Source organism: Natrinema gelatinilyticum, from assembly GCF_024266705.1.
Taxonomy (GTDB): domain Archaea; phylum Halobacteriota; class Halobacteria; order Halobacteriales; family Natrialbaceae; genus Natrinema; species Natrinema gelatinilyticum.
Window position 1 is genome coordinate 3173560 of the sequence record NZ_CP100756.1, and the last position, 227338, is coordinate 3400897.

222 protein-coding genes, 4 tRNA genes, 3 rRNA genes and 3 pseudogenes (2 of these 232 running past the window's edge) are annotated in these 227338 nt (G+C 61.0%); 123 read left to right on the forward strand and 109 right to left on the reverse strand.

Annotated elements, in window-relative coordinates:
• From NJU76_RS15550 to NJU76_RS15575, 6 genes are all read right to left on the reverse strand, one after another.
• Window positions 1-1295, reverse strand: the 5' portion of a protein-coding gene (locus tag NJU76_RS15550) for a class I adenylate-forming enzyme family protein (RefSeq protein ID WP_254530266.1). The gene continues 292 nt to the left of window position 1, outside the view; the window shows 1295 of its 1587 coding nt (coding positions 1-1295); its start codon is at window positions 1293-1295; its stop codon lies beyond the left edge, outside the window.
• Window positions 1292-2383, reverse strand: coding sequence for a mandelate racemase/muconate lactonizing enzyme family protein (locus NJU76_RS15555; RefSeq protein ID WP_254530268.1), 1092 nt, complete (start codon window positions 2381-2383; stop codon window positions 1292-1294). Before NJU76_RS15555 ends, NJU76_RS15550 begins: the two co-directional genes overlap by 4 nt.
• Complete coding sequence (locus NJU76_RS15560) at window positions 2380-3324, reverse strand: 1,4-dihydroxy-2-naphthoate polyprenyltransferase (RefSeq protein WP_254530270.1); 945 nt, start codon at window positions 3322-3324, stop codon at window positions 2380-2382. Before NJU76_RS15560 ends, NJU76_RS15555 begins: the two co-directional genes overlap by 4 nt.
• A 76-nt stretch (window positions 3325-3400) precedes the next feature.
• Window positions 3401-4639: a DUF7350 domain-containing protein gene (locus NJU76_RS15565; protein WP_254530272.1), complete on the reverse strand. Its 1239-nt coding sequence runs from the start codon at window positions 4637-4639 to the stop codon at window positions 3401-3403.
• A gap of 91 nt (window positions 4640-4730) precedes the next feature.
• Complete coding sequence (locus NJU76_RS15570) at window positions 4731-5675, reverse strand: 1,4-dihydroxy-2-naphthoyl-CoA synthase (protein ID WP_254530274.1); 945 nt, start codon at window positions 5673-5675, stop codon at window positions 4731-4733.
• Between the two features lie 54 nt (window positions 5676-5729).
• Window positions 5730-8309 carry an efflux RND transporter permease subunit gene (locus tag NJU76_RS15575; RefSeq protein ID WP_254530276.1) on the reverse strand — a complete coding sequence of 860 codons (2580 nt, stop codon included), beginning with the start codon at window positions 8307-8309 and terminating at the stop codon, window positions 5730-5732.
• A gap of 143 nt (window positions 8310-8452) precedes the next feature.
• On the opposite strand from NJU76_RS15575, the gene NJU76_RS15580 reads away from it, so the two are divergent.
• A complete protein-coding gene (locus tag NJU76_RS15580) occupies window positions 8453-9214 on the forward strand; it encodes a TrmB family transcriptional regulator (RefSeq protein WP_254530278.1) in 762 nt (253 codons plus the stop codon).
• Window positions 9215-9488: 274 nt separating this feature from the next.
• Here the strand turns inward: NJU76_RS15580 and NJU76_RS15585 are convergent, their stop codons facing one another.
• Window positions 9489-9971 carry a Tfx family DNA-binding protein gene (locus NJU76_RS15585; protein ID WP_254530280.1) on the reverse strand — a complete coding sequence of 161 codons (483 nt, stop codon included), beginning with the start codon at window positions 9969-9971 and terminating at the stop codon, window positions 9489-9491.
• Between the two features lie 59 nt (window positions 9972-10030).
• Here NJU76_RS15585 and NJU76_RS15590 point away from each other — a divergent pair, with 59 nt between their 5' ends.
• Genes NJU76_RS15590 through NJU76_RS15600 form a run of 3 tightly spaced genes read left to right on the forward strand, consistent with a single transcriptional unit; the run spans window position 10031 to window position 12782 of the window.
• Entirely contained in the window at window positions 10031-10951 is a 921-nt protein-coding gene (locus NJU76_RS15590) for an extracellular solute-binding protein (protein ID WP_254530282.1), read from the forward strand.
• On the forward strand, window positions 10926-11735 hold the full coding sequence (locus tag NJU76_RS15595; protein WP_425604282.1) for a molybdate ABC transporter permease subunit: 810 nt from the start codon (window positions 10926-10928) through the stop codon (window positions 11733-11735). Before NJU76_RS15590 ends, NJU76_RS15595 begins: the two co-directional genes overlap by 26 nt.
• A 3-nt stretch (window positions 11736-11738) precedes the next feature.
• Window positions 11739-12782: an ABC transporter ATP-binding protein gene (locus tag NJU76_RS15600; protein WP_254530286.1), complete on the forward strand. Its 1044-nt coding sequence runs from the start codon at window positions 11739-11741 to the stop codon at window positions 12780-12782.
• Between the two features lie 403 nt (window positions 12783-13185).
• On the opposite strand, the gene menD is transcribed toward NJU76_RS15600, so the two are convergent.
• The 3 genes from menD to NJU76_RS15615 all read right to left on the reverse strand — a co-directional run bounded on the left by menD (window position 13186) and on the right by NJU76_RS15615 (window position 17059).
• Window positions 13186-15045: a 2-succinyl-5-enolpyruvyl-6-hydroxy-3-cyclohexene-1-carboxylic-acid synthase gene (gene menD, locus NJU76_RS15605; RefSeq protein ID WP_254530288.1), complete on the reverse strand. Its 1860-nt coding sequence runs from the start codon at window positions 15043-15045 to the stop codon at window positions 13186-13188.
• A complete protein-coding gene (locus tag NJU76_RS15610) occupies window positions 15042-16397 on the reverse strand; it encodes an isochorismate synthase (RefSeq protein ID WP_254530289.1) in 1356 nt (451 codons plus the stop codon). Before NJU76_RS15610 ends, menD begins: the two co-directional genes overlap by 4 nt.
• A 65-nt stretch (window positions 16398-16462) precedes the next feature.
• Entirely contained in the window at window positions 16463-17059 is a 597-nt protein-coding gene (locus NJU76_RS15615) for a sulfite oxidase-like oxidoreductase (RefSeq protein WP_254530290.1), read from the reverse strand.
• A 372-nt stretch (window positions 17060-17431) separates the two neighbouring features.
• Here NJU76_RS15615 and NJU76_RS15620 point away from each other — a divergent pair, with 372 nt between their 5' ends.
• The 3 genes from NJU76_RS15620 (at window position 17432) to NJU76_RS15630 (ending at window position 19673) form a co-directional block, all read left to right on the forward strand.
• Window positions 17432-17731, forward strand: a complete 300-nt coding sequence (locus NJU76_RS15620; RefSeq protein ID WP_254530291.1) for a hypothetical protein — start codon at window positions 17432-17434, stop codon at window positions 17729-17731.
• 308 nt (window positions 17732-18039) lie between these two features.
• Window positions 18040-19263: an MFS transporter gene (locus NJU76_RS15625; protein ID WP_256566661.1), complete on the forward strand. Its 1224-nt coding sequence runs from the start codon at window positions 18040-18042 to the stop codon at window positions 19261-19263.
• Between the two features lie 182 nt (window positions 19264-19445).
• Complete coding sequence (locus NJU76_RS15630) at window positions 19446-19673, forward strand: ribbon-helix-helix domain-containing protein (protein WP_254530293.1); 228 nt, start codon at window positions 19446-19448, stop codon at window positions 19671-19673.
• Between the two features lies 1 nt (window position 19674).
• On the opposite strand, the gene NJU76_RS15635 is transcribed toward NJU76_RS15630, so the two are convergent.
• Window positions 19675-19863 carry a DUF7550 family protein gene (locus NJU76_RS15635; protein ID WP_254530294.1) on the reverse strand — a complete coding sequence of 63 codons (189 nt, stop codon included), beginning with the start codon at window positions 19861-19863 and terminating at the stop codon, window positions 19675-19677.
• Window positions 19864-20022: 159 nt separating this feature from the next.
• On the opposite strand from NJU76_RS15635, the gene hisF reads away from it, so the two are divergent.
• Window positions 20023-20838: an imidazole glycerol phosphate synthase subunit HisF gene (hisF, locus tag NJU76_RS15640; RefSeq protein ID WP_254530295.1), complete on the forward strand. Its 816-nt coding sequence runs from the start codon at window positions 20023-20025 to the stop codon at window positions 20836-20838.
• A 128-nt stretch (window positions 20839-20966) separates the two neighbouring features.
• Window positions 20967-21827: a zinc-ribbon domain-containing protein gene (locus tag NJU76_RS15645; RefSeq protein WP_254530296.1), complete on the forward strand. Its 861-nt coding sequence runs from the start codon at window positions 20967-20969 to the stop codon at window positions 21825-21827.
• Between the two features lie 128 nt (window positions 21828-21955).
• Here the strand turns inward: NJU76_RS15645 and NJU76_RS15650 are convergent, their stop codons facing one another.
• Window positions 21956-22240, reverse strand: coding sequence for a DNA-directed RNA polymerase subunit L (locus NJU76_RS15650; RefSeq protein WP_254530297.1), 285 nt, complete (start codon window positions 22238-22240; stop codon window positions 21956-21958).
• Between the two features lie 223 nt (window positions 22241-22463).
• Between NJU76_RS15650 and NJU76_RS15655 the strand changes: the two genes are divergently transcribed.
• On the forward strand, window positions 22464-24302 hold the full coding sequence (locus NJU76_RS15655) for a rhomboid family intramembrane serine protease (protein ID WP_254530298.1): 1839 nt from the start codon (window positions 22464-22466) through the stop codon (window positions 24300-24302).
• 268 nt (window positions 24303-24570) lie between these two features.
• On the opposite strand, the gene NJU76_RS15660 is transcribed toward NJU76_RS15655, so the two are convergent.
• Window positions 24571-25215, reverse strand: coding sequence for an METTL5 family protein (locus NJU76_RS15660; RefSeq protein ID WP_254530299.1), 645 nt, complete (start codon window positions 25213-25215; stop codon window positions 24571-24573).
• 115 nt (window positions 25216-25330) lie between these two features.
• On the opposite strand from NJU76_RS15660, the gene NJU76_RS15665 reads away from it, so the two are divergent.
• Window positions 25331-25501, forward strand: a complete 171-nt coding sequence (locus NJU76_RS15665) for a zf-TFIIB domain-containing protein (RefSeq protein ID WP_254530300.1) — start codon at window positions 25331-25333, stop codon at window positions 25499-25501.
• Between the two features lie 120 nt (window positions 25502-25621).
• On the opposite strand, the gene NJU76_RS15670 is transcribed toward NJU76_RS15665, so the two are convergent.
• Both NJU76_RS15670 and NJU76_RS15675 read right to left on the reverse strand, forming a co-directional pair.
• On the reverse strand, window positions 25622-26653 hold the full coding sequence (locus tag NJU76_RS15670) for a disk-shape morphogenesis protein volactin (protein ID WP_254530301.1): 1032 nt from the start codon (window positions 26651-26653) through the stop codon (window positions 25622-25624).
• A 95-nt stretch (window positions 26654-26748) separates the two neighbouring features.
• Window positions 26749-27675: an alkaline shock response membrane anchor protein AmaP gene (locus NJU76_RS15675; protein WP_254530302.1), complete on the reverse strand. Its 927-nt coding sequence runs from the start codon at window positions 27673-27675 to the stop codon at window positions 26749-26751.
• Window positions 27676-28432: 757 nt separating this feature from the next.
• On the opposite strand from NJU76_RS15675, the gene NJU76_RS15680 reads away from it, so the two are divergent.
• The 6 genes from NJU76_RS15680 to NJU76_RS15705 all read left to right on the forward strand — a co-directional run bounded on the left by NJU76_RS15680 (window position 28433) and on the right by NJU76_RS15705 (window position 34895).
• Window positions 28433-28984, forward strand: a complete 552-nt coding sequence (locus NJU76_RS15680; RefSeq protein ID WP_254530303.1) for a HalX domain-containing protein — start codon at window positions 28433-28435, stop codon at window positions 28982-28984.
• Between the two features lie 73 nt (window positions 28985-29057).
• Complete coding sequence (gene dph2 / locus NJU76_RS15685) at window positions 29058-30107, forward strand: diphthamide biosynthesis enzyme Dph2 (RefSeq protein ID WP_254530304.1); 1050 nt, start codon at window positions 29058-29060, stop codon at window positions 30105-30107.
• 313 nt (window positions 30108-30420) lie between these two features.
• A complete protein-coding gene (locus tag NJU76_RS15690; RefSeq protein WP_254530305.1) occupies window positions 30421-31074 on the forward strand; it encodes a DUF7344 domain-containing protein in 654 nt (217 codons plus the stop codon).
• Between the two features lie 135 nt (window positions 31075-31209).
• The gene (locus NJU76_RS15695) at window positions 31210-32043 is read left to right on the forward strand and encodes an MBL fold metallo-hydrolase (RefSeq protein WP_254530306.1); all 834 of its coding nucleotides are present in this window, start codon (window positions 31210-31212) and stop codon (window positions 32041-32043) included.
• 69 nt (window positions 32044-32112) lie between these two features.
• Entirely contained in the window at window positions 32113-33861 is a 1749-nt protein-coding gene (locus NJU76_RS15700; protein ID WP_254530307.1) for an AAA family ATPase, read from the forward strand.
• 107 nt (window positions 33862-33968) lie between these two features.
• Window positions 33969-34895, forward strand: coding sequence for a phosphoribosyltransferase HisG-related protein (locus NJU76_RS15705; RefSeq protein ID WP_254532481.1), 927 nt, complete (start codon window positions 33969-33971; stop codon window positions 34893-34895).
• Window positions 34896-35163: 268 nt separating this feature from the next.
• On the opposite strand, the gene NJU76_RS15710 is transcribed toward NJU76_RS15705, so the two are convergent.
• The 5 genes from NJU76_RS15710 to NJU76_RS15730 form a co-directional block, all read right to left on the reverse strand.
• Complete coding sequence (locus tag NJU76_RS15710; protein WP_254530308.1) at window positions 35164-36210, reverse strand: tyrosine-type recombinase/integrase; 1047 nt, start codon at window positions 36208-36210, stop codon at window positions 35164-35166.
• On the reverse strand, window positions 36200-36595 hold the full coding sequence (locus NJU76_RS15715; RefSeq protein ID WP_254530309.1) for a DUF5805 domain-containing protein: 396 nt from the start codon (window positions 36593-36595) through the stop codon (window positions 36200-36202). Before NJU76_RS15715 ends, NJU76_RS15710 begins: the two co-directional genes overlap by 11 nt.
• Before the next feature lie 922 nt (window positions 36596-37517).
• Window positions 37518-39098: a PH domain-containing protein gene (locus NJU76_RS15720; protein ID WP_254532483.1), complete on the reverse strand. Its 1581-nt coding sequence runs from the start codon at window positions 39096-39098 to the stop codon at window positions 37518-37520.
• A gap of 8 nt (window positions 39099-39106) precedes the next feature.
• Window positions 39107-39595, reverse strand: a complete 489-nt coding sequence (locus NJU76_RS15725; RefSeq protein ID WP_254530310.1) for a PH domain-containing protein — start codon at window positions 39593-39595, stop codon at window positions 39107-39109.
• A 232-nt stretch (window positions 39596-39827) separates the two neighbouring features.
• A complete protein-coding gene (locus NJU76_RS15730) occupies window positions 39828-40061 on the reverse strand; it encodes a transcriptional regulator (protein WP_254530311.1) in 234 nt (77 codons plus the stop codon).
• A gap of 303 nt (window positions 40062-40364) precedes the next feature.
• Between NJU76_RS15730 and NJU76_RS15735 the strand changes: the two genes are divergently transcribed.
• Both NJU76_RS15735 and NJU76_RS15740 read left to right on the forward strand, forming a co-directional pair.
• Window positions 40365-41441 (forward strand): hemolysin family protein, encoded by a 1077-nt coding sequence (locus tag NJU76_RS15735; protein ID WP_254530312.1) that lies wholly within the window; start codon window positions 40365-40367, stop codon window positions 41439-41441.
• Window positions 41442-41559: 118 nt separating this feature from the next.
• The gene (locus NJU76_RS15740; protein ID WP_254530313.1) at window positions 41560-41991 is read left to right on the forward strand and encodes a universal stress protein; all 432 of its coding nucleotides are present in this window, start codon (window positions 41560-41562) and stop codon (window positions 41989-41991) included.
• Window positions 41992-42037: 46 nt separating this feature from the next.
• On the opposite strand, the gene NJU76_RS15745 is transcribed toward NJU76_RS15740, so the two are convergent.
• From NJU76_RS15745 to NJU76_RS15755, 3 genes are read right to left on the reverse strand one after another with little or no spacing between them, the layout of a single operon-like run.
• Window positions 42038-43453, reverse strand: coding sequence for a class II fumarate hydratase (locus NJU76_RS15745; RefSeq protein ID WP_254530314.1), 1416 nt, complete (start codon window positions 43451-43453; stop codon window positions 42038-42040).
• A 19-nt stretch (window positions 43454-43472) separates the two neighbouring features.
• Window positions 43473-45077: a PH domain-containing protein gene (locus tag NJU76_RS15750; RefSeq protein ID WP_254530315.1), complete on the reverse strand. Its 1605-nt coding sequence runs from the start codon at window positions 45075-45077 to the stop codon at window positions 43473-43475.
• 1 nt (window position 45078) lies between these two features.
• A complete protein-coding gene (locus NJU76_RS15755; RefSeq protein ID WP_254530316.1) occupies window positions 45079-45540 on the reverse strand; it encodes a PH domain-containing protein in 462 nt (153 codons plus the stop codon).
• Window positions 45541-45787: 247 nt separating this feature from the next.
• Between NJU76_RS15755 and NJU76_RS15760 the strand changes: the two genes are divergently transcribed.
• Complete coding sequence (locus tag NJU76_RS15760) at window positions 45788-46600, forward strand: enoyl-CoA hydratase/isomerase family protein (protein WP_254530317.1); 813 nt, start codon at window positions 45788-45790, stop codon at window positions 46598-46600.
• 45 nt (window positions 46601-46645) lie between these two features.
• Here NJU76_RS15760 and NJU76_RS15765 read toward each other — a convergent pair whose 3' ends face one another.
• Both NJU76_RS15765 and NJU76_RS15770 read right to left on the reverse strand, forming a co-directional pair.
• Window positions 46646-46906, reverse strand: a complete 261-nt coding sequence (locus tag NJU76_RS15765; protein WP_254530318.1) for a BolA family protein — start codon at window positions 46904-46906, stop codon at window positions 46646-46648.
• Window positions 46907-46991: 85 nt separating this feature from the next.
• Window positions 46992-47318, reverse strand: coding sequence for a NifU family protein (locus tag NJU76_RS15770; protein WP_254530319.1), 327 nt, complete (start codon window positions 47316-47318; stop codon window positions 46992-46994).
• A gap of 260 nt (window positions 47319-47578) precedes the next feature.
• On the opposite strand from NJU76_RS15770, the gene NJU76_RS15775 reads away from it, so the two are divergent.
• The 4 genes from NJU76_RS15775 to NJU76_RS15790 all read left to right on the forward strand — a co-directional run bounded on the left by NJU76_RS15775 (window position 47579) and on the right by NJU76_RS15790 (window position 50874).
• Window positions 47579-48103, forward strand: a complete 525-nt coding sequence (locus NJU76_RS15775; protein ID WP_254530320.1) for a DUF7523 family protein — start codon at window positions 47579-47581, stop codon at window positions 48101-48103.
• Window positions 48104-48229: 126 nt separating this feature from the next.
• A complete protein-coding gene (gene cysS / locus NJU76_RS15780; RefSeq protein ID WP_254530321.1) occupies window positions 48230-49744 on the forward strand; it encodes a cysteine--tRNA ligase in 1515 nt (504 codons plus the stop codon).
• Window positions 49745-49909: 165 nt separating this feature from the next.
• Entirely contained in the window at window positions 49910-50122 is a 213-nt protein-coding gene (locus tag NJU76_RS15785; RefSeq protein WP_254530322.1) for a hypothetical protein, read from the forward strand.
• 47 nt (window positions 50123-50169) lie between these two features.
• Window positions 50170-50874 carry a DUF6517 family protein gene (locus NJU76_RS15790; protein WP_254530323.1) on the forward strand — a complete coding sequence of 235 codons (705 nt, stop codon included), beginning with the start codon at window positions 50170-50172 and terminating at the stop codon, window positions 50872-50874.
• An 85-nt stretch (window positions 50875-50959) separates the two neighbouring features.
• Here the strand turns inward: NJU76_RS15790 and NJU76_RS15795 are convergent, their stop codons facing one another.
• From NJU76_RS15795 to NJU76_RS15810, 4 genes are all read right to left on the reverse strand, one after another.
• Window positions 50960-52060, reverse strand: a complete 1101-nt coding sequence (locus NJU76_RS15795) for a presenilin family intramembrane aspartyl protease PSH (protein ID WP_254530324.1) — start codon at window positions 52058-52060, stop codon at window positions 50960-50962.
• A gap of 109 nt (window positions 52061-52169) precedes the next feature.
• Entirely contained in the window at window positions 52170-52430 is a 261-nt protein-coding gene (locus tag NJU76_RS15800; RefSeq protein WP_254530325.1) for an H/ACA ribonucleoprotein complex subunit GAR1, read from the reverse strand.
• 1 nt (window position 52431) lies between these two features.
• Window positions 52432-52713 carry a signal recognition particle subunit SRP19 gene (srp19, locus tag NJU76_RS15805; protein ID WP_254530326.1) on the reverse strand — a complete coding sequence of 94 codons (282 nt, stop codon included), beginning with the start codon at window positions 52711-52713 and terminating at the stop codon, window positions 52432-52434.
• Window positions 52714-52807: 94 nt separating this feature from the next.
• Window positions 52808-53968: a PGF-CTERM-anchored ABC transporter substrate-binding protein gene (locus NJU76_RS15810; RefSeq protein ID WP_254530327.1), complete on the reverse strand. Its 1161-nt coding sequence runs from the start codon at window positions 53966-53968 to the stop codon at window positions 52808-52810.
• A gap of 60 nt (window positions 53969-54028) precedes the next feature.
• Here NJU76_RS15810 and btuC point away from each other — a divergent pair, with 60 nt between their 5' ends.
• The 5 genes from btuC (at window position 54029) to NJU76_RS15835 (ending at window position 60461) form a co-directional block, all read left to right on the forward strand.
• On the forward strand, window positions 54029-55132 hold the full coding sequence (gene btuC / locus NJU76_RS15815; RefSeq protein ID WP_254530328.1) for a vitamin B12 ABC transporter permease BtuC: 1104 nt from the start codon (window positions 54029-54031) through the stop codon (window positions 55130-55132).
• Window positions 55129-56466: an ATP-binding cassette domain-containing protein gene (locus NJU76_RS15820; protein ID WP_254530329.1), complete on the forward strand. Its 1338-nt coding sequence runs from the start codon at window positions 55129-55131 to the stop codon at window positions 56464-56466. The genes btuC and NJU76_RS15820 overlap by 4 nt, the downstream gene beginning before the upstream one ends.
• Window positions 56467-56777: 311 nt before the next feature.
• The gene (gatE, locus tag NJU76_RS15825) at window positions 56778-58646 is read left to right on the forward strand and encodes a Glu-tRNA(Gln) amidotransferase subunit GatE (RefSeq protein WP_254530330.1); all 1869 of its coding nucleotides are present in this window, start codon (window positions 56778-56780) and stop codon (window positions 58644-58646) included.
• Between the two features lie 159 nt (window positions 58647-58805).
• On the forward strand, window positions 58806-59468 hold the full coding sequence (locus NJU76_RS15830; protein ID WP_254530331.1) for an HTH domain-containing protein: 663 nt from the start codon (window positions 58806-58808) through the stop codon (window positions 59466-59468).
• A 171-nt stretch (window positions 59469-59639) separates the two neighbouring features.
• Window positions 59640-60461, forward strand: a complete 822-nt coding sequence (locus NJU76_RS15835; RefSeq protein ID WP_254528552.1) for an IS5 family transposase — start codon at window positions 59640-59642, stop codon at window positions 60459-60461.
• 185 nt (window positions 60462-60646) lie between these two features.
• On the opposite strand, the gene NJU76_RS15840 is transcribed toward NJU76_RS15835, so the two are convergent.
• A complete protein-coding gene (locus NJU76_RS15840; protein WP_254530332.1) occupies window positions 60647-61411 on the reverse strand; it encodes an RNA methyltransferase in 765 nt (254 codons plus the stop codon).
• A 1156-nt stretch (window positions 61412-62567) separates the two neighbouring features.
• Here NJU76_RS15840 and NJU76_RS15845 point away from each other — a divergent pair.
• The 3 genes from NJU76_RS15845 (at window position 62568) to NJU76_RS15855 (ending at window position 66138) form a co-directional block, all read left to right on the forward strand.
• The gene (locus NJU76_RS15845) at window positions 62568-63794 is read left to right on the forward strand and encodes a Cdc6/Cdc18 family protein (protein WP_254530333.1); all 1227 of its coding nucleotides are present in this window, start codon (window positions 62568-62570) and stop codon (window positions 63792-63794) included.
• Between the two features lie 53 nt (window positions 63795-63847).
• Entirely contained in the window at window positions 63848-65041 is a 1194-nt protein-coding gene (folP, locus tag NJU76_RS15850) for a dihydropteroate synthase (protein ID WP_254530334.1), read from the forward strand.
• A 380-nt stretch (window positions 65042-65421) separates the two neighbouring features.
• The gene (locus NJU76_RS15855) at window positions 65422-66138 is read left to right on the forward strand and encodes a 6-hydroxymethylpterin diphosphokinase MptE-like protein (protein WP_254530335.1); all 717 of its coding nucleotides are present in this window, start codon (window positions 65422-65424) and stop codon (window positions 66136-66138) included.
• Window positions 66139-66193: 55 nt separating this feature from the next.
• On the opposite strand, the gene NJU76_RS15860 is transcribed toward NJU76_RS15855, so the two are convergent.
• A complete protein-coding gene (locus NJU76_RS15860) occupies window positions 66194-66352 on the reverse strand; it encodes a hypothetical protein (protein WP_254530336.1) in 159 nt (52 codons plus the stop codon).
• A 65-nt stretch (window positions 66353-66417) separates the two neighbouring features.
• Between NJU76_RS15860 and NJU76_RS15865 the strand changes: the two genes are divergently transcribed.
• Both NJU76_RS15865 and NJU76_RS15870 read left to right on the forward strand, forming a co-directional pair.
• Window positions 66418-67827: a cryptochrome/photolyase family protein gene (locus NJU76_RS15865; RefSeq protein ID WP_254530337.1), complete on the forward strand. Its 1410-nt coding sequence runs from the start codon at window positions 66418-66420 to the stop codon at window positions 67825-67827.
• Between the two features lie 183 nt (window positions 67828-68010).
• On the forward strand, window positions 68011-68319 hold the full coding sequence (locus tag NJU76_RS15870; protein ID WP_254530338.1) for a HalOD1 output domain-containing protein: 309 nt from the start codon (window positions 68011-68013) through the stop codon (window positions 68317-68319).
• Between the two features lie 38 nt (window positions 68320-68357).
• On the opposite strand, the gene NJU76_RS15875 is transcribed toward NJU76_RS15870, so the two are convergent.
• From NJU76_RS15875 to trmB, 8 genes are all read right to left on the reverse strand, one after another.
• Window positions 68358-69326: a sugar phosphate isomerase/epimerase family protein gene (locus NJU76_RS15875; protein WP_254530339.1), complete on the reverse strand. Its 969-nt coding sequence runs from the start codon at window positions 69324-69326 to the stop codon at window positions 68358-68360.
• Window positions 69327-69377: 51 nt separating this feature from the next.
• The gene (locus tag NJU76_RS15880; protein WP_254530340.1) at window positions 69378-69623 is read right to left on the reverse strand and encodes a DUF7127 family protein; all 246 of its coding nucleotides are present in this window, start codon (window positions 69621-69623) and stop codon (window positions 69378-69380) included.
• Window positions 69624-69922: 299 nt separating this feature from the next.
• Entirely contained in the window at window positions 69923-71005 is a 1083-nt protein-coding gene (locus tag NJU76_RS15885; RefSeq protein ID WP_254530341.1) for a Gfo/Idh/MocA family protein, read from the reverse strand.
• A gap of 211 nt (window positions 71006-71216) precedes the next feature.
• Entirely contained in the window at window positions 71217-72404 is a 1188-nt protein-coding gene (locus NJU76_RS15890; RefSeq protein WP_254530342.1) for an ABC transporter ATP-binding protein, read from the reverse strand.
• Window positions 72405-72408: 4 nt separating this feature from the next.
• Entirely contained in the window at window positions 72409-73452 is a 1044-nt protein-coding gene (locus NJU76_RS15895; RefSeq protein ID WP_254530343.1) for a carbohydrate ABC transporter permease, read from the reverse strand.
• A complete protein-coding gene (locus NJU76_RS15900; RefSeq protein ID WP_254530344.1) occupies window positions 73449-74510 on the reverse strand; it encodes a carbohydrate ABC transporter permease in 1062 nt (353 codons plus the stop codon). Before NJU76_RS15900 ends, NJU76_RS15895 begins: the two co-directional genes overlap by 4 nt.
• The gene (locus tag NJU76_RS15905; protein ID WP_254530345.1) at window positions 74500-75969 is read right to left on the reverse strand and encodes an extracellular solute-binding protein; all 1470 of its coding nucleotides are present in this window, start codon (window positions 75967-75969) and stop codon (window positions 74500-74502) included. Before NJU76_RS15905 ends, NJU76_RS15900 begins: the two co-directional genes overlap by 11 nt.
• A 294-nt stretch (window positions 75970-76263) precedes the next feature.
• Complete coding sequence (gene trmB / locus NJU76_RS15910; RefSeq protein ID WP_254530346.1) at window positions 76264-77331, reverse strand: HTH-type sugar sensing transcriptional regulator TrmB; 1068 nt, start codon at window positions 77329-77331, stop codon at window positions 76264-76266.
• A gap of 140 nt (window positions 77332-77471) precedes the next feature.
• Between trmB and NJU76_RS15915 the strand changes: the two genes are divergently transcribed.
• On the forward strand, window positions 77472-78473 hold the full coding sequence (locus tag NJU76_RS15915) for a mechanosensitive ion channel family protein (protein WP_254530347.1): 1002 nt from the start codon (window positions 77472-77474) through the stop codon (window positions 78471-78473).
• A 120-nt stretch (window positions 78474-78593) separates the two neighbouring features.
• Window positions 78594-79037, forward strand: a complete 444-nt coding sequence (locus NJU76_RS15920) for a universal stress protein (RefSeq protein WP_254530348.1) — start codon at window positions 78594-78596, stop codon at window positions 79035-79037.
• Window positions 79038-79431: 394 nt separating this feature from the next.
• Here the strand turns inward: NJU76_RS15920 and NJU76_RS15925 are convergent, their stop codons facing one another.
• A complete protein-coding gene (locus NJU76_RS15925; protein WP_254530349.1) occupies window positions 79432-79842 on the reverse strand; it encodes a universal stress protein in 411 nt (136 codons plus the stop codon).
• 188 nt (window positions 79843-80030) lie between these two features.
• Here NJU76_RS15925 and NJU76_RS15930 point away from each other — a divergent pair, with 188 nt between their 5' ends.
• Together NJU76_RS15930 and NJU76_RS15935 are read left to right on the forward strand one after the other, a co-directional pair.
• Window positions 80031-80270 (forward strand): DUF5816 domain-containing protein, encoded by a 240-nt coding sequence (locus NJU76_RS15930; protein WP_254530350.1) that lies wholly within the window; start codon window positions 80031-80033, stop codon window positions 80268-80270.
• Between the two features lie 214 nt (window positions 80271-80484).
• Complete coding sequence (locus NJU76_RS15935) at window positions 80485-80793, forward strand: DUF7116 family protein (protein WP_254532484.1); 309 nt, start codon at window positions 80485-80487, stop codon at window positions 80791-80793.
• Between the two features lie 37 nt (window positions 80794-80830).
• Here NJU76_RS15935 and NJU76_RS15940 read toward each other — a convergent pair whose 3' ends face one another.
• Window positions 80831-82042 carry a pyridoxal-phosphate-dependent aminotransferase family protein gene (locus NJU76_RS15940; RefSeq protein ID WP_254530351.1) on the reverse strand — a complete coding sequence of 404 codons (1212 nt, stop codon included), beginning with the start codon at window positions 82040-82042 and terminating at the stop codon, window positions 80831-80833.
• Between the two features lie 197 nt (window positions 82043-82239).
• On the opposite strand from NJU76_RS15940, the gene NJU76_RS15945 reads away from it, so the two are divergent.
• The 3 genes from NJU76_RS15945 to NJU76_RS15955 all read left to right on the forward strand — a co-directional run bounded on the left by NJU76_RS15945 (window position 82240) and on the right by NJU76_RS15955 (window position 84584).
• Window positions 82240-83229: a metal-dependent hydrolase gene (locus NJU76_RS15945; protein WP_254530352.1), complete on the forward strand. Its 990-nt coding sequence runs from the start codon at window positions 82240-82242 to the stop codon at window positions 83227-83229.
• Between the two features lie 85 nt (window positions 83230-83314).
• Window positions 83315-83932, forward strand: coding sequence for a hypothetical protein (locus tag NJU76_RS15950; protein ID WP_254530353.1), 618 nt, complete (start codon window positions 83315-83317; stop codon window positions 83930-83932).
• On the forward strand, window positions 83925-84584 hold the full coding sequence (locus NJU76_RS15955; protein ID WP_254530354.1) for a DUF2238 domain-containing protein: 660 nt from the start codon (window positions 83925-83927) through the stop codon (window positions 84582-84584). Before NJU76_RS15950 ends, NJU76_RS15955 begins: the two co-directional genes overlap by 8 nt.
• 79 nt (window positions 84585-84663) lie before the next feature.
• Here the strand turns inward: NJU76_RS15955 and NJU76_RS15960 are convergent, their stop codons facing one another.
• A complete protein-coding gene (locus NJU76_RS15960; RefSeq protein WP_254530355.1) occupies window positions 84664-84825 on the reverse strand; it encodes a hypothetical protein in 162 nt (53 codons plus the stop codon).
• Window positions 84826-85121: 296 nt separating this feature from the next.
• Here NJU76_RS15960 and NJU76_RS15965 point away from each other — a divergent pair, with 296 nt between their 5' ends.
• Window positions 85122-85322, forward strand: a complete 201-nt coding sequence (locus NJU76_RS15965) for a dodecin (protein ID WP_254530356.1) — start codon at window positions 85122-85124, stop codon at window positions 85320-85322.
• A gap of 188 nt (window positions 85323-85510) precedes the next feature.
• On the opposite strand, the gene NJU76_RS15970 is transcribed toward NJU76_RS15965, so the two are convergent.
• The 8 genes from NJU76_RS15970 to NJU76_RS16005 all read right to left on the reverse strand — a co-directional run bounded on the left by NJU76_RS15970 (window position 85511) and on the right by NJU76_RS16005 (window position 91462).
• Complete coding sequence (locus NJU76_RS15970) at window positions 85511-85885, reverse strand: HesB/IscA family protein (protein ID WP_254530357.1); 375 nt, start codon at window positions 85883-85885, stop codon at window positions 85511-85513.
• A gap of 118 nt (window positions 85886-86003) precedes the next feature.
• Window positions 86004-86216: a hypothetical protein gene (locus tag NJU76_RS15975; RefSeq protein WP_254530358.1), complete on the reverse strand. Its 213-nt coding sequence runs from the start codon at window positions 86214-86216 to the stop codon at window positions 86004-86006.
• A 185-nt stretch (window positions 86217-86401) separates the two neighbouring features.
• Window positions 86402-87223, reverse strand: coding sequence for an IS5 family transposase (locus NJU76_RS15980; RefSeq protein ID WP_254528552.1), 822 nt, complete (start codon window positions 87221-87223; stop codon window positions 86402-86404).
• Between the two features lie 82 nt (window positions 87224-87305).
• Entirely contained in the window at window positions 87306-88607 is a 1302-nt protein-coding gene (gene hisD, locus NJU76_RS15985) for a histidinol dehydrogenase (RefSeq protein ID WP_254530359.1), read from the reverse strand.
• Between the two features lie 43 nt (window positions 88608-88650).
• The gene (locus NJU76_RS15990) at window positions 88651-88872 is read right to left on the reverse strand and encodes a hypothetical protein (protein ID WP_254530360.1); all 222 of its coding nucleotides are present in this window, start codon (window positions 88870-88872) and stop codon (window positions 88651-88653) included.
• Between the two features lie 87 nt (window positions 88873-88959).
• On the reverse strand, window positions 88960-89802 hold the full coding sequence (locus NJU76_RS15995; RefSeq protein ID WP_254530361.1) for an ABC transporter permease: 843 nt from the start codon (window positions 89800-89802) through the stop codon (window positions 88960-88962).
• Window positions 89799-90899 carry an ABC transporter ATP-binding protein gene (locus NJU76_RS16000; RefSeq protein ID WP_254530362.1) on the reverse strand — a complete coding sequence of 367 codons (1101 nt, stop codon included), beginning with the start codon at window positions 90897-90899 and terminating at the stop codon, window positions 89799-89801. The genes NJU76_RS15995 and NJU76_RS16000 overlap by 4 nt, the downstream gene beginning before the upstream one ends.
• A gap of 83 nt (window positions 90900-90982) precedes the next feature.
• Complete coding sequence (locus tag NJU76_RS16005) at window positions 90983-91462, reverse strand: winged helix-turn-helix transcriptional regulator (RefSeq protein ID WP_254530363.1); 480 nt, start codon at window positions 91460-91462, stop codon at window positions 90983-90985.
• A 127-nt stretch (window positions 91463-91589) separates the two neighbouring features.
• Here NJU76_RS16005 and NJU76_RS16010 point away from each other — a divergent pair, with 127 nt between their 5' ends.
• The 10 genes from NJU76_RS16010 to NJU76_RS16055 all read left to right on the forward strand — a co-directional run bounded on the left by NJU76_RS16010 (window position 91590) and on the right by NJU76_RS16055 (window position 101249).
• Window positions 91590-91730: a hypothetical protein gene (locus NJU76_RS16010; protein WP_254530364.1), complete on the forward strand. Its 141-nt coding sequence runs from the start codon at window positions 91590-91592 to the stop codon at window positions 91728-91730.
• On the forward strand, window positions 91691-92227 hold the full coding sequence (locus tag NJU76_RS16015) for an NAD(P)-dependent oxidoreductase (protein ID WP_254530365.1): 537 nt from the start codon (window positions 91691-91693) through the stop codon (window positions 92225-92227). Before NJU76_RS16010 ends, NJU76_RS16015 begins: the two co-directional genes overlap by 40 nt.
• The gene (locus NJU76_RS16020; RefSeq protein WP_254530366.1) at window positions 92224-92628 is read left to right on the forward strand and encodes a hypothetical protein; all 405 of its coding nucleotides are present in this window, start codon (window positions 92224-92226) and stop codon (window positions 92626-92628) included. The genes NJU76_RS16015 and NJU76_RS16020 overlap by 4 nt, the downstream gene beginning before the upstream one ends.
• Before the next feature lie 175 nt (window positions 92629-92803).
• Complete coding sequence (locus NJU76_RS16025) at window positions 92804-93406, forward strand: metal-dependent hydrolase (protein ID WP_254530367.1); 603 nt, start codon at window positions 92804-92806, stop codon at window positions 93404-93406.
• 828 nt (window positions 93407-94234) lie between these two features.
• Window positions 94235-95709: ribosomal RNA gene (locus NJU76_RS16030) — 16S ribosomal RNA — on the forward strand.
• Between the two features lie 158 nt (window positions 95710-95867).
• Window positions 95868-95939 (forward strand) — tRNA-Ala (locus tag NJU76_RS16035).
• Window positions 95940-96167: 228 nt separating this feature from the next.
• Window positions 96168-99086, forward strand: a 23S ribosomal RNA gene (locus NJU76_RS16040).
• 151 nt (window positions 99087-99237) lie between these two features.
• A 5S ribosomal RNA gene (gene rrf / locus NJU76_RS16045) occupies window positions 99238-99359 on the forward strand.
• Together the 16S, 23S and 5S rRNA genes with 1 tRNA gene alongside form the textbook arrangement of a ribosomal RNA operon.
• Before the next feature lie 220 nt (window positions 99360-99579).
• On the forward strand, window positions 99580-99996 hold the full coding sequence (locus NJU76_RS16050) for a DUF7344 domain-containing protein (protein ID WP_254530368.1): 417 nt from the start codon (window positions 99580-99582) through the stop codon (window positions 99994-99996).
• A gap of 83 nt (window positions 99997-100079) precedes the next feature.
• A complete protein-coding gene (locus tag NJU76_RS16055; RefSeq protein ID WP_254530369.1) occupies window positions 100080-101249 on the forward strand; it encodes an ISH3 family transposase in 1170 nt (389 codons plus the stop codon).
• A 260-nt stretch (window positions 101250-101509) separates the two neighbouring features.
• Here NJU76_RS16055 and NJU76_RS16060 read toward each other — a convergent pair whose 3' ends face one another.
• The 3 genes from NJU76_RS16060 to coxB form a co-directional block, all read right to left on the reverse strand.
• Window positions 101510-103282, reverse strand: coding sequence for an asparagine synthase-related protein (locus NJU76_RS16060; protein ID WP_254530370.1), 1773 nt, complete (start codon window positions 103280-103282; stop codon window positions 101510-101512).
• Between the two features lie 1563 nt (window positions 103283-104845).
• The gene (locus NJU76_RS16065) at window positions 104846-105235 is read right to left on the reverse strand and encodes a PIN domain-containing protein (protein WP_254530371.1); all 390 of its coding nucleotides are present in this window, start codon (window positions 105233-105235) and stop codon (window positions 104846-104848) included.
• Between the two features lie 462 nt (window positions 105236-105697).
• On the reverse strand, window positions 105698-106471 hold the full coding sequence (coxB, locus tag NJU76_RS16070; RefSeq protein ID WP_254530372.1) for a cytochrome c oxidase subunit II: 774 nt from the start codon (window positions 106469-106471) through the stop codon (window positions 105698-105700).
• Window positions 106472-106691: 220 nt separating this feature from the next.
• On the opposite strand from coxB, the gene NJU76_RS16075 reads away from it, so the two are divergent.
• Together NJU76_RS16075 and NJU76_RS16080 are read left to right on the forward strand one after the other, a co-directional pair.
• Window positions 106692-108980, forward strand: coding sequence for a DUF6789 family protein (locus NJU76_RS16075; RefSeq protein WP_254530373.1), 2289 nt, complete (start codon window positions 106692-106694; stop codon window positions 108978-108980).
• The gene (locus tag NJU76_RS16080) at window positions 108977-109561 is read left to right on the forward strand and encodes a DUF7979 domain-containing protein (RefSeq protein ID WP_254532487.1); all 585 of its coding nucleotides are present in this window, start codon (window positions 108977-108979) and stop codon (window positions 109559-109561) included. The genes NJU76_RS16075 and NJU76_RS16080 overlap by 4 nt, the downstream gene beginning before the upstream one ends.
• On the opposite strand, the pseudogene NJU76_RS16085 reads toward NJU76_RS16080, so the two are convergent.
• A pseudogene (locus NJU76_RS16085) lies at window positions 109535-110322 on the reverse strand (manganese catalase family protein); the annotation flags it as partial. The gene NJU76_RS16080 and the pseudogene NJU76_RS16085 overlap by 27 nt on opposite strands.
• A 159-nt stretch (window positions 110323-110481) precedes the next feature.
• Between NJU76_RS16085 and NJU76_RS16090 the strand changes: the two are divergent.
• Window positions 110482-110664: a hypothetical protein gene (locus NJU76_RS16090; protein WP_254530374.1), complete on the forward strand. Its 183-nt coding sequence runs from the start codon at window positions 110482-110484 to the stop codon at window positions 110662-110664.
• A gap of 30 nt (window positions 110665-110694) precedes the next feature.
• Here NJU76_RS16090 and NJU76_RS16095 read toward each other — a convergent pair whose 3' ends face one another.
• Window positions 110695-111612: a cytochrome c oxidase subunit 3 gene (locus tag NJU76_RS16095; RefSeq protein ID WP_254530375.1), complete on the reverse strand. Its 918-nt coding sequence runs from the start codon at window positions 111610-111612 to the stop codon at window positions 110695-110697.
• 70 nt (window positions 111613-111682) lie between these two features.
• Complete coding sequence (locus NJU76_RS16100; RefSeq protein ID WP_254530376.1) at window positions 111683-113068, reverse strand: NAD(P)/FAD-dependent oxidoreductase; 1386 nt, start codon at window positions 113066-113068, stop codon at window positions 111683-111685.
• Window positions 113069-113438: 370 nt separating this feature from the next.
• On the opposite strand from NJU76_RS16100, the gene NJU76_RS16105 reads away from it, so the two are divergent.
• The 3 genes from NJU76_RS16105 to NJU76_RS16115 all read left to right on the forward strand — a co-directional run bounded on the left by NJU76_RS16105 (window position 113439) and on the right by NJU76_RS16115 (window position 115473).
• Window positions 113439-114410, forward strand: a complete 972-nt coding sequence (locus NJU76_RS16105) for a D-2-hydroxyacid dehydrogenase (protein ID WP_254530377.1) — start codon at window positions 113439-113441, stop codon at window positions 114408-114410.
• A 147-nt stretch (window positions 114411-114557) separates the two neighbouring features.
• Window positions 114558-114986 (forward strand): universal stress protein, encoded by a 429-nt coding sequence (locus NJU76_RS16110; protein WP_254530378.1) that lies wholly within the window; start codon window positions 114558-114560, stop codon window positions 114984-114986.
• A 139-nt stretch (window positions 114987-115125) separates the two neighbouring features.
• A complete protein-coding gene (locus NJU76_RS16115) occupies window positions 115126-115473 on the forward strand; it encodes a hypothetical protein (RefSeq protein WP_254530379.1) in 348 nt (115 codons plus the stop codon).
• 19 nt (window positions 115474-115492) lie between these two features.
• Here NJU76_RS16115 and asd read toward each other — a convergent pair whose 3' ends face one another.
• Window positions 115493-116527: an aspartate-semialdehyde dehydrogenase gene (gene asd, locus NJU76_RS16120; protein ID WP_254530380.1), complete on the reverse strand. Its 1035-nt coding sequence runs from the start codon at window positions 116525-116527 to the stop codon at window positions 115493-115495.
• Between the two features lie 364 nt (window positions 116528-116891).
• On the opposite strand from asd, the gene NJU76_RS16125 reads away from it, so the two are divergent.
• The gene (locus NJU76_RS16125; RefSeq protein WP_254532489.1) at window positions 116892-117158 is read left to right on the forward strand and encodes a hypothetical protein; all 267 of its coding nucleotides are present in this window, start codon (window positions 116892-116894) and stop codon (window positions 117156-117158) included.
• A 174-nt stretch (window positions 117159-117332) separates the two neighbouring features.
• Here NJU76_RS16125 and NJU76_RS16130 read toward each other — a convergent pair whose 3' ends face one another.
• The 4 genes from NJU76_RS16130 to NJU76_RS16145 all read right to left on the reverse strand — a co-directional run bounded on the left by NJU76_RS16130 (window position 117333) and on the right by NJU76_RS16145 (window position 120766).
• Entirely contained in the window at window positions 117333-117524 is a 192-nt protein-coding gene (locus NJU76_RS16130; RefSeq protein ID WP_254530381.1) for a 30S ribosomal protein S17e, read from the reverse strand.
• Window positions 117525-117676: 152 nt separating this feature from the next.
• On the reverse strand, window positions 117677-118906 hold the full coding sequence (locus NJU76_RS16135) for a cation:proton antiporter (protein WP_345781935.1): 1230 nt from the start codon (window positions 118904-118906) through the stop codon (window positions 117677-117679).
• A 352-nt stretch (window positions 118907-119258) separates the two neighbouring features.
• Window positions 119259-119918, reverse strand: coding sequence for a DUF447 domain-containing protein (locus tag NJU76_RS16140; RefSeq protein ID WP_425604283.1), 660 nt, complete (start codon window positions 119916-119918; stop codon window positions 119259-119261).
• Window positions 119915-120766 carry a triphosphoribosyl-dephospho-CoA synthase gene (locus NJU76_RS16145; protein WP_254530382.1) on the reverse strand — a complete coding sequence of 284 codons (852 nt, stop codon included), beginning with the start codon at window positions 120764-120766 and terminating at the stop codon, window positions 119915-119917. Before NJU76_RS16145 ends, NJU76_RS16140 begins: the two co-directional genes overlap by 4 nt.
• 213 nt (window positions 120767-120979) lie before the next feature.
• On the opposite strand from NJU76_RS16145, the gene NJU76_RS16150 reads away from it, so the two are divergent.
• Entirely contained in the window at window positions 120980-121324 is a 345-nt protein-coding gene (locus NJU76_RS16150) for a cupin domain-containing protein (protein WP_254530383.1), read from the forward strand.
• Window positions 121325-121432: 108 nt separating this feature from the next.
• On the opposite strand, the gene NJU76_RS16155 is transcribed toward NJU76_RS16150, so the two are convergent.
• From NJU76_RS16155 to NJU76_RS16175, 5 genes are all read right to left on the reverse strand, one after another.
• Window positions 121433-121870, reverse strand: coding sequence for a response regulator (locus tag NJU76_RS16155; protein WP_254530384.1), 438 nt, complete (start codon window positions 121868-121870; stop codon window positions 121433-121435).
• 100 nt (window positions 121871-121970) lie between these two features.
• Window positions 121971-122762, reverse strand: a complete 792-nt coding sequence (locus tag NJU76_RS16160) for a tRNA-dihydrouridine synthase (RefSeq protein WP_254530385.1) — start codon at window positions 122760-122762, stop codon at window positions 121971-121973.
• 3 nt (window positions 122763-122765) lie between these two features.
• Complete coding sequence (gene cofD / locus NJU76_RS16165; protein ID WP_254530386.1) at window positions 122766-123758, reverse strand: 2-phospho-L-lactate transferase; 993 nt, start codon at window positions 123756-123758, stop codon at window positions 122766-122768.
• A 56-nt stretch (window positions 123759-123814) separates the two neighbouring features.
• Window positions 123815-124309: an ester cyclase gene (locus NJU76_RS16170; RefSeq protein ID WP_254530387.1), complete on the reverse strand. Its 495-nt coding sequence runs from the start codon at window positions 124307-124309 to the stop codon at window positions 123815-123817.
• Complete coding sequence (locus tag NJU76_RS16175; protein WP_254530388.1) at window positions 124309-125742, reverse strand: FAD-binding oxidoreductase; 1434 nt, start codon at window positions 125740-125742, stop codon at window positions 124309-124311. The genes NJU76_RS16170 and NJU76_RS16175 overlap by 1 nt, the downstream gene beginning before the upstream one ends.
• A 256-nt stretch (window positions 125743-125998) precedes the next feature.
• Here NJU76_RS16175 and NJU76_RS16180 point away from each other — a divergent pair, with 256 nt between their 5' ends.
• Complete coding sequence (locus NJU76_RS16180; RefSeq protein WP_254530389.1) at window positions 125999-127396, forward strand: FAD-binding oxidoreductase; 1398 nt, start codon at window positions 125999-126001, stop codon at window positions 127394-127396.
• A gap of 37 nt (window positions 127397-127433) precedes the next feature.
• Here the strand turns inward: NJU76_RS16180 and NJU76_RS16185 are convergent, their stop codons facing one another.
• Window positions 127434-128987 (reverse strand): glutamate-cysteine ligase family protein, encoded by a 1554-nt coding sequence (locus tag NJU76_RS16185; protein ID WP_254530390.1) that lies wholly within the window; start codon window positions 128985-128987, stop codon window positions 127434-127436.
• A gap of 147 nt (window positions 128988-129134) precedes the next feature.
• Between NJU76_RS16185 and ligA the strand changes: the two genes are divergently transcribed.
• The 10 genes and pseudogenes from ligA (at window position 129135) to NJU76_RS16235 (ending at window position 137168) form a co-directional block, all read left to right on the forward strand.
• On the forward strand, window positions 129135-130868 hold the full coding sequence (gene ligA, locus NJU76_RS16190; protein WP_254530391.1) for an ATP-dependent DNA ligase LigA: 1734 nt from the start codon (window positions 129135-129137) through the stop codon (window positions 130866-130868).
• A 156-nt stretch (window positions 130869-131024) separates the two neighbouring features.
• Window positions 131025-132176: a histidinol-phosphate transaminase gene (gene hisC / locus NJU76_RS16195; RefSeq protein ID WP_254530392.1), complete on the forward strand. Its 1152-nt coding sequence runs from the start codon at window positions 131025-131027 to the stop codon at window positions 132174-132176.
• Window positions 132173-132718 (forward strand): adenylate kinase family protein, encoded by a 546-nt coding sequence (locus NJU76_RS16200; protein WP_254530393.1) that lies wholly within the window; start codon window positions 132173-132175, stop codon window positions 132716-132718. The genes hisC and NJU76_RS16200 overlap by 4 nt, the downstream gene beginning before the upstream one ends.
• Window positions 132715-133329, forward strand: coding sequence for a CDP-alcohol phosphatidyltransferase family protein (locus NJU76_RS16205; protein WP_254530394.1), 615 nt, complete (start codon window positions 132715-132717; stop codon window positions 133327-133329). The genes NJU76_RS16200 and NJU76_RS16205 overlap by 4 nt, the downstream gene beginning before the upstream one ends.
• An 87-nt stretch (window positions 133330-133416) precedes the next feature.
• On the forward strand, window positions 133417-133965 hold the full coding sequence (locus NJU76_RS16210) for a multiprotein bridging factor aMBF1 (RefSeq protein WP_345781936.1): 549 nt from the start codon (window positions 133417-133419) through the stop codon (window positions 133963-133965).
• 74 nt (window positions 133966-134039) lie between these two features.
• On the forward strand, window positions 134040-134684 hold the full coding sequence (gene tpiA, locus NJU76_RS16215; RefSeq protein ID WP_254530395.1) for a triose-phosphate isomerase: 645 nt from the start codon (window positions 134040-134042) through the stop codon (window positions 134682-134684).
• A 97-nt stretch (window positions 134685-134781) separates the two neighbouring features.
• A complete protein-coding gene (locus NJU76_RS16220) occupies window positions 134782-135231 on the forward strand; it encodes a DUF8159 domain-containing protein (RefSeq protein WP_425604284.1) in 450 nt (149 codons plus the stop codon).
• 89 nt (window positions 135232-135320) lie between these two features.
• Window positions 135321-135543: pseudogene (locus tag NJU76_RS16225) on the forward strand (toll/interleukin-1 receptor domain-containing protein); the annotation flags it as partial.
• 701 nt (window positions 135544-136244) lie between these two features.
• Complete coding sequence (locus NJU76_RS16230) at window positions 136245-136670, forward strand: DUF3054 domain-containing protein (protein WP_254530396.1); 426 nt, start codon at window positions 136245-136247, stop codon at window positions 136668-136670.
• 282 nt (window positions 136671-136952) lie between these two features.
• On the forward strand, window positions 136953-137168 hold the full coding sequence (locus NJU76_RS16235; protein WP_254530397.1) for a DUF8015 family protein: 216 nt from the start codon (window positions 136953-136955) through the stop codon (window positions 137166-137168).
• 372 nt (window positions 137169-137540) lie between these two features.
• On the opposite strand, the gene NJU76_RS16240 is transcribed toward NJU76_RS16235, so the two are convergent.
• Together NJU76_RS16240 and NJU76_RS16245 are read right to left on the reverse strand one after the other, a co-directional pair.
• Window positions 137541-138968, reverse strand: a complete 1428-nt coding sequence (locus tag NJU76_RS16240; protein WP_254530398.1) for a zinc ribbon domain-containing protein — start codon at window positions 138966-138968, stop codon at window positions 137541-137543.
• Window positions 138965-140143, reverse strand: coding sequence for a thiolase domain-containing protein (locus NJU76_RS16245; RefSeq protein WP_254530399.1), 1179 nt, complete (start codon window positions 140141-140143; stop codon window positions 138965-138967). The genes NJU76_RS16240 and NJU76_RS16245 overlap by 4 nt, the downstream gene beginning before the upstream one ends.
• A gap of 222 nt (window positions 140144-140365) precedes the next feature.
• On the opposite strand from NJU76_RS16245, the gene NJU76_RS16250 reads away from it, so the two are divergent.
• On the forward strand, window positions 140366-141364 hold the full coding sequence (locus tag NJU76_RS16250) for a DHH family phosphoesterase (RefSeq protein ID WP_254530400.1): 999 nt from the start codon (window positions 140366-140368) through the stop codon (window positions 141362-141364).
• Window positions 141365-141495: 131 nt separating this feature from the next.
• Here the strand turns inward: NJU76_RS16250 and NJU76_RS16255 are convergent, their stop codons facing one another.
• Entirely contained in the window at window positions 141496-141960 is a 465-nt protein-coding gene (locus tag NJU76_RS16255) for an Hsp20/alpha crystallin family protein (RefSeq protein WP_254530401.1), read from the reverse strand.
• Between the two features lie 146 nt (window positions 141961-142106).
• On the opposite strand from NJU76_RS16255, the gene NJU76_RS16260 reads away from it, so the two are divergent.
• The 7 genes from NJU76_RS16260 (at window position 142107) to NJU76_RS16290 (ending at window position 149404) form a co-directional block, all read left to right on the forward strand.
• The gene (locus NJU76_RS16260; RefSeq protein WP_254530402.1) at window positions 142107-142796 is read left to right on the forward strand and encodes a type 1 glutamine amidotransferase domain-containing protein; all 690 of its coding nucleotides are present in this window, start codon (window positions 142107-142109) and stop codon (window positions 142794-142796) included.
• A 163-nt stretch (window positions 142797-142959) separates the two neighbouring features.
• The gene (locus NJU76_RS16265) at window positions 142960-143166 is read left to right on the forward strand and encodes a DUF1918 domain-containing protein (RefSeq protein ID WP_254530403.1); all 207 of its coding nucleotides are present in this window, start codon (window positions 142960-142962) and stop codon (window positions 143164-143166) included.
• A 223-nt stretch (window positions 143167-143389) separates the two neighbouring features.
• Entirely contained in the window at window positions 143390-143827 is a 438-nt protein-coding gene (locus tag NJU76_RS16270; RefSeq protein WP_254530404.1) for an RNA-binding protein, read from the forward strand.
• Window positions 143828-143996: 169 nt separating this feature from the next.
• Complete coding sequence (locus tag NJU76_RS16275; protein ID WP_254530405.1) at window positions 143997-144644, forward strand: TetR/AcrR family transcriptional regulator; 648 nt, start codon at window positions 143997-143999, stop codon at window positions 144642-144644.
• Entirely contained in the window at window positions 144641-146116 is a 1476-nt protein-coding gene (locus NJU76_RS16280; RefSeq protein WP_254530406.1) for an MATE family efflux transporter, read from the forward strand. The genes NJU76_RS16275 and NJU76_RS16280 overlap by 4 nt, the downstream gene beginning before the upstream one ends.
• A gap of 170 nt (window positions 146117-146286) precedes the next feature.
• Complete coding sequence (locus NJU76_RS16285) at window positions 146287-147525, forward strand: cation:proton antiporter (protein WP_254530407.1); 1239 nt, start codon at window positions 146287-146289, stop codon at window positions 147523-147525.
• Between the two features lie 109 nt (window positions 147526-147634).
• Window positions 147635-149404, forward strand: a complete 1770-nt coding sequence (locus NJU76_RS16290; protein WP_254530408.1) for a YcaO-like family protein — start codon at window positions 147635-147637, stop codon at window positions 149402-149404.
• A gap of 347 nt (window positions 149405-149751) precedes the next feature.
• On the opposite strand, the gene NJU76_RS16300 is transcribed toward NJU76_RS16290, so the two are convergent.
• Window positions 149752-150195, reverse strand: coding sequence for a hypothetical protein (locus tag NJU76_RS16300; RefSeq protein WP_254530409.1), 444 nt, complete (start codon window positions 150193-150195; stop codon window positions 149752-149754).
• Window positions 150196-150417: 222 nt separating this feature from the next.
• On the opposite strand from NJU76_RS16300, the gene NJU76_RS16305 reads away from it, so the two are divergent.
• Complete coding sequence (locus NJU76_RS16305; RefSeq protein ID WP_254530410.1) at window positions 150418-150894, forward strand: cupin domain-containing protein; 477 nt, start codon at window positions 150418-150420, stop codon at window positions 150892-150894.
• A 135-nt stretch (window positions 150895-151029) separates the two neighbouring features.
• Window positions 151030-151641 (forward strand): (d)CMP kinase, encoded by a 612-nt coding sequence (cmk, locus tag NJU76_RS16310; protein ID WP_254530411.1) that lies wholly within the window; start codon window positions 151030-151032, stop codon window positions 151639-151641.
• Window positions 151642-151773: 132 nt separating this feature from the next.
• Here cmk and guaB read toward each other — a convergent pair whose 3' ends face one another.
• Window positions 151774-153276, reverse strand: coding sequence for an IMP dehydrogenase (gene guaB, locus NJU76_RS16315; protein WP_254530412.1), 1503 nt, complete (start codon window positions 153274-153276; stop codon window positions 151774-151776).
• 602 nt (window positions 153277-153878) lie between these two features.
• Between guaB and NJU76_RS16320 the strand changes: the two genes are divergently transcribed.
• Window positions 153879-154799 (forward strand): DUF5794 domain-containing protein, encoded by a 921-nt coding sequence (locus tag NJU76_RS16320; protein ID WP_254530413.1) that lies wholly within the window; start codon window positions 153879-153881, stop codon window positions 154797-154799.
• 57 nt (window positions 154800-154856) lie between these two features.
• Window positions 154857-155031, forward strand: a tRNA-Trp gene (locus tag NJU76_RS16325).
• 514 nt (window positions 155032-155545) lie between these two features.
• Here the strand turns inward: NJU76_RS16325 and NJU76_RS16330 are convergent.
• Window positions 155546-155830, reverse strand: a complete 285-nt coding sequence (locus tag NJU76_RS16330) for a GYD domain-containing protein (protein ID WP_254530414.1) — start codon at window positions 155828-155830, stop codon at window positions 155546-155548.
• A 925-nt stretch (window positions 155831-156755) separates the two neighbouring features.
• Window positions 156756-157142 carry a hypothetical protein gene (locus NJU76_RS27075; RefSeq protein ID WP_425604285.1) on the reverse strand — a complete coding sequence of 129 codons (387 nt, stop codon included), beginning with the start codon at window positions 157140-157142 and terminating at the stop codon, window positions 156756-156758.
• A gap of 120 nt (window positions 157143-157262) precedes the next feature.
• Between NJU76_RS27075 and NJU76_RS16340 the strand changes: the two are divergent.
• The 3 genes and pseudogenes from NJU76_RS16340 (at window position 157263) to NJU76_RS16350 (ending at window position 159525) form a co-directional block, all read left to right on the forward strand.
• Window positions 157263-158213 (forward strand): annotated as a pseudogene (locus NJU76_RS16340) (IS630 family transposase).
• A 293-nt stretch (window positions 158214-158506) separates the two neighbouring features.
• Window positions 158507-159025, forward strand: a complete 519-nt coding sequence (locus NJU76_RS16345) for an IS630 family transposase (protein ID WP_254530415.1) — start codon at window positions 158507-158509, stop codon at window positions 159023-159025.
• Window positions 159022-159525, forward strand: coding sequence for an IS630 family transposase (locus tag NJU76_RS16350; RefSeq protein WP_256566664.1), 504 nt, complete (start codon window positions 159022-159024; stop codon window positions 159523-159525). Before NJU76_RS16345 ends, NJU76_RS16350 begins: the two co-directional genes overlap by 4 nt.
• 1246 nt (window positions 159526-160771) lie before the next feature.
• Here NJU76_RS16350 and NJU76_RS16355 read toward each other — a convergent pair.
• Window positions 160772-160981 (reverse strand): hypothetical protein, encoded by a 210-nt coding sequence (locus NJU76_RS16355; RefSeq protein WP_254530416.1) that lies wholly within the window; start codon window positions 160979-160981, stop codon window positions 160772-160774.
• Between the two features lie 300 nt (window positions 160982-161281).
• Here NJU76_RS16355 and NJU76_RS16360 point away from each other — a divergent pair, with 300 nt between their 5' ends.
• Window positions 161282-161677: an SPW repeat domain-containing protein gene (locus tag NJU76_RS16360; protein ID WP_254530417.1), complete on the forward strand. Its 396-nt coding sequence runs from the start codon at window positions 161282-161284 to the stop codon at window positions 161675-161677.
• 287 nt (window positions 161678-161964) lie between these two features.
• On the opposite strand, the gene NJU76_RS16365 is transcribed toward NJU76_RS16360, so the two are convergent.
• Window positions 161965-162114 (reverse strand): hypothetical protein, encoded by a 150-nt coding sequence (locus NJU76_RS16365; RefSeq protein ID WP_254530418.1) that lies wholly within the window; start codon window positions 162112-162114, stop codon window positions 161965-161967.
• 134 nt (window positions 162115-162248) lie between these two features.
• On the opposite strand from NJU76_RS16365, the gene NJU76_RS16370 reads away from it, so the two are divergent.
• Window positions 162249-162842 (forward strand): NADPH-dependent FMN reductase, encoded by a 594-nt coding sequence (locus tag NJU76_RS16370; protein ID WP_254530419.1) that lies wholly within the window; start codon window positions 162249-162251, stop codon window positions 162840-162842.
• Between the two features lie 27 nt (window positions 162843-162869).
• Here NJU76_RS16370 and NJU76_RS16375 read toward each other — a convergent pair whose 3' ends face one another.
• Window positions 162870-163514 carry a hypothetical protein gene (locus NJU76_RS16375; protein ID WP_254530420.1) on the reverse strand — a complete coding sequence of 215 codons (645 nt, stop codon included), beginning with the start codon at window positions 163512-163514 and terminating at the stop codon, window positions 162870-162872.
• Window positions 163515-164018: 504 nt separating this feature from the next.
• On the opposite strand from NJU76_RS16375, the gene NJU76_RS16380 reads away from it, so the two are divergent.
• The 6 genes from NJU76_RS16380 to NJU76_RS16405 all read left to right on the forward strand — a co-directional run bounded on the left by NJU76_RS16380 (window position 164019) and on the right by NJU76_RS16405 (window position 172255).
• Window positions 164019-164570, forward strand: a complete 552-nt coding sequence (locus tag NJU76_RS16380; protein WP_254530421.1) for a hypothetical protein — start codon at window positions 164019-164021, stop codon at window positions 164568-164570.
• Window positions 164571-164798: 228 nt separating this feature from the next.
• The gene (locus tag NJU76_RS16385) at window positions 164799-165851 is read left to right on the forward strand and encodes a DNA-methyltransferase (RefSeq protein ID WP_254530422.1); all 1053 of its coding nucleotides are present in this window, start codon (window positions 164799-164801) and stop codon (window positions 165849-165851) included.
• 203 nt (window positions 165852-166054) lie between these two features.
• On the forward strand, window positions 166055-169213 hold the full coding sequence (locus tag NJU76_RS16390; protein WP_254530423.1) for a PAS domain S-box protein: 3159 nt from the start codon (window positions 166055-166057) through the stop codon (window positions 169211-169213).
• A gap of 109 nt (window positions 169214-169322) precedes the next feature.
• Window positions 169323-169622 carry a HalOD1 output domain-containing protein gene (locus NJU76_RS16395; protein ID WP_254530424.1) on the forward strand — a complete coding sequence of 100 codons (300 nt, stop codon included), beginning with the start codon at window positions 169323-169325 and terminating at the stop codon, window positions 169620-169622.
• Window positions 169623-169830: 208 nt separating this feature from the next.
• Window positions 169831-170706: a universal stress protein gene (locus NJU76_RS16400; protein WP_254530425.1), complete on the forward strand. Its 876-nt coding sequence runs from the start codon at window positions 169831-169833 to the stop codon at window positions 170704-170706.
• Between the two features lie 127 nt (window positions 170707-170833).
• Window positions 170834-172255, forward strand: a complete 1422-nt coding sequence (locus NJU76_RS16405) for an arylsulfotransferase family protein (RefSeq protein WP_254530426.1) — start codon at window positions 170834-170836, stop codon at window positions 172253-172255.
• 57 nt (window positions 172256-172312) lie between these two features.
• On the opposite strand, the gene NJU76_RS16410 is transcribed toward NJU76_RS16405, so the two are convergent.
• Window positions 172313-172834 carry a DedA family protein gene (locus tag NJU76_RS16410; protein WP_254530427.1) on the reverse strand — a complete coding sequence of 174 codons (522 nt, stop codon included), beginning with the start codon at window positions 172832-172834 and terminating at the stop codon, window positions 172313-172315.
• 129 nt (window positions 172835-172963) lie between these two features.
• On the opposite strand from NJU76_RS16410, the gene NJU76_RS16415 reads away from it, so the two are divergent.
• A complete protein-coding gene (locus tag NJU76_RS16415; RefSeq protein ID WP_254530428.1) occupies window positions 172964-173416 on the forward strand; it encodes a metal-dependent hydrolase in 453 nt (150 codons plus the stop codon).
• A 66-nt stretch (window positions 173417-173482) separates the two neighbouring features.
• Here the strand turns inward: NJU76_RS16415 and NJU76_RS16420 are convergent, their stop codons facing one another.
• Window positions 173483-173980 (reverse strand): metal-dependent hydrolase, encoded by a 498-nt coding sequence (locus NJU76_RS16420; RefSeq protein ID WP_254530429.1) that lies wholly within the window; start codon window positions 173978-173980, stop codon window positions 173483-173485.
• Window positions 173981-174057: 77 nt separating this feature from the next.
• The gene (locus NJU76_RS16425; protein ID WP_254530430.1) at window positions 174058-175071 is read right to left on the reverse strand and encodes a lysylphosphatidylglycerol synthase transmembrane domain-containing protein; all 1014 of its coding nucleotides are present in this window, start codon (window positions 175069-175071) and stop codon (window positions 174058-174060) included.
• Window positions 175072-175195: 124 nt separating this feature from the next.
• On the opposite strand from NJU76_RS16425, the gene NJU76_RS16430 reads away from it, so the two are divergent.
• From NJU76_RS16430 to NJU76_RS16445, 4 genes are all read left to right on the forward strand, one after another.
• Complete coding sequence (locus NJU76_RS16430; RefSeq protein ID WP_254530431.1) at window positions 175196-176773, forward strand: sulfatase; 1578 nt, start codon at window positions 175196-175198, stop codon at window positions 176771-176773.
• 158 nt (window positions 176774-176931) lie between these two features.
• The gene (locus tag NJU76_RS16435; RefSeq protein WP_254530432.1) at window positions 176932-177792 is read left to right on the forward strand and encodes a hypothetical protein; all 861 of its coding nucleotides are present in this window, start codon (window positions 176932-176934) and stop codon (window positions 177790-177792) included.
• 84 nt (window positions 177793-177876) lie between these two features.
• A complete protein-coding gene (locus NJU76_RS16440) occupies window positions 177877-178860 on the forward strand; it encodes a glycosyltransferase family 4 protein (RefSeq protein ID WP_254530433.1) in 984 nt (327 codons plus the stop codon).
• The gene (locus tag NJU76_RS16445) at window positions 178861-179958 is read left to right on the forward strand and encodes a glycosyltransferase (RefSeq protein ID WP_254530434.1); all 1098 of its coding nucleotides are present in this window, start codon (window positions 178861-178863) and stop codon (window positions 179956-179958) included. It begins immediately after the preceding gene.
• A 957-nt stretch (window positions 179959-180915) separates the two neighbouring features.
• On the opposite strand, the gene NJU76_RS16455 is transcribed toward NJU76_RS16445, so the two are convergent.
• Window positions 180916-181260 (reverse strand): helix-turn-helix domain-containing protein, encoded by a 345-nt coding sequence (locus NJU76_RS16455; RefSeq protein ID WP_254530436.1) that lies wholly within the window; start codon window positions 181258-181260, stop codon window positions 180916-180918.
• 492 nt (window positions 181261-181752) lie between these two features.
• On the opposite strand from NJU76_RS16455, the gene NJU76_RS16460 reads away from it, so the two are divergent.
• From NJU76_RS16460 to NJU76_RS16500, 9 genes are all read left to right on the forward strand, one after another.
• Entirely contained in the window at window positions 181753-181992 is a 240-nt protein-coding gene (locus NJU76_RS16460) for a M48 metallopeptidase family protein (RefSeq protein ID WP_254530437.1), read from the forward strand.
• A gap of 142 nt (window positions 181993-182134) precedes the next feature.
• Window positions 182135-183388 (forward strand): tyrosine-type recombinase/integrase, encoded by a 1254-nt coding sequence (locus tag NJU76_RS16465; protein WP_254530438.1) that lies wholly within the window; start codon window positions 182135-182137, stop codon window positions 183386-183388.
• A gap of 550 nt (window positions 183389-183938) precedes the next feature.
• The gene (locus NJU76_RS16470; RefSeq protein ID WP_254530439.1) at window positions 183939-184568 is read left to right on the forward strand and encodes a DUF8102 family protein; all 630 of its coding nucleotides are present in this window, start codon (window positions 183939-183941) and stop codon (window positions 184566-184568) included.
• 168 nt (window positions 184569-184736) lie between these two features.
• Entirely contained in the window at window positions 184737-185147 is a 411-nt protein-coding gene (locus NJU76_RS16475; protein WP_254530440.1) for a hypothetical protein, read from the forward strand.
• A gap of 78 nt (window positions 185148-185225) precedes the next feature.
• On the forward strand, window positions 185226-185921 hold the full coding sequence (locus NJU76_RS16480; protein WP_254530441.1) for a hypothetical protein: 696 nt from the start codon (window positions 185226-185228) through the stop codon (window positions 185919-185921).
• A gap of 197 nt (window positions 185922-186118) precedes the next feature.
• Entirely contained in the window at window positions 186119-186598 is a 480-nt protein-coding gene (locus NJU76_RS16485; protein ID WP_254530442.1) for a hypothetical protein, read from the forward strand.
• A gap of 208 nt (window positions 186599-186806) precedes the next feature.
• On the forward strand, window positions 186807-187532 hold the full coding sequence (locus tag NJU76_RS16490; protein ID WP_254530443.1) for a hypothetical protein: 726 nt from the start codon (window positions 186807-186809) through the stop codon (window positions 187530-187532).
• 65 nt (window positions 187533-187597) lie between these two features.
• Window positions 187598-188299: a hypothetical protein gene (locus NJU76_RS16495; RefSeq protein ID WP_254530444.1), complete on the forward strand. Its 702-nt coding sequence runs from the start codon at window positions 187598-187600 to the stop codon at window positions 188297-188299.
• Between the two features lie 188 nt (window positions 188300-188487).
• Window positions 188488-191421, forward strand: coding sequence for a type I restriction-modification system subunit M (locus NJU76_RS16500; RefSeq protein ID WP_254530445.1), 2934 nt, complete (start codon window positions 188488-188490; stop codon window positions 191419-191421).
• A 301-nt stretch (window positions 191422-191722) separates the two neighbouring features.
• Here the strand turns inward: NJU76_RS16500 and NJU76_RS16505 are convergent, their stop codons facing one another.
• Window positions 191723-191917, reverse strand: a complete 195-nt coding sequence (locus NJU76_RS16505) for a hypothetical protein (RefSeq protein ID WP_254530446.1) — start codon at window positions 191915-191917, stop codon at window positions 191723-191725.
• A gap of 131 nt (window positions 191918-192048) precedes the next feature.
• Between NJU76_RS16505 and NJU76_RS16510 the strand changes: the two genes are divergently transcribed.
• Both NJU76_RS16510 and NJU76_RS16515 read left to right on the forward strand, forming a co-directional pair.
• A complete protein-coding gene (locus tag NJU76_RS16510; protein ID WP_254530447.1) occupies window positions 192049-192528 on the forward strand; it encodes a DUF8112 family protein in 480 nt (159 codons plus the stop codon).
• Between the two features lie 196 nt (window positions 192529-192724).
• The gene (locus tag NJU76_RS16515) at window positions 192725-192931 is read left to right on the forward strand and encodes a hypothetical protein (RefSeq protein ID WP_254530448.1); all 207 of its coding nucleotides are present in this window, start codon (window positions 192725-192727) and stop codon (window positions 192929-192931) included.
• 92 nt (window positions 192932-193023) lie between these two features.
• On the opposite strand, the gene NJU76_RS16520 is transcribed toward NJU76_RS16515, so the two are convergent.
• From NJU76_RS16520 to NJU76_RS16570, 11 genes are all read right to left on the reverse strand, one after another.
• Window positions 193024-193530, reverse strand: coding sequence for a hypothetical protein (locus NJU76_RS16520; protein ID WP_254530449.1), 507 nt, complete (start codon window positions 193528-193530; stop codon window positions 193024-193026).
• A 201-nt stretch (window positions 193531-193731) separates the two neighbouring features.
• Window positions 193732-193869, reverse strand: a complete 138-nt coding sequence (locus NJU76_RS16525) for a hypothetical protein (RefSeq protein WP_254530450.1) — start codon at window positions 193867-193869, stop codon at window positions 193732-193734.
• Window positions 193870-194117: 248 nt separating this feature from the next.
• Window positions 194118-194360: a HalOD1 output domain-containing protein gene (locus tag NJU76_RS16530; RefSeq protein WP_254530451.1), complete on the reverse strand. Its 243-nt coding sequence runs from the start codon at window positions 194358-194360 to the stop codon at window positions 194118-194120.
• Window positions 194361-194425: 65 nt separating this feature from the next.
• Entirely contained in the window at window positions 194426-194767 is a 342-nt protein-coding gene (locus tag NJU76_RS16535; protein WP_254530452.1) for a DUF7344 domain-containing protein, read from the reverse strand.
• A 124-nt stretch (window positions 194768-194891) separates the two neighbouring features.
• Window positions 194892-195416, reverse strand: coding sequence for an Lrp/AsnC family transcriptional regulator (locus tag NJU76_RS16540; protein WP_254530453.1), 525 nt, complete (start codon window positions 195414-195416; stop codon window positions 194892-194894).
• Window positions 195417-195747: 331 nt separating this feature from the next.
• A complete protein-coding gene (locus NJU76_RS26600; protein WP_256566098.1) occupies window positions 195748-195870 on the reverse strand; it encodes a hypothetical protein in 123 nt (40 codons plus the stop codon).
• Window positions 195871-196906: 1036 nt separating this feature from the next.
• A complete protein-coding gene (locus tag NJU76_RS16550; protein WP_254530455.1) occupies window positions 196907-197158 on the reverse strand; it encodes a hypothetical protein in 252 nt (83 codons plus the stop codon).
• Between the two features lie 464 nt (window positions 197159-197622).
• Window positions 197623-198219, reverse strand: coding sequence for a hypothetical protein (locus tag NJU76_RS16555; RefSeq protein WP_254530456.1), 597 nt, complete (start codon window positions 198217-198219; stop codon window positions 197623-197625).
• Between the two features lie 195 nt (window positions 198220-198414).
• Window positions 198415-198657, reverse strand: a complete 243-nt coding sequence (locus tag NJU76_RS16560; RefSeq protein ID WP_254530457.1) for a hypothetical protein — start codon at window positions 198655-198657, stop codon at window positions 198415-198417.
• Window positions 198654-201197 (reverse strand): helix-turn-helix domain-containing protein, encoded by a 2544-nt coding sequence (locus tag NJU76_RS16565; protein ID WP_254530458.1) that lies wholly within the window; start codon window positions 201195-201197, stop codon window positions 198654-198656. Before NJU76_RS16565 ends, NJU76_RS16560 begins: the two co-directional genes overlap by 4 nt.
• A gap of 79 nt (window positions 201198-201276) precedes the next feature.
• A tRNA-Met gene (locus NJU76_RS16570) sits at window positions 201277-201427 on the reverse strand.
• A gap of 102 nt (window positions 201428-201529) precedes the next feature.
• On the opposite strand from NJU76_RS16570, the gene NJU76_RS16575 reads away from it, so the two are divergent.
• Window positions 201530-202591, forward strand: coding sequence for a DUF7115 domain-containing protein (locus NJU76_RS16575; RefSeq protein ID WP_254530459.1), 1062 nt, complete (start codon window positions 201530-201532; stop codon window positions 202589-202591).
• On the opposite strand, the gene NJU76_RS16580 is transcribed toward NJU76_RS16575, so the two are convergent.
• The gene (locus tag NJU76_RS16580) at window positions 202588-203052 is read right to left on the reverse strand and encodes a DUF5830 family protein (RefSeq protein ID WP_254530460.1); all 465 of its coding nucleotides are present in this window, start codon (window positions 203050-203052) and stop codon (window positions 202588-202590) included. The genes NJU76_RS16575 and NJU76_RS16580 overlap by 4 nt on opposite strands.
• 194 nt (window positions 203053-203246) lie before the next feature.
• Between NJU76_RS16580 and NJU76_RS16585 the strand changes: the two genes are divergently transcribed.
• Both NJU76_RS16585 and NJU76_RS16590 read left to right on the forward strand, forming a co-directional pair.
• Window positions 203247-204227, forward strand: a complete 981-nt coding sequence (locus NJU76_RS16585; RefSeq protein WP_254530461.1) for a transcription initiation factor IIB — start codon at window positions 203247-203249, stop codon at window positions 204225-204227.
• Window positions 204228-204491 (forward strand): MarR family transcriptional regulator, encoded by a 264-nt coding sequence (locus tag NJU76_RS16590; RefSeq protein WP_254530462.1) that lies wholly within the window; start codon window positions 204228-204230, stop codon window positions 204489-204491.
• A 75-nt stretch (window positions 204492-204566) separates the two neighbouring features.
• Here the strand turns inward: NJU76_RS16590 and NJU76_RS16595 are convergent, their stop codons facing one another.
• Window positions 204567-205718, reverse strand: coding sequence for a multicopper oxidase domain-containing protein (locus tag NJU76_RS16595; protein WP_254530463.1), 1152 nt, complete (start codon window positions 205716-205718; stop codon window positions 204567-204569).
• A 235-nt stretch (window positions 205719-205953) separates the two neighbouring features.
• Window positions 205954-207315: an NAD-dependent succinate-semialdehyde dehydrogenase gene (locus tag NJU76_RS16600; protein ID WP_254530464.1), complete on the reverse strand. Its 1362-nt coding sequence runs from the start codon at window positions 207313-207315 to the stop codon at window positions 205954-205956.
• Window positions 207316-207569: 254 nt separating this feature from the next.
• Here NJU76_RS16600 and NJU76_RS16605 point away from each other — a divergent pair, with 254 nt between their 5' ends.
• Window positions 207570-207875 (forward strand): cupin domain-containing protein, encoded by a 306-nt coding sequence (locus tag NJU76_RS16605; protein WP_254530465.1) that lies wholly within the window; start codon window positions 207570-207572, stop codon window positions 207873-207875.
• Between the two features lie 13 nt (window positions 207876-207888).
• Here NJU76_RS16605 and NJU76_RS16610 read toward each other — a convergent pair whose 3' ends face one another.
• Window positions 207889-208521 (reverse strand): uracil-DNA glycosylase family protein, encoded by a 633-nt coding sequence (locus NJU76_RS16610; protein WP_254530466.1) that lies wholly within the window; start codon window positions 208519-208521, stop codon window positions 207889-207891.
• Between the two features lie 199 nt (window positions 208522-208720).
• Between NJU76_RS16610 and NJU76_RS16615 the strand changes: the two genes are divergently transcribed.
• Window positions 208721-209212 (forward strand): metal-dependent hydrolase, encoded by a 492-nt coding sequence (locus NJU76_RS16615; protein ID WP_254530467.1) that lies wholly within the window; start codon window positions 208721-208723, stop codon window positions 209210-209212.
• Between the two features lie 87 nt (window positions 209213-209299).
• Here NJU76_RS16615 and NJU76_RS16620 read toward each other — a convergent pair whose 3' ends face one another.
• Window positions 209300-210178, reverse strand: coding sequence for a COX15/CtaA family protein (locus tag NJU76_RS16620; RefSeq protein ID WP_254530468.1), 879 nt, complete (start codon window positions 210176-210178; stop codon window positions 209300-209302).
• 248 nt (window positions 210179-210426) lie between these two features.
• Between NJU76_RS16620 and NJU76_RS16625 the strand changes: the two genes are divergently transcribed.
• Entirely contained in the window at window positions 210427-211536 is a 1110-nt protein-coding gene (locus tag NJU76_RS16625; protein ID WP_254530469.1) for a M24 family metallopeptidase, read from the forward strand.
• Window positions 211537-211621: 85 nt separating this feature from the next.
• Here the strand turns inward: NJU76_RS16625 and NJU76_RS16630 are convergent, their stop codons facing one another.
• From NJU76_RS16630 to NJU76_RS16670, 9 genes are all read right to left on the reverse strand, one after another.
• Entirely contained in the window at window positions 211622-212281 is a 660-nt protein-coding gene (locus tag NJU76_RS16630; RefSeq protein ID WP_254530470.1) for a helix-turn-helix domain-containing protein, read from the reverse strand.
• Between the two features lie 55 nt (window positions 212282-212336).
• Complete coding sequence (locus NJU76_RS16635) at window positions 212337-213419, reverse strand: glutamate--cysteine ligase (protein WP_254530471.1); 1083 nt, start codon at window positions 213417-213419, stop codon at window positions 212337-212339.
• Between the two features lie 99 nt (window positions 213420-213518).
• The gene (locus NJU76_RS16640; RefSeq protein WP_254530472.1) at window positions 213519-215114 is read right to left on the reverse strand and encodes a fatty acid--CoA ligase; all 1596 of its coding nucleotides are present in this window, start codon (window positions 215112-215114) and stop codon (window positions 213519-213521) included.
• A gap of 517 nt (window positions 215115-215631) precedes the next feature.
• The gene (locus NJU76_RS16645) at window positions 215632-216282 is read right to left on the reverse strand and encodes a fibrillarin-like rRNA/tRNA 2'-O-methyltransferase (RefSeq protein ID WP_254530473.1); all 651 of its coding nucleotides are present in this window, start codon (window positions 216280-216282) and stop codon (window positions 215632-215634) included.
• Complete coding sequence (locus tag NJU76_RS16650) at window positions 216275-217162, reverse strand: NOP5/NOP56 family protein (RefSeq protein WP_254530474.1); 888 nt, start codon at window positions 217160-217162, stop codon at window positions 216275-216277. The genes NJU76_RS16645 and NJU76_RS16650 overlap by 8 nt, the downstream gene beginning before the upstream one ends.
• 128 nt (window positions 217163-217290) lie before the next feature.
• Window positions 217291-218418 (reverse strand): DUF63 family protein, encoded by a 1128-nt coding sequence (locus tag NJU76_RS16655; RefSeq protein ID WP_254530475.1) that lies wholly within the window; start codon window positions 218416-218418, stop codon window positions 217291-217293.
• Between the two features lie 97 nt (window positions 218419-218515).
• Complete coding sequence (locus tag NJU76_RS16660) at window positions 218516-219319, reverse strand: inositol monophosphatase family protein (protein WP_254530476.1); 804 nt, start codon at window positions 219317-219319, stop codon at window positions 218516-218518.
• 177 nt (window positions 219320-219496) lie between these two features.
• A complete protein-coding gene (locus NJU76_RS16665; protein ID WP_254530477.1) occupies window positions 219497-219667 on the reverse strand; it encodes a globin family protein in 171 nt (56 codons plus the stop codon).
• Between the two features lie 214 nt (window positions 219668-219881).
• Window positions 219882-219964: transfer RNA gene (locus tag NJU76_RS16670), tRNA-Leu, on the reverse strand.
• Window positions 219965-220589: 625 nt separating this feature from the next.
• On the opposite strand from NJU76_RS16670, the gene NJU76_RS16675 reads away from it, so the two are divergent.
• Both NJU76_RS16675 and NJU76_RS16680 read left to right on the forward strand, forming a co-directional pair.
• Window positions 220590-221087: a DUF309 domain-containing protein gene (locus NJU76_RS16675; protein WP_254530478.1), complete on the forward strand. Its 498-nt coding sequence runs from the start codon at window positions 220590-220592 to the stop codon at window positions 221085-221087.
• A gap of 140 nt (window positions 221088-221227) precedes the next feature.
• Window positions 221228-222025, forward strand: a complete 798-nt coding sequence (locus NJU76_RS16680; protein WP_254530479.1) for a M14 family metallopeptidase — start codon at window positions 221228-221230, stop codon at window positions 222023-222025.
• A gap of 42 nt (window positions 222026-222067) precedes the next feature.
• On the opposite strand, the gene NJU76_RS16685 is transcribed toward NJU76_RS16680, so the two are convergent.
• Window positions 222068-222208 (reverse strand): hypothetical protein, encoded by a 141-nt coding sequence (locus NJU76_RS16685; protein WP_254530480.1) that lies wholly within the window; start codon window positions 222206-222208, stop codon window positions 222068-222070.
• Between the two features lie 27 nt (window positions 222209-222235).
• Here NJU76_RS16685 and NJU76_RS16690 point away from each other — a divergent pair, with 27 nt between their 5' ends.
• The 5 genes from NJU76_RS16690 to NJU76_RS16710 all read left to right on the forward strand — a co-directional run bounded on the left by NJU76_RS16690 (window position 222236) and on the right by NJU76_RS16710 (window position 226687).
• Window positions 222236-222589: a glutaredoxin family protein gene (locus NJU76_RS16690; RefSeq protein WP_254530481.1), complete on the forward strand. Its 354-nt coding sequence runs from the start codon at window positions 222236-222238 to the stop codon at window positions 222587-222589.
• Between the two features lie 111 nt (window positions 222590-222700).
• The gene (locus tag NJU76_RS16695; RefSeq protein ID WP_254530482.1) at window positions 222701-223282 is read left to right on the forward strand and encodes a DUF7110 family protein; all 582 of its coding nucleotides are present in this window, start codon (window positions 222701-222703) and stop codon (window positions 223280-223282) included.
• A 149-nt stretch (window positions 223283-223431) separates the two neighbouring features.
• Window positions 223432-224421, forward strand: a complete 990-nt coding sequence (locus NJU76_RS16700; RefSeq protein ID WP_254530483.1) for a patatin-like phospholipase family protein — start codon at window positions 223432-223434, stop codon at window positions 224419-224421.
• A 414-nt stretch (window positions 224422-224835) separates the two neighbouring features.
• Entirely contained in the window at window positions 224836-226116 is a 1281-nt protein-coding gene (locus NJU76_RS16705; RefSeq protein ID WP_254530484.1) for a PQQ-dependent sugar dehydrogenase, read from the forward strand.
• A 250-nt stretch (window positions 226117-226366) separates the two neighbouring features.
• A complete protein-coding gene (locus NJU76_RS16710; RefSeq protein ID WP_254530485.1) occupies window positions 226367-226687 on the forward strand; it encodes a zinc ribbon domain-containing protein in 321 nt (106 codons plus the stop codon).
• Window positions 226688-226784: 97 nt separating this feature from the next.
• On the opposite strand, the gene NJU76_RS16715 is transcribed toward NJU76_RS16710, so the two are convergent.
• Window positions 226785-227338: the 3' portion of an SDR family NAD(P)-dependent oxidoreductase gene (locus NJU76_RS16715; protein WP_254530486.1), read on the reverse strand. The gene runs 187 nt beyond the window's last position; only the last 554 of its 741 coding nucleotides appear in the window; the start codon falls outside the window, past its right edge; it ends in the stop codon at window positions 226785-226787.

The window sequence follows — 227338 nt, forward strand, 5'->3', positions numbered from 1 at the left end:
AGAGCCGCGAGCACCTCGCCGGGATCGACGTTCTCGCCGCCGGTAACGATTCGATCGCTGTGGCGGTTGAGGATCCACAGGCGACCGTCTTCGTCACGGTAGCCGACGTCGCCCGTGTGGAGACCGCGATCGCTGAACGCCGCCGCGGTCGCCGCGTCGTCTAGATAGCCTGGCGTAACCGTCGGCCCGGAAACGACCAGTTCTCCCGGTTCACTGGCGCCGACCGGTTCGCCGTCCTCGACGACAGACACGTCGGTACAGACCAGCGGCTGTCCCACGGTCCCCCGATGGGTATCGATCTCTGCTGGCGTGGCGGTCGCGATCTGGGATGCCGTTTCCGTCATGCCGTAGGTCGGATGGATCGGTACGTCTCGCTCCAGGCAGCGCTCGAGCAACTCGTCGGACGCGGGAGCGCCGCCGAGGAGGACGAACCGCAACGCGTCGGCCGGTCGCCAGCCGGCATCGAGCAGGCGCTTGCACATCGTCGGAACCAGGGAGACGCCCGTGACGTCGTAGTCGGCGAGTACACGCGCTGTCGATTCCGGGTCGAACGCACGCTGAATCACGGCAGTGGTGCCGTACAGTACCGACCGGAAGATGGGCGCTAGTCCGCCCATGTGGTACATCGGGAGACAGCACAGCCACCGATCCGCCGGATCGAGGCCGAGACGGAACGCCGATGCGGTCGCGCTCGCGACGAGGTTGCCGACCGTCAGTCGAACCCCTTTCGGCCGGCCGCTAGTGCCCGAGGTGAACATTATCAGTTGCGTCTCGTCGCGCTCGAGCGCGACCGGTTCGACCGTTCGGGGGTCAGAATCGACCGTATCCGGCTGGTTCACGGCGGTCGAAACTAGTTTGCCGACCCGATCGTAGACCGGCTCGTCAACAGAGCGGACGTCGATCGAGCCGGTATCGGCTGCGATCTCGAGCGCCGCGTCTTCGGTCGCCCGTTCGCAGACGATCACGGCGGGATCGGATCGTTCGACCTTCGCCGCGAGTTCGTCCGTCGTCTCGCGGACGTTCAACGGGACGACGGTCGTTCCGGTCCGCATCGCGGCGAAAAAGAGGATCGCGAACGCCGGTCTGGTATCCATGAGAAGAGCGATACGCGTCCGATCGGTTCCGGCAGGCACCACGGATTCGAGGTTCGATGCCGCGCTATCGACACGACGATCGAGTTCGCGGACCGTCCACTCCGTTCCCGTCGCGACATCGATCACGGCCGTCCGCTGGGGCGTTGCCGACACACGGTGAGCGACCAGATCGCGTGTTGGCCACTCGAGGGAGTCGTTCATCGCACTCCCCATACGTCCGAGACGCCGAGTCCCTTCGTCTGTGGAACGACCGCCGATCCCTTTTCGAGCAGGACCGGGTCTCGCCCCAGATCAGTCGCGAGCAGATCGGCGGTCGCCAGCCCGCATGCTGGGACGTTCGGTATCGCGGCGGCGAGGTGAACCGCGCCCGTCCGCGCGACGACACCGTCGATGGTGGTCGTCACCAGCGGCGTGACGTCGAGTTCGGCCAGCCAGGCCGCGACCTTCCGTGCGATGTCGATCCCGCCAAGCGCCATCGGTTTCAGGACGACGACGTCTGCCGCACCGGCATCGCAAATCGCGTCGACGCCGTGTTCGAGCAGTCCCTCGTCGAGGGCGATCGAGACGCCACTACTGTGGGTTCGGAGATCGGCGTGCCCCTCGAGTGCTCCCCCGGGCAGCGGTTGCTCGAGCATCGACACGCCGAGATCGGCGAACTCATCGAGCGCCGATGTGGCCTCCTCGTAGGTCCACGCCTCGTTTGCGTCGGCTCGGAGTTCGACGCCGGGCCCGACGGCCTCGCGCACGCGTCGAACACGTTCAACGTCCTCCGCTACGGTGCGAAGTCCCACCTTCAGCTTGCAACAGCGGAACCCGCGGTCGACGGCCGACAGCGCCGCGTCGACGGTTTCCGCGGGCGAGCCGTCGCCGATCGTCGCGTTGACCGGAACCCGGCCGACCATCGGTCCCTGACCGAGGTACCGGTACAGCGGTGTCGCCTCGCGGGTGGCTTGCAGGTCGGCGATCGCCAGCGCCAGGCCGTGACGGGCCGCGACCTGGCGATCGACGGCCTCGAGCGCTTCGCTCGGGCCCTCCTGAATCGCATCCCGGGCACGTTCTAAGGCCTGCTTGCAGTCCTCGATTGACTCCGTCCAGCCCGGCAGCGGCGTGGCCTCGCCGTAGCCTACAGCGAAATCGTCGGCCGAATCCGGCGTTTCGTTCCCCTGATCGATCAATCGGATCAGAAACCCGTCGCGGGCTTCGATCGTCCCATCCGCCGTCTCGAGCGGATCGGCGAGGTCGAGCGAGAACGGCTGAAACTCCAGTGAGAGGTCTTCGGCGCCGCTCATAGCAGTACCATCCCCCCGGCGAAACAGACGGCATACATCACGAGTAGTTTGCCGGTTTGCTCGAGCGCTGGATTGAGCGCCTCCCCGTCCGTTCTGGTCCACACCGTCCGCGTGATCATCACTGCGTACGGAAGCGTGATCGTCGGAAGCAAGACGCCGAGACCGAATCCCGCGGCGAGCCAGAACCAGACGGGGACGACGTAGGCGAGCGCGAGCAACGCGGCGTATTCGAGCCGGCTCACTCGGTACCCGAGGCGAACCGCGAGCGTTCGTTTCCCGGTCTCGGCATCGGTCTCCATGTCTCGAACGTTGTTGACGACGAGAATTGCCGTGGACAGCCCAGCGACGGGCAGGCTCGCGGCGACCGCTTCGCGCGTGATCGTTCCCGCGGGGACCGTCGTCGCGAACGGGTCCGCGAGGACTGCCGCCGCCTGGACGTAGTACGTTCCCGTCACGGCGACGAGACCGAAGAAGACGAACACGAAGAGGTCGCCCAGCCCGTGATAGCCGAGCGGGTAGGGCCCGCCCGTGTATGCCCACCCGCAGAGGACGCTCACCAGTCCGACGATCAGGATCGGGATGCCGCCGACGTAGACGAGGAACGTCCCACTGAGTATCGCCAGTGCGAAGGTCACGACGGTCGCGAGTTTGACCCGCTCGGGCGAAATGAGCCCCGACTGAGTGACGCGGGTAAACCCCTCCCGGTCGTCGGTGTCGGCTCCCTTGATTGCGTCGTAGTAGTCGTTCGCGAAATTCGTCCCCACCTGGATCAGTGCCGCACCCACAAACGCCAGTACAGCCGGTAATGGCGCAAACACCCCCTCGGAGGCTGCGAGTCCCGTCCCCACGATGACCGGGGCCGCAGCCGCGGGCAAGGTCTGTGGGCGGGCCGCCATCAGCCACGCCTTCGTCCGTGAGATTTCGACCTCGGCCGAACTCATGGCTCGAGTGTCCCACTTGAGAGAGTGTCAACGTTGGCATTGCGAGTCGACGGCTCCGATATCGTAGACGGGATAGCTACCTGCCCGTCCCGTCCGGGACCACCAACTCGAGTGGCTTCATCTGGAAAAACGCCGTCTCGTATCCCTGGTGACGGGCCGTTTGCGGCGGCGAATTGACGTCGATCTGTACCGTATCGCCGGGTCGGACGTCCGCGACTGACCGCCCGTAGTGATGGCCGAACTCGCCGTCGAGGCGCGCCTCGAGTCCCCCCTCGAAAACCGTCGAGCCGTCGCGGTCGACGGTCGCGCGAAGCGACGTGTTCGCGAGCGGAACGCGATTGTACGGCGTCCGCAGTGAAACGAGCAGGTATCGCTTGTCACCGCCGCCAGCCAGTCGCGTCTCGGGTTCGAGCAACGTTACGACGAACGCCGCGTCACCGCTCCGCGGAGGCGCGTTCGGTTCCTCGGCCGAATCGATCAGCCGCGTTCCGGGATACTCGTCGGCCGGTGGAAGCGCGGAGTACGGAATCTTCACATCCGTTCCCTCACGTTCGTTTTCGCCGCCGGCCGTCCTCCCGCTCTCGCTGTCGCCGGTCATCGGCTCGAGCGCGCCCCGCTTGCCCCAGCGCTCGCGCTCGAGCAATTCGATGCCGTCGACTACGTTCTCGCGAAACGCCTCGTCGTACGTGAATTCGAACGTCGCGGTCGCGCGGTCCGCGAATCGGCCCTCGAACGAGTCGGTTCGCCGCGTCGGAATCGGTCCCAGCACGACCTCGGCAGTGTAGGTACCGTCGGTCGGGAGGTCGACGTTGTCACCGAAATGGAACCCCATCTCCTGGGAGAGCATGGGCCACAGCGACCGCGATGCGACCCGCTCGCCGTCCCGTTCGACCGTCACTCGAGGACCGATATCGACGGGAATGACCATTTCTGTCTCCGGGTCCCAGACCGTGATCATCAGGTGGACGCCGCGGCCGGCTTCGGGTTCGACGAGCTGTCCGTCAGTTCCGGTGACGACCCAGAACGGATGGGGGTACGTGAGCATCGGCGCAACAGCGTAGTCGCCGGCTTCGACCGGCTTGAGGGCGCGCACCGACTTCCGATGCCCGGGGAGATAGACTGCCTGCGGCGGGTCGTCGATACGCGGGATGAACGGCGTTCCCGTGACGGTCTCCCCGCCGCTGTCGGCTCCGTCGTCGTCACTGTCGGTACTTTCGTTGGGGGTATCGGTCCTACTATCCGGTGCCGCACAGCCCGCGACGGCCATGGCGGCCGGAAGCGCGCCCGTCTGTCGAAGGAACCGTCGCCGATTCATATCGTCTGTGTTCTCGATGTCTGGCCCGTAATTCGACCTGACTGCGTCCCATACCCGTCTCGAGACGCGCTCTAGTCGCTCTGGCGGCCGATCAGTAATGCCACGGGTAGTCGTCGAAATCCGGTTCGCGGCCCTCGACGAACGCGTCCCGTCCTTCCGCGGCCTCGTCGGTCATGTAGCCGAGCCGCGTGGCCTCGCCGGCGAAGACCTGCTGGCCGACCATGCCGTCGTCGGTCATGTTGAACGCGTACTTGAGCATCCGCATCGCCGTCGGGCTCTTCGAGTTGATCCGCCGCCCCCACTCGAGGGCAGTCTCCTCGAGTTCGTCGTGAGGAACGGTTTCGTTGACCATCCCCATCTCTGTGGCCTCCTCGGCCGAGTAGGTCTTCCCGAGGAAGAACACCTCGCGGGCCTTCTTCTGGCCGATCTGTTTGGCGAGGTACGCCGAGCCGAAGCCGGCATCGTAGCTCGCCACGTCGGGGTCTGTCTGGAGGAACTTCGCGTGCTCCTCGCTCGCGAGCGTCATGTCGCAGACGACGTGCAGCGAGTGACCGCCGCCGACGGCCCAGCCCGGAACCACGCAGACGACGACCTTCGGGACGTGCCGGATCAGCCGCTGGACCTCGAGAATGTGGAGCCGGCCCTGTTCGGACGCTCGTGCTCGCGGGCTCTGCCCGCTCGCTTCTCCCGAGGCGCTTCGCGCCTTGCCCTCCGCATCGTCCACGTACTGGTAGCCGTCCTCACCTCGAACCGTCTGATCGCCGCCGGAACAGAACGCCCAGCCGCCGTCTTTCGGCGATGGGCCGTTTCCGGTGAGCAGGATACAGCCGACGTCCGTCTGGCGCTTGGCGTGATCGAGTGCGTCGTATAGTTCGTCCACCGTTCCCGGTCGGAAGGCGTTGCGGACCTCCGGGCGGTCGAACGCGATCCGGACCGTTCCGGAATCGACCGCACGGTGGTACGTGATATCGCGGAAGTCGCGGTCGACGGTCTCGACCGGCTTCCACCGCTCCTCGTCGAACAGTTCCGAAACCATTGTACGTGTCTCGTCGTCGGCGGCTGAAATAGATTCTCGTCTCGAGAGCGGGGGTCAGGCGGAAGCACCGGCGCTTCCGTCGTAGCCGGTCAGACGGATCCAGACTGCGAGCAAACTCGGCAGGACGAGAATGCTCGCGAGGAACGCGTATCCGATCGCGACGCTCGTGACGAATCCGAACCGCTGCAGCGACGGCACCAGAGCGAGGACGAGGACACCGAAGCCCGCGGCTGTCGTCACGGCACTCGCGAGCAACGCACCGCCCGTTCCGCGGACGGTCCGTCGAAGCGCGGTGATGCTGTCCCCCCGGCCGTGATATTCCTCGAGGAACCGCTCGCCGATGTGGATGGCGTAGTCGACGCCGATCCCGATTCCGATCGCCGCGATGATGGCCGTCTCGGGTGTGAACGCGATCCCCGCGAGATACATCGTCCCGAGCAACCACGCTTGCGCGAGCAAGACGGGGGTCAGGACGACAGCCCCGAGCGTCGCTGTGCGATATCGGAGCCAGAAGATCAGCGTCAGGAACACGATAATCACCCCGAACGTGATGAGGAATCCGTCGACGAGGGTCGTGAGCAGGCCCTGCTGGACGAGTTCCTCGATGATCGGCCGTCCAGTTGCGGTCACCGTCAGCTCGGTCTCGCCTTCAATCGTCGTCGCTACGTCGCGCATCTCGTCGGTTATCGTTTCGGTGTCCGCCCCGCCGGAGAGTCCCACTGAAAGTCGAAGCGATCGATACTCGCCGTCTGCACGGTGGATCGTGGCGGCGGCCCGCTCCGGTGCCGCATCGTAGACGGCGTCGTAAATCGCGGTCAAGTTCTCGTCGGGCACCCCGTCGTCGTCCGTATCGGCCTCGGCGACCATTGCAGCGACCGTCTCGTTGGTTTCGGCGACCGACTCGATGGTTTCCAGTGGTCCCGTCACCTGAAGCCCACCGTCGGCCAGCACCATCGCGGACGACGTGTTCGCCACCCGATCCTTGCCAGCAGCGATCCGCTCGAGCGTGTCCGGGTCGGTGATCGGTCCCTCTATCAGGAATTCGGCCTCCGACTGATCGCGGGATTGGGCGAAATTCGCGTTTATGTACTCCGCGTTCGCCCGGAGATCGTAGTCGCTCGGCTGGAACGATTTCGGAAGCGAATCCATCCAGGCCGGCGAGTCTCGCGGGAGGAAGTCCGTTTGATCGACGGACGTCTCGATATCCGTCGCGGCTGCGCCGCCAGCGACGCTCAAGACGACGGCGATGGCGATGACGACGGAGGGGGCTCGTCGGGCGACGTCCGCCCCGACGCTGAGGACGTTCCCGGCCGCACCAGCGCGCCCAAACGCGGCTTTCCGACGCGAAAGTCCGATTCGACCGAGCAGTCCGTCGAGTTCGAGCTTCAGTGCCGGCAGCAACAGTCCGAAGACGAGAAACGCCGCGACGATCCCGACCCCGCTGACGATCCCGAACTCCCGAATCGACTCGAGCGGGCTGACCGCGTTCGAGAGGAACCCGACGGAGGTCGTAAACGTGGCTGCGCCGATAGCGACGACGACGCCGGCGAGCCCGCGGCGCATCGCCTCCCGGGGCGTCGCGTCGGGGTCGTCGAGTTGGGCCTCCCGGTACCGCATCACCACGTGTAACGCGTAGTCGATGCTCAACCCGATCAGCAGGAACGGGACGGCGATCAGGATCTGCGTCACCCCGATTCCGGCCCACCCCATGAATCCGGCCATCCACGCGAGTACGAGTGCGACGCCGACGAGTCCGAGCGCGACATCGACGAGATCCCGATAGGCGACGCCGAGTACGGCCAGAATCAACAGGAGCGCGACCGGAGAGATGATCGCGAAGCTTTCGCCGGTCGCCTGGGTGCTCTCTTCGTCGACGATTCCGGCACCGAAGACGAAGCTCTCGGACGAGGAGATGGTACGCGAGGAAATGTCTTCTAACTCGAGTTGGGCGTCGACGGCAGCCTGCGGCAGGTCGTCGCCGGTCGCGTCGCTCGTATCCTGGAACACGAACAGGACGCGTCCCGTCGCGGTCGTCGATCCCGGTTCGTAGTCGGTCGTCAAAAGCGAGTACGGGTCGACCGGCCCTCCGAGTCGCGAATCGGGATCCAGCACGCGTTCGACGGTCGCTTCGACGTCGCTCTCCGACATCGACTCGAGTTGCGAGATCTGCGTGTCGATCGACGGTGTCGCCGACCGGGCACCTGGCTCAGGTTGCCCGCCGGTCGCGTTTCTGACCTGTGATCCGTCCGCCGACTGGCGGATGGCCGTCGTCGCGACGAGGTTCGATAAACCGACCGTCGGGCGGTTCTCGCGCAACGTCGCGTTCACCCCTGGATCGTCGGCGACGGCTCGCTGAAATCGTAAGGTCTCGAGGAGCGACTCCTTCGAAAGGACGTTTTCCCCTCGGATAACGACCTGAACGACCGTCGTGTTCTCGCCGTCCGTCGTAAAGTTCTGCTGGATCGCGTCGTATTTTTCGGCCTCCGTGGAATCGCTGCTGAAACTCGCGATCGAAAGCCCGGAATCGACGCTTCCCGCCGCGCTCCCGACGACTAGCGTCGCCACCACCAGGACCGTTACGACGAATTTGCTGTGATCGGTCACGAACGCCGCGTACCGCTCGGCCGGCTTCATTACCGGTCCGTTCTGGCCCGTGGTGCATAAATATTGTATATTTCTACTAAATATGTATCCAGGCGAGAATCCCCGCTACTCATAGGGCCACCGACCGAAGAGCCGAGCAACAGAATCGGGATCTCGAACACTGAACGCTATCTATGAGCACACAAGATGCAGTCACGGCGTTGAAGCGGCTCGGTTTGCCGAACTATCAAGCGCGTATCTTCGTCGCCCTCCAGCAGTTAGGAGCCGGAACCGCTCAGGAGATCAGCGAGGTTTCCGACGTCCCTCGATCGCAAGTGTACGGTGCAGCCGACGATCTCGTCGAGCGCGGACTCGTCGAGGTGACCGAGTCGTCGCCGAAGCAGTATCGGCCGGTGAGCCTCGCCGCGGCTCGCGAGCAGTTGACCGATCGCCTCGAACGAGAACGGGAGAGAGCGTTCGACAACCTGGCCGAACTGCGGACGGCGCCGTCCGAACGTGGTGAGGACGGTGCCGTCTCGACACTTCGCGGCAGCCAGCCCATCGATGAACGTATCGCGGACTTGATTCAATCGGCCGACTCGAGGGTCGTCTTCGTCGCACCGGCGGGCAGTTTCCTGTCGGGACGGATCGAAACCGCACTTCGGGACCGGGCCGCACGCGGTGCGTTCGTGACCATTGTCACGGCCGAGGAATCGGAACTGGAACGGTTCGACGACAGTCCCATTACCGTGATCGTGATGGGAGAGGACAATCCGGCCGATTTCGCGGGGAGAGCACTCATGGTCGACGACAGGACGGTCCTCTTGTCAGTCCAAACTGACGACGATACCGTCGACGAGGAGGCCATGTGGACCGCCGGCAGTAGTATCGGCCGCATTCTGGCGCAATTCATGCAGTCTGGAATCGAATCGGGTCGCAGACGAACCCCTGACTAGCCCACGTCCTGCGATCGTTCGATCGGCGAGCCGTGGCGTCTATTCGACGGCCTCTCGTTCCGGCCGAAATCGACGTGAGGGGTTCACCGCGGCTTTTGAAGGCGGCATACGAGACGGCCGGCGGAGTGGCACCCGCCTGTTCGCCGACGCTACTCGTCGACCCGTTCGAAATGACGTACCAGACACCCTCGAGTCGAGTATTGGCTTCCGTTCTGCGCCCCTCAGACGTCGAAACCGACACATCCCACTCCTTTCGTGTGATGGTCGCTCGGCATCACCACTCGGGGGTATCTCCCCCTTCCGAGCGGGTATCTACCGCCCCGTCGATCGGCTCTGTACCGTCTCTAAAGACGTTCACTTCGCCATCTTTCGTCAGGCCGATCGTGGTCGCCCTCGTGAGCTGGTTCGCGGTGGTGACCGCTTCGAGCGTCCCGTAGAGGTGGGTATACAGTTCCGGTCGACAGTATGCGATCTTGATACCCGCTTCATCGCCGTGGGTGTACACCCGAGTGACGAGGTCTTCGAAGGACGTTCCTGCCGAGACGGTAAACTGTACTGGGGCCCGAAGCGTCCGAACCAGTTCGAGCGTTCTCCGTGCTTTCTCGACGTTGTCCTCTGCGGCCCGCTCGACGGCGCTCACGTTCGAATCGGTCGTCCCCAGTTCGTCGGCGACGTCTTGCTGCGTGTGCCCCCTCTCACGCAGTTCGAGTACCTCCACCTGTCGATCCGTCAGTATCGTTCGGCAGCTGTCTACCATAGAGGGTTAAACAGAAGTGTTTGAGATAACCTTATTGGTTAAACAGATAACGTTGCGTTATGACAAGCGACGACGTTCCGATTGGTCGACGGTCAGCCCTCTCGGCTATCGCCGTCGGACTCTCCGGCCTCGCTGGCTGTACGAGCGGACTCCGGGGAGGTGGCGACCTGTCGACGTCCGTTTCGATGCTCGCTGCCGGAAGCCTGAACAACGCACTCGAAAACGGATTGCGATCGAACGTCGATGCGACTGTCGAGGTCGAAGCCCACGGGTCAGCCGAGATCGCCCGCCTCGTCGCGGAGGGGCAGAAAGATCCGGATATCGTCTCGGTCGCAGATATCGCGCTCTTCGACTCGCCGCTCCGGCCGGACTGGGTCGCCGAATTCGCGACCAATTCGATCGTCATCGCGTACAACCCGGATACAGAGGGCGGGCGACTGCTCGCCGACGCTGGCCCCGAACTGTGGTATCGACCGCTCGTGAACGGGGACATCGATCTCGGGAGAACGGATCCCGATCTCGACCCGCTCGGCTATCGCACGCTGTTCCTGCTCGAACTCGCGAGCGACTACTACGAGACGGACGCGAACCTGCGAGAGGCGATTCCGAGTCCCGAACAGATTTTTCCCGAAACACAGCTCATCAGCCAGTTCGAGACCGGTTCGATCGACGCCGCCGTCGCATATCGAAACATGGCCGTCGAGCGGGGGTACGACTACATCGACCTTCCCGCTGAAATCGATCTCAGCGATCCGGCGCGCACCGAAATCTACTCGTCGTCTACCTACGAACTCCCGGGCGGCAACGTCGTCGACGGCGGAGTCATCAGCTACGGATCGACGATCCGACACCAGTCGCCCGCCGTGCTCGACGTGTTCGGCGAACACGTGACCGGTCAGTACTTGACCGAGTACGGATTCGTCGTTCCGGACGAGTACCCCCGGTTCACCGGTGATGCTCCAGATGCAGTCACAAACTGAAACTGCCCTCGAACGGTTCGACTGGCTCTCGGTGACGTTCCTGCTCGGCGGAGTGTTGCTCTGTTACTACCTGTTGCCGCTCCTGTCTCTCGTCTTCAGTCAGCCACCGGGAGCTGTCCTCGAACGGGTGACCGGCCCCGAGGTCGTCTCAGCAGCGACGACGTCGCTCACCACGTCGGCCACTAGTGCGGCTATCGCGACGCTATTCGGTCTGCCGCTTTCGTACTGGATCGCACGAGCTGACGGGAAGGTGAAAACGGGCGTCACTGCCGTGGTCATCCTGCCGCTCGTACTGCCGCCGGTCGTCAGCGGTATGGTGTTGCTCACCGTCGTCGGCCCGAACACGTTCCTCGGGGAACTGGCGTCAGCAAACGGCGTCCGGCTCACTCGGTCCGCTGCAGGAATCGTACTGGCGCAGACGTTCGTCTCATCGCCGTTCGTCGTTATCACAGCAAAAGCGGCCTTCGAGAGCGTTGACCGCAGCCTCGAGTACGCCTCTCAATCGCTCGGAAAGAGTCGACTGACTACCTTCCGACGGGTCACACTGCCACTTGCATGGCCCGGAATCCTCGCCGGCATAACGCTCGCGTTCGCTCGCGCGATCGGCGAGTTCGGGGCCACGATCATGCTCGCATACTACCCCCGGACGATGCCGGTCCAGATATGGGTCTCCTTTACGACGCTCGGATTAGAGAACGCGTTCCCCGTGGCAATCATCCTCGTCGGAATTGCCGTTGCGACGCTGGTGATTGTGAACGTCCTCGGTACCAACCCGCTGGGATAATCGATGCTCGAAGTAACGTCTCTCCGTAAATCGTACGACAGTTTCGAGTTCGGTCCCGTCGACCTCGAGGTCGGCGACGAAGTGCTCTCGGTACTCGGCCCGTCCGGAAGTGGCAAGACGACACTACTGTCGCTGATCGCCGGAACCATCGACTCGGACGGTGGGACCATCTCCCTGAACGGCAATCGACTCGATGGGCGCCCCCTCCAGGAGCGCCGGACCGGTCTCGTGTTTCAGGACGGGGCACTGTTCCCGCACATGACTGCCCGCGAGAACATCGAGTACGCCGCGACCGACGGGGATCGAATTGAGACGCTCGCATCGCTGCTCGAGATTACGGACGTACTGGACCGTCGGCCCCGGACACTGTCGGGCGGCGAACGGCAGCGTGTGGCGCTGGCGCGCACGTTAGCGGCGAACCCCGACGCCCTGTTGCTGGACGAGCCGTTGTCGAGTCTCGATGCCCCCATTCGGCGTCGTCTCCGGGGAGAACTCTATTCGCTCTTCGAATCACTCGAGATTCCGGTTATCTACGTCACTCACGATCAGCGAACGGCGACAGCGCTCGGTGATCGAACCGTAATCTTCCGCGACGGTACAATCGAACAGATCGGATCGCCGACGACCGTGATCAATCGCCCCGCAACGCCGTTCGTCGCGGAATTCACGGGTAACGAGAATCTGTTCGATGCGACGGTGGTCGAGCGGGGCGAAGACGCTGTGCGCCTTCGAATCGGGGATGTTCATCTTCGGGCCACGAAGACGGATGCAGCCGAGACGGCTGTCACCGTCTGTATCCACCCGTCCCGTATCCGGGTTCACGCGCCGACTGATGGTGTCGGTACTCGCCGTGAAAATTCGGCTTCAGGAACGATCGACCGGTGGTTAAACGAAGGGGACGAATACCGAGCGGAGATCACCCTCGACGACGCACCGATTACGGTTACGGCGACGATTCGCCCGCCGCACTTCGAGCGATTGGCGATCGACGCCGACTCGAGCGTTCGAATTTCGATCCGACCCGAAGCGATCCATTGTCTCTGCTGACTTCTCTCGTCACCCGACGGTCGTCGATCACCCGCTCCCGAACGGTGACGCTTTGAAAGGCCGTTTCGGCAAATGATTGTTCAGCCGTCCGATCTATTTTTTGAGGACGTACCCTCGAGCGAACTGGTTTGCGGCCGGACCACGGGACGCAAGTCGAGGCGTATTCGAGCCACCCATCCGAACAGACCGCTCCGACCCAGGATTTGCTATAGCAATACGCGATTTACAGGCGGTCGTGGCAAATGCTCCGGGGTGACCCCGAGGCGGTTCACAAGCCGGATATGCGCCCCTTGTGAGCAAGCCGAGCGGTTTTTCGAGCGGACACCGTCGCACTGCCGTCGCTTGTGGCGTGACTCTCGACCAGGTTCGATTGGGAACTGACGTACGACAGGCCTCAAAATCGTTACTGCGAGTCGTCATCGAGATCTGCTCCGATTGCGTCCCTGAGGCGTTCCTCGAGGCGTTCACGCCGCCGGTGATTCGCTTCCGCGTCGAATTCGACCGCGAGGACCTGCGTCCCGGGCCGGTCTACCGACCGACGAAACGTGGGTTCGAATGCCGCCGGTGTGACGGTCTCGAACTCGAGATCGTAGAACGCCGCGAGGTCGTCGAATTCGAGCCCGTGCGGCGTCTTGAACTGATCCGTGAACGGGGGGTCGACGCTCTCGATCGGGAGTTTGTGGAAGATTCCGCCGCCGTCGTTGTCCAACAGAACGATCGTCGCGTCGACGTCGCATCGGTCGACGGCGAGCAACCCGTTCGAATCGTGGTAGAACGCCAGGTCGCCGGTCACCAGTACGAGCGGCTCGTCGGTCGCGCTGCCGGCACCGAGTGCCGTGCTCGTGATGCCGTCGATTCCACTCGCACCGCGGTTTCCGAGCACCGTCAGAGCCCCGTCCCTGGGCCGGCCGAACCGGTCGGCGTCCCGAATTGGCATGCTGTTCGAGACGAACACTGTCGCCGGCACTGGGACGCTCGAAAACACCGACGACAGGATCGCACCCTCGAGCGGATCGGAGTCGAGTGCCTTCGCAGCGAACGCGTCGTCACAGATCCGCCAGTGTTCGCGTTCCGCTGCATCGAACCGGCGACGCCAGTCGCCGTCGGTCGTCGCTCGTGGATTCACGTCGCCGGACCGATCCCCTCCGTCTTCTGTCGCGAGTGCCTCGAGCAACCCGGTAACGACGGCTCCCGCTTCGGCAGCCAGCAGATCGGTCGCGGTGAACGTCGCTTCACGCCACGCACCCGCTGGATCGACCAGAAACTGACGGGCGTCAGCATCGCGCAGCCAGTGTCGAAGCGACTTCGAGGTGGGCGACGCCCCAAATCGGAGGACGACGTCCGGACTCGGCAGCGCTGAGATGTAGGCATCGTAGCCGCCGTAAATCGACCGCTGTTGGTCGCTGTTCCCGTGCGCTGCTCCCGCAGCATCGACGTGCGAGCCAAACCGAAGCCCTGAGAGCGGATCCGCGAGTATCGGCGCGCCGAGCCTCTCGGCGAGTTCGGTCGCGGCCGCCGGATCGAGCGTTCGGAGGGTCGCTGGATCCGCGGGTCCAGCGACGATCAACGGTCGGTCCGCGGTCTCGAGTGCTCGCCGGAGAGAACGGATTGCGGCCTCCGAGAGCGTTCGCGTCCCAGCTGTCGGTTCCACGAACGGGCCATCGCGTCCCTGTACAGCCGCCGTCTCGGCGAACGCTTCGGGAACGTCGTCCGGAACGTCGATCGGCTCGAGCGGCTTGCGAAACGGACAGTTGAGATGAACGGGGCCAGGCGGAACGCCAGTCGTTTCCGAGAACGCGCGTACGGCTGTCGTCCGGAGGCTCCGGACCGTTCGCTCGGCGGTGTCGGGTTCGGGCAGTTCGGCATACCATCGGACTTCGTCGCCGTAGAGTTTGACCTGGTCGACGGTCTGGTTCGCACCGCTGTCGCGAAGTTCAGGCGGCCGGTCGGCCGTGAGCACCAATAGCGGAACGCGAGCCTGATCCGCCTCCATCACCGCGGGATGAAAATTCGCCGCTGCCGTCCCGGAGGTACAGATCAGGGCTGTTGGCTCGCCCGTGCGGCGAGCACGTCCGAGCGCGAAGTAGCCCGCCGAGCGCTCGTCCAGGTGCGAGTAGATCTCGATGTCAGGATGTTCGGTGAACGCGACCGTCAGCGGCGTCGAACGGCTTCCCGGAGCGATACAGACGGCCTCGAGGCCGCTTTCTGCGAGTTCGTCCGCGATGATGCGACCCCATAACGTCGCGCGGTTCGGTATACTCATCGGTGTCGGGGTGAGCGCAGTTCGTCGAGGATCGGTCGAAATTTCAGCTGTACTTCGTCCCACTCCTCCGTCGGATCGCTGTCAGCGACGATCCCGTTACCAGCAAAGAGCGTCACCGTCCCGTCCGTCGCGACTCCAGAGCGAAGCGCGACGGCGAACTCGCCGTCGCCGGCGGCATCGAACCAGCCCACTGGAGCCGCGTACCACCCCCGATCGAACGTTTCCGTATCTCGGATCGTTTCCCAGGCGGCGTCCGGCGGGACGCCGCCCACTGCGGGCGTCGGATGCAACGCTTCGACGATTTCGAGAACGTGATGATCGTCCGCAAGCGTCGCCTCGATCGGTGTCTGTAGGTGCTGAATCGTCGCCAATCGCCGAATCGTTTGCTCACTCACGACGAGTTCCTGCGCGAGTGGATCGAGTTGCTCGCGGATCGCGTCCACGACCAGCTCGTGCTCGTGTTGAAGCTTCGCGTCGCCCCGCATTCGCTCGACGTGCGCCTCGTCTTCGGCCAACGTTTCACCCCGCGGCACCGACCCGGCGAGCGCCTCGGTCTCGACGCGGTCGCCTCGTTTCGAGACGAGACGCTCTGGCGGCGCGCCGAAGAACGTGCCCCCGACCTCGTAGCCAACGAGAAACCGATAACAGTTCGGATACTGGCTACGCAGTCGCTCGAGCATCGGAGGGACGTCGACCGGCGTCTCGAGATCGACGGAAAGCGACTGGGCGAGGACGACTTTCGTCAATCGACCGTCGGCGATCCGCTCGAGTGCGGTTTCGACTTGCCGAGCCCAGGCGTCGCTCGAGGTCGTTCGCTCCGTCGCGGCGACACCCGGCGTCGTCCCCGTCCCTCTCGTGGGCAGCGCCGCCAGGCGTTCGTGCCATCGTTCGAGTCGCCCAACGGCTTCGTCAGGTCGATTCGCGATAGCCGTCACCCACGTTCCGTCGTCCGTTCGGACGACGAGTACCCGCGGGACGACGAATGACGCAGCGTCGAAGCCTGTCCAGGGCGCTTCCGGATTGTGACCGTCGTGAAACGAAAACCCGCCGAAAGCCCGTGGACGGGCCTGCTCGGGCCCCTCGTGTGAGAGCCTATCGAACACCCGTGTCGCCTGCGTCCGAATCCGGTCGAATCGGTCGGGCCCGTCTGCCGTAAATTGGGCAGCGACCCCGCGTCCGGCGATTTCGACTCCGGCGGGCGTCGCCCACCGGACACGCGGTTCGGCGACACCGTCCAGAACCTCTTGGAAGGAAACGTCCTCGAGTTCACGACTACGGCTAACCAACTCTACAGCGCGGTCTGCCGAGCCTGTCCCACCAGCCAGCCGACTTTCACCCGACGATCGGTCCATCGACCGGACGTGAGGACCGACTCGCCTTCAGCCTAACTATTTGCTGACCGGCATCTTGAGCGGCGCTAGCTATATCGTTCCTCTTCCCAGGGATTGGCCGTGCTCGAGTATCCCCGTCGCTCCCAGTATCCACGCTGCGAGTCGGTACAGAACTCGACGCCGTCGACCCATTTTGCGCCCTTGTAGGCGTACTTGTGCGGCGTGACCACGCGGAGCGGCCCGCCGTGATCCGCCGGCAAGGTACTCCCGTCGAGTCCCCAGGTGAATAGGACGTCGTCGCGCAGGCAATCCTCGAGCGGTAGATCCGTGGTGTAGTCGTCGAGGGCTGTAAACAGGACGTGGACAGCTTCGTCGTGAACGCCTGCTCGCTCCGCGAGTTCGGGAAACGGGACTCCCGTGAATTCGCAATCGAATCTGCTCCACCCGGTCACGCAGTGGAAATCCTGCGTCTGAGTCACACTCGGCAACGAGCGGAAGTCGTCCCACGAGAGCGAGAGTTCCGTCTCGACGGCGCCGGAGACGGTAAACTCCCACGTTTCGGGATCCCAGTCGGGCGTCCCACTTTTCGAGAGGACCGGAAACTGGTTGGTTTCCCGCTGTCCCGGCGGCAGCCGGTCGTCGCCGAACTCCTCGTAGAGGTCCGTCACGTCGGTATCGTCCATACGCGTTCGTACGTGCCGACAGATGTAGGTGTGACGCTGTCGGGCGACGTGTGGGATGCCGTCCGTGAGCGTTTCGTGGCGCCGTCCGGAGACGTGTAACGTGTAGGGGTGGTATGACGGCCATCCACTGTGACGTCATCTGCCGACGGTCGCACCTGGACCGATTGCCGGGCATTCGTCAGCAGATCGCTCGCAGTTGTGGTCGCGACGGATGTGATTCGCCGCCCACCCGGTCAGTATACTTCCGTGCCAGAAAGGGGAAATTGGCACGACTGCAGCGGGATTGAAACGGCCGAATCGTCGTCCCATTCGGCAGTTTCTAGTGAAACCCTCGTCATCACTTAGTACGATATCCCCGAGAGATACCGTTGCATGGCGAGCAGACAACAACTATCGGAACAGGAAGTGATCGAACAGGAACCACAGGCGGTCGGCGAACAGGCGATGGGGCCTGCGGTCCTCGCATCGGCCGCATCGGTCGGCCTTTCGCTGTATTACTATTTCTTCCGCGGAGAGCGACAGCTCGGGACCTTCATCGGTCTCTGGCCGCCGACGATACTCGCGTTCGCGAGTTACTTCAACCAACGGCAGATGCAAAAGCAACTCAACACCCTGACCCAGCCGGGAGCAACGCTACGGAACGCGATCGACTCGGTGATGGGAAACCGGTGAGGTGAGGCACTACCCGCGTTCCGATCGCTGCGCTGCGTAGACCTTCGCATACGCACACGTACACGGGTAGCGTTGATCTGGCCGTCGGGCACCACCGACGGCCACCCATCCCGTCGGACCGCTGATTCTTTTGTTCCAATCAGCGTGTCATAGAATTCTGCTCCTCGTTTCGAAGTGATCGACCTGATAGATACAGGTGATGGTCCTATCAGGCTGTGATTTCATGTTTCGAGGAACGTTTATCACTCGCTTCCCCGTCAGCCCCGGTCGGTGACAGCTGGGTGAACCTCTCTTTCGAGTCGAGGCGAGTGTTGTTTCGTAATCGGTTGTTTCGCCGGTTATTCAGTGGGCACATCGTTAGTGTGGCTGGCGACACACTCTATCTCGTTGCGGCGCTCTGGCTCGTCTACATGCTCACTGGCTCATCCACGTATACTGGGCTCGCCGGCGCACTGATCCGAGCGCCACGGTTCTTCCGAGCCTTTACTGGCCCCCTCGTTGACCGGTGGCCGCTCCGTATTATCCTCGTGCTCTCTGAGCTGGTACAGGGAATCAGTATCCTCGCGGTCCCACTCGCGGCTGCATTCGGGAAGCTCCAAGTGTCCGTCGTGCTTGCCGTGCTCCCGGTTGTCGCGTTTGTTGGACAATTCGCCGGCCCCGCCCAAAGCGCAACCCTGCCACGGGTCATCGACCAGGAGAACATGGTGTCCGCCAATTCGACCATCCAGTTCTCGACCCAAAGCGTGCAAGCCATCACCCGGGCGGTTGCAGGGGCGGCAATTGCCGCCATCGGTGCGGTCGCTCTCTTCCTCGTCGACGCGATAACCTTCGCGGCCGCCGCCGTGACGTTCGCTACCATCACAATCCCGGGTGACGAAACCGCTGAGAATTCGCTCCCCACACGGTCTGAATACGTCGCGCAGTTACGGGCGGGCGTGACCCTGCTTCGTGAGTCGGTGCTCGGTCATATGGTCGTAGCCGTCGCCGGACTTACCTTGTTCTCGAGTGGGGCGATGGCGGTCCTCCCGGCCTTCGCGGCATCGGTTGGTGGCCCCGGAACGTATGGCTTCTTCTTGGCGGCCTTCGCGGTCGGCACATTAACCGGGACGTTGCTCGCTGGACTCATCGATACATTCCCGACTGGCCGCATGGTTATTCTGGGATTCGTGCTCGCTGCGCTCAGTTGGACCGCTGCCGTCGTGGTTTCCTGGGTGCCACTCGCTGTGGCCTTCTTCGCATTGGCGTATGTCCCGATTGGTGTATATAATGTTCTCGCAATGTCAGCCCTGCAGGTTGGAGTCCCCGATGAGATGGTGGGACGTGTATCGGCGGTGACCGGGACCTTCGTGGGGGTCGCTGGGTTGTTTGGCATGCTCGCCGGTGGCGTCGGTGGCGACGCATTCGGGGCAGTCTCCGTCCTATTCGCCGCCAGCATCGGCTTCGCGACAGCAGCAATCTACTGGGTTGGAGTTCCGGCCCTCCGAACCTTCCCAGCCATCACCGACCTCGAACCAGGAGAATTCGCCTCCTAACCGAAGGTAGTATCAGGTATCGTCTGTCCCACGGCAATGGTTACGTTCACACACGTATCTAACAGCTAATCCGTTGAAGGCCGGGGTGAAATCAATACCGTGGGAATAATTCTATGACATGCTCTCCATTGCTGTCGAGTCCCCGTCAAACCTAAATACCCCCTCGCCGAAAGCCGAATCAGATGCCGAAAGTAGAGATCACCATACCGGAACACCTCGAGATGCAAATCGCCCAGATGGTCGAACGCGGCGAATTCGTCAACCGTGAGGAGGCAATCGAGGACCTCCTATCGACGGGGATCAAAGCCTACAAGACCAGCGGACCGATGGACGACGACGAAGCGGGCACCGGCGGGACTGGCCTCGAAGACGATGGGATGATGGGCCACGACGACGAATACGTCTTCTAACTTATACGCCGACGGACGCAAGCGGGATTCCGAACGCGATTACTGCACCGATCACAGCGACGGCTCCGCCGATTAGCACGTCACGCGACGAGTACTCGCTCATCGGGGCCGTCGTGCGTTCAGCATTGAGGTCGTGCCCGACGTCGGCTCCTGAATCCGCTTGTACGGGTGGCTCGGTGTCGTCAGCCATACTCGCCCGTTCACGACTCGGTTACTTAAACGCACCCACACGGGGCTGACGGTCCGCTCGAACCTCCGTGCTCGCGTCACGGGCATCGTCTGTCGTCACCGGTTCGAGCGATCCAGATTCCTTTACTACCCTCGGCTCGAATCACCCGATACGAACGACATGGTACTGACCAAACGAGTCATCCCGTGTATCGACGTGGATCTGGACGACGACGGGAACCCTGCCGTCTATACCGGCGTCAACTTCGAGGATCTCAAATACACCGGCGATCCGGTCGAGATGGCGCGCGCGTACAATCGCGCAGGTGCTGACGAGTTCGTTTTCCTCGACATCACCGCGTCCGCGGACGGTCGCGAGACGATGCTCGACGTCGTCGAGCGCGTTGCCGACGAAGTCTTCATCCCGCTGACCGTCGGCGGTGGCATCCGGACGACCGAGGACATCAGAGAAACGCTCCGGGCCGGGGCCGACAAGGTCTCGATTACGACCGGGGCACTCGAGCGACCGGAACTGGTAAACCAAGGCGCCAGGGCGTTCGGCAGTCAGTGTATCGTTATCAGCGTCGACGCCAGACGGCGGTTCGACGAGGATGGCGAACACTACGTCGAAATCGACGGCGAATCCTGCTGGTTCGAATGTACGAAGAAAGGCGGTCGCGAGGGGACCGGGATCGACGTCGTGGAATGGGCTGTCGAGGCTGAATCTCGCGGCGCAGGAGAGTTGTTCGTCAACTCGATCGACAAAGACGGGACGAAAGACGGCTACGACCTGCCGCTGACCTCGGCCGTCTGCGAGACCGTCAACACGCCGGTCATCGCATCTTCGGGCTGTGGCAGTCCAGCGGACATGTACGACGTGTTCACCGAGGCCGGTGCCGACGCCGGGCTGGCCGCTTCGATATTCCACTTCGACGAGTACTCGATCGAAGAAACCAAAGCCTATCTCGACGATCACGGCGTTCCAGTTCGACGTTGACGGCGGGGCGGGCCCGGTCACCTCACCACCCACAAGTCTCTGTCCGACATCCGACAAATCTGTCCGGACGGTCCATCGCTGTTCCGCGTTCCGTACGTTTATACCGTCGTGGTCCTCGACTTCTCTCAGTGAAGTGGCGGTGTACGCGGTGTGGCAAACTGCACGCACAAAACGATTCACCCTGTACTGCCTGCGGGCACACCACGTTCGAGCGAGCGACCGTCCGTGTGGATGAGGGGGCCGAGAGCGGTCAGTCTCCGGATTCGGCGCCGACTGGAACCGTCGATACCGGCCCGGAGTACGTCTGGGTCTGTTCGAACTGCGGCCGCCAACACGTGCGGAACAGCCCGCCGTGTTCGCGCTGTGGCAGTCCGGACCTCGAAAAGGGAGAACAGACCTACGACGGCCTCGAACGGGACCTCACCGCGCCGGGCTGGCTCGACGTTGCCATGCCCTACCTCCCGATTCTCGCTGGTATCGCGCTGCTGATCGCACTGTTTGCGACGGGTATCGCTTCGCCGTCGTTGCTGCCGGGGATCGGCCCTCCGACACCACCCGACGCACCCGGTCAGGGCGCTGAGGCTGCCGGGATCGACCTCGAGGCGACGGAACGCGAGGTTCACGAGAGACTCGAGTCCGAACGTCTCCCTGAGGAGCGGCGTCGGTTCAACGATGGACTCGCCGCCTATGCGGAGTATCAGAACCGAGGGCTCGTCGCGGTCGAATTCGACAATGCGGAGCCGAACGGCGTTAGCCCCGACGAGTTCGATCATTCCTGCGGTGACGTAACGCCGGTCGGTGCGCCGCTGGTCACCTCCGAGATATCGATCAACTCGTACGACGATGGAGGAGCGTTCGCAACGGACGTTGCCGACGCGCTCCTCTCATCGCGATTCGAAGAGGCGGTCCGATCGGGGTACGACGCCGAGGGGATCGACATCCACGTCGCACCGAACGGTGATATTTACGTCTTCTACGCAGTGTGCTGACTGCTATTCGCCTGCGCGTCTGGCTGACGTTCGAGAGAGCGAGACGGAATACCCTCACGAAGCGTGCGAGGAGCGCAGTACGAGACGAAGAGAGAGAGGTGGGAAATCGAGAGACGCTTGCTGACGGCTCAGGCCGCTGCCTCGAACGCGTCCCGAAACGACCGTGCCTTTTCGCGGACCGTTACGGCCGCCTCTTCGAGGCACTCGAGCGGGTCGGCGCCCCCCTCGGTTTTGACCGTCAGGATCGGTTCGGTCTGGCCGCCCGATTGTTCCGGATTGACGTCGTAGGTCGCTGCGCTGACGTCATCGTGTTCGAGCAAGGCGCCTTTGAGAACGTTCATGAACGTGTGATCCTCGCCGGCAATCTCAATGGAGAGTTCGTCCTCGGTGCTCTCGGTGACCCGCAGTTCCATGTCAACCAGTCCGTCCGTCGACTGCTTGTACCTTTCGAAGCAGACACTCGTCGACCGACCGAGTCTGTCCGCGCCGACGCGGTTCGAACGCGTCGCGATTCCACGGGTCCGACCTCACCGTCTCACCGCGCGGTTCTGGCTTCACCGATTCACCGCGCGTGTGCGACTCGAGCGCCGTTCGATGAAGGCAAATCACTATACGCGTCCGTTCGAACCACGGACTATGCGCTTGCTTCCGGTCTTGCTGGCGGTCGCCGTTGCCGCGACGGTAGCGGGGTCGATCGCGATCGTCGGCCGGATCCACGATCCCGAACGGAACTGGCGCGATCGAGCGGCGGACCGATTCGTCTACGGTGTTCCGTGGGGGTCAATCGTGGTGATCGTTTTCGTGCTCTGCGTCTATCTGTTCGTCCAGAGCGGGCTCGAAGACTTCGACGACCCCGTGACGATTCCCTTCCGGATGTGGTCGTATTTTTATCCGCTTGGAATGGTCACGGCCCCGTTTTCCCACGCCGGACCCGGTCACCTCCTCGGAAACATGGCCGGGACCGTCGTCGTCGCGCCGATCGCCGAATATGCTTGGGGGCACTATCCCGACGGCCGCGATCGGTACCAAGCGGCCTCGTGGCGGGCCGATCCCCGAGTCCGAGCGTTCGCGTTGTTTCCGCTCGCCGTCATCGGCGTGGGACTGCTGACGAGTCTGTTCGCGCTCGGTCCCGTGATCGGCTTCTCCGGGGTCGTCTTCGCGCTCGCTGGATTCGCCATCGTTCACTATCCGATCGTGACGATCGTCGCCACGTTAGGGGTTCAGGGCGTCGTACAACGGCTCTATTACGCGCTCAAGGAGCCGATTCGAATCTACACCGTCGAACCGAGTCCACCCACGGCACCCTGGTGGGCAGGAATCGCGATCCAGGCCCACGCCCTCGGGCTCTTTCTCGGCTTCGTTCTCGGGATCGTCCTCCTCAAACGTTGGGACACCCGTCCCGACCCCTTCCGGCTCTGGCTCGCCGTCCTTCTCTTCGGTTTTTCGAAGGGGCTGTGGGCAATCTACTGGTACGGTGCCAACAACTCTTTCGTCCTCTTTCAGGGCCCCGGCGTCGCAATCGTCTCGATCCTCGCGCTCGTCGTCACCCTCGCGATAATCGGACCGGAGCAATCCCTTGTTCCGTCCCGGCTCGAACGACTGTTCCCGGGGCGGAGTCTCTCGATCGGACGAGCGGGCGACGACGCACGACCGTCCGTCCGTCGCCCGCTCGAGTTGGTAGGGGCGGGCGACGGTGATGGCGCCATCGGGGCCAGGAACGACCGTATTAAAGCGATCGTGGAGGGGGCCCGACAGCGTGGCCGCGAGTCGTCACTGCGATCTATCCTGCGCGGTCAAGGGGTCGCGTTTCTGGCAGTCGTCAGCGTCCTCGCAATCCTCGTCGGGATGGCCATCCCACCCAACTTCCTCGTCGTAGAGGATGCGACTGCGTCCTCGGACGCCGCCGTGCAGATCGAAGATTACACGGTTGAATACGTCGAGGGAGTCCCGAACGGCCTCGTCAGTGGCATCGGCATCGAGGCCTTCGAAAGCGACGAAGCCTTCGAGTCCAGCGGCGTCATCGTCGCGAGCGAACAGCGTGCGGTGTGGCTCGAGGCGGTTAGCACCCAGCGGCTGGCGTTTACCGGCGAGGAGACGGTCTACGTCGGGGGCGCTGGATGGCGAGAGGCGGTACACGTCGAGCGCACCGGGTGGGAGCCAGTCGGTAACGAAACGGTCTATCAGGTCTGGCTGTGGGAGGACGGCGCGGATCGCAGACTCGCGTACGAATCCAACGATTCGCGTGCCGAGGTCCGGGTCGCAGGGAGGAACGTGACCGTCGGCTCCGAGGACGGCGAGTTCGTCCTCGCGGTCGACTCGAGTGGGATCGGCCCCGATTCGACGGCACCGTTTCCGGACGAAAACGAGTCGACGAGCGTCGGCGGACTCGTCTTCGAACGCCAGAACGAGACGGTTTATGCGACCGCCGACGGGACGCGAGTTGCGGTCGCGAGCGAGGAGACGTACGACGGATAACGACGGATACTGACCGCTGGCACCCCTGCGGTGGTGCCGTCGTTCGATGACGGTCGAGTTCACGTCCCTGATCTGGGAGGATCACGGTGCTCACACGTTCCCTCAGCGTGCGAAACAGCTGACGAGACCCTCACGCGATGTACGTACACGAGAGAAACAACCAGCGGTCACGCCGACCGACAGGGCTCGAACTGATTCGATTGGGCAGGTGCGGATACGGTGGGACTCGGGCAAACTCGAGTACTCCGGGCGAGCGGGCGTCCCGCCGCTACGCCCGCTCGCCCCACTCGATTCGGAAAACCTCTGCCTCGAGCGTTTCCTCCGCGGTCGTGTGAAACGCGAATCGCTTCGGAATCGGGAACGCTGCGCGGAATGCGTGGGTCACCGTCCCGTCCTCGTCGTCGGCGAACGACTCGACGAACGTCTGGCTCCCTTCGTTATGGATCGTATAGGAGACAGCTCCGATCTCGGCCGCCGTCTCGAGGAAGCGACGGTCGGCGTGTCGGTTCCCGCGCTGTGCGCCAAAGGGTGGGTTCGACAGGACCGTCGCGTGGGTGACCGAGAACGGATGTCGGGCGACGTCACCGCGCACCCACTCGATCCGACGTTCGTCGACGCCGTCCGCCGCAACCGCTCGGACGTTTCGACGGGCCACTTTGAGTGCTCCGACATCGACGTCGATCCCGACGACACGGTCGGCTCCGGCGAGGGACGCTCCGATCGCGAGCATTCCCGTTCCGGTGCCGAGATCGACGACCTGCGCGCCGAGGTCCCCGTGTAACTGCGCCAGGTGACAGAGATGGGACGCGAGCTCGGACGGCGTCAGATACTGCTCCAGACGAGCCGACGGCTCAGTAAAATCCTCGACCGACTCGAGGCGACGAGCGAGCGTTCGCCGTGTCGGGCCCGACATAGCCGGTTGTTCAGGCCCCGAGCGTAAAGGGTCTCTCGAGTTCGACCGCACACAGAAATCATTGCTGAATGAGCTGTTCGAATAGAGTTAAGGAGATCCTGAGAAAGGGAGAGGTATGGACGAGTGTCCACGGTGTGGGGCTGCTATGGAAGAACTCTCGCTAGGAGAGGTGTCGACGCTCACGTGTCCGCACTGCGGGTTCGCCGACGTCCCAGTCGAGCACCAGCCCCGGCGGGAGACGTCAGAATCCTGGCGAGACGCGTTCAATCGATTCTACGAACCCTGACTCGCTTATCCTGGTCGAGTTATCCCGTTTTGACGTGACCGTTCGTCAGAAGAAAGACCACAAATCAGCGTCTTATCGTATATCAGGCGTAAAACCCACGATTCTAGCCGCCGGAGTACGTCACTCGTTTGCAGCCGCCGCTTCCGCTTCGTCGCCCGCCGGATCGTGATCGACGTCCTCGTCGGAACGGGCGGCGACGAGGCCGCCCCGTGCGACACTGTACAGCGGTTCGTTCGCGTGCGTGACGCCATTGATCGAGAACGGGATGTTCGCCTCCTCCAGGTGGTCGCGGAACAGTGCCTCGAACCCGTCGGGACTCGAGGTCCCTCCGGTAACGACGACAGGAACGTCGAGTCCTTCTTCGACGTCTTCCTCGTCAACTTCTGTGACGATGTTTTCGATAACGTAGTCGAGTAGGTTTTCGTAGTAAATCGACAGCGCTCCTTCGACACCGCCGACATCGGTCGTGAAGTCGAGTTCGAAATCGTCTTCCTTGATGGAGGTGACTTTATCGACGGGCGTGCCGGTCGCACGTGCGGCTTGCTCGTCGACCCAGTCGCCACCGCGTGCGACGGAGAACTTCATGACGGGGACAGCGTAGTAGGCCAAACAGACGTTCGTCATACCGGCACCGAACGAGATTCCGAGGCCGGTAAAGTTGTTATCTGCGAGTTCCGAGTAGACGACCGACATCCCTTCGTTGATGGGTTCTGCATCGTATCCCATGTCGTCGAGGAAGGACTCGATCGTTTTCTGGTGATACAGCGTCGAGAGTTCGGAGTCGATCGGGTCTGCGGGTGTCGAAAAGTAGATCTTTTCGTTGGGATAGGCGGGTTCGCCGACGACTTGCTCGATGATGAGTTTCATCATCGGGATCGCGCTCTGTTCGTCGTTCGAGAGGATCCCGTGTTTCATCGGTCGGCGCGTCTCCTTGGTGAAGATGTTTGCGAAATTGAGCGCGTCGTCACCGACGACGTACACTTTGTCGTCCTTTCGAATGTGAAGTACTTCGCTTCGCGAGAGCATCTGCTCGGCCATGTCCGAATACTCAATCTCTACGAAGGAGTTACGCTGTTGCACGAAAACCGTATCGTTCCCATCCTGCTGTGCTGACAGGATATTCATCGTTCCAACGTCTAGGCCTTTGGCCATGCAGTGGTAAGGAAACCATCGGATTATAAATCTATGTGCGTAATTCAATAACTGATACTACGAACGAAGACATAATTACTTTCGAACGACGCCCTTTAATTTCTTTTTGCCAGGTCGCGGAACTGTTCGATCAGGATCGAAACCGGTTTGGTAACCGTAGCGATGCTACCGTCGTCGTCAGCAGTTGCCAACTCTTCGGCCCGCTTTTGTTTGCGAAGCGCCTTCAACTTCGCAGTCTGATCGTCGACCGTTGCACTCGAGGTAATCGTCTTCGTTTCGCCGCCTTTCAGTCCGTTGAGGCTCGCGACCTGCGCGTCGACGCCGGACGATCGGGTAGTCGTGGTGCCCGCGTCAGTGTCGACGGTGACGTCGTCGAAATCGTCGTTCGAGAAACGCAGCCGCCTGTGTTCGGTTTTTTCGACGCCTCCCCTGGAGAGTTCGACGTCTTCCATCGCGTCGTCGATGTCCCGTTGGATTTGCGCGTCGGAAATTTCGGACTCGTCCCAATCGGCGCCGGTGGTTCCCGTCGTGATGACGTTGGCTTGCTGTGTCGTGGTCAGATAGTCTGCGATCAGCGCCGCACTCGTCGATGCGGTGACGAAGGCGAGGCCAACTGTGTACGGCACGATGACTTCGACGGTATAATCGTTTCCGTAGCCGTTCCAGTCCTTCGGATACACGACGAGGAACCCGACGATAGCAGCGATCGTGATTGTAACGCCACCCATCGACGTGTACAGCACTCGCCGTTCCGATGGAAGGAGCGTGACGATTCCGAACATCGTCACGAGGGGTGCTGACATCGCCAGTGCGTATGCGGGACCGACCCACGCAAAGTATCCTGGGGATCGCGCCTCGAACGTGGTGCCCCAGAGAAAGAACACGAGTCCGATCACTGCCAGCCCGATTCCGCTGAGGAACAGACCGAGTCCAGCATAGACGTCGGCTCGGTCCGCCGGCTTTCCGATGTATCGATGATAGAGGTCGAAAAGATAGCCGTCTGAGGCCTGTTCCGCTGGCATTAGCCCTTTGTTTATACTCCAGTATTATGACTGTTAGGTCGAGAAACGAACCCGGCGTCCGACCAATTGTTGGTCCCCGCCACACTGAGGACCGACGGTTCTGCCTTCCGATCAGGACGCGGCCGGCCCACTCGAACGCGGACGCTTCCTCGCGATTGTCGATCCCACCGTTCCGAACGCCCAGTTAGCTGTAATTGAGGGCGCTAAGCCCCCTTCTGCTCACGGCGGCGCCGTTCGCATGGTCAGCGGGACCGACGGTCCCGCGCTATCCTCAGCGAGCGAAGCGAGCAGGGAGGGGAGACAGCGCCCGCACGTCTTGTTTTCGTGTGAATCAGCACCCTTATTATCCCTTCGGTTGAAGGTGGTAATAAGATGCTCACCACGCTTCCGGCGGTGTTCAAACGCGACAACAAGCGTGCATCGTCGGTTGTGGTCGAGTGTCCAACCGGTGGGAGTGGGACACTCCGAACCACCTGTCAAGGGAAGTCGCCTGCGGAGTCTGGAACCGTCCGCAGAACGTCAACGGCGTTCTGCCGGGCCGCACGAGACGCTCCGCGTCTTGTGGACGCTGTGGGATCTGTTCCTGCACGTTCCGACACAGAAACAGGACGCTCCGTCCGCACCAAGCGAGGGCCGGGGAGGCCCGAGCGCGGGAGGGCGGAGTAGTTCACCGGAACATCATTCCATAATTTGATATGTGATGGGCGTCCAGGTGCTACCATCGCAAATTATGTCTGGTGATACGAACGCCGTCCTCGTGGCAGATAGCGATTCCGAGGTCGTTACCCGACTGCGATCGTGGCTCGCGGGCGACTACCGGGTCGAAACGACGACCGACGGCGACGACGCGCTCGCAATCCTTGGGGACGTAGATGCGACACTGGTCGACCGAGATCTCAAAACGGCGTCTGGAACCGTCGTTGCAAGCGAGATCGAACGAAACGCAGCTCACGCGATGGCGATCCTCCAATACACGGAACCCGGTACCGAACGCTACCGATTCACGGCGGACGCCCTCGTCAAACCGGTGTCGAAGAAATCCCTGCTCGAGACGGTCGATCACCTGCTGCGCCGCGCCCGATACGACGACCTGGTCGCCGAGTGCGCGACACTGGCGGTCGAATGCGGGGCGCTCGAGGCGCGTACGGACTCCGGGTTCGAACCCGAGGCGGACGAGGAGTACGCGGACATCCGGCGACGACTCGCAGACCTGTTCACCGAGCTGGACGAACTGGTCCGGACGTTCGATAGGGACGACTTCCGGGCTGCGTTTATGACGTGTGACTTCGGCAGGAATACCCCGTCTTAGCGGGACGAGCGACTCTCGTGAGCTCGGTTCGAGAAGCGCCGCCGTTATACGTTCGTGGCCGTAAGGAGAGGCAATGAGCCAGGAGTCGGAGTACAGTGAGGGCGACCTCAGGAATACCGGTATGCGTCTCAAACACGATCGCGAGTGGGACTACGAACTCGAGGAGATCGTAGACGCAATCGAGGAGCGAGACGCGACGAAGGTCGGATTGCAGTTCCCCGAGGGATTGAAACGTCGTGGGCCGGCCGTTGCGGACGACCTTCGTGAACTGGCCGACGACGACGTGACGTTCATGCTCTCGGGCCAGCCCTGCTACGGCGCCTGCGATCTCGACACGTACCTGATGAAACGCACCGACGTGTTCGTCCACTTCGGTCACTCGCCGATGAAGGACACGGACAAAGTAATCTATGTCCCCCTGTTCTCGAACGTCGACGTCACGCCGATCATGGAAGAGGCTCTCGACACCCTCGAGCCCCCGGAGGAAACGGAAGGGGTCGGCCTCGTCACCACTGCCCAACACATGAACCGTTACGAAGAAATGCGCGAATTTCTGGCGGGACACGGCTACGACGTTCACAGTCGCCGCGGGGACGATCGGCTGACCCACGAAGGACAGGTGCTCGGCTGTAACTACGCGAGCGCGGACGTACCGGCAGACCAGGTACTCTACGTCGGCGGAGGGAAGTTCCATCCACTCGGGCTCGCGATGGAACACCCCGAGAAACACGTCGTCATTGCAGATCCGGTCAACAACGTCGTTACCGTCGCTGACACGGAGAAATTCATGAAGCAGCGATACGGGGCGATACACCGCGCGATGGACGCGGAGAAGTGGGGGGTCATCTTTTGTACCAAGATCGGCCAGGGCCGCTGGGAGACCGCCGAACAGATTCTCGACGATAACGAGAACGCCTATCTGATTACGATGGACGAAGTCACGCCGGATCGCTTGCGGAATTTCGACATGGACGCGTTCGTCAATACCGGCTGTCCACGGATCACGACCGACGACGGGCCGCAATTCCACAAGCCGATGCTCACCCCCGGCGAGTACCGGATCGCAGTCGGCGACGAACCGCTCGATAGCCTCTCGTTCGATACGTTCCACGGTACCTGGTGAATTGCCTCGGGGTCGCGGCCCGGGACATTCTCCTCTACTGCTCGTACAGTGGTCCGACGTGCGAGTCACTGCCGCCTGCCACTGAGTTTCGATCGGGGGCGATCGATCCCTTCTGGCTTTCGGCACCGACCGCCACCAATCGGTTTCGAGCTCTACAAATAATATGCCTGTATTGGTCTCGGAGAAAGAATGTTATTCTCATACAGAAATATCTGGATTACCAGACTATTTTGTCTAAATATCGGTAATGAGCTTTTGATTCCAAATCAGTTTGGAGCAGTTCTTTTGCACACTAGTCGCCGATCAGTAGTCGATGAGTAACTCAGCTACGAGCGGACCCCGAACCGACGCTCGCGACGAATTCTTTGGTGCCCTCGCTAATGCCCGTCGACGGGTCGTCGTCCGCATCGTCTCCGAGAGATCGCCGGAGGGAATCGGGAAAAACGATCTTGCGTTCCGACTCGCAGCGGTAACAACGGATAACACGCTCGTATCCGTCTCTGACGACGATCACCAGCGCACGCTCGTCGATCTCCACCATCGACTGTTACCACCGCTGAAGGACGCGGGATTACTCGAGGAAACCGAGGACGGGGCGGTCGTAACAACCGATCACTGGACGTTCGACGATACCCGATTCGACCGTCCGGTGTCGATCGGTGCGGGTGACGAGCAGGACGGTCGCGACGCGGTATTCCACGCACTCGCCGACGAACGTCGACGGACGGTCCTGTCTGTACTTACCGCCCAGTATCATCCGATCGCCACGGAAACGCTCGCTCGCGACGTCGCGGCCCGCGAGGCGGGAAAGACCGAGCGCGAGGTTTCGAAACGGCACGTCGACGATGTTCACGCGTCGCTCGTTCACGTTCACCTCCCGCTTTTGGACGAAGCCACCCTCGTCGGCTACGATAGCGAGGACGGACGTGTCTCTTACGAGGGCCATCCCCTCGTTCGTGTCGAGTGATTTCGATCTGCCGCGCGTTCGACGCCGTCCACTCGCTGCAGCGCTCCCTCCGACCACGTACGCTGCCGTGGTTCTCCGCTCGTTCCGTCACCGAATACGATAACACTTACCGGGTAGCTCTTCGCATCTTCGGGTATGATCGAAAGCGACTGGAGCGATTGGCTCGTCCGTGACGTCGCAGACGCGACACCGGATGGGGTCGCGATCTGGTATCTCGGTTGCAACGGGTTCATTTGCAAGGGAACCGAGGGGACGACGATCTACATCGATCCGTACCTCGGCCTCGGTGATCCGCCGCGGACGGTTCGCATGATTCCGGTGCCGTTCGATCCGAACGACGTCACCGAGGCCGACGCCGTCCTCGCGACGCACGAACACACCGACCACGTTCACGGACCGAGCCAAGCGCCTATCCTCGCGAATACGGGTGCATCCCTGTACGCTCCTGACGATAGCATCACAGTCGCTCGTGAAGACGAGAACTGGACGGCCGAGTGGGACGTCAGGGACGACCAATTGACCGAAATAGCCGAGGGGGAGACGCTCGAGATCGGCGAGTTCACGATCCACGTCGAGGACGCGTACGATCCCGACGCGACGCACCCGGTGAGCTACGTGATAGAACACGATGCGGGCACGTTCTTCCATGGCGGGGATACCAAACCGACCGACGGGTTCGCTCGTATCGGAGACGAGTTCGATATCGATCTCGCGGCGCTCGCCTTCGGAACCGTCGGCCAGATTCCCGACAAGCAGACTCGCGAGCCGACCCGAACCCGCTGGTACAACGACGAAAATCAGGTCATCGAGTGTGCTGGCGCCCTCGAGTGTGAGCGACTCCTGCCGAGCCACTGGGATATGTGGAAGGGCCTCACCGCAGATCCGACGGCGCTGCACCATCACGCGCGCAGTTTCGAGCATCCGCGCCGACTCGAAATCGTCGAGATCGGCGACCGCGTCGATCTCTAATCCTGTCGTTCTATCGATATGAGTCCGTCCGCACAATTTATAGTAATGGTATGGTAACGTTGGTCTCATATGAGTAGCACCGCCGACACTGACGACGTGATCGAGATCAGCACAGACGGGATATCCGTCCGGAAATCGTTTACAGCGAACGAATTTCCCGTCCCAGCGATCCGGTTCGAGATCGAATCGAATCGCGAGGAACCGGTTACGTTTCAGCTTTCGGAAGACGTTCCGTCATCGTTTCCGATGGATCGAGTCGGATTCCACCCGGACTATCACAGCGACGACTGGACGGCTTTTCAGGACAATCACGTCGAGTTCACCGCGACGCTCGAGCCAAACGAACGCCTCGTAACGGTCTACGGGATTCAACTCCAGGACGAAAGACGAGGCGCAGAATTTCTCTCCGAACCGACCGTCGTCGAACGCAGCGGCGACGACGATATCGAGCGGTCGGATGCCGAGGAACTCGACGACGACCTTCTCGGCAACATCGTCGCTGAGGACCGTAGTCAGGCCGTCAAAGATATGATCAGCGGGGAGACTGAGTCAATGCCAGGTCTCGAGGAACCAGAACCGAGAGGACTCGACGCGGAGGTCGACCTTGGCGGAGGCATTGGGTCGATCGACGAGACACCGGAGGACTCGGTCGGCCTCGATCTCGATCTCAGCGGTATCGATCCAGACCCGATCGACGTCGATGCGGACGACCTCGAGGACGAGGGGGATGAACCGCCGGACATCGATCTCGGGTTCGAAGAAGAAGAAATCCCGGGGCCGGAGACCGAATCACCTGCGATCGACACGGGCGCTGACAATGCAACCGACCGACTCGGCGTCGATCTCGATATCGGAGGGAGCGTTGACGAGGGGACCACAACCGACTCGTCGGGCGATTCCGGAATTACAATCGATCTCGGACTCGACGATTCAGAAACCGGCGTCGATGAAGACGATGCGCCGTCCATGGAAACCGATATCGGAGGAGGCGCTGGCGAGGGGACCCCAGCCGACTCGTCGGACGATTCCGGGATCACAATCGATCTCGGACACGACGATTCAAAACCCAGCGTCGGTGGAGACGATGCGCCGTCCGTAGAATCCGACCTCGACCCGAAGCCAGTCGGAGAGCCGGATATCGATACGGGGCCGGTTGGAGAGCCCGACCTCAAGTCGGGGCAGGCCGAAACGACCGAACGGGCGGAACGAACCAAGGAACCGACCTCCAGCGTCAAGCCCGAAGTTTCCGGTTCGATCGCGGCGCGTCTCGCGACCGAGATCCGTGAGGAATCAGTCGACGAGGAGGATCTCGATGTTATTCAGACAGCGCTCGATACAGAACTCGACCCCGAGCCGTCGGGGGGCCACATCGCGAAGATCGACCATCTTCAGTCTCGCATCGAGGAGGTCGCCGCCTATACGGACGCACTCGAGACGTTCCTCGAAGAAAATGGCACCGGCGCACAGCTCATCGACGAACTGCAGACCGAATTCGACTCGCTCGAAGCCGACTTCTCGTCCATGGACGACAGACTCGAGGAGATGAACACCCGGGTCGACGACGTCGAGGCCGATATCGTCGATCTCAGCGACTGGAACACTGATCTCGAAGCTGACCTGGGGGCCGTAACGGACGACGTCGACGCCGTCGAGGGGACCGTCGACGAACTCGCAGACAACATCGAGGCCGTCGACGACGAGGTCAAATCTGTCGCCGCCGATCTCGAATCGGTAGAGAGTGACCTCGACGACGTCAGATCCGACGTGACCGAGATCCATACGTGGCGCGAGCAGCTCGGGTCGATGTTCTCCGAATAGCGCTGTCACGCGCTTCCAGCCGACGCGGACAGGGTTCGGTTTTGGTTTCAGCGTACGTCTATCCCGAAACACAACTCGTTTATCCGTCGCCGGTCGAGGACCGGTCGATGGGCGAGACGATACCGATCGCTGTTCCACGCAAGGGCCGGCCGCTCGAGTCGGTTCTCGACCGGCTCGCGAATCGACTCGACGTCCCGGAATTAGCGGACGACGTCACGTCGATCCTTCGTCACGAAAAGGCGCTCACGAAGGGGACGATCGATGCCGACGAAACCGACATCTATCATCGTCTCGCAGAATACAGTACCGTCGACGATCCGACCGCTCCCGAGTTTACCTTGTTACGGGACGATCGCGCCGGAAAACCGCGCCGAATTGTCTTCGATAGCGTCACGATCCCGCTCACCGACGTCGAGGGTGCGCCCGACGACACCGAAATTCAGCTCGTGGGGCGTGAGGAGCCCTTTCGCGCCCTTCGAACCCACGAATTCGCGCTCGGATTCGACAGCGCCGATCTCGTTCTCGAGGAGGTCGTCGAGTTACGGCCGGAACCGCTCCAACGGATGGCCGACGTGAACGCTCGAATCAACCCGTCGGACACTGACGTGCAGGTCGTCACCGGACTCGCAGACACGGTCTATCACACGCTGTTGGCTACGCCCGAAGTCGTCCCCGCGGCGGGATCACTCGACCGGGATTTCCTCGCAGAGTACGAGGGCCCGCTTTGTATCGAGCCGCGGTACGAACGTCTCGTTCAGGCGGTACTCGGGACGCGGACCCTCGACGGAGTCGAATTCCGCTATCCCGAGGCGGGCCGCGAAGAGGAAGCAGAGATAGCAGACGCGGGACTCGGTGTCTATCTGACCGTCACCGGGTCGACCGCACGGGATCACGGCCTCCTGCTCGGCGAACGACTGTTCCCGAGTGAGACCGTTCTGCTCGAAAACACGGTTGAGACCACGGACACGATCAATTTCGTCCGCTCTGTGGTGAACGGATCTGACCTCGAGACGGAACTCGCTGTGGAACCGTAACTCGAACCCCGAATTCGAACGGGGCGCTGGCCGAATCTGCTCGACGATGCAGTTCGTGTTTTTGCAGCTTCGTGTGTTGCAGTTACCGGGCATTCTGTCGCTATTCCATATTAATTTGATATAGCTTCATGGAGTTTATGCGCTCGAAATCTGTCTCGATAACTGGGTCGATATGGAGTACTAACTCCGACTACGACGCTGAAATTTCGCCAAACGATTCCGCCGCGAGTGCCGTCTCCGGCCCTTACGACTCCGTTGAGGGATTCGATTATGCAGTGACGGCGTAGATGTGAGCGAGATACGTTTCCCGAACGCGGTCGCCCCAGTTATGGGTGTACGTGTCGATGACGTCACCGGCGACGTCACCGCGAAGGTACTGAACGATCCCTCGATCACCGGTTCGGTCCCGAAGATGCGTGGTGAAGAAGTGCCGGAAGTAGTGTGGTGTGACGTTCTCCCGGGTTCCACCGCCAGTCCGGTACCATCCGCGCCTTCGTGCGTGTTTTTCTACGATATAGCGAACGTCCGATGGAGAGAGCCGTTTCCCCCACGAATCACCAGTATCGAGAAAGAGCGGCCGAGCCGGCGATACCGCATCCGGACGGATCGCGAGCCACTCGAGCAACACGCGCTCCAGTTCTTCGTCCACCGGAACGACCGTGTCTCGCTTTCGTTTGTTTGAGGCCGTCCGTTCTTCGCCGTTGACGACCGTTCCACGGGCTGGCTCCGCCGAAACAAACAGCGAGGACGATCGGCGTTCGAGTCCGACGCGGGGTGTCCAATCGATGTCGAGGTTCCCTGATTTGAAATTTAGATCTCGAAGGTCGAGGTTACAGAGTTCGCCGACACGCATCCCCGTCTTCAGAAGTGCGATCACGACAGCTCGCTCCAGTGGGTGTCCGATCTCGGCGACGAACGACCGCATTTCCGGAACCGACAGATCACGCCTCGTGGGGTTCGTATCGATCGATTCGGGCAGTTCTTCCATCACGAGTCCCATCGGATTGGCTTCGAAGACACCGACTCGAGTCATATAGTCGTAAAATCTATTGAGATAAGAGGCGTACGTCGCGATTGTACTGGTTTCGAACTCACCGCGTAGTGAGTGGATCCAGGCCATACACTCCCGTCGCTCCGGCGCGGCGACCGAATCGACGTCGAAGCGTTCGTCGACGAACCTCTCGAACTGTCGAAGCACGCGCTCGTAGGCCTCGATCGTCCGTTCGCTCTTGCCGTGGTATCGCTGGTCGTCGAGAAAATACGAGATAGGGTCGTCGACCTCCTCCGGCGGCGCCCCACCGGGGTCAGTCGCCATCGTCACCACCGTCGACCGTGGTGTATCCTCCGTGGCGCCCGCTGTATCGGATTCGATTGTTCGTCTGCAGTTGTTCGATCGTCTCGTCCAGTCGTGATTCGATGTCCTCGGAGACCGCATCGAGAAGTTCGTCCCACGAATACGTGTCAGCAGAGAGTAACTCGAGAACCTGTGTTTCGAGGCCGTTACCCCCAGGGTCTGGGTCCGAAGAAGAGGGTTCCGTCGTGTCGGGTTCGAACCCTTTTCGACCGGCCTGAACCATCGTTCTGACGAATTCGCTTTGACTCATCTCGAGGCTGTCTGCGTGGGATTGCCACTCCGACTTCTGGTAGGCCGGGACGTACGTTTTGACAGCAGTTCGAGATGTATCCGACGATTCGCTCATATCTTCGGTATCAAACGCGATGACCTTCAATCTACCCATAAATTGAGCTAAGGGACTTTATCTCGATTTGTGTGCCTAATCTCACGCCGCAAGTATGCCCACAATTGGATATTATATCCACATTTGGGATACTGTTTCGGATATTAACTCCACACTATTGGGCCCACTATTCGAGATATGATTGTTGGGCACGACTATCTCGACCGGGAGAGTTGCATGTCGATCCAGACGAAAAATGGACAGTTCGCCGTCTTTTCATTACCGCAGACGGTGACGGACGGTCGGTTGCCGAGCCTTCGATTGCGTCTTCGTTGCGAGTAAACTGGCCTATCGTAGTGATTTACGATCGGACTACGAGAATGCCCCAGGGCGTGACCCCGAGGCGATTCACACCTTCCGCTGACGCATATTTCCCACCGCTTCTGCCTTCCGTTCGCCGTCTCTCAGCTGTCTCCGGAGGAGTCTCGATACGTCGCCCGTCCGACGGACACACCGTCCGAAGCGAGCGCCCGAATGGGCGTGAGCAGGGCGGGGAGGATGTCAAGACTGAGTCCACAGTGGAACTATACTCGGCTGAAGCGGCGCAGTTCGGCCTCCTCCTTTCGGAGACGGAGAAGCGTTCATCGGACGGGAGACTGCTTTCAGGAGACACGGTGGCCGGTTCCATCGCACCCCGTCTGCTCACCTTATTCTCTGCGTTCATTCCGGATCGGTGCACGAGCAAACCCACGAAGGAAACTCGTGGACGATTCGGGCGAAACGGTACACGGCTCCGACGGAATAGTTCTGACTGTATACCTATTTGATGTCCCTGTATTGTTATTTGCTACTTCATGGCATCAGACGCCGACTGAGGACGACCACACAAACTCTATTTCGCTATACAGAATTATTTGAGTGACAATACTTCGTGGATTCCCGATCACCGCTCGGTGTCGTCAGGTTGCCAGTCATCCATCGGTTCGCTCGAGTCTCGAAACCATCCGTCCCTCATCCGGTCTCGTTTTCGCGCGCGGAGGCGGTCCTGAAGCCGTTCTTCGATTTCGGCTTGAATTTCGAGTCCGCGATCCGCATCGACGTCGTGGGCTGTCGCCGCTCGACCGAAGAACGAGGCTGAACTCGCGGTGTCTGCCGTCACGCTGGCGAGCCGTCTTCGCCGCTGAAAGATCGTCGCTTCGTGGAGGACGGCCTGCACTCGGTAATGTGGGACGATTTTCGTCGTCCGCCGCCAGAATCCCGTGCGCGTCAGCAAAAACCGATCGCCGACCTGAAACCCTCGATTCGCCCATTTCAGATGCGCCGCGATTGGAACGACGACAGCGATCACGAGAAGGACGTACCACTGTCGAACGACGGCAGTGTACCGCGCTCCAAGATATGCGACGGTAACGACGGCGGCAAGAACGAGCAGGTACCGGACCGCATACCGTTCTCTGGCCCGTTTCGGCGGGGATTCGAGGTCCACCGGCCCGAAGGGTTCAATCGCCCGCGCGAGCGCGGTCACGCGCTCGGTGTCCGCGAGCGGAATCGCAGATTCCGTGCCGCGCGACTCCTGTCCGGGTGCGTACCCGGCCGTCTCGACGCTCAGTGCCGCAAAGCCAAACCATCGAAACGGAATCGACTCGGAGATCGTAAGCGTCTGGACCTTCTCGAGGGGGATCGTCCCGCTGTACCGTTGGAGGAGCCCACGTTCGTAATAGAGCTCGTCGCCGACGCGAGTGAGACGGAACCCGTAGTAGCGGGTGAACGTGAGTGCTGCACTGAGGATCCAGGCGGCGAGCACGAAGGCCACGAGTCCCCAGACGAGTGCACCCAGTCCCGTTGCCGGTCCCGGTAGCTCCGCGGGCCGATCGACCGGAATCAACGTAGTGGGATCGAACCCGCTGGCGAAAGAGAGCGCGATACCGCCAAGCACGCTCGCTCCTGGGTCGATCGTGAAGACGCTCAGGATCGTGAGTTCGCGCGGCTGGATTTCGAACAGGACGTCTTCGTCCTCGGCCGTTGTCGTCTCGTGTGAAGCGGCGCGGTCTTCGTCCGCGGACGCATCGGCGCTATCGGTTTCGGTGCGAGCGCTACGTCTCAGTTGCCGTCTGAGACGGCGGGCCTCCGTTTCATCCACGTACCGCAGACTGACTTCGGTCTCGCCGCCGCCGGCGGTTTCGATGTGGACCGCGGCGATACCGACGACTCGTTCGACGACGTTCTGTCTGATATCGACGTTTTGAATTCGCCCCAGGGGGAGTTCACGATCCCGACGCGAAATCACCCCGGACGTGACGTCGAAGGTGTCCTCGGTGAGTTCGTACCGGAACCGCTGGTAATAGGCGAACTCGTAGACGATACCCGTGACGATACCGAACGCGACGAGACCGAAAACCGACAGCAGGTCCATCCCGTTCCCGCCCGGCGAGACGACGACGCCGACGACGAAAAACACGAACCCGGTATTGAGGCTCCGCGAGAGCGACCGGACGGCGATAGACGCTGGATGGAGCTTTCTCATCTCGCCGCTCACACTGCATCTTCTCCCGCGCTCTCGATTGCGAGTCGACGCAACGCTTCCTGTAAATCTTCGGCGCGTGCAGGCGTCAGTCCGGGAATGGCGACGTCCGAACTCCGCGAACCGGCGGTAAAGACGACGACCGTCGCGAGGCCAACGGTTCGCTCAAGTGGCGACCGCCGTGAGTCGACGTGCTGCACACGAACGTACGGGACGACCGTCTGGATCCTCGTAAAGACCCCGCGTTTGATGTACAGATCGTCGTCGCGGAGATCGAACCGCCAGACGGAGTACCGTCGCCAGGCGACAAAGACTCGAACAACGGCCAGTACGATAACGACGGCAGCCACCGCCGGAACGAAGACACTCGGTACGGGGACCCAGAGATCAGTGCGGGAAAGCGCGATCGCCCCGCCCACGACGAACCCGCCGAAGATCGCGGCTCGAGCGAATGCGAGGACGAGCCAGACGACTCGAACCCGCGGGGTGAGCCGTTCCATACGTGTCTCGACGGAACAAACGGGATTAAAGGGTGGGAAAGCGGCGGCAATTCTCAGGGCGTGAGAGACCGGCGGAACGACATCGGCTTATCGCCTCGATCGCTCGACGAGTCGCCGTGAGGGCGGCGGTACGACCACGACGTCGGTCGAGCGAAAAAATTCGGTCGTGCCAGGAGCGGCTGCGTACTCTCGTTCGTTCGGCGGGGGCCGCGGGAAAATCGGGGGAAGGGCGTCAGTGGGTCGCGGTCCGGACGTCTTCGACACGATACAAATCTTCCTGGAGTCCGTCCCCGTCACAGTCCTCGTTCGGACACTCGTAGTGCCACCCATCCTGGGTCGCTTCCGCTTCTCGGAATCGATCACCACATACCTGACAGAAAAGTTGTCCCTTTTTGCACGTATCTCGGTGTAACTCAAGGGCGAGCTCCGTCTGAAACGACTGGTTGCAGTTACGACAGGTGTACATATTTTGTCTGATGCGAGCCTCCATCAAAACTGCTTGGGTTCTTTTATTCCGACGGGAACGGAGCCGATTCGGCCTCGTTCCCTCGATTTGCTGAAAATCAATCGGGAAAAAAGAGCAAGCCGAATTCGGGTTCACTCGATCACGAGTATAATTTGTGCCGACCGATCGTTCGAACGCTGAACACCCTGCGTACGCCAATCGAACTTCTATAAGTGATCTGTGAATTCAGGAGTGATGATGCGCCACGTCTATCGTGGCGTCTTTCATTAGCACTTTATATCCTTGGGCCGAACGGCCGAAGTAATGGATTCGCTCGTCATTGGGGGAAGACTGATAGCAGGCGGGTTGCTCATACTAGCGAATGCTTTCTTTGTCGCTATCGAGTTCGCGCTGACTCGCGCTCGTCAGTTCACCGAGGAGGAATTCGTCCGTGGTGACCCGAAACTCGAGCGAGCGTGGGAGATGACGGACAATCTCGAGATTTATCTCACCACGTGTCAGGTGGGTATTACGGCCTCGAGCATCGCGGTGGGGATCGTGGCCGAACCGGCATTGGCCGCAATCTTCGAGCCGCTGTTCGAGAACACAATACTGGCCACCATCGGAAGTGGGGCAATTCTTGCCTTCCTGATCATCAACCTCGTCCACCTCACCCACGGCGAGCAGACGCCGACGTATCTTGGTGTCGAGCGGTCGCGGATGGTCTGTCGATACGGTGCCGCTCCGTTGTACTGGTTTCACTGGATCATCTCGCCGCTCATCACGATCGGCGACGGCGTCGCGAAATGGACGCTCAGGCTCTTCGGGATCGAGATGACTGGCGCGTGGCTCGAGACCGAAGAGGACGTCATCGAATCCCGTGCTGACCTCCGAAACCGACTCGGATCGATTCTCGAAGAGGGCGACCTCCCGGACGAGCGACGTGAAGAGATCATGAACGCGTTCCAGATCGGCGAACAGTCGATCCGCGACGTGATGGTCGGGTCGGAGGAAATCGTCGCGGTGTCGACGGACGACGACGCCGAGTCAAACCTCGAAAAAATGGCGGAACGGCCCCAGACGCGGTATCCGCTGGTCGGTGCCGACCTGACCGACTTTCGGGGAATCGTCTACACACCGGTCTTCCTCAGACACCGCGAGGAACTCGCCGACGGCGACCTCGACTTCGCTGAACTGGCTGCGCCGCCGATGACGCTCTCACCCGACACCGACGTGAGCGACGCGGTCGACCAGTTCCAGGCGGAAAAGCAGGAACTGGCGCTCGTGATCGAAGACGGCGAGGTCGTCGGACTCGTCACGATCACCGACTTGCTCGAGGCGGTGATGGGTGACATCGAGGACCCGCTCGATTTGGAACGGCTCGAAACGGCCGAACGCTGAACTGGACTGCCGACCGCGGGTCGGTACGTCGTCGATCGCTCCGCGATTTCGCCCGAGGATAACCCACCGCGCAAAACCACGGCGTCCGTTTTTGTTCATCGCCCCAAAACGGGGACCCATGCACGACGATATTTTGGTCCCGACCGACGGCAGCGACGCGAGCGCGGTGGCCGTCGACGAGGCCATAGAAATCGCAGATCGGGAACAGACCACAGTCCACTTCCTCCACGTCGTCGACGCCGGCACAGAAATGTCCGCAGGAGCGTCGGGATCGATCGCCCCGCAGCTCACGGAGTCACTCGAAGCGCAAGCCGAATCTGCGCTGGATGAGGCCGCGAATCGCGCAGATCGGGCGGGCGTGAACTACGATCGAACGACCCTCGAGGGCGATCCGCACGAGGTGATCGCCGAGTACAGCACCGGACACGACATCGACCTCATCGTCATGGGTGCCAGCGGTCGATCGGGTTTGAAAGAACACCTTCTCGGGAGTACGACCGACCGCGTGGTGCGAACGGTCGAGACGTCGGTGCTGATCGCACGCCCCTGAACAAGCAGAGCGGCGAGCAGGAACGGACACAGCGTGCTGGACCGCTTCAGTCGTCTTGGCCGAGAATGCCGCGTTCGGTCATTTTCCGGGAGTCGAGCACTTCGTTGGCTTCCTCCTCGTCTAGGTACCCTTTCTCGAGGACGACCTCGCGGACTGTCTTCCCTTCCTTGAGCGCGGTCTTTGCGACCTCGCTGGCCTTATCGTAGCCGATGTGGACGTTGAGCGAGGTTGCCATCGCCATCGACTGTTCGACGCGGTCCTGGCAGTACTCCTCGTTGGCCTCGAGTTTCCGCACGAAGCGCTCGCCGAAGACCTGACTCGCGTTCGAGATGAGTTCCGCAGACTCGAGGAAGTTGTGTGCGAGGACGGGTTTGTAGAGGTTAAGGTCGATCTGGCCCTCCGCCGCGCCGGCCGAGACGGCGGCGTCGTTGCCGACGACCTGTTTGTGAACCTGGTTGACGGCCTCGGCGACGACGGGGTTGATCTTGCCGGGCATGATCGAGGAGCCGGGCTGGTTCTCGGGCTGTTCGATCTCGCCAAGCCCGTTGCGCGGCCCGGAGGCCAGCAGGCGGAGGTCGTTGGCGATTTTGTTCAACGATCCGGCGACGGTCCGCAGCGCACCGTGGGCCTCGGACATCGCGTCGTGGGCGGCCTGCGCCTCGAAGTGGTCGTCAGCTTCGCGGAACTGAACACCCGTCTCCTTCGTGATGTACTCGGCCGCGCGGCCGGGGAACTCGGGGTGCGTGTTCAGCCCGGTCCCGGTCGCGGTCCCACCGAGCGCGAGTTCGCTGAGGTGGTCACGGACCTTGTCGACGCGGGCCAGCCCCTTCTCGACCTGCGTACGGTAGCCGCCGAACTCCTGGCCGAGCGTGACCGGGGTGGCATCCTGCAGGTGCGTCCGGCCCGTCTTCACGACGTCGTCGAATTCCGTTTGTTTCTCCTCGAGTGCTTCGCGGAGCATATCGAGTGCGGGGATGACGTCCTTCTCGACGGCCTCGAGGGAAGCGACGTGCATCGCGGTCGGGATGACGTCGTTGGACGACTGGCCGTAGTTGACGTGGTCGTTGGGGTGGACGACGCGGTCGCCGATTTCCGCGTCCATGATTTCGGCGGCGCGGTTGGCGATGACCTCGTTTGCGTTCATGTTCGAGGAGGTTCCGGATCCGGTCTGGAAGACGTCGACCGGGAACTGATCGTCGTGTTCACCGGCGATAACCTCGTCGGCGGCCTCGATAATCGCCTCGGCGACGTCGTCGTCGACCAGACCGAGGTCGCGGTTGGCTTGCGCAGCGGCCTTCTTGACGACGCCGAGCGCGCGGACGAATCGGCGGCTGAACGTGATCCCGGAGATGGGAAAGTTCTGGATCGCACGCTGCGTCTGGGCCCCCCAATACGCGTCTGCGGGAACCTCCATCTCGCCGAGGCTGTCCTCCTCGATTCGGTAGTCGTCTCCGTCTGCCATAGCGAAGGGTTGGAGGCGGTCAGGTAAAATCCACCGAAAGCCCGATATCGTCTGACTGAACGCGCTCGCGCAGAGCCGACTGAAGTCGTTCCCGGCCCGTGCAGTGAACCTCGCGAGCCGTCTCGAGGTGGATGTCGTCGATCGACGGGGTTCCCCAAGCGAACGTCCGCGAACTGGCGGTGTCGACGGCGAGCGACGCCAGCCCGAGTCGACGCTGGAAAATCGAGCGCTGCGTCGAGACCGTCTGGATTCGATAGTACGGAACGACGGTCGTCCGGCGCTTCCAGAACCCGCTTTTAATCACGAGATGGTCCTCGCCGACGAAGTAGCCCAGATTGACGTATTTCAGATGGGCAGCGGGCGGAACGACGACGAAGGCGACCACGGAGAGGTACCAGCGGTCGACGGTCGAAACCCGCGTGAGTCCGAGTGCGGCCACAACGATGACGCAGGCGAGTAGCGAGTACCGAACGAGATAGCGTCGACGGGCCAGCGTCGGCGGTCGACGAAACGCGGGCGTTTCCACGCCGGTTATGTTTTCGGCGAACCGGTAGATGCGATCCGATTCCGCGAGCGGGACGGCCGACTGGCTGGCGCTACCCACGTCGGGACCGTAGCCGGCAGTTTCGACCCATAAACCGGCGTAGCCGACCAGTCGCTGAAGCGGGTTCTCCGTAACCGTGACCGACTGGACCTTCTCGGCGGGGATCGAACCGCTGTAGCGTTGGATCAGCCCGCGCTCGTAGACGAAGTCCTCACCAGCTCGTCCCAGCCGGAATCCGTGGTAGTTCGCGATTGTATAGAGCGCGCTCGAGACGTACGTCGCGCCGACCCACTGGAGGATCGTCACCCCGATCAACACGAGAAGGGGACCGACGGCTGCGCCGTCAATCGCTTCCGGACCGCCGAGTGGCTGGGCTGCCAGCAAGACGAACGCTGGTACCAGCCCCGAGCCGGAATCAGCGCCTTGAAGGAACAGCAGTATCGCGACCGGGAAGACGGCCGCGCCCCATCTGAACGATGTCAGTGCGTAGACCAGGAGTTCCTTCAATTCGAGTTCGAACAGGAGAACCGGTCCGCCCTCGTCTCGAGGGCGGTCAGCCGAGGTGAGTTCGTCGACGCCAGGGGCGTCGGATGCGTCGGCTGTGGTCGATCGGCCGGCCTCACCGGTCGTCCCATCGTCGATTGCTGCCGTTCGCCGACGGATTTCCGATCGAAGCCGCTCGGCCTCGTCTTCGCTCACAAAGTTCAGTGTGGCTTCCGTCTCGCCGCCGCCGGCGGTTTCGATCGAAACGACGGCGAGCCCCAGGATTCGCTGGACGATACCCTGGGCAACGTCGACGTTCTGAACGCGGCGATACGGTATCTCTCGAGATCGCCGAGAGAAAACGCCGGAAGTGACGTCGAACGTGCTTGACGTGATCTCGTACGTAAATCGGTAATAGTAGACGATCCCGTATCCGATCCCGGCGACGAGACCGAGAGGGGACAGCACGAACAACAGATCGATATCGATGTCGAAGATGCTGGATCCGACTCCCACGAGAAACAATGGGATCGACAATCCGGTCACCCCTCGCTGGAGGGCCAGCGTCACGGCGCTGAGCGGATGTAAGCGATTCATCTCAAACGGCGTCCTCTCCCCCGCTCTCGACGGCCAGTTCGCGAAGCGTATCCTGCAAACTTCGGGCTCGAGACGGCGTCAAACCCGGTATTCGAACATCTGCGTTCCGGGAACCGGCCGTGTAGACGACGACGCTCGAGAGTCCCAGCGCCCGTTCGATCGGACCGAATTGCGTATCGACGTGCTGTACCCGGACGAACGGGACGGCAGTTTCGACGATGGTGACGACGCCTCGCTCGAGGTAGAGTGCGTCGTCTTGTAGCTCGAACCGCCAGATCTGATAGAGTCGGACGGCGTAGACGCCACCGAGGGCGAACCCGAGGAGGACGACCACGACCACGACGGACGTTGGAACGGTGACGAGCCACACGTCGACCGCGGCGAGGCCGACACCGAGGAGAGCAGCGACGAGAGCGCCCCGGGCGATCCAGAGCAATCTAATGCGGGGATGAAGTGATTCCATATCCTCAATGTGTCAGTACCAGTGGATAAAGCTACGGTTCCGCCGGTTTGAATCGGCAGAAGAGAACGAGCGATCCACGAGCGAGGTAATTCCATCCGAACGGCCAGTCAGCGCGTGCTCGGATTGTGAAACGCGACCCTCAGTCTCAAGGGCGGTCGTCAGTGCTGCCGGGTGTGAGCGCTCGCGGCGAGCAGTCAATCGTGTGACGAAGGTATTTATCACGGTCTCTGATCAACGGTTCTCCCACATGGCTTCAGATACGTCAGAGACGGATCAGTGGGAGAACGTCGAAGTCAGTCGCGATGGTCACGTCGGCCGAATCACGCTCTCACGTCCCGAGGCGATGAACACGTTCAGTACCGGACTCGCACAGGATCTCGATGCGGCCCTTCACACGCTCGACGAGGATCCCGACACACGGGCGATCGTCGTCGAGGGGGCGGGCAAGACGTTCTCAGCCGGGATCGATCTCTCAGAACACGGCGACCACGAGGCCAAATCGGAGTACGAAGAGTGGGTGACGCGGATGGAAGAACCGTTCCATACGCTGACCGAGATGCGGACGCCCGTGGTTGCCGCTGCCCACGGCCATGCGGCCGCCAACGGGATTGGTCTGGTCGCTGCCTGCGATCTTGCAGTGGCCGACGAGGGAACACAATTCGGGGCCACGGCCCCGAAAGTCGGCCTCTTTTGCATGGGGCCTGCGGTGCCGTTGATGAACGCACTCAACAGAAAGCGCTGTCTCGAACTCATTCTGACCGGCGAACTGATCGACGCGGAGACGGCTCTCGAGTGGGGCTTGATCAATCGCGTGGTCCCCGAAGGCGACCATCTGGAAACGGCGATGGAACTTGCGGAAACGATGGCGTCGAAGAGCCCCACGGCGGTACAGATGGGAAAGCGAGCGTTCTACGAGATGGTCGAACTGGACTACGACGACGCGCTCGAGTACTCGAACGAGCGATTCGCCGCCCTTTGTACGACGGACGATGCACACGCCGGGATCGAGGCCTTCCTCGACGGGGAACCGCTCTCGGCCGATGAGTGGCCCGAAACGTAACGGTCCCCTTCTCCGCGGGAGACGGAACCGAACTCGCGGTCCCGGTTACCCGTCTACCTCGAGGTCGTCGTACTCAGCGGGCGTGTAGGTCGAGAGTTCCAGGGCGTGGATGTCGGTCGTCATGTGTTCGCCGAGACTGTCGTAGACTTTCTGATGCTGTTGAACCAGCGGCAGGCCCTCGAACGCGGGTGAGACGACCGTCGCGGCGAGGTGGTCCTCGTCGTGTTCGTCGCGCGCGTGCGTGACAGTTGCCTCGGCGTTCTCGAGATTCGATTCGATGAGTTCCTCGACAGCGGTCGGATTCATACTGGAGGGTTCGTCGCTCGAGGCAAAAGCGCCGCGGTCGCGGCAGCGGATTGCGACACGGCCGACGCCCGGACCGATGGTTCGCTCAGAACGGGGTATCCGGCGGCACGTCGCGGCCCGAGGATCCCTGATCGGCCAATCCGTCGAGTCCGGTACTGACCGAAACGTGGTCGATCGCGTCGATCTCCGTCGGCAGCCGCTGTTGAATCGCGTGAGTCGTCATCGGGCTGATCCCACAACCGCTGCACGCCCCGCTGAGATTGATCGAAACGCGGCGCTCGTCGAGATCGATCTCGGTGATCGAAGAATCACCGCCGTGCATCTCGATCTGGGGGAAGTTCCGCCGGAGAAACAGCGAAACGTCTTCGCGGACGGCATCTTCGGTAGATGGCTCCTGGTCGGACTCGTTCATAGGCGCACGGAGGGCCTACAGCAGTTTATACTATCGGTCGAACTGGTTCACGTTTTTCTCCGAAGACCGGGGTATCCCGTCGAGTCGATTCAGGAGGTCTGATACGGTCTGCTGTACCGATGTACCGGTGCAACCACAGGACGGTCGCGGTTGCACCGGCAATGACGTACAATAGTCCGTATGAGGTGACGTGATTCTGCGAGCCACGGTGCGGATTCGATGACGGCGAATTTATACTGACTGGTGACACCGTCCACGATATGTCACTGGCAGCCGAGACGCGCCTGGCGGTCGATCGTCATCCGTTCCTCCTGACCGCGCTGCGGGCCGGCGTCGTCAACTATACCGCCGCTGCCCGCTATCTCGATGTCGACGGCGAAACTGATGCGATTGCCACGGCGCTCCGTCGGTACGCAGACGAATTGCCTGCGTACGAGACCGAGTCGCGGGACGTTCGTGTCCGGATGGAAAGTGGGATCGAACCGCTCGAGAGAGACGAGGACGGAGGCGGGTCGAGACATTCGAGCGGGGACGCGCTCGTCGCCGTAGGCGAGAGTTCCTTCGGCCCTGGCGGCGGCGATAGAACCGCAATTCTGGCGACTGGTGACGTCGATACGGCCGGTCTCGCGGCCGTGCTCGAACGCCTGTCTCTCGAGGGAATTTCGCCGGAGGCGACAGCGATGTCACACGAGACGCTGGTCATCGTGGTCAGACGACGAGAGAGCGCGAACGCACTGCGGGCGGTCGAAAGTGCACTCGAGTGTGTCGGTACACGTCTCGAGTAGCGATTACGAAATTGGAACCGCACACAGCCTTCCGAAATTGGAACCGCACACAGCCTTCGGCCGAGTCAGACACCGCGTTCGGGCGTCATCACACGCTTTAACTGTCGTCCGAGGCAAGTGAGCGTCATGACCCTGCACGTGACGAACACGTTGACGGGCGAGAAAGAGCCGTTCGAGCCACGGGATCCCCAGAACGTCCTCCTCTACTACTGTGGCCTGACGGTCTCCGACCCGCCTCACCTAGGCCACGCGCGGTCGTGGGTCCACGTCGACGTCATGCACCGGTGGCTCGAGCATCTCGGTTACGACGTTCGTCACGTCGAGAACTTCACGGACGTCAACGAGAAGATCGTCGCTCGAATCGGGGAGGACGACCTCGGAGAGAACGAACCCGTGGTCGCGGAGACCTACATCCAGCGGACGATCGACGACATGCGATCGCTGAACCTCCTCAGGGCGGAGGTCTATCCCCGGGTTTCAGAGCACATTCCCGAAATCGTCGACCTGGTCGAAACCCTGGTCGAAAAGGGCTACGCCTACGAATCGAACGGGTCGGTCTACTTCGACGTCACCAGCTTCGACGACTACGGCAAACTCTCGAACCAGGAACTCGACGAGATCGAATCACAGGGCGATCCCGACGAACGCTCGGAAAAGCGCAATCCGGCGGACTTCGCGCTCTGGAAGGCCGACGGCGTCGATCCAGAGGCCGTCGCAGAACACCGTCACGAGGGCGTCGACCAGGGGGGTGAGCCGCCGACGGGACTGACCTGGGATTCGCCGTGGGGCGAGGGTCGACCTGGCTGGCACATCGAGTGCTCGGCGATGAGCATGACTCACCTCGGGGAGACGCTCGACGTTCACGCCGGCGGTCGTGATCTGGTCTTTCCCCATCACGAAAACGAAATCGCCCAGTCGGAAGCCGCCACAGGCAAAGAGTTCGCGAAGTACTGGCTCCACTGCGAACTCTTCCAGATGGACGACGAGAAGATGTCTTCGAGTCTGGGCAACTTCGTCACCGTCGACGAGGCGATCGATCGGTGGGGGACGAACGTGATGCGAACGTTCCTGACCGCCGGTTCGTACAACAGCAAACAGCTCTACTCGGACGAGACGATCGCCGAGGCCGAAGAGCGTTGGGACCGCCTCGAGCGGGGGTACGAGGCGGCCGTCGACGCGCTCGACTCGCCCGACGCGAGATCGAAGACCGAGGACGGGACATTTCGCGATGAGATTTCGGGCGCGCGCGAGGCGTTCACGAACGCGATGAACGACGACTTCAATACGCGTGAGGCCCAGTCCGCATTACTGTCTGTCGTCACGGCGGTCAACCGCCACCTCGAGCGGACTACAGATGCGGACAACGAGACGGACGGCTACGACTACCGCGGCCTCCGGCGGGCCGTCGAGACGTTCGACGAACTGGGCGGTGTTCTCGGCCTCTCCTTTACCGGCGACACGACCGGCACGGCAGAACTTGCTGGCGATGTGGTCGACCTAGTCCTCGAGGTCCGCACTCGAGAGCGAGACGCCGGCAACTACGAACGTGCCGACGAATTGCGCGACGAGCTCGAGGCGCTCGGGATCGAAGTCCAAGATACCGACGAGGGGCCGACCTACCGGCTCCCGTCGGGCGAATAAGGAATATCAGATCGCCGATTGTGACGGTCTCGTTGGCCGACCCGTTCACGTAGGTGGCGAACCTCGAGCCGTCAATGAACAGCGGAACTGCTCGAGTCGAGCGACGAGGTCGCCCTCGACCGCACGACCGACGAGCGCAGTTCGCTCCGCTCCTCGCTCGAGTGCATGGAGTCGATCATCGACGATGTACTGGGATTCGACACGGCCGACGCGGTCGAGAAGACCGAATTGATTCCGCTGACGACGGCCGTCGAAACAGCGTGGGATCACGGCAACTACGGGGGACGAAGGTGGCGGCCGGTTCGACGTTCGGGACGTGTCACTGTGACAGGTGTCGCGACGAACGAGGCAGCAGTCGAGACGGTCATCAGGGAGTGAAGACCACCGCGGCGCTTATTTCCTCGAGTCTGGTCAGAGTGACTGACATGAATCGAAGGCTGTTCATCGGTGTGCTCGGGGTCGGGGCTTTCGGTACGGTAGCCGGCTGTCTCAGCAGCGGCGCCGACGATAGGCCGACGTTTTCTGCGACGCCGGCGCGCGTCTCCGAGGAAGCGGCGGGGGAGGCCGGCTATGGGTATCAGGGAACCAGAGAGCTGACCGAAGGAGCGCAGGTCGGCGGCCAGGACATCGAGGTGACGAGCTATACCAGCGTTTACGATCGGGGTATCGAACTGTCCGCTGAGCGGTTCGGAGCGGGAGCCGTGAAGGCGGGCGTGTTCGGCGTGACCTCGCTCCCGCAGGTTACCGTGGGCGGAGAGGAGTATGACCCCGTCGGCGACCGCTCGACGAGGTTCCTCGCTGAGCGAGTACAAAGCCACTACGCGGGAATCGAAGTCGACAGGGCACTCGGCGGCCGTGCGCTCCAGGCGCTCGGTCAACGGTTTTCGTTCCAGGCGTACGAGGGAACCGCGACGCTTCGGGGCGAGTACGACGTTCGCGTTCGGATCGACCTCACCCAGCGCGACCACGAGGACGACCACCTCGTCGTCGCAGCCGTGTATCCTGTCGCCGAACTCTTGCCGGGAGGTTCGGAACAGGGCAGGATCGATATCCTCACTCGAGGGCTCGAACAGTACGACGGTATTTCCGTCGATATCGTCGATCAGGACGGAAGTACCGGTGACACGTGAGAAGACGAGTGACCGTAATCGAACTGGGACGACGTCGATCACTGTTGGCTCCGAGAAAATCGTCTCGACGGAGTGTAACGACTGCCTACAGTCCGAGTGCAGTGGCTATCGGGAGTCCACTCGCGAGCGCACCGAGCAGGTAGCCACCGATGGCACCGCCGTTGAGCAGCGGCAATCCAGCGTGTGGGCGCCCTTTGAGCACCATGTGCATGAGAACGAGCAGTCCGCCGACAGTTCCGATCATCGCACCGAGCGCCGGCACGTTCACCGTGATACCGGGGACTGCGGCCGTGGGGAGGTCGAGAAACGAAGCCGCGCTGGCGACGAGAACCGTCGGAATAACCGCGTCGCCGAGGCCGATGAACAGGGCGTCACGCTCGAGCGCGTCCGTCACGGAGTCCTCATCGGCGTTCGCACCCGAGCCGTCGGCATTCGCTTCTGAGCCGTCGTCAGTTCCGCCCGCCCTGCCGATGTTGCCAGCATCGCCGACAGCGTTTGCGTCGGTTGCGGATTGGTCGGTTGTGACAGCGTCGCCGCCGTCGCTCTCGAGGACACCGTCCGTACTCCCCGCGGCGAGATAGGAGTACGAGAGCGTCGTCGGAACGACGAGGACGACAGGAATTTTGAGGTCCATTACGCCTTCAGCGAGATCCAGCATGTGTTCGGTGCCGTAGACGCTGATAGCGTCGTAGACAGCCAGTACCGTGAGTAACAGTATCGTCGGAAGAATGCCGAAGCTGATACCGAACAACGCCGCAGCGCCGGCTCCCATCACGACCCCCGCGCTATCGATCACGTACCACTCGGGATACCACAGGAGCGCCGCACCGACGCCGAGCGCGGCGGCGATGGCGAGGCCGTTCGCGACAGCGTCCGAAACGAACGGCGAAACCACCGGGGGAACGAGTTCCGCGAAGACGTACCACGAAATCGTTACGCTCACCCCGACGAGCGAGAGCTTGATGAGCCACTCGAGATTGTATTTGAACGCAGCGAGCATGAGTCCAGTCGCGGCGAGCATAACCCCGAAATAGAGAACGCTGTTCGTCGGATTCTCGGGGTTCTCGACGGCCTGCCGACCCGATTCGTCGAACGGCTCGATCAGCGCAAGCGCACCGACTTGAACGCCGAGGAACAACAGCACCGTCAGCCCCACGGCGGCGAGAACCCGCGTCCGGTCGTTCATGACGCGACATTGGCACTCCGCTCGTATTGGCTTTTCCACTCCGCGTTCGCGCCGACGTGTCACCTGTTATCGCCTGTTTCGTCTGAATTCGTCCGAAAACGAGGTCGGATTATCGCGCGTACAGCGTCGACCCGACGAGCGACGGCAGGTGCACGTCATCGTCCGGCGTCACGGCCAGGTATGGTCTCGAGACGGGGCCGAACACGTCGACGACGCGTCCGACCTCCTCGAGGGAGTCATCGAGGACTATCGTCCCGATGTCGTCGCGGTGTTCGTCGCCGTCGTCGGTCGCTCCGTCTCCGTCGGGGGCATCCGCTCGTAAGACGGCGAGCCCCTGTGCGGTGCGAACGACTGCGCCGACCCTGTGCATCTCACTCGCGCATCGCGACGACGTACGCCGCGACGGCCTGGACGAGGTCGTTTTTGGACGAGTCGTCCGCCCCGCGGACGACTACTCGGCCGCGCTCGGCCCACGGTTCACGCGAGTAGGCCTTGTCCCGCTCGATCGTGGCATCGTACCCGATCTGTTGAACGGCTTTCGCGATTTCGTCGACCGTCGGTTCCTCGACTGCAAGATCAAGGGACACCCGTCGTCCCTCGGCCCGCGAGATATCGGCATCGAGATAGGCGGGCCAGATGACGTTCTCGACCATACGCATTTCTGAGTGGTCAGGCGAGTAAACGCTTTTCAAAGCGAGACGGCGCTTCGAACGACGAAAACGGGAACGTGATTCGTCCGAGACCGAGTTATCGTCGCGCGACGACGAAGCTCATGGCTGCCAACAGCGCAGCGAGAGCGGCTGAAACTCCGAACCCTGGAATTGCAGCGTCATCGCTTTCCTCGCTTCCGTCGTCGTTCGATTCCGAATCCGTCGCGTTCCCGTCGTCGCTGTACGTCTCGTCGACCGCCTCGAGGTCGCCTTCGATCTCGGCGTACACCTCGGGGTGGACCTGCTCGATCATCGTTTCGATCGCGTAGACGACGTTCGGTCCGGGTTGGCTCATCGCGTTGTCGTCGACGGCGACGACGTTCTCTTCCTGCACGGCGGTCGTCTCTTCGAGCCCACCCGGTATCGGTGGCGAATCAGTCCGGTCGGGGTAGACGATCCACGTCGGATCCTCGTCGACGACTACCTCCGAGTTGAGTTGCACCCAGCCCGTCTCGCCGACTTCGGCGGCCAGGTTCGTGAGCCCGGCCGCGGTCAGTACGTCGTGTTGAAACGTCTCCGACCCGGAGGTCGCGCCGTCCTCGCCGCTGGCGTAGTACGCGAGTGGCTCGTCCGCCCCCTCGAGTGCGGTCTCGTAGATCTCGAGTCGTTCGTCCATCCACGAAATCGTCTTCTCGGCGCCCGCACAGTGTCCCGTCACGGCACCAGTCACGCGGACGTTCTCGCGGACGCCGTCGATCGAATTCGCCGTGTCGAGGACCACGACGGGTATGCCCGCGTCCTCGAGCGTCTCGAGGAGGTCCTGGTTGTAGGTGGCGATGTTGGCCGCGAGGACGACGTCCGGACCGAGCGTGACGATCTTTTCTGCGACCGGGGTGACGCCGTCGTCGGCGGTGATGTCCGTCCGGTCTCCGGCGTCGAGCGACTCCGTGTACTGGCTGACGGGCATCCCCACGACCGTTTCCTCGGCACCGATCGAGTAGGCGAGTTGTGCGTCGCCCGGATACAGCGTCACCACCGATTCGGGTTCCTTCTCGAGTGTGACTTCCTTGCCCCGTGCGTCGGTCATCGTAAGCGGATACTCACACTGCACGTTCGATTCCCCCTGCAGGTTCGCTTCCCCCTGCGCGTTCGCCTCCTGTACAGCCGGTACCGTCGCAGCGCTGGTGGCGGCCGCGACGGGAGCAATAGCAGAGACTGTCAGTACGGCGGCGATCAAAACCGTCAGTTGCTGTCGCATCGTCTGCGAGGTGAACCTACTTCAACAAATATTTGACTACTGCAACCGAGGTTGGGGAGTATGGAGCGACCGGTTCGGACAGCGGTATGGTCGGCGGGGCTCACAGCGCTGCTCGTCGCCGTCGTCCTGGGAAGCGCTGCTCTCGGACCGGTCCGTATCGCGCCACTCACCGTCGCCATGGCAATCTTGAACGCGGTCACCGTCCCGTCGGGCCTCGAGATCGGACCCGCTACCCTCCCCGTTCTCGGCTGGTCCGTTCCGCTGCCCGGTCTCGAGTACACGTCCGTTTTCTCGTTCGACGTGCAACAAACGCATCAGTTCATCGTCACGCGAATGCGATTGCCACGAATCGCGCTCGCGGCGACGGTCGGATTTGCACTCGCCGCCGCAGGGACGGTAATGCAAGGGTTCTTTCGAAATCCGCTCGCCGACCCGTCGATAATCGGGGTTTCCACCGGTGGCGCGACCGGTGCGGTGGCGGCAATCGCGTTTCCGGCGCTGGTACCGTTCGGCAGCGTCCACCTCGCCGCGTTCGCGGGTGCGCTCACCGCTGCAGTAGTCGTCTACGCGATCGCGACGGAGGGCGGTCGGACGCCGGTCGCCACGTTGTTACTCGCCGGGGTCGCCGTGCAGGCGTTTCTCGGGTCCGTGATCTCGTTCATGCTCATTCACAGCGGCGACGGCATCAACGAGGCGATCGTCTGGCTGATGGGAAGCTTACGAGACCGCGGCTGGGATGACGTCACGTTCGCCCTCCCGGTAACGCTTCTCGGCGTCGTCGTTCTGAGTGCGTACGCTCGAGAACTCAACGTGCTCCTGCTCGGCGAGGAGGATGCACACCACCTCGGCGTCGACGTCGAACGGACGAAGCTGTTCTTACTCGCGCTGGCGAGCGTGGTCACCGCTGCCGGGGTCGCCGTCACCGGCGTTATCGGGTTCGTTGGACTCGTCGTCCCCCATATCATGCGACTGGTCGTCGGCCCGGACCACCGCATCCTGTTCCCGACCAGCGCCCTCGCTGGCGCGTCGTTTCTGGTCGTGACCGACACGCTCGCGCGATGGCCGATCGGGCCGACCGAGGTCCCCGTCGGTATCGTCACCGCGGCGCTGGGTGCGCCGTTCTTCCTGTTCCTGCTCACCCGCCAGGAGGTGCATTCGGTGTGAGACGGAGTCGTCGAGCGAGTGATCCGGTCACGTCTCACGGGGGTCTCGACCCGGCGACGATTTCGGTCGACGGCTGCACGCAATCGTTCGGCGACCTTTCCGTCCTCGAGGACGTCTCCTTGACGATCGAGCCGGGCGATTTCGTCGGTCTCGTCGGCCCGAACGGAGCGGGAAAGACGACCCTGCTCCGGGCGATCAGCGGCGCGCTCGAGCCCGATTCGGGACGAGTAACGATCGACGGTGTGACCGTCCACGAGGTTTCGTCGCGAGCCTCGAGCCGGCTCGTCTCCGTCGTTCCGCAGGACACATCGTTGTCGTTTTCGTTCCCCGTCCGCGACGTCGTTGAAATGGGGAGACATCCCCACCGCTCGCGGTTCTCACCGCCGACGGACGTCGATCGAGCGGCAGTCGAACGCGCGCTGGAGCGAACCCGGACGGCCGAGTTCGCCGACCGACCGATCGACGAGATCAGTGGCGGACAGCGCCAGCGGGTCGTCCTCGCCCGCGCGATTGCACAGGAGACCCCTGCGCTGCTGCTCGACGAGCCGACGGCCAGCCTCGATATCTCCCACCAGGTGGAGACGCTCGAGTTGGTCCGGGAACTGGTGGACGACGGACGAACGGTGGTGGCGGCGATTCACGACCTGGATCTGGCCGCGCGCTACTGCGATCGGCTCGTGCTGCTCGCGAACGGGTCGATCTGCCGGGACGGCGCACCGTCGACCGTTCTGACCAGCGAAACGCTCGCCGACTCCTTCGACGCGAACGCGGTGGTCACGCCGAATCCGGTGACCGGTGGCGAAACGGTGACCGCGCTGGCGGACGCACGAGAGACCGGTGCGCTGCCGAATCGCGTGCACGTTCTCGGATCGGGTGCCGCCGCGGCAGGCGTCGTTGCCCGCCTCGAGGCGGCGGGCCCAGAGGTATCGCTCGGTCCAGTCTCGAGCGGCGACGCTGCCGCCGAAACTGCGCGTTCGCTCGAAATCGAGACGATCGAAACGGAGCCGTTCACCCGCCTCTCGTCGGCGGATCGAACGGCAGCGGCGCGTTACGTTCGCGAAGCGGACGTGGCGGTGCTGGCGGACCTTGTCCTCGGTGCCGGCAATCAGACGGTTCTCGACGCGCTCGAGGAGACCGACGCGCTGGTAGTGGTCGAAACGCGGCCGCTTTCCGAACGGAATTTCGCGGGGACGGCAGCCGGGAGTCGCTACAGTGCGTGTCGAGAACAGGCGATAGAATCGGCGCCCGAGACCGTGCTCACAGCGGTCACGAACGCGTTCGCGGATCGTCACAGTGCACAGACGTCTGCGTCGGCCGACCCGCCGACTGACTGAGGAGCGACGGTCGCGGCCACGGGTTGACGACGACAGCGGCGGCCCAGGGGAACGAACCCGACGGCGAAGCGGACCACGAGGGAGACGGCGCCGAAGACGACTAATAAGCAGCAGTTACGGTGATGGTACCGAAAGGCGATTTTGATAGCAGTGGCTGAAGGGCTGTCTGGGGAGCGCATACCGAAGCGACTCGCTGGCCGTCGAGTTCAGAGGACGTCTCTCGAGACGGTATCTGCCGGTGTGGCACCTCGACCTGCGTCCCTGAGCCGGACTGGACGGTTTTTTACCCCTCCGTCACCGAGTCCCCCGCAATGACGGAACACGATTACGAGGACCTCGGACTCGTCGCCGGGCTGGAGATCCACCAGCAACTCGATACGGCGACGAAACTGTTCTGCCAGTGTCCGACGCTCCTTCGCGAACCCGAGGAGTCGTTGCGTTCGTTTTCGCGATACCTCCATCCCACCCGAAGCGAACTCGGCGAGCTCGACGACGCCGCCGTCGAAGAGAGCATGGTCGAGCGCGAGTTCGAGTACCTCGCCTACGATACGACCTGTCTCGTCGAGGAGGACGACGAGCCGCCCCACGAACTCGACGCCGAAGCCCTCGAGACCACGCTCGAGGTCGCTCAACTCATGGATATGCGCCCGGTCGATCAGGCCCACGTCATGCGCAAAATCGTCGTCGACGGGTCGAACACGTCGGGATTCCAGCGATCGACCCTGATCGCGACAGATGGCGAGATCGAGACCAGCGACGGCCCGATCGAGATCGAGGACCTGCTGCTCGAGGAAGAAAGTGCCCAGCGCGTCACAGAGACCGACGCCGGCGTCCGCTACAGTCTCGATCGACTCGGTATCCCGCTGGTCGAAATCGGCACGGGTCCCGACATCTCGACGCCGGAACAAGCCCTCGAGGCGGCCGAACGAATCGGTATGCTGCTTCGGTCCACGGGTAAAGTCAAGCGTGGCCTCGGGACGATCCGCCAGGACGTCAACGTCTCCATCGCGGAGGGTGCCCGCGTCGAGATCAAGGGTGTCCAGAGTCTCGACGATATCGACGACATCGTCCGAAACGAGGTCGCTCGGCAGGTCGAACTCGTCGATATCCGGAACGAACTCGCAGACCGCAGCGCGTCGGTCGGCGACGTCGTGGACGTGTCCGACGTCTTCTCTGGCACCGAAAGTGGGGTCATCGGCGGCGCACTCGAATCGGGCGGCTCCGTGATGGCGGTTCGCCTCTCCGGCTTCGACGGACTCGTCGGTCGCGAGATCGCACCCGACCGACGGCTCGGGACCGAGTTCTCGGACCACGCGAAACGCCACGGCGCGGGCGGGATCTTCCACACCGACGAGCTGCCGGCGTACGGAGTGACCGAAGACGAGGTGGCTGCGTTGCGAGACGCCGTGGGTGCAAACGAGAACGACGCCGTCGCCATCGTTGCCGCCGATACCGACGTCGCGAAAACGGCAGTCGACGCCGTCGCGGCCCGCGCAACGACCGCGCTCGAGGGCGTTCCGGAGGAAACCCGGGGCGCGAACGACGACGGGACGACTCGCTACCTGCGGCCGCTTCCCGGTGCGGCCCGGATGTACCCGGAGACGGACGTCCAGCCCGTCGAGCCGGATCCGAGTGAGGTTTCCGAACCGGAGTTGCTGACCGAGAAGGTCGAGCGCTACCAGGACGAGTACGACCTCGGTGCAGGACTCGCTGAGCAGGTCGCATACGGTGAGTACATGCCGCTGTTCGAAGACGTCGTCGCCGACGGTATCGATCCGACGCTGGCTGCGACGACTCTCGAGTCGACGCTCACCGAACTTCGACGGGACGACGTCCCCGTCGAAAGGCTCTCTCCCGACCACCTCGAGGAGGTCTTCAGGATGGCTGACGGTGGCGACCTCGCACGAGAGGGTGTGCCGGATCTGCTTCGGGCACTGGCGAACGATCCGACCCGTTCGGCCGAAGCGGCCGCCGAGGCCGGCGGCCTCGGATCGGCGGGCGAGGACGAAGTCCGAGACGCCGTCGTCGAGGTCGTCGAACGAAACGAAGAACAGGTCGAATCGGAGGGGATGCAGGCCTTTTCGGGGTTGATGGGCGAGTGTATGGGCGCCCTTCGAGGAAAGGCAGACGGCGACCTCGTGAGCGAACTCCTCCGCGAGGAGATTCAGAAGCGAAGCTGACCGCGGCCGGGTAGCGAACTCAGTTGTGTCCATCACGGCTCGCGTCGGCACGAGGACGCTCAGGCAGTGGCTTCGGACACGCTGCTGGGGCGAGAGGTGACCAATATCTGCGCCGTCGAAAACATTTATCAATACACGCATTGCCTGATCACGTGACCAATGACTGAAACGCCAACTACCGAGACAGCGGCGCTTACAGCAGTCTGTCACGTGCGGGCACCGCTGCTGCTCGAGCCGGTCGACGAGCAAATCGAGACGCTCCAGGCTTGCGAGTCCGAAGGGGCGATCGATGAACTACTCCTTCGAAGCTGGCCAAAGGAGGTGACGCTCTCGGACGAAAGCCCCTATCAAGAGGTTCTCGACGATTACGAGCGATTCCAGCAGTGGGCCGACGAACGTGGCGTGACCGTTCGCCCGCCATTCCGCGAGCGGACCACGACGTCGCAGGTGACCGATACCACGCAGGAGCGCCTCGTCACGCCGCTGCTGTGTCTCGAGTTGTACGCCGACGAGGAACTGATCGGCGTGTTCCCTCATTCCACCGAGACGACGGACGAAACGTACACGACGGACGATGCCATTGCGACGCTTCGAACCGGCGAGATCCCAACTCCGCTCGCCACGATCGAAGTAGACGATTCACGGGAGTCGGCCACGCCGAATACCTGCCCGGACTGTGGCGGGTTTCTGATCGACGGTCAGGGACTGCTCGCCTGCAGTGACTGCGGTTGGGTCGGCACCGTCAGTGTGCCCGGCCGGTACGAGTCCCAGCCAAAAGAGACCGACAGCGAACGCGAGGCTTCGCCGACGAAGTCCCGGTAGGTGGACTCTCTCACCGCTCCACTCGTAATCGGAGGAGCGGCTTTCGGGTATGCCTGTCGCTCAAATCGTGGTGTACCAGGTGCCGAGTGTGCTTGTTTATGCTCTGTAGGATCGCTAGACGGCGTCGCCTCAATCTCGTTATCTTCGTAGAAAGCGAAGAGACGGATTACTTTGGTATCCGAATTCCGTCTCCTCACCCGAGAAATCGTTGCGAAAGCTAAAAACGTTGTCGAGAATCCGGACGAACCCGCCGACCCCGTAGGGGGTGGCGGGTTCGCCGAATGGGCGATGCTCACGTTGCAAGCACTGCGGATCGAACTCGGGAAATCCTACCGCCAGACAATCGATCTGTTGAGCGAAATGCCCGGCATTCTCGACGAAATCGGCCTCACGCGGCTTCCGCATTTTACCGTCCTGCGTGACTGGTTTGAGACTATCTCGATGGAGACCTATCGTGCGTTTCTCGGCGAATCAGCCGAGAAACGCACTGGCCATGCCGCGATCGACTCGACTGGTTTCGACCGCGACCAGCCCTCGCGGTACTACGCGACGCGAAAACACTACCGCGTTCGCTCGCTCAAAGTCACTGCCCTCGTGGACGTGAAAACGCTGTACGTCTACGATGTTCACTGTACGACCACGAAAAAACATGATGCGAAGATTGGTCCGCAGGTCGCTCGGCGAAACGCCGAGGACCTGCGGTCATTGGCCGCTGACCGTGCTTACGATGGAAAGCCATTCCGAGACGATCTTCATCTTGATCGCATCCGACCGTTGATCAAACACCGGATCTACTCCTCGCTCGACCGGGCACACAACGCCCGGATGAGCAGCTGCTGGTACAATCGCCGCTGGATGGTTGAGACTGTCTTTTCGTCGATCAAGCGCACGCTCGGCTCCGCCGTGCGTGCGCGAAGCTGGCACCTCGAATTCCGCGAGATGGTGCTCAAATGTGCCGTCTACAATCTTCGTCGAACAGTTAGATATCCGTAGAATCAACCGCAGTGTATCGGTTTTCGACCGGCGGTGGCATTAGTGAAAACGCCGAAATCAAGCTTCGTCTAGCGATCCTACGAAGCACTTGTTTACACACTCTTCAGTAGCCGTTGTCGGTTCGCCCCGGTGTCTCTTTCCACTGATTCACTATCCTTCACTGGAGGCCCTCTATTCGACGGTACTCATTTCTCTTCAGGGCGCTCGGTTGCCCGTCGGAGAAGACCCAGCAAGGTGTTCACCTCGCGTTCGGTCAGATCTGCCCTCCCAAACACCCGTCGCAACATTCGCATCGTCTTCTCCTGTTTTTCTTCGGGATGGTTGATCTCCTCGAGCAGTGCTGCCCACTGGTCGTAGAGCCGATCGATCGTTTGCTCGGGTGCGCGGACGCGTTCTATGGCGGGCAACTGCGTTTCGTCGCTGAGGGTGAGCCTGCGCAACTCGTAGAGCGTAATGGTCGCAGCCTGACCGAGGTTCAGGACGGGGTACTCGGCGTTCGCTGGAATCGAACAGATTTCGTCGATCCGAGCGAGTTCTTCGTTCGTCAGCCCGACGCGTTCACGGCCGAAGACCAGTGCGGTGGACGCCGCGACGGTCGGGAGCCGATCGGCCAGATCCGCCGGCGTCGAGTACGGAAATCGAACGTGACTGTTGTCGTCCTCGTTCGTCACCGCCGTACACCCAATCGTATGATAGGTGTCGACCAGCTCGGTAAAGCTGATCTCCGTTGCGTTAGGAAGGATATCTTCTCGAGCGTGGCCTGCAAACCCATAGGCTTCGCCGTCTGGATCGAGTGCCGGGGGATCGACGAGCAGGAGGTCGTTGAATCCAAAGTTCTTCATCGCGCGGGCGATGGTTCCGATGTTTCCCGGCGACTGAGCGTCTACGACTGCAACGGCGGGTAGCGTTCGGACGGGTTCGTCGGTCGGAGACGACGACTCGTCAGTCATCGCTATCCAGGACTCGATGTGACGGGCTCGAACGGAGTGTGCCTGACCGCAGTTCGATTTCGGTCACGACAGCCGTGCCGACCGTTCGATGAGAGCCTGTGGTGTCATACGCGCTCATATACCACTTACGTACAAACGGGAACGCAAAAAAGAGCGTGTTCGTCCGACGAGCACTGCTCGAGCGGGTCGTTCTTCGGTGATATCGTTTTTGTCCTTCCGTCCGTTCTTCGTCCTTTCTGTCTCTCAATCGCACTCACATCAGGAGTACCCGCCGCAACAGTGTTCTCATGTCGGTCCCTCCGTTGTTTCTCACCAGCCGTTATTTTCTCACCAATTGGTGTACTGTTCTAGTATATTCTAGTAACTAGTGTGAGTTAGTAACTAGTGTGAGTATGTATCGACTAGAAACGGTACCGAGTTCTGATACTACGTGTGTGAATCTGACTGGATACCGCGATTACCGTCCCGATCCTACGCATCCCGATCCTGCACGAGAGGAAGCGCGTGACGGCAAGGGATCACTGGCCCATGGCTGTCGTCGTGAACGCTACTTCGATCTGAATTGGGTGAGTGAGCCGCTGAATCGGACACTGGTCGATGTATCGGCACCGATCGACTGGGTCGAAATCGATGGGACACGGACACACCCCCCTCGCGTTTGTAAGCGCTCTCACATGCGGAGGATCTGTTACGCAACACACCGTTGTCGCGGATGAAAAAGATCGGCTTCTGTGCCGTGAATCCTCAAAAATCGGTGAATTCGTTTTACTGCCACCCCTCTTTCACCGTTACAAACGCGAAGGGGGTGTGTGTGTACCGGACACTGAGTGACCCCCGACGCGCCCGATCAGTTCGCGGAACGGGTTTCACCGTCCGTCGAGCAAACGTTCCGCGAACTGTGAACGAAAGTCGATCTCCGGAACCGGGTGCAGCGTCTCCGTTTCTGAGCCGGTCCGGTCGTACGTTACATCCGCGATGGGGGTGTCCGTCCCTATCGCGCCGTTCACTGGTCTTAGAAGCGCGAGGGTGCCGAAATGTACTTCATATAGTCATGTGGCCGTCGTTGCCCACTCGAGTCGCTCTGACGGCGTATTTACATCCGCGATCGATCTCCACAGCTTTATTTCAATTCGGTTGGAAGGAACGGGATACCGCAATGTCCGCCAACGACGAACGAGATCCTCTCTTTCGGTACGACGATCCGGTCTTTGCCGACGAGCGTCTACTCGAGATCACGCACCTTCCCGGTCCGGATCGAATCGTCGGTCGTGACGAGCAGATGCAACGGGTTGCGGACGCTCTGAACCCGGCGATATTCGGGAGCGAGCCCAATCACCTGTTCATTTTCGGCAAGACCGGCACCGGTAAATCGCTCATCTCGCGGTCGGTCACCCAGCGAGTGATCACTGAAGCCCAACACGACGACGTCACAGTGAAGTACGCCTTCATCGACTGTGGCGAACAGAACACGGAGGCGTCGATCGTCAAAACGATCGCCCAGATCGTCAACGACTCCGAGACGAGCGGCGTCACCGTACCCGACCGCGGCCTGGGCACGGGCGACTACTACAAGCGCCTCTGGCAGGCCGTCGATCACTGCACCGACGTCACCATCGTCATTCTCGACGAGATCGATATGCTCGAGGACGACGAGGTTCTTCGAAAGCTCTCTCGGGCCGGCGAAAATCGCCGTATATCCGACTCGAGCATCGGTATCATCGGTATCTCGAACAAGATTGATTTTCCGGATCATCTCTCCGAGCGCGTCAAGTCGAGTCTGTCGCGGGACGAACTGGTCTTCTCTCCGTACGATGCGAACCAACTCGTCGAGATTCTCGAAAAGCGCCGTGACGCGTTCCACGACGGGGTGTTGTCCGCCGACGTTATTCCATTGACTGCAGCGCTCGCCGCCCAGGAGCACGGTGATGCGCGGAAGGCGATCGACATCCTCCGAAACGCAGGTCGAATCGCCAAGAAGCGAAACGACACTCGGGTGACCGCAGATCACGTCCGGGACGCAAAGGAAAAGACGGAGGCTGACCGGTTCAACGAGTTGATCGAGGGATCACCCCAGCAGGCGAAGGCGATCCTCTACTCCCTAACGCTGCTGACCGAAAACAGTACCGAGAAGGAGTTTCCGACGAAGATCATCTACAATCAGTACAAGGAGGTCGCCCGCCAACTCGACTTCGACGTCCTCTCGGAGCGACGAGTACAGGAAATTCTCCAGGAACAGAACTTCCTCAACGTGATCCAGTCCGAGCGAGAGGGACGCGGTCGGGGCCGCGGCGCACACGCAAAACACCGCTTGCTGGAAAATCCATCAATCGTCAAGAAAGTCCTCCTGCGCGATTCGCGGTTAGCGGTCCTCGAAAACGAGTAAGAGCGCTTCGCCGGAACCGCGGTGCCTTTTTGCATCGCCTCCTCAGACGGGGTATGAACAGCGTCGACGCCGCCGGTCTGGGGATCGGTGATGACCACCCGCCCCGGATCATGGGCGTGTTAAACGTCAGCGAGGAGTCGCCCTACGATCCGAGCGTTTTCGACGATCCCAGCGAGGCGGCTCGCTACGTCGACGAGGAACTGATCGACGAAGGGGCTGACATCGTCGATATCGGTCTCGAATCGGCGAACAAGCGGTTCGACGTGCTCTCGGCAACGGAGGAACTCAAGCGCTTACACGTCGCACTCGAGACGATCGAAAGCGTCTCCGGGGACGCTATCTTTTCGATCGAGACTCGCTATGCCGACGTAGCCGACGAAGCGCTCGCGCGCGGCTTCGATATGGTAAACGACATCTGTGGATTCGCCGATCCCGCAATGCCGACAGTCTGTGAGGAACACGACGTGGCGGTCGCGAAGATGGCGAGCCCGCCGGACCTCGAGCGACCCGGTGTCGTCGAGGAAACAGATTGGACGACCCGGAAATCACCGGAGTGGGCCACGCGGGCGGACTTCGTCGATCAGGTATACGAGGCGCTGAAGCAAAATGGAATGACCGATAAGACGATCCTCGACCCGGCCTTCGGGGGCTGGAGCAGCGCACAGACGCTCGAAGACGACCGCGAGACGTTCCGTCGGCTTCGTGAGTTTCGCGCTCTCGGTCGGCCGCTGCTGGTCTCGATCAACCGGAAGAACTTCCTCGGCGAAATCGCCGCCCGCGAGACGGAAGAACGACTGCCGGTCAGTCTCGCAGCGACTTCGATGGCCGTCGAGCGCGGTGCGCACGTGATCCGAACGCACGACGTGGCCGAAACGCGAGACGCCGCCCTGATCGGATCAGCGTTTACAGAACGCACGAGTGTGATCGCAGACGGTATCACGCTCTCACAGTTGGACGTCCGCTCGACGCGGGAGATCCGGTCCCAACTCCGGGAACGCGGTATCGATCCCGCGGTTGCGGACGATCTGTGGACGCAATTGCTCGAGATCGAGGGCCTCGACCCCGACTCGAGCGAGCGATTGCTGTCGATCGCGGCCGACCACGGAGCGGTCGGCAGGCGCGTGACAGGCGATCGGTTCCTTCTCGCTGGTTCGACTGCCGCCATTTCCGATATTTCAGCCCGTCTGACGGACGAGTCGGGTCGACTCGATCGTCTCGGTCGGAAGCTGTCAGGGGTGCTGCGGTGAGAAAAATCGTATGTCGGATGTTCCGAAACGAGGGAGTGGACGCCGGGCGGTCTCCCGGACAGGGGTACGTTGGAGGCGATCTCCGGCCCACAACACGGAATTATTGTGGTCCGACACGAACAGCGACGGCTGAAATCTGCGTCCTGAAGATCGATGTCGGTGGGCTGCGGGCTGTGGGTTGCGGACTGTTCTCCGAGGGGATCCCGATTGTCGACAGTCCGTAGCGTCGACTGTCGGCGGACAGCTGATGACGGGTCCTGGGACCTGTGTTTACGGAATAGGTGGTGGATCGGTGAGCGGTGACTTCGATATCGATTGCCCCATATTCGAGTCGACACAGAACACACAAACGGATCGCGCGACGAGTACCGACACCGAGCATGGAGTTCGACGAGTGGGAACCAGTTTACAACGTGATCCTCGAGGATTTCGGGTACGACCGGATCGGCGACGAACAGGGGCGGGATTTCCTCGATTCGCTTCTGGACGCGTCGTTCGATCCGGCGGGGCTATCGGCCCTCCAGGATGCGACTGTCGCCGTTGCAGGAGCCGGGCCGTCGCTCGAGACCGGGGCCGACCTCACACGTGCGCGCGATGCAGATGCCGTCGTCGCGGCCTCGACAGCCGTCGACACCCTCGCGACCCACGGAATCGACGTCGAGTGCATGGTGACGGACCTCGATAAGAATCCGGAAACGGTCGAACGGCTCACCCTCGACGGCGTTCCGGTCGCGATCCACGGGCACGGCGACAATCTGGAGACGATACGCGACGTCGTCCCGAACTGTGCTCACGAGTACGTTTTGCCGACGACGCAGGCCGAACCGCGCGGCCGAGTCCAGAACTTCGGCGGCTTCACGGACGGTGATCGTGCGGCGTTTCTCGCGGACCACATGGGCGCCGCCGAACTCGTCTTCGTAGGCTGGGACTTCGACGACCCGACGGTCGACTCCGTGAAGGCCCGGAAGCTCGAGTGGGCGGAACGCTTACTCTACTGGCTCGAAACACGCCGCGAGGAGCGCTTCGGCGTACTGGATGGACGACGGTCGGAGATCGAGACCGGCGACGTGTCGCTCGAATTCGATCACCGTCAGTGAGCCGTTCGACGAACGTTTCGTCGGCCATCGCGGACGTCGAGTCGGTGTCGATGACTCACCTGACCGCGGGTTCCGGAACGCCCAGTTCTCGCATCACCGCACCGACTCGCTCGAGACGCTGCTTGCGAACGGCCGCGTACTCGCCGACCAGTGGTGCATCTCCGGCGCCCATCGCGAGTTGCGCGTCCGTTTCGCCGGATCGTCCGACGTGCAAAACTGGCGCTCCGACGGCGGCTTCGAGACCTACATTCTTTCGGCACTCGAGCGCGCAGTTCGACTGTGATCGTTCACTGGCACCGTCGGGATCTCCGCACGCCCGACAACCGTGGGCTCGAACGCGCTGGAGCCACCGACGAGTCGATCGTCCCGCTGTTCGTCCTCGATCCGACCGTTCTCGAATACGCGTCGTCAGTCCGAGTCGCGTGTTTGCTCGAGGCTCTCGAGGCGCTTCGGAAGCGCTATCGAGAGTTCGGGAGCGATCTCGTGGTCGTCGAAGGAGAGGCGAGCGGAGCGGTTCCGCGCGTCGCAGCCGAGTACGACGCCTCGTCCGTCGTCTGGAACGAAGACTACAGCGGGCTCGCACGGGAGCGGGATCGAGCGGTGCGCGCTGCACTCGCGGACGACGACACCGCGTGTGAGTCGGTTCACGATGCGATCCTCCACGAACCGGGATCGATTACGCCGAATCAGGGCGCCCACTACTCGGTGTTCTCGTACTTCTGGAAGAAGTGGCGCGACCGGGACAAACGGGAACCGGTCGGGCGACCCGACGCGGACGGGTTCGCCAGTGTAACGGGCGATCCGCTGCCATCGCTCTCGGACCTCGGATTCGACGACCCCGAGGCGACGCCCCCGTCAGTGACGATGACGGCAGCGCATGAGCGGGTCTCGGATTTCTGCTCGGGGCCGATCTATCGGTACGCTGCGGAACGCGACTACCCCGCCGCACGCGGGACCTCACGGCTTTCACCACACCTCAAATGGGGAACGATCGGCCCGCGGGAGCTGTACGCGGCAACCGACCGTGCTGCCGACAGGGCGGATACCGACGGGGAGCGCGAGAGCGTCCGCGAGTTCCAGCGCCAGCTCGCCTGGCGAGAGTTCTATGCACACGTCCTCGCGTTCAACCCGGAGACCGTCTCCGAAAACTTCAGCGGATACACGAACCCCATCGAATGGGAGGACGATCCGGACGCGCTCGAGGCGTGGAAGAACGGCGAAACGGGATATCCGATCGTCGACGCGGGGATGCGACAGCTCCGGGCCGAGGGGTGGATGCACAATCGCGTGCGGATGCTCGTCGCATCGTTTTTGACCAAAGATCTCCTGCTCGACTGGCGGGAGGGATATCAGTGGTTCAGGCACATGCTCGCGGATCACGACACCGCTAACGACGTCGGTGGCTGGCAGTGGGCCGCATCGACCGGCACCGATGCACAACCCTATTTCCGCGTGTTCAATCCGCTGACACAGGGACGCGAGTACGATCCCGATGCCGAATACGTCCGCGACTACGTTTCCGAACTCACCGACGCTTCGACCGAAGAAATCCACAGCTGGCACGACCTTGAGCCCGACGAACGAGAGCGAATCGCCCCCGCGTACCCGGCCCCCATCGTCGAGCACGCCGTTCGCCGGGACCGAGCCATCGAAATGTTCGAGCACGCGCGCGGAGAGTCCTCGGAGTAGTGGCGCTTCGAACGGAGACCTGTTGCACGTCTCCGACGAACGGCCTGTGTGCACGACCCCGGATTCGAAATCGATAGCACGCCTATTCTCGGGTACTGGGCCGAGAGGATGGTGATCTCACCCGTTACTCAGAATGATATATTTGCCACCACCCTTATCAGCTGGACTATCTTAGGCGCTAGTATGTCCCCTCTGGACAACCCGTCGTCGCCCAGTGGTGCGGTTCCTCCATCTCAGGCAATCGTCGAAGCGATCGCCGCACACGAGGGCGTTGACGTGACCGAGGTCGAGCCCCCGACGTACGACCCGCTGTTTACGGTCGTCAATCCGGAGGCGCTCGATGAACTGTTCGACCCCACTTCCGATTCGGCCAGCGACGTGGTGGTAACACTCGAGTACGAGGGATACACGGTCGTCGTTCGCGGCGGAAGCGAGGTCAAAGTCAGCGAGCAATCCTCAGACGATTCGATCAATCACCCGATCGAAGAGTAATCTGCAGCTACTCGCACAGCCCGGCCTCGCATGTCGGCTCACTCCGCCCAGTAGGCCTCGCCCGGCTGCGTTTCGAAAATCGCCCGCTCGAGCACGTTGATCGCTTTCTCGAGACCTTCCCGCGAACTGGTCAGCGAATCTTCGTGCTCGATACTCAGCGCGCCGTCGTAGTCAACCATTCTGAGCGTCGAGACGATGTCCTTCCAGTGAGATTCGCCGTGGCCGTAGCCGACGGATCGGAAGAGCCACGATCGATTCGGCTCGTCTTGATAGGACGTCGTATCCAGAACCCCTTTCTCGCGGGCCTGCGCGTCGTAAATCATGGTATCTTTGGCGTGGACGTGATGGATCGCGTCCCGGTTGCCGAGGTATCGGATCGCGTCGGTGATCGTAATCCCCTGCCAGTAGAGGTGGGACGGGTCGAAGTTCGCCCCGATCCGGTCTCCGGTCTCCTCGCGTAATCGCGCCATCCCGTGGGGCTCGTAGACCAGCATATTCGGATGCATTTCGATCGCGACGTCGACCTCGTGTCCGTCCGCGTAGTCGGCGAGTTCGCTCCAGTACTCGATCGCCCGCTCCCACTGATACTCGAGGGCGTCGCTGTGTTCCGGCGGCCAGGGTGCCGTGATCCAGTTCGGAACCTCGTCGTCCGGACCGCCGGCCGGGAGGCCAGAGAAGCAGGTGACGGTGTCGACCTCGAGCTGAGCGGCGAGCCGGATCGCCTCGCGGAGTTCGGTGTCCGATCGCGTCGCGTGCTCTTCGTCGGGGTGAATCGGGTTGTTGTGGGTCGCGAGCGCGCTAATCCGCATGTCGTATTCGTCGAGTAGATCCGCGAGTTCGGCCTGTTGGCTCTCGTCATCGAGATACGCAGACCGCGTCAGATGGTCCTGTCCCGGATGGCCGCCGACCCCCGGTTCTATCGTATCGACGCCCTGCTCGTGGAGATACGGCAACGCACCCTCGAGCGGTTCGTCAGCGAGCGGTGGAGTGTGAACGCCGAGTTCCATAGCGGAGTCGACGACAGCCGGGAAAATAAAACGGGGGCTGGCGAGAGTCGATCAGCCGCTGATCGTCAGCACGCCGTCGTTGACGGTGACGTCGCTCGCGTCTGCGGGGACGTCGAACTCGAAATGTATTTCATCGGCGGTGACGATCGCCGTTCCGCCGACGATGTCGACCGACGGCTTCCCACGGACCGGGCCAAAATCGACGACGATGACGGTTTCGTCTTCGTACTCTCGGGTGCTGATAGTGATGTCGTCTTGTTCTCCCGCGACTGCTTCTAGTTCTGGTGGCGTTTCCATGATCGATCGTACGCGGTCCACGTTCGTAACAGTCGTGCACGAACTCGCGCGTCCGGACGATACGATCTACAGGCAGAGCTGGCCGAGCGCCTCGGGGTCGTTCGAAAATCGGATATTTTCGTGACTGAGCGGAGCGACGCTCCGCGAGGTCTGCGAGACCGAGGGTCTCGGGTGATGACGAGACGCGAAGCGTCTCGAACCACGTGATCCGAGGTGGTTCACACGATCGGTCGGCAGACTGCGCTGAGACGACCGTTCCTCGAGCACTGTCCCCGGACCGCCTCGAACGGCACTCGCTGTCATTCGATCGGCGCTCGATCGTCGATCGTGATCGTGTGTCCTTTTTCGCTCGACTCGTAGATGGCTCCAATAACCGATTGAACGGTGAGGGCTTCGTCGATGGTGCCGTCGCCGTCTCCGTTACCCACTATCTGATCGAAAAACGCCCGCTGTTCGTCCGAATGGGTGTCGTTGTGACGCGTTTCGATGGTCGTATCCTCGAGGTGATCGGCGCCGGCTTTGCTCGCCGAGTAGACGGAGAGATCCCCCTCGAGGAGGTCGAACCGGGCCGCTGCGTCGGTTCCGCGAGCGATAAATTCGTGAGTCGCCGGCCGGTTCGTCGCCCACGCAACCTCGAGCGAAATCGTCCGGTTTCCCGCACAGCGGATGAACGCGGTGGCGGAGTCGTCGACGTCGAACCCCTCCGGTCCCGCGTCGTCGGCCCACATCTCGAGGTACGCGTACTCTTCCCTGTCGCCGAATTCGCTGCGAGTAACGCCGTTTACCTCTTCCACGGGAGGGTAGCCGAGTAGATACAGCGCGAGATCGATGGCGTGGACCCCGAGATCGATGAGCGCGCCGCCGCCGGCGATGTTTCTGCGGGTGAACCACGATCCTCGTCCTGGGATTCCTCGTCGACGGACGTAGTTCGCCTCGATGTGCGTAACGTCCCCAAGAGTACCTCGCTCGATCCGATTTTTGACGATTCGCACGGTGTTGGCGAATCGATTGTTGAACCCCACCATCGAGACCCCGTCGGATTCCGCTGCCGCGTCGGCGATCCGCTGTGCGCTCTCGGTCGAATGCCCCAGTGGCTTCTCGAGCAAGACGTGGAGGTTGCGTTCGAACGCGTCGACCGCATACTCCTCGTGGTACTTGTTCGGCGTCGTGATGATGACGGCGTTGATGGTGTCGTATAGCTCGTCGTGGTCGTCGTAGACGTCGACGTCGTACCGTCGGGCAAATCGCGTTCGCGCCTCGGCGGAGACGTCCATTCCACCGGCGAGCGTCACGCCGAGTTCGACGAGTCGCTCGGCGTGGTACTGTCCGATGTTGCCGAGGCCGACGATGCCGGCTTTAATATCGGATCGCGTATCTATCATCTCTATTTCATTGTGGTAGGTCCCATCGTTCGTCTCGTTTCGGCCCGGTACACCCATAGCCGCTATATTGAATAGTTCGGCTCGAGCACCTTTTGTCCGTCGCCTAACCCGGGCAGCGTCGGTCCGTCGGCAATCCCCATCGACCACGCCGAAATGGGCGAAAATGGCCGAAAAATCCGAGGTTGATATATTTATAACCCGTCATCTATGTTCAACTGTCAGCCTCTGTCGGAGTCGGGCCAGACCCGCGTTCCGAGAGATCGGTGACACCGTGGACGAGCGCGTCACCGGTGGCCGTCTCGAAGAGGTGGATTTTCGATCGATCGAGGACGACCTCGACATCCTGTTCCGCCTCGATATCCGTATCGGGGGTAACGCTCATCAGTAATTGGTCCGGCGACGTAGAGGGGTCTTCTTCCATCGACCCCGCCGCGGCCTCGGATAGCAACAAGTAGACGAAGATCTCGTCTCCCATCGGTTCGAGCACGTCGGTGCGGGCGTCGATCGGGGCCGTCACCGAAGCGAGGGAATCCGCCTCCTGGGACAGGTGAACGTCCTCCGGTCTGATCCCCAGCGTGACGGTGTCGCCGACCGTTACACCGGGTACACTGGTCGAATCGAGATCGACGGTGAAGTTGGTCGTTTCGAGGCCGCCCTCGACGAGTTCACCCTCGACGAAGTTCATCGACGGTGACCCGATGAAGCCGGCGACGAACAGGTTCGCCGGCTCGTTATAGCAGGTCAGCGGCGGGTCGATCTGCTGAAGCCTCCCTTCGTTCAGGACGGCGATCCGGTTCGACATCGTCATTGCCTCGGCCTGGTCGTGCGTGACGTAGATGACCGTCGTCCCCAGTTCCCGGTGAAGCCGCTGGAGTTCGGTCCGCATGTGGACCCGAAGCTTCGCGTCCAGGTTGGCCAACGGCTCGTCCATCAGGAAGACGTCGGGATTGCGCACGATCGAACGAGCGATCGCGACCCGTTGGCGCTGCCCGCCGGACAGTTCGTCGGGCATCCGTTCGAGCATTCCCTCGAGTTGGACGACGTCGGCGGCCTGCTCGACGCGCCGACGGACCTCCTCGTCGTCGTACTTCCGGAGGCGCAGCCCGAACGAGATGTTATCGTAGACGTTCATGTGCGGGAACAGCGCGATGTTCTGGAAGACCATCGCGACACCTCGATCCTTCGGTGCGAGGTTGGTTACGTCGTCCTCACCGATGTACACTCGGCCCTCGGTCGGCTGCGTGAGTCCCGCGACGGCTTCCATCGTCGTCGACTTGCCACAGCCCGACGGGCCAACGAATGTGACGAATTCGCCGTCTTCGATCTCCATACTCACGTCGTCGACTGCGGTGACGTCTTCGTAGCGTTTCGTGATGTTCTCGAGTCGTACTCGTGCCATTGTGTTACTCTTTGAGTGCGCCAGCGGTGAGTCCGCTGACGATCTTTTCCTGTGCGATGACCACGAGAATCGCGACCGGGATGACCCCGATGATGCTCGACGCGGCCATGAGATTGTACAACACCTGGTATTGTCCCTGATAGGCGAGGATGCCGTCGAGTATCGGCGCCCAGTTTTCGGGCTGCCCGTCCGTCATCAGGAACGAGAAGAAGAACTCGTTGTAGACCGCGATGAAGGTCAGGACGCCCGCGGTCGCGACGCCGGGCGCCGACAGCGGAATGATGACCCGAAACAGCGCGCCCAGCCGGGTCGTCCCCTCGACGCGCGCCGCGTCCTCTAAGCCGTCGGGAATCTGGGCATAGAACGTCGTCAGAATGAAGATCGCCAGCGGCATGAAGATCGCCGACAGCGGCGTTACGAGGGCGAACGGCGTGTTGTAGAGTGTCCCGTCACCGGTGATGGGTCTGAGGAGCGCGAACGAGGTGTTGAAGAGGTCGTTCAACGGGATGAAGAACGCGGCCGGTGGGAAGAACGATATCACCAGTACGAGCAGCATGAGCGGTGTTCGGCCCGGGAAATCGAGGCGGCCGAACGCGTACCCGGCGAGACTGGCGATGACCAGGACGACGATGGTCGAGCCCAGCGCGATCACGAAACTGTTGAACATGTAGACGTGGAAGGGGATGACCTGGAAGACCTCGATGAACGCCCCTGGGTTGAAGCCGTTCGGCGTCAAGAAGATGTTCTCGAGCTGGCCTTCAGGTGTCAGCGCGACCATCAGCAGCCAGTAGAACGGGAACAACGTCGTAAACAGGAAGAAGATCGCCGCGACGTAGAACATCGCCCGGTAGACCCGTTCGGGGTGGGAGATCGAGTTCGCGACCCACTGCTGGAACGGGCCGCGGTCGAGTTCAGCCTCGCGGTCGTCCTCGAGGATTGTCGTCCCGCCGTCGGGACGGCGGAGCGTCGGATCTCGCGTCGATTCGCGATCGGTGCTTGCAGAACCGGTGGAGTTCGTCGGGTCGGTGGTGTCTTTCGGATCGGTCACGAATACATCCCTCCTTCTGTGTCGCGAAAGAGCAGTACGTACGTCGAGATGATCAGGCCGATGACGAGCGCTGTCGCAAACGCCACGGCGGCGGCCGTCGCGTAGATGCGGGTACCGCCGAACATCGCTTCGACGACCAGACACGTAAGCGACGGGACGGTCGTACAGCCGGCTGTCGATTCGATCAGTCCGAACACGCGCATCGCGTCCATCGTTCGGAACAGCATCGCGACCAGTAGCGCCGGCATCACCAGCGGGAGCGTGATCATTTTAAACCGCTGCCACGGGGTGGCCCCTGCCACGCGCGCGACGTCGTACAGACTTCGATCGACGCTCTGGAGTCCGGCGAGGATCAGTAGCGCCATGAACGCCGACGACTTCCAGATGTCGGCCACGAGGATGATGATGAAGGCGTCTTGGCTGTTGGCCAGCGGCGTTCCGCTGAAGATCCCGAGGCTCTGCATGAGGTTCGCCCCGAATCCGACCGTCGGCTGGAACAGCAGGAAGAAGATCATCCCCTGGATGACGATCGGCACCGCCCACGGGAGGATGATCGCCACGCGGACCCAGCGCCGGCCCCGGAAGTCCTGGTTGAGCACGTAGGCCTGTCCGAATCCGATCACCGTCTCGATCGTGACGCTTATGACCGCGAACGCGAGCGTGACGAACAGCGCCTGCTGGAAGAACGGCGTGCCGAGTTCGATAAAGGGAAACGACGACGACAGCCCCACGTCGAGGAACTGCCGCGCCAGTCGAGCGTTTCCAGCGAGGATATCGACGTAGTTCTCGAGGCCGACGAACCCGCCCAGCGGGTCCATTCCGCGAGTCTGATTGGCGCGAAGCGACATGATGAACGTCCGGATCATCGGATAGAACGCGATCAGCGTCAGCAACGCGAACGCCGGCAACAACAGTAGGTACGCGTAGGCCGCTTCACTTAAGTTCTCCATCCAGTTGGTCACGACGTTTCCCGTCCGCTCGTGCTCTCGGCCGCGTCCGGTCTCGCCGCCCGTCACAGTCCCGCCGTCGGTCGCCGCCTCGTCGGTCTCAGTTGCCATTCGTTTGCACCTCCGATTCGCTCTGTTCGAGTTCCTGTGCAAGTTCGTTCATCGCCTCTTCAGGGGATTGTACGCCGCGATACGCCCCGTTCACGGCCTGGTAGATCAGCGCTGACTGTTCGGGCCAGAGGTCGGTCGCCGGCCGCGGAATCGCGTTCTCGCTCGCCGACTGGACCACGTCGGCGTACCGGGCGACGGGGCCGACGTCGTCCGGGCTGGCCTCGGCGACTAGCTCGAGGTTTGGCGGGAGGAATCCGCCCAGTTCGAAGACCGTGAGCATAACGTCCTCGTTGGCGAACGCCTCGAGGACCTGCAGTGCTTCCTCCTGGCGCTCCGAAAACGGGCTCACAGCGAGGTTCCAGCCGCCCAGCGCAGCGGCGGTGCCCCCGACGTCCTCGTACTGGGCCTCCTGCCGGGAGACTGCGAAGGGCCGGGTCATCACGCCGAGATCTTCGCCGAAGACATCCTCAACGCCCGTCGATGCGATCGCGTACGACCAGTTCCGATTCGAGATCGCCTGGCCGTCGGCGAACGGTGCCAGCGACTGCTGCTCGGTCCACTGGACGATCGCCGCCGGACAGATCTGGGGGTAGCCGTCCAACGTGTTTCGCTCTTCGCCCTCGATGAACGATCGCATCATCCGAATGGCGTCGATGACCCGTTCCCCGTCGACGGTGATCGGCCGCTCGCCAGCGGTGAACAGGTTGTCCACGCCGCCGTAGTACGCTCCGCCCCAGGTCGTCATCACCTCGTTGAACGTACAACAGGAGAGTCCCTCGTACGCGGCCGCCTGCGTCGTGAGGCCGTAGTTGAGCCCAGCCTGGTCCCTCGCGTCGCGGACCGCCGACGCGAACTCCTCCCAGGGCGGCGGGTTCGTCCCCCAGCCGCTGGTATCGTACCCGGCGTCCTCGATCAGGTCCTGACGGTACAGGGTGAACCCCAGGTCCGGGAACAGAGGCAGGGCGTGGAGGTCGCCGGTCTGGGGATCGCGCGCCGTCTCGAGTATCGCTTCGAGATAGTTGTCGTTCACATACTGGAGGACGTCGTCCGGAAACTCCTCGCTCAGGTTGATCGTCTGGTTCCGGAGGATGAACGGGACCGTCCACCCGCTGTCCATCATGTGGATGTCCGGCGGGGCACGACCTGCCTCGAGCGCCGACTGTGCCGTCTGCATCCGCGATGCGGAGTCGCTGACGACCGTCTGGATCTCGACGCGGATGTCCTCGTCGAGGCCCGCGTCCCACAGCGCCTTCTGGATCGAGGGCTGATCGCCCTCGCTGTGCATGATCCCCGCGACGTCTGAGGCGGCCGTCATCACCACTGTCCCCGGCTTCCGTCCCCGGCTGAGGCAACCGGCGACCGTGGCGACCCCGCCTGCCGTGGATACCGATGCGGTCTTCAGGAACGACCGGCGCCCGAGGCGCGGTCGATCATTTTGACCGGCTGTATCGCGACCCATGACCATTGGTCAGTCCACGTTGTGCGACTTAATTGTTGGTAATAAATAACATAATAAAAGTAGACTGTCGAGATTTCGGACGGGTTATGACGTGCCTGTCGATGGGCTCTCCGGATGTCGTAGTCCTCGCTCTAACGCCAGTACAGCGTCGCCAGCGCGCGATTGGCTATCGATGAACGTCGGGTGGCAGCTGCCAGCAAACGACCAATGAGTCGCCGGATAGAAACGAATCAGATCATTACTCCGTCCAGATCCGAATCGGCAGCCGATATCGACCGCATCGGCAACCGGAGATCAGTCGTCCTCGAGCCTTGGGGGCCTGTTCCGTCCAATGTGTATCTCGTGGGCTTCGACGTCCTCGAGGGCCGCGACCCGGCCGCCGACGGAAACTTCGTCGCCGTCGTCCGTTTCGATCGTGAGGCTTGCGATTTCTTCGCTAATCTCGAAGGAGATATCCCGGACTCGTCCGCGAACGATGCGCTGACCCCCGATCTCGACGTCCCGTCCCTCGATCGTCGCATAGAACTCGCCGCCTTCGTCGATGAGATCCTTCACGCACCGGCGGATGGAGGCGTACTTTCGGGGATAGGATCGAACGGTGTCGTCTTCGCCGAGCGTTCGTTCGGCGGTCGTCCAGAGGACGGTGCCGAAAAAGCCGGAGATGAGAAAGCCTAACGCCGACCGGTTGAAGATGACGCCGTACCGGTCCTGATCGTCACGCAATGCATCCTGGGTCGCGTACATCGAGTAATTGCCGTCGGCGACGGCAATGACGGGCGTCGTAATCCCGCGCCGGGCACGTGCGGTGGACGCGACCTCGCCGTAGTCGAACTCCGATGGATCCGGGGCCTCGTTCGCGGGCGTCACGATCAGATCGATGCTTACGCCGGATTCGACGGCCGCGCGCAACTCTGCCTCGAATCGAGTCAGTAGGTCCGGCGTAAGCGACAGTGCGAGCTCGAACTCCGCGCCATCGATGACCTCCTCGAGATAGCGAAGGATCGTCGATCGAGACTTGACCAGTGAAACGGCTTCCGTATCGCGTGCAGGCGCGGTGTAGCGAGCCTCGAGTTCCCGGATCATCTGTTCGAAGGAGGTCTGGACGTCGTCGAAGGACTCGGCGGGATCGATTGCTACGACCTTCATGGGGCGAGATTCCCGGAGTTCGACCAGGCCGCGATCGCTCAGGCTCCGAACGGTGTCGTACACGCGGGGCTGGGGGATTTCCGTCCGGTCAGCGATCTCACTGGCTGTGAGCTGGCCCTGTTCTAATACGGTGAGATAGGCGTCGATCTCGTATTCGCCAAGATTGAACCGATCCCCGACACGCTCGACGGTCGAGCGAAGTTCGTCTGGTGCCATGCCCGACGCTACGTTCCCACAGGCTAAATGATTTATTATATACCGAGTAGCATCTATTTACGAAATCAGGTTGTTATCGGGACGGGCGCCCGAAACAGAGGGTCAGAACTCTTAACCACTCCGGGCCAGAGAGTGATGCCATGCCCAGGGTCCTCCAGGCCAACGAGAGTTCGAGGGTCGAAACTATCCAGGGCCAGGTCCCTGACCCGATTCCACCGGAAGTGGTCGAAATGGTTCTCGCGCTTCTGGTTCTCGCCGTCGGCTGGTATCTCTCGAAACTGGTCGTTCGAATCGCCGGTCGCACAGTCGCGCGACGGATCGAGCGGCCGAGCGTCACGCGGTCCGTCCTGCGTGGTCTCCGGGTTGCCGTCCTCCTGTGGGCCGGTGTCATCGCGGCCGGCATCATCGGTGTCGGCAACACGCAGATCCTCCTGTCGGTGACTGTCATCTCGGCCGTGATCGCGATCGTCCTCGCGCCAATAGTCGCCAGCCTGATCAACGGTCTCTACGTGCTGGCCGACCGGCCCTACGAGATCGGCGACATGATCGAAGTCTCAGACGCCGGACACCGCGGATTCGTCGAGGACATCACGATCCGGTATACCAAGATCTTCACCCTCCAGAATTCCTTCATTGTCATCCCCAACTCCGAGATACATGCACGCGACGTCATCAATTACTCCGCGGAGGACGAACGGACCCGGATATCGGTCGGCTTCGAGATAACCTACGAAAGCGACCTCGAGGCTGCTCGGCGGGCCACAGAACGGGCCGCTCGCAGCGTCGACGAGGTCATCTCCGGCGGCCCGGATATTCGAATCGGCAGCGCCCGGTACGCTGCCGCGCCGACCTGCGTTATCCGGGAGTACGCTGACCACGGCATCCTCCTCGACGTTCACTTCTGGATGCGACATCCGTACAAAGAGGTCGTCGTCCGATCCGCGGTCCAGGAAGCTATCGGCGAGCGCTTCGCCGATCTCGACGTCGAATTCGCGTATCCGCACCGTCACCACGTCTTCGACGAGACCAGCGGGGTCGCGCGACTCGCCGTCGACGATTCCGGCTTCGACCGGTCGATCACTGATGCGCCGGTCGAGCCCGCCGATACGGACGAGACCTCGACGGACCCGGTCGATCGATAAACCGCGTCACTGATGGCTGCATCTCGTGTCGGTTTGGGGGACGCCGCTATTCCGTTCCGTGAGCCGACACTGTGGGGGCGATTTATACAGGCCCCGGACCAAGTCGAAGCCGGTCGAGAGATGTACGACGACGTTCTCATTCCCACCGACGGAAGCGACACGATTTCCGAGACGCTCGCCCACGGGTTGCCGATCGCAGCGGACAACAACGCGAGGGTCCACGCGCTCTACGTAGTCGACAGCCGTATCACCACCGCCGCCGACGAAGAGACCAGCACTGACCTCCAGCGCACGCTCGAGGACGAAGGACAGCAGTCCGTTTCCGACGTCGAAGAGCGAGCGGTCGCTGACGGTCTCGAAACCGTCAGCGAGGTCCGTACTGGAACGCCCGCGAAGACGATTCTCGAGTACGCCGACGAGCAGGGGATCGACCTGATCGTGATCGGCACGCGGGGGAAAAGTCCTCGCGAGAAGGTAACCTCGCTGGGAAGCGTCTCAGAGCGGGTCGTCGACAACGCGTCAGTTCCAGTGTTCGTCGTTCGAAACGCGGGCGACTCCGAGTAACGACGGCTCAGCCCCGTCACGAACCGGTCGTCGTTCTGGTTCTCGAGTGCAGGTCGATTTCGCGCGAACGAGCGGAGCGTGAGTAGGACTGCCCCGTGTACGTGTCGTTATGGGGGTTCGAGACGAAAGCTCGCCGTTTACTGGAGTGCAAGGAGAATGCCCCGAGGCTTGACCTCGGGGATGAATCCGACGAAGAACGACGGCGTGTGAGTATCAACGAGTATCTCCGAATCCCCCCATAGATAGGAGCAACAGCTTGGTGGCTCGGCCTGAAGCAATCGACTTTGACGGCTCCAAACCTGACGCTCACAACGCAGAAGTCTTCGCAGTCGTCGGGTTCCGCCTGGCTGCTCGAGCGATCTTCGATCCCTCGCTGGTCACGGCGGAGAGGATGTCAAACGTGTGCGCTTTCGACCGTGATGACTTCACAGTCGAGGTGGGTTCGTAGATAGCGGTCGATATCGGGGTTATCCGTTAGGCGCTGGAAGATCCGCCGTAGGCGACTGGCCTGCTTGTTTCCGATGACCACGGCGTCGGCACCCTCCGCGGCGACTTCGTCGAGGATGCTCTCTTCGACGAGAAAGCCAGTCCGGACGACGTAGCGTGCGTTTTCGAGCCGTCCAAACGTCTCCTCGACGGCGTTTTTCAGGTCGATCCGCGTCACCTTTTTGCCGCTCTGGTAGAGGTCGACGTGCAGGACCGTTAAGTCCGCGTCTCGCTCGCGAGCAACTTCGATTGCCTCCTCGAGCGTTCGACGAGAGTGTTTGGTTAACGGATACCGAACGGGAACCACGACCAGCGACATTGGCCGTTCGAACGAGACCTGGCCGGGTAAACCTTTCAGTACGGACAGTCAACACTGCGAACCTGTCTCACACGGGGGCGTACTACTCGTCATCGCTCGACGGGCCACGCTGATCGCACCGGCCGTTCTCGGCCTCGATGCTGATCCGGAAAGACAGTCATTTACCGCGAGCACCAATACGGTAGGGCATGCAAACCAGGTCGACCGAGGGCGGCGATACCGTCTACATCTCGGAGACGAACGGCGACATGGGTTCGAAAGGGCCGTTTTTCGTCGCCTACGAAACCCCAGATTTCGACCGCCGATACGGGTGGTTCTGTACGAACTGCGAGAGCCTCGATAATGCGATGGACGCGATGGGCCGGATCAAGTGCAACCGGTGTGGAAACTTTCGCAAGCCGACCGAGTGGGACGCCGCTCACGAATAATCGCAATCACAATCTGCGAATTGGAACGCGGGAGCGAACGACGGCGGCACCTATAATAGCCAATTACTGATTGCAAACTTATACCACTAGACCTCTTACTAATCAAATACGTGACACGGTTTTCGGATACGTGGGACGTAAGCTGTTGTTCTCATTACGTACCAACATTTATAGTGGTCGCCAACATAGATGACACCGAATGGGTCCTGTTAACATGCGTCTCGTCGAACAGGCCAGGTCGATTTTCGCGGACCTGGGCTACACCGTCGAAGGTAACGGCCCCGAGTTTCGCGCTGAACGAGCATGGAAAGTTGTCCACGTCAATACCGTCCTCGAGTCGGGGGACGTCCCGTCATCGTCATCGGGGCAGTTCCATTGTTTTGTCGCCGAACCCGACGATGCAAACGATCTCGAGGCCCGACTCGAGCGATCCGAGCCGAGCTATGAGTGGGCGATCATTGTCGTCGATGGGGAGGACTATCAGGTCGAACGAGCCCCACCAGGACCGCGAGTCTCGGCATAAAAAATCAGTCCGCCCGCCAAATAGCAGTCCGGTCCCGTTACTTTTCCAGCGCGCGTCGCGTCGCAGTCACGCCAGTGCCCGGATCGACGTCCGCTCCCATCGACTCGAGGACGTCACCGAGGGCCGTCACGACGTAGATCACGTTTTCCGGCCGCGCGGAGTGTCCCATACAGCCGATTCTGAAAATTTCGCCGGCGAGGTCGCCGAGGCCGCCCGCAATCTCGAGATCGTACTGCTCGAGGAGCTGGTCGCAGACCGCCCCGTCGTCGACCCCGTGGGGGACGCGGACGGCGTTCAAACTTGGCAACCAGTACTCGTCGGAGGCGTTCATTTCGAGCCCCATCGCTTCGACGCCGGCCTTCAACGCGCCGGCGAGTCGTTCGTGGCGATTCCAGCGGTTCTCGATCCCTTCCTCGGCGACGAGCCGCAGGGCCTCTCGGATCGCGTAGACGTTAGTGATCGGCGCCGTGTGATGGTACGCTCGTTCGTCACCCCAGTAGCCCTCGAGGAGCGAGAGATCGAGATACCACGACCGCGGGTCCTCGTCGCGTGAGAGCACCTTCTCCATCGCCTCGTCCGAGAGGGTGAGCGGACTCGCACCTGGCGGACAGGAGAGACACTTCTGCGGGCCCGAGTAGGCGACGTCGATGTTCCAGTCGTCGACCCGAAGCTCGACGCCGCCCAACGAGGTGACGCTATCGGCGATAACGAGCGCGTCCTGGTCGTGGGCCGCGGCGGTTAGTTCGGGGACGTCGGGCTGAAGAACGCCCGTACTCGTCTCGGCGTGGACGAACCCAAACACGTCTGGGTCGTGTTCGGCCAATGCGTCCGCCACGTCGTCGGAATCGAGTGGGTCGCCCCAGGGTGCGTCGACTTCGACTACCGTTCCACCGGCTCGGCGAGCCATCGATGCCATCCGACCACCGAAGTAGCCGTTCGTCGGGACGAGCATCGTGTCCCCCGGTTCGACGACGTTTCCAATCGCAGCTTCCATGGCGGCCGAGCCGGTCCCGGAGACCGGGATCGTCCACTGGTTGTCCGTTCGGAACGTGTATCGCAACAGGTCCTGAACCTCGTTCATAATCTCGATAAACGAGGGATCGAGGTGTCCGACGAGCGGCGTGCTCATCGCCCGGAGGACGCGCGGATTGACGTCGCTCGGTCCCGGCCCCATAAGGGTTCGATCGGGCGGTGTAAGTTCGCCAACTGCTGGCGCTCGAGCCGTCTCGGCCTGCGGTTCCTGAGCCATAGGCGTGTGCTCGCGTGCCACTTGCAAAGATGTACCGGCATCGGCGAACTAACAGCCAGCGTCGGTATCGCGTTCGCCGCCCAATTTCGATTTCGCGGCGCTGAACGCGCTCTCGTCGGTCCGGGTATCGTCCTGTGCACTACTATCATTCGCCGCTTCGAGTCGCTTAAGGGCACTCGTTACGTACTCGAGATCCCGTGTTTATCGGTCATGCACTCTTCGCGTTCGCCGTCGCCGCACTCGTCGCCCAGTGGCGTGGCTGGGATCGTCGTCCGGCGCTCCTCGTCGGCGTCGTCGCGGGCGCGTTCGCTGCAGTTCCGGACATCGACGTCGCGTACGCGCTCGTCGGCCTCACGGATGCCGTATCCGGAACGGTCGGCGTCCCGACGGCGTTCTGGGCCGCGAGCCGAGAGGTTCACCGCTCGGTCACCCACTCGCTGGTCGTCGGCGCGGTCGCAGCGCCAGCGTTTGGCCTCCTCGCAGCCCGCGACCCGGGTCGCGTCTGGCTCGCCCGTGGCGCGGGCAGTGCCCTACTCGGTGTGCTCGTCGCGGTCGCGTTCGTCGACGGCGGTCCCATCGCCGCGTTCGTCATGGGGTTGTTCGCTGCCACCGGCAGTCTCGTCGCCGTCGGGGTCGCCCGCGAGACTCCGCTCTCCGCGCCGGCCATCGCTGTTGCAGCACTCTGGGGACTCTGGTCGCACCCGTGGGGGGATCTCGTCACCGGCGCGCCGCCGGACTGGTTTTTCCCGTTCGGTTCGTCGATCCTCGAGTCGCGGGTCGTGCTTCATAGCGACCCGACGCTGCATCTGCTGGGCGCATTCGCCATCGAACTCGCCACGGTCTGGCTTGCACTGGTCGCGGTCTGTCGGCTGACCGATCGATCGATCGTTGCCACCGTCAACCGCCGAGCGGCCGTTGGTGCGGCCTACGGCGTCGCCGCGCTCGCAGTGACGCCGCCGACGCTCGAGGTCTCGTATCACTTCGTCTACTCTATCCTCGGTGTCGGCGTTCTCTGTGGGGCCGTACGAGGACCACCGACGCCGACGGTCGACCGATTACGTGACCGCTACGTCAGACGACCGTCGTTCGATGAAACGCTCGAGGTTTCGCTCACCACGATGATGGCGGTAACGCTCGCGCTCGCCGCGTACGCTACGGTGTACGTTTTCGTCGTCGTACCGACGTAGGACCCGCCGCGTCCGCTCGGACCCCGGACGACTGTTTCGCGACCGGCCACATACGTTTTTGTGAGAACGCTCAGTACGATTCACCGTGTCCCAGACTACGCTCGAGGGGCTGATCGCCGACGGTCGAACCAACGCGACGGTCGCGTGGGTGCTGATCGTAGTTATCGGCGGAATCGGCCTCGCGGAACTGCTGACCGGCGGGATCCTGTGGATGACGTTCGCAGCGACCCTCGTGGCCCTGGCGGTTCTCCCACCGGTCGCGTTTCGGTCGGCGCACGCGATGCTTCCCTGGGAGGTCCTCCTGTTGGCAGCCCTCCCTGTGCTTGGTATGGCCATCAACGCCGATCGACTCACCGGTCACTTCGCCGCGTATCTCTCGGTCGCGGCTATCGCGCTCGTTCTCGCCGTCGAACTCCACTCGTTTACGACCGTTCGAATGACTCCCAGCTTCGCCGTGGTCCTCGTCATCGTCGGAACGATGGCCGCGGCGGGGCTGTGGGCGCTGCTGCGATGGAGCGCCGAAAAGACGCTCGGTATTCCGTTTATGGCCGGCCACGACGCAGTGATGTGGGAATTCGTCTACTCCGCCCTCGCTGGACTCGGTGCTGGCGTCGTCTTCGAACTCTACTTTAGACGACTCGCCCGTCCCGAACAGCGCCTTCCGGAGGACGCCCAGCCGGCCTCAGAGGTGCGCGATGCGTAGTCTGGCGCGCTGGCTTCCGTCCCCGCGTCGCCAGCGCCAGCTCACCTATCTCATGGAAGTTGGATTGGTCGGTATGCTGTTCGTCGGGGTCGACCGCGGTAACGCCGGGATCGTGATCAACACCGCCGTGGCTCTGGCCGTCACCCAGCTCCCGGCGGTCCTCGAGCGCGACTACGAGATTCCGATGGATCCCCGTCTCACGCTGTGGATCACGACCGCAGTCTTCCTCCACGCGTTCGGTGTCGTCGGTCTACCCGGTGGTACCACGACGCTCTACACCGATATCTGGTGGTGGGATCACCTGACGCACGCGCTGTCGGCGTCGCTCGTCGCCGCAGCGGGGTACGCCACCGTGCGCGCGTTCGACGAACACGCCGACGGCGTGCACCTCCCCCAGCGGTTCGTGGCGGTGTTCATTCTGCTTTTCGTCCTCGCGTTCGGCGTCCTCTGGGAGATACTCGAGTTCGCCATCGCGCTGTCGGCCGATACGTTCGGGATCGACGCCGTCCTCACGCAGTACGGACTCGGCGACACGATGCTCGATTTCGTCTTCAACTCGATCGGCGCGCTCCTCGTCGCGCTCTGGGGTGGCGCCTACCTCACCGACGTCTCGGGAGCGATCCGCGAACGCTTCGACTCACGAACCGATTGACGTTCTCCGAGCAAGACGCATCCGAAGCGCCGGCCGTTGAGTTCCGACCGGAGCACGCGCCCATCTGGGGCCCTCGCCCTCACTCGGCACGATCGATTCGCTCCCCGTCGTTCTCGCTGATGGCCTGCGGTCGCGACTCGAGCGAACCGACGACCCGGAGATGGCAGCAATCGTCCTCGTTCCCTTCGGGCTGTGTATCGAACGTCGCGTGGGTCGTCGGGAGAAGGATCACGGCCCGCATCTACTGTTCGCGTTCGACCAGCGACTCGATTCGGGCCGCTGTTGGCGGCGTGTACCGAAGAGAAGACGTTCGAGGCGATGGAGCCGTTTCGTAACGTCGCTCGAGTGCACTGGCGAGGGCCGCCGTCATCCGGCACCCGCAACAGCTGCTCTATCCCTGACTGAGTAGCAGACGGGACGGGTCGAACGCAGTTCAGCAGTCGTCAGTAATCAGTTCACGACCGAGCGATATCCGATTCCTACCGCACTGAACCGACGGGGAGCTTTACGTCGTTACGCGGTGTAGTACGTCGAGCCATGGTATTCAAGAAAATCACACTCATTGGCACCAGTCCCGAGAGTTTCGACGCAGCAGCCGACAACGCGATCGACCGCGCGGAAGAGACGCTGGAGCACGTTCACTGGATCGAGGTCGACGAACTCGGCGTCGAAGTCGCGAGTGTCGACGACAGGGAGTACCAGGCCGAAGTCACCGTCGCATTCCAACTCGAGGAGTAACCACGCGCGCCATTACGGTCGCCGTCGGGGATCATCCCTTTCTTTCGAGTCCGTGACGCACGAGACTGCGGCTCTCCGACGGTGTCGATGCGTCGGAACGGTCGAAAAGAGTGGACGGAGTCAATATGTAGAGACTAGTTCGGACGGGAACGAGTCGGGTCGAGCGAGTCGGACCGCCGTTCCGGTCGTTACGTTCGGAACGACTCACCGCAGCCGCACTCGCTGACGACGTTCGGGTTGTCGACGTGGAACCCTTCTGCCTGCAAGCCGTCCTCGTAGTCGAGGACGCTGCCTTCGATGTACTTCAGACTCGCCGGATCGACGAAGATGCGCAGCTCGTGGTGCTCGTAGATCGTGTCGTCCTCGTCCGGTGCGTCGTCGAATCGCATCCCGTAGGAGAGGCCGGCACAGCCACCTTGCTGAACGAACAGTCGAAGCCCGGCTTCCGTCGCATCGAGGCCCTCGCTCTCGAGCAGTGAGAGGGCCTCACCCGCTGCGTCTTCGGTTACTTCGATCTCCGGGCGCGTCTCCGCCTTCCCGCCATCCATACTGTCCGTACTCATGTCCCTACCTTTCGGCGCAACGATGTTAACTGTGACGCCCTTCGCTCGCGGACGGGCTAGCTACTATCGGTTACGAACCGTCTCGCGACCGCCAGGTCACACCTCCCGTCGCACTGCTCTAGAGACGCAAGCGACGTTGAATCGACTGATAACACGTCCCGAATTGCTGTCTGTCGTTCCGCGAGAGCTCGATGTCGTGTTTCGCTAGCAATTCGAGCATCCGCTTCAGATCGCAATCGTACCACATTGAGAGGAGCCGCACGTTTTTCTGTGCGTAGTCGTAGTTGCGCTCCAGGACGCGCTCGTCCATCGGATCGACGTGCGGTTCCATCTCGTTTCCTCTTCCGTCCTCCAGCTATGTAAAACCAATTTGCAATTCCACAACGTGAACCCGCGCCGAGCAACAGTATATTACCGTTCTCTACATTGTGCTTCGTAGGATCGCTAGACGAAGCTTGATTTCGGCGTTTTCACTAATGCCACCGCCGGTCGAAAACCGATACACTGCGGTTGATTCTACGGATATCTAACTGTTCGACGAAGATTGTAGACGGCACATTTGAGCACCATCTCGCGGAATTCGAGGTGCCAGCTTCGCGCACGCACGGCGGAGCCGAGCGTGCGCTTGATCGACGAAAAGACAGTCTCAACCATCCAGCGGCGATTGTACCAGCAGCTGCTCATCCGGGCGTTGTGTGCCCGGTCGAGCGAGGAGTAGATCCGGTGTTTGATCAACGGTCGGATGCGATCAAGATGAAGATCGTCTCGGAATGGCTTTCCATCGTAAGCACGGTCAGCGGCCAATGACCGCAGGTCCTCGGCGTTTCGCCGAGCGACCTGCGGACCAATCTTCGCATCATGTTTTTTCGTGGTCGTACAGTGAACATCGTAGACGTACAGCGTTTTCACGTCCACGAGGGCAGTGACTTTGAGCGAGCGAACGCGGTAGTGTTTTCGCGTCGCGTAGTACCGCGAGGGCTGGTCGCGGTCGAAACCAGTCGAGTCGATCGCGGCATGGCCAGTGCGTTTCTCGGCTGATTCGCCGAGAAACGCACGATAGGTCTCCATCGAGATAGTCTCAAACCAGTCACGCAGGACGGTAAAATGCGGAAGCCGCGTGAGGCCGATTTCGTCGAGAATGCCGGGCATTTCGCTCAACAGATCGATTGTCTGGCGGTAGGATTTCCCGAGTTCGATCCGCAGTGCTTGCAACGTGAGCATCGCCCATTCGGCGAACCCGCCACCCCCTACGGGGTCGGCGGGTTCGTCCGGATTCTCGACAACGTTTTTAGCTTTCGCAACGATTTCTCGGGTGAGGAGACGGAATTCGGATACCAAAGTAATCCGTCTCTTCGCTTTCTACGAAGATAACGAGATTGAGGCGACGCCGTCTAGCGATCCTACAGAGCACTACATTGTATTACTGCTCGTTACGATTTGTTTCGTCCTCGAGTCGGATTCGAACGCTTTCAGCGTGCGCTTCGAGTCCCTCCGCGTCGGCGAGGGTGGTGATCGTCTCTCCCAGATCGGCGAGTCCGTCCCCGGAGAGTCGCTGGACCGTCGTCGAGCGGAGGAACGTTTCGACCGAGAGGCCGCCGGTCACCCGCGCCCCGCCGTCGGTCGGAAGGACGTGGTTGGTGCCGCTCGCGTAGTCGCCGGCAGCCACGGGGGTGTTCGGCCCGAGGAAAACGCTGCCCGCGCTGTCGATCCGCTCGAGGATCGATTCGTCGTCGGCCGCGAGTATCGAGAGGTGTTCGGGTGCGTACGCCTCCGCGAAGAGGATGGCCTCGCTCATCGACCGGGCGTGGAGGACACCGCTCGCGTCGTTTGTAAGGGCCTCACGAATGACGTCCTCGCGCTCCCGTTGGCTCACCTGCTCGTCGACGGCTGCAGCCACGGCGTCGGCGGTCGTTTCGTCGTCGGTGACGGCCACAACCGACCCGTTTGGATCGTGTTCGGCCTGCGCGACCAGTTCCGCCGCGACCAGATCGGGCGCCGCCGTCTCGTCGGCGATCACGACGACTTCGCTCGGTCCCGCGAGGAAGTCGATCTCGACGTCGCCGCGAACTGCGCCTTTTGCTGCCGTCACCCACTTGTTCCCGGGACCGACGATCTTCTGCACGCGGTCGATCGTCTCCGTCCCGTAGGCGAGCCCCGCGATGGCCTGTGCACCGCCGACGCTGTAGACGGCGTCCGCGCCCGCGGCGTGGATCGCAGCTAACGTGACGGGATTCAGATCCTCGGCCGGCGGCGTGACGACGGCGACGTGATCGACTCCCGCGACGACCGCCGGAACGATGCCCATGATCGCACTCGAGGGATACGCCGCCGAGCCGCCGGGGACGTACACGCCGACGCGTTCGAGGGGTCGAAACCGCCGACCGAGCGTCCGACCCGGACCGAACTCTCGCTGCCAGTCCTCCGGTAGCTGTGCTTCGTGAAACTCGCGGACGTTCGCCGCGGCCGTCTCGATTGCCGTTCGCGTCTCTTCGTCGATTTCGTCGACGGCTCGTTCGCAGCGATCGGTGATCTCGAGGTTTCCGAGTTCGACGCCGTCGTACTCACTCGTGAATTCGCGGACGGCGACGTCGCCTTCCTCGCGGACGCGATCGACGATCTCTCGAACGTCTTCCGAGACCGCTTCGATACCGGCGTCACGCTCGAAGAAGGCTGCCCGGTCGCCCGGCCCGAGGTCCGCGATCGCCTGGACGTCGATTGTCATGACGTCAGGTTCGGACGGCGGCCGAAAAACGGTTTCCTTCCGCTCACGCGTCGGGGTTCTCGACCTCCCAGATGCCGACAGCGTCGAGGCACGCCCTGACGAACAGATAGACGAGGAGCCCGAACCCGACGACGGCGAACGGTGCCTGCACCAGATTCGCGAGTTCCACCTCGAGGACGATCCGAGTGAGCCCGCGGACGACGAAGCTCACGATCACGAGCCCGAACGCGATGAGTGAGAGTTTGACGAATCCCGATCGATCCATGTCTCACCGTACGACCACGTTCGCTAAATGGTGTCGGTTGGTCTCACGCCGACGGGAACGGTCCCGGCCGACGATCGGAGCGGACCGTCACTGAACGTCTGCGCTGGCGGCGCGACCGATCGCGTAGACGGCCACTGCCCCCAACACCAGCGCGAGACCCACGAGCACGGCCAGTGCCGGTACCAGCGTGTTCCACAGTCCGTCGAAGCGCGTGACTTCGATGACCGTCATCGTGTCCTCGCCCAGCATCACGGCGCGAGTGGCGTCGACGCCGTAGGTGATTGGGTTGAACGTCGCAACGGTCTGAATCCAGTCCGGGAGTGCCGGCAGCGGCAGGAACGCACTCGAGACGAACAGCAAGGGTAACTGCAGCAGGTTCGCCCCGATGATCGTCGACTCTTCGTCGCGAGTCACGACGGCCAGCACGTTAGAGAACGCGGTAAACCAGATCGAGAACACGACGCAAATGGCCGCGATCGCCACGGCACCGATAACCCCGGTCTCGATCTCGGCGCCGAGTGCGACACCGAGTCCCAGCACGATCGTGACCTGGGCGACGATCCGAACGATCTCGGCCAGCGTCTTCCCTAGAAAGACGGCGGTTCGATTCATCGGACTGACCAGAATCTTTTCGAACATGCCGGTCTCGATGTCGTTGACGAGTCCGATCCCCGACGTCGCGGCCGCGACCAGCGCCACCTGGATCACGATCGCGGGCACGAGGTATGTCTCGTACGTGATTCCCTTGAGGGCACCCGTCGCGACGCCACCGAACACCTGCGTGAACAACACGAGGAATATGATCGGCTGGACGAGCGAGACCACGAGAACGAACGGGTTTCGAACCGACTTGATCGTCCACCGAACGAACGTCACCCAGACGTCGCTCGCGAAGCTCCCGCCGTGGCCGTCCACGCTCGGTGTGCTCATCGGTCCACCTCCTCGCCATCGGCATCGCCGGCCCCGCCGCCACCGACGGCGCTGTCCCGCTCGCCGCTCGAGTCGCGCCCGCCATCACCGATCGTCTCGGACTGAGCGCTCCCGTTCGGCGTCGGCTCACCGTCGGCAGCGGACGGTTCGGGACGCTCGTCCGTCACCGCCAGGAACACGTCGTCGAGCGTCGGTGCTCGGATATCGAATCCGATCACGTCGATCCCGGCGTCGCGTAACGCGACCAGTAAGTCCGTCCCGCGCGTTCGCGCGTCGCGTGCAGTCACTTTCAATCCCGACTTCGTCGGTTCGATCGTCGCCCCCTCCGCGAACAGCCTCTCGTCGCGGGCCACCGTCACCGCGCGTTCGCTCGAATCGGGATCCACCAGTTCGACCGCGAGAATCTCGCCGCCAACCCGGCGTTTCAGTTCGACCGGCGTTCCCTCCGCGACCACCGACCCGCTCTGAATAACCGACAACCGGTCGCACAGCTGGTCCGCCTCCTCGAGATACTGGGTCGTCAGGAACACTGTCGTCCCTGCGTCGTTTATCCGCCGGAAGTACTCCCAGAGGCGATTCCGTGCCGCCGGATCGAGCCCGGTCGTTGGTTCGTCGAGAAACACCAACCGCGGCCGGTGAACTAGCGCGGTAGCCGCGTCGAGGCGCTTTTTCATCCCACCCGAGAAGTCGTCGGCGACCTTGTCCTCGACGTCGGTTAGCTCCACGAGCTCGAGAAGTTCGTCGATTCGGTCGCTTCGATCGGCTCGTCCGACGCCGTAGGCATCGCACGCGAACCGGAGGTTCTCGCGCGCCGTTAGCTCGGGATCGATACTCGTCTCCTGTGCCATATACCCGACCGTCGCGCGCACGTGATGCGGGTCCGCGATAGCGTCGAATCCGTTCACCGCTATCGAACCTTCGGTCGGTCGCAGCAACGTTACCAGCGTCTTGATCACCGTCGTTTTCCCGGCACCGTTTGGCCCGAGAAATCCAAAAAACTCCCCCTCGTCCACGAGCAGGTCGACACCTCGGACCGCTTCGGTCCCGTCTGCGTACGTTACCGCCACGTCACGGGCCTCGATAGCGTAGTCGGTCACAGTCGTCGTAGGCCGGGCGTCGGGATATATCTGCGAGTTCGAACCCACTAGGTAATTTCGATTTTCGAACTTTCGACGCTCGGTCACTGGTCGACCGGCTCGAGGTCGTGCTCGATGGCCCACGCGTGCAGGTGGCCGAAGGCCGGAAACACCGCGTGGCCCTTCTCCGTCGGTTCGTATTCGACTCGGGGCGGGACTTCGTCGTAGGCCTCCCGTCGCAACAACCCCGCCTCGACTAGCTCTCTGAGTCGTTCGGAGAGCGTGTTCGCCGGCACCTCCAGGCGATCCTCGAGGGCCGAGAAGCGAAGCGGTTCACCGGCAAAGGCGAACGCCGAGAGAACCGCCATCGCGTGGGCCCTCCCAAAGAGGTCGAGTAACTCCGCGACAGTCCGTTCGACGCGCTCGCGCTCCCTGGGCTTGAGTCGATCGCGGAGCGCACTGGCCGTCTCCCGCGTTCGCCCGGCGTCCAGCCCCGGCACCGTTCCGACCCCCTTCGGCGTCGTCTCGCCCTTGCGCACGTCTGCACCGTTCGATCGCCAGTCTTCTGTCGACTCCTCGTCCATACCGTCCCTCGGACGTCGCAGAACTAAAGCTTCGTTTTCGAATTATCGCCTCGGGAACGATATCGACGTCAATCCTTCGATACGTCGAAGTCACACGCTTATCATTTGCCGCGCCGAAGTGACGGCCATGCGACTCACCGTCTTCGGGGCGACCGGCCGAACCGGCCGCCCGCTCTGCCGACTGGCGCTCGAGCGCGGCGACGACGCGGCCACGACGTCGGTGTCCACGTGCGCTCGCCCGCGAAGCTCCCGTTCGCGGACGACGTGACCGTGGTCGCCGGTGACGTCTACACCGGCACGGGCGTCGCCGAGGCCGTCGCGGGCGCGGACGCTGTCGTTTCCGTCCTCGGACAGACCGACGGGTCGCCGGACGACCTGCTCACGGTCGCCGGCGACAACGTCCTCGCGGCGATGACGGACGCCGGCGTCGACCGGTACGTCACCCTCGTCGGTGCCGGCGTCCGCCAGGAGGGCGATTCGGTGTCACTCGGTGGCCGCGCGATGGGCGTGCTGTTGAAACTCTTCGCCCGATCAGTTCTCGAAGACGCCGCCGCTCACGTCGACCGCGTGAAACGGACCGATCTCGCGTGGACCGTCGTCCGCGCACCCCGCCTCACCGAGAGGGCGCCGACGGGTGAGTACCGCGCCGGTGACGTCTCGCTCGGGTTCGAGTCTATCGACCGCGCGGACGTCGCCCGGTTCATCCTCGACTGCCTCGAGGAAGATCTGTACGTCCGCGAACTGCCGACGGTGGGGCCAACGTGAGCGGCCGCCGCTCGGTCGGACGCCGCGGTGTGCTGGCCGTCGTCGGCGCCGTCACCGCGAACCTGCTCGTTTCCGGTGACGGGCCTCTCCTCCCGGGGTCGGGGGCTTCCACCCGTTCAGCGTCGGCTCCGCTGCGGTCGCGTCCGGTCGGTACCCTCGGTGCGACGGCCGCCCCCGCCGTTCCGGTTCGACTCCGCTCTCGAGTTCGTCGATTCCTCGCGCCAGCTTTCTCGGCTCGCGGCACCGACGGCGGGGCGACCTACAAACAGTCGAGTGATGGCCGCGATTTACACCCTCTCCAACCCGCGCTCGCCGGTCGGGTGACCGACGACGTTCGATCGATACTTGGCCGTCTGCCGACCGATTTCCTACCGTTCGGTCGCGATACACGAGGGTCCTAGACGTAGCCTTCCCCTTCCCGATGGCGATACGTTTCCCATAATCGTCACTTTCACGTTTTTCGTCAGCTTCCGGCGACGCTTCCGCTTCGGTTCGGATCGGTGGAACAGACCGATCGAACGCGTCCGGAACTGCAAGTGCTTCATAACTATTCCTCGTCGACCGAACCACCGTTCTATGTGGCCGTGGGAACACGCAATCGTCGGTTATCTCGCGTACTCAGTGTGCTGTCACCTTCTCTTCCGCGATTCGCCCAGCGGGCTCGAGGCGTTCGTCGTCGTCCTGGCCTCGATCCTCCCGGATCTGATCGACAAGCCGCTCGCGTGGGAGTACGGCATCTTCGACGCGGGGTACGCTATCGGTCACTCCGTGTTCTTCATCGTTCCACTGTCGATCGTCGTCGGAACGATCGCGTCCGCGGTCGGACGTCCGCGAACCGCCTTCGCCTTTGGGATCGGTATCAGCTTGCATCCCCCGGGTGACGTCCTCTATTCCTACGTCAGTCAGGGGATCGTCCAGGTCGAACTCATGCTCTGGCCCGTCGTGACCCTTTCCGGACCACCTCCCAGCCCCGGATTCTTCGAGTCGTTCGAACTGCTGTTCGGTCGCTACCTGGCCGACCTCCTCGCAGGAGACGTCTCGACGTACGTCTGGCTCCAGTTCGGACTCGCCGCCTTCGCGTTCCTGCTGTGGCTCTACGACGGCGTGCCGGTTCTCCGCGAGTGCCTGCTGGAAGGAAAACGGATGCTTCCGGAGACCAGTAACTCGAGTTCGAAGTGACGAATCGTCTCGAGACTGCAGACCTGTCTTCTCACAGGCGTCGTATCGGGACCTGTGTGGTCTCAGGACGGTCGCTCTTCGTCTCCTCGCCGGTTCCGTCCCTCGAAGCGGCAGCCGTGGTCCGTGCGTGTTCCGTTCCGGATCGTCTGAGACGGCGGAGACTGCGAGACGCTGTCTTCCTCGTGAATGCCCAACGTAGAACACTGTACGTCCGAGACGACGGCCTTATGTAGGGGCCGGGGCCTCCTCACTAATGCAAACGACGTGGCGCACGCCGCCACGTTCCCTCCGGCCGTGTTCCGGCACGGAGGCAGAATACTATCCATCATCTCGGTGTGGCCGTCGGCTCGATCGATGGTCGACTGTGAGGTGCTCGGATCGGTCGTGCCCAACGCTGGATTACCAGCGATACGGTACGCTGTCCTTATATAGACTGGGCGCGTACTGTAGTTTGCACGAAAGCTCCCGCCGGAGTGCGGTTTTCGGCGTGGACGCGATCCGACGCCCTTATATGTACGAGGGCAGTTGGATAGAACGCAACGAACGCGTGATCGACGGCCCGTTCAACCCGGGCCGTCATCTCGGACGGCGCGAGTCCGAAGGGGTTATGTACCCCTGACGGCTTACGAATACGTCCGAAGGAAATGAGGATCCTACCCCTGCGGTCCGCCGTACAGATGGGATCTGATGTTAGCCCTGGTAGTTCGGTGACGCCCAATCGGTCGTCGCGATCGGCTGTCGTCATCGAACGTGGACCATTATATCATGTGTGAGTGTGTACCAACATTCACCGCCAGACCCCGAGCACAGCTCGGGGAGATAGCATTCATTCCGGTTGATCCTGCCGGAGGTCATTGCTATTGGAGTCCGATTTAGCCATGCTAGTTGCACGAGTTCAGACTCGTAGCAGATAGCTCAGTAACACGTGGCCAAACTACCCTATGGACCCGGATAACCTCGGGAAACTGAGGCTAATCCGGGATACGGTTCGCAGCCTGGAAGTGGCGCGAACCCGAAACGCCCCGGCGCCATAGGATGTGGCTGCGGCCGATTAGGTAGACGGTGGGGTAACGGCCCACCGTGCCGATAATCGGTACGGGTTGTGAGAGCAAGAGCCCGGAGACGGAATCTGAGACAAGATTCCGGGCCCTACGGGGCGCAGCAGGCGCGAAACCTTTACACTGCACGAGAGTGCGATAAGGGGACTCCAAGTGCGAGGGCATATAGTCCTCGCTTTTCACCACCGTAAGGAGGTGGTAGAATAAGTGCTGGGCAAGACCGGTGCCAGCCGCCGCGGTAATACCGGCAGCACGAGTGATGACCGCTATTATTGGGCCTAAAGCGTCCGTAGCTGGCCACGCAAGTCTATCGGGAAATCCGCGCGCTCAACGTGCGGGCGTCCGGTAGAAACTGCGTGGCTTGGGACCGGAAGATCCAGAGGGTACGTCTGGGGTAGGAGTGAAATCCCGTAATCCTGGACGGACCACCGGTGGCGAAAGCGCTCTGGAAGGACGGATCCGACGGTGAGGGACGAAAGCTTGGGTCACGAACCGGATTAGATACCCGGGTAGTCCAAGCTGTAAACGATGTCTGCTAGGTGTGACACAGGCTACGAGCCTGTGTTGTGCCGTAGGGAAGCCGTGAAGCAGACCGCCTGGGAAGTACGTCCGCAAGGATGAAACTTAAAGGAATTGGCGGGGGAGCACTACAACCGGAGGAGCCTGCGGTTTAATTGGACTCAACGCCGGACATCTCACCAGCATCGACAATGTGCAGTGAAGGTCAGTGTGATGAGCTTACTGGAGCCATTGAGAGGAGGTGCATGGCCGCCGTCAGCTCGTACCGTGAGGCGTCCTGTTAAGTCAGGCAACGAGCGAGACCCGCACTCCTAATTGCCAGCAACACCCTTGTGGTGGTTGGGTACATTAGGAGGACTGCCAGTGCCAAACTGGAGGAAGGAACGGGCAACGGTAGGTCAGTATGCCCCGAATGTGCTGGGCGACACGCGGGCTACAATGGCCGAGACAGTGGGATGCCACCCCGAAAGGGGGCGCTAATCTCCGAAACTCGGTCGTAGTTCGGATTGAGGGCTGAAACTCGCCCTCATGAAGCTGGATTCGGTAGTAATCGCCGTTCAGAAGACGGCGGTGAATACGTCCCTGCTCCTTGCACACACCGCCCGTCAAAGCACCCGAGTGGGGTCCGGATGAGGCCGCTGTAACAGCGGTCGAATCTGGGCTCCGCAAGGGGGCTTAAGTCGTAACAAGGTAGCCGTAGGGGAATCTGCGGCTGGATCACCTCCACAGACCGAGACCAGGCCGACGCGCCTGGCTCACTGCGGATAGCGGTTTTCGAACCGCATTCACGTTCGATCGCGACAGTCACCCGACTGGCCGATCGGGCACCTCAGAACTACCAGGGCTAACACCCAACTCCCCGCCCGCCTCCCGGAGGCGGGCGTGGGCCCATAGCTCAGTGGTAGAGTGCCTCCTTTGCAAGGAGGATGCCCAGGGTTCGAATCCCTGTGGGTCCATGACTCGGTGCGATTCGGAGCGAATCACTCCCCTTAAGTGGGAGAGGGCGCTACGAATCAATCCGAAGCTAACCGATGCACCACCCCGTGCAAACGTGGGTGGGAAGGGTTAATGCACGCCAGCTGTCTACTGGCGTGCAGATGAGACCGTGTGTACGTGTAGTCCAGGCGTCCACTGGACCCGTTCCCGGGTCACGATGTTGCGACTCTGTCGCAACGCCGATCCGATGAACGTGGCTACTGTGCCAGCTGGTGGATCGCTCGGCTTGAGAGCTGAAGAAGGACGTGCCAAGCTGCGATAAGCCTATGGGAGCCGCACGGAGGCGAAGAACATAGGATCTCCGAATGGGAATCCCCACCGCAATTGCTTCGCGCAATGGGGAACGTCGGGAATTGAAACATCTTAGTACCGACAGGAAAAGAAAGCAAACGCGATGTCGTAAGTAATGGCGAATGAACGCGATACAGTCCAAACCGAAGCCTTCGGGCAATGTGGTGTTCGGACTGACGATCACTTCCTGAAACGCGACACGAAGTCTCCTGGAACGGAGCACGAGACAGGGTGACAGTCCCGTACTGTTGACGAGTAGAGAACGAGTCAGCTCCAGAGTATCGGGGGTTGGATATCTCTCGTGAATCTCGCGGGCATCGACCGCGAAGACTAAACACTCCTCAAGACCGATAGCGAACAAGTAGCGTGAGCGAACGCTGAAAAGCACCCCAAGAAGGGAGGTGCAATAGGGCGTGAAATCAGTTGGCGATGGAGCGACGGGGCACGAAAGGTCCCGTGAGAAATGACCGTAGCGCGAGCTACTAGTAAGAATCACGGGAAGCCGGTGTTCTGTCGTACGTTTTGAAAAACGAACCAGGGAGTGTGCCTGTTTGACGAGTCTAACTCGATCATCGAGGAAGGCGAAGGGAAACCGACAGGGCCGCAGCACTATGTGTGAGGGCCGCCGTGTTCAAGCGCGGGGAGTCAAACGGGCACGACCCGAAACCGGACGATCTAGGCGTGGACAAGGTGAAGCGTACCGAAAGGTACGTGGAGGCCTGTTAGAGTTGGTGTCCTACAATACCCTCTCGTGATCTACGTCTAGGGGTGAAAGGCCCATCGAGTCCGGAAACAGCTGGTTCCAACCGAAACATGTCGAAGCATGACCTCTGCCGAGATAGTTCGTGGGGTAGAGCAACGGATTGGGGGACCGCACTCCGAGAGGAGTGCGCCCCCCTGTCCAACTCCGAACCTACGAACGTCGTTTGACGCAGGGAGTCCGGTGCGCGGGGTAAGCCTGTGTACCGTGAGGGAGACAACCCAGAGCTGGGTTAAGGTCCCCAAGTGTGGATTAAGTGCGATCGAAGGTGGTCTCAAGCCCTAGACAGCCGGGAGGTGAGCTTAGAAGCAGCTACCCTCTAAGAAAAGCGTAACAGCTTACCGGCCGAGGTTTGAGGCGCCCAAAATGATCGGGGCTCAAATCCACCACCGAGACCTAGCAGTGCGGATCATACCGCAATCTTGTAGGTTGGCGTTCTGTTCGGATGGAAGCACGGACGAGAGTTCGTGTGGACCGTTCAGTAACGAAAATCCTGGTCATAGTAGCAGCGTTAGTCGGGTTAGAACCCCGACGGCCGAACGAGTAAGGGTTCCTCAGCAATGCTAATCAGCTGAGGGTTAGCCGGTCCTAAGTCAGCCCGCAAGTCGAAGCTGACAACAGGGAAATAGGTTAATATTCCTATGCCAGTGTGCACTCAAAGCCGACGCTTTGGGGCCGCCTGAGCTGGGCCTTCGCCCAGTCGAACAGTCAAAAATCGTGGAAGCCGTAATGGCACGAAGCGGTTGAACGGCTGGATAGCGCAAGTCAGGTCAACCTAGAGCCCGTGAAAAGGCGAGCACACTGTCCGTACCGAGATCCGACACAGGTACTCGTGGCGGCGAAAGCCAAGGTCTGTCGGGAGCAACCGACGTTAGGGAATTCGGCAAGTTAGTCCCGTACGTTCGCAATAAGGGATGCCTGCCTCGGAAAGAGGCAGGTCGCAGTGACTCGGGCGCTCCGACTGTCTAGTAACAACATAGGTGACCGCAAATCCGCAAGGACTCGTACGGTCACTGAATCCTGCCCAGTGCAGGTATCTGAACACCCCGTACAAGGGGACGAAGGACCTGTTAACGGCGGGGGTAACTATGACCCTCTTAAGGTAGCGTAGTACCTTGCCGCTTCAGTAGCGGCTTGCATGAATGGATCAACGAGAGCGCCACTGTCCCAACGTTGGGCCCGGTGAACTGTACGTTCCAGTGCGGAGTCTGGAGACCCCCAAGGGGAAGCGAAGACCCTATAGAGCTTTACTGCAGGCTGTCACTGAGACGTGGTCGCCATTGTGCAGCATAGGTAGGAGCCGCTACACAGGTACCCGCGCTAGCGGGCCACCGAGGCATCACTGAAATACTACCCGATGGTGACTGCGACTCTCACTCCTGGCGGAGGACACTGGTAGCCGGGCAGTTTGACTGGGGCGGTACGCGCCTGAAAAGATATCGGGCGCGCCCCAAGATTTCCTCACCCGTGTCGGAGACGCGGGAAAGAGCGCAAGAGCATACGGAAGTCTGACAGTGTCCAGCACAACGATGGACGCTGACGCGAAAGCGTGGTCTAGCGAACCAATCAGCCTGCTTGATGCGGGCGATTGCTGACAGAAAAGCTACCTTAGGGATAACAGAGTCGTCACCCGCAAGAGCACATATCGACCGGGTGGCTTGCTACCTCGATGTCGGTTCCCTCCATCCTGCCCGTGCAGAAGCGGGCAAGGGTGAGGTTGTTCGCCTATTAAAGGAGGTCGTGAGCTGGGTTTAGACCGTCGTGAGACAGGTCGGCTGCTATCTATTGGGGGTGTAACGGTATCTGACGGGAACGTTCGTATAGTACGAGAGGAACTACGAATGGGTGCCACTCGTGTACCGGCTGTCCGAGAGGGCACGCGCCGGGCAGCGACGCACCACGGGGTAAGAGCTGAACGCATCTAAGCTCGAAACCCACCTGAAAAAGAGATACCACCGAGATCACTCGTAGAAGACGAGGTCGATAGACTCGGGGTGTACGCACCAAGGCAACGAGGTGTTGAGCCCGCGAGCACTAACTGATCGAGCCACACACTCATACACTACATCGCATTGGATCCGTGACACGCGAGCGGGTCCGGACGCATACTGGACTACACATACACATCGGTCACAGATAGACGCCCACAACGCAGACACCGTCCACCGATTATGGTTTGACGGCGGTTCGATTCCGTCGATCGGCATTACGGCGGCCACAGCGGCGAGGTGCCTCCCGTACCCATCCCGAACACGGAAGATAAGCTCGCCTGCGTTACGGCCAGTACTGGAGTGCGCGAGCCTCTGGGAAGCCCGTTTCGCCGCCGACCACTCATACTCCTTCCATCTTTCACCCGGCGAGCGACCGCACTGGCGGTCGCCAGCCGGGTTATTGCGTATCCATAACCGGTTGTAGCGAGACCAGTAACTTCGGGAGTGTTCCTCTCTGGCACGGAGACGGGAGAACTCAATCGCGATACACGACCTGCGCGACCCGTATCAAATATTTTTGGAGCATAACTTATCCGGCTGTTTCGAAAAGACCGGCATATGGACACAGGGGAAGATCCTCCTGATCTGGATGCTCGTTACGAACTGCTGTCAGAATCGCGCCGTCGATACGTCCTGTATTACCTCTTCGACAACGACCACGCGAGCATCGACAGGTTAGCATCGCAAGTCGCCGCATGGGAACAGAACGTCTCGATCGAATCGGTGTCCGACGAACAGCGGAAATCGATCGTCGTGGGACTGCTACACAACCATCTCCCGCGACTCGAGGAACACGACGTTGTCACATTCGATCAGCGACGCGGTGACGTCCACCGAGGACGTCGCTTCGAAGCTCTCACGTCCACCGTGAAACGCGCACGGGAGGATGACGAAATCGAATCGGCCGTCAGTACATCGTCTGAAACGTTTCTGTACGGTGATACTGTGACGGAATCGACGAACTCGGATCGATAGCTCGATCGGTCGTCTCGCCGCTCTCGCAATCGTATTCTCAGTACTTCACAAAGCCGTTAATTGAGAAGTCCGCTTGCTGAGTTGTGTCCAAGCAAGCAAAGCAAGCGGACGGTTCAATCCACGAGGACCAGCTCCTTAACTTCCTCGTCAACTCCATTGACGAGGAAGTCGATCTTGACCTCGGCAAGAATGCTGAGGTCGACGCAGAAGACATCTACGAGGTCCTCGTCGGCGCGTGCGCCGACGGGACCTCGGTCTCCAAACTCTGTGAGAACAGCGCAGACTCGCCCCACGAAAACACGGTTCTGTACCACCTCCGCGAGAAATTCGAGCTCGAATCGGTTGAACGAGCCGGGAACGCGCTCCTTCAGAAGAACGTGCTTGAGGTCCTTCCTGAGCAGGTGGAGGTCGTCGCCGACCTCCACCTGCGGCCCTACTATGGTGATGAAAACGACACAGACGGTCTCTATCACTCGGAAGCGAAACGTGGAACCACCGCGTTCCATGCCTATGCCACTCTCTACGCGCGTGTACAGAACAAGCGCTATACGCTGGCGGTGCGCCGTCTCACCGACGGCGACACCGCCAGCAGCGTCCTTGCTGAGTTTCTTGGGATTCTCGACGGCCTTGACGCTGAGGTCAAGGCCGTCTATCTTGACCGTGAATTTTACGATAGCAAGTGTCTCACGCTGCTTCAGGCGCACAACCACGCCTACGTGATGCCGATCATCCGTTGGGGACAGACGATCAAGCAGGAACTCTCGGAAGGTTGGAGCCGCGTCATCCAGCATGATCTGACGGCGAAACTCGACGGTCACAGCTGGACCGTCGAGTTTCCCGTTTACATCGACTGTTCCTACCAAAACGGGCGGTACGACGAACATGGGGTGGCGCGTCACGGCTACGCCGCTGACGCGCCGTTTATCGACTCACCACGCGACGCCCGATACCACTACGCGAAACGCTTCGGTATCGAGGCGACGTACCGGCTCTCCGAGCAAAGCATTGCAACGACGACAACGCAAAATCCGGTGGTTCGGCTGTTGTACGTCGTGGTGAGTCTGCTGTTACAGAACGTTTGGCGGTACTTGCACTGGGAATATGTGGCGACGCCCCGCCGTGGCGGGCGTCGCCTCTGGTCGTGGTCTTTCAAGGAGTTCATCAAGATGGTGTGCCGGGCAGCATGGACGGCCCTCGCGGTGCGTCGGGCCGTCCCTGCAAATCGGCCACCGGACGATCGGTTCCACCGCTAACGCTCGACCGAGCCAGCCTCTCTGCGAGTGGCAACGCCGTCGCGTCGGCGGCTGACCGCCGCCGACAGCGACGACTCTGCTCAATCTTCGGTCAGAGCTATCGGTAATCACTACCGGTCAGGACAAAACTGCGGCTTCAGCCTGAGTGAGCAGGAACGCTTTGTGAGGTACTGATTCTCAGACGACGAACCAGGTTGTAGAAGAGGTCACGAGGGGGACTGTCTCGGTCGTCTGAGTGCATAGCTGGCTACTACTAGCGATCAGTCGATTTTGTAAACGGACCCGTGGCTATTGTAGGACTTCTCGGAGATTGACTGGATCCATTCACGAGAGCCTTCGACTGGTTCGATATCAGGATTCGAGAGGACGCGGTCGCGCCAGATTGCATAGGTGATGAGATTCCACGTCACCGGTCCGTACGATTCGACGTGGTCCGCGTACATCGAGTCGGGAATAAAGGCTGGCGGATCGTACCGGTCAAAAACAGTGGCGAGTGGCCCGGATTCGAAGTACCGTTCTATCGGCAGCGCTCCCGAGCCCTTCTGCTGCTTGACGGGATAGTCGGCGCAGCGTTCGGCGAGGAGGGATTTCAACAGGTATTTCGGCTCGAGATACCTCGGTCCGAGGGTTCCCACGTCTCGAAGTCCCTGAATGTAGCGCCGATGAGTGGGGACTGCGAGTCCACGACGGGCCAGCCGTTCACATCGGAACGGATACACTATCGTCTTGTCGTGGGAGTACGCCAGTTGACGCCACTGTCCGCATGTGTTGTGGCGGAAGAAGCTGTACAGATGGCCGTACGCGGCGTGCTTCGAGAATACGTCGTTAGCGGCGAGATCGACTCGCTGAGTGAGATAGTCGTACTGTGCCTGGACGCGTCGGTCCACAGTCTCTGTGCCGAGTGCCGTGGCGACTACGTCGCCATCAGTAAAGAAGGGGAGTTGAACGGCGAACGAGTCCGGGTCGGCGGGATGTCGCCTCATCTGGGTGGCGATGCGTAGCAACGAATCGAACTTGACGGAAAGGGTCTCCGGAACCACCGTCGACGTACGGTCGGGGACGTATGCGAGAAGCGAGTCGAACCACGTCGCGATTCGCAGCCCCTTCGCTCCTGGCAGCCCGAAAAGTGCGTCGGCACCCTCGCCGTTGAGGTAGGCGTCGGTCGAGTCGCTGTCACGAGCGAAGGCTGCGTCCGTAAGAGCAGTCTGGACGTAGTGTGAGGGGAACCCGAGGCGGTCGATACTTGTTTCGAGGTGAGAGAGATACTCCGATTCGTCGATATCGACGTACCGTGGCATCGCGTCGAGTAACGAAGCTGCACGGTCGGCGTACTCGCACTCGAACGCGACCTCTGGACTGTCGAGTTGGATGACGAGCGACGGCTCGTCTTCGCGGTAGGTGTGTAAGAGGGTTGAGTCGACGCCACCGGAGAGCATCGTCGCGACCGTATCGTTCCCACAGACGTCCTCGAGGAGTGAAGAGAGCGTCCGATCAATGACAGCAGGTGCGTCGTCTGGAGCCAGAGCCTCCGACGCATCGTCCCCGCTACTTCCGGAGAGACGTGACACCTGCGTCCGCGTCTGGTCGTCGTCTCGGAGCGACCACTGAAGCCACGTCCCCTGTCCGAGTGCATCGACTCGCGACACGTACGTCTCCGGTTCGATCGGTGCTCTGAACAGCAGATGGTCGGCGATGGCCGCCGTTGTGACCGTCCTATCTGAGACGTCCAGGTGGGCGAGGGCGTTTCGGAAGTGGTCCGTCACTACTACGTCACCGTCTGACCCCCGGAGCGTGTACAGTTCTCTCGTCGCTGTCACGCTCCTGAATGCATCGATCGCGTGAGCGCCGTCTAATCGAGTCGAGATGTGTACGACGACGGCATCTTCGACGACGCCGTCGAGGTCGTTCCAGGCGTGTCGGGGGGAACTAGCGCTCGTGAGAACTCGTTCGATGGCGTCAGGTCGGTCCCCCGAGATGATCCAATAGCCACTGTCGGACCCGACGAGCCGACATCTCGGGTCAGCGAATAACACGCGTACGTCATTGGCCATACTCGCGATAAATTAATCCTCATTTTCCTTATCGGGAGCATAACCGCGGCGCTCCGTTCACGTTACATTGACGATATGAATTGCCCCGTCTGCCGCGGCGGTTCGTTCCGCGCGCACCCGCTTCGACGGTTGACGAAACACGACGGAACGGGCTTGCCAACTCTCGACACGTGGGATGGTCTGTGCTCGTCTCGGCGCCGCTCTCGAGTATGGGAAATTCCCGATATTCGTGGTACCCTGACCAATTACAGAGACGGGGTTGCCGGTCTCGGGCCGATAGCGATGGCCCATCGTGGTCGGTAGATTCGCAACGCCGGTCACGTCCAGGATTGCCTCGCGAAATAAGGCTATCGTGAATTATGGTTGCCGCCTCAAGGGCGAGCCCTGTACCGAGTTTCGAATCCGTGCATAGTTTCGCGTGACGAGAATGTCACTTCCCCCTGTGGTATTTTCTCGACCAGTATCCGTCACGTCTTGGTTCGGTGCGTGGAACGTGGTGTCAGATAACCGAACGGTCAAGACGTCGCTCACTCACACAAATTTGATTCGCCTGCAACTAGTTGGGAACGTACTAGTAGGGAGTCTCGATTCTCGTCCGTGTGGGGAACGGGCGGGAAGCGAGTCGATGCACGGCGACAGCAGACGGAGACGGGGGATTCGAGGTCGATTGTCGATGAGAGAGGCGGTGTCGGACGGGACGTCCTCGCCGGCCGACGGTGTCCTCGGCGGGTTCACAGGGTTCTCAGCACTCACGAACTGTGGTCCGAAGACCGATAGCGGACGGGTTGAACGTGAGAGACGCTGCCCGGAAACGGTACTGAAACGGCTACAGGTGACGATACGACGAATACCGACGAAGAGACTACAGCGGCCGTGGCGACGGACGGTCCGGTCGGCACTTCGTCGACTGCGACGGTCTCGAGACGGCCAGTGGTCACCTCACTGGGGATACGACGCTCGGTGGGGGTTCCTCTCGATGTACCGGGCCATAGAGTAACTGATCGTCTGCAACGACGCGAACCCCACCATCGAATCGAGGGCGAACCTCGAGTTCGCACGATTGAGATGTCAGTCGGTCCGCCGTCCAGTCGTGACAAATCACGGTCGGCCGACCGTTGCGTCGAACCGACTCCGATAATAGCGATGTAGCACGTCCCTTTCAGGCTTCAGTCCGGTCACGACCGCACGGAGAACGTGACCTCGGACCACGTGTGCCGCTGTGGCGGGCGTCGTGAGGTGCAGAGATATCGCCGGAGAGTCGAAACTACGAACCCAACCCGAGTGCAGAACCATCCATCGCGAACGGGTGTGGCGGTCTGGGCGAAACCGCGGTGAATAGTGAGCGGACCGACTAGAGGTCTTTGCCGGTCGCCTCTTCAGCGGTCTCCTCGATTCCCTCCGATATCGCCTCGTCGACGCCGCCATCGAGGTACCCCTCGACCGTTTCCATAATAATCTTGAGTATGTTCATAGTCCCCAATGACCGTGAATGTATAATAAGCTGTCGTATGGAATGGACTGTCACCTTCGGTCTTGTTTCTAGTTTCAATACGTTTCTACGTCAATTGCGGCAACACGGTCGAACTCGTCGCCGTTGCGCGTTAAGACGGTCGGATCAGAGAGCGTAGCGGCAGTCCCAGCGATCAGAACATCGACCGCCCCGATCGGCTCGCCACGGTCAAGGAGATTATGCTGAATGTCGAGAGCACGCTGTGCCTCTTGAGACCCCAGAGGGACCTCGTCGATCTGGTCGATGACACGCTCGAATGTTGGCATATAGCGCTTTGAATCTCCACGCAGGCCCATTCCAATCTCGAAGACAGTGAGCGACGAAATGGCGATAGGCGTCTCAGTGTCGATCAATTCATCGCGTTTGTCACTGGCGTCGGGGTCATGGCGAACAAGATTGTTCAAAAATGTCGAATCGAGGAGCATCCGAGATTACGACCCGTTCGAATTCGCGTTCTGCGTGCGCTCGCGCATCTGCTGGTCGATTTCTGACAGAACTCGCATGGGATCTCACCATCAACGGTGAGCAGTTCATCTGCATCGAGCACGACCGCTAAATCCCATCACCGATTGAGAATTTCAACAAGTCAAATATTCTGGGTAAGCAGCAGCTTTGGTGGGCTGCTACGAGTAGATTGTCGCCCGGAACACTAACGTCCAGCCTCATCCCGTGGCGGCGTGCCGCGTCGGCTGGCTAACCCTCGTGCCGGGCGGGAGAACTCGAGTGAGTTCTTCGGCTATTGCTGTCGCGTGCCCGGGTTCGCCGTGCTGTCATCGCACCCGAATGGGTCTGCTCGGACGGGGACTAAAGGCACGCAGTTTGTCTAGGCGCGTCGTCCGCTTAACTCTTCTACTCTGTAGCTCCTCTCTCGGCTGCGACCGTCTTTCTCAACCGGGCGTGGGGGCTGTGGTGACGGTGCCCTCGTTCTCTTCGAGCCACCGATCGTAGGTTTCGGGGTCCACGACGACGACTTCGGCTTCCATTCGCGAGTGGCCTGGCCCGCAGAACTCGGCGCAGACTGCCGTGTGGCGTCCGGGCTCGTAGGCGATAGTTCGGGCCCGGGTGTAGCGGCCGGGGAATGCGTCCTGTTTGACGCTCAGATCCGGCACGAAAAGCGAGTGAATAACGTCGTCGCTCGTGAGCCAGATCGTCACGTTCTCGTCGGCCGGGATTACGATCTCGTCCTCCGTCGTGACGTTGGCTCCGGGGTAGGTCGCTTGCCACTCCCACTGGTAGCCGGTGACGTATATCTCCTCGTCGTCGGTCTCGGGGAGGTCTTCGAACGATTCGAATCCGCCCTGCGGCCGGTCGTCTCCCTCGAGCGCCTGTGACGGGGACACGTACGGACTGACGAGGACGCTGTATCCGGAGAGGCCGACGAACAGGAGGATAATCGCCGTGGCGGCGGTCCAGGTGATCTCGAGGGCCGGATCTTCCCTGGTCGGTTGGGGATCGTCGTTGTCGTGGAACTTGACGGCCGCGTAGATCAGGATCAGGAGGACGAACAGCGTCAGTGGCAGTGCGACGTAGAGCAGTTGGTACTCGAGCCCGTCGATGAGTTCGCGGTTCGCCGATTGTGCGACGACGGGGCCGGTCAGTGCGAGGAGACTCGAGAGCGCCGAGACGAGCAGCGTCACGATCGTGCGTCGGCGGCTACGCATCGAGCGGGGATTGGGCGGCGCGTGTGAAATACTGCCCGCATGTTTATCTGAACAGTCACGAATGCGTATCGGTTATAGGCTGCAGATATCGGGCAGAAACGGATCAAAGGTGGCGACACTCTCCGGTCTGTTAGTTCATCTTTATTGAGGTCGATGGTGAGGCAACCGCTATGCACGGCGACGAGCGGCGCGGTCGATCGGTCGGGGGTGACGGGTGACGATGGACCGTGCGCTCGTAGAGGTCGTGTTGTTCCTCGGCATTCTCGTCGGCGGTCTCGTGACGGTCGTGGTCGCGCGACGGTTGCGAGCCGATCCGTCGCCGGACGGCGGGTATGTGACGGGCCGCGACCGGCGGTTCAGTCTGTCCGACGCTAGGGCGGCGGCAATCCGGTGGACCACAACGACGAATCACCGCGAGATCGGCTTGCTCTATATCGCGTTGGGGACGGTCGCCGCGCTCTGGGGCGGAATCGACGCGATGATGATCAGGACCCACTTGTTGACGCCAGAAGCGAACCTCTGGACCGAACAGACCTACAACGAACTGTTCACGATGCACGGGCTGACCATGCTCATCTTCTTCGTCACGCCGGTGTTCTTCGGGGTTGGCAACTACTTCCTGCCGTTGTTGATCGGGGCCGACGACATGGCGTTTCCGCGGCTCAACGCGATCGGGTTCTGGATGTTGCCACCTGCGCTCTTGTTGGCACGGCTGGGAATCATCGCCGAGGTAACGGGAAAAGTACTCGGGCTCGTGGTCCCGGCGGACTGGCTGACGGCGCTGTTCGCGTTACGCGAGCCGGCGGTCGGGTGGTACCTGTATCCGCCGCTATCGCTCGCGCCGAATCCACAGACGAACTTCCTCATACTCGGGCTCCACCTGAGCGGCATCGCGACAACCATCGGGGCGATCAACTTCATCACCACGGTCATTTACGAACGAGACGAGTCGATCGGCTGGGCGAATCTCGACATCTTCTCGTGGAACATGCTCGTCACGAGCGCTATCGTCCTCTTTGCGTTCCCCCTCCTCGGGACGGCACTGCTCATGTTGCTATTCGATCGCACCTTCGGAACGACGTTCTTCGCCGTCGAGGGCGGCGGCCCAATTCTCTGGCAGCATCTCTTCTGGTTCTGGGGGCATCCAGAGGTGTACATCATCTTTCTCCCCGCGACCGGGTTGATGAGCCTCATTCTCCCGAAATTCGTCGGCCGAAAGCTCTTCGGATTCAAGTTCATCGTCTACTCGACGATCGCCATCGGCGTTCTCTCCTTTAGCGTCTGGGCACACCACATGTTCGTGACCGGCGTCGATCCTCGCGTTCGAGCGAGTTTCATGGCTACTTCGGTCGCGATCGCCGTCCCGAGCGCGATCAAGGTCTTCAACTGGATCACCACCATATGGAACGGCGACGTCAGGCTCGCAGCGCCGACGATACTCTGCGTCGGCTCGATCGGGCTGTTCATCGTCGGCGGTGTGACCGGCATCTTTCTCGCCGTCATTCCAGTCGATATCATGTACCACGGCACCTACTACGTCGTCGGCCACTTCCATCTCATCCTCATGGGGATTATCCCCCTCATGATGTTCGCTGCGAGCTACTACTGGTATCCGCTCATCACCGGTCGGATGTACGACCGACGGCTCGCGCTGTTCCAGTCGACGCTGCTAGTCGCCGGCTCCGCGCTCACGTTCATGACGCTGTTGGCACTCGGCTTTCTGGAACTTCCTCGCCGCTATGCGACTTACCCCCCGCGGTACTCGGGGCTGCAGGTCGTCGCCACAGTCGGCGCGTTCATCATCGGTATCAGCGTCCTCATGTGGCTGTATAACATGCTCTGGTCGTACTTCCAGGGGAGACCCCTCGAGACCAGCGATCCGTGGGAACTGAAGGCGACCGAACAGTTCACGCCCGAGTGGCAGTGGTTCGAGGACCGTCTCGAGCGCGAGCGCGGTATTCCTCCGAGCGAACCGGCGGTAATTCGGCCCTCGTACGTCCCCCCGCGTGAAGTTCGGCCCCCGTCGCTCTACGGCCGAATCGCTCCAGTCGCACGCACCGTCGCGAGCGATGCGTGGGCAGGCGCGACCGGCGGATTCGTCGGCACGATGCTTATGTCGGGCGTCCTCTTCGCCGCGGTGATACTCGGCGCGTTCGATCTCGAGTCTTTCGCCAACCTCGCCACACTCGTTGGGCTCCCCTCGAGCGTCGCCCTCGGGTACGGGCTGTTCCTCGTCGGCGGGATGACGGTCTGGTCCCTGCTGTTTCTCTCACTGGGAGAGTATCTGCCCGGCGAACTCACCCTCGTCACGGGTCTGTGGTACGCGACGGTGATCGCCTCCGGGTTCGCAATCGCGTTTTACACCGGTCAGACAGGCCTCGAGCTGGTCACGTATCTCGTCTTCGTGTTGCTCGGCCACTGGCTGTACGGCCTCGGTCTCGCAGGCACGATCACGTACCTCGGCGGTCGCACGCGCCGTCCGTCGACTGAGGAGACCGATCGAGAATGAGCGCGGACGAAGACGCACCTCGGGATCGGACTGGTCCAGAAGTGGCCGACGATACGGGGCCGGTCGAGCCGACGCTCGAGTCCGAATCGTTGCTGCTGACCTACGCTGCACCCTTTCTCGGCGTTCTCTTGATCGCCGTCGGACTCCCCCTCTCGATCGTCGGCGGCTACGTCGTCGTTCAGGACCGAGTCGGCCTCTGTGGCGAGCCGTCGATCTCGGCCACGCCAGTCGACCAGTACGACCGCCTCCCAGAAACCGTCGACAGGCTCCCTGCAGAGGAGCTGACGGCCGCCGAACGACGGGCCCTCGAGGAAGCGATCGAGAGCCCGTTCAGGGAGGGGACGATCGAGGGCGACGTCGCGAACCGGGAGGCGCTGCTCGACGGGGTGGTGATCGCGTACGAGGGCGAGTCCTACTACGTCCTGATCACGTCTCAGAACTCCTGTCTCGAGGTCGAGCCGCTCCTGTTTCCGATCGGCGCGGTCGCGATCCTCGTCGGTATCGTGGGTGTTCTGACGCCGCCGATCTACCGGAAACTGGCCGGCTTCGAGGAACGGATCCGCGGAGAACGGACCGAGTGACCGGTCGCCCGGTTGCTGGGGCGCGTAGGAGAACTGGCCCTTGCCGTCCGGCGCGTCACCCTGGGTCCACGGCAGATCGGGATCCGACCGCTCGTCCCGTCTGGTCGACATGAATGTGTAGTTGTACTCCTGATTTTCCTCCTCTTGCGGGAAGATCGCGGGAACCGGGACGGGGTCGTCGAGCGTCTCGAGGGCTTGAAGCCATTGGTTCTGGTGCTGGGTGTCCCGGGCGATGAGGTACGAGAGCATGTCCTTCATGCCGGGGTCGTCGGTGTACTCCCAGAGCCGCGTTGCAAGGGTACGGCCGGTCGATTCGGCCATCACGTTCGCGTAGAGGTCTCCGGCAAGATTGCCCGATGCGGCGATGTACGCCTCGGTAAAGGGGACGCCGTTACTGTCGACCGGCATCGCGGAGAGTCCCGACGAGAGGAATTGGCGAGCGTTTTGTCCAGTTATCGACGCCGCGGCGTCCGCCGTCTGCTTCGCTTCCTCGTCGATGCTCTTCGGCGAACCCCGGAGGTTCTTCGTGACGGCCGACGCCAGCATCTCGATGTGACCGAGTTCTTCGGCAGCGGTCTCCATCAACAGGTTGCGGTACTCCTCGTGCTCCTGGGGGAGCGCCAGGCCTGAAACATGTACTGGAGCGCGACGCGCATCTCGCCCTCCTGGCCGCCGATCGCTTGCTGGAGGAGTTTCGCGAAGTGGGGATCTGGGTCTTCGACGGTAACCTCGTACTGGAGCTCTGGTTCGTGGAAAAACATCCGTCGTTACCTGCCGAGACCGAGCGGTATAAATGGCTGTTCCGGTCGTCGCGGAGACTCGGCTCCACTGGTACGAACCCGGGACGAAAACGACCGAGGGAACCGACCTGGGGTTTTTCCCGCTTGCCGTGGTACGGGTAGAGCCCCGAGGTGACTGTAGTGGGATCCTACGATGACAAACAACGAGCGGCGGCGACGTGCAAGCGGTGCGGGGAGATTGGTATCGTCCAGGTGTTGTCCGACGGTAGTCTGTTACCGCTCGGCCAGTCGACGTTCTGTGACTGCGAACCGCCAATACTCGAGGTGTTCGAGACCGATCCCAACACCGAAGACCGCCTATAGAGATGTGCGACCGGGCCGAGCCGTCGGCCATCACGCGGATACGGACGCGCCGACGTAGAGGACGACGACGAGGAAGATCCAGACGAAATCCACGAAGTGCCAGTATAGCGACACGGTCGCGATCGACGTGTCACGATCGGGCCTGTAGTGGCCTCGAAGCGCCCGCCAGCAGAGCATCGCGATCCCGAGGACGCCGAGCGTAACGTGGAGGCCGTGGAGGCCGGTCAGGCCGAAGAAGGCGCTCCCGAAGACGCCGCTCGAGAGGGTGAACCCCTCCGCGGTGATGAACTCGTAATACTCGTAGGTCTGACCGGCGAGGAAGATGATGCCGAGCGCGAGCGTCGTTCCGAGCAGTCCGAGAAAGCGCCGGCGGTTGTCTCCCTCGAGCGCCTCGTGAGCGTAGTGGAAGGTGACGCTGCTGGTCAGGAGCAGAGCGGTGTTGACGACGACGAGCGAACCCAGCAGCGGCGGCAACTCCTCCGGTGGCCACGTTCCGATCCTGACGAAGAAGTAATAGACGAACAGCGCGCCGAACGTCGAAACGTCAGTCGCGAGAAAGAGCAGCGTCGTCGAAACGTACGACCGACGGGATGTCGGCCCAGGCCGCGCGTCTCGAGCGGAGGCCAGAAACGCCTGATCGACCCAGCCGGCCACGCCGGCCAGCAGGACGATCGTTCCGAGGACGGCGAGGGCAACGCCGGTCACGGGGGGAAGGATGTCGGTTTCGCGACCGAAGATGTAGATCCCGAAGCCGGCGTAGAGCCCCGCGGCTCCGGCGGCTGCGATCAACGGCCAGCGGCTTCGGTGGTGATTGTGATCGTCGCGATCTCCACGGTTGCGGTGGTCGCCGGACGCGTCGGGCGGTTGTCCGCCTCGAACCCGGTGACTCGCGCTATCGGTCCGGAGACCGGTCTCGTCGGGTGGTTCTCCGGATGCACCAGCGTCCATATCGCCGCTTCCACATCGAGCCCGAAAAAGGATCGCCGCTCGAACGGCGGTAGGGGGAGACTACAGTGCGTTAGTAGAAATACTCGTCTTCCGATAGCTGGACGTAGCGGCCGTCGCGGTAGCCGAACTTCCGCCATTTGTACATCGCGAGGATCTTCGTCGCGTCGATCCCGGCGCTGTATCGCCTGTTGATCAGGACGTTCTCGCCACTGCCGCCTTGCATATCGGTGACCGTTTCGAACGCCCAGTCCCAGTCGTCGGGCCCGTAGTCAGCGACGATATCCGCGAAGGCGACGTTTCGACCGATCTCGTCGCCGACTGCGCGCTTCCAGACGTCGTTGTAGTTCTCGAGCGAGTCCGTTCCGGCGAGTCGGCCGGCGATTTTGCCGGTTCGGACAGCGACGTGGTAGCCGCCTTCGTGGAACGCGGACGTCGTTCCCATCGCGCCGCCGGCTACGGCGACGTTCGCGCCGACGGGTGACTCGATCGGTCGCGTCGAAGAAATGGGATACGTCTCGGTCCCCTTCGATTTCCCGCGGTCCTCGACGCGCGGGAAGTCCGCTTCGATGTCGTACTCGTCGCCGTACTCCTGCTCCAGAAGCCGGTCGATGTACTCCGCACCGGAGGGGATTTTCTCGTCCTCGGGGCGCAGTAGCTTGTAGGATCCGGGACTGTCGACGTCTGTGAGAGTCATTCCGATGGGCATCGTGAGGCCGACGCGTGCGACGGTGCCGTCGTTCGGGAAGATCCATGGGTAGGCAGTCTCGCCCGGCATGTATCCCCACCAGAACTTGAGCCGATCCTCCTCGAACACCTCCTCTGGAAACTCGCGATACTCCTGATAGGCGATGTGGTTGGCGTTCGGCGGCGAGAGGTAGTCCGAAACGCTCCGGCCGGGGGCCGTGAACTGATCGAGTGCGTCGAGGGTAACTCGCCGCTGTGGCCCATCGGCGAGGACGACGTACTGTGCCTCGAGTTCGTCACCGTTCGACAGCGTCAGCGTGTGGGTCGGCCCCGCGGATCCGGTCGCTCGCAGGTCCGTCTCGAGGTCCCTGACGCCAGTGCCGACCTGCAGGTCGGCTCCCGCGTCGGCAGCGCGCTCGTGGAGCCAGTCGTCCATCCGCGTGCGGTTGAACGTGTAGCCGAATTTGGGGTAGCTAGCCTCGATTCCCGTCGTCCGGAGTTCGACCGAACTGTTCGGTCCGATGAACTCCGTCGCTTCGAGTTCCTGGAGGACGACCTCGTCTGGGATCTCGCGGTAATCGAACTCCATGATATCGATCCAATAATCGAGCATTCCTGCGGCATCGGTCGAGTCCGGCCCCACTCCCTCGCGGTCCTCTCGAGGCACCCCCTGCTCGAAGAGGACCGTCTCGGCGCCGTGGGCCGCAGCCTGCTCGGCTGCGGACGCACCAGCGGGGCCGCCGCCGACGACAGCGACGTCTACGCGTTCCATACGCCGTTGAGACTCGTTGAGTCATTATAAAAACTGCGAGGCGAATTCCACGCTGGTCGACACGGTCCCCGCCCTACCCGGTGATGGTCGCCAGTGTAGTGCGGCGGACCGTGCCCGTCCGATCGGAAACGAACCCGCAGTCTCTCCGCACTCCAGGGCGCCGGTTGACCGACGACCGAAGCGCTCGAGCGAGCCGGTTGGCAACGGATATGGCACTTCCGGGAGCGAGTGTTGTCGACCGGAGCACCTCGGCAAGCCCTCTGTCGCTTTGAATTCGGTGCTCGGTCGGCACACGAATCGCGAACCGACGCGAACCGGTCGCGCTGCCGCGAGACGAACGCTTTTGACCGCACTGTACGAGTTTATGGACATGAGCGACGCTGACACACCGGACGTTCTCGTACTCCGGAAGGGCACTCACGGGACCCCGATCGAACAGTACGCCGACGCGATCCGCGACCGACTCCCCGATCACACCGTTTCCCTCGCACGAACTCCGGCCGAAGAGCGCGAGGCGATTCGAACCGCTCGCTTCGTGACGGGGATGACCCTCGAGGAGAACCTCCTCGCCGTCGCTGAGACGCTCGAGGTTTTCGCCTGTGCTTACGCGGGAACCGGCCACCTTCCGCTCGACTCGCTCGAGGAGCGGGGCGTCGCGGTGACGAACGCATCTGGCGTCCACGGCCCGAACATCGGCGAACACGTTCTCGGTGCGATCCTCCATTTCACCCGGCGATTTCACGTCGGCGCGCGCCGGCAGCGCCGCCGCGAGTGGCGCCACTACAAGGCCCACGAACTCCAGGGCTCGACCGTCACCGTCGTCGGACTCGGTGCGATCGGAACGGCGGTCTGTGAGCGCCTCGATCCGTTCGGCGTCGAGACGATCGGCGTCCGCTTCACGCCAGAGAAGGGCGGTCCGACGGACGAGGTGGTCGGCTTCGAAGACGACGCGTTCGACGACGCGCTCGCGCGAACGGACTACCTCGTCCTCGCCTGTCCGCTCACGGCGACGACCAGAGGACTGATCGACGGCGACGCGTTCGTCACGATGAATCCCGAGGCTGTGCTGGTCAACATCGCCCGCGGCCCGGTCGTCGAAACCGATGCGCTCGTCGACGCGTTGCGCTCGAACTTGATCCGCGGCGCCTCGCTCGACGTGACCGATCCAGAGCCGTTGCCCGAGGGCCATCCGCTCTGGACGCTCGGAAACGTCCAGATCACCCCCCACAACGCCGGCCACACGCCGAAGTACTACGATCGATTGGCCGACATCGTCGCCGAAAACGTCCGTCGATTCGACGACGGAGACGTCGACGATCTCGAAAACCAGGTGCTGCCCTGATTTGGGTCCTGATCGGGGGCTGATCGAGTCGCTCCGACACCTACCGATCCTCGCTCGCCGTCCGACGCACTTTTTTGGCCTCCTGCACCGAATCTGAAGCATGGAACGTTCACCTGCTGACACACCCGCTCGAGCGGGGGACCCGCGATGACGCTCACGTTTGACGGGACGATCGTCGTCCCTGTCGCCGACCCGGACGACGGCGAGCAAACCGCGACCGCGCTGGCACCGCACCTCGAGCCCTCGAGTACGGTGCTCGTCGTCAACGTGATCGAGAAAGCGGGCGGCGCACCCGATAAGGCCTCCGTCGAACAGCGGGAGGAGTACGCACGGGAGATTTTCGAGCGCGCGCGTGGACCACTCGAGGGCCGGGCCGGGACCGTCGAGACGGCCATCCTCTTCGGAACGAACGTCGTCGAAACGATCATGGACGCGGCGTCGGAGCGCGCCGTCGATGCGGTGGTCTTCGAACCGCGCGAAGGAACCCGGTTCACCGAACTGCTCACCGGCGACGTCGCGCGACGACTGGTCAAGCGGGCGTCGGTTCCGGTCGTCGCACTGCCCCGCGAGGGATGAACTCGAGGTCCGCAAACGGTCCCACGAGGAGGACCCTGTCCGGATGGCGGAGATGAATCGCGTCTGTTCCAGCGGGTTAATGTAGGTTCAACTACACCTATCCCGCGTGACTTCCGTCACCCGATCACAGGGATAGAATTTGACGATCATCGCAAGTACCGAACTGGAAGCGGTCGCGTACGGCACCCGCAACGGATCGGCCGCGCTGGTGGTCGGCTGCCTCCTGCACATGTATGGGTTGTATCGGTACGTTCCCGAGGACGAACGCGTTCTCCAGGGACTCGCCGGCCTGTTGGTGGTTACCCTCGGCGGGAGTACACCGCTGTCGGTCCTCGGCGGGACCCGCTTCGGCTACTGGCTCGTCGAGGATACTCCGGTACTGCTCGCACTCGACATTTCAATACTCGTCGTCATATTCGCGCTGGTCTACCGGCGCGCCCTTTCACTGGTTTTCGAGGACGACGCCGTCGAACCGTCCAGTCGATGAAAAACCGACGGTACCGGTTCTAGAGGTATCCGTTCTCGAGGAGCAATTCGCCGTTCAACACGCTCGCGCCGGCGGCACCGCGGATCGTATTGTGTGCGAGACAGTTGTACTGCAGGCCGAACGGCGATTCTTGCAGACCGCCCGCGGAGATGGCCATTCCGTCGCCGAGCGTGCGGTCCATTCGCGGTTGCGGACGATCGGGTTCGTCGAACACGTGGATGAGCGGATCGGGTGATGAACGAAGGTCGAGCGATGGGTACTCGCCCATCGCGGCGGCCGCCTCGTCGGTGGTGAGGTCCTCTGCAGTCTCGACCCAGACGTTCTCGAGGTGACCATCGATCGTCGGAATGCGATTGCACGAGGCCGAGACGGCCATGCTGTTCAGCGACAGCGACGCGCCGTCGAAGTCGCCCAGAAGCTTGCGGGATTCGGTCTCGAGCTTTTCTTCCTCGCTGCCGATGTAGGGGATCGCGTTGTCGATAATTTCCATCGAACTGACGCCGTCGTATCCCGCGCCGGAGACGGCCTGTAGCGTCGAGACATGGACCTTCTCGAGGCCGTAGTCGGCCAGGGCCGCGAGCGTCGGGACGAACGTGATCGTCGAGCAATTGGGGTTTTTGACCATCGCGCCGTCCCAGCCACGGCGATCGCGTTGCACCTCGAGCAGGTCGATGTGGGCTGCGTTCACCTCGGGAATCACGAGGGGGACATCGTCGTCCATTCGACCATTCGAGGAGTTCGAGGAGACGACGTAACCGGCCTCGCAGAACGGCGGTTCGACCTCCGCGCCGATGCTCGAGGGGAGCGACGAGAACAGGAGGTCGATGTCGTCGGGGACCTCCTCGGGGTCGGTCGCCGTAACGGTGGTGTCGGCGACGTCGTCAGGGATCGGGCTGTCGACGCGCCACTTTGCGGCCTGTCGATACGTCTTGCCGGCACTCGATTCACTCGCGGTCAGTGCTGCGATCTCGAAGTCCGGGTGCGGGTCGAGCAATTGAATCAGTCGTTGTCCAACGGCCCCGGTCGCACCGAGAACGCCTACTCGTACTGCCATTTCCGGCCACTCCGAGTTGTGTCCGCAAAACCGTTTGGGTTTTCGGTAGCGTATGTCAAGCGGCGGAATTACAGGGTTTCGAGACGAAGCCCTGTGGATTTATCTGTGGGGGATGTCGGTGGTGAGTGTCTCGGTGCCGGAGTCCCAGCTGACATCCCGATGGCACAGTTGCTGGTAACGCTCCTGGTCGTGGCGTTTCGACGCGTCGACGTATCGGATGCGACGGTCGGTCGTCGATTCTCTGGGTATCGGAGCGCTGTCGATACCAGTTCACTGCGTCCGGATAGAAGATATTAAGAAACGGGAGTGGCACCTAGAAGCCGATGCACTACCGACAGGACCGACTCGAGGCCGCCGAAGAGAGGTGGTCCCGATGACGAGTTCGACCACGAACACGAGCGATCGGGGGCTGTTCGAAACGAATTTCAGTATTGGCGCAGTGGCTGTCGCAGCAGTCGCAGCATTGCTGGCCGTTTTCTTCGCTTGGTTAGGATACACCGACGGGATCGTGCCGGTTATCGGGTATCAGATGAACATCTTGACGGGAATGGTCGGCATGCTGTTCGGAGCGGGTATCGCACTCGTCGCGTTCGTCATTGCCGCCTACATGGAACCCGGATTCGACGAGTGACGACGCGATCCGCAGGTACCGTTCGGAGCTATTTTCAGCACGTCGCTAGTCTAGTATCGGTCGGAGCGCTTCCCGGCACGTTCACTGTCGGTGATAGGACGAGCGATTTCTGCCGACTGAGTGTCGCTGCGGCTCGCAATCGTTCGGGACGACAGTTCGTGAAGAAAAACCGACTTACGCGGGTATTTCGGCGCCTTTCTTTCGGGTCACGTAGCCAGCGATTCGATTTCGGACGCCCTTGGAATCGACGTTCGTGAGTTTCTCGACGCTTTCTTTGTTCTGTTCGAAGTCGGTCGTGAACGCCTCCGGGTACCGCTCCAGGAGGAGGTTCCCGGTCTTCTTGACGTAGGCCGGTTTGATTGCCATGGAGGGATTTCCGTCTAGAGACTCTTATAACGCACCATTTCTACTGATGGGCGCCGACGAGTGGCCGAGCGTTTGCTCGTCGAACGCAGCGGTCGCTGTTCCCGAGACGGTCCGCCCTTCGGAGTAGCGGTTTCTGGATGGCGCCGCGGACATCAGTCGTCGGGTCGGCTGACACCGAGCGCGAGCTCAATTCGTCTCGCGAGACCTGCCTCGAGGACGTCCGACACGAGAATCACGAGAAAGACCGTTCCGAGCAAGAGATCCGCCCCTGCGGGGTCCGACGGTGGAGTCCTCGTCCGCAGGCGAATGGCGAACAGGGTCGCGACCGACGCGGGAACGATCCCGCGGGGACCGACGAAGCTGATGAACATCCGTTCGCGGAACGAAAACCCGCCTCCAGTCGTCGAGACGAAGACGGAAAGCGGTCGGAGCACCAGCATCACGACCCCGACTACCGCGAGTCCGGCGAGCCCCAGCGCGAGGATTTCGGAGAACTCGAGCAGCGCAGCGAGGACGATGAACACGAACGAGAGAACCAGCAGCGTCACGTCTCGATTGAATCGACGGATGCTGTCCCGATGTGGCAACTCGAGGTTTCCGAGCGTGAAGCCTGCGGTGGCTGCGGCCGCAATACCGGCCTCCGAGAACACGGAGTCAGCGATCGCGAACGCCAGGATCGCTCCGGCGAAGGTGAGAAGCCGCGCCGCCTGCGGTACTTCCTGGGCCGGGAGATCGACCTGCGTGAGGAGATACCAGACGACGCCCGCGATCACGAAGCCGGTGACGATCCCCATTCCGAGTCGCTCGATGAACAGGAACACGTACCCCCTCGGCTGGAGTTCGACGGCCGTCATCGCTTTGAAGAGGACGATCGCGAGAATCGCAGCGGTGACGTCGTTGACGATCCCCTCGATCTCGAGGGCGGTTGCGACCTCCTCTCGGACCGAAACGACGGCGAGAATCGGCGTGATGACCGTCGGACCTGTAGCCACGAGTAACGCACCGACGAGGAACGCGATGTCCCAGCTCGCACCGAGCAGGAACCGAACGACCAGGGCCGTTCCGAAGAACGACACGCCCGCACCGATCGTGATCAACCGTCCCACCGCTCTCGGCGCGTTTCGAACGAGATCTAGCTCGAGCCGAAACGAGCCTTCGAAGACGATGAGCGCGACGCTCACTCCGACGATGGTCGAGAGCGCTCCCCCGAACGTATCGGTCGTGATGATGCCGAGACCCTCGGGACCGATCGCGACGCCGGCGCCGATGAGAAACAGGACGCTCGGAACGCGATATTTCGCCGCGAGAAACTGGGCTACAACGCCGAATCCGACGATCGCCGAGATGAGTGCGACGAGTTCGAGGTCGACGTGGATAGACACTCGTTCACCGACCTCCGGGACCGCGACCATCGGCGTGGCGTTCGTCGGACGAATTGACGAGCCCCGGGCGCTGGCTTGATGCATCGACCGCCATCAGACGTTCTTGCACTCCCACGCCCAGTGGTAAAATCTTCGTCCCGTGTCGGCCCAGACTGTTCACCCGCGATGGATCTTTTCTCGTATAGGGAGACGACGGCGATCCGGTCGAGCCGGTCAATGTGTCGCTCGGCCCGCACTGTCGGGACGTGCGAAACTCGGCACGCGGCCTAGACGAGCCGATACGCCTCTCACCCTTCGGATCAATACCGTGCTCCGACGAAACGGGACCGTCGCGGCTCGAGGGAGCCGCGATTCACCACGACGAGTGTTTGCGCACGCGCTCGAGCGCCTCGCGTTCGCGCGACCCGCCGGCGCGGTCGACGACCGAGGCGTAGTACGCGAGCCGGTCCCGGAGTTCGTCCTCGTCGTAGTCGCCGACATCGAGCCGTGACGCGGCGACCGTCGCCTCGACGACGGCCCCGAACCCGCGATCGATCGTCGGGACCGTCTCGCGTTCGATCCGCGACTGGAGGGGCCAAAGCGCCCATTCTTCCCAGTCAGTGCCACCGTCGGTCCCGGTGTCGACCCGTTCGACGGCGACGCGGCACCAGGCGCAGGCGGATTCGAGGACCGGTTCGCTGGATTCGAGGATCGAGAGCGCGGCGTTTGCGAACGTGACTGGATCGTCGACGAACTGGATGTAACACTCGCCCTGTCGGTGGAAGTTTCGGCGGGTTCGTGTGTTGCCCCACGTCCGTGCGGTGACGGGATCACCAGCATGGAGGCCGAGTGCGGCGGCGTTCCACAGCCCGTTGGGACCGAGCGTCGTCACGACCGTTTCGGTGACGCCGGAGAGGGCGACGGGCCACGTGGCGGCTTTCCCCTCGTCATCACCGCCGGTCGATCCGCCCTCGCCGTCGCTGTCACTGCGGCCAGTGCGATCGCTCGACTGCGTGCCCCGGTCGTCGCTCACGGCTCGATCGCCCCGTGTTCGAGCGCGATGAACAGCCCCGCGGCGGTGATGTCCGCCGTCGTCCCCGGATTGATTCCGCGTGCGACGAGGTCGTCCGCGAAGGACTCGACGGCCGCTGGATTCGTCTCGAGTGCATCCTCCTCGATCAGGCCCGCTGCACGGTCGGTCACCGCTTGAGCGGTCGCCCCATCGTGGCGGGTCGTCACGAGCGTGTCGGGCCGCTCGGCGAGCAGCGAGAGGAACACCGCGGCGGTCCGATTCGAGACCGAACCGTCTGTCTCGGCGAGTCGCTCTGCCGCGGCGAACGAGCGGTCGAACCCTCGAACCCACTCGCGAGCGACGTCGTCTCCCGGGACGCTTCGGTCCAGAACGTCATATAGCGTCAGTCCGCGTTCCTCGAGCGCCGGGATCGCATCCTTCCCCCGTCGGACGTCGAGCGCGGCCATTGCTGCCGGCGGGTCGGGGACCGCGACGTCGACGTACTCGAACGCGCGGTAGAACGCCGCTGCGTCGCTGACGGTCGTGTCTCGGACGACGGCCTCCGCAACTGGTTGGGACACCTCCGCACGAGCGGCCCTGACGAGTGGAACGAGGAGCAAGAGCGACCCGAACTGCGTGTTCCCGCCCTTCTGGGCGGACATCCCCTCGACGGCCCGCTCGAACGCAGGGCCGATCGCCGCCCCGTTAGCCGCTAACTCGAGTCCGTCGCGCGCCCCCACCGCCCCCGCGAGAAAGTGGTCAAACCGCAGGTCCGGTAGGTCGCGATGGCGGTCGACGTTGCCAGGCTTCGGCGTTCCCGCCACCTCGAGGAGGAGTGCCAGTTCCGCGTTCGCTTCCGGCGATCGCATACGTCTCGCTGCGTGCCGGGGTGGCTTAGGGGTAGGGGTTGGCGGTCGTCGCGATCGGAACCCGACCGCCGACGGTCGGCCGTCGCCGCTCCGCGGACAATCGTCGGTGAGCAGCAGTCGGTACTCACTGGTCGGCGGTTCGCCACAGGCCGTGGGACGGCGATCGAGTTCGCCATCCCGTCGATTTAATATCTCAACCGAACACCATCCAGTATGGGCTACGATACCGCAGCCAAAACCGACCCCGAATCCGTCGTCCCGGAGGAATGGGGCGGCATGTGGTTCCTCAAGGAAGAACTCGAGACGACTGACCTCGGCGTCTCAGTGCTCGAACTCGAACCCGAAGGGAAGGGAAAAGAACACGACGAGACCCACACCGGTCAAGAGGAGGTGTACTTCGTCGTCGCGGGTACGGTCGATATCGAACTGCCCGATTCGGACGAGACGGTGACGCTCGAGGCGGACGACGCGATCCGGCTCGATTCCGAGGAGACGCGCCAGATACGCAACCGTGGGGACGAGCGGGCAAAGCTCGTGTTGGTCGGCGCACCGCTGTAGCTGACCGGGCCCGTCCGATTTCGGGGGGTTGCAGGGACGGGTTCCTGTTCCACGAGGGGATCCCGAACGAGTCGAATTACCCGGTGTGCAGTCGGGCCCATCGGACGGTCAGTTGTCCGCCGATTCCCCTTGAACGATCGTGAGCCAAAACTCCTCGATTTCCTGGACGAATTCGAGGAAATCTTTGGGGTCGACCGGCTTCCGGCTGTAATAATCGGCGTCGATGCCGTGTGACTTGACGATTTCTTCTCCCACGTCAGAACTCGTGAGGACGACGACGGGAAGGTCCTGAAACGCCGGCTCGTTTTTCAGTTCGGAAAGCACTTCGATGCCGCTTTTTCCGGGTAGCTGAGGTTCGAGTAGAACGAGATCTGGATCGACAGCGTCCTCGTAGTCTCCGCGTTGATACACGAAATCGAGTGCCGCGTCCCCGTCGGAGACGGTGGCGATGCTATTCGTGAGGTTTGCTTCGTCGAACGATTCCGTAAAGAGGCGTGTATCCCCGGGGTTTGGTTCCACCAACAGGATGTCGATCGGATCGTTCATAGGAACTATAGTCCAGTAATTTGGCTGTGAGGGACCAATACGATAAAACGATCGGTTCCGGCGGTCGAGGATACGATTCTCTCGAGATGCTTGGAAGCCGCTACCGAATTCGCGCGTCCGATGAGCGGGGGTATCGAGCCGTCTCGAGGTCGCCCAGTCGATCGACCGCGGCGGCGACTCGCTCGAGGACCGCGGGGTTGTCGCTCGGACGACCGACGCTGACTGCGTCGGCACCGTACTCGAGATACTCGCGAACGGTGTTCTCGTCGCGAACGCCGTTGTTGGCGATGACGAAGAGGTCGGTCGCCTCGACTACTTCGGCGATCACCGACTCGGTATCCATCGCATCGACGTGGACGAAGTCGGCACCCGCGGCTTCGAGGTCTCGAGTGAGCGTCGCCAGGTCGACGCCCGGCACTTCCGCACGGACCTTGACGCCGACCGTAACGCCAGTGTCGGCCGCCCGGTCGACGTAGTCTGCGAGACGAGCGTCGTCCCTCAGGAGCGCCTCGCCGCAGCCGACGGTACAGAGTTCGTTCTGCCGGCAGTGGGCGTTGATCTCGAGATAGGCATCGTAGTCCCGGCAGATGCGGGCAGCGTCGGCGATCGGATCGATGGTCGCGCTCCGGACGTTGAACGCCGGCTGAATCGGAACGTCTGCCAGCGCCGCGAACTGGCGATCGAGAAAGGGGATCGGGTCGGCCGGGAGGAACTCGGTTCTGTCACGTTCGACGAGTCGGCGTGCTGCCGCCCTGGAATCCGCGTCGAGGGCGATCCCCCCGAGGAACGCGGCACCCGCGTACTCCGCCCCGGCCCGCGCCCAATCGGCGTCCGCTTCGCCACTGAGGCTCGCGAGGGCGAGCGCCGGTGTAAACGACACTGATCCGGGCATCGTTCAGCGGACGCGCTCGATCGCGTTCCTGATCGCGCGTATCACGCGGTTAGCGTCTTCGCGTGAGTTAATTTCGATATTAGTTCGGATCGTCGGCCGGTTGAAGTTGGCGTCGTCGGTCGTGTCGATCACGAATGCGTCAGCGAATGGGTACGCGGTGGCCAGTCCCTCGGTGCTCGGGTCGGCGTTGACGGCTTCCATGAGGCTCTCCGCGGGTCCTGAGAAGGCGCTGTCGCCGAGGAACGGCGAGACGGCAACGACGGTCGTTTGGGCGAGTGCGTTCGCCACGCCCGGCAGCGCGAGAATCGGCCCGATACTGGTGACCGGGTTCGAGGGGCCGATGACGACGGTGTCCTGGAGGGCGTCGAGGACGCCCGGTGCGGGCTCGGCCTTCGATGAACCGCGGAATTCGACGGTGTTGACGGTCGGTTCGCCGTTATGTGCGACCCAGTATTCCTGAAAGTGCATGAGTCCCCGATCCGTGTGGACGAGGCTGGCGACGGGATCGTTGCTCATCGGAAGCAAGTCGATCGTCAGCCCGAAGGCGCCGGCCAGTTGCTGAGTCACCTCGCTAAGCGTCTGGCCCTCGTCGAGGAGACTCGTTCGTGAGATGTGGATCGCTCGGTCGCGGTCCCCGATCGTCATGAACTCCGCGACCCCGGAGAACCGCCGCCAGTTTGCGATTTGCCGACCGTCGGTCTGCTTCTCTTTGGGGAGGTATTTCGGCCCCTTCGAGAGCCCCGCGGACTCTGCGATGTCCATCAGCGCCGAGTTGGTTCGGTGCGTGTCACCGTCGATTCCCCACCACGTCTCGCGATCGAGAACACCACCACCCTGGAACAGCAGCGTATCGACGTCCGGCGAGACAATGAGTCCGCCGAGTTCGACGTCGTCGCCCGTATTGGCGATGACCGTGGTTTCCTCCGGCGAGAACGCGGCGGCTACACCGTCGAGTAGCTTCGGCGTCCCAGTTCCCCCGGAGAGGAAGGTTACCATACGCACAACTCTCGAGCGGGGCTACTTAATCGCTTTCGGCCGCGTGGAACTTGGTGTCACGAGTCTGATTGGTCTGCGACGACTCGTCGAGCACCGAGCTGTGAGCGGAGTCCGTCTACGTCGTCGAGCGCCCATGCTTCCGATAGCTGGGCGCCCTCGACACTGAAAACGACAATTCCGGCCGTTTCGACTTCGATCCCCGTCGCTGGAACGCCGAAAACCGTTGCCCGGTGGGTCCCCGAAAATCGGTATCGCACGACGACCCGGTCGGCCGTCGCGATCACGTCCTCGATCTCGTTTTGCAGGTCCGGAAACGCCTCGTACCAGTCGGCCCATGCCGTCCGCAGTTCGTCGACCGTATACACGTCGTCCGTTCCGTGGTGGAGTACGTAGTCGTCACTCACCGCGTCAGTGTCGAACGCCTCGAGGTCGCCGCCGTTCCAGACGGCCGCGAAGTAGTCCCGAACGAGTCGCTCGTTGCGGGTCTCGACCGCTGACGTCTCTGGATCCGCGGCGGTTTCAGCGGTCTCGGTCGACGAGGGTTGGTCCATCAGTCGGCCCCGGATCGTGGCGGAACGTTAGCATTCGTCTGGAACAGGTTCTCCGGGTCGTACTTCGTTTTGACCTCGACCAGCCGGTCGTAGTTGTCGCCGTAGAGCAGTTTCACGGGGTCTTCGTTCAGCCCCGGGAAGTTGCCGTAGCGGCCAGAGGCGACCGGCAGCGCCTGAACGTCGGCGAACACCTCGCGGGCCCAGTTCACGTTCGCGTCGTCGTCATCGGGCTCCTCCCAGTTCGCCTCGACGGTGAGCATGTACGGCTGGTCCCGGTGCCAATACGCGGTCGAGTCCTGCGGAACGTCGGCGACCGCGTCACCGAGGTGCCAGCAGTCGATCGTCGACAGTGCTGACGGGGTCGAGTCGTTGTACCGAACCATGAGGTCGAAGACCTCGTCGGTGAGTTCGTCGAGGAAGATCGACTTCCAGTAGTACCGCAGTCCGTCCGGGTAGTCCTCGTCGAGCATCGACTGGAGGTCGACGTAGGCCATCGGCCCGCTCATGTCGGCGATAGGCGTCGCGACCGCACGAAGCGATTCGAAGACCTCGCCGTCGGTAGCCGACTCGCCGCGGGCGGAACCGAGGAACGCGATCGCCGGTTCGTCCCACGTCTCCTCGGGGAACTCCTCGAGTTCGGGGACGTGGGCGGTGAACGCGAGGACGCCCGCGTCTCGCGGCGCGGTCTCGGTCCACTGCCGGAAGGCCGCCAGCGCCACGTCAGCGTCGTCGGCGTGGAACCAGGTGAAGAACGCGTACACCTGGGGGCCCACCGCGTGGAGGGCGTACTCGAAGCCGGTGACGACACCGAAGTTGCCGCCCCCGCCGCGGACCGCCCAGAACAGGTCCTCGTTCCGCGCTTCGCTGGCGGTGCGTATCTTCCCGTCTGCCGTCACGATGTCGACGCTGATCAAATTGTCCAGCGCCAGTCCGTACTCTCGGCTCAGGTGCCCGTAGCCGCCATTGAGTGTCAGTCCGGCGATCCCCGTCTGCGACACTGCCCCGAGGGCCGTCGCCAGCCCGAACAACTGCGTTTCACGGTCGACGTCGCCCAGCGTCGCACCACCTTCGGCGTAGACGGTCCCTGCCTCGCGGTTGACTCGGACGCCATTCATCTCCGTGAGATCGATCACGATCCCGCCGTCGCAGACGGCCGTCCCGGCCACGTTGTGCCCGCCACCCCGCACGGCGAGCGGCAGGTCGTGTTCGCGGGCGAAGGTCACCGCCGCGACGACGTCGGCGACGCCGGCACAGCGCGCGACGAGCGCCGGATACCGGTCGATCATACCGTTCCAGATCGCTCGAGCGGCGTCGTACTCCTCGTCGGATGGAGATACCACGTCGCCGCGAAATTTGGCGACGAAGGACCGAACGTCATCGCTCGGCAGGTCGTGGAACGCCGCTTCGCTTTCTTGTCGGTGTACTGTTCCCATACCCCACGGTAGGCACTCGGTGGGGATAAAATAGTAGTCTATCTAACACGATGATCAACCGGATAGATATGTCCGATACCGCGCCAGTCGTTCGTATTACGACAGCGGCAAATGGCCGGGGGACGCATCAGTTCTGTCCGGTTGAGCCATGCACTGACGCGCCAGTTCTCGAGTCTCTCTCGTCCGCCAGAGCTACTATAATTGTTAATTATGTGAAAATATAAGCTCGAGCGAGGCGTAGGAATTGTGAAGGACAATGTCAGTGACTACTACACCAGTAGACGACGGTGCAATTGACGGTCTCGGCGAGGGACTCCATGGCGAGTTACTTCGCCCGGGTGATCTCGGTTACGACGACGCCCGAGCGATCTGGAACGGCATGATCGACCGACGACCGGCGCTCATCGTGCGAGCGATGGGTGTTTCGGACGTGATCGCGGCGGTGACCTTCGCCCGCGAGCACGACATGTTGCTCGCGATCCGCGGCGCTGGACACAACATCGCGGGGAACGCGGTCTGCGACGACGGGCTGATGCTCGATCTCTCGGCGATGCGGTCGGTCCGCGTCGATCCGGAGGAACGGACGGCTCGCGTCGAGCCGGGAGCGACCCTCGCGGACTTCGACCACGAGGCGCAGGCTTTCGGGCTGGCGACGCCGCTCGGGATCAACTCGACGACCGGCGTCGCGGGGCTCACGCTCGGTGGCGGGTTCGGCTGGATCACTCGCAAGTACGGATTGACCGTGGATAACCTGCGCTCCGTCGACATCGTCACCGCGAACGGCGAACTGCGACACGCGAGCGAGGACGAGAACCCCGATCTCTTCTGGGCGGTCCGCGGCGGGGGCGGCAACTTCGGCGTCGTCACGTCGTTCGAGTTCGGCCTCTACGAGGTCGGTCCCGAGGTGCTCGCGGGGATGGTCGTCTATCGTGGCGCGGACGCGCCGGCCGTCCTCCGGCACGTGCGAGACTTCAACGAGACTGCACCGGACGAGTCGACCGTCTGGGTCGTCTTACGCAAGGCACCGCCCCTCCCGTTCCTTCCCGAATCCATCCACGGTGAAGACGTGATCGTCGTGGTCCCGTTCTACGCCGGGGACATCGCCGAAGGCGAAGAGGTGCTTGCTCCGATTCGGGAATACGGCGTGCCGATCGCCGATACCGTCAGTCCGCGCCAGTACACGGCGTTCCAGCAAGCGTTCGATCCGCTCCTCACCGAGGGCGCCCGGAACTACTGGAAGTCACACAACTTCCGTGCAATCTCGGACGACGCCATCGATACCGTGGTCGAATACGCGCGGAACCTCCCGTCCCCGCTGTCCGAAATCTTCTTCGGACAGCTCGGCGGCGCGATGGGACGGGTCCCGGCGGACGCGACGTCGTTCCCGCATCGCGACGCGGAATACGGCATGAACGTCCACACGCGCTGGGAGGATCCGGCGATGGACGACGAGTGTATGACCTGGTCTCGGGAGTTCTTCGACGCGATGGCCCCGTACGCGACCGGCGGCGTCTACGTGAACTTCATCAGCGAACGCGAGGGTGAAGAGACCCTCGCCTACGGGGAGAACTACGATCGGCTGGTCGAGGTCAAGACGAAGTACGATCCGGAGAACCTGTTCCGGATGAACCAGAACGTCGAACCAGCCCGCTAATCCCCTTTTTCGACCGCTACCGCCCGTGTTCGAACTGCTACTCACCGATCCAGCCGGCGAAACTCCCCTCGAGCAACGTTTCTGCCTGCCGAGCGACGTACTCCTGTTGCATTCGCTCGACCGCACCGGAGAACTGTGCGCCGTTCTCGAGTTCCGCCTTCACCTGTTTTCGCTTCCAGCCGGCCGGCGTCACACCCTGGCGGACCCGTCGCCGAAGCGGATAGAGGTACTTCGCAGCGTCTTCTTCACACAGCCCGCGGTTCGTTAGTCCGTCCTCCGCGTGGGCCAGCAGGTCCTCGTAGAGCGCGAGTCCGTCGGTCGTCTCCGCGCCGTCGTTGGTGATCCAGGTCAGGTCGGCCTCGAGGCCGTCCGTCATCGCGCCGTAGAAGTTCTCTCTGGCTATCTGCCAGTCGAGTTCGAGGACGGGATGCTCGAGGCGGGTCAGACTCTCCATCAGGCCGGCGAAGGCGGCGAGAAAGGCGACGGAATCCCGAACCGTCGGCTGGGCGGGGATCGGTCGAAACTCGATGCGAGCGTTGGCAGCCGACCGCGTCGGGCCGCCGAAGACCGGGCGAACCCACCGCCAGTAGGTGCCGTGTTTGCGGCTGAAGTGTGGGAACTGGTCGTCGAAGCGCTCACCGGACTCGACCGACATCGGCACGATGGTTTCGTCGGCGGCGATTCGGTCGATTGCATCGTCGACCGTCTCCAAATCGTACGGGAATCGGACCTTCCCGTCGCCAGTCGTGGGATCGTTCAGGACGGTTTCGAAGACGCTGATTCGATGTTCCATCCAGCCGTCACGAAGAATATCGTCGGCTGACGCGTCTTCGTCGTAGAGATCCGGAGGGAAGAACGGGGAGTTGACGCCGAGCGCGAGGAGCGGACCCGCGATTCGGAGCGCGTAGTTGAAGTACGTCGAGAGGTCGGGCGCGTGGGGGACCTGATAGTGCGGTTGGATCGACGTGATGAGGCTCTCCGGCATGACGGTGTCGGCCTGGACGGAGACGTGGGGCGCTTCGATGTGCATCCCCGCGGAATCGGCTTGTTCCGTGTTGGCCATCGCGTGATAGCGCGCGGAATCGCTCATGTTCGTCGCAATTCGGATCGCGCGTGCGGTTCCGTCGGCCGCAAGCGCGGTTCGTTCGACGCTGTCGGTGAGATAGGTGCCCGCCGTCTCGCCCTCGGGCGGAATCGTCCACATCGCGTCGCTGACGAGTCGCATCCGCTCGGACTTCGTTACGTCGAGCGCGGCCTGCAGGCGCGCTTTCACCTCCGACTCCTGAGCGGCCAGCCCGGGGGCGTTCAGCGGCTGCGGACTGGTCGTCATTTCCGCGTTGTGCAATCCGAGTTCCTTCTCGAAGCCGATCAGCTCGAGCAGCCGTCGTGGAACCCGCCGCAACGTGCAGTCGTCTGCTTTGATGGCGTAGAATTCGTACTCGAGGCCGACGATTGCCTGCGGGTTGTCGAACACCCCCTCTTCGACGGCGTCTTTGATCACCTCGGCGTCCGCCTTTGCACGCTCGCGAAAGCCGACGGCATCGACGGACAGCACGTCAGCGACCCGTTCGGCGAGTTCCTCCTCTGGCATACCTTCCAGTGGGAACGCGAGCGCCTTTAAACACGGCCTTCCATCGTCGTCGGAGGATCACGAATGCGCCACCGATCGTTCGTCTCTCGACCGTATCCTCGTTCGCGTCTCCGAATCGTTTTAGCTCCGAGATGAGAGACACCCTCTATGGAGTTCGCCACGTTCGCCGACCGCGCCGGGACGATCGAGGCCGAGTCCGCGGATCTCGAGATCGTCGCTCACGTCCGAGAGCTGCTGGCTGGTGCCGGCGGTGACCTCGAGGTGGTCACGCGTTTCGCCCAGGGACGGGTATTCGCAGCCTGGGACTCGACGACGCTCGACGTCGGACCGAGCGCGTGTTACGAGGCGATCGCCCGCGCGGCCGGGACCAACGTGGATGCCGAGGACGTCGAGGACAAGCTCGCGTCGGTCGGCGAAATCGGGGCCGTGGCGGCCAGCTACGATTTCAGCGGCCAACGTGGGCTTGGCGCGTTTACGAGCGCTGGTGACGACCAGACCGGGAGCGGCGGCGACCTCTCCGTCCGCGAGGTCGCCGACACGCTCAAGGCTCTCGCGGCCGCCGAGGGCTCGGGCAGTCAGGACCGCAAAGTCGACCTTCTCTTCGGGCTGTTCAACCGGTGCTCGAGCGAGGAAGCCCGCTACCTCGCCCGGCTCGTCCTCTCCGAGATGCGCATCGGTGTCGGCGAGGGAACGGTCCGAGATGCGATCGCCGATGCGTTCGTCGTGCCCAGGGATCGGGTCGAGCGTGCCCTGCAGGTTTCGAACGATTACGGGAACGTCGCCCGGATCGCGAGGGACGACGGCCTCGAGGGACTGGACGCGATGGCCCTCGAGGTGGGCCGCCCCGTCCAGGCGATGCTCGCTCAGGCGGGGACGGTGACGGATGCACTGGGGGAGTGGGACGAAGCTGGCGTCGAATGGAAATACGATGGGGCACGGATCCAACTGCATTACGAACCGGCCGACGCTGACGGGCCCAGCGAGTCCGGCGAAACCAGGGTCTTTTCGAGAAATATGGAGGACGTCACCGATGCCCTTCCCGAAGTGGTCGAGTTCGCCCAGGAGACGCTCGCGGTACCCGCAATCCTCGACGGCGAGGTCGTCGCAGTCGACGACGACGGGACGCCGCTCCCGTTTCAGGCGGTTCTGAGGCGCTTCCGTCGGAAACACGACGTCGCGAAAGCGCGCGAGGACGTCACCGTTCGGCCGGTCTTTTTCGATTGCCTGCACGTCGACGGTGTAGACCTGCTCGAGGAACCGTTGACGACGCGCCACGAACGCCTCCGGTCGGTGCTGGTCGATTGGGAGGCTGATACGGATCGTATCGGGGACGACGAAATCGAGGGGCTCTCGCTCCTCTGGGAGACCGCCGATCCCGACGAAATCGAGTCGATCGACGCTGAGGCGCTCGAAGCGGGTCACGAGGGCATCATGCTGAAAGACCCCGAGTCGATGTACACGCCGGGTCGCCGGGGCAAGAACTGGCGCAAGCGCAAACCCGACGTCGAGACGCTGGATTGCGTTGTGACTGGTGCCGAGTGGGGCGAGGGACGGCGGGCGACGTTCCTCGGGACCTTCGAACTCTCCGTGCGTGCAGGCGATGCCCTCGAGACGGTCGGCAAGGTCGCGACCGGCATCACCGACGAGAAACTCGCCGAATTGACCGACCTGCTCGACCCCCATATCGTTGCGGAGGAGGGTCAGGAGGTGGACTTAGAACCCGCCGTCGTCTTCGAGGTCGGCTACGAGGAGATTCAAACATCGCCGACCTATTCGTCGGGCTACGCGCTTCGGTTCCCTCGGTTCGTCGGCGTCCGGCCCGACAAGGACCCCGGCGATGCGGACACGCTCGAGCAACTCGAGCGACTCCGAAAGCAGTGACTGTGGACCGCGGTTCGATCGACTGACGTCCGAAACCGTATAGGCTCGACAGCGAGCAGGAGGTTCTTCCCGCCCACCCGACTGAACGGGCGGGCGCTCGTACGCGACCGACCACATGTAAGCACCCTTAAGAGCCACGGGAAACAGAATTCGCGTATGCAACCGCGCGACCTGTCCGATCACGTCGCCTACGAGGCGGGTCGAGGAATCGAGGAAGTCGCCCGCGAACTCGGGCGTGACCCCTCCGAATTCGTCAAACTCGCTTCGAACGAGAATCCGCACGGTCCCTCGCCGGCAGCAGCCGTCGCTATCCGCGAGACAGCCTCGAGCGTCAGTTCCTATCCGAAGGCCGCCCACGCAGACCTCACCGCGGCCGTCGCCGATCGCTGGGATGTCGCCGACGCACAGGTCTGGCTGGCAAACGGTGGCGACGGTGCGATCGACTACCTCCATCGGGCGACCGTAGAGCCGTGTGACGACGTCCTCGTTCCCACACCTGGCTTCGCCTACTACGGGATGAGTTCGCGCTTCCACCACAGCGACGTACGCGAGTACGACCTCTCTCGGGCCCACGATTTCGAACAAGACGCAGACACCGTCCTCGAAGCCTACGACGACGAACGGATCGTCTGGCTCACCAGCCCGCACAACCCGACCGGATCGACCATCGCACTCGAGCAAATCGACCGACTCGCCGACGAGACCCACGAGGAAACGTTGATCGTCGTCGACGAGGCGTACGGTGAGTTCGCCGATCGGGATAGCGCCGTTACCCTCATCCAGGGTCGGAACGGATACGACGCCCGGACCGACGTTGCCGTATTACGCACGTTCTCGAAGGCGTACGGGCTGGCCGGCGTCCGACTCGGATACGCCGTCGTTCCCGACGCGTGGGCGGACGCCTACGCACGTGTGAACACGCCATTTGCAGCGAGCGAACTCGCGTGCCGGGCCGGTCTCGGCGCTATCGAAGACGAAGAACACGTCGTGCGGACGGTCGAAACGACCCACGAGTCCCGCGAGTACATGCGCGAGAACATCGATGCCCACGTCTGGAAGAGCGAGGGGAATTTCGTCCTCGTCGATGTCGGTGACGCCTCGACTGTGGCCGAAACGATGCAAGAGCGAGGTGTCATCGTTCGAGACTGTTCGAGCTTCGGCCTTCCTGGGTGTATCCGCATCACCTGCGGCACGGAGACCGAAACCGAGCAAGCCGTCGAGACACTCAACGACGCCCTCATCGATCTCGAACTCGGGACGGATAGCGCCGACGAACCGGACACGGGTCCGGAGGTGGCAGACCCATGAGAATCGCAGTCACTGGTACTCCCGGAACCGGGAAAACGACCGCGACGAACCTGTTCGCGTCCAGACGAGCTGAAGCTGATCGCGACGAGGCCCGTCCCGGTCTCGAGGTAATTCACCTCAACAGCGTCCTCGAGGACGAAGCGTTCTACACGGACATCGACGCCGACCGCGACAGCGTGGTTGCCGACCTCGAGGCACTCGGGGAGTGGCTCGAGGGCCGTGACGACGTCGTGATCGAATCTCACCTCGCCCATCACTTCGACGCTGATCGAGTTGCCGTCCTCCGGTGTCACCCAGAAACGCTCGCGGATCGATTGCTCGAGCGCGGCGAGAGCGAGCGCAAGGCCCGAGAGAACGCTGAAAGCGAGGCGCTCGACGTCATCCTGTCGGAAGCGGTCGCCGAACACGACCGCGCATCGGTCTTCGAAATCGATACGACCGACCGTGATCCCGAGGGCGTCGCCGACGATCTCGCAGCCGTCGCGGCGGGGACGCGTGAACCGAGCGCCGGCGATGTCGACTTCGTGGGGTATCTGACATGACGCTAGACAAGTTCCGTCCCTACGTATCGCGGTTTCTCGATCCGTTCGTTGCCGGGTTCGACCGGGTCGGAATGACGCCGAACGGCGTGAGCGTGATCGCGTTCGGGATGGCCGTCCTGGCCGCGGCGGCCTTCGCCCTCGGTGGGCGCGGAGAGCCGATGTGGTACGCCGTTGCGGCGGCGCTGGTCTTTTGCAACGGCTGGCTCGACATCGTCGACGGCGCACTTGCGCGCGAACAGGAGGCCGCCTCGGCGGGCGGTGATCTGCTCGATCACGTCCTCGACCGGTACGCGGACATCGTCGTCATCGCCGGACTCGCGGCGGGACTCGAGGACTACCTGCTCGGCTTCGTCGCCGTAACCGGCGTCGTGATGACCTCGTATCTCGGAACACAAGCGCAGGCGGTCGGTCTCGACCGAGTTTACGGCGGACTCGTCGGTCGTGCGGACCGACTGGCGATCATCGGACTCGTCGGCTTTCTCGCGTATCCGCTCGCTGGGACGACTCTCGGCGGGTTTTCGATCGTGGGCTGGCTCCTGATTTTCCTCGCGGTCGTCGGCCATGCGACCGCGATCCAGCGGTTTTACTACTCCTGGGCCGCACTCGAGTAATCGCACGCTTCGTCGACGAACCCCCCGCTCTCTCCGATTCGCGACCGCGCCGTATGCTTTATCCCTTGCCACGATATAGGGTTTCACATGGTTCAGTGCGAGATGTGTGGGGCCGAGACGTCGTCCCCGAAGACCATCAAAGTCGAGGGCGCGAAGCTAGACGTATGTTCGAACTGTACCGACTTCGGAACCGAGGTGAAACAGCCCTCGAGTTCGAGTGCATCGACGAAGTACTCGACAGACTCACGTTCGTCGTCCTCGAGCGATGGCACTCAGTCCGCCGGCTCGAGTACCGGATCGTCGAGTTCGAGTAGCTCGAGCCAGCGCCGTCGGAGGGACATGTTCGACGACATGGAAGAACTCGCGACTGACTACGACGACCGGGTCCGCAACGCGCGCGAGGGCAAGGGGCTCAGTCAATCCGATCTCGCAAACGAACTCAACGAGAAGGCAAGCCTGATCCGCAAAATCGAGCGCGGTGATACGCTTCCGAGCGACCGCGTGCAGTCGAAACTCGAGAACTATCTCGATATCGATCTGAACGCGGAGGGAAGTTCGGGCGGAGACTCGGAGTGGTCCGGCGGTTCCTCGACGGGGAGTTATACCCTCGGTGACGTCGTCAAACGCAAGGACTGACTCGCCGTGGACGACGTCGAACTCGACACCAATGACTCGGAAGCTATTTCTTTCGTGCGAGAGGGGTTGGCGATATGTTCGTCCTCGTTAACCTGAAGACGTATCCGTGCGATCCGGTCGACGTGGCAGAGGCCGTCCGCGACGTCGACGCCACCACAGACGCTCGCCTGGCCGTCGCGCCACAAGCGGCGCATTTGGAACGGGTTGCCGATACGGGTGCGGAGACGTGGGCCCAGCACGTCGATCCGATCGAGCACGGGAGCAACACCGGCCACACACTTGCGGAAGCTGCCGCCGACGCGGGTGCGGTCGGAACGCTGATCAACCACTCCGAGCGACGACTGAAACTGGCAGCGATCGACGGATCTGTCAGGGCGGCCGAGCGGACCAATCTCGAGACGGTCGTCTGCGCGAACAATCCGGCTCAGATCGGCGCAGCCGCAGCGCTGAGTCCGGATGCCGTCGCCGTCGAGCCGCCTGCACTCATTGGGACCGGCACACCGGTCAGCCAGGCCGATCCTGACGTCGTCGAAGACGCCGTCGAGGCCGCTGAGAACGTCGATTCGGACGTCTCAGTTCTCTGTGGCGCGGGAATCAGTACGGGCGAAGACGTCGTCGCGGCCGACGATCTCGGCGCCGAAGGCGTTTTGCTGGCAAGCGGCGTCGCGAAGGCGGCGGATCCGACGGCGGCGCTCGAGAACCTGGTCGAACTGCTCTGAACTGACGATACTGACGCCAGTCTGCAGGTGTGACACTCGTCAGTTGACACGGGTGCAGGGCCAACCGATTTTTCCCTGTCTCCGTCGAAGTACTCGTATGACTGACGACGAGCTCGGTACAGAGCGAGACGCCGGTGTCGCGGAGCGGGTCGCCACGGACGAGCCGTCCCTGGCCGTCACCCTCGAGAACCGATTGATGAGCCACGGTATTTACGTTACCACCGCCTCGTGGACGGGCGAGGCTGACCAGCCCGTCGACGACGGAGCCGGATTGAACCTCAAGTACGAAATCGTCTCCAACGCCACCACGGTCACGAGCGACGAAGTCGGGGCAGTGGTTCGGTCGCTTCTGACGATCAGTGACGAACGCGAGTGGACGCCGGGCCGACTCGAGGTGACGTCACTGACGACCGACGGCGCCATCCGTGGACGGTGGCGCGTCGAGCGAGAGTGGTTCGAGCGACTCGGAACGGAGCTCTCGCAGGTCGAATTCTCCAGGCGTGTTCTCACGACCATCGAGAATAATCGTCGCGATCGAGACAGTTGATGAATACGAACTGAGATCGATTACTGATTGCTCACACACCTGATTATTACAGGCTATCCAATAGCTGGAGAACAGGTGTTCGTTTCATACGCTCCCGAAAGCGACTCGAGGGACGTCTCGCCAATGATGCCGTCGTGGTCGCTGTCCTGCCCGAGAACGCGGCGAACAAATGCCTGGATCGACCAGAAAATCGGCTACTCGGTCGCCAAGGGGATTCCGGTGTTGCCGTTGTGAGACGAGGACGTGAGTCGCTGCGGCTACATCGGCGACGTCGAGGGCGTGACGATCGATCGAGACAATCCCTCGTTTACAGGTGGTCACGGTGACTGCCACTGGCTTGACCCCGTGGATGAAGCCGACAGTTGGTGAGACACCCAAGTACGTCGGAACATACCACATACAGGCGGTGTGACGGCACCACTCGCGTCTGGCTGAGAGTCCCCAACCACGGACGGTCAGACGCCCCGCCGTGACTACCACGGAGGGGTGGGAGACTCTGAATGCACGCCTTCGGAGACTGCACTCCCAGTGGATTCCCTCGCGGCATCTGCAACGTGCGTTTGTCGAGGGAACCTCGACAGGCTGTCAGACGACGTCTGACAACGTCGTAGAACCAGGACGCCTCGGGGTCGTTCGAGAGAGCGGAGCTTTCTCGTGATGACGAAAGGCCGAATGTCTTTCGAACCACTTGACGCCGAGGCGTTTCACAATTGCGTGTGCGTATCCATCGATCGAAATCATCGGTTTCGAACTCGAAGGCACTGTTGAGTAGGATTTGCTTACCGAATGTCACCGAACGGATCAGTCGGTCGGCGTTCCTGAACGGCGACGATAACAAAGTGCCCTCAAACCGACCAACCACTCGTGCGAGGCGATCCTCGCACGGAGACGCTCTGTCCGTTGGATGGCGCTCGGCGACCAACCGTCGCCGAGTTCCTCCTCTCCTGTCAGATTAGACGCGGCGTTCGATTCGAATCGGGAAACCAATAGTCCCTCGGTCCCGACTCTCGAGTATGGACACGGCAGTTCGATCCGAAAGTTACGCCGACGGGTTCGACCGCGAACGGATCGTCACGGCTGTTGTCGACGTCTGTTTGGTAGCCGCCCTGGTTCTGCTCGGGAACATCGAGCACGGCGGAGATCCGATCGCCGATCCGATCGACTCGCTCGGCACTGTCGCACCGTTTGTGATCGGGTGGCTCTCGGTCGCACTACTCGCAGGTACTTACACGCGCGACCGTCCACTGGACGCGGACGGTGTTCGACTGATAGCCGTCACCTGGATCGCTTCGGCCAACGTTGGACTCATGCTTCGAGCCTCCTCGCTATTCGACGGGGGAATGACCTGGCCGTTCCCGCTCGTGATAACAGGAACCGGACTGATCGTTCTGCTGGGCTGGCGACTCGGATACGGCCTCTACAGTCGTACGAGGTCGTGACGTCCCGTTCTCACGTCTTTTGTTCGTATCGGACGATGTGAAACACGTGTCTCTTTCTTTTCCACTTCTATTTCCCGGTTTTGGAGTGTGTAGTGGCCGGTTTCACGGATCACGACCGTCGACGGAATTCGACTGGACATAATTACTGCTATTTCAGTATCGATATAATGGTGTCATAAGTTATGGGAATCCACAGCTTTGGCCACCAGTTAGAAACACATCTACCACGAGCCGATTATGGGGAACACTTATATGCCTGTTCCTCATAGTACAGGATAGATTATGACTGGATATTACGACCTTGTTCTTGGCCTCATCCCGGTCGCACTGCTCGGTATCACCGCAGCCCTGACGTTCGTGGGACTATCGATAACTGCTGCAGTGCCGCTCGGTTCGTTCGTCGCGATGGGAATCATCGGTCACGCGATGTTTGTCAACACCCCCGCAAACGCCTCCGACGAGGCCCAGTCTACGCGTCCCCCGCTCAACGCGGATTGAGTTATCCAGTCTCCATTCTCGCTACTAGATTGCGTTCAATTCCCCGTTCCCTCTCGATTTCGCGCTGACGCCCGTTCCCGACAGCGTGTTCCTTCCTCACTCGGATGACGCAGCCCTCGAACCTCCAGTCGACACCGTCGAGGCGGTCCGCACGCGGTCTCGACTGTACCCGTCCCGTGCCTATTGCTACACGCAGACTAGGTCGACGACGGAAGTCTCCGTTTCTTCGGGGACGGTGGACGGTCGGGCGCTGACTGGGAGTCCGTGCTGTCGCAGCGCGGGCTCAGTTACATCGAAGGACCCGGTCGTGGCCCGGTTATTTGATAATCACCGGGCCGGAGGACTGTTCTCGACGACGCGGGTTCGAGCCTGCTACTCTCCCACGGGTCGAATCTTGAACCCGTACCGCGTGACGCCTTCCTGCGTGTATATGCGGCGGATCGTCGTCTCGATCCGGTCGCTGACCGAAAAGTCGTCGGGACCCGCGTCGGTTCCCATCACCGGTGCGCTTACGGTTTCGTCGCCGTCCTCCGTCTCGAGTGCGACGATAGCGGCCGCGAAGTCACCGGAGCGAGCTTGCTGTTCCGCGAATTCAGGTGGTGCACCGCCCTGCGAGATAGTTGTGACGGCCTCGATCGTGCCTTCGTCCGCGAGTTCGACGGGTTCGTAGCCGGCGAGCGCGCCACAGTCGTCACACGCGCCTTCCGGCGGGAACGAAAGCGCCTCGCACTCGGTACAGCGTCCGGCCTCGAGCCGGTAACGCTGCGGGATCGAGCGCCGCCACGAGGGGACGCTCACGTACGCGCCGCCGCCCGATGGCGGTCCGGTGGTCACGACGCCACGCTGGCGCAGGTACTCGGCATACGAGAGCGGGTCGTCGCCCTCGAGTGCGGTCGCAGCCGGCACGTCCCCGTCGGCCTCGACGACGAAAGCATCGGCACTCGCACCGCTCCCGTGGGAAACCGCGAGGACAGATCCGTAACCGTTGGAAAGCGCCACGGCGAGAGACATCGGGACGCTCGCGGCGCCGAGGTCGCCCAGTTCGTGGACCGTTGCGGCGGCCTGAATTTCGTCGGTACTGACGCCGGCAGCGGCCGCCGCTCGGTAGGGGAGTTTCCCGTCGGGCGCCTGGATCGCGGCGGCTTCGGGGTCGGACTCGACCTCCAGGCCGCCGACTGCGCCGCCAATCGTCTCGGTGAAGGCCTGTCGGTCGTACTGGGTGACGCCCAGCGTCCGGGTTTCGTCTTCCCCAGTCGTGCGGAATCGAGTTCCCGGATACGGCGTGGAATACTCCGCGCGGTCGACAATTTCCGCTGGACCGTCGCGCTCGAGGACGAACGCTGCCGCGCCGGCACCGGCGGCGTGATCGATGCCGTCGTCCGGGTCACCCTTCGGTGCGTCGGCTGCGACGACGAGAGCGGTGGTGGAATCGGCCGCGAGTGCGTCTTGCCCGGCCCAGAGCGCACGCGTTCCGGCTCGGGTGCTCCCGGTGAATACCTGTCCGGCACTCGACTCTGCGAGGGCGAGCATTGCGCCGAGCCGCGCGGTGAGGTCTTCCTCGGCTTCCGGTGGCCGTGACGATGCGAAGCCGAGCCAGTCGACTGACGACGGGTCGGCCTCGGCAGCCTCGAGCGCTCGGGTCGCTGCCTCGTAGGCCATCGTCAGGGCGTCTTCGTCGGCGGAAGCGACGGCTTTCTCGCTCACGCCGGCCGCGTTGAATTGACCCCATGCCTCCTGGAACGCGTCCGCGCTGATGCGGAATCGCGGCGCGTACGTTCCGACGCCGGTGATTGCGCTCATGTGTTCACCTCCGTTTCCTTCTCGAAGACGTGGACGACTGCTGCACCGCCGCTGCCGCCGACGTTGTGAGTTAGTCCCTGCGTCGGATTCTCGACCTGTCGCTCGCCGGCGTTCCCGGAGAGCTGTTTGTACGCCTCCACGACCTGTCCGGCACCTGTCGCGCCGATTGGATGGCCTTTCGACTTGAGCCCGCCGGAGGTATTGACCGGGAGGTCACCTCCGAGTTCGGTCTTCCCCGACTCGATGAGCGCGCCAGCATCCCCTTTCTCACAGAAGCCGAGGTCCTCATAGGCCAGCAGTTCCGCGATGGCGAAACAGTCGTGAACTTCTGCGAAGTCGAGATCGTCGGGTGAGACGTCGGCCATCTCGTAGGCCGATTCGGCGGCCCGCTGGCTCGCGGGAACCCCGGCGTACGAGTCGCGCTGGAACAGCCCGACGGTGTCGCTGCCAGCACCGACGCCGGCCACCCGAATCGGATCGTCAGTGTACTCGTCGACGACGTCCTCGCTGACGACCAGCGCACAGGCCGCGCCGTCCGAGGTCGGACAACAGTGATAGAGATTGAGCGGGTCCGCGACGACGGGTGCCGACTGTGCGTCCTCGAGCGAACACTCGAATCCGAGCTGTGCGTGGGGGTTCTTCGCCCCGTTCGAGTGGTTCTTGACCGCGACCTGCGAGAGGTGTTCGCGCGTAGTCCCGTACTGATCCATGTGGACGCTGGCCATCTGGGCGTACACGCCGGAGAACGTGGTACCGGAGAGGCGTTCCCACTCGGTCTCACCGGAGACGCCGAGCCAGTACTTCGTCGCGTCGGAACTCATGTCCGACATGATCTCGAACCCGCCCGCGAGTGCGACGTCGGCCATCCCCGATTTGACGGCCTGGACCGCCTGTCGAACCGCAAATCCACTCGCTGCGCACGCATTTTCGACTCGCGTGGTGGGAATGCCGTCGAGCCCGACGTGTTCGGTCACCGCCGGACCGGAGAGACCGAGTTGGCGACCACCGACACCGAGATTGCCCACGAAGGCCTCGTCGACGTCCGCTGCCTCGAGTCCCTTCGGTACGCTGGCTGTCGCCGCTTCGAACGCGGTTCGGAACAGCGACCGGTAGCTTTCCGACGGAAAAGCCCCGTAATCGGACTGCCCCGCACCGACGAGATATGCGTCGCGCATACTCGCCGTTCGTGTATCCAGGTGAAATAAGTGTATGTTCCCACTAGGCATCACGCCTCAAACTGCTGAAATCACCGTCGAGCGTCCTATTCTGATACGAATAGGTGGCGAACAAATTCAAGCGCGTTCGGGTAACAGAGGATCTCTCTCCGTGGCCGAACCTCGTTCATTGCGTCTGAGACGCGACGCGGGATTCAAGCGTCTCGTCACCGTATATCGGATATGTCACGTGCGGACGAACTCGTTTCCGCCCTCGACGCGACCGATTCGCTCGTGATCGTCTGTCACGATAATCCGGACCCGGATTGTCTCGCCAGTGCGCTCGCACTCGAGTCGATTGCGCTCGAACAGGACGTCGACGACGTGACGATCACCTACGGCGGCGAGATCTCGCATCAGCAAAACCGCGCGTTCGTCAACATGCTCGATATCAGCCTCCGAATGCTTTCACGCATCGATATCGACGACTACGATACGATCAGTTTCGTCGATCACACGAGGCCGGGAGTGAATACGGAGGTCCCGGCGAGCGTCACGCCCGACATCGTCGTCGATCACCATCCTGGCGAATCGAGCCATGCTGGGTTCGAAGACGTTCGTACCGACTACGGCGCAACGGCGACAATTTTCGTCGAGTACCTGTGCGATCTCGGGATAGACCTGACCGAGCGACTCGGCTCGGCACTGCTCTTCGCGCTCCATCGAGAGCGACTCGACTTCGTCCGCGAACCGACGCGACGCGAGTACGAGGCCGCACTGGCGGTCTACTCGGACGCCAACCTCGAGATGCTGGAACAACTATACGGCAGCGCGTTCACACCGGGGACGCTCGACGCGATCGGTCGAGCCATCGCCAGTCGGAAACGTCGCGGGTCGGCGATGATCGCGAGCGTCGGCAAAACGACCGAGACGGATGCGCTCCCACAGGCGGCGGACTACTTGCTCAATCTCGAGGGAGTGGATACGGTGTTGGCCTATGGGATCATCGGCGATGCGATTCGCCTGAGCGGTCGCTCGATCGATCCGCGTGTTAACATGGGTCAGACGCTGACGTCGGCGTTCGACGAACTGGGTACAGTCGGCGGCCACCACGACATGGCTGGCGGGCGTATCGAACTCGGACTGTTCGCTGACGACGAGGGCGACGCGGCCGAACTGCTCGAGTTCGTCGGCAGTCGACTCACGCGGCGGTTCTTCGATGCACTGAACCTCGACGAATGAGGTCGCTCGGGCCGCCCAGGTCATTCGTCATCGATATTGGCTCGACCGGTCGGCACACTCGTTAGCCGACATCGGCTCGATCGTTCTGTCCTCTCGGTAGGCGAGGCGGGACCTCACGCTCGGCGACGTCATCAGTCGATATCGATCGAGTGCCCCTCGTCGCTCGGTTCGCGTTTGGGCAGTCGGATCGTCAGGATGCCGTTGTTGACGCTGGCCTGGACCGTGTCGGCGTCGACCGGCTCGGGAAGTCGAATCTGACGGCTGAACGATTCCAGTTCCCGTTCGCGCCTGATGTAATTCTCTTCGTCGCCGCTGGTCTCCTCCGTGCGTTCGCGGCTGCCGGAGATAGCGAGTGATTCCCCGGAGAGGCGCAACTCGAGGTCGTCGCTTTCGTATCCGGGAACGTCGGCGGTGACGACGAACTCGTCCCCTTCGTCCGCGAGGTCGATACTCGTCGCCGAGGCGCCCATTGAAAGGTCGAGTTGGCTTCGGTTGTCGAGTTGTGTTTCCCACGATCGTGCTGCCGTCTCGAGCTGGCGGTTCAGTCGGTTCAATAGGGCTTCGATTCCGTCGAACGGACGGGGTCTGTCTGACATGGTATACCATATGTAGGTGGCGGACTGCGAAAAAAGCCACTTTCAGACGACGTGATGCTCGTCCAATTCGACACGTTATCGCGACGGATGCGGCAGAACCGACGGGTTGGCTGGTTGTTTTTACGCTGTCACCCGTAGCGTCGAATATGACGGAAGCACTGTTCGTCGTCAGTGAGGAAGGCTACTGGGGAGAAGAATGCGTCGAGCCGCTCGAGACGCTCTCCGATGCGGGAGTCGAGATAACGGTCGCGACCCCGTCCGGCAGTCCGCCGGTAATCGACGAGCGGTCGATCGATCCCGATCAGGTCGGCGAAGAAACCGCCGAACACGTCCGTGAAGTTCACGAAACCGACGAGCGGCTGAACGATCCAATTCCGGTCGCACAGGCCGACGCCGAGGGATACGACGCCGTCGTCTTTCCCGGCGGCCACGGTACTGAGTGGGACATCAACCAGGACAAACACGCGCGAGAACTCGTCCGCGATATCATCGAGGGTGACGGAAAGGCGCTCATCGTCTGTCACGCCGTCGGCATGCTCGCGTTCGCCCGAGACAGCCACGGCGCGTTCATCGTCAACGGGCGCGACGTGACGGGCTTCCCCAATGAGTGGGAAGCGGGCATCGTCGACGAGGCGGATCGAATGCCCGACGGTCGCAAGCTTCCCTACTGGGTCGAAGACGAAGTGACGGCGGCAGGCGGAAACTGGGACGCCGAACTCGACGCCGACACGAGCGTCACCGTCGACGGCGATCTCATCACCGGTCGCGGTCCCGGTTCCTCGAGCGCGGCCGCCGAAACCCTGCTCGAAGAACTCGACGTCGAATTCGAGGCCTGAACGGACTGCGATCAACGCTGACGTATCACTGTTCGCGCTCGTATCGAAAGTCTGGTCCTAATCGTGCAAGGTCGGCCGACTATCGAACGTCCCTCCGCGAAGCTGTCGCAGACGTGACGGCCAAATCAGTCCCTTTTTACACGCAGCCGGGGAAGCACCCCTTATGAGCTTCGAGGAAGACGACCGCGTCGTTCTGCACGACGAGCACAGTGAATTCGATGGCGAAACCGGCACCGTCACCCAGACGATGGAGTCGATGTTCGGTGACGTCACTTACACGATCAGCTTCGACGACGGTCAGGAGGCCGGCGTCCCCGAGGACGACCTCGAGGCGGCCGACGACGACGCTGCGGACGTAGACGAGGAGTAGCCACCGCGTGCGGACCGGCGCTGTCGCTCAGGTCCGGTCGCCGATTGGCACCGCTGAATCGAACCGCCGCTTCATACGGTCTGCTGTAAGTCATTGCCGGTGCAACCGCAACCGTTCTGCGGTTGTACCGGTACATCGTTACAGCAGACCGTATCAATCCAGTCAACCACCACCGGATCCGACCGACTACCGGTCCTGCAACGCACACCACCCCGACCCGTAGATGCCACAGATACCGTTACACTACATCGATTTACGAACGTTCTGCTACGCCACCGAGGATCAAAAACGCGTCGAGCAAGCGCTTCGAACCCTTCTCCCCGAGGAGTTTGAAATCGACCGCGCCGAGAGCGAGGGCCACTACGGCGACCGCATCCTCGTCCTCTCGGCTCGCGTCGAGAAGGCCGACGACGTCCGGCACGTCCTCTCCAGACTCGCGGACCTCGAGCGATTCGACGAGTTGATCGACGAACTCGACGAACGGGTCACCGAGAACACCGAACTGTTTCTGCGATTCGACAAACAGGCCGCCTTCGAAGGAGCGGTCCGTCTCGGCGACGGCATCACGTTTCGTGCGAAGGTCGAGGCCTATCCCGCGAAGAAAGAGCAGGCGGTCGAAAACGCCAGAGCGGTCCTCGAGCGACTTCGGGACCGGGAGTAGCCGCCCCGACCCGGGAGGCGGCCAGTCCGTCGAGACGAAGTCAACGTCGGTCGAGAGGAACTCGTCCACTGCCGTCTTTGCCGTCTGAGTTCGATCGATCCGGCCCGTTTCACCGATTACAAAGCCCTTTTGACTGGCCAGTCAGTAAGTTCGAGTAGGACCTTCCTGAATGACGGACGAGACGATTACGGATCTCATGGAGGCGACGTATCGAGCGCTGTGCAAACACGGCTACGCGGAGCTAACGATGCAGGATATCGCCGCCGAATCGGACAAGAGCAAGGGGACGTTGCACTACCACTTCGAGGGCAAACAGGACCTCCTCGAGTCGTTTCTGGAGTATCTGTTGGAGGAATTCGAGGCCCGAACCGAGTCGATTCCGGGCGAGACGCCGACCGAACGACTCCACGAGTTTCTCGATGAATTACTGACGCCGGCCGACGAGGATTCTGCCGAGGAATTCCGAACGGCGCTCCTCGAGATCAAGGCCCAGTCACCGTACAACGATGCCTACCGCGAGCGACTGAGCGAGTTCGACAACGCGCTCCACGACCGAATCGCGGGCCTCGTCGCGGACGGCCGCGAAGCAGGGGAGTTCCGGGAGGTCGTCGATCCGGACGAGACGGCCGACTTCCTTGTGACGCTGATTAACGGCGCGCAGACGCGAGCGGCCGCGGTCGATCGGTCACCCGAACTGACGAAATGCCACGTCCACGCGTACATCGCCGAAACACTTCGATCGGCGGACTCGAGCGAACATGATGAAGAGAGTGCGGGTCGTGACGAGTCTGAGACTGAGACGGAGGCAGGCGAATGAGTCTTCTCGATCGGCTCGTCAGCTGGTTCCGGCGGCGGGTCTCCGGGCAATTTACGGGGCTGTTCAAGGGCCGTGATGAGTTCGATTTGACGTCGGGCGACATCGCTCGGCCGCTGTTCTACCTATCGCTACCGATCATCGTAACGAACTTGCTACAGACCGCGTACAACCTCATCGACACGTTCTGGCTCGGCCAGTACAGCACGGAGGCGTTGGCTGCGATCAGCTTCGCGTTCCCGATGGTGTTCCTGCTCATCTCGGTCGGGATGGGGCTGTCCGTCGCCGGGAGCGTCCTCGTCGCTCAGCATACCGGCGCGAACGAGGAAGCCGAGGCGGAATACGCCGCCTCCCAGACCGTCGCGCTGTCGCTGCTCGGTGCAGTGATCCTCGGAGTCATCGGCTACGTCTTCGTCGAGCAACTGCTCGGCCTCTTCGGTGCATCGCCGGACGTGTTGCCGCTGGCGACCGACTACATGCAGGTCATCTCGCTCGGCATGGCCTTCATGTTCGGCTTTTTCGTGTTTATCGCGCTCATGCGGGGTTACGGCGACACAATCACGCCGATGCTGGTGATGTTCGGCTCCGTCCTCCTCAACGTCGTTCTCGACCCCTTCTTGATCTTCGGCTGGGGTCCGTTTCCCGAACTCGGGATTCAGGGCGCGGCTATCGCGACGGTCTTCTCGCGTGCCCTCGCGCTCGTCGTCGGGCTGGCGATCATGTTTCGCGGGACCCGAGGCGTCCGCATACGCCTCCGACAGATGCGTCCCGACCTCTCGTTCGCCAAAAAACTCGTCGGGATCGGGTTTCCGGCATCGATCGAGGGAATGGGTCGCGCGCTCTCGATCAATTTACTGCTAGTGATCGTCGGACTCTTCCCCACGTACGTCGTCGCCGCATACGGAATCGGTACGCGGGTGTTCTCGGTGATCTTCCTCCCGGCGATCGCGGTCGCCCGCGGCGTCGAGACGATGACCGGCCAGAACGTCGGCGCGGGCAAACCGGAGCGAGCGAAAGCCGCCGCCGACTTCGCGGCTCGAACCATGCTCGTCGGCCTCGGCGCGCTGGGCGTCGTGGCGTGGGTCGGTGCAGAGCCGATCATCGCCGCGTTCACCGACGACACGCAGGTCATCGACGTCGGCGTGACGTTTCTCCGGTACGTCGCGCCATCGTTCGGTTTCATCGGCGTCATGCGAGCCTACAACGGCAGCTTCCGGGGCACCGGAAAGACGCTCACCGCGGCCGGGATCGTTCTCGTAATCTACGGTCTCGTGCGCCTTCCGATCGCGGCGACGCTCTCACAATCGGCCCTCGGCTACCGCGGGATATGGCTCGCGTTCGCCGCGTCGAACGTCCTCGGTGCCGGTCTCGCCTACGGCTGGTACCGCCGGGGGACCTGGCGTCGCGTCGACGTGACCGACGGCCCGTCGTCTCCCGGACTGGGCGACGACGTCGAACCGAGCGTCGACGACTGACGTCGCCGTTCGTATCAAAATATTAAGATATCCACCCAAGTAAAGTAGCTGTGGGCCGTCGATTCGACTGCCCAGTGTGTATGAATCACCCCGTGAGCAGCTGTTGCTGGCGCGTCCACGACGGTAATCGCCGATGTCCACGCTCGGATCAGTACGTGCGGTGGTAGCCAATGGTGGAATCGGTCTCAATCGACATCCTCAGTCTCCTGCTCGTGTTGACGGTCGCGTGGGTGTTCGGTGCACTCGCCGAGCGCTTCGGCTATCCGGCGATGATGGGGGAGCTGTTCGCCGGCATCGTGTTCGGTCCCGCACTCCTCGGGATATTGTGGCCCTCTGAACTACTCACCGTGCTGGCCGAACTGGGGGTGTTCCTCCTGATGGTCTACGTTGGCATGGAGGTCGATCTCCGCGAGCTGTTCGAGCTCGGCCCGCCAGCGCTGTTGATCGCCATCGGAGCCTTCGTCATCCCGTTCGGGCTCGGTTACGCCTCCGGCGTCGTCATCGGCCTTCCCATAGACGCGGCCCTCTTTCTCGGACTCGCGATGGCGGCGACGTCGCTGGCGACCAAATCCCGAATTCTCGCCGACCTCGACCTACTCGATACGCGGATCGCGAACGTGTTGCTCGGCGGCGCCCTCGCGTCCGACGTGGGCGTTCTCGTCGTGTTCGCTGGCGTCAACAGCTACGTGGTCGCGGGTGGGCTCGATCCGATCCAAATCGGGCTCACCATCGTTCAGGCGATCGGCTTTTTCGCAGTAACGTTGGTCCTCGGTAACAGCTTCTTGCCGATCGCGTGGCAGTTCATCGAACGACAGCGCGAGCGGTACGGCTTCGTCGATCGAACCAGCGGGTTCACGTTCGCACTGCTCGTTTCCCTGTTGTTCGCACAGCTGGCGACGCTCGCGGACCTCCACATGATCATCGGCGGGTTCATCGCGGGGTTGTTCATCCGTCAGGCCGACGTCGAGCCCTCGCTCTACGATCACATGTACACGGTCATTTACGACCTCGCGATGGGGTTGTTCGCTCCCATCTTCTTCGTTACCGTGGGCTTCGAAATCGGGTTCAGCGTGTTCCTCGATTCCGGGAGCGTCTTAGTCGCGCTCGTCGTCGTCGCGTTCGCCGGGAAAATCATCGGCTCGTGGTTGTTTTCGCTGCCGACGAAGCTCTCCTCCCGCGAGGGACTCGTCGTCGGCCTCGGCATGAACGGCCGCGGAACAGTCGAGATCATTATCGCTCAGATCGCCTACGAAACGGGCGTCATCGGGAACGACATACTCTCGATCCTCGTCTTCATCGCTGTCTTCACCACGGCGCTCGTTCCGGTGACCGTCACCTGGGGCGTCCACCTACTCGAGTCGGCGGACGAACTCGTCTACGTCGATTCCGCAGCGTCGCCCGAGGAGTAGGTCCCGGCAATCCCTCGTGTCCCGCCACCCCCTCTCCACTCGAGATTCCGAGACGAGCGTGGCGATCCGGAACGGGGCGTTTTTCCCGTCAGGACAAGAGGACAGCGATATGAACGTCCACTTCGCGGGTGACGATCCGGTTCGAGAGGCCGTCGTTGCGGCGCTCGAAGACGTCGATATCGACGTCCGAGAGGCGGGTCCCGGTACCATCTCCGATGCCCGGTTCGCCGTCGTCAGTGACGTCGTCGGTTCGGCGACGTTCGAGCGTGCGAACGAAGCCGCGCTCGACGGCGGTACGCCATGGGTCGCCGTCGAGATCGGCGGAATCGGGGGTCACTCGCTACCGCCGGTCGACGCGGCCGTAACGGGCTTTGCGCCGGCGACCGGCTGCTTCGACTGTCTCCGCGCCAGAGTGACGTCGAATCTCGAGGCCGAGGACCTCGCTGAGAAGCCGCAGGCGGATCGGAGCGCAGCGCGACTCGCCGGGGCAATCGCCGGTCGGGAGTGCGTCCGCGTCCTGTCGGGGGACGACGGTTCGATCATCGGGCAGGTTCGGGAAGTCCCACACGCTCGACGGTCCTTGTTGCCCGTCCCCGGTTGCGAGTGCGGAGATGGATCGCGGGACCGGACGCTCGAGCGGGACACAGACACGCTGTCGCTCGACGACGCCGTCGAACACGCGGAAGGCGCGATCGACGACCGTGTCGGTCCTGTATCGAGCATCGGCGAGATCGAATCGTTCCCGACTCCCTACTATCTCGCGACGGTCGCGGATACGACCGCGTTTAGCGACACGAGCGCTCCGCGGCAGGCGGCCGGCGTCGCGGTCGACTGGAACGCGGCACTGATGAAAGCCGTCGGCGAGGGCCTCGAGCGATACTGTGCCGGCGTCTATCGCGATTCTGACTTCGTCCACGGACGCGAGAGCGACCTCGAAAACGCGGTTCCTCCGACGGCGCTCGTCCGGCCCGACGACGCACCCGCCTACGATTCGAGCGACGTGCATCGCTGGGTTCCCGCCGAGAATCTGGAGACCGGCGAACCAGCATACTTGCCAGCGGCGGCGGTCCAATTCCCTCAACCGGGAACGGAACTGGTCCCGCCAATTACGACCGGACTGGGGCTTGGCTCCTCGACGGTCGACGCCCTGCTATCCGGACTGACCGAGGTACTCGAGCGGGACGCGACGATGCTGGCCTGGTACTCGACGTTCGAGCCGCTCGGGCTGTCGGTCGATCAACAGGCGTTCGAGACGCTCGAGCGGCGCGCCCGGAGCGAGGGGTTATCGGTGACACCGCTGCTCGTCACCCAGGACATCGACGTCCCCGTCGTGGCAGTGGCGGTCCATCGCGACTCGGACGGGTTTGACGGGCGAGAGCGAGGGTCGACCGCGGAAGCCGACTGGCCAGCGTTCGCAGTCGGCTCGGCCGCCGGCCTCGACGCTGCTGGGGCCGCGACGTCGGCGCTCGAGGAAGCGCTTCAGAACTGGCTGGAACTGCGGAGTCTCGGTCCCGAAGACGCTGCGGACGCGGGCGGCGCGATCGGGGAGTACGCGTCGTTCCCCGATCACGCACAGAAGTTCGTCGACGTCGAGCGCGCAGTTCCAGCGGCCAGCGTCGGGCCCGATCCCGTCCCGACCGGGCTCGATCGTCTCGAGTCGCTGTGTGCGCGGGCGGTCGACGCGGATCTGACACCGTACGCGACTAGATTGACGACTCGCGACGTCGATCAGATCGGTTTCGAGGCCGTTCGTGTCGTCGTTCCCGGCGCACAGCCGCTTTTCACCGGTGACCCTTTCTTCGACGATCGGGCTGAGGAGGTCCCACGGGATCTCGGCTTCGAACCGAACCTCGAGCGGGCGTTTCATCCGTATCCGTGACTTGGCGTGAACAATCCGTCCGACTGGCCCACGTTTGACGGCCTTCACGTCCGTCTGTCGCGGCGTCGTCGCTCACCGCGCGTCACACCGGTGCGGCAGTGACACGCCGGCGGCCTCGCCCTCTCGTGCGAGAGTATCCGTCTCAGCTTGAACGGAAGTCACTCCGAGTCTTCCGGGCAGTTGTCCGGGTATAGGAGTATCGGCTGGTTGGCACAGCCAGCAGTCTACCTTCACACCCTCTCCCAAGGATTCCAACCTCGGACAGAGGTGGTAGACTGCACACCGTAATATCCTCATCCAGTGGTGCGGTACCGTGGAATTTCCGCGTCTTCAGGCGCGGGAGGATGTCAATCTGTATTAGAATCGGCAGTGGAGTCGTTCGTGTCAGCGTCGGCCATATAACCTGTCGTCTCGGAATCGTTCACGTCGCCGTCGAACGATGTCGAGCCGGCCGTCTCGAGACCACCTGTTCCGGCTTCGCTGGCGGGACCGGATCCTGCACTGTCCTCTCGCTGGATGTCCAGTTTCAGGCCATCGTCGGGGATTCGAACGACGACGAGGGTTGTACTCGGCGTTATCGTTCCTTCACTGACCGCCAATCGCTCGTTGTCCTGTCCGAGCTTGGTCGCGCGAAAGAGCTGTTCCGTCGCGTTGAGATGGGGCGACGTCGCCGATTGACCGGCCGTGATCGTGTAGCTCTCGTCGTACGTTTGCTGGTTCGTTTCCGGATCGTAGGCCTCGAGCGTGAGATTGTAGTACTGGTCCGCCTCGCTGTAGATTTCGACCGGCACCAGGCCTCGAAAACTCCCCTGGTAGTGTTCTTGTAGCGTCTCGACGCAGCCGGAGAGACTGATGGTGGCAGCGACCCCGACGGAACGAAGTACCCTACGACGGTTCACGTGCGGCTTTCGGGGTCGCACGACTGTAGGCGTTACTCTTCGTCCTCCACACACCTCATCGTGATTGTCATCCTCTTCCACGAGATTTTTGAGTCGAGAGACGAATATCGGTTCATGGAGAAAATCGCAATCGATGACGTCGATGTCGAAGTCAATCCGATGGAAGTCCACTCGATCAGGCGGCCCGTCTCGGACGCGCTCGGATTTTCCGACTTCGCGATGAATTACTTCGAACTCGAGCCCGGTGAGTCGTTCTCTGGCGGGCTACACACGCACCACGATCAGGAGGAGGTCTTTTACGTCCAACAGGGAACCGCGACCTTCGACACCAAAGACGGAGAGGTCACCGTCGACGAAGCAGAGGTAATTCGATTTGCGCCGGGCGACTTCCAGCACGGCTACAACGATACCGAGGAACGGGTCGTCGGCTTCGCCTTCGGCGCGCCGAAGGCGCAACACGACTGGGACCAGATCGAATCGATGGTTTACTGCCAGGAATGCGAAGACGAACTCGGTCACGGCCTCGAACTCACTGACGACCAGGCGTTTCGACTGTCGTGTACCGAGTGTGGGAACTCGTTTACGCTCTGAATTCCATCCTGCTGGCGGACCTCGAACGCGCATTTCGGCTGGCTGTTTCCCTCGGCGGAGACGAACGATAGACACCCTGATCCGGTATCGGCATACAGCCGGAACCTTTTCAGGGGGAGCCGAATGGATCTACGTATGGCTTCAGCAGACAGTTCGGCCACGGGGATCGACACGACGCTTTTCATCACCGTCTCCGGGCCGCCGGGTTGTGGGGCGACGACGCTTTGTGAACGCCTCTCCGAGGAAATGGACTGTCCGGTCGTCTCCGGCGGCGATATATTCCGCGAACTCGCCGACGACCGTGACATGAGCCTCAACCAGCTCACTGCGAAAGCGGACGAATCCGACGAGATCGATCGTGCGCTCGACCGGCGACTCCAGCAGATCGCCGAAAAGTGGGGGATGGCTAACAAACCGTTCATTCTCGAGTCCCGGTTGGCAGGGTGGTTGGCCGGTGAGCGAGCGGATCTCCGCATCTGGCTCGATGCGCCGGAGGATGTTCGTCTCGAGCGCATCGCCGAACGCGTCGAAACAGAAGCCGAAATGCGCATTCGCGAGGTCAGCGAAGCCGGTCGCTACAGATCCTATTACGAGATCGATATCGACGACCGCGGGTTCTACGACTTACATATCAACACCGCCCGCTGGTCCAAAAATGGCGTATTTGCTCTCACCCGCGCCGCTATCGAGGAGTACGATCCCGAACTCGACGAAGGTGCCTTCACTACGCCCGCCGTAGATCCGTAGTGATCACGTTCGTTCGACGCTCTCCTCCTGGATTGCGACGGAACTAGACGTCGTTGAATCTCACAATAGCGCTCTCGGCCGAGAGATCAGGGTCGGGTCAGCGCGCCAGCCAGGCGCGTCTCGGCCGGACAGTCATTCGCTGTCTGGCGAGTAGTTCGGTGCCTCGTCGGTGATCACGACGTCGTGAGCGTGGCTTTCGGCCTGTCCGGCCGCAGAGACGCGAACGAACTCCGATCGTTCTTTGAACGCCGGAATCGTCTCCGCGCCGACGTATCCCATCCCCGATTGCATCCCTCCAGCGAGCTGGTGGAGTTCGGACTTGAGCGTCCCCTTGTACGGCGTGGCAGCTTCGACGCCCTCCGGAACGTATTCGTCGTCTTCGTCGGGTTCCTCTTTGAGGTACCGGTCGGTGTCGCCGGATTTCATCGCGCCGACGGAACCCATGCCGCGGTATTGCTTGTACTTCTTCCCGTTCATCGTGACGACGCGGCCCGGCGCTTCGTCAGTTCCGGCGAAGTAAGAGCCGAGCATGACCGCATCAGCACCGGCGGCGATTGCCTTGATAGCGTCACCGGAGTAGCGGATGCCACCGTCGGCGATCACGGGCACGTCGTGATCAGCGGCGACGTCTGCGACCTGCGCGACGGCCGTGATCTGTGGCATCCCGGACCCCGAGACGACGCGGGTGGTACAGATCGAACCCGGACCGATCCCCACTTTCAGCCCATCAGCGAAATCGACCAGATCCTCGGCCGCCTCACGGGTTCCGATGTTGCCGACCACGACGTCAGCGTCGACGGATTCTTTGATCTCTCGAGCACCGTCGACAACATTCAGGTTGTGCGCGTGCGCGGTATCGATAAACAGAACGTCCGCACCGGCTTCGTCGGCCGCGAGTGCACGATCCGATTCGAACGGGCTGACAGCGGCACCACAGCGAAGCCGACCGTCGTCGTCTCGAACGGCCTCCTTGTATTCCCGACGCTGGAGGATGCCCTGCATCGTGACGAGACCGACCAGCAAGTTCTGACCGTCGACCACTGGGACGCGCTCAATTTTGTGATCGTACATCAGATCGAACGCGTCACGGGCGTCGATGTCTTGGTGAGCCGTAATAACCTCGTCCGTCATCGCCTCGGTGACCGGGTCGTCCTCGTTGACCTCGAGGTGGGGCCGGATGTCGGTACTCGAGATGATCCCCAGCACCTCCCCATTGGCGTCGACAACGGGCGCGCCGCCGACGCCCTGCCGGGCCATCAGTTCATCGACTTCGCGAACGGACATCTCAGGGTCCGCGGTGACTACGGACTCGAGGGGGATGATGAGTTCGTCGGCGCTTTTGATACGTTCGATTTCATCGACCATCTCGTCGATGTTCATATTTCGATGGAGAACGCCGAGACCGCCGTGACGCGCCATCGCGATGGCCATGTCGCTTTCGGTGACCGTGTCCATCGCCGCCGAGAGGATCGGGACGGAAACCTCGACGTTCCTGGAAACGCGTGACGTGAGGTCCGCGTCGTCGGGTTCGACACGGCTTTCCTTCGGCCGGAGAAGGACGTCGTCGAACGTTAGCGCTTCCGGTACCTGGAGTTTCGAAGAATAGGGCTCGTGCTCGGGAACGTCGTTCGCCATGTAAACCGTCCGGTCCCCCGGGCAAAAAACGTTGCGAGATGAACGCGGGTGTGTACGGTTGATTGGGCTCACAACGGCTGATCTGCACACCGCCACAGTGAGTCTGTCGACCGGGAAACGACGAGGTCCTCAAGCGACGTGTTCGTTGCGGTCAATCACTTCGAACAGGAGATAGGGGATCCACGTTGCCGTTCGCATACTGTCACTCTACTCGGCCTTCCCATCACTCCCCACACTAACAGCATGTACCTAAGCGGATCGACGAGATCAACGCCGATATGCCGACCAGTTGTGTGCATTTCTCTCCGAATGTGCCCGTTACTGGCGAATATTCGCTAAATCGTGAAAACCTCTCTCACACAACGTTTATTGAGTGCCCGGTTGTCCTTATGGATATGTACGCTGTGAGTACAGCCGCAGCCCGAACCGTCGGCCGGACGCGCTTCGACTCCGTCTTCATTGCCGAATTCGGGAATTTTACATCGAAACTCACAGCACCCGGCACGAATGCCAATGGGAACGACTGGTGTGCGAACCAGTCGGTACGGGATTGTCTATCCTCTCACCCACAGGCCCCGGGTTACGGCCATCGGCCCTGACCGATGAGTACGTCACAGCATCCGGTTGCGCTCCGTATGGAGCGCATCGTCGGGGGTGACGCCAGGCTCCTCGCGCTAGTGATGATGCTTCCCTTGGTCGATGGCGTCTTCCCCGCGCTGATCCTCGCAGATGCCCTCAGCGACCCGCTCGGCGCAATTCAGGTCGGGTTACTGATATTCGGCGGGAGCGCCACCGTCGCCGTCATCCTCGCCGACATGGACGGTACCCCCCGAGAGCAGGCAGCTGTCGTCTTACTCGTCGGAGTACCGTTGATCTTCCTCGCAGCACTGGAGGCCGCGCTCTCGCCCGCCATCGAGAGCGTCATCGACATCGTCATCTTCGAGCGGTTCGCAGCGCTCGTCATCGCAACCATTGCGGCCAAGACCGCCAGCGCGACTATCGGTGAGTATCTACCGAACCCCGTCGTCGTCCTCGGACTGGGGCTGGTCGCAAGCATCGACCCCTCCAGCGCAACGTTCGAGGTGATGACCAATCCGGTCCTCGTCGCCCACGCGACCCTTGCGGCAGCAGTCGGAGTGGCCTTCGCACTGACCGTCGCCCTCTTCGGTCCCTACCTCCGAGAGTACATGGACATCGACCGGTTCCGCTTCGGGAGTGCGGTTGCGCTGGGCTTGCTCCCACTTTCACTGCTCGGCATGGCCTTCGGCCAGGCGCCGCTTGCCGCCCTCGTGGTCGCCGGCCTGTTCGCCGTTGACCCCTCGTTCACCGGCGCCGACGGCACGGACTCGAATCCGAATACCGATGCCGACGACGTGGCCGTTCAGATGGGGGCGTTGACGGATGGCGGTGCTAGCGAGCGTTCGACCGAGAACGACCCGAGCGGTACCAAGAGCGACGACGAACCGAGGACGTATCCGAGTGATGATGTGACGGAGACGGCGGGTCGAGCCCCCTGGCTGTAGCCCGATTCTATCTCGAATCGAAACCACTTTAGGCTGGATACGCCAACGAAGACACGCGGGGTCGTGGCCAAGCCAGGCATGGCGACTGACTCCAGAGGCACCGCGTCCGGGACGACACTCCAGACTGATATACTGATCGGACACCTGATCAGTGTCCGTGTGATGACCCTCTGGAGTTCCGAGACGCACCGGAGATATCAGTCGATCGGGGGTTCAAATCCCTCCGACCCCATACAGCTTTTAACTCTACCGGATTTGTACGAATTAGAGCTGGCGGAAGGAAAATAATTGTGCCGGGGTGGTCGGCGTGACGATCTCCGACGCGGACGCCGACCGCCTTCGGCAGAATCAGTCGGCCAATCCCCTGCCGACGAAGAGCCGGGAATTTCGCTGCGACGAATGCCGTGCTCGCTGTACGTTGCTGCTCGATGGTCAGTTAGAGGCTGGTCACGGACCTGGGTGCTCTCGTCGACTCGAGCGGACGGGCTCGAATCGAGTTCGTCCGGAGCTGACTGACGAAGAGGGGGAGCACGAAGAGGGGGAGCAGTTATAATAGCGGACTTCAGATACAGGTCAGAACACAGAAAGACGACAGCCCCGAAGGCTCCGGTGAGATTTGTCCACGTATACGCCTTGCCCGGATCATACCCGCTGCATCGAGTGCCTCGATCACATTCTGTCGTGTGACGTACGTCTTGTCTCATCGTCGTTGGTCTGGTCCACGACGTAGCATTGCAGGGTGGACGCTATTCGGGGAACTCTCTGATAATATCTTCGGGGAGGGCTTTGAGCGTCTGACCAGTGATATACCCTTCACTTTCGACCTTCAGTATGGCCTTCGCGTAACGTTCATCGTCGGGGAATTCAGAGATCACGACGTTGTCGTACGATCCCATCGTATAATATACGTCTTTGACCTCTCCCCCCTGCGACTCAACTATTTTGGCTCCGGCTTCGTCTCGATCGAGACTATCTTCGACGTTCTCAATCCCTTTTTGCGTCCAGTTTAACAGCGTGATGTACGTTGGCATTGCGTCGGCTCTTCCACCGTCAGACGGCATAAAACCCCATCTGCTGCGTGTAGTCGGGTGGTTTCTTCTGCTACTCTTGCGCTGGCGCTGCTGGCGCTCAGTGCGAGTATTCCGGCGAGGCCCGCCCCGTGAAGTGCGGTTCGGCGCGTTGCCCGCAGCGGTTCGAAGTCCCATTCGCCGTCGCATCCGGTGGTTCGTTGCTCATGACTCGTGTCTCTCTGCGTATCTCACTGCAGCAGTTGGGACCGACTCGGACAACTCTTCACCCACAGTCCATATAAAAAGATGTATAAGTTCCGTTATAATCAATTAACACTTATATAATATGGATTTTATGCCGAACTCTCACTCATCAATCTACTCTATAGCTCCCGATACTGGGCGAACTGATCAGACATCTATCGGGGATGTTCCATGCTGCATTCGCGCCCTGTATGCAGCACGTGCCGAATTAACATTCAGAGAAACTAATATAATCGTCATGCGAGACACAAAGGGTGCATGCAGCAGGTAGCCGCTGTTCGTTTCACGCCCTTAGTTGTGAAACAGCCGTTCGGTAGGTGTGCGAACTGAACACAAGCCTCTCATTCTATCAAATATAAACCAGAAACCCAGATTGAACGCCCCGCATGACGAGAAAGTAGCCCCTGTCGCAAGGGTAAATAGCTTACCCCCTCAATTCCCGTGTCGCGGTCGACAATCTGCTCGACAAATGAAGTGACCGCTTCGTTGAACGAGTCTGGTTCTTCCCAGAATGGACAGTGGCCACTTTCCAGGAACAGCAAACGTTCCGAGTTGGGAATCTAACTGTGCATCCACTCGCCCAGGTCACTGGGATAGACCGTACTCTGCTCGCCGTAGAGTAGAAGCATTGAGATGGGTATCTCAGAAACCACATCGCGGAGGGCACTCTCAGCTCCGTTCTTCATAATCGCCGTGCTACCGACGTTGGTGTCTTCATGGTCCCCGCGTACATTTCATCGATCCGTTCCGCTGAAGATGGGTCAGCAAACATATCACTGATAAACTGTTTAGCGAAGGCAGGACGGTCGGAGTGGATGGTCCCGGCGAGCTCTTCCAATGCTTCGGGGGTGAATCCACCGAACACCGGATGTTCCAGGTTTTCTTCCGAGAAGAGCATGGGATATTTGACACAGAACCTCTCTAATTGAGGGATACCATTTAGAGGTAACAATTCAGACAAATGGAGCTGAATATCCAATTTCATCCGCTCGTGTGGTGTCGCTTCTCGCTCCCCAGGTCCTAACTGAATTTCTGGTATAGGACCGTTGAGACTGGTGTATCCGACCATTGATACCTAGAACTCCATCTCCTCGTTTCTTCAAACTCTTATCTGAACAGCACCCCTAGAGGAGTCAATATCCGGTAGTGACCGTTAGAATTACCTGCCCATATATCGTAGCTATACACAATGGATCATCTCGACGAAATTTCTGTCGAAGAACTCCAGAATGCTCTTGCCAACGTTGAGGAAAGCAAGCCGACACAACGGTTGTTAGCTGCAATTGCATACAAGAATGGTATCACGCAGACTGAACTCGCCGAGTGGTACGGCATTCAGCGACGGACAATTTATAGTTGGCTCAAGCGACTCGACACCGACGAGCCACTTGAGCAGGCTGTAACTGATGCTCAGCGACCCGGGAGAAAGCGAAAGCTCTCAGAAAAAGAGCAACAAGAGTTCAAAGAAACTGTCCACGAACCACCCGTGGAAGTTGGGTTTGACGCGTCGGCATGGACGCCGGCGCTTGTTCAGCAATATCTCGATGAGCGGTATGATGTCGAGTACTCGGTCCCGAGCTGTCGACGGTTGCTCAACGAAGCGGGATTGAGCTATCAAAAACCACGCCGACCAGCCGCCGAATCCAATGCTGACGAGCAAGAATCGTTCCGTGACGAACTCAAAAAAAGCGGTGGAAAATGGACGCCACAATAGTCTACATCGATCAAATCAAGAAATCCGTCCAAGTTGAGCCGCGTACCGCGTGGAAACCACGCGACACGCGGCCGTCCGTCAAATTACTCGGCCAACGCGACTGGATATCTCTCTTGGACGCGATCACGGAAAATGCTGATCGTTTTTCTCTCGATTCGAAGAGTACGCTACCGCCGCCCACGCAAAGCACATCATTCTCGAGTTATGGAACGAATCGGAAGACTAATTCTGATCATCGAGCCAAATGGGGTGCCGTATTTTCAGGCGGCGGCGTACTCACCGGAGCGAACTCCGGTTACAGAATGTTGGAGGCAACTACAAGCAGCACTCAGCACCCGCTTCTTTAACTCACTCGACGACTTCACGACAGCGGCTGATACGGGTGTTGATCAAATCTCTATACCAAGAGTGAGTGATTACTTCTAATGTCTTTGTGGACACATTCTCCGAATTCAGCACGCTATTTCTGTCACGTACCGAAGATTTCGACGCAGCCGGTGAGCCATACGAACCCGACCGCCACAACCGGCTTTACCGATGATGTACTGTAAATACCATTTCCGTTGGTCTTCATATGAAGTACCACGGTGGCACGCCCCGAGGCACTCTCGCTATACTACTGTCGATGAGCGCAAACCACAGTGAGTAGTCGAGTCCGTTCTCACACTCTATAGGGATCAGCACTCTGGTTCATATCTTCACGGTGCGTAGAGACGGGTATGACCGGATGGGGAAAGAAGCTGGCTGATGTCGATGAGGAGCAGTTGCGCCAGCAACTGCGCACGGAAACTGATCCAAAGGCAGTCAAACGTCTGACCGTTGCACTGCTCTACGCCGATGGCTCTTCTCCATACGAGATTGAACGTCTCCTTGGGATCCCCGCACAGACCGTTTACGACTGGATCGACACTGTCGCCGAGCGCGAGGGCGTCGCGCTCGGCGACCTCCCTCGTGGCGGGAGCCGTCCTCGCCTTACCGACGACCAGTGGGACGAACTGACGGCGACGCTTCAGGCGCCGCCGTCAGAAGCTGGCATCGACGCACCAGCCTGGAGACCATCCCTCGTCCGTGAATACATCGCCGAGAACTTCGGCGTTAAGTATTCTCTCGCGCACATGTACCGCCTGATGAAAAAGGCCGGGCTGTCGGTCCAGACAGCCCGGCCGATTCACTACCAGGCTGACCCAGAAGAACAGCGACGCTGGCGTGCGGAGTTCAAAAAAAGTGGCCGACGCTGAAGGCTGAAGGGTATCGAATCGTCGCCATCGACCAACACACGCAGAAAGTCGCAACCGAGCAAAAACCCGATTGGTTCCCGGTGAATTCGCGCCCGAGACTGCCGGTCTCGGGCGCTCGTGAGAAGGTGAACATGCTCGGAGCAGTCACCGACGACCGTGAGCGCTTTGTTGCTCTGACGTCGAATCGGTTCAACGCTGAAATCGCAAAGCACTTTCTTCGGGCGATACAGCACGAGTTCGGCAAGAAGCTCGCCATTGTCTTGGACAATGCGAGCTACTTCATCGCGAAGACGCTGAAGAAGCAGGCCGCCGCAGACGGCCTGCTTCTGGAATTCTTGCCGGCGCATTCGCCGGAAATGAACCCGCTCGAAAACTGTTGGCGACAGCTCCGTGAGGGCCGAGCCAACCACCTCTTTCGAACACTCGATGACGTCAACGAATATCTCTCAATGGCTCTGCCAGCACTCAACTCACCGCAAATCTATGAGTATCTCTGCTAATCACTATAGTCCACGAACGATGCATTTTCGCCGAGGAACTCGCTGGGTGTGCGATCCCTCTTCGTGCAGGGTTCACCCGTGACGGACCCGCAGTCGGTATCGACCCGCTCGAAGCCGAATCGAAGAGTCGTGGACGCGGTGTGTAGTGTGTCCGGTTCTGTTACCGTACTCTCGAGCCGAGATGTCTGGCCGTTCAGACCTAGTCGTGAGGCGACTCAGCGTCTTCTACCGCTCGAAATGAAGCCTCGGTACACGGGCAAGCGTTGTAGCCGCTCACCGATCGAATAGATCCGTCCACTGAGAGCCACACGACGGCTGCCTTTCCACAGCCTTCACAGATACCGATCGTCCGTCGCCGCTCCGCGTCTGACCCGATCACATCGAAAATTGTTTACGACCACTCCAATAGCTGTTTCCAATCGTCGTGAACCCGCCGTGACCACGAACTGACGTTCGATGTGTCAGATAGCAGGCCAGTGGGGAGGATTTCCGAGCTCGAATCTCGAGTACTGCTCTCTGAGATGAAACACGGAGGGTTGGCACGCGGATCCGTTCTTGTCCGACTTTCTTCCCACCGCACCGTCTGCAACAAATCTGACAGATATTCGATTGGGAGGTGAAGGCGTCGGACTGGGTCACAGCGTCAGCCTTCGCGAAAGCGAGGTGGTATTGCGGTCCGAGCGTCCGACGCCAGCCGTTGGCTCGGCTACCCCCGCTTCGATGGTATCGAGGACTACCAGGAGAGTAACGAGGGCGAGATGAGTAGTGTGTAGGCGAGCCAGCGGCAGAGAGTATCGAGGCGAGAGAGACGACCGGCGATCGTCACATCGTCCGTTGATAGCCAACACTCCGGAGTGTATTTCCCGTCGACGAACGAGTAGCAGGCTCTCGCTACATCGATAGGGCCCGTTGGTCGAAACGGCGTCCATGTGCTGGACCACAGCGCGCAACGTATTTTCGAGTTGCTGGACCCAATCGCTCGTCTCCTCAAGGTCGGTAAGTCGTCGCTGAAAACCGGGCCGACGATGCCTCGTCCTGATCGTCTGCTCCCGGTATCCCATATTCGTACCCACCGTCGGTGCAGAAAGAAACGTCTGGTGGTGACTTGCAAGGGGCAAAGCGAGACGCGTCGGTGATGGAACTGCGGCGCCCGCCCCCCGGAAACAGCGGCTTCGAGTCGCTGTGGGTATCGACCGGCCGGTCAACTCACCCTCGAGACTGTCCTTCGCCCTTCCCGGTGACGGTCTTAGCGTTGGTCCGGGTCGATGGCTTTTAACTCGTGCCAGATTCCGATCAGTATGCCGAAAAGAAGGAGCGCGAGGAGCGACAGGCCGACAGTTTCGACCCACCCGCTGGTCCCGGCGACGAGAAAGCCCCCGAACCACGCGAGGATCAGAGTACCAAGGCTACCGAACGCGACGAGCAGTAACAGAAGTCGATCGGAGAGTTCACTCACGTGCGAGGAGTGGTTCCCGTCTATAATAAGCGGCAAGCCTGAACTGGCTCGTCTGGGGCCGCTTTTCCACCCCGCCAACGAGAGCTCGCCCGTCGGATTGGAACGCACATCTCGCCTTCCGCTCGCCGTACGGCCTTCGAGTATCGGGTCCCGGGTCCGGATCGAACACGAGCCGAGAAGCGATCGTCTCGGTTCGCGCACACTGGATCGCGGATTCGTGGACGAGCAACGGTTCACAGACATAGCAGATACAATACATTACCGATGGGATCAAATATGTGCGTAAACAATAGATCGGGTATGAGCCGAACAGAAATTGCGGACGATGCATCGGTGCTGGTCGAACGAACCGCCGGATTGACGGCGGTTCTCGGCGTGTTCGTCATGGTATCGGCGGTCGTTTTCACCATTACTGACTATATGGGTATTCACAACGTCGTCGTCGGTGCTCTAGTCGCGGTTCTCGCCGCATATCACGCCTATCGAATCGGCGAAAACCGATCGCCAAGCGTCGTTATCGCCGGAGTACTCGCGTTGCTCGGGATCTGGATCGTGGCCTCCCCGTTCATCTTCGGTATTGAACGCGAACTGGTAATCGGGATCAACAGTCTCGCCGGTGCGATCATCGCGATTCTGTCGCTCGTCGGTGCCTACGGAAGCGTCCGGACGTCGAATACGACCGCCTCGAGTACGTAACCCAAGTAATACAGCGCTCGCTCTTTTCGCGGCGCGCCATTTTCGGACAGGTGTGGTGGCGTCGGCCGAGACGCGAGGAACCGGACCATCAGTGCAGCTTCGGCTTACAGTCCGGAACTTGTGTGTCGCGTGGTTTTTCGTTCCAATCGTGACGTCGGTCGGCGACGGTAGGCCTCGATGGTCGGACCTGTGCGGACTCAAGCGATGGAGAACACACCGATCGTGACGAGTATGAACGCGGTTTTCAGACAGACGCCGACGACGACCCTTGCCCCGAACGCCGCCCCCTAGATGCCGAACTGAAACGGGATCGAGCGCTTGACCGTTCTGATTATCAACGAAACGAGGCTTTCCAGGCGCGGCGTGATCACCGCATTTTCGGGCGTCAGCACGCGCGAGAGGACCTCGCCGACCAACACGGAGACGAGCGATGGCACGTCGATCAGTTCGATTCGAACAGGAAATGATCATCGGATCGCAGGTCGCCGTCCGCCGTCGCCGACGAATCCCCGTCGTATACGCGACTAGAACATTCCGGCAGCTTTTTTTGCTCCCCGTCGTCCGCGTACCCATGAGCGACAGCGACGTCCACGTAGCTGCGATCTGTGGTAGTCTCCGGGACGGAAGTCACACCCGGACCGCACTCAAGCACGCACTCTCGGCCGCCGAACGGACCGGGGCGACCACCGAACTGCTCGACCTCCGGGAGTACGAACTACCGATCTTCGACGCTGACCGCGACCGCACGAACGCGGGTGACGCCGAACTACTGGCGACTCGCGTCCGCGAGGCCGACACGATCATTCTCGGGTCGCCGATGTACCACGGCTCGTACGCTTCGCCGCTGAAAACTGCACTCGACTACTGTGGATTCGACGAGTTCGAGGAGAAGACTGTCGGCTTGCTGGCCGTCTCGGGCGGATCGTTCCCCGTGACGGCACTCGAGCACATGCGGTCGGTTGCTCGGGCACTGAACGCGTGGGTCATTCCGCACGAGGCGGCGATTCCGAGCGCGAGTACAGCGTTCGAAGACGGCGAGTTCGTCGATTCGAGTCTCGAGACGCGCGTAACGACGCTGGGCCGACGGGCCGTGCAATACGCGGCTATCGAGCCTGATCCGGCTTCCTTCGAGAGCAATCAGAACGTCGGCGCAGAAGGAAAATAACCGTTCACGGGATATCGAGGCGATGCCTCAAGAGGCAAGAAGCCGTTGAAACCGACGCTGGTGTGCGAGGAACGCGAAGAGTCCAAAGACGAGGCCGCCGATTTGTAGGGCGACGATCCGGATGGAGACCGTCGTACCGACCAGCGTGATCGGTGGTGATGACAGGCTCCACGAGGTGAACCAGGCTGTAACGAGCAGTATCGACGCACCCATCGCCATCAGTAGGGCAGGCACCACGGGCGTGAACGATGTCTTGCAGCTCGATCGCAGGCGAAAGACGTGCCGTTCGAAAATGAACTGTGTAGTGAGAATACCGGTCAAGACGGCCGTTCCGATGACAATTCCGAGCCGGTCGCCGACCAACTCAGCCACGAGCAGCCAGAGGACCCATCCGGTGGTGAGAACGAGTGCTGCACCGAGGCGCCGTGGTTCCAGGAGGTCGCCGAGGTCGCTCACTGTCGCACCGAAGACACCTGAGCGGAGCAACGACCCGCAGAAGAGTACACCGAGTCCTGCGAGCGCTGTCGACGTCGTTCGCGAGTCGACGACGAGACCGAACCAGATACCGACAGCGAGCGTTTCGACCGCCGCGGCCGAGAGGGCGGCGGTAACGCCGACGACGCGCCGTCGCGCCGTCTGACCAAGAACCTCAGGCTGGCGCAGAACGCTCATACTCTATCACGTTGCGGCGGTATGCCTTTCGTTATGGTAGCCATTATACCATGATAGAGCAGAAATTGTGGCCAGTATACCTCTCGAGACGGAAATCGCCGATCGTGATTCCTTTACTGAATGAAACAGTTGTCGTGTACGCCACTAAGGTAGCCTGAGCCGAAACAGTCTCGGCCGTCTGCGTCGGTCACGCTGCTCGAGATTGGAATCGTATTCGATACCAGATGTGTTTCAGGCCGGTGGAACGATCGCCACCATTCAGGTACTGCCTCGACGCAAAAAACGAGTTCAAACAGTCTTCTCGAGTCCGTAGGACCATTCGTGACCCGAAAGTCGATGGTTCGAAAACGGGTTTGACGGATCGGTATCAGGCTTCAAACCGGGAGGTGACGAACAGTGTGAACGTTTCCTGAACGATTAGCCGACGAATAACGCGGCGCGGAAGTCCCACCTCGACGGAAACAGTGGATAGAACTATGTGCGGTGGTGTGGTCGTGGCGGATTATGCCTGAGACAGACCAACAGGACGAGACGCTGTCCGAGCTTATCGTTAAAGAGGCGGTCAACAAGGGAATGGATTCGCCGATGCGCGATTCCATTCTCGAGGCCGTCGAAGAGGCTGACGGCTCGAGATCCAGCGGTCAGATTCCACTTGCAGGGGCGCTGTTAGGCTTGGGTGCGGCCGTCGGGTTTCTCGTGGGTCGGCAGTCACATGAATTCGAAGCGACCCCGATCGAGGAGATTGAGGAGCCCGATATCATCGAAGACGTCCGAGAGACGGCCGAGGAGGCGACCACGTCGACAGCGACACCCGACGAGGTGGAAGTAGAATCCCAATCGCGGCGACTGCCTAAACTGTTGCTCGCACTGGGTGTTCTGGCCGGGGCAGCGTTTCTCCGACGACGACTCTCCGGCGGCGAAGAGGAGGAATGGGAACCGATCGAAGAGTTCGAGCCGGCGACGGGCGAGGAAGCTGGGGACGAACTGACCGAGGAGAGCGTCGAGGAATCCGAGGAAATGGAAGGGGAAGAACTGGAGGACGAGACCGAGGAATAAGCGGACGCAACCGGCCGGAGACGATCGACTCGTGTGTGCCCGAGCGCTTTCACACATAAGGCCGTGGTTCATCGAGACAGGGCCGCTTGTAACACGTTCTACTGATTCAGTCGCGCAGGGAGCTCGACGATCGCGTCTTCGAAAGATTCACGTCGCGTTCGTGGGAAATCGTTCAAGACGTCGCGCTGACGAAGGAGCTAAGGGAGCGACGCAAACACTGTCAACGCAATGGAGACGACCCATCGGGTGTTCGTCGGTGACTCGCGCGAGCTCTCTCAGGTAGCGGACGGCTCCGTCGAACTCGTCGTGACATCCCCCCCGTATCCGATGATCGAAATGTGGGACGACCTCTTTGCTGAACTCGATCCGGCGATCAGCGACGCGCTGGCGTCGGGGAACGGACGTCGGGCGTTCGATGCGATGCACGCCCAGCTCGAGTACGTCTGGGACGAACTCGAGCGGGTGCTGGTCGACGGCGGGATCGCCTGTATCAACGTGGGTGATGCGACGCGGTCGGTCGACGGAAGTTTTCGGGTCTATCCGAACCACGCCCGGATTCTCGAAGCGTTCGAGCAACGGGGATTCGAACCGTTGCCTGATATTCTCTGGCGAAAACCGGCCAACAGTGTAGCCAAGTTCATGGGCAGCGGGATGATTCCGCCGAACGCCTACGTTACCCTCGAACACGAGTACGTCCTGGTCTTCCGAAACGGCGGGACGAGTCGCGAGTTCGAGCCGCGAGCAGACCGTCGGTACGAGGCAGCGTACTTCTGGGAGGAGCGCAACCGCTGGTTCTCCGACGTCTGGACTGACGTCGTGGGCGAACTGCAGACGATCAATGAGGGAGACGAGGAGCTTCGGGAACGCTCGGCGGCCTACCCGCTCGAGATCCCGTACCGTCTCCTCTGTATGTACTCGACCTACGGCGACACCGTCCTCGATCCGTTCTGGGGAACCGGGACGACTACGCTTGCGGCGATGTGTGCCGGCCGGCACTCGATCGGTTCGGAACTCGAGAACGCGTTCGTCGAGGTGTTCGACGAACGCGTCGAGGATGTGCCAGCTCTATCGCAGTCGGTCGGCCGTTCGCGTCTCGAGCGCCACCGGGCGTTCGTGGAACGGCGCCGAGAGGCCGGCAAGCCGATTTCGTACGACGCCGAGTATTACGAGACGCCGGTCGTGACGAAAATGGAACGCGAGATCAAACTCCGGAAGGCACGAACGGTCGATCGGATCGAAGACGGCTATCGGGTCGAGCACGCGCCACTCGCGGGGGATTGAGGTCTCGTTCAGGAGGCGACGTACTAGTTTCGAGACGCGAGGCGTCGGCTGCTCCAGGAACGCCGCGCTGACTGGTTTCGCCGGTTTCGTGGGTTTCGTTGGTTCGTCAGTTTCGCCGGTTCCGGATGCCAAGCCAGTATCGGCCCGGTTGTCGGACCTGAAACCGACGCGAAGTTTTTACCTCCGCCGGCCTCAGCAGGAGTATGGTTCGCGGTCTCGAGAAATCCGAGGCGATTCCCGTTCGAACGCTCGCCGTCGGTTCGTCCGAGTGGCTCCGGACGTCGACGGCGGGACTCGCGGATGAATCGGTGACGATAACAGGAACCGTCTCGTCCGCTTCCGAACTTACGGACGAACTGCTCGACGGAACACACTGTATCTTGACCGACGATCGTGACCTTCTCGAAGCGATCGACGGGAGCTGTCCGATCGTTTACGCTGTCGACCCGGCGGCAAACGAGTCGATCGACGGACTCCTCGCTGACGGTGCCGCCGAGGTGGTTGCCAAGACGACCATTCAGGAGCCCCCGCTTTTGGCCCATCGGCTCCGGCGGACGATTGGGTTCACCCCGTTGCAGTCCGAATCAGACCGCTCGGGGGAGTGGTATCGAAGGGTCATCGAACAGTCGTCGGATCTGATCGTCGTCACTGACGAAAGCGGGACGATCAAGTACGTCAGTCCCGGCGTCGAACGCGTCGGGGGATTCGATCGGGACGAACTGCGCGGGTCCCAGATTTTCGACTACGTTCATTCGGATGATACCCAGAAGGTGATCGACAATCTCGAGGCCGTGGGCGAGGCCGGCACGGGATCGACACGAACAGTCGAGTACACGTGTCAACACGCAGATGGTTCGTGGTTCGTTCACAAAGCTTCGCTCACGAACTGCCTGAAAGACGATCCCATAGACGGTATCGTCGCGTCGATCCGGGACATTACGGAGTATCACCGGATCGAACAGGAGTTGAACGAATCTTTCAAACGCGTGACCGATGCGTTCTACGCGCTGGACTCGGAGTGGCGCTTCAGCTACGTCAACGAGCGCACGCTCGAGTTGATCGATCACGAACGTACTGACTTGCTCGGAAAGAAGATCCTCGACGTCTTTCCGGACATGAAGGGAACGGATTTCCAGTCCGCTGCAATCGAGGCAATGGACACACAGGAGCCACAAACTATCGAAGCCTACTTTGAACCATACGACGCGTGGATCGAGGCGAACATCTATCCGTCCCCGTCGGGAATCTCCGTCTACTGGCGTGACGTAAGCGACCGTATCGAGCGCGAGCAGGATCTGGCCGAACGAACGGAGCGATTACAGACGCTCGTCGAGAACGCCCCCCTCGTCCTGTTCGTCATCGACACCGATGGCAGCTTCACGCTCTCGGAGGGTCGTGGCCTCGAGAACCTCGGATTCGACTCCGAAGAGATCGTCGACACGTCCTATTCAGACTTACTCGAGGACTACCCTGCCATTCGCGACGACGCGCAGGAGGCTCTCGAGGGCGAATCAGTTCACTCGCGTAGGGAGCTCGGCGATCGCGTTTTCGAAATGTGGTACCGACCGATCAGGGCCGACGGCGGTGTCAACCGCGTGATCGGCGTCGCAAGCGATGTCACCGAGCGGGTTCGGTATCAGGACGCGCTCGGCGCCCTTCACGAAGCGACGAGCCATCTCCTGGCTGTCGAATCGGACCATACGGCCTATGAGTACATCGTGGACGTCGCAAGCGACGTTCTCGATCTCGCCAGCGCGGTTTACCGGTTCGACGACCAGGAAAACGAACTCGTTCCGGCGGCGACCTCTCCGGCGTTCGAGTCGACGTTCGGCTCGCCACCTCGGCTCCAGCCAAACGACAGCATCGCCTGGGAGACGTTCGTCTCCGGCGAGCCGACCGTTTACGACGACGTCAGAACCGCCGATATCGTTTACGACGAGATGACCGATGCACGGAGCGGTCTGTACGTATCGCTTGGCGAACACGGGGTTCTCGTTGCGCACTCGGAAACCATCGGGGAGTACGATACCAACGCCGTCGAACTCGCGAAGCTGTTTGCGACCGCGGCAGAGGCCGCACTCGATCGAATCGGCCGGGCGCGTCGGTTGCGAGAACGTGAGCGAGAACTAAAACAGCAGAACGAACATCTCGAGCGGCTCAACGACGCCAACGACGTGCGCCAGGAAATCGAACAGCTCCTGTTGATGGCCGACTCCAGAACGGAGATCGAACGCGGCATTCCCGAACGTCTCGTCGACCTCGAGCCGTGTTCGCTGGCCTGGATCGGTGAGCCCGATCCCAGCGGCAACCAGCTCCGGCCGTGGTCACACGACGGGCTCGAGCGCGGTTATCTCGACGCCGTAACTGTGACCGCAGTCGACGATACAGCCGCCGAACCGGCGGGACGAGCGGCCCGCACGCAGACCGAAATCTACGTCGGCAACATCGCGGAGTCGGTCCACGACGGCGAGTGGCGGGTCGCGGCCCTGTCCCGAAACTTTCAATCCGTGTACGCGGTCCCGCTCGTGTACGACGACTTCCTCTACGGTGTCCTCTCGATTTACAGTGAGGAACGGGACGGGTTCGACGAAACGCTTCGATCGACACTGTCGAAACTCGGAGAGACGATCGCCTACGCGATCGACGCCGTCAAACGAAAGAAAGTGTTACTGGGCGACAACCGCACGGAAGTGGAACTCGAGGTTGCAGCGGACGCCACGCTGTCTCAGTTCGCCGGGCAGCTCGGTAAACCGGTTACGTACGAAGGTGCAACAGCACGTACCGACGGAACGCAGATCGTTTTCGCCGCTATCGAAGGGTCGATCGACGGCCTCGCAGACGCAGTCGATTGCACGTCGCTCGACGGAATTAGCGCGGTTTCGATTATCGCCGAACACGACGGCGGAACGTTACTCCAGCTACAGTTCACCGAGCCATTTCTGGGAACGATCGCTGATACACACGGGGCGCGGTTACGGGAGTTCGTCGCGGAGGAATCGGGCGGCCGTGCAATCGTGGACGTTCCCGACGGAGTCGAGATTCGAGAAGTGTTATCGGGAATTAACCGGAGCGGTCCGTCAGTCCACATGGTCGCTCGACGCGAACAGACAACTGACGACCTGTCGACGCTTAGCGGCCCCGCCCGCAACACGTTGCTCTCTACGTTCACGGATCGCCAGCGAGAAGTGGTGCAGACCGCCTACCACGGCGGTTTTTTCGACTGGCCCCGACAGGCGACTGGCGAGGAGATAGCGGCGTCACTCGACATTTCTTCGCCTGCATTCCACAAACACGTCCGATCCGCCGAACGAAAGTTGTTCGCGTCGCTTTTCGACGGACCGACGACGGAGGGGGTTAACTGATTAACCCTCTTTCGACGCAGCTATTACACAGTTAACGATCAGGTTCTTTGCAACAACTCGTGAACGAAGAGATGACTTCCCATTGACGTACTGGGGGTACGTACAAACTATGACCGAGACGAGTTCACGATCACCGTCGACTACGATGGGGGATCACTATTCAGTGCAGTACGATCGACTCGACGACCAACCGCTTAGCGTTGCCGTAGCGGAGGCCGTTGCAACATTTTGTAACGAGGACGTAACCGAGCTCGACCCGCTCCATTACTCGATCAACGCAGACGCGCTCGAGCGACTGTTCGAACCGCGTGCGGACGGACTTCGTTCGAGTGGATCGGTCACGTTCGGGTATTGCGATTGTCTGATTTCGATCACGGCGGACGGCGAAATACGCGTCGAATCGGTCTAGCACTCGATTCTATACGCGCGGTCTCGGCGTCTCGTGGCCCTTTTTTGGTCGAGTTCATCGATAGCGACAGGTCGTCCTCTCGCTGTTCCACAGGCCCTCATATCCTGCGTCTACGGCCCGAGATATTCCACGTCCATGCCACCAGCGGTAGCGCAGGATACATACTACGTTCCCACAAGAGTAAGCGGATCGACGACGAAGCTGTTGCATGCTCGCTCGAATCCTGGTTCCGATAGACGGGAGCGACCCTTCGAACGCTGCCCTCGGACACGCACTGGACATCGCCGCCGAACGGGGAGCGACAGTTCACCTACTCAACGTCACCGATACGAACCAGCCGAGTCTCACGCGCCTCGACGGCGACGTCCGCGAGCAGGAAGGCGCCGAAATCGTGTCGGCTGCAGTCGAGATGGCCGAGCGACGGGGCGTGTCCGTCGTGACGGACGTCATTCAGGGGGATCCTCGATCCGTCATCGTCGAACATGCGACCGCCGACGACTTCGATCTCGTCGTAATGGGTGCGCACGGTCGACGCGGACTCGAGGAGTACGTGCTCGGGAGCACGACGGATTACGTCGTCAACCGAAGCGAGGTTCCGGTATTGACGGCTCGTTCCGCCGACGACGTGACGCTGACGTACCCCTACACTGATATTCTCGTTCCGACCGACGGGAGCGATCACGCGACGGAAGCGCTGGAACTGGGGGCGACGTTCGCGAAGCGAACTGGTGCGCGGCTCCACCTCCTTTCGGTCGTCGACGAACTCCCCGAAGTGATCGATGCCGGATCCGCAGAGCTCCCCGCGCAACTCGAGGAGAACGTTCAGAACGTTCTCGACGAGGCGAAAGCGACTGCCGAAGCGGCCGGCATCGAGGACGTGACGACGACTCTCGAAACCGGATCGATGCCGCGCGAGGTCACGGCCTACGCCAATTCGCAGGGGATCGATCTCGTCGTGATGGGAACGCACGGCCACACTGGTCTCGACCGTCACCTCCTCGGCAGTTTCACCGAGCGGGTCATTCAAACGTCTCCGGTGCCCGTTCTCACGACGAGACGAGCCGAAACGGACGAGAGCGATTGAGACCCACTGACTGACTGAATTGTACGAATCTCAACGAGGTATATAGAAAAAGTACAAATAGCTCGATTTTAAAGCGTCAAGGGATGGTGCCACCGACGGTGATCGAGAATTCGATGGTGATGGACTGGTGAATGCGCAATCGCTCCCCTCGTTTGCTCGCGTTCGCTCGGAGATTACGAGAAATCGGCTCCGAGCCACACTCGCCGTTCTCATCCTCGTATCGGCGGCAGCCGTCGCCGCCAGCGCATCCGCGGAGGGAATTTCGACGGCCTCGAAAGAGAGCGTTCCGGACGCACCGGCGACAGAAAATCATACCGTCGTCACCGAATCGGGACGTGCGGGGACCATTACCGCCTATGCACCCGACGGTGAGGTCCTCTATTACAACAATTCGCGGACGAAGTACTTCGACGTCGATCCGGTCGACGGCGATCCGCTGACCGTCGAGTACGCCGCGACGGACACGATCCACACAGCGGGACCGACCTGCGGTGATCCGCCGTGTACCAGAAACGTCATCGAACGTGCCGACCTCGAGACCGGCGACGTCGAGGTCATCTACGAGCGCTACGACTACAAGGAGTACGCCGGTGAGTGGCACGACATCGATCGTATCAACGAGACGCACGTCGTCGTCGCCGACATGGTCTCCGACCAGGTCTTCGTCGTGAACACCGAGACGGAGGTCGTCGAGTGGCTCTGGGATGCTCAGAGCGACTTCCCGCTCGACGGTGGCCACTCGTGGCCTCGAGACTGGGCCCACATCAACGACGTCGAGTACATCGAGAGCGGTCAGATGGAGGGCCGTATCATGGCCAGCCTGCGGAATCAGGATCAAGTGGTTTTCCTCGACCGACAGGAGGGGCTGCTGGGGAACTGGACGCTCGGTGGCGAGAACGAACACGATATCCTCCACGAGCAGCACAACCCTGATTTCATCCCCGAGAGCGACGGCGGTCCGGCCGTCGTCGTCGCCGACTCCGAGAACGGCCAGATAAAGGAATTCCAGCGCGAGGACGGCGAGTGGAAGCGAACCTGGTTGTGGGAGGACGATCGGATCCAGTGGCCGCGGGACGCCGATCGACTCCCGAACGGGAACACCTTGATCACCGACACCCACGGCAACCGCGTGATGGAGGTCAACGAGTCCGGCGAAATCGTGTGGGAGGTCGGATCGACGCTCCCCTACGAAGCCGAACGCCTCGAGACCGGTGACGAGAGCCAGAGCGGTCAGAGCGCGGCCGCCCTCGGCCTCGAGTCCAGAACGCCCGAAGAGATCGGCAGCGAGGGCGGTGGTGATGGCGGAGAGGGGATGATCACGTTCGAACCCCTCGAGTATCTCGGCGGCGTCGTCGAGTGGGCGCTCCCCCACCGGATCTACAACGCCTTGCTCTTCGCGAGTCCAGTCTGGATGGGGTCGTCGGACTTCGCCGCGATCGGGATCGTGCTTTTGACCGGGCTGACGTGGGCCAGCCTCGAGGTCAGGTGGCAACTCCACGATGCCGGGGTCAGGTTCCGCCTCCCGATGTACCGCCAAAGCGGCGACTGAACGGCTGACATCGGCTTTTCCTCACCGACGATCGAGCCACGAACGGCCGCGTCCGCGTCACGCGAGCAGGTGACCTCCGAACAGGTAGAGACTGGCGAGAATCGTCTGGAAGGATAGCGATCCCGCAGCCGACAGTACGACGAACAATCGTCCGTCCATTTCCGACAGGCCGGCGGGAACAGTGAGCAGGCCGCGGACGAACAGCATCGTGTTACTCACCGGGACGGCGAGTGGCCCCCACCGGTCGAACCAGCCGTCGAACCGATCGAGTTTGGGTTCCGTGATCGGGAACCAGCGCTTCTGCAGGACGTATTCGCGCCCGCCGCGACGGACCAGACAGAAGAGACAAAACTGACCGATCGTCGTCCCGACGACGGCGAGTACAATGATCGCGATCGCCTGCGAGATCGTCGAACCGATCAGCGCGAGCGCGGCAGGTACGACGAGTTCACTCGGCATGAACCGCAAGAGCATCGCCCCCTCGAGGATACAGATGCCGAAGAATACAGCGAACCCAATCTCCGACGTGAACATCGACTCGAGCCAGGACGGGGCCTCATCGAGTTGCAACGGATACATTATTCGTGTGTATCCCGTACCAAATCTAAGCATTGTCGATTCCGTGATGCTGGTGGGTTCCCCTACGGCCTTAGAAACGGCACCAGTCGATCATAAACTATGTGATGTTGCCACACAAACAGCGAGTCGATGGAGACGGGACGAGTGCTCTTTCTCGGGGGTGCATTCTTGACACATGCGTTCGTGGGGTACGCCCTCGTTCGTGGATTCACGGACGCCGATCCGCGAATCGGTGTCGTCTTCGGGCTCCTTCCGGACGCTGACTTTTTGTTTCCGGCGGCCTGGGGCTGGCCGCTCGTTCACCGGGGGCTGACCCACACGCCCCTGTTTGTGCTGACCGTCGTCGCCGGAAGTTACGCGATCAGTCGCTTCCGAGAGACTGCAGTCGCCGTCGGATTGGCGATCGGATCGCACGTGCTGATCGATTCGCTCTCGCCGAAGGGAATCGTCTGGTTGTTCCCCTTCGAGACGACCTGGAGTCCAGGTCTCCCAGTTCACAGTCCGACCGGGACGATCCTTCTCTGGGCCGTGTCGATCGGGATCCTCGGCTGGCGAACGACCGACCGTCGCACGATCGACTAAGTGCTGCCTCGAGACCGAGTTCATCTCGATTTTCGCCCACGAGTGAGCCACGTTCCCTGGCTACGGTCAGCTGGTCGGGGGGACGAAGCCCTGGTACGCGACCGTCAGGCCGAGAGACCCGAACAACGCGACCGTCCCCAGGAGCAACACGGCCCGATTGATGCGGCTGTTTTTCGACTTGAACCAGTCGAGCGTAACGTGGGCGTTCCAGACGGGGGCGAACGGTGTAATTCCCATCGGTGTCACGACGTCGCCCGCGAGATGGGCGATGATACCACCGGTCCCGATGACGAAGCCGAACTGGAACGCCTGCGGTATCGAGGGTCCGACGACGATGAGCCCGGAACCGGCGATCAGTCCGACCACGACGGCGAACCAGACCGTGTGCGTTGGTCCGCGGTGGCGGATCCGCGGCAGCGGCTGGTCGAGGTCCGGAAGATTCGCGACGCCGACGGCGAGCAACGCCCCGAGCAACGCCAACTCGAGTGACCAGCGGCTGGTCACCAGCGGCAGAAACGGGGCGTACAGCAAGGCGTTGAACCCGGAGTGCCCTTCCTGATACATGGCGGCTGTCTGAGGAAGTCTCGGGACCGGATGGAAATCAACTGCACGGTCGGCCCGGCGGTCGGTCGATCGGTCGTTCACCGCAACGCCCGAACGCCGAACGCCGACACCGACAGGCCGCCGATGAGGACCGGCATCCAGTAGATCGCACCCCGGAAAATGAGAACGGCTGCGGTGACCGCAGACGCTGGAACGCCGGTTGTCGGCACCAGAAGCGTTACGAAGGCGGCTTCAATCCCGCCGAGCCCGCCCGGGAGCGGTGCTGCGCCTGCGAGGTTCGCCAGCGGTATCACGAACAGCAGGATATATGCCGGGACGTCGTACCCCAGCGCCGCGAACGCGACCGTGAGCGCGGCCGTTTGAAAAAGCCACCCGCACAGCGACAGCCCGGTGACCGCGACGAGCCGCCATCGGTCGGTCGCCACGCGCTCGATGTTCTCGAAGAACCGCCCCATTCGATCCGCGATTTCTTCCTCAAGCGTCTCGGGATCGAACCGGTCCAACCGGCCCAGTCTGGGGGCGATGATCGAAGGGAGTCGCTCGGCTATCGTGGTGTGATACTGCCAGACGAGCGCCATGACGATCACGATACCGCCTATCAACGCGACCGCCGAACCGACTGCCGTCTCGAGGCGACTGCCCAGGGCGGCGGTGGTCGCGTAGTAGGCGACGCCAACCAGTATGAGCGAAATCGAGGGGACGACGTTGATGACGTCGACGCTCGCGATTCCGACGAGGCCGCTTTCGTAGCGAGCGTCCGAGACTTTCGAGATGAGTAAGGCGGCGATCGGTTCGCCGCCAGCCTGACCGAACGGTGTCACGTTGTTGGCGAAGACGGCGCCGGCATAGACGAGAAACGACTTGCCGATCGGGATGTGGATGCCCAGAGAAGCGAGGACGGTTCGGAGCATGAGGCTCCACGCGGCCAGCCAGCAGAGCGCGAGACCGAACGTCCCGGCGACCAGCGACGGCTCTGCCGACAGCAGCGAGTCGATGACACTACGCGCACCGACGAAAAAGAACAGTACGGCGAAGACCGCGACCGCCCCGACGGCCCCGATAATAAATGCATGCCGATTTCGCTCGTCCATGCCTGGTATCAATCGTCAGTAAACTTGAAACGTCTGATCGACATTGGTGACCGAATTACTACGGGAGAACCGTTGCTATCGTGCTTCAATCGATTTATCTGGCTGGAGCCGAGTGCCACCAGTAATGGACAGGACTCGTTCGTCGAACGTCCTCTTCGTCGTTCTCGATACGGTCCGAAAGGATCATCTCGGGCCATACGGCTACGAACGGGAGACGACGCCAGCACTGTCGCGGTTCGCCGAGGAGGCGACCGTGTTCGAATCGGCGGTCGCTCCTGCACCGTGGACGCTGCCCGTCCACGCCTCGTTATTCACCGGGCTCTATCCGAGCCAACACGGGGCCGACCAGGGGAGCCCGTACCTAGACGGCGTGACGACGCTCGCATCCGTTCTGTCGTCGGCCGGCTACGACACGGCGTGTTATTCTTCGAACGCCTGGATCACGCCGTACACGAGCCTCACTGACGGCTTCGACGATCACGATTCATTCTTCGAAGTCCTTCCTCGAGACGTCCTCTCTGGCCCGCTGGCCAGCGCGTGGCAGGCGGTCAACGACAACGACTACCTCCGCGAACTGGCGTCGAAACTCGTCAGGCTCGGTGCGATGGCGCACGCCAAACTCGCAAGCGGCGAGGGCGCCGACTCGAAGACGCCCTCGGTCGTCGACCGGACGAAGGCGTTTATCGACGACAGCGACAGCGATGCGGGCTGGTTCGCGTTTGTCAATCTGATGGACGCTCACCTCCCGTACTACCCGCCCGAGGAGTACCGCGAGAGATTCGCTCCCGGCGTCGACCCCGACGACGTCTGTCAGAATTCCAAGGAGTACAACTCCGGTGCTCGAGCGATCGACGACGACGAGTGGGAGGCCATCCGTGGGCTCTATGACGCCGAGATCAGCCACATGGACGCCGAACTTGGCCGACTGTTCGACTGGTTGCGTGAGACCGACCAGTGGGAGGAGACGACCGTCGTCGTCTGTGCTGACCACGGCGAACTCCACGGCGAACACGATCTGTACGGCCACGAGTTCGCCCTCTACGACCAACTGATAAACGTCCCATTACTGGTGAAACACCCCGAACTCGACGCCGAGCGCCGCGACGATCTCGTCGAACTGCTGGACCTCTATCACACGACGCTGGATGCCCTGAACGTCGACCCGGATGACCTGGGCGAACCGACCGGAGACGACGCGGCCGTCGCACGCGATCCGACACGGTCGCTCCTCTCGAGCGACTATCGGACGTTCGACGGGACGACCGAGACGGACCCCGGACAACGGGCGGTTCTCGACGGCGACGACGATGGCGATTACGCGTTCGTCGAGTACGCCCAGCCGGTTATCGAACTTCACCACCTGGAGGAGAAGGCCAGCGGGGCCGGCATCGACCTGTCCGAGGATCATCGGGCTTACTCGCGTCTTCGGGCCGCCCGCACCACCGATGCGAAGTACGTACGTGCGGATCGTATCCCCGATGAGGGATATCGATTGGACGACGATCCGGCCGAAGAGTCGCCCGTCAGTCCAGCGGATGACGAAATCGTCGACGCGACCGAACGTGCGCTCGCACGATTCGAGGACGCCATCGGCGGTGCGTGGGACGACCCCGACGAACAGGTTGCAGACGATGGTGACGCGCTGGCGGACGCCGACGAGGAAACGCGGGATCGACTCAGAGAACTCGGCTATCTCGAGTAACGCTGCGATATGGACCGTTTGGCACAGATCACGAACCGTACTGTCGCATCGAACGCTATCGGCTGTATCGATAGGTATCGACGCGATACGGCCAGCTGCGGTGACTTTCTCGGAACCAATAAGAATACGTAGGTCGACTCGAAAGGTAGCCGCAACGAATGGAGGACCAGCACTTTCTCGAATCGGACTGGGACTACTGCCTGGTGCTGGATGCGTGCCGGTACGACGTGTTCAGCGAGGTCTACGATGACTACCTCAACGGAACATTGGAAAAGCGCTGGAGTACCGGATCATCTACGCCGGAGTGGGCCTATCGGACGTTCACCGACGAACACGACCTCGCGTATTTCTCCGGAAACCCCTTCATCAACGATTTGGGAATCCCGCTCAACGAACTCAAGTGGGGGGCGAGTTGCGACTACGAGTGGTCGGCATCCGACCACATCAGCAACGTCTTCGACGTCTGGAAGACTGGCTGGGACGACGACCTTGGCACGGTACCGCCGGACAGTCTGGCGAAGGCCTTCCATGATAATCGCGAGGCCGTCGAGCGGGCTGATCGGGCCGTCGTTCACTATATGCAGCCACATGCACCCTACCTTTCCCGCGGCAAAGGGCAAAAGCTCAAACAGATCCAGAAAGGGATCCGAAAGCAGGAGGAAGCCGAAAAGGAGCCGGACGGCGGGAACGGCGCACTGTCGGCGCTCGGCGACTCGATTCGCCCGAAAGTCGAAACCAGACTCGAGGAAAGCGAACTCGCCCAAAAGGCCGGTCTCTGGCTCGAACTCGATCCGGCGGACCTCGTCAAGAACGGAACCCGAGAGGCTGCGATGGCGCTCTACGAAGAGAACCTTCGAATCGCGCTCGAGTCCGTCGCCGACCTGATCTCGGAACTGGACGGGAACGTCGTCGTGACGGCAGACCACGGGGAGGCGTTCGGCGAGGAGGGCGTCTGGGAACACCACATCGAAACCTACATCCCGGCGCTTATGGAGGTGCCGTGGCTCGAAGTCGAGTAAGACACCGTTCGAACGGAATCGAGACCATCGATCGCCGCATTCCGCCGGCGGTCGCGATCGACTGACCGGACAGCGGGGGCAGGTATGAAGATTAGCCACTACTTCGAACTTGAGGATCACGTCACCGGCGGTATCGAGGAGTCGGTCGCCCACCAGCGGAAGATGCTGGACCAACTCGAGCACACGTACACGACGGCTCCGTCCCTCGACGCCGATCTGATTCACTGTAACCTGATGGGGCCCCGATCCGTCTGGTACGCGAAGCGAGCGCGGCGACAGAACGTCCCCGTAATCGCGAACACGCACGTGACAGCCGAGGATTTCGGAGACAGTTTTCGATTTACGAACGCGCTTGCGAAACCGCTTCGACCCTACCTCGAACGGGCCTACGGATTGGCCGATGCCCTCGTCTGCCCGTCCGAATACAATCGGCGGCTGATCGAAACCTATGCGGACGTGCCGACGACCGTCATCTCGAACGGCGTAGACCGGGAGAAACTCGAAGGGTTCGAATCGCTCGAGTCGGAGTACCGAGAGCGATACGACCTCAGCCCACCCGTCGTGTTCCTCGTCGGTCACGTCATCAAGCGCAAAGGTCTCGAGACGTTCGTCGAACTGGCCCGTCGGATGCCCGAACTCGATTTCGCATGGTTCGGCCACTTGGACCTCGCGCTCAAGGGCAGGGAAACGACGGCGCTGATCGAAAACGCGCCGGACAACTGTACCTTTACTGGATTCGTCGACGATATTCGCGGTGCGTTTGCGGCAGGCGACATCTTCTGTTTCCCGACACACGAGGAAAACGAGGGAATCGCGCTCCTCGAGGCGATGGCCGCCGGAAAACCAGTTCTCGTCAGGGACATCGAGACATTTTCGTGGCTCGAGGACGGCGAGGACTGCCTGAAGGTCTCGGAATCCGGTGTCGACGGATTCGTGGAGGCGCTGGAACGACTCACGGACCCGGCGGAACGAGACCACCTCGGATCGAATGCGGCCCGGCGAAGTGAGGCGTTTTCGCTCGAGTCGGTTGCGAACCAATATGAGTCGCTGTACGAAGAGGTGGTCTAGATGAAAATCGGATTTTTCACTGACAGTTACTTTCCCGAAATCGACGGCGTAACGTACACTATCAAGCTTTGGCGCGAAGAACTCGAACGGAAGGGACACGAGGTGTACGTCGTCTACCCGGACGGCGATTACGAGCCCGGTGATCGAGAAATTCCAGTCAGGTCGCTTCCGAATCCGTTCTACGCCGGCTACAGGATTCCACTTACGAAACGGCCGTCGACCATCCCCGACCTCGATGTCGTTCACTGTCACGGTCCGGCACCGATCGGCGTTCTCGGTCGCTACTACGCCTGGAAAAACGACCTGCCAACGATATATACCCACCACACGCCGCTCGAGGAGTATTTCCACCAGAGCGTCAAACTCGAGTCGGTTGCCGGCACCCTTTCGAGGGGGTACGTCCCCCTGGAGAACGCGTTTCTCGAGACTTTCGACGTCGTCACGGCATCGACCGAACGAATCGACCGATCGGTCGAACACGTCCAGCTCCCCGTCGGGATCGATATGGACTTCTTCCAGCCGACCGAGGAAGATTGGTATCCAGATCAGACCGTGATCGGCTACAGCGGACGGCTCAGCATGGAGAAAAACGTACACGAGATTTTACGAGTCGCCGAGGAACGTTCGGAGTACGACTTCGTCATCGTCGGCGAAGGCCCCTATCGCGATCGTCTCGAGCGAACTGCGCCGGACAACGTCGAGATTCGTTCGTTCCTTCCCCGCGAGGAACTGCCGATCTTTTACTCGTCGATCGATACGTTTTTGACCGCGTCGACCGCGGACACGCTCGGCCTGTCGACGCTCGAGGCCAACGCCTGTGGGACGCCCGTCGCAGCGGCCGACGTGCCCCCGTTCGATCGAACGATCGGCGCTGATAACGGCGAACGGTTCGAATATGGATCCCTCGAATCCATGGTCGACGCCATCGAAACCTGTCTGGCGACCGACCGCGAGACCAGAGTGGCCGTCGAACGCTACTCGATCAGCTACACCATGGACCACTTAGAGCAGTTGTATCACAACGTGCCGCTTGCGAGGGACGACGCACACGTCGAGACCGAGAGTCCGTGGCACTTCTCCGAAGAAGAGCGGAGCTGAACTGGGTTTCATTCCGGGTCGCCTCACCATCGTTTCTCACTCGCGATGCGTTTCGAACAGTTCTCCAGCGGGATACGCAGTTCTGGGTGATCACCTTCGGCCCAACCGATCCCTTTCGTGATCTGGCCCGCTACGTAGCGCGGCGATACGCATATTACTCGCGAACAATTCGATATCTGCAGTTATAGAGAACCAGGAGAAACGGCATCTATGACTCTCGTACTCGTGGGGGCAGTCATTTCGCTCTGCCTTCTCCCGTCACTCCTGTTCGTCGGATTCTGGTACGGACTGCTACGCATGCAACGAAGTTCATTGGTTACTCGCTCTACGAAAAGAGCAGGCACCACTAATCCAGCGGTCACGTGGAACGATGTGATCGACGCGTACGCCGATCCACAGAAGGCGCTCTTCTCCACTTCATCTGCAACACGGTCGACGCCGACTCGCGACGATCGGTGTTCGGTGTGTGACGCCGAGAACGATCCGTTTGCGTCGTTCTGCCATACCTGCCTTCAGAAACTCAGGTGAGACGATGTCATGGAGGCGAAAGACGCCGTCCACGACAATGTGGCCCTCCAGCAGTTGCTTCTCGGGGACTGAAGCCGACAAAGACATCGTTTGACTTTTCCCTTCGACTGGAGCTATGCTTCGAGCGCTTCGCCGACTGGTACGATATGTTCCCTCGATCACGCTCAGCAATCAATCGACAGGTGCGGTTAGCAGCTAACGAGGCCGACCTACCCAGTCGCGTCTACCCACCTGCTTGCGGGCGACCGCAGCCAGCTATCACGCATATAAGGACGTCGCGCCTGTGCTGCTTCAGGCACTGATGAGGTGGAGCGACTCAGCCACTACCCAGGGGTATTCCGTATCTCTGGGACAGTGACTGCTGATGCTTTTCATCGAGTTCACCATCGGTAGCGGACTCCCTATCCATTTGTCACCCTGCCACTTGAGTTACAACCATCCATCCGGCAGCTCATCTTGATGCTCCTGCATCAGTGTGATAAGGGGCTGAATCTCCTCGAAGCGTGATCCACGTGTGATGGTATTTGTCTCACGATTCCAATCGATGAACTCTGCTTCAGCCAGTTTCGGCAAATGCAGATGGGAAAGTTGGAGAAGGAACTGTTCAAGGTTGTCGTCGTCGGGCGTAAAGGCTTCTGTCTGAAACTCTTCTTCGTCACGGGGGTTCCGATTGGCGAGTGTCGAGAGTATGCGTCGCCGCGTAGGGTGGCTGAGGATCTCGAACAGTTCGTCAAGGGCGGTCTCAGGTTCGATTTCGGTTGTCTTAGGAATCATTGATTGCGTAGCTCAAATTGCGGAACATACTGATGTGTCCCACGTGACTGCCACGCGAAGAGAACAAGGTGTGAGTGATCGACCGGCGCAAACCGGTTCAAGCGGCCCCTCCATGATTAGGGCCGGGCGCAGTGAGCGGTTGGTTCCGTACAAAGACATAGGACCACAGGCGGATAAGTGTGCCCTCACTAAAAGAAGAGATTCGGTCTTGATCATTGTACCACCGACACTGACCGTTCACTACCTTTGCAGGTCGGCTCTTAGTCTGTGCCACATTTACGCGCTGTATTTAGCATAGCTCTGCCAACATTACCGATAACGAATAGAAGCACCAACATTACATTCGTAGGTGTTGCGAACAGTGACGTCATAGAAAGTTCGTTGGAAGAAAGTGCTCTGACAAGGCAGACGATTTCCATCTTGTTTCCGAAGGACCCCTGCGGGGTTGAAGCAAATCCGACGTATAGACGACTGGCTCGAAATCAGGAATCAGTGGACCCGCTGGGGAACTGTTCGACGAACGGAACGATCAGCCTCAACTGGCGACTGTTGATGGCTCCGCCGGAGCTGGTCGACTACGTCGTCGTCCACGAACTCGCCCATCTCCGCGTGCCAAATCATACGAGTGCGTTCTGGTCGCTTGTGGCTGAATACGACCCGAACTACGAAGAGCACGCAGCGTGGTCGGACGAGAACAGCACGCGATTGATCTTCTCCGATGATGACCTGTGACCGACATGGATAGCATCTTCAGAAATTCCTCTTTAAGTATCAGAATCGCAAAATGGCGTTGAACCTTTTTACGTATGCCCGGGGAGGGCTCCGAACCTAAGGTTCCGGTACCCATATATAAGATGCGATCATTGGTGGTGGTATGTCGTCCCGCGACTACCGTTCGCAAATCAAGAATCTTCGCGAGCGGGCACGAATGTCTGACGATATCAGTGAGGAAGACGGAGAGCTGTTGATCGTATTTAGCGATACTATGGACCTCCTCCGGTCCGAATACGGCGATCCGCGCCACAAGAAACTCCTCGGAAATTGCGTCCGACTCGCTGAAGAGGTCGGCGGTCTTGCCGATGCGCTGGAGGATCGGAAAGCAGCCGAGCAGATTATCCGCTATATTAACCGAGAATACGATAACGAAGAGTCTAACCGTGATTATCGAATTGCTCTCCGAATGTTCGGTGAGCGTGTTAGCGATGGGGAAGGAAAGCCAGATAGCATAGATTGGATTCCTAGTACCTACTCGAGCGACTATAATCCAGCTCCAAATCCCGGAGATATGCTCCGATGGGACGAGGATGTGCTCCCCATGATCGAAGAAACACGCAACTCGCGAGACGCTGCGATAATCGCTGTTGCTTGGAATCTTGGTGCCCGACCGTTTGAATTTCAAGACATTACTATCGGTGATGTCACCGATAGCCAGCATGGCATGAAAGTCACGGTTGATGGAAAGCGCGGTCAACGTTCTCCCACACTGATCCTCTCCGTGCCCTACTTGCAGCGATGGCTGGATGATCATCCTGCTCGAAATGACCGTGAGGCACCACTCTGGTGTAAACTCAGTAAAGCCGAACCGATCAGTGGTCGGATGTTCCGAAAAGTTCTCGGGACAGCCGCTGAACGTGCAGGAGTTACGCATCCAGTCACTCTTTCGAATTTCCGCAAGAGTTGTGCAAGTTATCTCGCCAGCCAGAATGTGAACCAAGCCAATCTCGAAGCACACCTGGGCTGGAAGCGGGGCAGTGATGTTGCCTCTCGATATATCGCTGTTTTCAGTGGAGAAAGTGAACGAGAGATTGCGAAGGCGTACGGTGCTGATATCGAAGAGGATGAACCCGATCCGATCGCCCCTACTACTTGTCCCCGTTGTAACCGGGAAACACCGCGTGATCGTGACCGATGTATGTGGTGTGGGCAGGTCCTTGACCCAAGCGCTGTTGAGACGATCCAAGAGCACGAAAGCGAGGTCCGTCAAGCCGCTCTCCGACTCGCTCAACAGGATCCTGAAGCGGTCGACCGAATTGAGCTTTCCGAGACGCTGATGAAACTCCTCGAAAACCGGCCTGAACTCCAGGAGGAAGTCTTCGAACTCGCCGAAGAACTTTCGGGGGACAACTAAACCCATCGCTCCACCTCCTTCTTGACTTGTTCTACATCTCTTTCAGTTCCTCCTTCCGTGAGAAGTACCAGCGCACAGGCCCGTGCGTATGGATCTTGACTATGTCGAAGGACATCACTAATCAATTCTCGGTTCTCCCGTACGTAAGTCGTAATATCGACAGTATTACTCATTTGTGCCGGTTAGCGAGGCATGGAGTAAGCGGAAGAGACCCTAAGATACATTATCCTCGGAAACGAATCCTCAGACAGGAGTAAGGCCCCTATATCGCCACACTCCGCAATCCATTTCGACCACGATAGGAGCGAGTCTGCCAGGACTCGTGCGCTCCCGTGGTCGTCCGATTCAATTGATCCCATAGCCACACGTAGAGTCTTTAATAACCCCGTTGGGTTCGTATTGGTCCGCCATTTTACGAAGCAGATCCTCATACCGCTCACCGCCCCTTTTAAGCGACTTGAGTCGTTGCCGTGTTTCCCGACTGCATGGGATTCGACTTTCTGTTGCCGCGCTCATTCCATTCAGGAGGTATACCGCAAGGGACTTAACCATGTCGGTAATAGATTTAACCACTATGGTTAAAGATAGACCGCGAGGAATTCTTTCGCCCGCAGACAGAAACTATCTCGAGAACCCAGATGATCGCTCAGCGCCTGCACAGTATAAACGAAGAGAAGCGATCGTTGAGCGCGCACAGAACGCTATCTATGATTTAGCGTTAATAAAGTCCCAACTACCGCAAAATCTCCGTGAGGATGTTTTTGATGACGGTCGTGTGTATAATGACTTCTCCAGTGCACTTGCGTTCTTGTTTCTTGGATTAACAGATGAGAATTCAAGCCAGTCTGATGCTGAGATGCTTGAATATTTTATTGAGAGTGCAGTTCGGTTGATGTATACTGAAAGGGGTCTAATGGTCACTGATGCATCAGTTACAATAGATGTCGACACCACCGGAGAACTGCCGACCTATGACGAATTAGATAGTCTCACACTTAGTGAAGCTGTTAGGCAACTTGAATCTGGAGAGTTGACTCCTGAGGTCCTTGTGCAATACCTTAGAGATGAACATGACGATGAATTTGAAGAATTGGATGCAGAGCTATCCGAAAATGGGATGGGCTTAGAGATTGATCTGTCTCAGTTCAAAACACTCCGAGAGGAAGGTGACGAGGAATAGGCTATTTGAGTAGCCTCTCAGTGGTGTTTCACCCTTCGACTTGTGAGTATCTTCTTCGGGCGACAAGGACTTGCTGTCGTTTTTGAGCGTAGAATCGACTATCTTGGTGGTAGTAGCTACCCGGCTGAACCGAATGGGGTCCTCCCGCTGTGGACTGTCGAGACCGATGTGTCGGGAGTCGTTGCAACGACAGACGAGCGACGGATTGGCGAGGACTACGTGATCGATGGCTCCCTCGAGGCCAGAGGGAGAGTCAGTGCGTCGGAACTGCTCCAGGCTCGAGATCCCGATGGAAATTACGGGAATCTCAATCTGCTGAACAGTCGGAATTTCAACGGCCTGCTCGCTCATTATCTCACGACGACGTCGCCTCATCTTCCGACGGTCATTCGGAATGCAGCGACGACAACGGCGATCTTCTACAATGGTCACGTTTCGATCCCGAATGGCGACCTCGATGTCGAGGGTGTCCTGACGAGTAGCGAACGGGAGGTTGTGACTGTCGATAGTGCCTGGGATGGTGATTCGATGACGATTCAGACCGAGAGTGGCGACAAAATCGAATTCATCGCGGAGTGATCGATTGTGCCTGCGCTATTGAATGGGATTGAGGTTGAGCGGATTCCGATTGGGGCGGTTGAGATCGGCGAGGTCCGGGTGAACGACAGGCTTGTCTGGAAATCCGATATCATCGTCGACAACTTCGAACGACCTGATCTTGGCGACTACTACTGGTTCAATGATCCAAATCAGACAGAGCTGCCTCGCACGTCCGAGAGGGCGAGCTATGAGAAGGCGTACGGACTCGTCCATCCATACGGACATCCGAACGACACCGTCTCCCTTTCAGCGGATAACCCGGGGTATGATGCGACTCTACAGTCGGAAACACTCGAGCACTACCCGGGTCCGGATCGGATCCTCGAGTTTTATCTGAAGCCGGTTCAGTTTAGTGATCCAGCGCTGGCCCGCTTTAGCTTCAATCTCGAGGAGTACGGTCATCGGTCCTGTTTGCGGCTTCTGATCGACTATACGGGCTACTGGCGACTCGAGTCGATCGATTCGAAAGGTGACTGGAGCTACTACGGTGACGAACCCCAGGAGGATGTCTTTCAGCTGGACGTCGGTGACTGGCATCGGGTCGTGATCGACCAGACCAACTGGCCCGATGTTTCAGCCCACATCTGGAACGCCGAGACGGGAGAGCATACGTCGAGTCTCGAAACCAGTGGCGGTAGTGGAGTCTGGGATAACGATGGTTTCGGCCTGTGGGTCAACGATCATGCTGAGGTTCAACTGGACTATCTCCATTTGATCAAATCAGACGACTACATCGTCGGGACCGATATGTAATTTCGATCATAGATATCTGTAGGACACTCATGAAACGCATTTCACTACTTGAAGCGGTAAGTATAGGCGAAGTCGTTATGGAACCGACAATCGACCTATATAGATGTGATCCAATAGAGCGTAGCGTGCGTCTACACGCATAACAAACACCATTATATTTAAAAAATTATTACAAAAGAAAACGCGTACTAAATGATGTGATTCCATTCACTATCATTGCTGGCCTCTTTGGGAGCCTTCTCGTAATTACGCCCACCTTCAATTCGTTTGAACGAAGGATAACCAAGACATCGTTAATTGATTCATTAGAACATGGTCGGATGAAGTTACTACACTTCGAAAATCTTCACCCAACTGATGAGAGTTTCGAACCGATATTGGATATTATTAGAAAGAACTCTCAACAGCCAATTCAGAACAATCCTATCATAATCGAATCACTAGTCTTTGGTGTGTTCGGAGGTGGAGGAGGGCAAGTCTATTTCATCTCACAAGAAGATGCAAAACTGGACAACTGGCACGAAAATGGAAACCCTATCCAAGTCGAATCAATTCTGATAATAAACGAATGGATTGAATCAGAACTCAACACACTCAAGAATCACCGGCCACAACTCGTTCGAGGTACCGGGTTTGCGCTACTAATCGTCTCCTACCTGTACCAACTGGCCGTCTAAACTACACTTAGCCTCTATTTCTATCGATCCAATTCTTCAAAGATGAGAAAGGGATTAGTGATTGGTTCGAACCTTCTATTCAGCAAATCGTTTAGGATATCATTTTGACTTGATAGCCCATCTTCGTCGATTACGGTCACCGTTGAAAAATCGAGTAGACGAAGTCGAGTAGCGATACGATCCGAGACACCCACACATTCACTCACGTATGACGAGTATCATCGATGCAATTCGACTGGCGAGCCGAGAGTTTCTCCAAATAGACAACCTCGAGAAGCGAGTAAGCGACCTCGAGGACATCGATTACAGTCACGGCGAGACAGTGGTCGCGAGCGATCACGGTTACGACGGCGACGGTGAGGGTGGTGATATCGGGGAATTCATCCTCAAGCACCTGGACGAGACGCTCATCCTCGACAGCGCTGTGTACTCACTGCAGTCTGAGATCGATATCGAACCCAGTGATGCCGACCTCGTCATCAGGACGACGTCGTCAGATCGGGTTCGTCTCCGTATCGATCACGACGACATCGATACCGTATTTCGGGTTGGGAACTGGGGTGACGGTATCTCAACCTGCGTTCTCGAGAACCTTGAGATCGATCTGAACGGCCACGACGCGGGGATCGGTCGCTTTTTCGTCGATGACTATCTGGATGTCTCCGACGTTAGATTGCGAGGGCGGCGGGATCGACATCACCAGCAGGGGGACAAGTTCAGCTACCTTTCGTGTATCACCTCTGAGGACGGGATCGGGGTTCATCGACGAGTGTGTCTCCCGGACGGCGACACCTGGACTGGCGACGACGAAAACGGTCATGCGATGGGATCGCTGCGGATCCACCGCACGTCGGAACGCAGTTCTGGGTCAACTGCCACGTGGCCGAACACTGGGATAACGGGTTCTACATCAGGAATTCACCGGAGGGAGTGAATGTGCTTCTCTCGCCTCGAGCAGAGAACTGCGGTCGATGTAATATTCGGCTCGGTGCTCGTGACGTGGCGATCGAGCCGACGTCCATCTGGGATCTCGAGCCCGATCACGAGCACTATCCCGAGGGTGTTGGTGATGGACAGAGAGCGTTCGGAACACTCCTCGCGAGTGACGGTGACGGAGCAATGTTCATCGGTGGGAAGGCGATTTCTCGAACGGGGAGGAATGATCTGGTTCGGACGTGGGGTGACGCTGGTCGCTTTTCGATGATCGGCACGGAAATCGTCAACGAAACTGATCAGTGGTCGATTCGCGCCAGTGTGGGGGAGGATGGTGATGATAACGCGATCGCTCGGATTCAGGATTGTACGATTCGGGAGGATTGTGATACGGCGATTCGCGGTGCTGCGGTCTGTTCCTGGCGCGATCATCTGATCCTCGAGGGGGTGAGTTACGTGAACGAAGGAAAGACGCAGTCGCGTGCGTTTCTCGAGGCTGCCGATGGGTGTTCGGTGACGGTTCGCGATAGCTTTCTCGAGTCCGGGTGTGACTCGGTGGTTCGGCTACGGGAGAGTCCGGATCGGGTTGTCCTCGATCACTGCGAGATCCACGGTGGTGTTGATCTTGGAGAGGGTGAGTCAGTGGAAGTGCTCCAGCTGACTCACTGCGATGCTCGGGAGGTTGGGGAACTGTGGACTGGTGCCGGTGGGGAGGATGATGTGGAGTATTTGGATGTGGGCTCGAGTCCGGGTCTCGTTGGTGATTGAGTCTTTAGACCGATCCACGACGACGCTTTCCGTGCCGTGGTAGCGGCTATAGGCATCATTTCGACGATTTACTCGGTCACTCGGTCGACAGTGGAGTAGGGCATGTCGGCGGGCTGGGGGTGTCTTTGTCCCGTTGCAGATGAAACATGTGCGAAACAACTTAAGCATGGCCTGAACAGATGAGAAGTATGAGTGAAGCGGATATCCACTTTGAATTCTATCGACATCTGGCGAATGCCATTGCGGATGACCCCCACCGGAACGGCCTCACATTCGGAGACGTCCGACCGGAATACGGGGAGAACATCAACGGGTTCGCCGATATAGTTTTATTCGAATCGAGCGGCAGTCCAGCGATGGTCATCGAAGCGAAGGCACCGAATGGGAGTGGTCGTTCTCGGAAGGACATCGATCCATACGCTCCGAAAGTCATCCGGCAAGCCTTCAATTATGCAGGGAACATTGGGGCTCCTTACTTCGCAACGTTCAACGGCGACCGTCTTGTCGTGTTCGACGCATACGAAGAAGGCGTGCCACTTCTCCAGCGGTCGACCAAATCGTACGAAATCGGCAGCCTCGATAAATTCGCCGACACGTTCCTCAACGAAATCGCTCGTATCCGCGCTGGCGATGCGCAATGGGACGCAGACGACGACGCGTTCGTTGAGAGGATGAAATCGCTTCACGAGAAGATTTCACCCAAACTAGAGTTGGAGCTGAAACAGCATCTTGACGACGACGAGGATTTTCAGATACGATTTGAACGTTGGACTGACACACAGGGGATTGATTACACAGATGCGGATGAGGACGAGCGTGCAGAGGTTCGGGCGGAATTTGCCGATCAAGCTGCCTACTTGCTGATCAACAAGATTTTGTTCTACAAAATTCTTGAATCCAGTCCGACCTACGCTGACGAGATCAAATCGATGGCCGTCAGCCAGTTCCGCGTCAAGGAGGATCTTGAGGAGTATTTCAAGCACGTCGTCACGGAGATCAACTTTGAGGCGATCTTCGATCACGACGAGATTTACAGTGAAATCCCCCTTGGTGAGGTTTCCAATCGCATACGCGACTTCGTGATTGAACTGGACGATCAAAACCTCACCCAGTTCGACTCGGACGTCATCGGCCGCATCTACGAAGGAGTAATCCCTGCCGATCGTAGGCACGAAATGGGCGAATATTACACTCCTCCCGCAATCTGCGACCTGATCACACGCCTTTGCATTGATGACGGGGACGACGAGGTGATGGACCCGGCGTGTGGAAGCGGTGGATTCCTTGTGAGCACTTATAATCGAAAGAGAGATCTGTTGCCTGAACAGGGATCCGGACATGAACAAATTCTAAGTCACATTCACGGAGTCGATATTAACCGTTTTCCTGCCCACTTGAGTGCGATTAACCTCTCCATCCAAGACCTCACCTCGCACACAGAAACAGTGAACGTCGAGGTAAGCGACTTCTTTAATATCAATCCCGACACCCTCCGGTTCGGACGCGTCAAAGCCGGTGCTGGCGGAAGCGAGTGGGAGAGCGGCGACGTTGAAGACGCCATCGGGGGGATGGACGCCGTCGTCGGCAATCCTCCATACATCCGCTACCAGAACATCGGCGACAAGGAGAACGTCCGAAGCCACCTCGACGGACTTGACGCTGATTATTTATCAGGTTTCTCTGACATTTATAGCTACTTCATCACGCACTCGACAGAGTTCTTGAAGGAAGGCGGAAAACTCGGGTTTATCACCAGCGACCGGTGGTTGAGCAGCCAGTACGGCGAAGACTTGCAACAATTCCTCTTAGACAACTTCAAAATCCACGCCGTGATCCGATTCGCTTCGCAGACGTTCGACGACGCTCTGATCGGTGCGACTGTCCTCATCATCGAAAAGTGTGAGGAGGAGTGGGAAAGGGATGACAATCGGGTGAAGTTCTTGAAAATCAAAGAGCAGATGGACTTGGACGACATCGCCGAGGAGGTTGAGCAAGAGTTTGAGAGTGACAAACTCATAATATCTGATGAGTATCGATTGCTCGCAACTAGCCAAGTAGCCCTCAGAGAGAACCCGAAGTGGAGTCTGTACTACAACGCGCCACCCGCCTACTTCGAACTGCTCCACGGAGAGGGAATCTGCGAGTTGCAGGACGTAGCCGACCTCCATCTCGGAAAGAAGGTGGGCGGAAACAATTACTTCTACCAACGAACGGAGGAGTGGGGGGAACTCGGCCTTGACGACTACGTGTCCCCGGCGATCAAGGCAAGCGGGCAAATTCAGAAGATACGGTTCGACGACGAAGCAGCAACCGAGTGGGGGGTGCTAGACGTGCGCGACTTGGTCGAAGAGGCACTTGATGACGGCCACGAGTTCGGTGACACGAAATTACAGCACGTGAAAGAGTGGCTAGAGCGAAAGGGCCACGATACCCTATTGGAGTACGTAGAAAAGGGTGAAGAGGAGGGGCATCAACACCACGACCGGTGCAAGCGACGAGATGTGTGGTTCGACATTGAGGACATCCGGAAGTACAGGCCCCCGGTGGTGATGGCAGAATTCCTGTGGACGCAGCATCGGGTGGTCTGGAACGAGGCCGATGCGTTTGCAGACTACCAATTCCACTGCATCAAGCCCGATGACGAGATCGGTGATAAACTATTGGCGGGGGTCTTAAACTCGAAGTTGGCGTGGATGACGCGGGAACTTGAGGGCCGCGAGGCGAGTGGGCAGAGTATGACTCGCTCTCGGATGGCGCGTTATGAGGCCGAACAGATGTCAATCGTGGATCCGCGCAAGGTCACTGATAAAGAGGCGGAGCAAATCGTCGAAGCATTTGAGGAGTTGATGACGGCGGAGGACGAAGCAGAAGAACCGGACGAATCGGAGGCCGTCGAGGAAGCACGAGATGAGTTAGACGAAGCAGTTCTCGCTGTTATTGGCGCAGAGGACAGGTTGGACGAAGTGATGCAGGCGGTTGAGGCATTGGTCGCGAATCGTCGTGAGGGGGCCGGTGAGGAGACCGAGGTGCTGGTTGACAGGACAGAGGAGAAAGAGATCATCGAACTAGAAGGTGTGGTTGAGGCGAGGGAGAGTACTCGCCTAACCGACTTCACCGAGTAACTTTACTTAGCCCCGCCCGGACTGCTTGATTTCGTTCATCATATCGAGCACCCAATGATCCACTCATATGGGGGTCGAAGAGTACAACAGCCGAAGCTGAGTTCTTCGAGAAAGTCCCGTGGTTAGAACGGTGTCAATCTGGGCAGATCACTCGCCAATGTTGGTTTAGCTCTGAAACGACTGTTTGCGGCCGATTAGGGACAATACTATTTACTTTCATCCGGAGAAAACACACTCGTTTCGACCGTGGATGAACGGCATTTATTGAGCATTCCTGTTCAACTATCCAGTGAGTGCCCTCTCAACTTGACTCTGAATCTCCAATCTCGAATTTGTCGACAGCCTCTCTGGGAACGATATCCTGCTCAACGAATCGATCGGCAGCCAACTGCCACGCCCATTGCGATAACTCTAGATCCACAGCTTCGTAGTGAACGGAGAACTCAGTCAGTGCGACGGCAATCAAGAGGTCCTCCTGTCGATCAGTGAGATGCATCGCCGCTGTTGGCCGCGGCTTGGTATTTGAATTATCGTCCCAGAGAAACGCCGACAGGGGTGGGAGGCGCCGGCGTTGAGTTTCCCGATAGGTGGTGTGTCAATCGGGGTGATCTGAGATCGGGTGACAATGTGGCTATTGACTTCACGTTGGAACGATCCGAACGAGTTGGCACCGTAATCGACGTTGGCGGAATCCACGACGGAGGCGTCTTCCCGCAGCAGGAGGCCTTGGTTCGTCGGGCTGTCGATGACGTCCTCGAGTCACCGAACGACCAGCCACAACTGACGGCGACCGAAACCCACCATCACTGTCTCCTCGAGCAGCAGTTCGATGGAGCGCGTATCGCGGCAGGCGAAACCATCCCTTGCCGTGACTGTGGTGACCATCTCCACGAAGGGCGTCCGATAAGCGCTCGAGCCTGCCGGTACTCCGACGAGCCAGTCTACACGATCGCAGCGATCTACTGTGCTGACTGTGCTCCGACAGATCTGACGGAGACGGCACCAGGACGAGTTGACGTCCTCCTCGAGGCTGACCTGGGACTCGCGATGGCCGGGCAGACACACTGGACGATCCTCGTCGATCCGACAGTCGTGGCCACCGCCTGAACACCACTCCTCCGCATAGTCTCCCCGAACGGTGCTCCCTTCACGAACGGCCAGTCATCAGCGGCCACGACGTCGCCGGTCGCCTTGCGCTCGAGACGGACACCCCATCCGTCGCGATAGCGACAGTGCTGTGCCCTCTGGTCAACCACCGAGTTCCGTTCTGGCGAACGATACCCCCACATCTTCGATTTCCACGATGACATCCAACAGTCCCGACAACGACGCATCGATTCACAAGCGACTCGCACAGCTTGAAGCCCGTGTCAACGATCTCGAGAGCGAGAACGACACCCTTCAAGAGACAGTATCCGAACAGTGCGTTCCGACCAAGCTGGCCGATCTCGAGACTCGAGGCGAACCGGTCGAACTCTCGTGTGGACAATGTAGGGGCGACGATCGTTGACGACCAGCTATTGAGATCGGCCAACTGTCCTAACAAACGGTGATGGAACTGGCCAGACAGATACTGCGGGAAGGGCAGGTAAGTTGTCAAACTTAGAGAACAGTGATAACAGATAGAGTCGCCCAGATTACTGCTAATGTCATCGTTATATAGTGACTCTTTTCCTGCCCTTTTAGCCGAATTCCTTGTTTAAGGGTCTCTGCATTTAGTGTTCTTTTTGGACTCCAAGGGTCCCATTGGAGTATCTCTGGGTCTCCCTCTTTGACTTTCGCAAATAGAACCCCATTAGGGCCAATTCCGTTTTTTATTCCAAATCCGATGACTTCTCCTAAATCTCTTGGCCGACCTTTTGCCAAGCAGATTTGTTCAGGTTCCCCCTCAATACCAAATATGAAATCTGCTCCACTTGCGACTTCTTTGAATCCTTCTTCACCTTCAATCACATATCCGAGATGAACAGCGTCGCTTGTTTGATCGAAGTATGCCCGCCAAGTAGTGAGTTTTTCAAGGCCTTCTGAAGCATTCCTAACAAATAATTTCGGATAGACGATTGGAGATAAAATAACGCCAAAGGAAGTAAGCACGGTCCCTATTTTCATCAATTCACTAATTGGAAAGCCACTGAAAATACAACACATGTCGAATAAAATGTCATACAGGGATTCCTAAAAGATATTTCGATAATCCCGCCGCCCTTCCCGCCTAGTCCATCCGGTTAGCGTAATCACTGTGCTTGGTCTATTCTCCCTTGGCCCCACTGGCAGAGCGGGGCCAAGTACCGGTCAACGATCACTGAGACACTATAGGAGTACTAACTCTCTTTCCTCAGCTAATTCTTCAATCTCTCTCTTGAATTCATGGAATTCGTCAAGCTCATCTGCATTTTGGGGAGCGGCGAGTACGATCTCACAAGTTATGGAACATTTGGCGCTGACCATGGATATTAGTATTCGATATCACCACATAAACCCGTATCCACGAAACCGCGGACACTCAGTGGAGCTACCAGTATCATTTAGGAGTACTCTCTTTGGCCCATTGGTAGAGCGGGGCCAAGTACCGGCCAACGATCACTGGCATTCCCAGACTTTGAGCTAAGAGAGTTCATCTCGAGTTGTCGACCCACCGGACGGCAGATCTCATGATCCCGGGGCGACTGCGGTGGCGAGTGCGAACCAGCCGTTGTTCACGCGTCGTCGCTGTCGTCGACTTCAAGGCGTCCGTCGCCGGACACCGTTATCTTGTACCCGTAATACGGGAATACGAGGTGACCCCGGCCAGCGGTGAATATCGAGTCGAGTGCCTCTGGTTCGATGACTTCGTAGAGGGGAGGAAGGTTGGTCGGAGCGACGCCCTCACGTTCTGCAACGGTTTCGATAACGCGTGTGCTGAGCGACTCCACTACTGTGTCTGACTTCTCAATCGTCATCTGTTCCCATCCCTACTGCTCGCTTCCAGAATCAGTGTCTTAGTGGTTGCGCCTCTTACTCACGGTCACTCGTCCGTGAATTCAGTCACATGGCTGTCAAGCACCTCTAAGAGTGGTCGAATGTGGTCGAACGCAGGCCCCTTCTCGACCTCGTGTGTATTCTTGTCCCAGCGGATGAACCCATACGCTTCTAATTTCGGGAGGTGCTTGTGGTGCATGGCAGTCTGAAGATGGTCACGGTCCGCTCTGGTGTGGCTCTCCTTCACTGCTCCTTCCGCGTGGACTCGATCGGATTGCGGATTGTGATCGAGGAGTGCAACAAGTACCCGTCGTCGGTGATGGCTCGCCAATGCGTCGAACGCGTCATCCAGCATCGACGCGCTCCGTCGTTCCCTTCCCTCAGTCATGGTACAAATCCACATACCGGTTATTTCGGCAAGAGTGTTGCGCATAACACAACCTACTGGTTGCAAATTCCGCAGCTCAATTTGGATATCGCACGGAATATCCCACCCGTGATCCGTCGAACCACTATTCGGACGGGGACCTCTTAAAGTGGCTCCAGGGTTGAACGTAGTGGTTGGTGATGATTTCCGAGCTGTGGATCGTGATGCCGTACTCGTTCAACGCTCTGGTCGTGCGCGTGAGATCCTTAGTGGTCGTGGCGACGGCCTGAACGTAGAGGTTGCGCTCGCCGGTGACCATCTCGATCACGTCGATGACGCCGTCCACTGCTAATATCTCCCGTGCGATGGTCGAACGGGAGTCGGGATCTGCCGTACACACAAACAGGAGTGTGAGCGGAAAGCCAGCGCGTTCGTAGTTGATCTGGGGGGCGTAGCCCTCTATCACGCTCGTGTCTTCCAACTTGTCGATTCGGTTGCGAACGGTGCTTGCGGAAACTGCCACCTCGTCTGCGATTTCCTGGATCGTGATGTTGCGCGCGTCCCGCTGAAGCGAGTACAGCACTTCCCGGTCTACCTCGTCTAACGTGACCTCTGCATCAGTCTCCGCGTCATCGTCTGCCTGTCTCTCAGGTGTGGAATCGTCGTCCATAGTGTGATTACTGATGCCACGGGGAAGAATATCTATCCCCGCGAAGATCCCCTGTGACTGCCCTCGAGATCGCGGCATCGACACACTCGAGGACGGTGGGTCGCGATCGTCTCATCGTCGACGGCACCAGTTCGTCGTTAACCACAGTAAAGAATTGTATTACTACTACCAAATCACAATGGAGCAAAACTCAAGTTAGAGGAACGGGTAACCACATCGTCCTTGTGTTACAGTGAGTGTCAATCCTGTGGCTTTGTTCTCCATGCACTGAGTATGACTGACCCCACACCGAGAAATTGGGATTCTTGCCCTGACTGTGGCAGTACTAATTTCAGCCTTCCCGAGACATGAGGAGGGCGACGGTCGTCGACGACCAGTTACCAGAGGCGACGATCGCCGCGAGCATCTGCGGGGATGCGATTTCGGTGCGAACTACTCTCCTGTTGATAGCCATGAATAATAAGTCTTCGTTACTTTTCAATATTCCATATTGTTATAAACATTCAAGTCCCCTGAAATTGTAGCCAGGATTGTTCACGTCAAACGTGAACTCTGGCCTCTGTAGATGGCTGGTTGTGATAGGAGTGCCCCCCCCACCCACTCATCCACCCACCCACCCGCTTTGTGGCTTCATAACACCTCGTGGTCCCACAAGGCGAGATAACGGAAATTATCTCGAACCGTAGGTCGGTCCGTGGGACCACGAATTGAGAATGGATTCTCGAGTAGTCCCACATATCGAGATTAGATCGGACGGAGTTCTGATTGAGATTTCAAACGCGAGAACCCCCCTTTCGGTCCCTCCTACCCCTGGGGTTCGACCGGTAAGGTTGCCTTCCGTTCGTCGAACGGTCGTCCCTATCGGTTCGGTTCCGTCACTCGAGCCGCCCCATCAGTTCGGTCACCGGTTCGGTCGGATCGGTTCGAACTCGTCGGTCGACCGTCGATCGTGAGTGTCGGTCGGTCCGTCTCTCGAGTTCGCCACGGAATGAAGAACATCCTCGGAAGTGCCTCCCCGAGATAGATGATTCGCTTAAAAAGGTGTTGTATAAACAGAAGTAGTGCTGACACTGATACCCCTCTAACTCAGATATGAAAAAAAAATGCCCGACGGGGAGAGCGAACGGACAATGGCCGAATGTCTCGCATGTGGTTCTGTCTATGCGTCTAAGGAATGGCCTGACGGGACAATTCAACCGATCGGGACGAGAAACGGTTGCTCGTGTGGATCAACTGAGTTTCAGGCCGTTGAAGATATAGACACTACCGAGCACTATGAAGACGAAATGGGTTTTTGATAGCACTCTTTGGAGGTGCTGAGGAGCCTGCCGGCCAGACATCAGCCGAACCAGATAGGAACCAGGACTCAAGCGAAAATCCTACTCGCCGTCGCGCGCGGAATGTACAGTGCGCTCACCCCAAAATCGAATATGGTGATTTTCGTCAGGCTACGGGTCGAAAGGAGAGTTCGGCGTGAGATCGATACAGAATTACTGTCTAAGCTTACGGCTGGCTTCTTCGTTTGTGCTATCTTTGGGTTTGGTGGATACCTCTATACTTGTGGAGTAGATTCGCTTATTGTCTTCAACAGTGACTGAGAACGTGAATACGCCTTTCTCTGCCTTTTCCATTTTTCTTCCTAACTCGCTCTTATGAAGGATGAACGGAATGATCCCAAACAATTCATCGTCTCGACCTCTGACGATTTGTCCCTGATAATCAACCCGCTGTTCGAAATCCACACGAGTATGACCCCCTGATTTGGCATAATGCTCCCATGCAATCTTGTGAACACAATCTTCTGGGTCGATAACAGTACGACCAAACTCACCCGATAATACTACCTCATCCAGCGTGACTTGACTAATTACTCCATCCCTCCATCCGCTGTTTGATGCCCGAATAAGGATTCTACGGGTCCTGGTCGGTATATGGTTGGTTCGGCTATAACGCCATTCAGTGTCGTCAATTGTGACGAATCTGGATAGAGAGATATGAGATTTCGACCCCCAGACATACCTGTAAACCAAAGGAATCCCTGCGCCAACCAACGTAGCGGTAGCCCCAAGAAGAGCTCCAGTAGAGAATGGACCAACTGGCATTCGTTGTGCATAACAAGTGACGTATAATCACAGTTTTGAGTCGGGCTTGAAACCCGCCCGATCCGCTCGAACACGCGGGTATACGTGATTTTCGAAAACGAACACTATTTGACGACCTTCCAGCCGCCGCTCTCGTCGTCATCGTCGTCGTTTTCGTCGCTCTCGTCGCTAGAGTCCTTGGTTACGACCGTGTAGTATTCGTTCGAGAGCGGGCCGTTCGGCGAATCATCCGATTGATCGTCGAAGATACCTAGTTTCTCGAGTTTGCTCATCACTTGTCGATCCATCCGATTCACCGCCTGATTGTGTGGCTGTTCGTCCTCTACCTGGTAGAGTTCACCGTCTGCTCCTCGTTTGTGAGTCTTGGTTACGATCCCATCACGGATTTGAATCCCTCTCGCCTTCCAGATAGAGAACTCACACACCACGGTCTCGAGCAGTTTGTCGGCTTTTCCGCTACAGTGTTCGAAGGGAGCATCCTCAAGATAGGAGTCGTACTTGTTTTTGACCCATTCGAAGGCTTCGGGTTCGTTCTCTTTGAGGTACGGAAGGACGTTATCGGGATCGGCGTGAAGGTGGTGGGTTGCGGCGTTCTGGTTTTTCGCGGGCGGGGACCCTCCAGGATTGCCGACAGCGTGACCGTTCCCGACCATCCATTCATGCTCGAATTCGTCGGTGTCGGTATCGTTCTCGTCAGTCATGGTTGATATGGACGCATACGGACACATACTCCGACCAACTGATTGAAACTGCTCGAAGTGCTGAAGGTGTCCATACTATGGCTAGTATTTCTGCCACAATAAGAATGAATGTTAGATTAGGTGAAGTTCATTAAATAAAGAACGGGAATCGAAGGGGCCTACGTTTGTCTTAGATCGGTGTGGTCGACAACGTCGTCACTCACCCAACCCGGCCCATTCGGAGAGTTTTGTTTGACCTGGGACTACCGGTCGCTGTGGTTCATCGTCTTCGCTGTCGTCACTGTCCGCCAGCAGAGAGACGTTTTCTGTCGTCTCTCGCCCGTGGGTTTCTGGTTCGGTGGCATAGATGACGTCTTCGGGGTCGTCTAACTCCGGACGCTCCGTTATCGGAGTGTAGGTCATATCCAGCGGATCGCCACTGTAGGTGCGTTTGCTCATGCTGTCGTCTTCGTTGGTTCAGTAATCGCGGTCTGTTCGATCGCTGGTTCAACCGAGATAGTCGTCTCGCTATCCGGGCATTCAGTGCCGGTGAGTCTCGCTGCTAGCCGAACCCACGGCTTGAGGTCAGAATTGTCGACCAATACCCACGGGTCAGGCGGCCAGAACAGTACACCGCCGACCGGGTCCTCCGGATCGCCGTATCTCTCCGGTGGTAGAATGGCCGTGAGTAGCGCGTCAACGGCTTCGGTGAACGTACTCCCCACAAGTTCCGGTGTAACAGGATTCCGGCGTTCCTCTGTGGTTCGGAAGGATAGGTTCAACCGCCACGCTCCACGTTCGATTGAGACGATACCAAGCGCCTCGAGAGCGTCCCTGTTGTTACGGATGGATTGAGTAGAGACATCAGCCCTATCCGCTAGTTCGACTTGTGAGAGCGGTTCAGTAGCCTGTAGCAGTGCATGGACTACCTTTCCGACAGTCGGCGTTTGTCCTGGTAAGATTCTCTCTTCTCCAAGTGTGGATAGAGCATATCGAATCTCGTCCGGTCGAACGTCGCGAACACCGTCCTCTGTCTTGAGTTGGTTCAAGGCCCGTGCGACATCATACGGTGAACCAGTGAGTCCGTGAACCAGAGAGACAGCTTCTCGAGTTGGCCGGAAGTTCTTGGCTTTGAGCATCCAAGTCGTCGTTACGGCGAACTCTCGACGATCGGCTTCGCGAACAGTGACCGGGATCGTGAACTCCGGCTGTTCGTCCAAGAACTCGCCCAGATTCGATAGGGCCGACTCAAGTAGCGGTTTGAGTCGGTGAACGTCTTTGCCCCGGATAACGAAACTCCCGATGAGAGAACCAACAGGGTCTGCTGCGTCCACTTCAGGAGAGAGTAGCGGTTTCCCCGCGTCCGTCTCGAAGATATGGCGATACGGAGCGAACACACCGTATTTCGACTGGATAATAGTTGACCGTGCAATTGACTCAGATAGATTCTCGAGTTTCTGTAGATCACGACCACTGGGTACCCGTACTTCCCGAATCACGTCAATGTCAGCGGCGTCTAACAGGTGAACAATCGAACCAGCAAGGCCCTGACACTGTTTCATTACCTCCGAAGCGAGATCCTTCTTATTGTCGCCCGTAGCGTGGTGGTACTCTGTCGTCAGGCCCTCGAGTTCGTCGCCCCACTTGGCAAGGACTGAACGGAGTTCGTCGCGATCGTCCAAGGCACGGTCAGAAAGACCACCGATGTTCCGACCTTCTCGAAGGATCATAGCAGGCTCATCGATACTCTCGAGCCAGTTATCCGGGAGTTCGTCGTTCAAAAACCACGGTGTTGCTAACGCCGTTGCAACACTCACCAGGTAGGGCAGTCCCTCTCCAGCACGTACACTTACGGTGGCTATGTTGCGGTCCTCGTCGTAACTCACCGGCTTAGTTCTCCGTTCTTTCTCCGTCTGGTCTAGTTCCACCGGCTCTTTCACTATGCATATGTCCGTATTTTGGCCGGTCGCAACAGTCGCTTCTTTGTTCGGGCGGCTTTGAACCGTAGTTTGGTGAAACCGGCCGTCTCCGTCCTTTTCCGTCCCGGTTTCGGTGTTACACGTTATCTGTGAGTACTGTTTTGGGGTATCGCTAACGCACTCAGATAGGGTACTCTGTCGGGATACTTCGGACAAATATTCACGACCTGCCTCGAGCAGTTCGACCTTCCGATCATTCTGTGGTCCGAACGTATCCACTAAGCCGAGTTCGACAAGTCGGCTCACACACTGTCGAACGCGGGATTCATCCACCTGAAACGCCGAATACAGCGAGTGATTCGATAGCGTCTCTGTAGCCTCGTCAGATAGCTGGCGAAGAATCACGGCTTCTCGTCCATCGGGATTGAGTTCACCAAGCGCCTCGTCTACTAGCTCCGAAAGCGGGCCGCGAGAGCGGGGAGTAATGCACTCGGCACTAACAGGGAGGTCCGTTCGGTGAGTCTCGATCAACCACCGTTGGCTCAGGCCACTTCCCATAAGATGGACGTTGCACCCACGGGAGAGTTCGGCGACTATCTCGCATATCTCCCTCCGTTGGTCGGCCCGTTGTTCTCGAAACTCCGACTTCAATACGAACGCCACGGTCGGGACTACCCGATCGGGCTGGTTCTCAAGTGCAAGAGCGAACAGTCGGGCCATACGCACGGTGTCGTCAATCCGAGAGTGTCCTGTTCCTAATTTTTCCGTCTCACGGAGGAATGACCACAGTGCCGATTTGTTGCCTTTTGCAACGCCAAGGACAAGCGACCGGATTGAACCGTGTAGTGTGTCTATCTCGGCGACTTCGCCACCAGAGAACAGTCCCTCAAGGGCAGTCGCGAACTCGAGATAGGTTCGCCCCCGACCAGCGTCCAAGGCACTGCGCACGAGTTCGGTCTGGAACGACTCGGAACTTACGAGATTTGTCCATATCTCGGTCGGTGAACGACCATCAAGATCAACCGTAGCCGCCGCTCCGATCGGTGGTTGTTCGGACAGGGTCAACCCGGCAGAAGTCACGCCGGACACCCCCGGTGACCAATAGTACCAGAGCCACCGCTCTGACCCTCATAATTGGGCACCGGAAAGAATGGTTTTATGCCCGGGGAGGGCTCCGAACCCTCGATCTCCGCATGTCCCAGGTTCGAGGCTCGGCAGTCCTCGAGGGACACGGAGGCTTCCAAGGCGAAACCGCACCGAATCTCTGAACCCTATGAGTGCGGCGCTATGTCCAGCTAAGCCACCCGGGCCTGATTACGGATAGTGCGGTCCGTTTCTTTAACCTTCCCATTCGGCATTGCTGTGTAACGTGGACCCACGGATTTATCATAAGGTATTACGAACGCCAGTGCATGAGCGTTCCTGGCATCGTCCACTCTACTCTCGATGGCGAGGAAATCACGACGCGGGTCTCCCTCGGCAGTGACGATGAACTCTTCATTACGCCAACCCGAACCATCGTCTACCGTGCCGACGGTCTTCTGAGCGACGAATCAGCAGATGAATTCCCGCACGACGCCGACCGGTTGACCCTCTCAGAGGGCCGACGAAAAACGAAGTTTACCCTCGAGTACGCACTCGACGGCGATCGGTCGTTCGCGGTTCCGGCGGAGAAAACCGACGACGTCCTCCATCCCGTCCTCGCTGGCGTACTGGACGGCAACGAAATCACCGGCCCCGGCGAGGCGATCGTCAGGACGTATCGATTCAGCGAACTGACGCTGACCATTACGAGCAATCGACTCGTCAAGCAAATTGGCGGTGCGGTCTGGGACGAAGACTACGAGGAGTACCACTTCGACGACGTGACGAAACTCGCCTTCGAGGACGGAAGCGTGGCAATTCAGATCGTCCTCACGGTCAACGAGCGTCCCCAGCGGATCAAGGTGCCAAACGAGGAGGCAAGCGACATCCGTGAACGCCTCCAGCGAGCGCTGTTCGCATATCACGGCGTTAGTTCGCTCGCGGAGTTCAACAGCGTGGTCGGTGACGCCGAGGACGTGGAGACCGGTACCGGCAGGTCGGTCGATTTCGGTGGCGGTGTCGATCCGCTTGGCGGCGGCGGAATGGGCGACGGTCAGATGGCCAACTCGGAACCGTCGAGGGCCACCGAGAACGAATTTGCCCAGTCGTCAGATGCTTCCTCGGCGCCAAACCAGGGAGAAAACGAGGAGGAGTTCGCGGAGACCGCATCGTTCCTCGGGAAGGCGACCGACGTCGATGCATCGATCACGGACGAGACATTCGGCGGTGAACCCGGACCCGAGTCCGTCACGGGAGCGCCGGAAACCGATCCGGAACTCTTAGAGCGCCTCGAGGCGCTCGAAGCCGCAGTCGAGCGCCAGAGCGATATCATCGAGCGACAACAGGGGACGATCGACAAGCTAATCGCGGAACTCCGGCAGGGTCGTTAGTCGTCCCGGCCGGTCACGTTTCGGATACACGAGGAACCGAACGGGCCGAGTTCGCCCGCTTCGAGATCGATGAAGTAGCCAGTGGATAGCCCCGACCCACAGCGCTGACAGGAGAACTCTCCCTCCTTCGTGATGACGTCTCGTTCGAATCGAACGTACTGGCGGCTTTTCGGGCGGACGATACCGTCTTCCCGTTCGATGAGACCCCGGAGCTCGGCTTGATCAAGGATCGTTCGCGTTACCGTCGGGTCAGTCGTGATCGTTTCGATTCGGTCGACAGTGTCGGCGAGCGATATCGTTTCGTGCTCGAGTCTGGCAAGTAGCGCCAGCCCGAGTTCGACGCGGTCGTCATCCGCTTCGAACGATGGCTCGAGCGAATCGACCTCGCTGTCAGGGGCGTCCTCGAACGGGTCTGCGTCGCTGTCGGGTCCGTTCTTACGTCGGTTGCGGTCTCGATCCATCTATCGGTGATCGTGACTCGGAACGAATAAACGTTGTCGCAACCGGTTGCAACGGTCGGTCGTCGGGCATTCAAGAACGAAGCCGACGGTTCTCATCGGATGGGAATCCACCTGTCGTTGATACTGTCGGTGTGTTGAATATCCAGCTAGAACAGGACGCGACCGGGACACGAGATTCCGGCGCCCACCAACCAATGACTCGAACGATCGTCGACACGGCTGAAAAAGGAGCGACCGGAAACCAGACACGAGAGACCGCACCGTCGCTCGAGCGACAGCGGTCGGAGTGTCCGGAGTGTACGGGCCGGATCCAGCACGACGAGGAACACGGCGAACGAACGTGTACCGATTGTGGGCTCGTCCTCGATGCGAACGAAATCGATTACGGGCCTGAATGGCGAACGTTCGATGACGCCACGGGAGACAAACGCCGCGTCGGGGCCCCGATAACACCGTTGAAACACGACAAAGGTCTCAGTACGACGATCGGCTGGCGGGACGAGGACGCGTACGGAAATGCGATTTCGGCGCGAAAACGGTCACAGCTGCGGCGATTGCGGACCTGGAACGAACGGTTCACCTCGAAGAACGCCCAGGAACGAAATCTGAAGCAGGCTCTCGGCGAGATCGAGCGCATGGCATCGGCCCTCGGATTGCCGGACCCGTGTCGCGAGACCGCCGGGGTGATGTATCGCCGCGCCGTCGACGACGGTTTGCTTCCGGGTCGATCGATCGAGGCGATGACGACCGCCTGCCTCTACGCGGCAGCACGGCAACATGGCACCCCGCGGACGCTGGTCGCGTTTGCGTCGGTAAGCCGAGTGGAAAAACTTCCGATCCAACGCGCATATCGGTATCTCTCGACCGAACTCGAGTTGCAGATCGAACCGGCCGATCCCGTCCACTACTTGCCGCAATACGCCTCGGAACTCGAGGTAACCGACGATGCCGAGCACCTCGCTCGTGAAATCCTCGACGCGGCGAAGGCGCGCGATCTCCACAGCGGCCGGAGTCCGGCGGGGTTAGCGGCTGCAGCGATTTACGGCGCGGCTCAACTGACGAACGATCGACTCACCCAGGCGACGGTCGGTGAAGAAACCGGCGTGAGCGCGGTGACGGTACGGAACCGATACCGAGAGTTACTGGCGGCCTACGACGAGGCGTGTGATCGATAGATGTCGCGAAGACAACTCGAGCGGACGATTCTCCGTTCGCTCGCCGATTCGGGTCCGCTCTACGTCGTGGATCTGGCAGCGGCGGTCGACGAACACCCGCTGACGATCGAACAGGCCTGCGAGCGCCTACACGACGCAGCGAACATCCGATTGATCGGCTGTCGCCGGTACGACATCACCGCGACCGGCCACCGACGGCTCAACGATGTAAAACCCATGTCCAGCGGATCGGACGTACAGACGAGAACGGAAGGACGGAGCTAAGGGGTCCTTGAACCCCACCCTGTCCGTTCTCCGGTAAACGCGTTCTGCGTCCGAATCACCACCCCGCTCGAGGGATTAGTCGTCGTAGCCCGCGTACGCCATGAGGTCGGCGAAGATGTCGGTGTCTATCGCGTCACGGTAAACGATTGCGTCGACCATCCCACCGGGATAGACGGTGCCGTTCATCGCGTGGTCGACCTTGTGACAGTGCATGAGATAGATCCCGGGGTCCACGTCGGCTTCGAACTCGATCGTATGGCGTTCCGCGGGCGCGATGTTGGTGACGTCCTGTTCGTACTGGGCGGTTTCAGGGACCCGGCCGCCGTCTTTTTCGACGAGTCGGAACCTGTGGTTGTGCGTGTGCATCGGGTGAGACATGTAGCCAGCGTTGACCATGTGAAGGCGTACGGTGTCGCCGTGGTCGACGATTATCGGCGAGCCGTCCTCCGGGTGAAGCGTCCGCGGAAGGCTCTTTCCGTTGATAGTAAATACGTCGGGGGTTCGCTGTCGGGAATCGTACTCGACGTCCTGCCCCGCGAACTGTCGGCTCAGCCGCGAGTCCCAGTCTTTGATCGTGAAGAAATATTCCTTGTCGGCGGGTTCGTACCCCTTCGGGTCGACGCGGAAGATGCCGTACATCCCCATGTCGATGTGGCGATGGGTCTGATAATGACAGTGATAGAGGTGCGTCCCCGGGACGTTCGCCGGGATGGTGTACGTGTGTTTCTCGCCGGGGGTGACCGTAATACCGGTCGTGGTCGGAACGCCGTCGTTTTCCCAGCGTTTCCGCGCGCCGTGGAAGTGCAGCGTGTGGGGCATGTCGGCGTTCGTGTTGTCGAGCGTCACTTCGATGTCGGTACCTTCTGTCGTACGGAGAATCGGTCCGGGAACGCTCGGGGTGCCGTCGTCCGCCTTGAACGCCCAGACCCGCGGGAGTTCGACCGGCCCGCCCATCGAATCGAGCGGGTGGACGGCGTGTCGAGCCGTGACCGACTGCAGCGTCACGCGTCCGCCCCGTTCGTCGACCTGGACGACTTCCGGTGGTGTCGTCCACGGGAGATCAGGTTCTGCGGATCCATTCTCAGGCTCTTCGTCCGACCGCACAGATTGCGTATTCGGCTGGGAATCCTGGCCGAGGCAACCCGCCAGTGCCGCAACACCGCCGGTCGCTGCAACGAATTCGCGTCGCGATAGCCCGAGTCCGGGTGCACCGATACGATCGCTCATAACAGGTGATCCTATGAAAGGCCGGCGTATAACGGGGTGAGCAGGTTCTTGAGCGGCGGGAACCCACGAGAACATGTTCTCCGTTCGTATTTAAACGATTTCGAAACGGATCTGGTCCCCGTCCGCCCCACCCATCGAATTGTCGCCGGAGCGACCTCTGTCTGCCAATTACGGGAGGGAGTACGCCGAAGAACCGGGACACGAGCCACGACGGTGGCGTTTTTGTAGCACTTCGTTACTCGACCCAGACCGTTTTCCGGTTCACAAACTCGAGCATGCCTTCGCGGGCGAGTTCGCGGCCGTGGCCGGAGTCTTTGATTCCGCCGAACGGAACTCGCGGATCGGACTTGACGAGTTGGTTGACGTAGACGCAGCCGGCCTCGATTTCGCGGGCGAGGCGTCGCCCGCGTTCGCGGTCGGTCGTCCAGACGCTAGCTCCGAGTCCGAATCTGGTATCGTTAGCCTTCGCGACGATTTCGTCCTCGTCGTCAATTTCGTAGACGGCGGCGACTGGACCGAACGTCTCTTCCTTGTCGGCCGGACACCCCTCGGGGACGTCGGTGAGAATCGTCGGCGGGTAGTAGGCGCCTTTGCGGTCCATCGGCTCTCCGCCGATGAGGACTCGTGCGCCGGCCTCCACGCTCGCTTCGACCTGTTCGTGCAGCTCCTCCATGAGGTCCGTGCGGGCCTGCGGGCCGACGTCGGTCTCCTCGTCCATCGGATCGCCGATCGTGAGCGACTCGACTTCGTCGACGAATCGGTCTACGAATTCGTCGTATACGTCCGCGTGAACGAGGAATCGCTTCCCGGCGATACAGGACTGCCCGCCGTTCTGATTGCGTGCCCACGCGGCCGTCTCGGCCGCGTCCGCCAGGTCGGCGTCGTTGAGGACGACGAACGGGTCGCTCCCGCCGAGTTCGAGAACTGACTTCATGAGCTGGTTTCCCGCGGCTGAAGAAACAGCACGACCTGCCGGCCCGCTGCCGGTGACGGTCGCGGCTTCGACACGCTCGTCCTCGATAACGTCGTCGACCAGATCCGACGGAATCAGCAACGTCTGAAACACGTCCTCGGGGTAGCCCGCCTCTCGGAACACGTCTTCGATCGCCTGTGCACAGCCGGGGACGTTCGAGGCGTGCTTCAATAGTCCGACGTTGCCCGAGGTGAGGTGCGGAGCCGCGAACCTGAACACCTGCCAGAACGGGAAGTTCCACGGCATCACTGCCAGAATGGGGCCGAGCGGATCATAAACGGTCTCGACGGCAGATCCTGGCGGACTCGGATGGGAATCGGCCTCGAGGTAGGCGCTGCCGTACTGTGCGTAGTGGTCACAGACCCACGCGCACTTTTCCACCTCTGCGATTCCCTGCGTGATCGGCTTCCCCATCTCTCTGGCCATCGTTTCGGCGTACTCGCGTTTGTGTTCGCGAAGAACGTCGCCCGCGTCAGCGAGCAACTCCTCGCGCTCGCGGATCGGACGGTCGCGCCACCCCTCGTAGGCCTCGGTCGCCCGTTCGATTGCGGCCTCGACTTCCGATTCCGTGTGCTCCTCGACGGTCTCCTCTCGCTCGCCGGTGGCCGGATTGGTAACTTCCATGGGATATGTGTATATGGTGGAAACGTTAAACGTTTACATAATGTGGGCTACTGGTCGAATCGCCGGAACGTGTGCTGTTCCGTCTATGGCTGGCGTTTTCAGACTTCGATTGCGGCCCGATGCTGAAGTATATCCGCACGGCAATCGCAGGGGAGCGTCGGTTTTGGTGTCGTTGCTCGCGAATGACGCTCGATCCCGCCTCGTTCGAACTGGTTCGTGCGGACGTTCAAGACGTGAGGGGTCATACGTCTCCTATGTCCGACGTCACAGCACTCGATTCGCTCGAGGAGACGACACACGTAGAAGTATTCGACGGGGGATCGCCCCGAACCGTCCAACTTCGCCTGGAGGCCGATGAGCGCGTCCCTGCACACCGCCATCCCGATTCGAACGTCGTCTTACTCGTGCTCTCCGGTAGCCTCGAGCTCACGCTCGGCGACGAAAAGTACGACCTCGAGCCGGACGACGTCGTTCGATTCGATGGTGATCAGGACATTTCACCACGCGCAGTCGAACCGAGCACCGCGCTGATCGTGTTCGGGCCGAAATGCGCCTCGTAGGATCGGATCCGTTTCAGCCGACCACCGTCGCCACGCCTTTGGTCTGTCGGTAATCGCTCGCGAGCAGAGACTGCAGCTGGGACTCGATAGCGCTGGCCTCACCGTCGACCCACGACGTCGGCTCCCTGATCGGAACGACCAGGAACCCGCGGCCTCGAATTTCCTTCGCGTGGAGCGTCGCCATATCGAGATCGTGTCGGTGACGTTGGGTCGTGTACTCGCGGAGCACGCGATTGGTCGCCTGCTCACCGACCGGCAGGAGGATATGCGCGTTGATCGCCCGCAATTCGGCGTCGAAGAAGCGCTCGAGGTCGTCGTAGTCGGCCGCCGTCGGTGCCTCGTCATCCGGGAGGCTACACATGTGGATGTAGCTCGCAAAGCAGTTCTCGAGGGTAGGACGCGTCCATGAGCCACTCGCGAATCCGATGTCGCGAAGGAGTTGCTGTATTGCGAGTCCGCTCTCGGTTTCGGTGAAGGGAACGCCCGTGGACTCACCGCCGTGAATGCCTGGATAGTCGCCAATGACGTGGAAATCAGCATTGGCGTCACCGTAGCCGAAGACTGCGGTCCGATCGTCCGGATCGGATCGGTCGAACGGTGGTCGGAATCCGAACGGATTGCTCGTCCTGTCGGTGACGTTTCGCACGTTCCAACGAAACGGAGCGGCCGGTCAAAACGTCGGCGATCGCGGCAGCATAGCATTCCGTTCGACGAGTCGCAGTCTATTCGCCCGATAGCCGTCGTCCAGTCGCTTCCTGAAGCACGACGGTGTCCGGTCACGGCCGGTACGACGCAGGTTTCGGATGACGGTGGGTTTATAATTCAGACTTGTATTTATTTTGTAGATGCATCAGATGGGTCATTACGGCTGTGCGTTGCTTGCGTACACGCCACTCGGCACCATCGTCGCTCTCGGGGGATACGGGGACATCGCGATCGTCGGCGGACTCGTCTGCGTGGCGCTGTCGACGCTACCGGACTACGATCACCGGGTCCCGCTGATCTCCCACCGGGGCCCGACTCATTCGATCCCATTTGCGCTACTCGTCGGTGTGGGCCTCGCCGCCGTGACCGCCTTCCTCGTCGACTCCTCGTCGGCATTCACTGGCGCGAGCGTCGTTGCTTTTGCCTTCCTCGTCGGCGTTATCTCGATCGGTTCACATCTCCTCGCAGACGCATTGACACCGATGGGGATCAGCCCGTTCTGGCCGTTCTCGAGCCGACGGTACTCACTCGAGGTGACGACTGCCGCGAATCCGATAGCTAACTACGGGTTGTTCGGTCTCGGTGTCGGTGCCGTCCTTTTCGGCATTTCGATTATCGTCGCCCTCGGCTGACTTCCTTTGAGACCGTCTTCGAGGAGCCTGGCCTCCGGTCTACCGCCGGAGCAGGCCGAGTGTCTTGGGGTCAAGCCCCGAGGCGGTTCACGGGGAGAGTGTAGTCGAGTCCCCGTCCAGGGGCGTTTCGCGTCGGCTCCACACCATCCCGACGGCGAACGTCGAGAGAAGCGCCACGACCGCGACGAGGTACGGTGCCTCGAGGGTCGGGTTCACCGCCTGCCTGCCGAAGAAGAGGACGACGACGACGAGCGGCGGCCCTGCGAGCAGCGGGGTGACGGCGCGTCCCGTAAAACGGTGGCGACCGACCATCGCGGCGACGATCGCCGCACCGAGCAACGTGAGGGTTACGGCGTACTGGGTCAGTTGCATCGTCGGCGAGTACGTCGCAATCCCAGCGTCGACCGCAGGACTGAGGACCACGTGGACCGGGACGGCGGCGATACCGAGCGCGAGCGAACCGAGGACGTGAGGCTTCGAGAGCCGCGGCGCCCAGACGCTGACGGTGGCGACCAGAAACAGCGTGAAAATCGTGACGGCAGTCCAGAAGTGCAGCGAGAGGATGTCCATCGTGTACTGCTTCACCGTCTCTCGGCCGAGAGCGACCTGCACCGGCGTCAGTACCATTCCGAAGACGACCAACGCGGTCACACGCCGGTCAACGTCGGGCAGTTGCCAGGCTGCCAGTGCGGAGCCGACGATCGCAAAGCCCGCAAACATCGCGACGAAGCGGTGGAACCATTCGTAGAAACTCGGTAGATTCGCCGGCAACAGATTGAATGGCCCGCCGTCGCACCGGGGCCAGTTGGCCTCGCAGGCCAGTCCGGAACCGGTCGCCTTCGCCGCGACGCCCAGGAGGATCGTCGCAGCGACCAGTGCGAGCGTGGCGGTCAGCAGGTGCGGATAGCCGAACCGATCGATCAGTGACCGAAGTCTCGAGTCGGGCGTATGATTATCGTACGACACGGGCGTTCTGTCGAGGGTTAGAACGGGCCGTACTTAGGTTGCCCGAGTCGTCCAGTTCCCCGGGAATCGCCGGATCGAACGTGGCCAGACCGTGGGCCGGCGTTCTATTTCGGACGTCTTCGACCGTTCGTCACGGAACGAACTGACGGTAGACGCTCGCGGCGAGCCCAGATCTGAACGGAAAATACTCATGGCGTCGACGATTCGCCGTTCGTCGGATTCAAGGACTGTCCTCGCCAGCACCAGACATGGACAAACGCGAACGACTCGACGCCTACCTCGAGTCACACGACCTCGAGTCGGTCTGGTTCGCCCGACCGAACTCGTTTGCGTGGCTGACCGGCGGACGTAACGTCGTCGACCGCGAGACCGAAGCCGGCGTTGCGGCGATCGGATACGACGGGAACGACCTGACCCTGGTCGCTGACAACATCGAGGCCGATCGTATCGTCGCCGAAGAACTGCCGGATCTCGAGACGAGCGACATCTCGCTGGAACGATTTCCGTGGCATGCGTCGTCGCTTCCCGAGGCGATCGCCGAGCGCGCGACGACGGAGGGGCGAGCCTCGGCGGACATTTCGGTTCCCGGACTCGAGCGCGTCGATCCGACGCCGCTTCGGCAGCCGCTTACCGAGCGCGATCGCGAGCGATACCGCGAACTCGGCAGGGAGACGGCAGCAGTTGTCGAATCGGTCTGTCGGCAGGTGCAAACCGACGACACGGAACTCGAAGTGGCGTCGGCCCTACGCGTCGCGCTTTCGGCTCGAGAGATCGAAGCGCCGGTCGTCCTCGTCGGCGGGGCCGAGCGGGCACTGCAGTATCGTCACTACACGCCCACGCAGGCTACCCTTGAGGACTACGCGCTCGTCTCCGTGACGGCTGAGCGGGCCGGTCTTCACGCGAGCTGTACCCGGACTGTCGCCTTCGATCGGCCCGAGTGGCTCGCAGACCGCCACACCGCCGCTGCTCGAGTCGAGGTAACGGCCCTGGCAGAGACACAGGCGATGGCCGCCACCGACGAGGCCGCAACGGCTGGCGACGTGTTTCACGCGATCCAAAACGCCTATGTTGCCGTCGGGTACGAGGGCGAGTGGAAGAATCACCATCAGGGAGGCGCCGCTGGCTTCGCCGGCCGGGAGTGGATCGCCGCGCCGGGCCACGAGGCACCCGTCGTAGCCCCGATGGCGTACGCGTGGAATCCGACCGTTCAGGGCGCGAAAAGTGAAGACACCGCACTCGTTACCGACGATGGAATCGAATCCCTGACGACGACCGGCACGTGGCCGACTTCGACCGTCGCGGCAGTCGATCGAGACGTCGAACTCGAGCGGCCGGATATCCTCGAACTCGAGGAGTGACGACGAGCGGGGACGTCACTCCGCTGGTTCGACGCGTGTTGATGCGACGGCGGTTACTTCGAGTCGGTGGTGTGAAGTCGAGGTATTAGCCAGCGGTCTCGTGATCATCGACGTCGTCGCGCTCGTTCGTCCCCGTGTCCGTCGTCTCGACCTCCGCATCGTCCTCGAATTCGACGACGTCGCCGTCCGGGCCGGGCTCGTCGACCGCGGTCGGTGTCGTGTCGTCGACGGTGATCGTGACTGGTTCGATGGTTTCCTCGAAGTCGGCTTCGGCTTCCCGTTCGCCGTCCCGGTCCAGAATGCGATCGAGCGTAAAGATGGTATTCAATTCTCGCTGGACCTGATCGACGACGCCGCCGACGAGTTCGCTGGGCTGAATCGCCGTGTACTCGTACGGGTTGTTCCCGGCACCCTCGCTCGCGCGCTTTTCTCTCGTGACGCGGTCCTCGTCGTGAAGTTCCGCGAGTGCCTCGCGGACGGTGCTCGGATAAAGGCCGGTCCCTTTCGCGACCTCCTCGGAGGTACTCCCGGGGGTCGCAAGGAGATACACGTAGATTTTCGCACGGGTCTCGGTATCCAGGATCCACGAAAGCAGGTCGACGATCCGCTGATCGAGCTCCTCGACAGCCGCATGTCGACCGGGGCCGTCTACGTCGGTCTCGACGAAATCGGCGGATTGTTCGAGCGATTCGCCTCCCTCATCCGCGGCATCAACCGGATGCTCGTCAGTGTCGTCGGAACTCATGTGTCTACTCGTACAGGACGAGGCCTCGCGCGGAGTTAAACCTTTGCGGGGGTGTTCACTCAGTGTCCAGAAGAAGGGATTCACACAGCGCGTCGGGGCCCTCTTCTTCGAACAACCGTCGCTGTCGCTCCGCACCACTCTCCCGCTCGTAGATGCGTTTGATGCCGTCGATTCCGAGTCGCTCGCACTCCCGGTCGACGAGTTCGCCGAGGTCGACGGTGTCGTCGAGGTCGCGATCGATGAACGACGCGTCCTGTCCGTAACGGATGGCCCGCCACTTGTTTTCGTCGAGCAATTCTCGTCGGTGTCGGTGGCCGCTCGCACCGTCTTCGTACTCCTCGGCTAGTGCCTCGACGAGTGCGTGGGCGTACTCGACGAACGCCAGGACGATGTTTGAATCGGCTTGACTGTCAGGCGTCCGTATTTCGACGGTCCCGTGGGCAGTGTGGGGTCGAACGTCGTACCAGAGTTCGCCCCGATCGTTGATCGATTCGGTTTCGAGCATCACCCGCTCGAATCGGTCGAACGCCTCGAAATCCGCGAAGTGGGTCGGCATGCCGGTGTTTGGTAACGCCTCGAAAATTTTTGCACGCGCAGACTGGAGTCCCGTGTCGAATCCGTCCCAGAAGGGCGAGTTTGCGGAGAGTGCGAGCATGATGGGGACGAACCACCGCAGTTCGTTGGCGATCCAGACCGCCTTATCGGCGTCGTCGACCCCGACGTGAACGTGGACCCCGGCGGTCGTGTTCCGGTGCTGTGGATACTGGATTCGGTCGAGTTGTGCCTGGTATCGGGGTTTTTCGGCGTGTTCGAGCTCGCGCCACTTTGCGAGGGGGTGGAGCCCGGCGGCTGCAATATCGTAACCGTGTGCGTGCGCGTGGTCGACGAGCGCCCGTCGGACCGCAAGAAGTGCGTCGCGTGCGTCCGCCGGGTCCTCGATCAACGGAGTCTGGGTCTCGATTACGAACTTGAACAATTCGTGATCGAGCCGACCCTCGAGGATCTCGGGCGGGTCGTATTCGTAGACGAGTTCGTCGGTCCCACTCGTGGGACGACCGTCCTCGTCGACGACGAAGCACTCCTCTTCGATCCCCAGCGTCCCCATGTGCGTAAACGATTCTCGCGACCCGCGTTCCATCGTACCGTGCATTCGTCGCCGATAATAAATACAATTTGGAGTCGGTTCGTACGGCCGGAACCTCAAGTCCGACCGAACTCTCTCTCAATTTTCGGCGCTTCAGGACGATACCGTTTCGGATTCGGGTTCTGCGTCCGACTCGTCACCGCGAAGCTTGAATTTCTGGACTTTGCCGCTCGGGTTCTTCGGGAGTTCCTCGACGAAGTAGTACGTTCGCGGTCGCTTGAAGTCAGCGAGATGATCGCTCTCGAGGGCGAACGCATCGAGATCCGCCACGCTGACATCGCCGGCGGTGACGATGTACGCGACGACCTGTTCGCCCCACTCTTCGTCCGGTTCGCCGAGGACTGCGGCTTCTTCGACAGCGTCGTGAGTGAACAGGACGTCTTCGACTTCGGTCGGATAGATGTTTTCGCCGCCGGAAACGATCATGTCGTCTTTCCGGTCGACGACGTAGAGGTAGCCGTCATCGTCTTGATAGCCGAGGTCCCCGGTGTAGTACCACGTCGTCCCGTCGGCTTCGCGCAGCGACTCTGCGGTCGCCTCGGGGCGGTTCCAGTACTCACGCATCGTACACGGACTCGCGATCAATATTTCCCCGACGTCGCCCCGCTCGACTTCCTGGTCCGGGTCCGCGTCGGGCTCGACGATGCGTATGCGGTGATTGAGCCCCGGCAGCCCGGCCGAGCCCTGTTTCGAGAGCTGATCTTCCGGAGGCTGAAAGACGCCAGCGGGGCCAATTTCGGTCATTCCGTACGCCTGCAGGTAGTCGTCACAGAGGTGCTCCCTGCAGTTCTCGAGGACCTGTTCTGGCATCGGCGCTGCGCCGTACAGTCCGAGCCGGAGCGACGACGTATCGACGTCCATTTCGGCGGCCGTCAACGAGAGCGCGTTCCAGGCGGTCGGTGCGGCAAACAGGAGCGTCACATCGTGGTCTGCGATCGCTTCGAGGACCGCATCCGGTTCGAATTCGTGGTGGATTACGTTCGCCGCGCCGCGGTGAACTCGCGGGAAGAGATTACAGTGGAGTTCGGCGCAGTGGTACAGCGGCATCATCGAGAGGCCGACGTCGTCGCGAGTGAGGTTCGACTCCGCGATACATAGCAGGTTGTGTTCCACCATATCCCGGTGTTCGTGAACGACCCCCTTCGGACGGCCAGTCGTTCCTGACGTGTAAATAAACGCGTACACGTCGGTTTCGTCGACGCGGACATCGGGTCGGTCGGCCGATCCCGACTCGAGCAGCTCGTAGAATCCCCTCGCGTCCGCTGGGGTTTCCTCGCTGTCGTCGTCGATGAACACGTACTCCTCGACCGTCTCCAGAGATGGCCGGGCTCCATCGACCGCCTCTCGAGTCGCGGATTCGAAGAGGACCATTTCCGCCTCGGCGTCGTTGACGATATATTCGATCTCGCCCGCCGGCAAGCGGAAATTCAGCGGGGTGAAGACGGCACCGATCTTCGAACACGCGTACACAGTGAGCGCCATCTCCGACCCGTTGTAGAGTACGGTCGCCACCCTGTCCCCTTTCTCGATTCCGGCCTCGAGCAACGCGTTCGCCAGCCGATCGACGCGCTCGTCGAACTCCGCGTAGGTCCACCGCTGGCCCTTATGCGAGTAGACGATCGCGTCACGATCCGGATGGCGCTCGACCGTCCCCTCGAGCGTATCACCTACTGTGGGATGCTCAGACATACCATGAAATGTACGAGGATCGACTTTATATTCTTTATTGAGGTTTAGTGGGTTCTGCGGGAGCGGCGATCCCCTGTCGCTCGCCATCGCTGTCGTTCTCGAACTCGCAGTGTACGGGAGTGTCGCTGTTCGATGGATCGCCTTCGGTGATTGGCGCACTCTCGAGACGGCGCCGCTTCGGGATTCCGTGTCGCGTCGGCCACGATTCACGAACACGGTTGGATTCGGGTTCGGTGACGGGGCAAATGTGGGCACTCTCGTGGTCAGTTTCGAGCACGGAAACCGAAGTGCGACGTGACGTTAGCTGCTACAGTAGGTCTGTACACCGGATGGGTACTCGTGTTGCTCGTGACAGGGTTTGCACTTGAATTTCGTGATGTAATTTCGATGCATATAACCCTCAGAGAGGCATCGAACCTTTTGAATAGACACCATACATGACAGTGGTGGACAGGTAACCCGAAACCAATACGATGGAAACACGTTACTACTCTCTGGCACGCCATCTCGACCTAACTCACAGCGAATCAGCTCGTCGCGGCCGCGCGACGATTCCGAGGTGATCTGTATGATACTCCTCGAGCCCCTTCTCTTCTAAAATCTCGTACCCGCCCGACAACTCTTCCCTGACAGTTTCAAAAACAACCGCCGGTTCTCGAGTCACGTCCTCGCTCCGCGCCTTCACGGCCAACAGTAACCGCCCATCGTCGGCCAAGAACCGCCGGTTCTCGAGCGCCACCCGTGCCTGCCCCCGCGTCGCCACGTCTTGGACGATCACGTCCACGTCCGACTCCACCACGTGTGCGTACGTCTCGGGCTTGCGGGCGTCTTTCAACAGCGGGAAGAGTCGATCCCGCGGCGCCGCGACCTCGAGCAGATCCCGCGCCGGCCGCGGGGCGAACTCGAGTGCGTAGGTCGGCCCGGCGAAATCGGCGACGTGGCTCACGGTCGTTCCACTCGCGGCACCCAGGTAGAGGACGGTCTCGCCCCCCTCGAGTCCCGCGTCCATCCCTAACTCGAGAAACGCGGCGAGTTTCGACCGGGTCGGGTTCCAGGCTCGCCACCCGCCGTCGGTTGGCTCGCCGTAGACCGGCTCGCCGCGGGTCGCGAGTCGCTCGACGCCGTCGAACGCGCGGCGCTCGACGCCTACCGGGAGATTCTCATTCATCGTCTCCACCTCCGTCGGGCGCGGCGTCCTCGTCGCCCGCGTTCTCGTTCGCCGTCCGCGCCTGAATCGTCTCGATCCGGTCGGCCAGTTCCGCCTCGAGGTCGGGCCGCAACTCGCCCGAGTAGTGATCGACACGGGCCGCGATGGCGAGTTTGCCAGCCACCGCGCGGGCCGCAGACCCTCGGTCGTCGGGACGCGTGCCGCGGACCGCGTCGTGCGTGTAGATGATCCCGTGTTTGGGCGACGGCGCGTGCCCTCGCAGGTGGGCGAACAGCGCGTCCTCCGCACCCAGCACCTGGATCGTGCCGCTCGGTTTCTTCGCCAGTTCCTCGAGTCCGCCGGCCAGCGACACGAGTCGCGCGGCGAGGACGGGCTCGGCGAGCGCGGAGAGGTTCGGCGCGACGGCAGGCATCCTGCGCTCGATGAACGCGTGCAGATCGTCGGCCTCGTCGGCCAGGTCGGCGACCCGTTCGGCGAGTGAACGGATCGCGGGCTCCTCGAGCGCGTCGGCTTCACCCGCCGCAACCGCTCTCGCGTACTCGACGCCGGTTCCAGCCTCGGGGTCGACCGTTCCCGCCCACTCGGACAGCCGTTCGGCGAGTTCGTTCGCCGTCCGATTACAGTCGTCCATCGCCCGCACTGCGTGGACGAGTTGGCGGTCGTCGGCCCGCTCTCGTTCGGCTACAGCGGCCCCAGTCGCGGCCGTCGTCGCCTCGCGCAGGGCGTCGTAGTAGTCGTCTTCGTCGCTCACGAACCCGGCTTCGAGCGCGAGGGCGGGCCACTCGCGCGGTTCGACTGCGCTCCCCTGGCGAATCGCGGCCGCCATCGCGTCGGAGTCGTCCGGATCGACGTCCGCGAACCACCCGTCCGTGTCGGTCATGGTCGCTCGTTCCCGCCCGGAGCGATTAAAGCCCCCGTTCGCGGGATCGAGGTCATGGGTTTGCGGACGCCGAGTGTCGGGATCGCTCGGACGCGTATCGCAACGGGACTACCACGGGCCGAGCCGATTCACACGCCGAACGTCGCTCGCAGCATGTCACGGGTCCCCGGACCGAGGCCGACGGCGACGACGGTGATCATGAGCAAGACGGCGTAACGAGGGTTCTCCTCGAACACGGTGTCGTCGAAGATCCAGATGATGAAGACGGCGGCAGCGACTTTCACGAACAGGAATGGCCAGGCAGAACCCGTCACCGACACGACGCCGGCGGGCAGGACGTCGGCCGTCGTGTTGGCGATTGCACGGTTGATGGGGTGCTTCGGAACGAGATTGGCCGGGAGTCCGAGTGACGTCGCCCAGTCGAGACCGACGACGTTCGCGACGCCGTCGATCGCGTGGGCCCAGATGACGACGATCCCCATGTTCCGAGTTCCGCGATTCAATTCGGGGGCGAACCGCTCGATGGCCTCCCAGGTAATCGCGGTCGTGAGGGTCGCACCGACGAGGACGACGATCGGAATAAGGGGATAGAACTCAGCGTAGGGTTCTGTCGCCGCCGTGTACCCGAGATACGCGACCGAGACCGCCAGCAGGGCCGTTCCGATACCGGCAAGCGGGTACTCGTAGCCGGAGACGTAGTCGTTGCGCTCGAGCCAGACGGAACTCACGACCGTGATCAGGGCGATGAAGAAGACGGTGAAGTAGATGAGCGGGCTGATAATGAACCCCGACCAGGGCAGCTCAATGGCCATATCGCCAGTCGCCTCGAAGGCGGCCGCGTTTGCGTCTTCGACCACGCGGAGCGCGCCGCCAAAGAGCATGAACGGGAACAGGGCGAAAAAGCCCGCGCGATAGCGTTCGATCTCGAGGCGCTGGACGAGAAAGACGACTCCGATGAGCAACAGGATCAGCGTCGGGATGTAGCCAGCGTATGAAACGAACGTGTAACCGGGTTCGGCGGTCGGCCCGGCACCGGCGGGCGCTTGGCCGCAGGGCACCTGTTGGCCGTCGGCCCAGGCGACGCAGCTCCAGCTGTGCGCGTCGGCTACGACCGGCCCCCAGAAGTACTGCCAGATGATCTCGACGTACACCCGCTGAGGGAAGAGAACGGCACCGAGGACCACGACGGCCGCAAGACTTGCGACGGTCCCGGCCCAGACGCGTTCGGCCCCGAACCGATCGATGAAGTCGTCCATACCCGAATGCCCTAGTCGGAGTGCTTACCATTTCCGATTTTCACCGCGCGTGACCGGTACCGGTCGGCGAGCACCTCGGCAGGACGCGACGACCGATTCACCCGTCGATTTCGCGCGCTGCCGCGAGCAGATCGTCGTGGATCGCGCCGTTCGAGGCTACCAGGCCCGTACTGTCGTGGCGCCAGCGCTCCCCCTCGAGATCGGTGACGACGCCGCCGGCCTCGCGGATCAGTTGCACGCCGGCGACGGTATCCCACGGGTTCGCCCGGAGGTTGGTCAGGGCCCCGTCGAGTGCGCCCGAGGCGACCATGGCCAATTCGAACTGGGCACAGCCGAACCGACGCATGTCGCCGAATCGATGGACGACCTCGCGACACGCAGCATTGTACTGATCGCGTTGATCGAAGTCCCACCAGAAGGTCGGACAGACGGTCGCCGCCTCGGGGTCGTCGCAGTCGCTGACCGATAGCACCTCACCGTTGCGAAACGCGCCCGCAGGCCCGACGCGGTACGTATCGGAGAGGGCCGGACAGACGGTCGCGGCGCCGACCGGTTCGCCGTCGTCGACGGCTGCGACGGCAGTGCCGAACACGCGGATGCCGCCGACGTAATTGTTCGTCCCATCGATCGGATCGACGATCCACGCCGGACCCGACGAGGGTACCGCTTTCAGGGCGTTCGCTTCCTCACCAACGATCGGATCATCCGGATAGGCCCCCCGAATCGTCTCGATGACGGTTTGCTGTGCATCCCGGTCGACCTGCGTCACCACGTCCGTTTTGGATCCCTTGGTTTCGACTGCGAGGTCGGTTCGGAACGAGTCGGCCGCGATAGCAGCACCCTCGGACGCCGCGCGAACTGCGACCCTCACGCGGCCGGAATTGGGTTCGGCTCCGCTCATGGGACACCATCTGCGACCGGGAAACAAAAGTGGTCGTTATTATCGTTTCTCGCTCGGCGCGCGTGTGACCGTTACCAGTTTTCCTTGGGGACGTACGGGTAGCTCCAGAGGGCTACTTGCAACACGATCGACTTGAACCAGGCGTGGTACATCCGGTCGATCGCTTCGTCGGTGTGGTCACTGTTCGCGAGAAAATCGCGAATCGTCGCCGGCCTGGCGAAGAGCGTCCTCGTCGTCTTCGTCGAACAGCACCGTCTGTTTCAACCGGTCGAACTCCTCCATTGTGATCGGTGCCTCAGGAACCTCGTCCGTTCCGTACGTGTGTCCCGGAATCTGGTCGCTGCTCATCGTATCGAACGCTCCTGCCGTTTGTGTCATAAATATGGGCGGCACCGTCCCCGAATCTTACCGGTCGGGACGACGACGTGTCACCTCGCCGGATCCACCTCGATGCTCGAGTCGAATGACGAAGCGACGGGCAGTCTACCCGGTAGTATGCCAGGTATCTCGGCAGAAGTATGCGAGGGAAGATCGCTCCGTCGGGATCTTCCGCATCTTACGATGCGAGGGGAGGGAATCGAACCCACGAACTCCTACGAGAGCGGATCTTGAGTCCGCCGCCGTTGGCCGCTTGGCTACCCTCGCACGCATCTCTCTCTGAAGCCCTCCCCGGGGTTAAATCGTCCGATTCGCTTCGATGATGTATCGGCGTCATCGACGAACAGCCCATAACCGACGGGAGGTACCAGTCGAAACGGTCGGTATTCGACGATGGACCGCGACTGCCGACCCACGGCTGTCGGTACGTGAACCGTGAATGCGCTCGAGGAGCGACGTGGAACGCGTAATAGCACACCGCGCTACGGCTGTGTGGCCCGCTCACTGTTCGAGTTCCACGAAGCGCTTATCGCAGTTCAGACACTGGTATCCGCCTTCGATATGGGCGTAGAGGCGCTCCCCACAGTGCTGACACCGGCCGTAGGGCTGGATCATTCAGTCAATGTAGGGTGGCGTATCCGAATAAAGGGGGTGCTTACACATTCAACTCGATGACTGATCGACAGCGGGACGCCTGTTCGCTTCGTATCCGTTCGTCGTATATTCACTGATCGCTGAAACAACGCCATACCACACTGGAGAAGCGGACACGACACCCCGGATCGATCACCGGCGAGATAGGCTCGAATCTCGTGTCGACCACGAGAGTGCACCGACGAGTGCGACGGTTCGTGGAGAAAAGATACGACCCTGAAGGCCCTATTGGAACCTGATGAGTGACCATACTCGAGACGACACTGTCGCGCCGCCGATTTCAGGGTGTCCAACTGGATGGAACGAGGGACGTGGCACGTCGAACGGGTGGGAGCATGGCACTCTTCGACGCGCCGTGATCCACGGGGTCGCCTTCTATAACGAGGGCGAGTTTCACGAGTCGCACGATTGCTTCGAAGCGGAATGGTACAATTACGGCCGCGGAACGGCCGAAAGCGCATTTTTGCACGGAATGGTGCAGGTGGCAGCGGGCGCGTACAAGCACTTCGACCTCGAAAACGACGACGGCATGCGGAGTCTCTTCGACACGGCGTTACAGTATCTCTGTGATGTACCGAACGATTACTACGGTATCGACCTCCTCGATGTGAAAATGACTCTCCAAGACGCGCTGAGCGATCCGAAGGCGCTGCACGACTGGCAGATCGAACTCGACGGGGAGTTTCCGGAAGTGACACCGACGGATTTCGAGTACATAGCAGGGCTCGAGGGATAGTGACGAGGCTCGCTGGCCGACACGCGTTCGAGTGATCGCGATGGAAGTCGAGGCATACAACTGCTCGGTGCCTGCCTCTCGGTCGATCCGGATTGTGACGGATCGAATCGCCTTTGCCGTCGCAGTCGAATATACCAATAATGAGAGTCGCACAGCTGGGGTCAGGAACACCCGACGTTGCAGTCGTTGCCGGTATCCACGGGGACGAACCCTGTGGCGTCAGAGCCGTCGAACGACTGCTCGACGAACGTCCCACCGTCAAACGGCCGGTCAAACTCATCGTCGTCAACGAGGCGGCGCTGGAGCGACAGGTTCGGTTCGTCGACGAAGACTTGAACCGCGCGTTTCCCGGCGATCCCGATTCGAAGACACACGAAGGCAAACTCGCGTCAGATCTCGTCTCCGAACTCGAGGGCTGTCTCGCCTTCTCGATGCATTCGACACAGAGTCACGCCGAACCGTTCGCCATCGTCAACGGCGTCAGCGAGACCGCGAAAGACGTCGTCCCGCAACTCCCCGTCACGGCGATGGTCGAGACGAGCACCTTCGCGGAAGGCCGACTCTTCTCGGCGGTCGATACGATCGAAGTCGAGTGCGGCCTGCAGGGCTCCGAGACGGCCGCCGAAAACGCCGATCGGCTAACACGCGCGTTCCTCACCGCGGTGGACGTGTTGCCCGGCGATACCGTTCGCCGGGACCTTCCTGTCTACCGGCTCACCGATGTCATTCGCAAGGACCGGGCTACCACCTACGAAGTGTTCGTCGATAACTTCACTGAAGTCGAACCGGGCGCTCCGTTTGCTGCGGCCGACGGCGAAGAACAGATCGCCAAACAATCGTTCTATCCGGTGCTCATGTCGTCAAACGGCTACGAGGACGTCTTCGGGTACACTGCCGAAAAAATAGACGTCATCGAGACGAAAGCGACAGCGGAGTAGCGAGTACCAGACGCGGAGTCGTCGCAACCACGGTGCATTTGACTACGGCCCACGTCTCCTCGTGTGGGCCGTCTTTCCACTTTCCTCGAGTAGTTCGGCCTCGTCGACTCGTCCCTTTTCGACGGTCTCGTCGCGTCGGGTGGCTTCGGGCCCGGTTTCGTGGCTACCGATGACGCAAGGCATATTTTCCTCACTATCGTACTGGGCGATATGGAGTTTCCACCGAACCAGGGCCGCGACCAGGAGGAGGTCAACGAGCGCGTCGCCGAAGCGATCGAAGAGAACGAAATCGTCCTCTTCATGAAGGGGACGGAACTGATGCCCCAATGTGGGTACTCCCGCAAAGCCCTCGGTCTGATCAACCATCACCGCGACGAGTACGAAACAGTCGACGTTCTCGAGTCGCTCGACGAATATCGACAGGCGTTGTCAGACCGAAGCGGTTGGGAGACGATTCCGCAGACGTTCGTCGACGGCGAATTCGTCGGCGGGTCCGACATTCTCGAGGAACTCGAAGAGCGCGGCGAACTCGCGGATACGCTCGACGGGTCAAACCAATCGTGAACACGAGGTTATATTAATTAGTCCTGATATTTCACGGATCTAATAGCAGGTCATATAAGTCACGCCCTCGTACTAGAACGTAACGACTGTCGTCGTACACACCTTCCCACTATGTCAACAGAGGAATCCAGACACGTTTATCGACTCCACTCGACCCTCGAATTGCCCCTCGAAGACCTTCGTGAGCACATCGACGACGCGACGTTCCCCGATGGAATCGACGACGTCGAAATAACGCGGCGCAACAATACGCTCATTCTGAAAGCCGTTGCGGAGGATCAATCGGTCAGTAAATACACTCCCACGGCCCAGCTCAAGGCCAGCGTCACGGAGAATCGGGTCTACGAGGAGGATCCCGACGAGCGGCGGCAATCCTTCCGCTGGGACGAAGATGAGGAAGAAGAAATCGAATCTGAACTCGTCGAGTTCGCTGCATTCAAAGGTGATAGAGAAACCGTCCTCCAGAATTCACTGCTCCAGTACGAGATGTTCCTCGTCCTATGTGAGATTGCCGAAGCCGCCGAAAAAGGAACGCTGACGTCAATTTCAGAGCGCAACGGCGACCTCGAGGCGACTCGGATCGTCGACGGCGAACCACGTCCAGCCGATATCGAGGTCGTCGAGGGTCCGCGCGACCGGGGATCGGGTCAGGGCGGCGTCAACTGGCGGGACAATAAATTTATCAGTGATTGAATCCGTACAAGGAACAGATACGAAATAGATAGGGTCGGTTGACTGTCCGGAAGTCCGGAGCGACTGCAGCGAGTCAGAACGAGTAGCAACGTTCGTTTCGCGGATCGCGACCCCTATCACTAAGCCGAGATACGTTGACAGATTCTCCTATGAGCCACGGTGTCGACGCCGGTACGACGAGCCGTGTTGCGATCGCCTGTCAGGGTGGTGGCAGCCATACTGCATTCACCGCGGGCGTCCTCAAACGACTCCTCAGGGAATGTGACACGAAATCCTACGACCTCGTCGGATTGAGTGGAACCTCCGGCGGAGCCGTCTGTGCAACCGCCGCCTGGTTCGGATTAGCCGAACGCGGGACCGACTATGCGATCGGAACGCTCGATGCGATCTGGCGTGACTTTTCCGCACGATCACTGCCCGATACGATCGTCAACGAGTGGGTGGTCTGGCTGGCACAGTTCGCCGCCCGCGGCGGGCCGTTGCCACTGTTCAGCCCGTACGAACTCCCGTATACCGACGTCGGCCGTGACAGGTTTCTCGACACGCTCGAGGCGCACATCGACTTCGGTCGCGTTCCCACCCTCGCCGCCGACACGTCGATCGATCTGATTCTCGGCGCGGCGGACGTCACCGAAGGTGAATTCAAAACGTTTCGCAACGATGCGGTCACCGCGGAGGCGGTTCTCGCGTCGGCAGCGGTTCCGACGCTGTTCGAAGCAGTGGAAATCGACAACCACTGGTACTGGGACGGGCTGTTCTCTCAGAATCCACCGATCCGTGACTTTCTCACGATGCCACAGGACGCGGCGGAAAAGCCGGACGAAATATGGATCGTTCAGATCAACCCGAAACACCGCGAGGAGGTTCCCGAGTCGGTGGAAGACATCGCGGACCGGCGCAACGAACTGGCGGGCAACCTCTCCCTGTACCAGGAAGTGTCTTTCATCGAAACGATAAACGAACTGATCGAGCGAGGAAGCCTTCCGGAGCAGTACAAACCCGTCGATGTCGAGTTTATCGATCTGGGGAGCGATCTGACCGCGCCGTCGAAGGTCGATCGGGATCCGGCGTTCGTAGACCGGTTGATGAAGCGGGGGACCCGGCGCGCAGAGCGGTTTCTCAGAGAACGGCGTAAATGACTTCACCCCCCGGACGGCTGGTACGCAAGACGGGGCTCAGAACTCTCAGAGCCCACTTGACCAGGACCAGTTCCAGAACCAGGACCCGGCGAGATGGATGCTCGAACAGCCTCCTCGGAGGTGACGATGCTCGGGTCCGACACGAGGCGCTCCCCTCTAGTGTGATCCAGGAGATACGTTATATCGAAGAGGGGAACGACGCTCTATCGAAGACGGGAACGTGACTCGAGAGCGGTCTCGATCGTTCGATACTGATATCGACGTAAACAGATTCGACCCCGATCCACGGCGACCGATGACCGTGCCGCAGCGGTCTCCAGCGGATCTGTTCCGTTTGTCGACAGTACGTGGCCTGGAACGTTCAGTCTTGCTCGAATAGGCGTATTTCTGTCTCGAGACTGTACGAATCCCTCCATGGCGCCACACATCAGTCGACGACGGCTCTTGACGGTTGCAACCGTGGGAGCGACGACGGGAATAGCCGGGTCTGCGGTACGGGGGTCCGCTACTCCTATCGAACCGGACGAACAGACGAACGCGATCGATCGAGTCCCGGATTCGGTCGGACTCGAGACGCTCGCCGACGGAATGGCGATGCTGGTGGCGGTCGACTTTGCACCGGACACCGACCGACGGTACATCGCCCAGCGCGACGGCCGCGTCTACGTTCACGAGACGGACGGGATCCGCGAGGAACCGTTTCTCGATCTGCGCGAGACGGTCATCACTGGCGGGGAACGAGGACTACTAGGTATGACGCTCCATCCGGAGTTCGCAGATAACCGGCGGCTGTTCGTCCATTGCAGTACGTCGTCCCGCCCCGGGACGCCAGAGGAGTACGACCACACAGGTGTCATCGCGGAATTCGAGGCGACCGAGGAGGGGACCCGGGCGAAGCGGGAGACCGAACGAGTCGTGCTCGAAGTGCCTCAGCCGGCGGATTTCCACAACGGCGGTGATCTCGCGTTCGGCCCGGACGGGTATTTCTACGCCGGTATTGGGGCGGGCGGTGGTGGGGGCGGTGGCGGACAGGACGTCACGACCGACTTCCTGGGAAGCGTTTTGCGCATCGACGTCGACGACCGGGCGGCGGATCGGGAGTACGCGATCCCCGACGACAATCCGCTGGTGGACCGCGAGGGGCTCGACGAGTATTACGCGTGGGGCTTTCGGAACCCCTGGCGACTGTCGTTCGACGACGACGATTTCTTCGTCGCGGACGTCGGGGAAAACGACTACGAGGAAGTGAACCTCGTCGAGAAGGGGGGGAACTACGGCTGGAATATCATGGAGGGCACCCACTGTTACAGGAACGACGACTGTCCGGCTAAGACGGGTACGGACGGCAACGACGGAGAACGGTTCCGCGACCCGATCATCGAGTACCCTCACGGAGAGGACACCTCGAGCGTGACCGGCGTCTCGGTCATCGGCGGCTACGTGTACGACGGTTCGACGATACCGGCGTTAGAAGATGCCTACGTCTTCGGGGATTTACTGGCGTCTGAACGATTGTTCGCAGCGACGCGCCCCGAGGACGACGGAGACCTGTGGCAGACCACCGTCGTCGACGTTTCGGACGGTCCGACCATAGAGCGAATCCTCTCGTTCGGGCGTGACGACAGCGGTGAGATGTACGTTCTCGGAATCGGGGCCAGTGGGGGTGGCCTCTATCGCATCGTTCCAGCGGCGTGATCGAACCCGTACGGAACGACACTGGACGGGGGCTCGCTGCTGCAAAACAGAGCGTCCGCGGCGAACGCGGACGTTGACGGGGACGAGTACCTGACGTGACATCGACGTCGGTACGAGGTGGGCCCCTCCGCGTCGTACTACGAGAAATAGCGGCCGAATGGACAGGTACCGCGACGGGACGAGGGCGTCTCGCAACCACAGCGGACCGACCGAGCGCTAAACGTTTTTGATCTGCCCGCGAACGGAACGTATGGTCGATCCGTCACCGTACGAACTCGTCGGTCGTCTCGCCATCGCAGTGTTCGTCATGGTCGCACCGTCGCTCTGCTTTCTGGGGTTGGTCAGGGGACTCGAGCGGATGCGTGACGACGACCTCATTCTGGCGTGGGCGCGGACCCGAAACGGCGACCAGGAGTACGAACTCCCAACGAACGACGACGTACTCACCGCGCTGGTGACCGACGTCGGTACCGAGGTGGGTGAGATGTCGACCGTTCGATGTCCAGTCTGTAACACGAAAAATCGGATCGAAATGACGTACTGTCACGACTGTCAGCACCGCCTCGCATAGGACCGAGACGACGTGGTCCATTTCGGGACCGCTTAGGGTTCGGAACCGTCTCACTGTCGCTTCCGACCCTGTCGATGAATGCGTCCGTATTCAGCTGTCACTGGAGGCGCTGCTCCCACTCTTGGGCGGTCATCGATTCGCCGGTGACGCCGTTTGGCCCCTGACGTACGAGCAGGCTGGCGGCCTCGTCCATCACGTCGGGTTGAAGGATCCGCTCACGCTCGTCGTCGGGGAGGTGCTCCCAGATTCGCGTGTTGACTCTACCGCCGGGATCGATCGCGTTAACGTTGATTCCGTCTGACTCGACCTCGAGTGCGACCGCCCGCGTGAATCCTTCGAGGCCCCACTTCGACGTGATGTGCGCCGCGGCCCCCGGAATCGCGTTTCTGCCGAGGCCCGAGGAGACGTTCACGACGTTCCCCGACGGCCGGTCGCGTTCGAGCATTTCCTCGAGGACCCGTTTCGTGAACAGAGCGACGCCTCTCACGTTGACGTCCATGATCCGGTCCCACTCGTCTACGCTCGTTTCGACGAGCGACTGGCGCTCATCACCGAAACTGAGACCCGACAGTCCGGCGTTGTTGATGAGCGTATCGACGGCACCGAATCGTTCGGTCGTCGACGAGACGACGTCGTCGACCGCATCCGCGT

Excerpts from the sequence above, each read along its gene's own strand:
- NJU76_RS16275 (WP_254530405.1), top strand. The coding sequence starts at position 143,997 with ATGACGGACGAGACGATTACGGATCTCATGGAGGCGACGTATCGAGCG.
- NJU76_RS16180 (WP_254530389.1), top strand. The coding sequence starts at position 125,999 with ATGTCAGTGACTACTACACCAGTAGACGACGGTGCAATTGACGGTCTC.
- NJU76_RS16700 (WP_254530483.1), top strand. The coding sequence starts at position 223,432 with ATGAGCCACGGTGTCGACGCCGGTACGACGAGCCGTGTTGCGATCGCC.
- NJU76_RS16455 (WP_254530436.1), bottom strand. The coding sequence starts at position 181,260 with ATGATTCCTAAGACAACCGAAATCGAACCTGAGACCGCCCTTGACGAA.
- srp19 (WP_254530326.1), bottom strand. The coding sequence starts at position 52,713 with ATGGTCGAGAACGTCATCTGGCCCGCCTATCTCGATGCCGATATCTCG.
- NJU76_RS16600 (WP_254530464.1), bottom strand. The coding sequence starts at position 207,315 with ATGGAAGTTACCAATCCGGCCACCGGCGAGCGAGAGGAGACCGTCGAG.
- NJU76_RS16635 (WP_254530471.1), bottom strand. The coding sequence starts at position 213,419 with ATGGAACGCGGGTCGCGAGAATCGTTTACGCACATGGGGACGCTGGGG.
- NJU76_RS16105 (WP_254530377.1), top strand. The coding sequence starts at position 113,439 with ATGAGCGACGCTGACACACCGGACGTTCTCGTACTCCGGAAGGGCACT.
- NJU76_RS16445 (WP_254530434.1), top strand. The coding sequence starts at position 178,861 with ATGAAAATCGGATTTTTCACTGACAGTTACTTTCCCGAAATCGACGGC.
- NJU76_RS15775 (WP_254530320.1), top strand. The coding sequence starts at position 47,579 with ATGTCACTGGCAGCCGAGACGCGCCTGGCGGTCGATCGTCATCCGTTC.
- NJU76_RS16025 (WP_254530367.1), top strand. The coding sequence starts at position 92,804 with ATGTGGCCGTGGGAACACGCAATCGTCGGTTATCTCGCGTACTCAGTG.
- NJU76_RS16255 (WP_254530401.1), bottom strand. The coding sequence starts at position 141,960 with ATGTCAGACAGACCCCGTCCGTTCGACGGAATCGAAGCCCTATTGAAC.
- NJU76_RS16220 (WP_425604284.1), top strand. The coding sequence starts at position 134,782 with ATGACTGACGACGAGCTCGGTACAGAGCGAGACGCCGGTGTCGCGGAG.
- NJU76_RS16205 (WP_254530394.1), top strand. The coding sequence starts at position 132,715 with ATGACGCTAGACAAGTTCCGTCCCTACGTATCGCGGTTTCTCGATCCG.
- NJU76_RS15960 (WP_254530355.1), bottom strand. The coding sequence starts at position 84,825 with ATGCGGGCCGTGATCCTTCTCCCGACGACCCACGCGACGTTCGATACA.
- NJU76_RS16655 (WP_254530475.1), bottom strand. The coding sequence starts at position 218,418 with ATGGACGACTTCATCGATCGGTTCGGGGCCGAACGCGTCTGGGCCGGG.
- hisC (WP_254530392.1), top strand. The coding sequence starts at position 131,025 with ATGCAACCGCGCGACCTGTCCGATCACGTCGCCTACGAGGCGGGTCGA.
- NJU76_RS15650 (WP_254530297.1), bottom strand. The coding sequence starts at position 22,240 with ATGGAACTGCGGGTCACCGAGAGCACCGAGGACGAACTCTCCATTGAG.
- NJU76_RS15610 (WP_254530289.1), bottom strand. The coding sequence starts at position 16,397 with ATGGACCGATCGTCGGGTGAAAGTCGGCTGGCTGGTGGGACAGGCTCG.
- NJU76_RS16370 (WP_254530419.1), top strand. The coding sequence starts at position 162,249 with ATGAGCGACAGCGACGTCCACGTAGCTGCGATCTGTGGTAGTCTCCGG.
- NJU76_RS15955 (WP_254530354.1), top strand. The coding sequence starts at position 83,925 with ATGCGTAGTCTGGCGCGCTGGCTTCCGTCCCCGCGTCGCCAGCGCCAG.
- NJU76_RS16690 (WP_254530481.1), top strand. The coding sequence starts at position 222,236 with ATGGAGTTTCCACCGAACCAGGGCCGCGACCAGGAGGAGGTCAACGAG.
- NJU76_RS15630 (WP_254530293.1), top strand. The coding sequence starts at position 19,446 with ATGCCGAAAGTAGAGATCACCATACCGGAACACCTCGAGATGCAAATC.
- NJU76_RS15770 (WP_254530319.1), bottom strand. The coding sequence starts at position 47,318 with ATGAACGAGTCCGACCAGGAGCCATCTACCGAAGATGCCGTCCGCGAA.
- NJU76_RS15965 (WP_254530356.1), top strand. The coding sequence starts at position 85,122 with ATGGTATTCAAGAAAATCACACTCATTGGCACCAGTCCCGAGAGTTTC.
- NJU76_RS15785 (WP_254530322.1), top strand. The coding sequence starts at position 49,910 with ATGGAGTCGATCATCGACGATGTACTGGGATTCGACACGGCCGACGCG.
- NJU76_RS15560 (WP_254530270.1), bottom strand. The coding sequence starts at position 3,324 with ATGAGTTCGGCCGAGGTCGAAATCTCACGGACGAAGGCGTGGCTGATG.
- NJU76_RS15575 (WP_254530276.1), bottom strand. The coding sequence starts at position 8,309 with ATGAAGCCGGCCGAGCGGTACGCGGCGTTCGTGACCGATCACAGCAAA.
- NJU76_RS16590 (WP_254530462.1), top strand. The coding sequence starts at position 204,228 with ATGTCGCGAAGACAACTCGAGCGGACGATTCTCCGTTCGCTCGCCGAT.
- NJU76_RS16575 (WP_254530459.1), top strand. The coding sequence starts at position 201,530 with ATGAGCGTTCCTGGCATCGTCCACTCTACTCTCGATGGCGAGGAAATC.
- NJU76_RS15790 (WP_254530323.1), top strand. The coding sequence starts at position 50,170 with ATGAATCGAAGGCTGTTCATCGGTGTGCTCGGGGTCGGGGCTTTCGGT.
- NJU76_RS15745 (WP_254530314.1), bottom strand. The coding sequence starts at position 43,453 with ATGGCAGACGGAGACGACTACCGAATCGAGGAGGACAGCCTCGGCGAG.
- NJU76_RS15730 (WP_254530311.1), bottom strand. The coding sequence starts at position 40,061 with ATGTACACCTGTCGTAACTGCAACCAGTCGTTTCAGACGGAGCTCGCC.
- NJU76_RS15855 (WP_254530335.1), top strand. The coding sequence starts at position 65,422 with ATGGAGTTCGACGAGTGGGAACCAGTTTACAACGTGATCCTCGAGGAT.
- NJU76_RS16200 (WP_254530393.1), top strand. The coding sequence starts at position 132,173 with ATGAGAATCGCAGTCACTGGTACTCCCGGAACCGGGAAAACGACCGCG.
- NJU76_RS15590 (WP_254530282.1), top strand. The coding sequence starts at position 10,031 with ATGACAAGCGACGACGTTCCGATTGGTCGACGGTCAGCCCTCTCGGCT.
- NJU76_RS16100 (WP_254530376.1), bottom strand. The coding sequence starts at position 113,068 with ATGGAACGCGTAGACGTCGCTGTCGTCGGCGGCGGCCCCGCTGGTGCG.
- NJU76_RS16155 (WP_254530384.1), bottom strand. The coding sequence starts at position 121,870 with ATGAACGATCCGATCGACATCCTGTTGGTGGAACCAAACCCCGGGGAT.
- NJU76_RS16410 (WP_254530427.1), bottom strand. The coding sequence starts at position 172,834 with ATGTATCCGTTGCAACTCGATGAGGCCCCGTCCTGGCTCGAGTCGATG.
- NJU76_RS15660 (WP_254530299.1), bottom strand. The coding sequence starts at position 25,215 with ATGTCGGGCCCGACACGGCGAACGCTCGCTCGTCGCCTCGAGTCGGTC.
- NJU76_RS26600 (WP_256566098.1), bottom strand. The coding sequence starts at position 195,870 with ATGGCTATCAACAGGAGAGTAGTTCGCACCGAAATCGCATCCCCGCAG.
- NJU76_RS16515 (WP_254530448.1), top strand. The coding sequence starts at position 192,725 with ATGACATCCAACAGTCCCGACAACGACGCATCGATTCACAAGCGACTC.
- NJU76_RS16360 (WP_254530417.1), top strand. The coding sequence starts at position 161,282 with ATGAGCCGAACAGAAATTGCGGACGATGCATCGGTGCTGGTCGAACGA.
- folP (WP_254530334.1), top strand. The coding sequence starts at position 63,848 with ATGAACAGCGTCGACGCCGCCGGTCTGGGGATCGGTGATGACCACCCG.
- NJU76_RS16615 (WP_254530467.1), top strand. The coding sequence starts at position 208,721 with ATGCATCAGATGGGTCATTACGGCTGTGCGTTGCTTGCGTACACGCCA.
- trmB (WP_254530346.1), bottom strand. The coding sequence starts at position 77,331 with ATGGCACCAGACGAACTTCGCTCGACCGTCGAGCGTGTCGGGGATCGG.
- NJU76_RS16520 (WP_254530449.1), bottom strand. The coding sequence starts at position 193,530 with ATGAAAATAGGGACCGTGCTTACTTCCTTTGGCGTTATTTTATCTCCA.
- NJU76_RS16075 (WP_254530373.1), top strand. The coding sequence starts at position 106,692 with ATGGACCGTGCGCTCGTAGAGGTCGTGTTGTTCCTCGGCATTCTCGTC.
- ligA (WP_254530391.1), top strand. The coding sequence starts at position 129,135 with ATGGAGTTCGCCACGTTCGCCGACCGCGCCGGGACGATCGAGGCCGAG.
- NJU76_RS15710 (WP_254530308.1), bottom strand. The coding sequence starts at position 36,210 with ATGGCGACTGACCCCGGTGGGGCGCCGCCGGAGGAGGTCGACGACCCT.
- NJU76_RS15890 (WP_254530342.1), bottom strand. The coding sequence starts at position 72,404 with ATGGCACGAGTACGACTCGAGAACATCACGAAACGCTACGAAGACGTC.
- NJU76_RS15880 (WP_254530340.1), bottom strand. The coding sequence starts at position 69,623 with ATGGAAACGCCACCAGAACTAGAAGCAGTCGCGGGAGAACAAGACGAC.
- cysS (WP_254530321.1), top strand. The coding sequence starts at position 48,230 with ATGACCCTGCACGTGACGAACACGTTGACGGGCGAGAAAGAGCCGTTC.
- NJU76_RS15920 (WP_254530348.1), top strand. The coding sequence starts at position 78,594 with ATGTACGACGACGTTCTCATTCCCACCGACGGAAGCGACACGATTTCC.
- NJU76_RS16555 (WP_254530456.1), bottom strand. The coding sequence starts at position 198,219 with ATGACTGACGAGAACGATACCGACACCGACGAATTCGAGCATGAATGG.
- NJU76_RS16650 (WP_254530474.1), bottom strand. The coding sequence starts at position 217,162 with ATGACCGACACGGACGGGTGGTTCGCGGACGTCGATCCGGACGACTCC.
- NJU76_RS16415 (WP_254530428.1), top strand. The coding sequence starts at position 172,964 with ATGGAGACGGGACGAGTGCTCTTTCTCGGGGGTGCATTCTTGACACAT.
- NJU76_RS16150 (WP_254530383.1), top strand. The coding sequence starts at position 120,980 with ATGGGCTACGATACCGCAGCCAAAACCGACCCCGAATCCGTCGTCCCG.
- NJU76_RS15600 (WP_254530286.1), top strand. The coding sequence starts at position 11,739 with ATGCTCGAAGTAACGTCTCTCCGTAAATCGTACGACAGTTTCGAGTTC.
- NJU76_RS16585 (WP_254530461.1), top strand. The coding sequence starts at position 203,247 with ATGACTCGAACGATCGTCGACACGGCTGAAAAAGGAGCGACCGGAAAC.
- NJU76_RS15585 (WP_254530280.1), bottom strand. The coding sequence starts at position 9,971 with ATGGTAGACAGCTGCCGAACGATACTGACGGATCGACAGGTGGAGGTA.
- NJU76_RS16630 (WP_254530470.1), bottom strand. The coding sequence starts at position 212,281 with ATGAGTTCCGACGACACTGACGAGCATCCGGTTGATGCCGCGGATGAG.
- NJU76_RS15720 (WP_254532483.1), bottom strand. The coding sequence starts at position 39,098 with ATGAGAAAGCTCCATCCAGCGTCTATCGCCGTCCGGTCGCTCTCGCGG.
- NJU76_RS16645 (WP_254530473.1), bottom strand. The coding sequence starts at position 216,282 with ATGAATGAGAATCTCCCGGTAGGCGTCGAGCGCCGCGCGTTCGACGGC.
- NJU76_RS16330 (WP_254530414.1), bottom strand. The coding sequence starts at position 155,830 with ATGCCAACGTACATCACGCTGTTAAACTGGACGCAAAAAGGGATTGAG.
- NJU76_RS16595 (WP_254530463.1), bottom strand. The coding sequence starts at position 205,718 with ATGAGCGATCGTATCGGTGCACCCGGACTCGGGCTATCGCGACGCGAA.
- NJU76_RS15700 (WP_254530307.1), top strand. The coding sequence starts at position 32,113 with ATGAGTAGCACCGCCGACACTGACGACGTGATCGAGATCAGCACAGAC.
- NJU76_RS15635 (WP_254530294.1), bottom strand. The coding sequence starts at position 19,863 with ATGGCTGACGACACCGAGCCACCCGTACAAGCGGATTCAGGAGCCGAC.
- NJU76_RS16270 (WP_254530404.1), top strand. The coding sequence starts at position 143,390 with ATGCCACAGATACCGTTACACTACATCGATTTACGAACGTTCTGCTAC.
- NJU76_RS15580 (WP_254530278.1), top strand. The coding sequence starts at position 8,453 with ATGAGCACACAAGATGCAGTCACGGCGTTGAAGCGGCTCGGTTTGCCG.
- NJU76_RS16305 (WP_254530410.1), top strand. The coding sequence starts at position 150,418 with ATGGAGAAAATCGCAATCGATGACGTCGATGTCGAAGTCAATCCGATG.
- hisF (WP_254530295.1), top strand. The coding sequence starts at position 20,023 with ATGGTACTGACCAAACGAGTCATCCCGTGTATCGACGTGGATCTGGAC.
- NJU76_RS16490 (WP_254530443.1), top strand. The coding sequence starts at position 186,807 with ATGACGAGTATCATCGATGCAATTCGACTGGCGAGCCGAGAGTTTCTC.
- NJU76_RS16250 (WP_254530400.1), top strand. The coding sequence starts at position 140,366 with ATGTCACGTGCGGACGAACTCGTTTCCGCCCTCGACGCGACCGATTCG.
- NJU76_RS16245 (WP_254530399.1), bottom strand. The coding sequence starts at position 140,143 with ATGCGCGACGCATATCTCGTCGGTGCGGGGCAGTCCGATTACGGGGCT.
- NJU76_RS16420 (WP_254530429.1), bottom strand. The coding sequence starts at position 173,980 with ATGTATCAGGAAGGGCACTCCGGGTTCAACGCCTTGCTGTACGCCCCG.
- NJU76_RS16525 (WP_254530450.1), bottom strand. The coding sequence starts at position 193,869 with ATGGTCAGCGCCAAATGTTCCATAACTTGTGAGATCGTACTCGCCGCT.
- NJU76_RS16010 (WP_254530364.1), top strand. The coding sequence starts at position 91,590 with ATGCGACTCACCGTCTTCGGGGCGACCGGCCGAACCGGCCGCCCGCTC.
- NJU76_RS15595 (WP_425604282.1), top strand. The coding sequence starts at position 10,926 with ATGCTCCAGATGCAGTCACAAACTGAAACTGCCCTCGAACGGTTCGAC.
- NJU76_RS16400 (WP_254530425.1), top strand. The coding sequence starts at position 169,831 with ATGCTCGCTCGAATCCTGGTTCCGATAGACGGGAGCGACCCTTCGAAC.
- NJU76_RS16425 (WP_254530430.1), bottom strand. The coding sequence starts at position 175,071 with ATGGACGAGCGAAATCGGCATGCATTTATTATCGGGGCCGTCGGGGCG.
- NJU76_RS16430 (WP_254530431.1), top strand. The coding sequence starts at position 175,196 with ATGGACAGGACTCGTTCGTCGAACGTCCTCTTCGTCGTTCTCGATACG.
- NJU76_RS16145 (WP_254530382.1), bottom strand. The coding sequence starts at position 120,766 with ATGCGATCGCCGGAAGCGAACGCGGAACTGGCACTCCTCCTCGAGGTG.
- NJU76_RS16685 (WP_254530480.1), bottom strand. The coding sequence starts at position 222,208 with ATGCCTTGCGTCATCGGTAGCCACGAAACCGGGCCCGAAGCCACCCGA.
- NJU76_RS15755 (WP_254530316.1), bottom strand. The coding sequence starts at position 45,540 with ATGGAATCACTTCATCCCCGCATTAGATTGCTCTGGATCGCCCGGGGC.
- NJU76_RS16580 (WP_254530460.1), bottom strand. The coding sequence starts at position 203,052 with ATGGATCGAGACCGCAACCGACGTAAGAACGGACCCGACAGCGACGCA.
- NJU76_RS16080 (WP_254532487.1), top strand. The coding sequence starts at position 108,977 with ATGAGCGCGGACGAAGACGCACCTCGGGATCGGACTGGTCCAGAAGTG.
- NJU76_RS16320 (WP_254530413.1), top strand. The coding sequence starts at position 153,879 with ATGAGTACGTCACAGCATCCGGTTGCGCTCCGTATGGAGCGCATCGTC.
- NJU76_RS16435 (WP_254530432.1), top strand. The coding sequence starts at position 176,932 with ATGGAGGACCAGCACTTTCTCGAATCGGACTGGGACTACTGCCTGGTG.
- NJU76_RS15725 (WP_254530310.1), bottom strand. The coding sequence starts at position 39,595 with ATGGAACGGCTCACCCCGCGGGTTCGAGTCGTCTGGCTCGTCCTCGCA.
- cmk (WP_254530411.1), top strand. The coding sequence starts at position 151,030 with ATGGCTTCAGCAGACAGTTCGGCCACGGGGATCGACACGACGCTTTTC.
- NJU76_RS16535 (WP_254530452.1), bottom strand. The coding sequence starts at position 194,767 with ATGACTGAGGGAAGGGAACGACGGAGCGCGTCGATGCTGGATGACGCG.
- NJU76_RS15870 (WP_254530338.1), top strand. The coding sequence starts at position 68,011 with ATGTCCCCTCTGGACAACCCGTCGTCGCCCAGTGGTGCGGTTCCTCCA.
- NJU76_RS16050 (WP_254530368.1), top strand. The coding sequence starts at position 99,580 with ATGGACACAGGGGAAGATCCTCCTGATCTGGATGCTCGTTACGAACTG.
- NJU76_RS16470 (WP_254530439.1), top strand. The coding sequence starts at position 183,939 with ATGTCGGTAATAGATTTAACCACTATGGTTAAAGATAGACCGCGAGGA.
- NJU76_RS15975 (WP_254530358.1), bottom strand. The coding sequence starts at position 86,216 with ATGGAACCGCACGTCGATCCGATGGACGAGCGCGTCCTGGAGCGCAAC.
- NJU76_RS16530 (WP_254530451.1), bottom strand. The coding sequence starts at position 194,360 with ATGACGATTGAGAAGTCAGACACAGTAGTGGAGTCGCTCAGCACACGC.
- NJU76_RS16605 (WP_254530465.1), top strand. The coding sequence starts at position 207,570 with ATGTCCGACGTCACAGCACTCGATTCGCTCGAGGAGACGACACACGTA.
- NJU76_RS16500 (WP_254530445.1), top strand. The coding sequence starts at position 188,488 with ATGAGTGAAGCGGATATCCACTTTGAATTCTATCGACATCTGGCGAAT.
- NJU76_RS16710 (WP_254530485.1), top strand. The coding sequence starts at position 226,367 with ATGGTCGATCCGTCACCGTACGAACTCGTCGGTCGTCTCGCCATCGCA.
- NJU76_RS15810 (WP_254530327.1), bottom strand. The coding sequence starts at position 53,968 with ATGCGACAGCAACTGACGGTTTTGATCGCCGCCGTACTGACAGTCTCT.
- cofD (WP_254530386.1), bottom strand. The coding sequence starts at position 123,758 with ATGGTAACCTTCCTCTCCGGGGGAACTGGGACGCCGAAGCTACTCGAC.
- NJU76_RS16170 (WP_254530387.1), bottom strand. The coding sequence starts at position 124,309 with ATGGACCAACCCTCGTCGACCGAGACCGCTGAAACCGCCGCGGATCCA.
- tpiA (WP_254530395.1), top strand. The coding sequence starts at position 134,040 with ATGTTCGTCCTCGTTAACCTGAAGACGTATCCGTGCGATCCGGTCGAC.
- NJU76_RS15620 (WP_254530291.1), top strand. The coding sequence starts at position 17,432 with ATGGCGAGCAGACAACAACTATCGGAACAGGAAGTGATCGAACAGGAA.
- NJU76_RS16680 (WP_254530479.1), top strand. The coding sequence starts at position 221,228 with ATGAGAGTCGCACAGCTGGGGTCAGGAACACCCGACGTTGCAGTCGTT.
- NJU76_RS15840 (WP_254530332.1), bottom strand. The coding sequence starts at position 61,411 with ATGACTGACGAGTCGTCGTCTCCGACCGACGAACCCGTCCGAACGCTA.
- NJU76_RS15760 (WP_254530317.1), top strand. The coding sequence starts at position 45,788 with ATGGCTTCAGATACGTCAGAGACGGATCAGTGGGAGAACGTCGAAGTC.
- menD (WP_254530288.1), bottom strand. The coding sequence starts at position 15,045 with ATGAGTATACCGAACCGCGCGACGTTATGGGGTCGCATCATCGCGGAC.
- NJU76_RS15665 (WP_254530300.1), top strand. The coding sequence starts at position 25,331 with ATGGACGAGTGTCCACGGTGTGGGGCTGCTATGGAAGAACTCTCGCTA.
- NJU76_RS15925 (WP_254530349.1), bottom strand. The coding sequence starts at position 79,842 with ATGTCGCTGGTCGTGGTTCCCGTTCGGTATCCGTTAACCAAACACTCT.
- NJU76_RS16210 (WP_345781936.1), top strand. The coding sequence starts at position 133,417 with ATGGTTCAGTGCGAGATGTGTGGGGCCGAGACGTCGTCCCCGAAGACC.
- NJU76_RS16695 (WP_254530482.1), top strand. The coding sequence starts at position 222,701 with ATGTCAACAGAGGAATCCAGACACGTTTATCGACTCCACTCGACCCTC.
- NJU76_RS27075 (WP_425604285.1), bottom strand. The coding sequence starts at position 157,142 with ATGGTCGGATACACCAGTCTCAACGGTCCTATACCAGAAATTCAGTTA.
- NJU76_RS16175 (WP_254530388.1), bottom strand. The coding sequence starts at position 125,742 with ATGGGAACAGTACACCGACAAGAAAGCGAAGCGGCGTTCCACGACCTG.
- NJU76_RS16260 (WP_254530402.1), top strand. The coding sequence starts at position 142,107 with ATGACGGAAGCACTGTTCGTCGTCAGTGAGGAAGGCTACTGGGGAGAA.
- NJU76_RS15875 (WP_254530339.1), bottom strand. The coding sequence starts at position 69,326 with ATGGAACTCGGCGTTCACACTCCACCGCTCGCTGACGAACCGCTCGAG.
- NJU76_RS16160 (WP_254530385.1), bottom strand. The coding sequence starts at position 122,762 with ATGCCCGGATCAGTGTCGTTTACACCGGCGCTCGCCCTCGCGAGCCTC.
- NJU76_RS15795 (WP_254530324.1), bottom strand. The coding sequence starts at position 52,060 with ATGAACGACCGGACGCGGGTTCTCGCCGCCGTGGGGCTGACGGTGCTG.
- NJU76_RS16465 (WP_254530438.1), top strand. The coding sequence starts at position 182,135 with ATGTCGTCCCGCGACTACCGTTCGCAAATCAAGAATCTTCGCGAGCGG.
- NJU76_RS15765 (WP_254530318.1), bottom strand. The coding sequence starts at position 46,906 with ATGAATCCGACCGCTGTCGAGGAACTCATCGAATCGAATCTCGAGAAC.
- gatE (WP_254530330.1), top strand. The coding sequence starts at position 56,778 with ATGACGGAACACGATTACGAGGACCTCGGACTCGTCGCCGGGCTGGAG.
- NJU76_RS15570 (WP_254530274.1), bottom strand. The coding sequence starts at position 5,675 with ATGGTTTCGGAACTGTTCGACGAGGAGCGGTGGAAGCCGGTCGAGACC.
- NJU76_RS16560 (WP_254530457.1), bottom strand. The coding sequence starts at position 198,657 with ATGAGCAAACGCACCTACAGTGGCGATCCGCTGGATATGACCTACACT.
- NJU76_RS15655 (WP_254530298.1), top strand. The coding sequence starts at position 22,464 with ATGCGCTTGCTTCCGGTCTTGCTGGCGGTCGCCGTTGCCGCGACGGTA.
- NJU76_RS15675 (WP_254530302.1), bottom strand. The coding sequence starts at position 27,675 with ATGCCAGCGGAACAGGCCTCAGACGGCTATCTTTTCGACCTCTATCAT.
- NJU76_RS15995 (WP_254530361.1), bottom strand. The coding sequence starts at position 89,802 with ATGAGCACACCGAGCGTGGACGGCCACGGCGGGAGCTTCGCGAGCGAC.
- NJU76_RS15565 (WP_254530272.1), bottom strand. The coding sequence starts at position 4,639 with ATGAATCGGCGACGGTTCCTTCGACAGACGGGCGCGCTTCCGGCCGCC.
- NJU76_RS15970 (WP_254530357.1), bottom strand. The coding sequence starts at position 85,885 with ATGAGTACGGACAGTATGGATGGCGGGAAGGCGGAGACGCGCCCGGAG.
- coxB (WP_254530372.1), bottom strand. The coding sequence starts at position 106,471 with ATGCGTAGCCGCCGACGCACGATCGTGACGCTGCTCGTCTCGGCGCTC.
- NJU76_RS16280 (WP_254530406.1), top strand. The coding sequence starts at position 144,641 with ATGAGTCTTCTCGATCGGCTCGTCAGCTGGTTCCGGCGGCGGGTCTCC.
- NJU76_RS15930 (WP_254530350.1), top strand. The coding sequence starts at position 80,031 with ATGCAAACCAGGTCGACCGAGGGCGGCGATACCGTCTACATCTCGGAG.
- NJU76_RS15695 (WP_254530306.1), top strand. The coding sequence starts at position 31,210 with ATGATCGAAAGCGACTGGAGCGATTGGCTCGTCCGTGACGTCGCAGAC.
- NJU76_RS15830 (WP_254530331.1), top strand. The coding sequence starts at position 58,806 with ATGACTGAAACGCCAACTACCGAGACAGCGGCGCTTACAGCAGTCTGT.
- NJU76_RS15900 (WP_254530344.1), bottom strand. The coding sequence starts at position 74,510 with ATGGCAACTGAGACCGACGAGGCGGCGACCGACGGCGGGACTGTGACG.
- NJU76_RS16290 (WP_254530408.1), top strand. The coding sequence starts at position 147,635 with ATGAACGTCCACTTCGCGGGTGACGATCCGGTTCGAGAGGCCGTCGTT.
- NJU76_RS16240 (WP_254530398.1), bottom strand. The coding sequence starts at position 138,968 with ATGAGCGCAATCACCGGCGTCGGAACGTACGCGCCGCGATTCCGCATC.
- NJU76_RS16640 (WP_254530472.1), bottom strand. The coding sequence starts at position 215,114 with ATGTCTGAGCATCCCACAGTAGGTGATACGCTCGAGGGGACGGTCGAG.
- NJU76_RS16185 (WP_254530390.1), bottom strand. The coding sequence starts at position 128,987 with ATGCCAGAGGAGGAACTCGCCGAACGGGTCGCTGACGTGCTGTCCGTC.
- NJU76_RS16345 (WP_254530415.1), top strand. The coding sequence starts at position 158,507 with ATGACCGGATGGGGAAAGAAGCTGGCTGATGTCGATGAGGAGCAGTTG.
- NJU76_RS15555 (WP_254530268.1), bottom strand. The coding sequence starts at position 2,383 with ATGAGCGGCGCCGAAGACCTCTCACTGGAGTTTCAGCCGTTCTCGCTC.
- NJU76_RS16095 (WP_254530375.1), bottom strand. The coding sequence starts at position 111,612 with ATGGACGCTGGTGCATCCGGAGAACCACCCGACGAGACCGGTCTCCGG.
- NJU76_RS15990 (WP_254530360.1), bottom strand. The coding sequence starts at position 88,872 with ATGGATCGATCGGGATTCGTCAAACTCTCACTCATCGCGTTCGGGCTC.
- NJU76_RS16110 (WP_254530378.1), top strand. The coding sequence starts at position 114,558 with ATGACGCTCACGTTTGACGGGACGATCGTCGTCCCTGTCGCCGACCCG.
- NJU76_RS16230 (WP_254530396.1), top strand. The coding sequence starts at position 136,245 with ATGGACACGGCAGTTCGATCCGAAAGTTACGCCGACGGGTTCGACCGC.
- NJU76_RS15705 (WP_254532481.1), top strand. The coding sequence starts at position 33,969 with ATGGGCGAGACGATACCGATCGCTGTTCCACGCAAGGGCCGGCCGCTC.
- btuC (WP_254530328.1), top strand. The coding sequence starts at position 54,029 with ATGGAGCGACCGGTTCGGACAGCGGTATGGTCGGCGGGGCTCACAGCG.
- NJU76_RS16665 (WP_254530477.1), bottom strand. The coding sequence starts at position 219,667 with ATGAGCAGCGACCAGATTCCGGGACACACGTACGGAACGGACGAGGTT.
- NJU76_RS16130 (WP_254530381.1), bottom strand. The coding sequence starts at position 117,524 with ATGGCAATCAAACCGGCCTACGTCAAGAAGACCGGGAACCTCCTCCTG.
- NJU76_RS15940 (WP_254530351.1), bottom strand. The coding sequence starts at position 82,042 with ATGGCTCAGGAACCGCAGGCCGAGACGGCTCGAGCGCCAGCAGTTGGC.
- NJU76_RS16005 (WP_254530363.1), bottom strand. The coding sequence starts at position 91,462 with ATGGACGAGGAGTCGACAGAAGACTGGCGATCGAACGGTGCAGACGTG.
- NJU76_RS16540 (WP_254530453.1), bottom strand. The coding sequence starts at position 195,416 with ATGGACGACGATTCCACACCTGAGAGACAGGCAGACGATGACGCGGAG.
- NJU76_RS16505 (WP_254530446.1), bottom strand. The coding sequence starts at position 191,917 with ATGCATCTCACTGATCGACAGGAGGACCTCTTGATTGCCGTCGCACTG.
- guaB (WP_254530412.1), bottom strand. The coding sequence starts at position 153,276 with ATGGCGAACGACGTTCCCGAGCACGAGCCCTATTCTTCGAAACTCCAG.
- NJU76_RS16390 (WP_254530423.1), top strand. The coding sequence starts at position 166,055 with ATGGTTCGCGGTCTCGAGAAATCCGAGGCGATTCCCGTTCGAACGCTC.
- NJU76_RS16265 (WP_254530403.1), top strand. The coding sequence starts at position 142,960 with ATGAGCTTCGAGGAAGACGACCGCGTCGTTCTGCACGACGAGCACAGT.
- NJU76_RS16235 (WP_254530397.1), top strand. The coding sequence starts at position 136,953 with ATGACTGGATATTACGACCTTGTTCTTGGCCTCATCCCGGTCGCACTG.
- asd (WP_254530380.1), bottom strand. The coding sequence starts at position 116,527 with ATGGCAGTACGAGTAGGCGTTCTCGGTGCGACCGGGGCCGTTGGACAA.
- NJU76_RS15615 (WP_254530290.1), bottom strand. The coding sequence starts at position 17,059 with ATGGACGATACCGACGTGACGGACCTCTACGAGGAGTTCGGCGACGAC.
- NJU76_RS16660 (WP_254530476.1), bottom strand. The coding sequence starts at position 219,319 with ATGAGCGGAGCCGAACCCAATTCCGGCCGCGTGAGGGTCGCAGTTCGC.
- NJU76_RS16065 (WP_254530371.1), bottom strand. The coding sequence starts at position 105,235 with ATGCTCCTCGATTCGACATTTTTGAACAATCTTGTTCGCCATGACCCC.
- NJU76_RS15845 (WP_254530333.1), top strand. The coding sequence starts at position 62,568 with ATGTCCGCCAACGACGAACGAGATCCTCTCTTTCGGTACGACGATCCG.
- NJU76_RS15715 (WP_254530309.1), bottom strand. The coding sequence starts at position 36,595 with ATGAGCGAATCGTCGGATACATCTCGAACTGCTGTCAAAACGTACGTC.
- NJU76_RS16380 (WP_254530421.1), top strand. The coding sequence starts at position 164,019 with ATGCCTGAGACAGACCAACAGGACGAGACGCTGTCCGAGCTTATCGTT.
- NJU76_RS16625 (WP_254530469.1), top strand. The coding sequence starts at position 210,427 with ATGGACAAACGCGAACGACTCGACGCCTACCTCGAGTCACACGACCTC.
- NJU76_RS16385 (WP_254530422.1), top strand. The coding sequence starts at position 164,799 with ATGGAGACGACCCATCGGGTGTTCGTCGGTGACTCGCGCGAGCTCTCT.
- NJU76_RS15800 (WP_254530325.1), bottom strand. The coding sequence starts at position 52,430 with ATGCACAGGGTCGGCGCAGTCGTTCGCACCGCACAGGGGCTCGCCGTC.
- NJU76_RS16440 (WP_254530433.1), top strand. The coding sequence starts at position 177,877 with ATGAAGATTAGCCACTACTTCGAACTTGAGGATCACGTCACCGGCGGT.
- NJU76_RS15690 (WP_254530305.1), top strand. The coding sequence starts at position 30,421 with ATGAGTAACTCAGCTACGAGCGGACCCCGAACCGACGCTCGCGACGAA.
- hisD (WP_254530359.1), bottom strand. The coding sequence starts at position 88,607 with ATGACAATCGACGTCCAGGCGATCGCGGACCTCGGGCCGGGCGACCGG.
- NJU76_RS16705 (WP_254530484.1), top strand. The coding sequence starts at position 224,836 with ATGGCGCCACACATCAGTCGACGACGGCTCTTGACGGTTGCAACCGTG.
- dph2 (WP_254530304.1), top strand. The coding sequence starts at position 29,058 with ATGAGCCAGGAGTCGGAGTACAGTGAGGGCGACCTCAGGAATACCGGT.
- NJU76_RS16675 (WP_254530478.1), top strand. The coding sequence starts at position 220,590 with ATGAGTGACCATACTCGAGACGACACTGTCGCGCCGCCGATTTCAGGG.
- NJU76_RS16285 (WP_254530407.1), top strand. The coding sequence starts at position 146,287 with ATGGTGGAATCGGTCTCAATCGACATCCTCAGTCTCCTGCTCGTGTTG.
- NJU76_RS15915 (WP_254530347.1), top strand. The coding sequence starts at position 77,472 with ATGCCCAGGGTCCTCCAGGCCAACGAGAGTTCGAGGGTCGAAACTATC.
- NJU76_RS15740 (WP_254530313.1), top strand. The coding sequence starts at position 41,560 with ATGCACGACGATATTTTGGTCCCGACCGACGGCAGCGACGCGAGCGCG.
- NJU76_RS15750 (WP_254530315.1), bottom strand. The coding sequence starts at position 45,077 with ATGAATCGCTTACATCCGCTCAGCGCCGTGACGCTGGCCCTCCAGCGA.
- NJU76_RS15935 (WP_254532484.1), top strand. The coding sequence starts at position 80,485 with ATGCGTCTCGTCGAACAGGCCAGGTCGATTTTCGCGGACCTGGGCTAC.
- NJU76_RS16375 (WP_254530420.1), bottom strand. The coding sequence starts at position 163,514 with ATGAGCGTTCTGCGCCAGCCTGAGGTTCTTGGTCAGACGGCGCGACGG.
- NJU76_RS15670 (WP_254530301.1), bottom strand. The coding sequence starts at position 26,653 with ATGGCCAAAGGCCTAGACGTTGGAACGATGAATATCCTGTCAGCACAG.
- NJU76_RS16395 (WP_254530424.1), top strand. The coding sequence starts at position 169,323 with ATGACCGAGACGAGTTCACGATCACCGTCGACTACGATGGGGGATCAC.
- NJU76_RS15735 (WP_254530312.1), top strand. The coding sequence starts at position 40,365 with ATGGATTCGCTCGTCATTGGGGGAAGACTGATAGCAGGCGGGTTGCTC.
- NJU76_RS15885 (WP_254530341.1), bottom strand. The coding sequence starts at position 71,005 with ATGATAGATACGCGATCCGATATTAAAGCCGGCATCGTCGGCCTCGGC.
- NJU76_RS15905 (WP_254530345.1), bottom strand. The coding sequence starts at position 75,969 with ATGGGTCGCGATACAGCCGGTCAAAATGATCGACCGCGCCTCGGGCGC.